At 62.8% G+C, this 228946-nt stretch carries 201 protein-coding genes, 2 tRNA genes and 12 pseudogenes (2 of these 215 running past the window's edge); 103 read left to right on the top strand and 112 right to left on the bottom strand.

The window, feature by feature from the left end; translation table 11 throughout:
* From atpA to IVB18_RS48930, 5 genes are all read left to right on the top strand, one after another.
* Positions 1-557 carry the final stretch of a F0F1 ATP synthase subunit alpha gene (gene atpA / locus IVB18_RS48950; protein WP_247987172.1) on the top strand. It extends 973 nt beyond the left edge of the window, so 557 of the gene's 1530 nt are visible here — the last part of the coding sequence; its start codon lies beyond the left edge, outside the window; it ends in the stop codon at positions 555-557.
* Between the two features lie 171 nt (positions 558-728).
* Positions 729-1604 carry a F0F1 ATP synthase subunit gamma gene (locus IVB18_RS48945; protein ID WP_247987171.1) on the top strand — a complete coding sequence of 292 codons (876 nt, stop codon included), beginning with the start codon at positions 729-731 and terminating at the stop codon, positions 1602-1604.
* 53 nt (positions 1605-1657) lie between these two features.
* Positions 1658-3100 (top strand): F0F1 ATP synthase subunit beta, encoded by a 1443-nt coding sequence (atpD, locus tag IVB18_RS48940; protein WP_247987170.1) that lies wholly within the window; start codon positions 1658-1660, stop codon positions 3098-3100.
* Positions 3101-3203: 103 nt separating this feature from the next.
* Complete coding sequence (locus IVB18_RS48935) at positions 3204-3611, top strand: F0F1 ATP synthase subunit epsilon (protein ID WP_247987169.1); 408 nt, start codon at positions 3204-3206, stop codon at positions 3609-3611.
* 149 nt (positions 3612-3760) lie between these two features.
* Positions 3761-5425: an adenylate/guanylate cyclase domain-containing protein gene (locus tag IVB18_RS48930; protein WP_247987168.1), complete on the top strand. Its 1665-nt coding sequence runs from the start codon at positions 3761-3763 to the stop codon at positions 5423-5425.
* Positions 5426-5437: 12 nt separating this feature from the next.
* On the opposite strand, the gene IVB18_RS48925 is transcribed toward IVB18_RS48930, so the two are convergent.
* From IVB18_RS48925 to proB, 10 genes are all read right to left on the bottom strand, one after another.
* The gene (locus IVB18_RS48925; RefSeq protein ID WP_247987167.1) at positions 5438-5938 is read right to left on the bottom strand and encodes an RNA pyrophosphohydrolase; all 501 of its coding nucleotides are present in this window, start codon (positions 5936-5938) and stop codon (positions 5438-5440) included.
* A gap of 59 nt (positions 5939-5997) precedes the next feature.
* Complete coding sequence (locus tag IVB18_RS48920) at positions 5998-6504, bottom strand: RNA pyrophosphohydrolase (protein ID WP_247987166.1); 507 nt, start codon at positions 6502-6504, stop codon at positions 5998-6000.
* Positions 6505-6578: 74 nt separating this feature from the next.
* The gene (locus IVB18_RS48915; protein WP_247987165.1) at positions 6579-7802 is read right to left on the bottom strand and encodes a divergent polysaccharide deacetylase family protein; all 1224 of its coding nucleotides are present in this window, start codon (positions 7800-7802) and stop codon (positions 6579-6581) included.
* A gap of 147 nt (positions 7803-7949) precedes the next feature.
* Positions 7950-9308, bottom strand: a complete 1359-nt coding sequence (locus IVB18_RS48910) for a S41 family peptidase (protein ID WP_247987164.1) — start codon at positions 9306-9308, stop codon at positions 7950-7952.
* Positions 9305-10618 carry a peptidoglycan DD-metalloendopeptidase family protein gene (locus IVB18_RS48905; protein WP_247987163.1) on the bottom strand — a complete coding sequence of 438 codons (1314 nt, stop codon included), beginning with the start codon at positions 10616-10618 and terminating at the stop codon, positions 9305-9307. Before IVB18_RS48905 ends, IVB18_RS48910 begins: the two co-directional genes overlap by 4 nt.
* 31 nt (positions 10619-10649) lie before the next feature.
* Positions 10650-11132 carry a 23S rRNA (pseudouridine(1915)-N(3))-methyltransferase RlmH gene (rlmH, locus tag IVB18_RS48900; protein WP_247987162.1) on the bottom strand — a complete coding sequence of 161 codons (483 nt, stop codon included), beginning with the start codon at positions 11130-11132 and terminating at the stop codon, positions 10650-10652.
* Between the two features lie 97 nt (positions 11133-11229).
* Positions 11230-11586 (bottom strand): ribosome silencing factor, encoded by a 357-nt coding sequence (gene rsfS / locus IVB18_RS48895; protein ID WP_247987161.1) that lies wholly within the window; start codon positions 11584-11586, stop codon positions 11230-11232.
* 196 nt (positions 11587-11782) lie between these two features.
* Positions 11783-12427: a nicotinate-nucleotide adenylyltransferase gene (locus IVB18_RS48890; RefSeq protein WP_247987160.1), complete on the bottom strand. Its 645-nt coding sequence runs from the start codon at positions 12425-12427 to the stop codon at positions 11783-11785.
* Positions 12428-12445: 18 nt separating this feature from the next.
* On the bottom strand, positions 12446-13741 hold the full coding sequence (locus tag IVB18_RS48885) for a glutamate-5-semialdehyde dehydrogenase (RefSeq protein ID WP_247987159.1): 1296 nt from the start codon (positions 13739-13741) through the stop codon (positions 12446-12448).
* 227 nt (positions 13742-13968) lie between these two features.
* Positions 13969-15090, bottom strand: a complete 1122-nt coding sequence (gene proB, locus IVB18_RS48880) for a glutamate 5-kinase (protein ID WP_247987158.1) — start codon at positions 15088-15090, stop codon at positions 13969-13971.
* A gap of 189 nt (positions 15091-15279) precedes the next feature.
* On the opposite strand from proB, the gene IVB18_RS48875 reads away from it, so the two are divergent.
* Positions 15280-16245: a Bug family tripartite tricarboxylate transporter substrate binding protein gene (locus IVB18_RS48875; RefSeq protein ID WP_247987157.1), complete on the top strand. Its 966-nt coding sequence runs from the start codon at positions 15280-15282 to the stop codon at positions 16243-16245.
* 135 nt (positions 16246-16380) lie between these two features.
* Here IVB18_RS48875 and IVB18_RS48870 read toward each other — a convergent pair whose 3' ends face one another.
* The 3 genes from IVB18_RS48870 to IVB18_RS48860 form a co-directional block, all read right to left on the bottom strand.
* Positions 16381-18015 carry an alkaline phosphatase family protein gene (locus tag IVB18_RS48870; protein ID WP_247987156.1) on the bottom strand — a complete coding sequence of 545 codons (1635 nt, stop codon included), beginning with the start codon at positions 18013-18015 and terminating at the stop codon, positions 16381-16383.
* Positions 18016-18125: 110 nt separating this feature from the next.
* A complete protein-coding gene (gene obgE / locus IVB18_RS48865) occupies positions 18126-19166 on the bottom strand; it encodes a GTPase ObgE (RefSeq protein WP_247987155.1) in 1041 nt (346 codons plus the stop codon).
* An 85-nt stretch (positions 19167-19251) separates the two neighbouring features.
* Positions 19252-19734: a MaoC family dehydratase gene (locus IVB18_RS48860; protein WP_247987154.1), complete on the bottom strand. Its 483-nt coding sequence runs from the start codon at positions 19732-19734 to the stop codon at positions 19252-19254.
* A 120-nt stretch (positions 19735-19854) separates the two neighbouring features.
* Here IVB18_RS48860 and IVB18_RS48855 point away from each other — a divergent pair, with 120 nt between their 5' ends.
* Complete coding sequence (locus tag IVB18_RS48855; RefSeq protein WP_247987153.1) at positions 19855-20769, top strand: DMT family transporter; 915 nt, start codon at positions 19855-19857, stop codon at positions 20767-20769.
* A 203-nt stretch (positions 20770-20972) separates the two neighbouring features.
* Here IVB18_RS48855 and IVB18_RS48850 read toward each other — a convergent pair whose 3' ends face one another.
* The 3 genes from IVB18_RS48850 to rplU all read right to left on the bottom strand — a co-directional run bounded on the left by IVB18_RS48850 (position 20973) and on the right by rplU (position 22466).
* Positions 20973-21566 carry a GNAT family N-acetyltransferase gene (locus IVB18_RS48850; protein WP_247987152.1) on the bottom strand — a complete coding sequence of 198 codons (594 nt, stop codon included), beginning with the start codon at positions 21564-21566 and terminating at the stop codon, positions 20973-20975.
* A gap of 143 nt (positions 21567-21709) precedes the next feature.
* Positions 21710-21979: a 50S ribosomal protein L27 gene (rpmA, locus tag IVB18_RS48845; protein WP_045004325.1), complete on the bottom strand. Its 270-nt coding sequence runs from the start codon at positions 21977-21979 to the stop codon at positions 21710-21712.
* Between the two features lie 97 nt (positions 21980-22076).
* Complete coding sequence (rplU, locus tag IVB18_RS48840) at positions 22077-22466, bottom strand: 50S ribosomal protein L21 (protein WP_247987151.1); 390 nt, start codon at positions 22464-22466, stop codon at positions 22077-22079.
* A gap of 329 nt (positions 22467-22795) precedes the next feature.
* Between rplU and IVB18_RS48835 the strand changes: the two genes are divergently transcribed.
* Entirely contained in the window at positions 22796-23950 is a 1155-nt protein-coding gene (locus tag IVB18_RS48835; protein ID WP_247987150.1) for an ROK family protein, read from the top strand.
* A gap of 189 nt (positions 23951-24139) precedes the next feature.
* On the opposite strand, the gene IVB18_RS48830 is transcribed toward IVB18_RS48835, so the two are convergent.
* Entirely contained in the window at positions 24140-25003 is an 864-nt protein-coding gene (locus IVB18_RS48830; protein ID WP_247987149.1) for an alpha/beta hydrolase, read from the bottom strand.
* A 133-nt stretch (positions 25004-25136) separates the two neighbouring features.
* On the opposite strand from IVB18_RS48830, the gene IVB18_RS48825 reads away from it, so the two are divergent.
* Positions 25137-25226 (top strand) — tRNA-Ser (locus IVB18_RS48825).
* Positions 25227-25314: 88 nt separating this feature from the next.
* Here the strand turns inward: IVB18_RS48825 and IVB18_RS48820 are convergent.
* Positions 25315-26103, bottom strand: coding sequence for a nuclear transport factor 2 family protein (locus IVB18_RS48820; RefSeq protein WP_247987148.1), 789 nt, complete (start codon positions 26101-26103; stop codon positions 25315-25317).
* Between the two features lie 332 nt (positions 26104-26435).
* The gene (locus IVB18_RS48815; protein ID WP_247987147.1) at positions 26436-27089 is read right to left on the bottom strand and encodes a hydrolase; all 654 of its coding nucleotides are present in this window, start codon (positions 27087-27089) and stop codon (positions 26436-26438) included.
* 152 nt (positions 27090-27241) lie between these two features.
* On the opposite strand from IVB18_RS48815, the gene IVB18_RS48810 reads away from it, so the two are divergent.
* On the top strand, positions 27242-28135 hold the full coding sequence (locus IVB18_RS48810) for a LysR family transcriptional regulator (protein WP_247987146.1): 894 nt from the start codon (positions 27242-27244) through the stop codon (positions 28133-28135).
* Positions 28136-28270: 135 nt separating this feature from the next.
* On the opposite strand, the pseudogene IVB18_RS48805 reads toward IVB18_RS48810, so the two are convergent.
* The 3 genes and pseudogenes from IVB18_RS48805 to IVB18_RS48795 form a co-directional block, all read right to left on the bottom strand.
* Positions 28271-28882: pseudogene (locus IVB18_RS48805) on the bottom strand (ATP-binding cassette domain-containing protein); the annotation flags it as partial.
* A gap of 24 nt (positions 28883-28906) precedes the next feature.
* On the bottom strand, positions 28907-30124 hold the full coding sequence (locus IVB18_RS48800) for an EAL domain-containing response regulator (RefSeq protein WP_247987144.1): 1218 nt from the start codon (positions 30122-30124) through the stop codon (positions 28907-28909).
* 687 nt (positions 30125-30811) lie between these two features.
* On the bottom strand, positions 30812-31975 hold the full coding sequence (locus IVB18_RS48795) for a hypothetical protein (protein WP_247987143.1): 1164 nt from the start codon (positions 31973-31975) through the stop codon (positions 30812-30814).
* On the opposite strand from IVB18_RS48795, the gene IVB18_RS48790 reads away from it, so the two are divergent.
* Both IVB18_RS48790 and IVB18_RS48785 read left to right on the top strand, forming a co-directional pair.
* Complete coding sequence (locus IVB18_RS48790; protein WP_247987142.1) at positions 31974-32216, top strand: hypothetical protein; 243 nt, start codon at positions 31974-31976, stop codon at positions 32214-32216. The two genes, IVB18_RS48795 and IVB18_RS48790, sit on opposite strands and share 2 nt — an antisense overlap.
* Before the next feature lie 105 nt (positions 32217-32321).
* Positions 32322-32945, top strand: coding sequence for a helix-turn-helix transcriptional regulator (locus IVB18_RS48785; RefSeq protein WP_247987141.1), 624 nt, complete (start codon positions 32322-32324; stop codon positions 32943-32945).
* 27 nt (positions 32946-32972) lie between these two features.
* On the opposite strand, the gene IVB18_RS48780 is transcribed toward IVB18_RS48785, so the two are convergent.
* The 4 genes from IVB18_RS48780 to IVB18_RS48765 all read right to left on the bottom strand — a co-directional run bounded on the left by IVB18_RS48780 (position 32973) and on the right by IVB18_RS48765 (position 34877).
* Positions 32973-33221, bottom strand: a complete 249-nt coding sequence (locus IVB18_RS48780; protein ID WP_247987140.1) for a hypothetical protein — start codon at positions 33219-33221, stop codon at positions 32973-32975.
* 98 nt (positions 33222-33319) lie between these two features.
* Positions 33320-33688, bottom strand: coding sequence for an Hpt domain-containing protein (locus tag IVB18_RS48775; RefSeq protein ID WP_247987139.1), 369 nt, complete (start codon positions 33686-33688; stop codon positions 33320-33322).
* A gap of 195 nt (positions 33689-33883) precedes the next feature.
* Entirely contained in the window at positions 33884-34588 is a 705-nt protein-coding gene (locus IVB18_RS48770) for a Crp/Fnr family transcriptional regulator (RefSeq protein ID WP_247987138.1), read from the bottom strand.
* Between the two features lie 70 nt (positions 34589-34658).
* Positions 34659-34877, bottom strand: coding sequence for a hypothetical protein (locus IVB18_RS48765; RefSeq protein WP_247987137.1), 219 nt, complete (start codon positions 34875-34877; stop codon positions 34659-34661).
* 488 nt (positions 34878-35365) lie between these two features.
* Here IVB18_RS48765 and IVB18_RS48760 point away from each other — a divergent pair, with 488 nt between their 5' ends.
* From IVB18_RS48760 to IVB18_RS48730, 7 genes are all read left to right on the top strand, one after another.
* A complete protein-coding gene (locus IVB18_RS48760) occupies positions 35366-35779 on the top strand; it encodes a response regulator (RefSeq protein WP_247991916.1) in 414 nt (137 codons plus the stop codon).
* Between the two features lie 419 nt (positions 35780-36198).
* The gene (locus IVB18_RS48755) at positions 36199-39021 is read left to right on the top strand and encodes a hybrid sensor histidine kinase/response regulator (protein WP_247987136.1); all 2823 of its coding nucleotides are present in this window, start codon (positions 36199-36201) and stop codon (positions 39019-39021) included.
* A 21-nt stretch (positions 39022-39042) separates the two neighbouring features.
* Positions 39043-39516 (top strand): chemotaxis protein CheW, encoded by a 474-nt coding sequence (locus tag IVB18_RS48750; RefSeq protein ID WP_247987135.1) that lies wholly within the window; start codon positions 39043-39045, stop codon positions 39514-39516.
* Between the two features lie 30 nt (positions 39517-39546).
* Positions 39547-39933: a response regulator gene (locus tag IVB18_RS48745; RefSeq protein WP_247987134.1), complete on the top strand. Its 387-nt coding sequence runs from the start codon at positions 39547-39549 to the stop codon at positions 39931-39933.
* A gap of 61 nt (positions 39934-39994) precedes the next feature.
* Entirely contained in the window at positions 39995-40873 is an 879-nt protein-coding gene (locus IVB18_RS48740) for a protein-glutamate O-methyltransferase CheR (RefSeq protein ID WP_247987133.1), read from the top strand.
* Positions 40874-40875: 2 nt separating this feature from the next.
* Positions 40876-41193 carry a PilZ domain-containing protein gene (locus IVB18_RS48735; protein ID WP_247987132.1) on the top strand — a complete coding sequence of 106 codons (318 nt, stop codon included), beginning with the start codon at positions 40876-40878 and terminating at the stop codon, positions 41191-41193.
* A 144-nt stretch (positions 41194-41337) separates the two neighbouring features.
* On the top strand, positions 41338-41841 hold the full coding sequence (locus IVB18_RS48730; RefSeq protein ID WP_247987131.1) for a response regulator: 504 nt from the start codon (positions 41338-41340) through the stop codon (positions 41839-41841).
* Positions 41842-41853: 12 nt separating this feature from the next.
* Here IVB18_RS48730 and IVB18_RS48725 read toward each other — a convergent pair whose 3' ends face one another.
* A complete protein-coding gene (locus IVB18_RS48725) occupies positions 41854-42183 on the bottom strand; it encodes a hypothetical protein (RefSeq protein WP_247987130.1) in 330 nt (109 codons plus the stop codon).
* Positions 42184-42333: 150 nt separating this feature from the next.
* Between IVB18_RS48725 and IVB18_RS48720 the strand changes: the two genes are divergently transcribed.
* Positions 42334-42969 (top strand): response regulator, encoded by a 636-nt coding sequence (locus IVB18_RS48720; RefSeq protein WP_247987129.1) that lies wholly within the window; start codon positions 42334-42336, stop codon positions 42967-42969.
* Positions 42970-43081: 112 nt separating this feature from the next.
* Here IVB18_RS48720 and IVB18_RS48715 read toward each other — a convergent pair whose 3' ends face one another.
* Positions 43082-46678 carry a PAS domain S-box protein gene (locus IVB18_RS48715; protein WP_247987128.1) on the bottom strand — a complete coding sequence of 1199 codons (3597 nt, stop codon included), beginning with the start codon at positions 46676-46678 and terminating at the stop codon, positions 43082-43084.
* On the bottom strand, positions 46656-47075 hold the full coding sequence (locus IVB18_RS48710) for a response regulator (protein ID WP_247991915.1): 420 nt from the start codon (positions 47073-47075) through the stop codon (positions 46656-46658). Before IVB18_RS48710 ends, IVB18_RS48715 begins: the two co-directional genes overlap by 23 nt.
* A gap of 418 nt (positions 47076-47493) precedes the next feature.
* Here IVB18_RS48710 and IVB18_RS48705 point away from each other — a divergent pair, with 418 nt between their 5' ends.
* On the top strand, positions 47494-49674 hold the full coding sequence (locus tag IVB18_RS48705; protein ID WP_247987127.1) for a HAMP domain-containing methyl-accepting chemotaxis protein: 2181 nt from the start codon (positions 47494-47496) through the stop codon (positions 49672-49674).
* Between the two features lie 102 nt (positions 49675-49776).
* Here IVB18_RS48705 and IVB18_RS48700 read toward each other — a convergent pair whose 3' ends face one another.
* Positions 49777-50493: a GntR family transcriptional regulator gene (locus tag IVB18_RS48700; protein ID WP_247987126.1), complete on the bottom strand. Its 717-nt coding sequence runs from the start codon at positions 50491-50493 to the stop codon at positions 49777-49779.
* 94 nt (positions 50494-50587) lie between these two features.
* Here IVB18_RS48700 and IVB18_RS48695 point away from each other — a divergent pair, with 94 nt between their 5' ends.
* The 5 genes from IVB18_RS48695 (at position 50588) to IVB18_RS48675 (ending at position 55754) form a co-directional block, all read left to right on the top strand.
* On the top strand, positions 50588-51598 hold the full coding sequence (locus IVB18_RS48695; RefSeq protein ID WP_247987125.1) for an ABC transporter substrate-binding protein: 1011 nt from the start codon (positions 50588-50590) through the stop codon (positions 51596-51598).
* Complete coding sequence (locus IVB18_RS48690) at positions 51598-52359, top strand: ABC transporter ATP-binding protein (RefSeq protein WP_247987124.1); 762 nt, start codon at positions 51598-51600, stop codon at positions 52357-52359. The genes IVB18_RS48695 and IVB18_RS48690 overlap by 1 nt, the downstream gene beginning before the upstream one ends.
* Before the next feature lie 14 nt (positions 52360-52373).
* Entirely contained in the window at positions 52374-53237 is an 864-nt protein-coding gene (locus IVB18_RS48685) for an ABC transporter permease (protein ID WP_247987123.1), read from the top strand.
* Positions 53234-54970 (top strand): L-arabinonate dehydratase, encoded by a 1737-nt coding sequence (araD, locus tag IVB18_RS48680; protein WP_247987122.1) that lies wholly within the window; start codon positions 53234-53236, stop codon positions 54968-54970. Before IVB18_RS48685 ends, araD begins: the two co-directional genes overlap by 4 nt.
* 64 nt (positions 54971-55034) lie before the next feature.
* Entirely contained in the window at positions 55035-55754 is a 720-nt protein-coding gene (locus IVB18_RS48675) for a ribonuclease activity regulator RraA (protein WP_247987121.1), read from the top strand.
* A 209-nt stretch (positions 55755-55963) separates the two neighbouring features.
* On the opposite strand, the gene IVB18_RS48670 is transcribed toward IVB18_RS48675, so the two are convergent.
* Positions 55964-58069 carry a S9 family peptidase gene (locus tag IVB18_RS48670; RefSeq protein ID WP_247987120.1) on the bottom strand — a complete coding sequence of 702 codons (2106 nt, stop codon included), beginning with the start codon at positions 58067-58069 and terminating at the stop codon, positions 55964-55966.
* 342 nt (positions 58070-58411) lie between these two features.
* On the opposite strand from IVB18_RS48670, the gene IVB18_RS48665 reads away from it, so the two are divergent.
* Together IVB18_RS48665 and IVB18_RS48660 are read left to right on the top strand one after the other, a co-directional pair.
* A complete protein-coding gene (locus IVB18_RS48665) occupies positions 58412-59848 on the top strand; it encodes an MBOAT family protein (protein ID WP_247987119.1) in 1437 nt (478 codons plus the stop codon).
* Positions 59848-60957 (top strand): hypothetical protein, encoded by a 1110-nt coding sequence (locus tag IVB18_RS48660; protein ID WP_247987118.1) that lies wholly within the window; start codon positions 59848-59850, stop codon positions 60955-60957. The genes IVB18_RS48665 and IVB18_RS48660 overlap by 1 nt, the downstream gene beginning before the upstream one ends.
* Before the next feature lie 209 nt (positions 60958-61166).
* Here IVB18_RS48660 and IVB18_RS48655 read toward each other — a convergent pair whose 3' ends face one another.
* The 3 genes from IVB18_RS48655 to IVB18_RS48645 form a co-directional block, all read right to left on the bottom strand.
* Positions 61167-62354 (bottom strand): aminotransferase class V-fold PLP-dependent enzyme, encoded by a 1188-nt coding sequence (locus IVB18_RS48655; RefSeq protein ID WP_247987117.1) that lies wholly within the window; start codon positions 62352-62354, stop codon positions 61167-61169.
* Positions 62355-62541: 187 nt separating this feature from the next.
* Positions 62542-63282 carry a thermonuclease family protein gene (locus IVB18_RS48650; RefSeq protein WP_247987116.1) on the bottom strand — a complete coding sequence of 247 codons (741 nt, stop codon included), beginning with the start codon at positions 63280-63282 and terminating at the stop codon, positions 62542-62544.
* 157 nt (positions 63283-63439) lie between these two features.
* Positions 63440-65170 carry a hypothetical protein gene (locus IVB18_RS48645; RefSeq protein ID WP_247987115.1) on the bottom strand — a complete coding sequence of 577 codons (1731 nt, stop codon included), beginning with the start codon at positions 65168-65170 and terminating at the stop codon, positions 63440-63442.
* 424 nt (positions 65171-65594) lie between these two features.
* Between IVB18_RS48645 and IVB18_RS48640 the strand changes: the two genes are divergently transcribed.
* Entirely contained in the window at positions 65595-66443 is an 849-nt protein-coding gene (locus tag IVB18_RS48640; RefSeq protein WP_247987114.1) for a caspase family protein, read from the top strand.
* Between the two features lie 72 nt (positions 66444-66515).
* Here IVB18_RS48640 and IVB18_RS48635 read toward each other — a convergent pair whose 3' ends face one another.
* The 3 genes from IVB18_RS48635 to IVB18_RS48625 form a co-directional block, all read right to left on the bottom strand.
* The gene (locus tag IVB18_RS48635; RefSeq protein WP_247987113.1) at positions 66516-67415 is read right to left on the bottom strand and encodes an HlyD family efflux transporter periplasmic adaptor subunit; all 900 of its coding nucleotides are present in this window, start codon (positions 67413-67415) and stop codon (positions 66516-66518) included.
* A 216-nt stretch (positions 67416-67631) separates the two neighbouring features.
* On the bottom strand, positions 67632-68756 hold the full coding sequence (locus IVB18_RS48630; protein WP_247987112.1) for a beta-propeller fold lactonase family protein: 1125 nt from the start codon (positions 68754-68756) through the stop codon (positions 67632-67634).
* Positions 68757-68880: 124 nt separating this feature from the next.
* Positions 68881-69018, bottom strand: a complete 138-nt coding sequence (locus tag IVB18_RS48625) for a hypothetical protein (protein WP_247987111.1) — start codon at positions 69016-69018, stop codon at positions 68881-68883.
* Positions 69019-69338: 320 nt separating this feature from the next.
* Here IVB18_RS48625 and IVB18_RS51805 point away from each other — a divergent pair, with 320 nt between their 5' ends.
* Complete coding sequence (locus IVB18_RS51805) at positions 69339-69461, top strand: hypothetical protein (protein ID WP_256476674.1); 123 nt, start codon at positions 69339-69341, stop codon at positions 69459-69461.
* 30 nt (positions 69462-69491) lie between these two features.
* Here the strand turns inward: IVB18_RS51805 and IVB18_RS48620 are convergent, their stop codons facing one another.
* Together IVB18_RS48620 and IVB18_RS48615 are read right to left on the bottom strand one after the other, a co-directional pair.
* A complete protein-coding gene (locus IVB18_RS48620) occupies positions 69492-69851 on the bottom strand; it encodes a hypothetical protein (protein WP_247987110.1) in 360 nt (119 codons plus the stop codon).
* Positions 69852-70024: 173 nt separating this feature from the next.
* A complete protein-coding gene (locus IVB18_RS48615) occupies positions 70025-72688 on the bottom strand; it encodes an EAL domain-containing protein (protein ID WP_247987109.1) in 2664 nt (887 codons plus the stop codon).
* A 214-nt stretch (positions 72689-72902) separates the two neighbouring features.
* Here IVB18_RS48615 and IVB18_RS48610 point away from each other — a divergent pair, with 214 nt between their 5' ends.
* Both IVB18_RS48610 and IVB18_RS48605 read left to right on the top strand, forming a co-directional pair.
* Positions 72903-73895 carry a LysM peptidoglycan-binding domain-containing protein gene (locus IVB18_RS48610; protein ID WP_247987108.1) on the top strand — a complete coding sequence of 331 codons (993 nt, stop codon included), beginning with the start codon at positions 72903-72905 and terminating at the stop codon, positions 73893-73895.
* Positions 73896-74047: 152 nt separating this feature from the next.
* The gene (locus IVB18_RS48605) at positions 74048-75298 is read left to right on the top strand and encodes a Spy/CpxP family protein refolding chaperone (RefSeq protein WP_247987107.1); all 1251 of its coding nucleotides are present in this window, start codon (positions 74048-74050) and stop codon (positions 75296-75298) included.
* A gap of 326 nt (positions 75299-75624) precedes the next feature.
* On the opposite strand, the gene IVB18_RS48600 is transcribed toward IVB18_RS48605, so the two are convergent.
* Positions 75625-78072 (bottom strand): adenylate/guanylate cyclase domain-containing protein, encoded by a 2448-nt coding sequence (locus tag IVB18_RS48600; protein ID WP_247987106.1) that lies wholly within the window; start codon positions 78070-78072, stop codon positions 75625-75627.
* A gap of 249 nt (positions 78073-78321) precedes the next feature.
* On the bottom strand, positions 78322-80430 hold the full coding sequence (locus tag IVB18_RS48595; RefSeq protein ID WP_247987105.1) for an AsmA family protein: 2109 nt from the start codon (positions 80428-80430) through the stop codon (positions 78322-78324).
* 223 nt (positions 80431-80653) lie between these two features.
* Between IVB18_RS48595 and IVB18_RS48590 the strand changes: the two genes are divergently transcribed.
* The gene (locus IVB18_RS48590; RefSeq protein ID WP_247987104.1) at positions 80654-81328 is read left to right on the top strand and encodes a Crp/Fnr family transcriptional regulator; all 675 of its coding nucleotides are present in this window, start codon (positions 80654-80656) and stop codon (positions 81326-81328) included.
* A 98-nt stretch (positions 81329-81426) separates the two neighbouring features.
* Here IVB18_RS48590 and IVB18_RS48585 read toward each other — a convergent pair whose 3' ends face one another.
* The 5 genes from IVB18_RS48585 to IVB18_RS48565 form a co-directional block, all read right to left on the bottom strand.
* Entirely contained in the window at positions 81427-81666 is a 240-nt protein-coding gene (locus tag IVB18_RS48585) for a DUF433 domain-containing protein (RefSeq protein WP_247987103.1), read from the bottom strand.
* Positions 81667-81731: 65 nt separating this feature from the next.
* Positions 81732-84896, bottom strand: coding sequence for an efflux RND transporter permease subunit (locus IVB18_RS48580; RefSeq protein WP_247987102.1), 3165 nt, complete (start codon positions 84894-84896; stop codon positions 81732-81734).
* A complete protein-coding gene (locus IVB18_RS48575) occupies positions 84896-85825 on the bottom strand; it encodes an efflux RND transporter periplasmic adaptor subunit (RefSeq protein WP_247987101.1) in 930 nt (309 codons plus the stop codon). Before IVB18_RS48575 ends, IVB18_RS48580 begins: the two co-directional genes overlap by 1 nt.
* Before the next feature lie 157 nt (positions 85826-85982).
* Positions 85983-86654: an OmpA family protein gene (locus IVB18_RS48570; protein ID WP_247987100.1), complete on the bottom strand. Its 672-nt coding sequence runs from the start codon at positions 86652-86654 to the stop codon at positions 85983-85985.
* A gap of 141 nt (positions 86655-86795) precedes the next feature.
* Positions 86796-88304: a caspase family protein gene (locus IVB18_RS48565; protein WP_247987099.1), complete on the bottom strand. Its 1509-nt coding sequence runs from the start codon at positions 88302-88304 to the stop codon at positions 86796-86798.
* 378 nt (positions 88305-88682) lie between these two features.
* On the opposite strand from IVB18_RS48565, the pseudogene IVB18_RS48560 reads away from it, so the two are divergent.
* Both IVB18_RS48560 and IVB18_RS48555 read left to right on the top strand, forming a co-directional pair.
* Positions 88683-88997 (top strand): annotated as a pseudogene (locus IVB18_RS48560) (MBL fold metallo-hydrolase); the annotation flags it as partial.
* Positions 88998-89118: 121 nt separating this feature from the next.
* On the top strand, positions 89119-89925 hold the full coding sequence (locus tag IVB18_RS48555; RefSeq protein WP_247987098.1) for an N-acyl homoserine lactonase family protein: 807 nt from the start codon (positions 89119-89121) through the stop codon (positions 89923-89925).
* A 108-nt stretch (positions 89926-90033) separates the two neighbouring features.
* On the opposite strand, the gene IVB18_RS48550 is transcribed toward IVB18_RS48555, so the two are convergent.
* A complete protein-coding gene (locus tag IVB18_RS48550) occupies positions 90034-90576 on the bottom strand; it encodes a MarR family transcriptional regulator (RefSeq protein ID WP_247987097.1) in 543 nt (180 codons plus the stop codon).
* Between the two features lie 110 nt (positions 90577-90686).
* On the opposite strand from IVB18_RS48550, the gene IVB18_RS48545 reads away from it, so the two are divergent.
* From IVB18_RS48545 to fahA, 5 genes are all read left to right on the top strand, one after another.
* Positions 90687-92300 (top strand): FAD-dependent oxidoreductase, encoded by a 1614-nt coding sequence (locus tag IVB18_RS48545; protein WP_247987096.1) that lies wholly within the window; start codon positions 90687-90689, stop codon positions 92298-92300.
* An 11-nt stretch (positions 92301-92311) separates the two neighbouring features.
* The gene (locus IVB18_RS48540) at positions 92312-92536 is read left to right on the top strand and encodes a DUF2783 domain-containing protein (protein ID WP_247987095.1); all 225 of its coding nucleotides are present in this window, start codon (positions 92312-92314) and stop codon (positions 92534-92536) included.
* A 23-nt stretch (positions 92537-92559) separates the two neighbouring features.
* Positions 92560-93522 carry an MBL fold metallo-hydrolase gene (locus IVB18_RS48535; protein ID WP_247987094.1) on the top strand — a complete coding sequence of 321 codons (963 nt, stop codon included), beginning with the start codon at positions 92560-92562 and terminating at the stop codon, positions 93520-93522.
* Entirely contained in the window at positions 93519-94865 is a 1347-nt protein-coding gene (gene hmgA, locus IVB18_RS48530; RefSeq protein WP_247987093.1) for a homogentisate 1,2-dioxygenase, read from the top strand. Before IVB18_RS48535 ends, hmgA begins: the two co-directional genes overlap by 4 nt.
* Positions 94866-95043: 178 nt before the next feature.
* The gene (gene fahA, locus IVB18_RS48525; protein WP_247987092.1) at positions 95044-96318 is read left to right on the top strand and encodes a fumarylacetoacetase; all 1275 of its coding nucleotides are present in this window, start codon (positions 95044-95046) and stop codon (positions 96316-96318) included.
* Between the two features lie 90 nt (positions 96319-96408).
* On the opposite strand, the gene IVB18_RS48520 is transcribed toward fahA, so the two are convergent.
* Positions 96409-96720, bottom strand: a complete 312-nt coding sequence (locus IVB18_RS48520; protein ID WP_247987091.1) for a DUF1272 domain-containing protein — start codon at positions 96718-96720, stop codon at positions 96409-96411.
* A 73-nt stretch (positions 96721-96793) separates the two neighbouring features.
* Entirely contained in the window at positions 96794-97273 is a 480-nt protein-coding gene (locus tag IVB18_RS48515; RefSeq protein WP_247987090.1) for an Lrp/AsnC family transcriptional regulator, read from the bottom strand.
* A 123-nt stretch (positions 97274-97396) separates the two neighbouring features.
* Here IVB18_RS48515 and hppD point away from each other — a divergent pair, with 123 nt between their 5' ends.
* The gene (gene hppD, locus IVB18_RS48510) at positions 97397-98512 is read left to right on the top strand and encodes a 4-hydroxyphenylpyruvate dioxygenase (protein WP_247987089.1); all 1116 of its coding nucleotides are present in this window, start codon (positions 97397-97399) and stop codon (positions 98510-98512) included.
* 206 nt (positions 98513-98718) lie between these two features.
* Here the strand turns inward: hppD and IVB18_RS48505 are convergent, their stop codons facing one another.
* From IVB18_RS48505 to IVB18_RS48490, 4 genes are all read right to left on the bottom strand, one after another.
* Positions 98719-99831 (bottom strand): CaiB/BaiF CoA-transferase family protein, encoded by a 1113-nt coding sequence (locus IVB18_RS48505; RefSeq protein WP_247987088.1) that lies wholly within the window; start codon positions 99829-99831, stop codon positions 98719-98721.
* Between the two features lie 286 nt (positions 99832-100117).
* A complete protein-coding gene (locus tag IVB18_RS48500; RefSeq protein ID WP_247987087.1) occupies positions 100118-100918 on the bottom strand; it encodes a xanthine dehydrogenase family protein subunit M in 801 nt (266 codons plus the stop codon).
* Between the two features lie 14 nt (positions 100919-100932).
* Positions 100933-103275 carry a xanthine dehydrogenase family protein molybdopterin-binding subunit gene (locus tag IVB18_RS48495; protein WP_247987086.1) on the bottom strand — a complete coding sequence of 781 codons (2343 nt, stop codon included), beginning with the start codon at positions 103273-103275 and terminating at the stop codon, positions 100933-100935.
* Between the two features lie 87 nt (positions 103276-103362).
* Complete coding sequence (locus IVB18_RS48490) at positions 103363-103848, bottom strand: (2Fe-2S)-binding protein (protein ID WP_247987085.1); 486 nt, start codon at positions 103846-103848, stop codon at positions 103363-103365.
* Positions 103849-104190: 342 nt separating this feature from the next.
* Here IVB18_RS48490 and IVB18_RS48485 point away from each other — a divergent pair, with 342 nt between their 5' ends.
* Both IVB18_RS48485 and IVB18_RS48480 read left to right on the top strand, forming a co-directional pair.
* Positions 104191-106230, top strand: coding sequence for a HAMP domain-containing methyl-accepting chemotaxis protein (locus tag IVB18_RS48485; protein WP_247987084.1), 2040 nt, complete (start codon positions 104191-104193; stop codon positions 106228-106230).
* 334 nt (positions 106231-106564) lie between these two features.
* On the top strand, positions 106565-108598 hold the full coding sequence (locus IVB18_RS48480) for a HAMP domain-containing methyl-accepting chemotaxis protein (protein ID WP_247987083.1): 2034 nt from the start codon (positions 106565-106567) through the stop codon (positions 108596-108598).
* Positions 108599-108792: 194 nt separating this feature from the next.
* Here IVB18_RS48480 and IVB18_RS48475 read toward each other — a convergent pair whose 3' ends face one another.
* A complete protein-coding gene (locus IVB18_RS48475; protein WP_247987082.1) occupies positions 108793-109167 on the bottom strand; it encodes a DUF3175 domain-containing protein in 375 nt (124 codons plus the stop codon).
* Between the two features lie 174 nt (positions 109168-109341).
* Here IVB18_RS48475 and IVB18_RS48470 point away from each other — a divergent pair, with 174 nt between their 5' ends.
* The 3 genes from IVB18_RS48470 to IVB18_RS48460 all read left to right on the top strand — a co-directional run bounded on the left by IVB18_RS48470 (position 109342) and on the right by IVB18_RS48460 (position 113363).
* Entirely contained in the window at positions 109342-110829 is a 1488-nt protein-coding gene (locus IVB18_RS48470) for an MFS transporter (protein ID WP_247991914.1), read from the top strand.
* A gap of 3 nt (positions 110830-110832) precedes the next feature.
* On the top strand, positions 110833-111657 hold the full coding sequence (gene otsB / locus IVB18_RS48465) for a trehalose-phosphatase (RefSeq protein WP_247987081.1): 825 nt from the start codon (positions 110833-110835) through the stop codon (positions 111655-111657).
* Between the two features lie 242 nt (positions 111658-111899).
* Positions 111900-113363, top strand: a complete 1464-nt coding sequence (locus IVB18_RS48460) for a trehalose-6-phosphate synthase (RefSeq protein WP_247987080.1) — start codon at positions 111900-111902, stop codon at positions 113361-113363.
* A 49-nt stretch (positions 113364-113412) separates the two neighbouring features.
* Here IVB18_RS48460 and IVB18_RS48455 read toward each other — a convergent pair whose 3' ends face one another.
* Positions 113413-113754: a hypothetical protein gene (locus IVB18_RS48455; RefSeq protein ID WP_247987079.1), complete on the bottom strand. Its 342-nt coding sequence runs from the start codon at positions 113752-113754 to the stop codon at positions 113413-113415.
* 196 nt (positions 113755-113950) lie between these two features.
* Between IVB18_RS48455 and IVB18_RS48450 the strand changes: the two genes are divergently transcribed.
* The 4 genes and pseudogenes from IVB18_RS48450 to IVB18_RS48435 all read left to right on the top strand — a co-directional run bounded on the left by IVB18_RS48450 (position 113951) and on the right by IVB18_RS48435 (position 115848).
* Positions 113951-114040: transfer RNA gene (locus IVB18_RS48450), tRNA-Ser, on the top strand.
* A gap of 178 nt (positions 114041-114218) precedes the next feature.
* Positions 114219-114671, top strand: coding sequence for a hypothetical protein (locus tag IVB18_RS48445; protein ID WP_247987078.1), 453 nt, complete (start codon positions 114219-114221; stop codon positions 114669-114671).
* Positions 114672-114740: 69 nt separating this feature from the next.
* Entirely contained in the window at positions 114741-115355 is a 615-nt protein-coding gene (locus IVB18_RS48440) for a hypothetical protein (protein WP_247987077.1), read from the top strand.
* A gap of 100 nt (positions 115356-115455) precedes the next feature.
* Positions 115456-115848 (top strand): annotated as a pseudogene (locus IVB18_RS48435) (hypothetical protein).
* Between the two features lie 9 nt (positions 115849-115857).
* Here IVB18_RS48435 and IVB18_RS48430 read toward each other — a convergent pair.
* Positions 115858-116112 carry a hypothetical protein gene (locus IVB18_RS48430; protein WP_247987076.1) on the bottom strand — a complete coding sequence of 85 codons (255 nt, stop codon included), beginning with the start codon at positions 116110-116112 and terminating at the stop codon, positions 115858-115860.
* 162 nt (positions 116113-116274) lie between these two features.
* Entirely contained in the window at positions 116275-116520 is a 246-nt protein-coding gene (locus IVB18_RS48425) for a hypothetical protein (RefSeq protein WP_247987075.1), read from the bottom strand.
* A gap of 474 nt (positions 116521-116994) precedes the next feature.
* Between IVB18_RS48425 and IVB18_RS48420 the strand changes: the two are divergent.
* From IVB18_RS48420 to IVB18_RS48410, 3 genes and pseudogenes are all read left to right on the top strand, one after another.
* Positions 116995-117132: pseudogene (locus IVB18_RS48420) on the top strand (SOS response-associated peptidase); the annotation flags it as partial.
* A gap of 285 nt (positions 117133-117417) precedes the next feature.
* A pseudogene (locus tag IVB18_RS48415) lies at positions 117418-117525 on the top strand (SOS response-associated peptidase); the annotation flags it as partial.
* Between the two features lie 227 nt (positions 117526-117752).
* Complete coding sequence (locus IVB18_RS48410) at positions 117753-117962, top strand: hypothetical protein (protein WP_247991913.1); 210 nt, start codon at positions 117753-117755, stop codon at positions 117960-117962.
* Between the two features lie 612 nt (positions 117963-118574).
* Here IVB18_RS48410 and IVB18_RS48405 read toward each other — a convergent pair.
* A pseudogene (locus tag IVB18_RS48405) lies at positions 118575-118831 on the bottom strand (hypothetical protein).
* Positions 118832-120752: 1921 nt separating this feature from the next.
* On the opposite strand from IVB18_RS48405, the gene IVB18_RS48400 reads away from it, so the two are divergent.
* Both IVB18_RS48400 and IVB18_RS48395 read left to right on the top strand, forming a co-directional pair.
* Complete coding sequence (locus tag IVB18_RS48400) at positions 120753-121340, top strand: RNA ligase family protein (protein WP_247987074.1); 588 nt, start codon at positions 120753-120755, stop codon at positions 121338-121340.
* Positions 121341-121624: 284 nt separating this feature from the next.
* Positions 121625-122131: a nuclear transport factor 2 family protein gene (locus IVB18_RS48395; RefSeq protein ID WP_247987073.1), complete on the top strand. Its 507-nt coding sequence runs from the start codon at positions 121625-121627 to the stop codon at positions 122129-122131.
* Between the two features lie 186 nt (positions 122132-122317).
* Here the strand turns inward: IVB18_RS48395 and IVB18_RS48390 are convergent, their stop codons facing one another.
* Positions 122318-122539 carry a hypothetical protein gene (locus IVB18_RS48390; RefSeq protein WP_247987072.1) on the bottom strand — a complete coding sequence of 74 codons (222 nt, stop codon included), beginning with the start codon at positions 122537-122539 and terminating at the stop codon, positions 122318-122320.
* A gap of 299 nt (positions 122540-122838) precedes the next feature.
* Positions 122839-123552 (bottom strand): tetratricopeptide repeat protein, encoded by a 714-nt coding sequence (locus tag IVB18_RS48385; protein WP_247987071.1) that lies wholly within the window; start codon positions 123550-123552, stop codon positions 122839-122841.
* A gap of 244 nt (positions 123553-123796) precedes the next feature.
* Between IVB18_RS48385 and IVB18_RS48380 the strand changes: the two genes are divergently transcribed.
* Positions 123797-124861, top strand: a complete 1065-nt coding sequence (locus tag IVB18_RS48380; RefSeq protein ID WP_247987070.1) for an IS110 family transposase — start codon at positions 123797-123799, stop codon at positions 124859-124861.
* Between the two features lie 552 nt (positions 124862-125413).
* Here the strand turns inward: IVB18_RS48380 and IVB18_RS48375 are convergent.
* From IVB18_RS48375 to IVB18_RS48320, 12 genes and pseudogenes are all read right to left on the bottom strand, one after another.
* The gene (locus IVB18_RS48375) at positions 125414-125635 is read right to left on the bottom strand and encodes a hypothetical protein (RefSeq protein ID WP_247987069.1); all 222 of its coding nucleotides are present in this window, start codon (positions 125633-125635) and stop codon (positions 125414-125416) included.
* Complete coding sequence (locus IVB18_RS48370; RefSeq protein WP_247987068.1) at positions 125632-126051, bottom strand: hypothetical protein; 420 nt, start codon at positions 126049-126051, stop codon at positions 125632-125634. The genes IVB18_RS48375 and IVB18_RS48370 overlap by 4 nt, the downstream gene beginning before the upstream one ends.
* A gap of 116 nt (positions 126052-126167) precedes the next feature.
* Entirely contained in the window at positions 126168-126470 is a 303-nt protein-coding gene (locus tag IVB18_RS48365; RefSeq protein ID WP_247987067.1) for a hypothetical protein, read from the bottom strand.
* 747 nt (positions 126471-127217) lie between these two features.
* The gene (locus tag IVB18_RS48360) at positions 127218-128093 is read right to left on the bottom strand and encodes an AAA family ATPase (protein WP_247991912.1); all 876 of its coding nucleotides are present in this window, start codon (positions 128091-128093) and stop codon (positions 127218-127220) included.
* 1065 nt (positions 128094-129158) lie between these two features.
* On the bottom strand, positions 129159-129515 hold the full coding sequence (locus tag IVB18_RS48355) for a hypothetical protein (protein WP_247987066.1): 357 nt from the start codon (positions 129513-129515) through the stop codon (positions 129159-129161).
* Positions 129516-129565: 50 nt separating this feature from the next.
* Positions 129566-130642, bottom strand: coding sequence for a DNA polymerase III subunit beta (locus IVB18_RS48350; RefSeq protein ID WP_247987065.1), 1077 nt, complete (start codon positions 130640-130642; stop codon positions 129566-129568).
* Positions 130639-130869, bottom strand: coding sequence for a hypothetical protein (locus IVB18_RS48345; RefSeq protein ID WP_247987064.1), 231 nt, complete (start codon positions 130867-130869; stop codon positions 130639-130641). Before IVB18_RS48345 ends, IVB18_RS48350 begins: the two co-directional genes overlap by 4 nt.
* A gap of 97 nt (positions 130870-130966) precedes the next feature.
* The gene (locus IVB18_RS48340) at positions 130967-131194 is read right to left on the bottom strand and encodes an AlpA family phage regulatory protein (RefSeq protein ID WP_247987063.1); all 228 of its coding nucleotides are present in this window, start codon (positions 131192-131194) and stop codon (positions 130967-130969) included.
* Positions 131195-131274: 80 nt separating this feature from the next.
* Entirely contained in the window at positions 131275-131763 is a 489-nt protein-coding gene (locus tag IVB18_RS48335; protein ID WP_247987062.1) for a hypothetical protein, read from the bottom strand.
* Positions 131760-132968: a site-specific integrase gene (locus IVB18_RS48330; RefSeq protein ID WP_247987061.1), complete on the bottom strand. Its 1209-nt coding sequence runs from the start codon at positions 132966-132968 to the stop codon at positions 131760-131762. The genes IVB18_RS48335 and IVB18_RS48330 overlap by 4 nt, the downstream gene beginning before the upstream one ends.
* A gap of 276 nt (positions 132969-133244) precedes the next feature.
* A complete protein-coding gene (locus tag IVB18_RS51535) occupies positions 133245-133565 on the bottom strand; it encodes a hypothetical protein (RefSeq protein ID WP_253076230.1) in 321 nt (106 codons plus the stop codon).
* Positions 133538-134258 (bottom strand): annotated as a pseudogene (locus IVB18_RS48320) (beta-ketoacyl synthase N-terminal-like domain-containing protein); the annotation flags it as partial. The gene IVB18_RS51535 and the pseudogene IVB18_RS48320, both read right to left, overlap by 28 nt.
* Before the next feature lie 397 nt (positions 134259-134655).
* On the opposite strand from IVB18_RS48320, the gene IVB18_RS48315 reads away from it, so the two are divergent.
* Positions 134656-134823, top strand: a complete 168-nt coding sequence (locus IVB18_RS48315; protein ID WP_247987060.1) for a hypothetical protein — start codon at positions 134656-134658, stop codon at positions 134821-134823.
* A gap of 43 nt (positions 134824-134866) precedes the next feature.
* Here IVB18_RS48315 and IVB18_RS48310 read toward each other — a convergent pair whose 3' ends face one another.
* Together IVB18_RS48310 and IVB18_RS48305 are read right to left on the bottom strand one after the other, a co-directional pair.
* The gene (locus tag IVB18_RS48310) at positions 134867-135718 is read right to left on the bottom strand and encodes an alpha/beta hydrolase (protein ID WP_247987059.1); all 852 of its coding nucleotides are present in this window, start codon (positions 135716-135718) and stop codon (positions 134867-134869) included.
* Positions 135719-135750: 32 nt separating this feature from the next.
* On the bottom strand, positions 135751-136329 hold the full coding sequence (locus IVB18_RS48305; RefSeq protein WP_247987058.1) for a TetR/AcrR family transcriptional regulator: 579 nt from the start codon (positions 136327-136329) through the stop codon (positions 135751-135753).
* A gap of 86 nt (positions 136330-136415) precedes the next feature.
* Here IVB18_RS48305 and IVB18_RS48300 point away from each other — a divergent pair, with 86 nt between their 5' ends.
* The 4 genes from IVB18_RS48300 to IVB18_RS48285 all read left to right on the top strand — a co-directional run bounded on the left by IVB18_RS48300 (position 136416) and on the right by IVB18_RS48285 (position 141874).
* Positions 136416-137522: an efflux RND transporter periplasmic adaptor subunit gene (locus IVB18_RS48300; protein ID WP_247991911.1), complete on the top strand. Its 1107-nt coding sequence runs from the start codon at positions 136416-136418 to the stop codon at positions 137520-137522.
* Positions 137523-137562: 40 nt separating this feature from the next.
* Positions 137563-138051, top strand: a complete 489-nt coding sequence (locus tag IVB18_RS48295) for a nuclear transport factor 2 family protein (RefSeq protein ID WP_247987057.1) — start codon at positions 137563-137565, stop codon at positions 138049-138051.
* Positions 138052-138133: 82 nt separating this feature from the next.
* On the top strand, positions 138134-141244 hold the full coding sequence (locus tag IVB18_RS48290) for an efflux RND transporter permease subunit (protein ID WP_247991910.1): 3111 nt from the start codon (positions 138134-138136) through the stop codon (positions 141242-141244).
* A 54-nt stretch (positions 141245-141298) separates the two neighbouring features.
* Complete coding sequence (locus IVB18_RS48285) at positions 141299-141874, top strand: TetR family transcriptional regulator (RefSeq protein ID WP_247987056.1); 576 nt, start codon at positions 141299-141301, stop codon at positions 141872-141874.
* A 288-nt stretch (positions 141875-142162) separates the two neighbouring features.
* Here IVB18_RS48285 and IVB18_RS48280 read toward each other — a convergent pair.
* The 6 genes and pseudogenes from IVB18_RS48280 to IVB18_RS48255 form a co-directional block, all read right to left on the bottom strand.
* Positions 142163-142344: pseudogene (locus IVB18_RS48280) on the bottom strand (AhpC/TSA family protein); the annotation flags it as partial.
* 18 nt (positions 142345-142362) lie between these two features.
* Positions 142363-143109, bottom strand: coding sequence for an SDR family oxidoreductase (locus IVB18_RS48275; protein ID WP_247987055.1), 747 nt, complete (start codon positions 143107-143109; stop codon positions 142363-142365).
* Between the two features lie 305 nt (positions 143110-143414).
* The gene (locus IVB18_RS48270) at positions 143415-144350 is read right to left on the bottom strand and encodes an MBL fold metallo-hydrolase (protein WP_247987054.1); all 936 of its coding nucleotides are present in this window, start codon (positions 144348-144350) and stop codon (positions 143415-143417) included.
* Positions 144351-144427: 77 nt separating this feature from the next.
* Entirely contained in the window at positions 144428-145633 is a 1206-nt protein-coding gene (locus IVB18_RS48265) for an NAD(P)/FAD-dependent oxidoreductase (protein WP_247987053.1), read from the bottom strand.
* A gap of 114 nt (positions 145634-145747) precedes the next feature.
* Positions 145748-146068, bottom strand: a complete 321-nt coding sequence (locus IVB18_RS48260) for a hypothetical protein (protein ID WP_247987052.1) — start codon at positions 146066-146068, stop codon at positions 145748-145750.
* Between the two features lie 101 nt (positions 146069-146169).
* Positions 146170-147123, bottom strand: coding sequence for an AraC family transcriptional regulator (locus IVB18_RS48255; RefSeq protein ID WP_247987051.1), 954 nt, complete (start codon positions 147121-147123; stop codon positions 146170-146172).
* A 492-nt stretch (positions 147124-147615) separates the two neighbouring features.
* Here IVB18_RS48255 and IVB18_RS48250 point away from each other — a divergent pair, with 492 nt between their 5' ends.
* Positions 147616-148545: an AraC family transcriptional regulator gene (locus tag IVB18_RS48250; protein WP_247987050.1), complete on the top strand. Its 930-nt coding sequence runs from the start codon at positions 147616-147618 to the stop codon at positions 148543-148545.
* Here IVB18_RS48250 and IVB18_RS48245 read toward each other — a convergent pair.
* Positions 148528-149481 carry a catalase gene (locus IVB18_RS48245; protein ID WP_247991909.1) on the bottom strand — a complete coding sequence of 318 codons (954 nt, stop codon included), beginning with the start codon at positions 149479-149481 and terminating at the stop codon, positions 148528-148530. The two genes, IVB18_RS48250 and IVB18_RS48245, sit on opposite strands and share 18 nt — an antisense overlap.
* Positions 149482-149747: 266 nt before the next feature.
* On the opposite strand from IVB18_RS48245, the gene IVB18_RS48240 reads away from it, so the two are divergent.
* The 4 genes and pseudogenes from IVB18_RS48240 (at position 149748) to pyk (ending at position 153963) form a co-directional block, all read left to right on the top strand.
* Positions 149748-151052 (top strand): MFS transporter, encoded by a 1305-nt coding sequence (locus tag IVB18_RS48240; protein WP_247987049.1) that lies wholly within the window; start codon positions 149748-149750, stop codon positions 151050-151052.
* 32 nt (positions 151053-151084) lie between these two features.
* On the top strand, positions 151085-152158 hold the full coding sequence (locus IVB18_RS48235) for a tartrate dehydrogenase (protein ID WP_247987048.1): 1074 nt from the start codon (positions 151085-151087) through the stop codon (positions 152156-152158).
* Positions 152159-152255: 97 nt separating this feature from the next.
* Positions 152256-152516 (top strand): annotated as a pseudogene (locus IVB18_RS48230) (MOFRL family protein); the annotation flags it as partial.
* Positions 152517-152547: 31 nt separating this feature from the next.
* Positions 152548-153963: a pyruvate kinase gene (gene pyk, locus IVB18_RS48225; protein WP_247987047.1), complete on the top strand. Its 1416-nt coding sequence runs from the start codon at positions 152548-152550 to the stop codon at positions 153961-153963.
* A 307-nt stretch (positions 153964-154270) separates the two neighbouring features.
* Here pyk and IVB18_RS48220 read toward each other — a convergent pair whose 3' ends face one another.
* Complete coding sequence (locus IVB18_RS48220) at positions 154271-155230, bottom strand: LysR family transcriptional regulator (protein WP_247987046.1); 960 nt, start codon at positions 155228-155230, stop codon at positions 154271-154273.
* A 98-nt stretch (positions 155231-155328) separates the two neighbouring features.
* Between IVB18_RS48220 and IVB18_RS48215 the strand changes: the two genes are divergently transcribed.
* Positions 155329-156510: an MFS transporter gene (locus IVB18_RS48215; protein ID WP_247987045.1), complete on the top strand. Its 1182-nt coding sequence runs from the start codon at positions 155329-155331 to the stop codon at positions 156508-156510.
* Between the two features lie 13 nt (positions 156511-156523).
* Positions 156524-157558: an aldo/keto reductase gene (locus IVB18_RS48210; RefSeq protein WP_247987044.1), complete on the top strand. Its 1035-nt coding sequence runs from the start codon at positions 156524-156526 to the stop codon at positions 157556-157558.
* Between the two features lie 12 nt (positions 157559-157570).
* On the opposite strand, the gene IVB18_RS48205 is transcribed toward IVB18_RS48210, so the two are convergent.
* Complete coding sequence (locus IVB18_RS48205; RefSeq protein ID WP_247987043.1) at positions 157571-159181, bottom strand: amidohydrolase family protein; 1611 nt, start codon at positions 159179-159181, stop codon at positions 157571-157573.
* Entirely contained in the window at positions 159178-159996 is an 819-nt protein-coding gene (locus IVB18_RS48200) for a uracil-DNA glycosylase (protein ID WP_247987042.1), read from the bottom strand. Before IVB18_RS48200 ends, IVB18_RS48205 begins: the two co-directional genes overlap by 4 nt.
* A 232-nt stretch (positions 159997-160228) precedes the next feature.
* On the opposite strand from IVB18_RS48200, the gene IVB18_RS48195 reads away from it, so the two are divergent.
* The 5 genes from IVB18_RS48195 (at position 160229) to recQ (ending at position 167340) form a co-directional block, all read left to right on the top strand.
* The gene (locus IVB18_RS48195; protein ID WP_247987041.1) at positions 160229-161803 is read left to right on the top strand and encodes an amidase family protein; all 1575 of its coding nucleotides are present in this window, start codon (positions 160229-160231) and stop codon (positions 161801-161803) included.
* A 401-nt stretch (positions 161804-162204) separates the two neighbouring features.
* On the top strand, positions 162205-163506 hold the full coding sequence (locus IVB18_RS48190; RefSeq protein WP_247987040.1) for an O-acetylhomoserine aminocarboxypropyltransferase/cysteine synthase family protein: 1302 nt from the start codon (positions 162205-162207) through the stop codon (positions 163504-163506).
* A gap of 12 nt (positions 163507-163518) precedes the next feature.
* Positions 163519-164520, top strand: a complete 1002-nt coding sequence (locus IVB18_RS48185; protein WP_247987039.1) for a homoserine O-succinyltransferase — start codon at positions 163519-163521, stop codon at positions 164518-164520.
* 105 nt (positions 164521-164625) lie between these two features.
* Positions 164626-165369: a polysaccharide deacetylase family protein gene (locus IVB18_RS48180; RefSeq protein ID WP_247987038.1), complete on the top strand. Its 744-nt coding sequence runs from the start codon at positions 164626-164628 to the stop codon at positions 165367-165369.
* A 105-nt stretch (positions 165370-165474) separates the two neighbouring features.
* Positions 165475-167340 carry a DNA helicase RecQ gene (gene recQ / locus IVB18_RS48175; RefSeq protein ID WP_247987037.1) on the top strand — a complete coding sequence of 622 codons (1866 nt, stop codon included), beginning with the start codon at positions 165475-165477 and terminating at the stop codon, positions 167338-167340.
* Between the two features lie 216 nt (positions 167341-167556).
* On the opposite strand, the gene IVB18_RS48170 is transcribed toward recQ, so the two are convergent.
* Complete coding sequence (locus IVB18_RS48170) at positions 167557-168570, bottom strand: 1-aminocyclopropane-1-carboxylate deaminase (protein WP_247987036.1); 1014 nt, start codon at positions 168568-168570, stop codon at positions 167557-167559.
* A gap of 162 nt (positions 168571-168732) precedes the next feature.
* Between IVB18_RS48170 and IVB18_RS48165 the strand changes: the two genes are divergently transcribed.
* The 4 genes from IVB18_RS48165 to IVB18_RS48150 all read left to right on the top strand — a co-directional run bounded on the left by IVB18_RS48165 (position 168733) and on the right by IVB18_RS48150 (position 171482).
* Entirely contained in the window at positions 168733-169197 is a 465-nt protein-coding gene (locus IVB18_RS48165; RefSeq protein ID WP_247987035.1) for an Lrp/AsnC ligand binding domain-containing protein, read from the top strand.
* 45 nt (positions 169198-169242) lie between these two features.
* Positions 169243-170406: a PLP-dependent cysteine synthase family protein gene (locus IVB18_RS48160; RefSeq protein ID WP_247987034.1), complete on the top strand. Its 1164-nt coding sequence runs from the start codon at positions 169243-169245 to the stop codon at positions 170404-170406.
* 108 nt (positions 170407-170514) lie between these two features.
* Positions 170515-171075 carry a carboxymuconolactone decarboxylase family protein gene (locus tag IVB18_RS48155; RefSeq protein ID WP_247987033.1) on the top strand — a complete coding sequence of 187 codons (561 nt, stop codon included), beginning with the start codon at positions 170515-170517 and terminating at the stop codon, positions 171073-171075.
* A gap of 158 nt (positions 171076-171233) precedes the next feature.
* Positions 171234-171482, top strand: a complete 249-nt coding sequence (locus IVB18_RS48150) for a hypothetical protein (RefSeq protein WP_247987032.1) — start codon at positions 171234-171236, stop codon at positions 171480-171482.
* Between the two features lie 45 nt (positions 171483-171527).
* Here IVB18_RS48150 and IVB18_RS48145 read toward each other — a convergent pair whose 3' ends face one another.
* Positions 171528-172463, bottom strand: a complete 936-nt coding sequence (locus tag IVB18_RS48145; RefSeq protein WP_247987031.1) for an alpha/beta hydrolase — start codon at positions 172461-172463, stop codon at positions 171528-171530.
* 160 nt (positions 172464-172623) lie between these two features.
* Between IVB18_RS48145 and IVB18_RS48140 the strand changes: the two genes are divergently transcribed.
* The gene (locus tag IVB18_RS48140) at positions 172624-173511 is read left to right on the top strand and encodes a branched-chain amino acid aminotransferase (protein WP_247987030.1); all 888 of its coding nucleotides are present in this window, start codon (positions 172624-172626) and stop codon (positions 173509-173511) included.
* A 102-nt stretch (positions 173512-173613) separates the two neighbouring features.
* On the opposite strand, the gene phaR is transcribed toward IVB18_RS48140, so the two are convergent.
* Positions 173614-174207, bottom strand: a complete 594-nt coding sequence (gene phaR, locus IVB18_RS48135) for a polyhydroxyalkanoate synthesis repressor PhaR (protein ID WP_247987029.1) — start codon at positions 174205-174207, stop codon at positions 173614-173616.
* A 302-nt stretch (positions 174208-174509) separates the two neighbouring features.
* Here phaR and IVB18_RS48130 point away from each other — a divergent pair, with 302 nt between their 5' ends.
* The 4 genes from IVB18_RS48130 (at position 174510) to IVB18_RS48115 (ending at position 179490) form a co-directional block, all read left to right on the top strand.
* A complete protein-coding gene (locus IVB18_RS48130) occupies positions 174510-175688 on the top strand; it encodes an acetyl-CoA C-acetyltransferase (RefSeq protein ID WP_247987028.1) in 1179 nt (392 codons plus the stop codon).
* Positions 175689-175929: 241 nt separating this feature from the next.
* Positions 175930-176655, top strand: a complete 726-nt coding sequence (gene phbB / locus IVB18_RS48125) for an acetoacetyl-CoA reductase (RefSeq protein WP_247987027.1) — start codon at positions 175930-175932, stop codon at positions 176653-176655.
* Between the two features lie 100 nt (positions 176656-176755).
* Positions 176756-177625 (top strand): EamA family transporter, encoded by an 870-nt coding sequence (locus tag IVB18_RS48120; protein ID WP_247987026.1) that lies wholly within the window; start codon positions 176756-176758, stop codon positions 177623-177625.
* A gap of 140 nt (positions 177626-177765) precedes the next feature.
* Positions 177766-179490, top strand: a complete 1725-nt coding sequence (locus IVB18_RS48115; protein ID WP_247983724.1) for an IS1634 family transposase — start codon at positions 177766-177768, stop codon at positions 179488-179490.
* Between the two features lie 81 nt (positions 179491-179571).
* On the opposite strand, the gene IVB18_RS48110 is transcribed toward IVB18_RS48115, so the two are convergent.
* The 3 genes from IVB18_RS48110 to gloB form a co-directional block, all read right to left on the bottom strand.
* Positions 179572-180255 carry a flavin reductase family protein gene (locus IVB18_RS48110; RefSeq protein ID WP_247987025.1) on the bottom strand — a complete coding sequence of 228 codons (684 nt, stop codon included), beginning with the start codon at positions 180253-180255 and terminating at the stop codon, positions 179572-179574.
* A 75-nt stretch (positions 180256-180330) separates the two neighbouring features.
* On the bottom strand, positions 180331-180753 hold the full coding sequence (locus IVB18_RS48105; RefSeq protein WP_247987024.1) for a cupin domain-containing protein: 423 nt from the start codon (positions 180751-180753) through the stop codon (positions 180331-180333).
* A gap of 9 nt (positions 180754-180762) precedes the next feature.
* On the bottom strand, positions 180763-181530 hold the full coding sequence (gloB, locus tag IVB18_RS48100; RefSeq protein ID WP_247987023.1) for a hydroxyacylglutathione hydrolase: 768 nt from the start codon (positions 181528-181530) through the stop codon (positions 180763-180765).
* Positions 181531-181638: 108 nt separating this feature from the next.
* Here gloB and IVB18_RS48095 point away from each other — a divergent pair, with 108 nt between their 5' ends.
* On the top strand, positions 181639-182382 hold the full coding sequence (locus tag IVB18_RS48095; RefSeq protein WP_247987022.1) for a methyltransferase domain-containing protein: 744 nt from the start codon (positions 181639-181641) through the stop codon (positions 182380-182382).
* A 63-nt stretch (positions 182383-182445) separates the two neighbouring features.
* On the opposite strand, the gene IVB18_RS48090 is transcribed toward IVB18_RS48095, so the two are convergent.
* From IVB18_RS48090 to IVB18_RS48070, 5 genes are all read right to left on the bottom strand, one after another.
* Complete coding sequence (locus tag IVB18_RS48090; protein ID WP_247987021.1) at positions 182446-183213, bottom strand: DUF4167 domain-containing protein; 768 nt, start codon at positions 183211-183213, stop codon at positions 182446-182448.
* Between the two features lie 463 nt (positions 183214-183676).
* Positions 183677-184558 (bottom strand): peptide chain release factor N(5)-glutamine methyltransferase, encoded by an 882-nt coding sequence (gene prmC, locus IVB18_RS48085; protein WP_247987020.1) that lies wholly within the window; start codon positions 184556-184558, stop codon positions 183677-183679.
* A gap of 7 nt (positions 184559-184565) precedes the next feature.
* The gene (gene prfA, locus IVB18_RS48080; RefSeq protein WP_247987019.1) at positions 184566-185651 is read right to left on the bottom strand and encodes a peptide chain release factor 1; all 1086 of its coding nucleotides are present in this window, start codon (positions 185649-185651) and stop codon (positions 184566-184568) included.
* A gap of 58 nt (positions 185652-185709) precedes the next feature.
* Positions 185710-187977, bottom strand: coding sequence for a phosphoenolpyruvate--protein phosphotransferase (ptsP, locus tag IVB18_RS48075; RefSeq protein ID WP_247987018.1), 2268 nt, complete (start codon positions 187975-187977; stop codon positions 185710-185712).
* A 278-nt stretch (positions 187978-188255) separates the two neighbouring features.
* A complete protein-coding gene (locus IVB18_RS48070; protein ID WP_247987017.1) occupies positions 188256-189512 on the bottom strand; it encodes an aspartate kinase in 1257 nt (418 codons plus the stop codon).
* A 152-nt stretch (positions 189513-189664) separates the two neighbouring features.
* On the opposite strand from IVB18_RS48070, the gene IVB18_RS48065 reads away from it, so the two are divergent.
* From IVB18_RS48065 to IVB18_RS48050, 4 genes are all read left to right on the top strand, one after another.
* On the top strand, positions 189665-190132 hold the full coding sequence (locus tag IVB18_RS48065) for a PH domain-containing protein (protein ID WP_247987016.1): 468 nt from the start codon (positions 189665-189667) through the stop codon (positions 190130-190132).
* 14 nt (positions 190133-190146) lie between these two features.
* A complete protein-coding gene (gene ubiG, locus IVB18_RS48060; protein ID WP_247987015.1) occupies positions 190147-190920 on the top strand; it encodes a bifunctional 2-polyprenyl-6-hydroxyphenol methylase/3-demethylubiquinol 3-O-methyltransferase UbiG in 774 nt (257 codons plus the stop codon).
* Between the two features lie 214 nt (positions 190921-191134).
* Positions 191135-192175, top strand: coding sequence for an IS110 family transposase (locus IVB18_RS48055; RefSeq protein WP_247987014.1), 1041 nt, complete (start codon positions 191135-191137; stop codon positions 192173-192175).
* Positions 192176-192581: 406 nt separating this feature from the next.
* Positions 192582-193481: an EamA family transporter gene (locus IVB18_RS48050; protein WP_247987013.1), complete on the top strand. Its 900-nt coding sequence runs from the start codon at positions 192582-192584 to the stop codon at positions 193479-193481.
* Between the two features lie 122 nt (positions 193482-193603).
* Here IVB18_RS48050 and IVB18_RS48045 read toward each other — a convergent pair whose 3' ends face one another.
* The 4 genes and pseudogenes from IVB18_RS48045 to IVB18_RS48030 all read right to left on the bottom strand — a co-directional run bounded on the left by IVB18_RS48045 (position 193604) and on the right by IVB18_RS48030 (position 196107).
* Positions 193604-194089 carry a DUF1178 family protein gene (locus IVB18_RS48045; protein ID WP_247987012.1) on the bottom strand — a complete coding sequence of 162 codons (486 nt, stop codon included), beginning with the start codon at positions 194087-194089 and terminating at the stop codon, positions 193604-193606.
* Positions 194086-194991 (bottom strand): carbon-nitrogen hydrolase family protein, encoded by a 906-nt coding sequence (locus IVB18_RS48040; RefSeq protein ID WP_247987011.1) that lies wholly within the window; start codon positions 194989-194991, stop codon positions 194086-194088. Before IVB18_RS48040 ends, IVB18_RS48045 begins: the two co-directional genes overlap by 4 nt.
* Positions 194988-195263 carry a glutaredoxin 3 gene (gene grxC, locus IVB18_RS48035; protein ID WP_247991908.1) on the bottom strand — a complete coding sequence of 92 codons (276 nt, stop codon included), beginning with the start codon at positions 195261-195263 and terminating at the stop codon, positions 194988-194990. The genes IVB18_RS48040 and grxC overlap by 4 nt, the downstream gene beginning before the upstream one ends.
* A 47-nt stretch (positions 195264-195310) precedes the next feature.
* Positions 195311-196107 (bottom strand): annotated as a pseudogene (locus tag IVB18_RS48030) (ComF family protein).
* Positions 196108-196253: 146 nt separating this feature from the next.
* Here IVB18_RS48030 and IVB18_RS48025 point away from each other — a divergent pair.
* Complete coding sequence (locus IVB18_RS48025; RefSeq protein WP_247987010.1) at positions 196254-197102, top strand: methyltransferase domain-containing protein; 849 nt, start codon at positions 196254-196256, stop codon at positions 197100-197102.
* Between the two features lie 218 nt (positions 197103-197320).
* Here IVB18_RS48025 and mutT read toward each other — a convergent pair whose 3' ends face one another.
* The 3 genes from mutT to IVB18_RS48010 form a co-directional block, all read right to left on the bottom strand.
* Positions 197321-197731, bottom strand: coding sequence for an 8-oxo-dGTP diphosphatase MutT (gene mutT / locus IVB18_RS48020; RefSeq protein WP_247987009.1), 411 nt, complete (start codon positions 197729-197731; stop codon positions 197321-197323).
* A 5-nt stretch (positions 197732-197736) separates the two neighbouring features.
* The gene (gene argJ / locus IVB18_RS48015) at positions 197737-198978 is read right to left on the bottom strand and encodes a bifunctional glutamate N-acetyltransferase/amino-acid acetyltransferase ArgJ (RefSeq protein ID WP_247987008.1); all 1242 of its coding nucleotides are present in this window, start codon (positions 198976-198978) and stop codon (positions 197737-197739) included.
* Between the two features lie 157 nt (positions 198979-199135).
* A complete protein-coding gene (locus IVB18_RS48010) occupies positions 199136-200071 on the bottom strand; it encodes a peptidylprolyl isomerase (RefSeq protein WP_247987007.1) in 936 nt (311 codons plus the stop codon).
* A 351-nt stretch (positions 200072-200422) separates the two neighbouring features.
* On the opposite strand from IVB18_RS48010, the gene secA reads away from it, so the two are divergent.
* Positions 200423-203263, top strand: coding sequence for a preprotein translocase subunit SecA (gene secA, locus IVB18_RS48005; protein ID WP_247987006.1), 2841 nt, complete (start codon positions 200423-200425; stop codon positions 203261-203263).
* A 114-nt stretch (positions 203264-203377) separates the two neighbouring features.
* Positions 203378-204544 carry a site-specific integrase gene (locus IVB18_RS48000; protein WP_247987005.1) on the top strand — a complete coding sequence of 389 codons (1167 nt, stop codon included), beginning with the start codon at positions 203378-203380 and terminating at the stop codon, positions 204542-204544.
* 168 nt (positions 204545-204712) lie between these two features.
* On the opposite strand, the gene IVB18_RS47995 is transcribed toward IVB18_RS48000, so the two are convergent.
* Positions 204713-204982: a phasin family protein gene (locus IVB18_RS47995; RefSeq protein ID WP_247987004.1), complete on the bottom strand. Its 270-nt coding sequence runs from the start codon at positions 204980-204982 to the stop codon at positions 204713-204715.
* A 1025-nt stretch (positions 204983-206007) separates the two neighbouring features.
* Here IVB18_RS47995 and IVB18_RS47990 point away from each other — a divergent pair.
* Genes IVB18_RS47990 through IVB18_RS47980 form a run of 3 tightly spaced genes read left to right on the top strand, consistent with a single transcriptional unit; the run spans position 206008 to position 208198 of the window.
* Entirely contained in the window at positions 206008-207312 is a 1305-nt protein-coding gene (locus IVB18_RS47990; protein WP_247987003.1) for a TadE/TadG family type IV pilus assembly protein, read from the top strand.
* A gap of 11 nt (positions 207313-207323) precedes the next feature.
* On the top strand, positions 207324-207824 hold the full coding sequence (locus IVB18_RS47985) for a TadE/TadG family type IV pilus assembly protein (RefSeq protein ID WP_247987002.1): 501 nt from the start codon (positions 207324-207326) through the stop codon (positions 207822-207824).
* Positions 207821-208198 carry a TadE/TadG family type IV pilus assembly protein gene (locus IVB18_RS47980; RefSeq protein ID WP_247987001.1) on the top strand — a complete coding sequence of 126 codons (378 nt, stop codon included), beginning with the start codon at positions 207821-207823 and terminating at the stop codon, positions 208196-208198. The genes IVB18_RS47985 and IVB18_RS47980 overlap by 4 nt, the downstream gene beginning before the upstream one ends.
* 307 nt (positions 208199-208505) lie before the next feature.
* Here IVB18_RS47980 and IVB18_RS47975 read toward each other — a convergent pair whose 3' ends face one another.
* From IVB18_RS47975 to IVB18_RS47950, 7 genes and pseudogenes are all read right to left on the bottom strand, one after another.
* Positions 208506-208820, bottom strand: coding sequence for a hypothetical protein (locus IVB18_RS47975; protein WP_247987000.1), 315 nt, complete (start codon positions 208818-208820; stop codon positions 208506-208508).
* A 1349-nt stretch (positions 208821-210169) separates the two neighbouring features.
* Positions 210170-210904, bottom strand: coding sequence for a hypothetical protein (locus IVB18_RS47970; RefSeq protein WP_247986999.1), 735 nt, complete (start codon positions 210902-210904; stop codon positions 210170-210172).
* Positions 210905-210949: 45 nt separating this feature from the next.
* The gene (locus IVB18_RS47965) at positions 210950-211771 is read right to left on the bottom strand and encodes a hypothetical protein (protein ID WP_247986998.1); all 822 of its coding nucleotides are present in this window, start codon (positions 211769-211771) and stop codon (positions 210950-210952) included.
* A 163-nt stretch (positions 211772-211934) separates the two neighbouring features.
* Positions 211935-212762 carry a hypothetical protein gene (locus tag IVB18_RS47960; protein ID WP_247986997.1) on the bottom strand — a complete coding sequence of 276 codons (828 nt, stop codon included), beginning with the start codon at positions 212760-212762 and terminating at the stop codon, positions 211935-211937.
* 480 nt (positions 212763-213242) lie between these two features.
* Positions 213243-213365, bottom strand: coding sequence for a hypothetical protein (locus IVB18_RS51800; RefSeq protein WP_256476672.1), 123 nt, complete (start codon positions 213363-213365; stop codon positions 213243-213245).
* A gap of 77 nt (positions 213366-213442) precedes the next feature.
* A pseudogene (locus IVB18_RS47955) lies at positions 213443-213547 on the bottom strand (transposase); the annotation flags it as partial.
* Positions 213548-213662: 115 nt separating this feature from the next.
* Positions 213663-214504: pseudogene (locus IVB18_RS47950) on the bottom strand (IS5 family transposase).
* A 598-nt stretch (positions 214505-215102) separates the two neighbouring features.
* On the opposite strand from IVB18_RS47950, the gene IVB18_RS47945 reads away from it, so the two are divergent.
* Positions 215103-217067, top strand: a complete 1965-nt coding sequence (locus IVB18_RS47945; RefSeq protein WP_247986996.1) for an ATP-binding protein — start codon at positions 215103-215105, stop codon at positions 217065-217067.
* A 323-nt stretch (positions 217068-217390) separates the two neighbouring features.
* Positions 217391-220354 (top strand): TaqI-like C-terminal specificity domain-containing protein, encoded by a 2964-nt coding sequence (locus tag IVB18_RS47940; protein ID WP_247986995.1) that lies wholly within the window; start codon positions 217391-217393, stop codon positions 220352-220354.
* A 42-nt stretch (positions 220355-220396) separates the two neighbouring features.
* Here the strand turns inward: IVB18_RS47940 and IVB18_RS47935 are convergent, their stop codons facing one another.
* The gene (locus IVB18_RS47935) at positions 220397-220831 is read right to left on the bottom strand and encodes a DUF6641 family protein (protein ID WP_247986994.1); all 435 of its coding nucleotides are present in this window, start codon (positions 220829-220831) and stop codon (positions 220397-220399) included.
* 288 nt (positions 220832-221119) lie between these two features.
* Here IVB18_RS47935 and IVB18_RS47930 point away from each other — a divergent pair, with 288 nt between their 5' ends.
* The 8 genes from IVB18_RS47930 (at position 221120) to IVB18_RS47895 (ending at position 228202) form a co-directional block, all read left to right on the top strand.
* Positions 221120-221812, top strand: a complete 693-nt coding sequence (locus IVB18_RS47930) for a tetratricopeptide repeat protein (RefSeq protein WP_247986993.1) — start codon at positions 221120-221122, stop codon at positions 221810-221812.
* Between the two features lie 279 nt (positions 221813-222091).
* The gene (locus IVB18_RS47925) at positions 222092-222319 is read left to right on the top strand and encodes a hypothetical protein (protein ID WP_247986992.1); all 228 of its coding nucleotides are present in this window, start codon (positions 222092-222094) and stop codon (positions 222317-222319) included.
* 219 nt (positions 222320-222538) lie between these two features.
* Positions 222539-223543, top strand: a complete 1005-nt coding sequence (locus IVB18_RS47920; protein ID WP_247986991.1) for a DUF4268 domain-containing protein — start codon at positions 222539-222541, stop codon at positions 223541-223543.
* A 33-nt stretch (positions 223544-223576) separates the two neighbouring features.
* The gene (locus tag IVB18_RS47915; protein ID WP_247986990.1) at positions 223577-224329 is read left to right on the top strand and encodes a hypothetical protein; all 753 of its coding nucleotides are present in this window, start codon (positions 223577-223579) and stop codon (positions 224327-224329) included.
* 890 nt (positions 224330-225219) lie between these two features.
* A complete protein-coding gene (locus IVB18_RS47910) occupies positions 225220-225564 on the top strand; it encodes a transposase (protein ID WP_188106852.1) in 345 nt (114 codons plus the stop codon).
* A complete protein-coding gene (gene tnpB, locus IVB18_RS47905; RefSeq protein ID WP_082758020.1) occupies positions 225561-225908 on the top strand; it encodes an IS66 family insertion sequence element accessory protein TnpB in 348 nt (115 codons plus the stop codon). The genes IVB18_RS47910 and tnpB overlap by 4 nt, the downstream gene beginning before the upstream one ends.
* Positions 225909-225952: 44 nt before the next feature.
* Positions 225953-227689, top strand: coding sequence for an IS66 family transposase (locus IVB18_RS47900; protein WP_247983306.1), 1737 nt, complete (start codon positions 225953-225955; stop codon positions 227687-227689).
* Between the two features lie 30 nt (positions 227690-227719).
* Positions 227720-228202: a hypothetical protein gene (locus IVB18_RS47895; protein WP_247986989.1), complete on the top strand. Its 483-nt coding sequence runs from the start codon at positions 227720-227722 to the stop codon at positions 228200-228202.
* A gap of 606 nt (positions 228203-228808) precedes the next feature.
* On the opposite strand, the gene IVB18_RS47890 is transcribed toward IVB18_RS47895, so the two are convergent.
* Positions 228809-228946: the end of a hypothetical protein gene (locus IVB18_RS47890; protein ID WP_247986988.1), read on the bottom strand. 255 nt of this gene lie beyond the right edge of the window; 138 of the gene's 393 nt are visible here — the last part of the coding sequence; its start codon lies beyond the right edge, outside the window; the stop codon is at positions 228809-228811.

Raw genomic sequence — 228946 nt, 5'->3', positions numbered from 1 at the left:
CGGTCATCGAAACCCAGGCCAACGACGTGTCGGCCTACATCCCGACCAACGTCATCTCGATCACCGACGGCCAGATCTTCCTGGAAACCGACCTGTTCTTCCAGGGCATCCGCCCCGCCGTGAACGTCGGTCTGTCGGTGTCGCGCGTCGGCTCCTCGGCGCAGACCAAGGCCACCAAGAAGGTCGCCGGCAAGATCAAGGGCGAGCTCGCGCAGTACCGCGAAATGGCGGCGTTCGCGCAATTCGGCTCCGACCTCGACGCCTCGACCCAGCGCCTGCTCAACCGCGGCTCGCGCCTGACCGAGCTCCTGAAGCAACCGCAGTTCGCGCCGCTGAAGATGGAAGAGCAGGTTTGCGTGATCTGGGCCGGCACCAACGGCTATCTCGATCCGCTCCCGGTCAACAAGGTGCGTTCGTTCGAGGACGGCCTCTTGTCGCTGCTGCGCGGCAAGAACGCCGAGATCCTCAACGCGATCCGCGACAGCCGCGACCTCTCGGACGACACCGCCGCCAAGCTGAAGTCGGTGGTCGAAGGTTTTGCGAAGACCTTTGCTTAAGAAGGCCGTCACGGCCGGGCGATAGCGCGAAGCGCGTCTTAGCACTTGAAGTCCCGGCCATTCACGCGCCGCAGCGTGGAAGCACGACGTGGATGCCCGGGACAAGCCCGGGCATGACGAAAAGATAGGCTAGCGGTCAAGTCGCAGGCTGACCGTCGGGGTGAACGAAGAATGGCGTCACTTAAAGACATGCGCGTCCGCATCGCCTCCACCAAGGCGACGCAAAAGATCACCAAGGCCATGCAGATGGTCGCGGCGTCCAGACTGCGCCGCGCTCAGACCGCGGCCGAAGCGGCGCGGCCCTATGCAGACAAGATGGGCGCGGTAATCGGCAACATTGCATCGGCCGCGGCAGGTTCGCCCGGTGCGTCGGCCTTGCTGGCCGGCACCGGCAACGATCAGGTCCATCTGTTGCTGGTCTGCACCGGCGAGCGCGGCCTCTGCGGCGCCTTCAACTCGGCGATCGTGCGCCTGGCGCGCGAGCGTGCCTATGCGCTGATGAGCCAAGGCAAAGAGGTGAAGTTTTTCTGCGTCGGTCGCAAGGGCTACGAACAGCTCCGCCGCACCTTCGAGAAGCAGATCGTCGAGCATATCGATCTGCGGTCGGTGCGTCAGCTCGGCTTCGTCAATGCCGAGGACATCACCAAGAAGGTGCTCGCGCGCTTTGAGGCCGGCGAGTTCGACGTCTGCACGCTGTTCTACTCGCAGTTCAAGTCGGTGATCGCGCAGGTCCCCACCGCGCAGCAGATCATCCCGCTGGTCGTCGAGGAAAAGGCGGCAAGCGGTCCGGCGACCTCATACGAGTACGAGCCCGAGGAGGACGAAATCCTCTCTGGCCTGTTGCCGCGCAATATAGCGGTGCAGATCTTCCGCGCGCTGCTGGAAAACAACGCCTCGTTCTATGGCGCGCAGATGAGCTCGATGGACAGCGCCACCCGCAACGCCGGCGAAATGATCCGCAAGCAAACCCAGATCTACAACCGAACCCGTCAAGCCCAGATCACCAAGGAGCTGATCGAGATCATCTCCGGCGCCGAGGCGATCTGACGCACGAACCAAACGACGGCGTTCAAGTACAGAATTTCGAAGGAGAGCTATTCATGGCTACAGCAGCTAACCAGATCGGTCGCGTCACCCAGGTCATGGGCGCCGTCGTCGACGTACAGTTCGAAGGCCACCTGCCGGCCATTCTCAATTCGCTGGAAACCAAGAACGGCAACATCCGCCTCGTGCTGGAAGTCGCCCAGCATCTCGGTGAGTCCACTGTGCGCACGATCGCGATGGACGTGACCGAAGGTCTGGTGCGCGGCCAGGAAGTGACCGACACCGGCCAGCCGATCGCGGTTCCGGTGGGCGCTGGCACGCTCGGCCGCATCATGAACGTGATCGGCGAGCCGATCGACGAAGCCGGCCCGATCCAGTCCGAAGGCAAGCGCGCCATCCACCAGGAAGCGCCGAGCTACACCGACCAGTCGACCGAAGCTGAAATTCTCGTCACCGGCATCAAGGTCGTCGATCTTCTGGCTCCGTACGCGAAGGGCGGCAAGATCGGCCTGTTCGGCGGCGCCGGCGTCGGCAAGACCGTGCTGATTCAGGAGCTGATCAACAACGTCGCCAAGGCGCACGGTGGTTACTCCGTGTTCGCCGGCGTCGGCGAGCGTACCCGCGAGGGCAACGACCTCTATCACGAGTTCATCGAGTCCAAGGTCAACGCCGATCCGCACAATCCGGATCCGAGCGTGAAGTCGAAATGCGCGCTGGTGTTCGGCCAGATGAACGAGCCCCCGGGCGCGCGCGCCCGCGTCGGCCTGACCGGTCTGACCGTCGCCGAGCACTTCCGCGACCAGGGCCAGGACGTGCTGTTCTTCGTCGACAACATCTTCCGCTTCACCCAGGCCGGCTCGGAAGTGTCGGCGCTGCTCGGCCGTATTCCTTCGGCGGTGGGTTATCAGCCGACGCTCGCCACCGACATGGGCGCGCTTCAGGAGCGCATCACCACCACCCAGAAGGGCTCGATCACCTCGGTGCAGGCCATCTACGTTCCGGCCGACGACTTGACCGACCCGGCGCCCGCGACCTCGTTCGCGCATTTGGACGCCACCACGGTGCTGTCGCGCGCGATCTCGGAAAAGGGCATCTATCCGGCGGTGGACCCACTCGACTCGACCTCGCGCATGCTCTCGCCGCTCGTCGTCGGCCAGGAGCACTACGACACCGCGCGCCAGGTCCAGCAGGTGCTGCAGCGCTACAAGTCGCTCCAGGACATTATCGCCATTCTCGGCATGGACGAGCTTTCGGAAGAGGACAAGCTGACGGTGGCCCGCGCCCGCAAGATCGAGCGCTTCCTGTCGCAGCCGTTCCACGTCGCCGAAATCTTCACCGGCTCGCCCGGCAAGTTCGTCGACCTCGCGGACACCATCAAGGGCTTCCGCGGCCTCTGCGAAGGCAAGTATGACCACCTGCCGGAAGCCGCCTTCTACATGGTCGGCACCATCGAAGAGGCGGTCGAGAAGGGCAAGAAGCTGGCTGCCGAGGCAGCGTAAGAGGGCGAATAGCGAATAGGGAATGGCGAATAGTCAAGAGCCATTCCCTTCCTTCACTACCCGCCATTCGCCATTCGCCACTCGCCATTCGCAGGACTACTCCATGGCCACCTTCCACTTCGATCTCGTCTCTCCGGAAAAGCTCGCATTCTCGGGTGAGGTCGACCAGGTCGACGTCCCCGGCGTCGAGGGCGACTTCGGCGTGCTGGCGGGACATGCGCCGGTCGTGGCTGCGATCCGGCCCGGCATTCTCATCGTCACCACCGGGGGCAAGCACGAGAAGATCATCGTGCTCGGCGGCCTTGCCGAAGTCTCCGAAAAGGGCCTGACCGTGCTCGCCGACGTCGCGACGTCGCTGGTCGAGCTCGACCGTGCGCGGTTCGCCGAGACCATTGCGGAGATGGAAGAGGGGCTGAAGGAGCACGAAGGCGGCGAGCTCGATCGTGCCATCGAACGGCTCGACCACTTCAAGAGCATCCAGCAGCAGCTCAACTCCACGGCTATGCACTAAGCCCCGGGGCACCGCTCCGGGGCTCGAACACAAGATTTCTGAATAAGTTCAGCGCTCGTCACGACCATGGCGGGCGCTGAAACTTTGTTGCACCGCGCCGCCGATAGCGGCATTCTGCGCTCGCGAATTTTGTTTCGGGGCTGGTGCAGATGAAACGCAAGATCGCCGCGATCTTTGCAGCCGATATAGCCGGATATTCAAGGCTGGTTGCGGAAGACGAGGAAGAGACGCTGCGGCGTCTGGCCTCCTACCGCGAGGTCGTCGACGATTTCATTGCGAAGGCGGGCGGCCGTATCTTCAACACGGCAGGCGATGCCGTGCTCGCGGAATTTCCAAGCGCCGTCGACGCGGTACGCTGCGCGATCGACATCCAGGAGTCGCTGCGAACCCGCAACATGGCCTATCCGCCGAGCCGGCAGATGTCGTTTCGCATCGGCATCACCATCGGCGACGTGGTCGAGCGCGACGGCGATCTGCTCGGCGACGGCGTCAACATCGCGGCGCGGCTCGAAGGCCTCGCCGAGGTCGGCGGCATCTGCGTCTCCCGCGCCGTGCACGAGCAGGTCGCCAACAAGCTGTCAGTGCAGTTCGCCGATATCGGCGCGCAGGAGGTCAAGAATATCCCGACGCCCGTGCATGCCTACATGGTGGCAATGCGGCGCGAGGACGGCAGCTACAACACGCCGCAGGTGAAGAAGGTCGCGGGCAAGGCCGCGCCCGCGCCGAACTGGATGTGGCCGCTCGTCGTCGGCGTCGTCTCTATCGTCGCCATTGGCGTTGGCGGCTTCCTCTATTTCACCAAGCTCGAGACCACCAAGGCACCGGCGAGCGCCGCCGCGACATCGCCAAATCCGACGTCAAGTGCGGCAGCTGCGGCGGCGCCCAGCCCGACGCTCACGATGGCCGCAAAGGCGCCGATGCCGATGCCGACGCAAGGCGCCATGGCGGCGGCGAACCCGGCGCCGATGCCTTCGCCGCCCGCAGTCTCAGGCGGCAAATTCCCCGCCGACATGGTGCCGTTCATCGGCGAGCGTGCGCGCGGCTATCTCACCAACGAATACGCCGGCGGCGGCGACTACAAGGCCTTTGCGCTCAACGTCGGCGGCTTCACCGGCTCGGCGCTCAATCAGCCGAACGAGGAAGCCGCGCGCAGCTCTGCGCTCGATCAGTGCCAGAAGCGTGCCGATGCCGCGCAATCGCCGCGGCGCTGCGAGCTCTATGCGGTCGGCAACACGGTCGTCTACACCCACGGCAAGCCGCCGATGCCGTCGCAACCCTGGGTCCGGCATGACACCATGACCGAGCGTCCCTTCGCGTCGAAGGACTTTCCGATGGTGCGCGATCCCGCAAAAGTCCGGCTCGAGAACATGTATGTGCCGGCTGCGAAATCGCGCTCAGTCGCGCTCGGCCCGGGCGGCCAGTATTTCATGGTGATGGGCGCATCGTCGGCCGACGATTCGACGCGGCGCTCGCTGGAATCCTGCGGTGCGATTGCCGGCGTCGCCTGCATGATCGTGGCGGTCGACGATAATTTCGTCGTGCCGATCCCGAGCTTGCTCAAGATCACCGGCTTCTTCCATGCCGCGAGCAACGCCTCGATCGTGGCGGATGCGCGCGACGAGGTGGTGCGCAAGCTCACCGACGCCATGGGCTGGAATGCCGTCGCGGTCGGCAGCGCGGGCCGTCCTGGTCTCGGCCTGAAGGCCGCTGACGAGCAGGCCGCCGTCAATTCGGCGCTGGCCGATTGCGCCAAGCGCGACAGCGATTGCCGCGTCATCGCGATCGGCCCGTTCACGGTGGGACCGACGAATTAGACTTGTTTCGGCCTAAACCGTAAATGCTGTGAACTGCATCGCCACCGCGCGGTACACGTCGCGGCGGAACGGCACGACGAGATCGGCGACGCGATCGAGATTTTCCCAGCGCCACGCATCGAACTCCGCTGGCTGCTCGTTGCGCGGTGTCAGCGGATCGATTTCGTCATCGCGGCCGGTGAAGCGCAGCGCGAACCACTTCTGGCGCTGGCCGCGGAATTTTGCCAGCCGATGAGTCTGCGGTCCATCATAGGGTGGGAATTCGTAAGTCAGCCAGTCGGTCTCGCCGAGATAGGCTGCACTCTTGACGCTGGTCTCTTCCCAGAGTTCGCGCAGCGCCGCATCGCGCAGGTTCTCGCCCTCATCGACGCCGCCCTGCGGCATCTGCCAGTCGAGGCCCGGCAGGATGATCTCGGGTCCATCGCCTTTGAAGCGGTGGCCGATCAGCACGCGGCCATCGGCATTGAACAGCGCGATCCCGACATTGGGACGGTAGGGTTTTTGATCGGTCACGGACTTCCTTCTTCGTCATTCCTCGTTCGTGCTTCGCACGCCTTGGATTGACGATGCAATCATTCCTCCGCGAGCGCGGAAAATTCCTTCACCACGCGCTCATAGACCGGGCGTTTGAAGGGAATGATCAGCCCGGTCAGGTTCTTCATCGGCTCCCAGCGCCAGCTCACGAATTCGGCCTTGTGGCCGCCACCGCCCGGCTTCTCGACATTGATCTCACTGTCCTTGCCGGTGAAGCGCACCGCGAACCATTTCTGGCGCTGGCCGCGGTAGCGGCCCTTCCAGGCGCGGCCGGCAACCGTGCGCGGAATGTCGTAGATCAGCCAGTCGGGGACTTCGCCGAGCCGCTCGACCGAGCGCACGCTGGTCTCTTCATAGAGCTCGCGCTTGGCGGCTTCCCAGGTGTCCTCGCCGGGATCGACGCCGCCTTGTGGCATCTGCCAGACATGGGTCTCGTCGACGTGCTCGATGCCGCCGGCGCGGCGGCCGATGAACACCAGTCCCTTCGTGTTGATCAGCATCATACCGACGCAGGTTCGGTAGGGCAGATCGTCATAACGCGCCATTCCGACACACCCCTCGCGTGCTGCTGGCAGGCCCTCTCGGCCCCGCCGGAGCCGCGCCATACCAATCCGTTGATTTAGCTGGATTTTGATTTCAGCATCGCGGTTGTCAATGGCACCAAAAGGATGCCCCGGTCGCTCAAAGTTCTGGTCCAGGCGCCGATCCGCTCGATCGAGACCGGCAGGGCGGAGGCGGTTCCAACGGCGGCGCCACGCTCGCGAGCCGTCGATTCGAGCTTGTTCAGGGCGCGGTCGATCTCGGCCGGGGTCGGCACCACGTCGATCGCGATGTCGCCCTTGCCGAACGGCATCGCCTGGCTCGCCGCGGCCTGGGGCGCGATGCTGCGGGGCGAGGAGCCGTCGTCGAAGAAGCCGAGGCCGCGCTTGGCCGCCTCGCGGATGATCGGCTGCATCGCCGCGTCGGTCGCCACGAAGCGGGCGCCCATGAAATTGGTGATGCCGGCATAGCCCTGCATCCGGCTCAGATGCCAGTACAGGCGGTCCATGTTCTGGTCGGTGCTCAGCGACGTCAGCAGCGTTTGCGGCCCCGGATCGTTGTCGGGGAAGTCGTAGGGCTCCATCGGGATCTGGAGGAAGATCTCGTGGCGCTGGGCGCGGGCCCGCTCGGCGAGCTTGCCGGGATCTGAGCCATAGGGCGTGAAGGCCAGCGTTACGGCCGGCGGCAGCTTCATGATGGCGTCGGTGGTCTTGGCGGCGCCGACGCCGAGGCCGCCGATCACGATCGCGACCACGGGCATCTTGGCGGCCTTGGCGCGGTCGGCGTCCGCGGCATAGACGTTGAACGGCTTCAGCCCGTCGGCGACCACGGGGATCATGCCGTAGCGCGATTTTTCCAACAGCTTCTGATCGACCCCGGCCATAACCGGCGGCGGCGCGGAGGCCGCCTCGCCCTTGTCGGCGGCATCACCGCCGCCGATCACCACGTCGTGGCGCGTGCCGCTGGAGCCGTCGATGATGGTGACGGTCTTGTGCTCGCCGGAGGCGGCCTGCTTAGGCGCCTCCTTGGTCTCTTGCTCGCTTTCCTGCTGGCTTTCCCGGCCATGGCCGGGCGCGGCCGGTTTCTCGTCCGTGGCCTTCGGCTCGCGGATCGCGATCCGGGTCATCGGCTCGCCGCCGAGCGGGTCCTTGTTGAAGATGGCAAAACCGGCAAACGTCACGATGAACAGGCCGAGCAGCACGGCCAGCGCCTGCATGGCCGTGAACGGCAGCCGCAGCCGGCGTTTCCGGCGCGGCTTGTCCTGTCCGAGCGGGGCGCTCAGATCATCGGCCGTTTCAGTCATGCGCGATCCCGAATCACTCAGGCCGACGATACCACGCCGAGGTCAAGCGGCGGCAGGCCGGGATAGGCCGGGGGCGCTGCGGAACTTCCAAGCAAAAGGGCGGCTCCGGGAGCCGCCCTTTGTCGAGAGATCGCGTGATGCGACGACTTAGTTTGCCGCTTTGGGCTTGTCGGTCGTGCCCTTGTTGTCGCTGCCCGGCGTCGGCGCCGCAGAGGCGCTGTTCTTGATGCCGTGGAGCAGGTCGTCGGCCATCTTGAGGGCCTTGTCGTCCTTGGCGTCCGGCGGGACGTAGGACTGCGAGCCGGTCTTCTCGTCGCCGTCGTTCTTGAGATGGCCGCGCAGCGAAGCCTCGCCCTTGGTGTCGGTGCGCGACTTCAGCTCGTCCGGCACGTCCTGGAGCACTTCGATGTCGGGCACGATGCCCTTGGCCTGGATCGACTTGCCCGACGGTGTGTAGTAGCGCGCCGTGGTGAGCCGCAGCGCGCCATTGCCCGAGCCGAGCGGGATGATGGTCTGCACCGAGCCCTTGCCGAAGGACCGCGTGCCGACAATGGTCGCGCGCTTGTGGTCCTGGAGCGCGCCGGCGACGATTTCCGACGCCGAGGCCGAACCACCGTTGACCAGCACGATGACCGGCTTGCCCTTGGTGAGGTCGCCCGTATGAGCGGTGCGGCGCTGGGTCTCCTCGGCATTGCGGCCGCGGGTCGACACGATCTCGCCCTTCTCAAGGAACGAGTCGGACACGGTGACCGCTTCCTCGAGCAGGCCGCCCGGATTGTTGCGGAGGTCGATGACGTAACCCTTCAATTTGTCGCCGATCTGATTCGAGAGGTTGGCGACCTCACGCTTCAGGCCTTCGGTGGTCTGCTCGTTGAAGGTGGTGATGCGGATATAGCCGATGTCGTCGGCTTCGATGCGCGCGCGCACCGAGCGGACGCGGATGTTGTCGCGCACCAGCGTGACGTCGATCGGATTGTCCTGGCCCTTGCGAATGATCTTGAGCTTGATCTTGGTGTTGACCGGACCGCGCATTTTCTCGACGGCCTGGTTCAGGGTCAGGCCCTGCACCGCCTCGTCGTCGAGATTGGTGATGATGTCGTTGGCCATGACGCCGGCGCGCGAGGCCGGGGTGTCGTCGATCGGCGAGACCACCTTGATCAGGCCGTCTTCCATCGTGACCTCGATGCCGAGGCCGCCGAACTCGCCGCGAGTCTGCACCTGCATGTCACGGAAGCTCTTGGCGTCCATATAGCTCGAATGCGGGTCGAGGCCGGTGAGCATGCCGCTGATGGCGGATTCGATCAGCTTGGTGTCGTCGGGTTTCTCGACATAGTCGGATCGCACGCGCTCGAAGACGTCGCCGAACAGATTGAGCTGGCGATAAGTGTCCGCGGTCGCGGCCCGTGCGCTCGAGCCCATGAACACCGCGCGCGGCTGGGTCACGAACAGCGTCAGCGCCGCACCGGTGGCCGCGCTGAGGAGGATAACTGAAGTCTTGCGCATCATCCGCGAACCTTCTCGCCTTCATTTGCGGCCCACCATGGGCCAGGATCGATTGGAGTGCCGTCTTTGCGGAACTCGACATACAACACAGGTTGACTTGCGTTCGTGGCGAGAATGGAGGCGACTTGAGAGGTCGAGCCCATGGTCGCGACTGGCTCCCCCGTGAGCACAAACTGTCCGATGTTTACCGAAATGCGCTCCATCCCGGCGATCAGGACATGATACCCGCCCCCGGCATTGAGGATCAAGAGTTGTCCATAGCTGCGGAACGGTCCAGCATAGACCACCCAGCCGTCACACGGCGTCGTGACCTGCGAGCCGGGCCTGCTTGCGAGGGAAATGCCCTTTTGGACCCCGCCGGCGCCGTCGGAACCGCCGAAATCCCTGATCTTGTTACCGTTAACCGGGAGCGGCAGCAGGCCCTTGGCCGCGGCGAAGGCGATCGCCGGGCTGGTCCGGGAACGATCCTTGAGAGCGGCCGGACCGGACTTGTTGCTGGCGGCCGCCTTTGCTTCGGCCTGCTTTGCGGCCTCGGCCGCCTTGGCGGCGCTTTGCAGATCCTGCTCCATCTTGGCGATCAGCCCCTGGAGATCGCCGACCTGCCGGGATAGCGCGATGGCGCGCGAATTCTCGGCGTCGAGATCCTTTTCGCGCGAAGCCTGCTGACGTTGCCGCTCGTCGACCAGGGCGGAGAGCCGGGTCTGGTCGTCGCGGACCTTGTCGCGGTCGGCGGCAAGCTGGTCGCGCTCGGCGGCGATCGTCTTGCGCAGGCTGACGAGCTCGCCGAGCTCGCCTGCGATCTTCTCGGCGCGGCCGCGCAATTCCGGCACCACGGCGCCGAGCAGCATGGCGGTGCGCAGCGATTGCAGCGCATCTTCAGGCCGCACCAGCAGCGCAGGCGGCGTGCGCCGGCCGGCCCGCTGCAAGGCCGCCAGCACCTCGATGATGTCGGCCCGGCGCGAATCGAGCGAGGTGCGCGTCGCCTGCTCGCGGCCGTTCAGCGTGCGCAGCCGCGCTTCGGCTTCGTCGATCTTGCTCTCGACCGCGCGCACATTGGCGGCGGTATCGATCAACTGCTGATTGAGCTGGGTGCGGTCCTGGCCGAGCGAGCTGATCTCGGCCTTGAGCTTGGCCTGGGCTTCCTCCGCACTCTTTTGCCTTGTGCGCGCGGCTTCCAGCTCCTGCTCGCGCTGCTTGATCGCATCGGGCGAGATGGCCGCAGTCTGCGGCGCCGGCGTTGCCGTCTGAGCTTGCGCGAGGCTTGCGCCGGCGACGCTTGCGATCAGCAACAGGTTGAGAATCGGCGCTCGCATCGCTTCGGCAAGGTGCTCGTTGTGGCGCGCATCACGCGCGATGATAGGGATGGCCGGCCAGGATGGTTGCGGCCCGATAAAGCTGTTCCAGAAGCATGACGCGGACCATTTGGTGCGGCCAGGTCGCAGAGCCGAACGCGATCGCGAGCTTGACCTTACGGCGCAATTCGGGCGAAAGTCCGTCCGCCCCTCCGATCACGAAGATAGTGTGACCGGTGCCCTCGTCGCGCCAGCGCCCGAGATTCCGTGCAAATGCGGTCGAATCCAGACTTTGTCCGCGCTCGTCCAGCGCCACCAGAACCGATTTTTCGGGAACATGCGCGCCGATCGCCGCGGCCTCTTCGGCCATCCGCGTCGCTGCGTCGCGCGCGCGGCTTTCTGGAATTTCGTGGACAGCGAGCTCGCGGAATCCGAGCTTGCGGCCGACCTCGCCGAACCGCTCGAAATAGCGATCGGCAAGCTCCCGCTCGGGGCCCTGCTTCAGCCGGCCCACCGCAATGACAGCAACACGCATGACGTCTTCAGAGTCGCGTTTTCAAGACCGCGCGCACCATGCGCGCGCACGACGCTAGCATGCACGTCCGCCGATTCGAAATCGGCTCGTCAGGCCTCTAGATCGCCTTCGCCGCCCCTGGGCCCTGGGTATACAACCTCTCGAGATTGTAGAACTCACGGACCTCGGGTCTGAACACGTGCACGATCACATCGCCGGAATCGATCAGCACCCAGTCGCAATTGGGCAAGCCCTCGACGTGGATGTTCTTGATGCCGGTCTCCTTGAGGCTCTTCGTGACGTTTTCCGCGATCGCGCCAACGTGCCGGTTGGCCCGGCCCGTGGTGACGATCATGTAGTCGGAGTACGCCGATTTGCCGCGAAGGTCGATGGTGACCGTCTCTTCCGCCTTCATGTCGTCGAGGCGGGAGAGGATCAGGCTCAGCGTCTTGTCGGCGTCGGGTTGCGCCTTCAAGGCCGCAGCTTTGGTCGATGTTTTACGCGCCGGTTTCGCTACCTTTGGTAAAACAGACTTGGACAATACAGACGTGGTCAGGGACCATTCCTTTCACTGTATCGCGAGCGCCGAATCCGACACTCACCAGTTACACTACACCATGTGGGGTTAAGGGTTTCAATATGCCAGAGAGCCCCAGCCCGCACAGTTGGTCTCACTTCGTACCTTTCCAGCTCCCGTCCGGGTTCCGTAGGCGGGTTGAGGAGAGGGGCAGCTTCGATCCCGTCAAAAAGACCCAGGCCGGCGCCGGCCGATCCGCAAGCAATCTTGCCTCATTCTCGGGCAGGCGGTAGCGCGCAAGCGCCTGGGCGGCGGGCGAGGCGAGGGCGCGAAAACTCTGTGGCGGGCGATCGATGACCGCAATCGGCACCTGGTCGGCGATCCGCCGCCAGTGCTGCCAACGGTGGAATTGAGCGAGGTTGTCGGCGCCCATGATCCAGACAAAGCGCAAGCCGCTGAGGCGGCGGCGCAAGGTGTTGATCGTGTCGATAGTGTAGCGCGTACGGATGACGGATTCGAGACAGCTCACCTCGATCCGCGGATCGTTGGCGACGTCGCGCGCCGCTTGCATGCGCGCGCCGAGCTCATGCAGCGTGCCGTTTTCCTTCAGCGGATTACCCGGCGTCACCAGCCACCAGACGCGGTCGAGCTGGAGGCGCTTCAGCGCGAATTGGCTGATGGCGCGATGGGCCTGATGCGGCGGATTGAAGGAGCCGCCGAGCAGGCCGATGCGCATGCCCTCGGTGTAGGGCGGTATGGCCTGCGCCACGGAACGGGGCGCGACGAAATGGTTGCTCAATGCCCGCGCCTCGCGACGTTACGGCCGCGTCTGCCCTGTGCCGTGGACGCGATATTTGAAGCTCGTCAACTGCTCGGCACCGACCGGGCCGCGGGCGTGGAATCTTCCGGTGGCGATGCCGATCTCGGCGCCGAAACCGAACTCGCCGCCATCGGCGAACTGGGTCGAAGCGTTGTGCAGCACGATCGCGGAATCGACCTCGCTCAGGAATTTTTTCGCGGCAGCCTCATCCTGGCTCACGATGGCATCGGTATGATGCGAGCCGTGGGTCTGGATATGCGCGATCGCACCGTCGACACCGTCGACCACTTTCGCAGCGATGATCGCGTCAAGATATTCGGTATCCCAATCGTCTTCGCTCGCGGGCTTCACACGCGCATCTGTTTTCTGAACGGCGTCGTCGCCGCGCACTTCGCAGCCGGCCTCGATCAGCATCTCCACCAGCGGCGTTAGGTTCTTCGCGGCGGCAGCACGATCGATAAGCAGTGTCTCGGCTGCACCGCAGACGCCGGTGCGACGCATCTTGGCGTTGAGCACGATCGACTTCGCCATGGCAAGGTCGGCGCTGCCATCGACATAGACGTGGTTGACGCCTTCGAGATGCGCGAACACCGGCACGCGCGCTTCGGCCTCGACGCGCGCGACGAGGCTTTTTCCCCCGCGCGGCACGATGACGTCGATGGCGCCGTTCAATCCGGACAGCATCATGCCGACCGCCGCGCGGTCGCGCGTGGGCACCAGCGTGATCGCAGCTTCCGGCAGGCCCGCCTCGCGCAGACCCTGCACCAGGCTTTCATGGATCGCGCGGCAGGAGCGGAAACTGTCTGAGCCGCCGCGCAGGATTACGGCATTGCCCGACTTCAGGCACAGCACGCCGGCGTCCGCGGCGACATTGGGCCGGCTCTCGAAGATCACGCCGACGACGCCGAGCGGCACGCGCACGCGCTCGATGGTCATTCCGTTCGGCCGCTGCCAGCTCTCGGTGACGATTCCGACCGGATCGGCGATGCCGCGCACGATGCCGATGCCCTCGGCCATCGCCTCGACACGCGCAGGCGTCAGCGTCAGGCGGTCGATGAAGGAGGAGGTCATGTTGCTCGAGGCGCGGGCTTCCGCGACATCCTCGGCATTGGCCGCGAGAATGGCGGAAGCATTGCTGCGGATCGCCCGCTCCATGGCTTCCAGCGCCCGGTTCTTCTGCTCCGGCGGCGCCAGCGCCAGCACGCGCGCGGCGGCGCGGGCGCGGGTGCCGAGATCGATCATCAGCGCCTGGAGATCGGCATTGCCGTCGACGGCTTTGAGGGGGGCGGCCATGGTTAGTTCAACCTTCTGCTAAGGCGGTGTCCTAGCACGGAAATCCCGCTTCTGCGAAGGCCGGGGAGGGTATGGCTGGGATCCGAGTGGCGGACAATAGCTCGGCCAATGGCCCAGCTCAGGCGTCATGGCCGGGCTTGACCCGGCCATCCACGTCTTTGCTGGTCCGGAAGAACGTGGATGCCCGGGACAAGCCCGGGCATGACGGTTTGGGCGCCTGTCGAGCCTTACCCACCCACCACCAGATCATCGCGGTGGATCATCTCGGCACGGCCGCTGATGCCGAGGATGGTCATGACGTCGGGGGAGGAGCGGCCCTTGATCCGCTCGGCATCGTCGGCGTCGTAGGCGATCAGGCCACGGCCGATCTCGCTGGTGTCGGGGCCGCGCACGATCACGGCATCGCCGCGGGCGAACTGGCCCTCGACCTTGATGACGCCGGCCGGCAACAGGCTGGCGCCGGCGCGCAGTGCCGTAACCGCGCCGGCATCGATGGTCAGCGTGCCCTTCGGCTCCAGCGAGCCCGCAATCCAGCGCTTGCGCGAGGTGATGGGATTGGCCGGGGTCAGGAACCAGGTGCAGCGGCCGCCATCGGCGATCGCCTGCAAGGGATGCTCGATCTTGCCGGACGCGATCAGCATATGCGTGCCGCCGGTGGTGGCGATCTTCGCCGCCTCGACCTTGGTGCGCATGCCGCCGCGCGACAATTCGGACTCGGCGTCTCCCGCCACAGCCTCGATCTCCGACGAGATGCTGTCGACCACCGGAATGAGCTTTGCGTTCGGATTGCTCTTCGGCGGGGCGTCGTAGAGCCCATCGATGTCCGAGAGCAGCACCAGCAGGTCGGCACTTGCCATGGTGGCGACGCGCGCGGCGAGGCGGTCATTGTCGCCATAGCGGATCTCGTTGGTGGCAACCGTGTCGTTCTCGTTGATCACGGGGATCGCGCGCCACTCCAGAAGCTTGCCGATGGTGGAGCGCGCATTGAGGTAACGGCGGCGCTCCTCGGTGTCCTGGAGCGTCACCAGGATCTGGCCGGCGCCGATGTCGTGAGCGCCGAGCACTTCCGACCAGATCCGCGCCAGTGCGATCTGGCCGACGGCGGCCGCGGCCTGGCTCTCTTCCAGCTTCAGCGGACCGCGCGGCAGCTTGAGCCGGCTGCGGCCGAGCGCGATCGAACCCGAGGAGACCACGAGGACGTCGCGGCCCTCGCGATGCAGCTTCGCCATGTCGTCCGCGAGCGCGGCAAGCCACGATGCGCGCACCTCGCCCTTGTCGGAATCGACCAGCAGTGCGGAGCCGACCTTGACGACGATGCGGCGGAATTGATTGAGTTCGGGGCTGGCCATGGGCGCTAGGTCGAATTGCTCTGCATTGGAAACGGCGGAGCGAGAGGCGGCGCCGATAAGGCCTGCTTTTGCAGCAGGACGATGGCCGGCGCAAGGCGGCCGGCACGCTAAACGGCACCAACGTCGGCCTTGTCCGGGCCGCCCGCCTGGCTCTAATTGCCGCCAACCATCATGGGTTGGAGGAAACGAATGGATCGCCGCGATTTCATCGCCGGATGTCTGGGGCTGCCGCTGCTCGCGGAGGCGGCCGGGGCGCGAGCGCAGGCCGGGCTGACCAAGATCATCTTTCCGTTCGCGGCGGGCGCTGGCGGTGACACGCTGTGCCGCCTGATCGCGCAGGAAATGGCGCCGGTGCTGCAACGGACCATCGTGGTCGAGAACCGCACCGGCGGCGACGGCCTGATCGGCATCAAGGCGGTGAAGGGCGGCAGCCCCGACGGAAGCATGGTGTTGGTGACGACGGGCCCCACCATGTACCTGCTGCCGATGGTGGAGACGACGCCGAGCTTCGACACGGCCAAGGATTTTGTTCCGGTGTCGCTGCTGGCGCGGTTCGAATTTGCGCTCGTGATCAGCTCGGCGGTCGATGCCACGGATTTCAAGTCATTCGTGGCATGGCTGAAGGCGCATCCCGACAAGACGTCGTTCGGGGTGCCCAGCAACGGCACCATTCCGCATTTCGCCGGCTCGAAGCTGGAGAAGGACCTCGGCATTCCCTTGACCCGCGTGCCCTATCGCGGCAGCGCGCCCATTCTCAACGACCTCGTCGGCGGCCATCTGCCGTTTGGGATCACCACGCTGGCCGATGCGCTGCCGCAGCATCACGCGAAGGGCATAAGGATCATCGCGGTGAGCAGCGCGGAACGTTCGCCTTTCGCTCCGGAGGTGCCGACCTTGAAGGAGAGCGGCATCGATCTCGTCGCGGACGCCTGGTACGGCATGTGGCTTCCCGCCGGCAGCCCGCCGGAGTTTGCGAGCAAGCTCGGCGCGGCCGCAAGTGCCGCGCTTGCCAAACCCGACGTGAAGGAGAAGCTCACCGCGATCGGTCTGATCCCGGTCGGCAGCACGGCGGACGGGTTGGCCCAGGAGCTCGCCGCGAACACAGCCTTCTGGCAGCCTATCGTGAAGGCGACGGGGTACAAGATCGAGAATTAGTCTTCGATGGCACCACACATGCCGTCGTCATGGCCGGGCCTGTCCCGGCCATCCACGCGCATCTGCGATTAAGGCGAGACGTGGATGCCCGGGACAAGCCCGGGCATGACGAGTGAGAGAGCCTTACTCTCTCACTCACAACTTCCCGCGCTGCTCGATTCCGTCGCGGATCGACGCAAGCTCGGCTTCGTCCCAGACGCCGATCAGGATGCCGCCCTTCACCTGGAGCTGATTGTCGGCATAGGCCGCGATCTTCTCGCGGGGCGTGGTGATGTGATCGTTGGGATGCAGCGCCCAGTCGAATAGCTCCGCCTGCAATCGCGCGATAACAGCTGCGCACTCCGGATCCTCGCCGCGATCGACGAACTCTTCGGGATCAGTTTCGAGATCATACAGCATCGGGCGGAAGCCGGAGGCGTGGATGTATTTCCAGCGGCCGTCGAACACCATGAACAGGCGGCAGCGCTCGATTGGCTGGTTCAGCTTCAGCCGCACATCCTGCATGGCGTAGTCGTATTCGGAGAACGCCACCTTGCGCCAGTCGGACGGCGTCGGCCCGCGCAGCAGCGGCAGCAGCGAGCGTCCTTCGAGGATGTGGCCGGGCACCTTACCGCCGAAATAGTCAACGAAAGTCGGCGCCAGGTCGATTCCTTCCACCAGCGCGTCGCTGCGCGCACCGCGCGTGGCGTCGGCCTCTTTCGATGGATCGATGACAATCAGCGGGATCTTCGCCGATTGTTCGTGGAACAGGTCCTTCTCGCCCATCCAGTGATCGCCGAGATAATCGCCATGATCGGACGTGAACACGATCATGGTCGTCTCCAGCAGACCGCGCTCCTCCAGAAACGTCATCAGCACGCCCATCTGGTCGTCGATCTGGGTGATCAGGCCCATATAGGTCGGGATCACCTTCTCCCGCGCATCATCACGCGCCATGTTGCGGGAGTAGCGCATGTCCATATAGGCGCCGAACACCGGATGCGGGCTCTCGCGCTCGCTCTCGGAACGGATCACCGGCAGCATGTCGGCCGTCGAATACATGCTGGCGTAGGGTTCAGGCGCGATATAGGGCCAGTGCGGCTTGATGTAGGACAGATGCAGGCACCACGGCTTGCCGTCGGTCTCGGCCTCGCTGATGAAATCCATCGCGCGACGCGTCATGTAAGGCGTCTCGGAGTGTTCTTCCGGAACGCGCGCGGCCTTGTCGGCGTGCACCAGCAGCCAGCCGTTCTGCAAGGCGCCGTCGTCGGCGGCGGCGGAATTGGCCCAGTGCTCCCAGGGATTCGTCGATTCCAATCCCTGTTGGCGCAGATAGTCGTCGTATTTCGGGCGCGGCCGTCCCGTCGGATGCAAGCCGTCGTCGCGCTCATAGGGCTCGAAGCCGCATTCGGCGACATGCACGCCGATGATCGACTCCGGCGGGATGCCGAGCGCCTTCATGCCTTCGAGGTCGGGCGCCATGTGGGTCTTGCCGACCAGCACGTTGCGCACGCCGATTTTCTTGAGGTGATCGCCGAGCGTGGGCTCGCCGACGCGCAAGGGCCAGCCGTTCCAGTGTGAGCCGTGCGAGCGCATGTAGCGTCCGGTGTAGAACGACATCCGCGACGGGCCACAGATCGGCGACTGCACGTAAGCCTTGGTGAAGAGCACGCCGCGCTTCGCCATGGCGTCGATGTTCGGCGTCTTCAGCGTGGGATGGCCGGTACAGCCGAGATAGTCATAGCGAAGCTGGTCGCACATGATCCAGAGGACGTTCTTCGCGCGCGCCATGCTTCGCCCCGCCGTTTCCTGATGGTTCGATGCTGCGCTATCGCGCCAGCCGAGACAAGCGGTCAAGGCAAGCGCGACGGTATCAGGCCGACCAAATCAAACCGACTAAATCAAACTGACCAAGGCTCTGCCTCGGCCGCGCTCTTCGCCTTGGCGGAGACCGGACTCTCGCCGATCACCTCCGCAAGCGCGCGGAGCGCTTCCTTGACGCCCTGGCCGGTGGCGCCAGCCATGAGCAGCGGCGTCTTCTTTGCGGCGCGCTTCAGCCGGTCCTTCTGCTTCTTCAATTCGTCGGGTTCGACCGCGTCGATCTTGTTCAGTGCGACGATCTCGATCTTATCGGTCAGCAGCCCGCCATAGGCGTCAAGCTCCGTGCGCACCGTCTTGTAGGCTTTGCCGGCATGCTCGCAGGTTGCGTCGACGAGATGCAGCAGCACGCGGCAGCGCTCGACATGACCGAGGAAACGGTCGCCGAGGCCCGCGCCTTCGTGCGCGCCCTCGATCAGGCCGGGAATGTCGGCCAGCACGAATTCGCGGCCGTCGGCATTCACGACGCCGAGCTGCGGATGCAGCGTGGTGAAGGGATAATCGGCGATCTTCGGCTTGGCCGCGCTGACCTTGGAGAGAAACGTCGACTTACCAGCATTGGGCAGGCCGACCAGGCCGGCGTCCGCGATGAGTTTTAGCCGCAGCCAGATCCAGCGCTCCTCGCCGGTTTGGCCGGGATTGGCGTTGCGCGGCGCGCGGTTGGTCGACGACTTGAAATGCGCGTTGCCGAAGCCGCCATTGCCACCCTCGGAGAGCACGAATTTTTCGCCGACATTGGTGAAGTCGTGGATCAGCGTCTCGCGGTCTTCGTCAAAGATCTGCGTGCCGACAGGCACCTTCAGCACGATCGCCTTGCCGTTGGCGCCGTGGCGGTCCGAGCCTGCGCCGTTCTCGCCCTTCTGGGCCTTGAAATGCTGCTGGTAGCGGTAGTCGATCAGCGTGTTCAGCCCGTCGGCGACCTCGATGATGACATTGCCGCCGCGGCCGCCATTGCCGCCGGAAGGACCGCCGAATTCGATGAATTTTTCGCGGCGGAACGCCACGCAGCCGTTCCCGCCATCACCGGAGCGGATATAGACCTTTGCTTCGTCAAGGAATTTCATGGGCCATAGGTAGGCCAGCCGGGCAGGCGCGGCAACCCGGACTTACCCGCAAATCGGCGGAATTTCCGCGATTTTAGGCCCTTGCTTAACCCGCCGGCCGGCGGCGGATCAGGAATTTCTGCATGCCCTCCAGCACCAGCTCCTTGCGCTGGTTGTACACGGTGCTCGTCAGCGTCACCACGCCGGTCGAGCGGCCCGGCTCCAGCTCGGTGACTTCGAGTGCCGGATAGATCGTGTCGTCGGCAAACACAGGCTTGAGGAACCGGCTCGACTGCTCGAGGAAGCCGACCAGGGACTCCTCGACCATGAATGGAAACAGGCCCGCGCCGGGTGCGGTGTGGATCAACGTCTGGAAGCCGTGGGCGAGCAGATGCGGCATGCCGCGGCTGCGGCAATATTCCACGTCGTAATGCACCGGATGGGTGTCACCGCTCGCGGTCTGGAACGCCGCGAACACCGCCGAGGTCTGGGTCCGGCTCGGCAGCACGAAGCGCTCGCCGACGACGAAATCCTCAAACCAGCGTTGCGTGCGGATCATGCGATGCTGGGTCGGGTCGAAATCGATCATGCTGGTGCTCTCTGGACGATGAGGCGCCTATCGCTACCGCGACGCGAAGAATGCGACAATCCGTTCAATTCGTTCAACCCGGGCTTGTCCCGCGCGTCCGCGCCATTACAACGGCGCTCGATGCCTCTGTTCAAGAATCTCTCCGCCTATGACGAGCGCTCGGCGCGACTGGCCGGCATCGCGCTGATGGTGCTGTCGATCTTCATGTTCTCGTTCGGCGACGCCATGGGCAAGTTCCTGGTCGGGACTTATTCGGTGGGGCAGCTCCTGTTCCTGCGCGCCTGCGCGGCGCTGCTGCTGCTGTCGCCGATGATGTGGCGGCAGCGCCATGACTTCCTGCGCCTGGAGCGGCCGTGGCTGCAGCTGTTTCGCGTCACGCTGTCGACGCTGGAAGTGGCCGCTTTCTTTCTCGCCACCGTCTATCTGCCGCTCGCCGACGTCATCACCTATTATCTCGCCGGTCCCATCTTCGTCACCGCGATGTCGGCGATCTTCTTGGGCGAACGGGTCGGCTGGCGGCGCTGGACCGCGATCCTGATCGGCTTCTGCGGCGTGCTGATCGCGCTGCGGCCGTCGGCGCAGACGGTCAGCCTGCCGGCGCTGATCGCGCTCGGCGGCAGCCTGTCGTTTGCAACCTTGATGCTGATCACGCGCAGCTTGCGCAAGACGCCCGACATCGTGATGGCATCCTCGCAATTCGTCGGCACGTTCCTGCTCGGCGCCGGGCTGTCGGCGTTCCGCTGGGTGCCGCCGACCGCAGGCAGCCTCGCGATCTTCGCGCTGGCGGGATGTGTCTCGGTGACCGCGCTGTTCTGCGTCAACCGCTCGCTCAAGCTCGCACCGGCCAGCGTCGTGGTGCCCTATCAATATTCGATGATCGTCTGGGCCGTGATCTTCGGCTTCGTCGTGTTCGGCGACGTGCCGCAGGTCGCCACCATCGTCGGCGCCGCCATCATCATCGGCGCCGGCTTCTACATCTATCTGCGCGAGCGCGATCTCGGCCGCGGCGATGCGCAGGTGAATCCGCCGGCGTGAGCGCTCCGCCGTCGTCCCGGGGCGCGTGGAGCGCGAGCCCGGGACCTATACCCACAGGGAGTGGTTTTGCGAAAACTCGGGGTGGGCGTCTCGCGCACAACTCTTCCCTGGGGTTATGGATCCCGGCCTTCGCCGGGACGACAGTTGTGATTGTGGCGCCGCCTATGCCTATCCTTACAGGTGATGAGGCAGCGCCCGTGCCGCTACCTCATCCTTCTTGCGCTGCTCCAGCTCTTCAGCGACGCCCACACGCCGCGCGAGAGGCGGAAGCAGTCGACGGGTGTGGAGGATCCCAGCGCCAGGAAACGGTGCAGCTGGACGCCGCTCCACTGGAAGCCGCACTTCTCCAGCACCTTGCGCGAGTCTGGGTTGGTGACGCGCGCGCCTGCATAGAGGTGATCGTCTTCGAACTCCTCGAAGAAGAAGTCGATCGCGCCGCGCGCGGCTTCGGTGGCAAAGCCACGGCCCCAATGTTCGACGCCGAGCCAATAGCCGAGCTCTGCATTGTCAGGCGTCGAGCAGTCGATCCCGACCATGCCCACCGGTGCGTTGTCATGCTCGATCAGGAACACGGTTTCGCTGCCGAGTTCGGCGGTGGCGCGGATGAATTCGACCGCGTCGTCGGACGAATAGGGATGCGGCAGGCGGCGGGTATTTTCCGCGATGCGACGGTCGTTGGCGAGGTGAGCGATGGTCTTGACGTCGGCGAGCGACGGGCGGCGCAGCGTCAGCCGCTCGGTGGCGACGACGCTCGGTCTCGCCTCGCGCAAGGTCGTGCTCGAAAAATCCTGCAACATGTTCCGGCTCCGTCAACATCACCAATTCAAACGAAAGATTAGTCAAACGAAAGGGGAGGCCGGTTTCCCGCCTCCCCTGGAGCCTATTTATGGACTCGGCCGGTTCGGTCAGGACCCGGCGGACTCCAAATTTGATCCACCGTCTATTCAGCCGCCTCAGCGAGCGGGAGCACCGATACGAAGGTGCGGCCGTTGGCTTTGGCCTGGAACGTGACGCGACCCTCGACCTTGGCGAACAAAGTGTGGTCCGTGCCCATGCCGACATTAAGGCCGGGATGCCAGGTGGTGCCGCGCTGACGCGCAATGATGTTACCGGGGATCACAACTTCCCCGCCGAACGCCTTGATGCCAAGGCGCTTGCCCTTTGAATCGCGACCGTTGCGCGATGAACCGCCTGCTTTTTTGTGAGCCATGGCTCGTCTCCGAAATCCTGCGTATGTCTAGATCAATTCCTTGACGGAATCATTTCACATTTTCTCACGCATCAATTCGTGAATTGGCGTGATCAAGTTATGCGGCGTCGGCTTCCTCGGCCGTTTCCTTCACGACCTTTTCCCGCTTCGGACGCGGGCCCTTGGTGGGCTTGGCGTTGTCGGTCAGGATCTCGCTGACGCGCAGCACCGTGATCTCGTCGCGGTAGCCGCGCTTGCGGCGCGAATTCTTGCGGCGGCGCTTCTTGAACGCGATGACCTTCGGTCCGCGCTTGTGGTCGAGCACCTCGACTGCCACGGACGCACCTGCGACCGTCGGCAGACCCAGGACCGGCGTGTCGCCGCCGACCACCAGAACTTCATTCAACAGCACGATCGAGCCGACTTCGCCTTCGATCTTGCCGACTTCCAAGACATCATCCGGAACGACGCGGTACTGCCGGCCGCCGGTTTTGATGACTGCGAACATCGTTTTCTTCCTTCGTGTTCAATCCCGGCCTCGCGACAGGATGTCCGGGCCGGCTTTTTGTCAGTCGCTATGGGTTTTTGCGAGTTCTGCGCGGGTGGGGAGTTATCCCTTTGAAAAACCACGCAAAAACAAGCGGCGCGAGAAACGCCCCGCGCCGGTTGCGGGACTTATAGCCGCCGGACGCCGGGAGTCAAGGAAAACCGCCGGAAAAGGCCCGGATTTGAAGGATTTGGGCCGCTTCCAGGTCTGGAATGAATCTCTGCCCGCGCTGCAACCAACGGGTTCCCTCGCCGTTGTCCCCCGGATTTCGCACGCGGGCAAGGGCACCCATGGCAACGGGCGAACTGGTCGCGACGACGGGCATCGCGCAGCACGGTGCGAGCCGGCTGCCGTCGGTCGACGTCGACAGCTTCAACATCGAGATGAAGGACGAGGACGGCTTTCTCGGCGACCGCGCCAGCAAGAGCGCGTTCCGGGACATTCTCGAGCGCTGGCGCAAGCCGCTGCGCAAGACCGGCGAGGATCCGTTCGGCAAGGAGCCGTCGGAGGAGATCAGCAAGAAGACGCTGGACGCCATCCTGGTCGGCGACGACACCGAGGCCTCGGCGGTGGTGCACAGCGCGATCGAGGAATTCGCCCAGGAGCTCGCCCAGGTGACGCGGCGCTTCCTGAAGACCAAGGCGTGGGCCAAGACCGAGCGGATCGTGGTCGGCGGCGGCTTTCGCGATTCCAGGCTCGGCGAGCTCGCGATCGCGCGCACCGAGATCATCCTGAAATCCGAGGACTTCAAGATCGACATGCTGCCGATCCGTCATCATCCGGACGAGGCCGGTCTGCTTGGCGCACTGCATCTGGCGCCATCCTGGATCTTCGAGGCCCATGACAGCATCCTCGCCGTCGATATCGGCGGCACCAACATCCGCTGTGGCGTTGTGACGACCAACTGGAAGAAGGCAAAGGACCTGTCGAAGGCTTCAGTTTGGAAATCCGAGCTGTGGCGTCATGCCGATGACGAGCCGACCCGTGAAGGCGCGGTGAAACGGCTCGCGAAAATGCTGAAGGGGCTGATTGCGCAGGCCGAGGAAGAAGGCTTCAAGCTGGCGCCGTTCATCGGCATCGCCTGTCCCGGCGTAATCAACGAGGACGGCTCCATCGAGAAGGGCGCGCAGAACCTGCCGGGCAATTGGGAGAGCAGCAAGTTCAACCTGCCGGCGAGCCTGATCGAGGGCATCCCGCAGATCGGCGAGCACGACACCGCGATCCTGATGCACAATGACGGCGTGGTGCAGGGCCTTTCGGAGGTGCCATTCATGCAGGACGTCGAGCGTTGGGGCGTGCTCACCATCGGCACCGGCCTCGGCAATGCGCGTTTCACCAACCGCCGCAAGGATGGCGGCAATGGCAAAGACCGGGACTCTACGGAGAACGGCAAGGAAGCCAGCAAGAAGAAGGGCAAGAACGACAACAAGAACGACAAGGAGTAACCTTGACTGGTTAGGTTAAGGAGCGGATTGCATTGCGAGACGGTGCGCACACGCTACGGTCGAATTGTCGCCTCACCTGGCCGGCGAAGCCGCCCTTCCTGGTCAGCATTGTAATGAGCGGCACGGGACCGCCAGTATTTACCGCGTCTGGCGGTCCCACCCCCTCTTTGGTTTAGATTTTCTGGGAGCTCAGCTCCAGCTGATCCGTTGAAAGAATGCCGCGATCTCAGTTGCCGCGCGGTCCGGATCCTCGCGATGCGGGAAGTGTCCGACGTCGGGAAACATCGCGAGATCGAGTTCGCTGAAGGTCTCCCTCAGCCGGTCGGTCCAGGCATAGGGAAACAGCGGATCATGTTCGGCCCAGCGCACGCAGGTCGGCACAGTGATCGGCGGAAGCGTCGGTGCTTCGCCCTTCATCATAGCGATGCGCCCCGCATGCGCGGCGCGATAATACGCAAAGCCGCCGGCAAGATTGCCGTCCTTGAAGAAATTATCGGCGAAGTCGTCGAGGACGTCATCGAAGGCGTCCTTGCGGTGGGCCCAGCCCTTCAGGAAATGACTGACATAGAGCCGGCAGTTTTCGCGACTCGCGCCGACGAGCCGCACGGCCATCTCCATCTGGTGGAAGGACTGGTACCAGATGTGGTTGAGCCGGTCGGGCGCCGCCATGCGCGGCCCGACACCGGGATAGACGAAATCGAACAAGAACAGCCCGGCGAGCCGGTCCGGCGTCTGCCGGGCCAAGGGCTGCATGACAGCGCCGCCAACATCGTGGCCGACGACGCCGAATCGCGTGATACCGAGCCCGTCCATCAGCGCCAGCATGTCCGCCGCGTGGCCGTCCGACCCATATGGGCCGTCCGGCTTGTCGCTGTCGCCGAAGCCGTGCAGATCGGGCGCGATCAGCATGAAACGGTCCGCCAGCCGGGCCATAACCGGCTCCCAAGTCAGCCAGAATTCCGGCCAACCATGCAGCAAAAGCAGCGGTTTGCCCCGCCCGCAGCGGGCCAGGTGGAAGTTGGCGCCGTTGGCCCTGATCGTGAGATGCTCCATGGCAGTTCCCCGGGGGGTGAAGGTGAGGGGCGAAGAGGTGGCGGATTTTCGTCGTTCGCGCCTTGTCTGGCCCGCCATCCTCGCCTATTACACGCCCCGACCACAGGGGTTCCTGCCCCTCATCGGCACTTCAGGAGAGGTGGCAGAGTGGTTGAATGCACCGCACTCGAAATGCGGCATAGGTGCAAGCCTATCGGGGGTTCGAATCCCTCCCTCTCCGCCATTAGCCGCCGATTGCCGCACAAGTTGCTACGAGGCATGTTTCTCGCACTCCCGACCGGGTGGGACAGTCCTACCGGTATAACCGCCGATCACACGCCAGAGTCCGCTTCGTCTCTGCTTGGGCATGAATGGATTGCCACCCATGCCGTTCCCGGTTGAGTGCGATGCGCTCCTTCCTCGGGATCGAACATCGAGATGCCGCCAAGGGCCGCCATTACCGGCACTTCGTTCTGTAGCACGTCCCAATGCTCGGCTAGCTTGCCGCCCTCAACCCGAAAGAGATCGATCACCACCTGCGGTTCGTCTGCCCAGCCGCGGATGCGGCCGTGGATGGCGACGAAATCGCCTTCAGCGACGATTAGGCCGGGCTCGTAGTAGACGGCCTGCGATACGTCAGCGACGAGCGCCTGCAACGCCTCGCGACCTTGGGGAATGTTGGGATTGTGTTGGATGTAATTTGGAGCGTAGAGGCGTTCCACTGCCGATGCATCATGACGCTGGAACAGAGAGGTCATCGCCTCGATCACCAGCGCCTTATTGCGCTGGGGACGATCATCGAAGGCACGATCAGCGGGTCGAGTAACCGCAAATGTCCCGGTCATTCGCAGAAACTGACCGCTAGGCGGCGTAGCGTACGAGTAGATCAGACTGCGATCGTAGTCTCGAACATTCGTGACTGTCGTACCGTCCTTCTCCTGCCAGCTTACAGCGAAGATGCTGTTGCCGAGTGGTACGACTTGAATATCGACGATCTCGATCCGAGCGAATGGCCCTTCCTTGATCTCGAACTTCAACTGCGTAACTGATAGTAGCGTCAGACTAACTTGAAAGTTCGGATAGGAGACATCCATTTCCAAACCGATGGGGAAACGATCCATCGATATTTTCATGTTCCTTTTTTTGCGGTGATGGATAGCTCAGCGCAGCCGGCTGCAGTCGCGGGAAATGGTTGGATGGAGTGCTCGACCACGCGCGTCCTGAGCCCACTGAAATCCGACGCTAGACTAAAGCAATTCGCTAGGTTGGGCTAAGGCGCGCCTGGCCTCGAACCTCCGCGTGAAGAAAGCAGCGCGGCTGGTGGTCGTTGATCATGCCGACCGCGTGCATTAAAGCATGGACGGTCTTCCTATTGAGAGGGGATGACGAGGCTCGATAAGCGATCAGCTTTTTCGCAACGCGCCGCTCGAGAATCTCTGCATCCCCGCTCAAATCAACGAGCGGTGCTCGGCACTGGCGTGTTGAGCAACTGCTGCTCCCACAGGAACGCGATGCCGCTACCGCCGGCATGCTGCGTGATCACTTCCGTCAACGCGACGGCTTGATCGGTCCGAGCCCAGTCGCGCTGCCATTCGGCCGCCAGCGCCAGCCAGGTCATCATGTTCGCGCCAGCGGCGATCATGCGCTTGATGGCGACCTCGTGTGCCTCGACCGAAACGGCGCCGGACGCATCGGTGATCACCGTTACATCCCAACCTTCGCCGAGGGCCTGGATCGTCGGCATCGCGACGCATACCTCGGTCCACAGACCAGCGATGATCAGCTGCTTGCGGCCCGTGGCCTTGACCGCGTCCACCACCTTCTGATCCTCCCAGGTGTTGATGAACGTCCGGTCGATCACTTCCTGGCCCGGGAAAACATCCGTGATCTGAGGGAAGAGGAGACCACCCCGCTCAGCGATCACGGTGGTCAGGATCGTGGGGACACCGAAGGCCTTAGCGGCCTTCGCCAGACCCGTCGTATTGTTGATCACCATCTGCGGTTCGTGGCTGTTCACGTTCGCGAGTTGGTAAGGCTGGTGGTCGATCAGAACGAGTACCGAGTCTTCGGGACGAAGAAGCGAAGCAAGGCCGTTACGAAAGGTCATTATTACATCCTTTGCTGCCGTTGTGAGCGGCATTGGTTTTGCGGGAGACATGCGCCAGCGGCGACGTTGCCTGAAACCAGCATTGCCGTTCCTATTCGAGATGCGGTAGCACCCTTTGATGGCAAGCTGTGTCGCGGAAAGGGGAACGCTAAATGGACATCGAAGAGCTGCAGACCTTCGTAGAAGTGGCTGATGCTGGGGGAGTTTCGCCTGCTGCGCTCCGGCTCGGCGTCTCCAAGTCAATCGTCAGTCGGCGGCTCTTCCGGCTTGAAGCGGAACTTGGTGTCCAGCTTCTTGCACGGACCACCCGGGGCGCCGCTCTCACGGAAGCAGGGGCCACGTTCCGAGATTATGCAGCTAGAGTCTGCGCCGAGATCGACGTGGCCAGGGAAACGATCCTACCCGCCGGTGACCTTCGCGGCCGCTTGCGAGTTGCCGTGCCGCTTTCTTTAGGCCCGACTCACTTCGCTCCCATCCTCGCGGAAATGGCGCGCCGCCATCCCCAGCTCCAAATCCACACGTGCTACAGTGATCACTTCGTCGATCTCATCACAGAGGGTTATGATTGTGCGATACGGGTTGGCTATCTTCAGGACTCCAACTTGATCGCAAGACGCGTCGGACCAATCTATGGGAAGTTCGTCGCGAGCCCGGACTACATCAAGGCGCATGGGTCGCCCGAGACGCCGGAGGAACTCGTCGGTCATGACGCTCTCATGCAGGGCACCGAAAGCTGGCAACTCATGGATGGCGACAAGATCATCACGGTTCGTCCGGAGGGGCGCTTCAAGGCGGACAACGGCACCGCTCTCGCCGCCGCAGCGGCAGCAGGGCTCGGCATCGCGTGCCTCCCCGATTGCCTCATCCATGAATATATAGCTTCCGGTGCGCTCATGCCGGTCATGACGCGTCATCCACCACCTCCGGCCGGTGCATATGTCATCCGCCCGCCAGGTCAGCATCCCGCACGGAAGATACGGGTCCTCACCGAATTGCTGATTGAATATTGCGAACCGGCTCCGCACCTCGCGGGTGTCGATCGCTAAAGCACGAACGGCGCGAAGCCAATCCCGACTTCATAACAGCCGATGCGGGTGGGATCGAGGATAGATCCTTAACCATCACGCCAGATCAATCAGGTCTGCTTGGCGGACATGGATCTCCACAGCGCGGGGCGAGTTTCACGCCACGCCGGCCGGCTTCTCCAAATCCGCCCAGATATTCGCAAAATAATCCTGAAACGCCGCATCGGTCCGTAGCGCGGCCGGATCGCGGCCGGCGCGCGGCAGGTCGATCACGTGCCACGCGCGCACCGTCGCGGGGCGCGCGCTCAGCACCAGCACGCGATCGGCCATGGCGATGGCCTCGCCAATGTCGTGGGTGACGAGAATGGCGCTCTTGCCGCACTCGGCGATGATGCGGGAGACGTCGGCCTGCATCAGCAAACGGGTCTGGAAATCGAGCGCCGAGAACGGCTCGTCGAGCAGGATCACCTCGGGATCGAAGGCGAGCGTGCGCATGATGGCGACACGCTGGCGCATGCCGCCGGAGAGCGCCGCGGGTTTTGCGTGCTCGAAGCCGGCCAAGCCATAGGCCTTGATCAGCTCCAGTGCGATTTCGCGCGCACGGGCCTTGGGTGTCTTTAGGACCTCGAGGCCCAGCATGACGTTGTCGAGGACGCTGCGCCACGGCAGCAGCAGATCCTTTTGCAGCATGTAGCCGACATGGCCGGCGGCATCGCCGACGCGCCGGCCGCCGACCTCGACATGGCCGCGGGTCGGCCGCAACAGGCCGGCGGTTTGCCTGAGGGCGGCGCCTCATTCATGTCCCGCGATCACGGTCCGCGTCAGCGCGCTCCTTGCAAATTTCTTCAGCGGCATCGGCTTGCCGAACAGAAAGCCCTGCACGAGGTCGAAGCCGAGCTCGTTCGTGGCCACGAGATCGGCGCGGGTCTCGACGCCTTCGGCCACGGTGCGCGCGCCGTAGCCCTGCGCGAGCTCGACGATGTGGCGGCACACCGTCCGCTTCAGGCGGTCATTGCCGCAGCCGGTGACGAATTGCCGGTCGGCCTTCAGCTTGATGAAGGGAATTTTTTCCAGTCCCATCAGCGCCGGCCAGTTGGCGCCGAGATTGTCGACCGACAGGCCGATATTGTGGAAGCGCATTTCGCGTGCGGCCTCGGTGAGAAATTCGAGATCGCGGATCGCCTCCTCGCTGGCGATCTCGATCGTCAGCCCGCCGAAGGCCGGATGCGTCGGCACGCGGCGGCAGAGATCGCGCACCGCCTGCGGCTCCCTCAGGTAAGGCGCGGGAAGATTGATCGAGAGATCGACCGGGCTCTGCCGCTCCAGGAGATAGTGCCAGTCCTGCACGGCGCGCTCGATCACGAACTCCGAGAGGTCGCGGAAATGCGGGTCGTGCTCTTCGGGGATGAAGTAGGCGGGCGGCACCACGCCCCAGGTCGGATGCCGCATCCGCACCAGCGCCTGGGCGCCGCAGCGGACCAGCGTGCGTGCGTCGATCTTGGGCTGATACCAGAGCTCGAGCCAGCCTGCATGCAGGGCCTCGCCGACATGCACGGCCGGGCTCGGCACCGGCTCCTCCGGCAGCAGCATCGCAACGCGCTCGCGCAGCGTCTCGGCGGCAAAGGGCGTGGTGAGCGGCGGCAGCATCGCAAGCCCATATTCCTCGCCGACCTGTTGAACGGCCTTGACGATGATCGACTCGCGCGCGCCGACGGCCAGAACCTTGCCGTCGAATGCCTCGCGCACCAGCGTCTCCAGAAACTTTCCGGGCTCGATGCCGTCGGGGGCAATGCCGAGCAGGATCAGGTCCGGCAGGTCACTGGCGAGCACGGCTTGCAGCTCGTCGGCGCTGCCGCATTCGCTGGTGACGAAGCCGAGATCCTCAAGCACCTCGGCAAGAAAAGCGCGCAAGTGGCGCTTGCCGTCGGCGACGCAGGCGCGCGGCGTCACCTTTCGCCGCCCGAAGGTGACAGCCCTTCGTCCGGCGAGTTCAACAATCCCATCGTCCATCGCAAACCACTCCCCGTTCCGTGGCGGTGTGTTAGCGATGCGAGCAGTTTCAAATATGGAGAGCTTCAGCCGATTGTTGAATTATCTGGGTAACGTTAAAGCCTGCATCACGTCTAAAATTGTCTGGATCCTGTTGCAGAAGTTTTTACGCTTGCCCGCGCGTCGCGTGTCGTGGCGCGACAATCTCACGAGATTTCCGCGAGACGTGGCGCGCGCAACGGCGCAGCTGGTGTTCTGCAATCGGACGAAGCGAGGCGCGCTTCGCCCAATTGAATAACGCCGGTATCAGTTGCCGGCGGCCTTGTCGTGCAGGGCCATGGCAACCGCCTTATTGTCGTAGCTCGGATCGATCTCATCGCGAGCTCCTTTCATCGCTCCATGCGGTGCAGAGGAAGATAGGAGCGACAGGGGCCAAAGAACTCATTTCGCGTGGCGCGCGCATATTATCGCTTCGCTCGTGACAGTTACGCGACAGCTCGGCCGAACGCGCCGGAGCTCAGTGTGAAGCACCTCACATGCGTATTGCTGCACCTACGCTAATGGTCGCGATAGCCGGTGGTGGTGGGCTGTCGAAGGATCGCAGCAATGACGACGCGGCGAATAATGTATTGGTGGTTCAAGTTCGTGCTGTCAGGGCGATTTCTCGATCGCTTCCTGACGCTGCCGCCCGCCCGGCACTGACGCGCTCTAGCTTTGTCCGAGCAGTTTGCGAAACACCGCCGCGCCGTCCTGCACCGCGTCGCGTCCCTTCCAGGCCAGATAGCTCAGCTTGCCGCCGAGCGTATCGTGACTGCGCAGTCGGCGCGAGCCGAGAATGTGGCCGACATTGGAGGGGAAGCGGCTCACTTCGGCGGACACCAGCGCCGCGATCGCGTCCATCAGCTGCTGGAGCCGGATGCCCCAATCCGATTGCTCGATGCCGTCGATGCGGACCTTGAGCGCATATTCGGTATCGTAGATATCGGCGAGCAGGTCGCGCGCGATGAGGACACGGTTGTGGCGAAGCGCGATGCGAAGCGCGAGGCGCTTGTCGTCGAGCCGGTCGAGCACCATCGGGACGACGCAAGCATAGGGCGTGACGGCGACGTCGGTGGCGCTCTTGCTCGCGGCTTGTCTGGTGGCGAGGCGCACCAGTTGCCATGACGTCTTCAGACGCCTCGCGAGCAGCGCCAGTGCGAAGGGCAGCGCCTGGGGATGGGATTTCTTGAAGGCGTCGAGTTGCGCGGTAATTTGGGCGACCTGGCCGTCGTCGAACTTCGTGATCTTCTCGGGCAGCTTCGCGTTGAACTTCGGTAGCGCATCGCCGGCGCGCAGCACATGCAAGATCTTCCTCACGTCGTCGAAGGCGGTGCGCGAGGCAGTGTATTGCGCGAGCTTGCCACGCGCGGTTTCGGTGCTCTCGGGCGAGGCAAGGGTGTTCTCGAGAACCTTGCCGACCTTGGTCTGGAAGGTCGACGCGATCTTCAGCACTTCCTTCGGATTGTTGGCCGTAACCTGGTCGTTGATCGCCTTGATGTAGTCGCGCGCCATGGTCGGCAGCAGGTCGCGGCAGATCCACTCCCAGATCGGGGTGAGCGTGTTGCGCGAAATCCGCCCCGCATTGGCGTGATCGGGCGCGCCGTCGATCAGGAGCAGCTCGAGCGGCGCGAAGAAGTAGCGCGAGGGACTGGTGGCGCGCGCCTGGGTCGATCCGTCCTTGCGGAACTCGGCGCGCAGCTTGGCCAGGATATCGGACGATCCCGGCATGTCGACGCCGCACAGCTCGAGCCGCTCAAGCTCGCTGAGCAGACAACTGCGCGACAGTGGCGTCAGCTTCTGCAAGAACTCCGATAGCTGATCGATCTCGTTCATGGCACGCAATCTTCCGCAGCGTTTCCCGCAGGCCCGTCAGCCCAATGCGTGGAGGCATTTGCGCGCTCTCGATTGTGACATAGAGAAGCAAGTCGCCGTTAATTTATCCGTAAAAGCCGGAAACCTTGGTGCCCCGCATGGCGGCGATGCGATCGGCACAGCGGTATTCGCCTCGCTTGCCGATAATTTAGACAGATTTGTCAACCTGTGCATGGTCGAGGCCGGCTCTGCACAAGCATAAATTGTGCCTCCGCCGGCGTTTCAGCACAAAACCGACAAAATTACCGTAGTCTTACGGAGCAAAAAGTTAACCACAGACCACCCCCGGTTCCGATAAACGAGTGACATGGGGTCACAGAATGATACGGCGGCTGATTCACGGCCGTCGGAATGGTACGAAAGCGGCGCTTCTCCGCCTGAAGAGCGCGATTTCGTCCGGCTCAACGCCGTCCGCGCCAAGGCAGCCGACGAGATGGCCGCCGCCATCGCCCGCGAGCTCAACGGTCCCCTGACTGCGCTCCTGCTCTACATGGGCGAGATCAAGCATCACAGCGATCAACTCGCCCCGGTCTCGGGCGACCGCGCCTATTTGCAACGGGTCGTGGAGAATGCGATGGCGCAGACCGAGCGTGTTTGCGGCCTGGTCAAGCAGCTTGCCGGCTCTCCCAAGGGTGGCTTGCCCCCGTCGTCCACGACCGGGGATGCTGAATTGAAGGCCAGCCGCGCGCCGCAGCCGGCGCACATCGCGGGCCGCGAATTCTCGAACCTGTCGGGCCAGAAGCGGCTGACCAAGCGCGAGCGCGAGGTGTTGAGGCTGATCAGCGAGGGTTATTCGAACAAGCAGGGCGCGCTGCGGATGCAGATCAGCCCGCGCACATTCGAGAGCCATCGCGCCGAGGCGATGCGCAAGCTGGGCGCGCGCAACACCGCGGACCTCGTCCGCGCGGCGCTGCTGCATTCGATCGATTGAGGCTCTGGTCTTGCGCCGCCGTCGCGCTCAGAAATAGTCTTCGGCGAACGGACGCACACGCGAGGTGGGCCGCAGCTGCTTGGGCTCTTCCTTCGGCGCATTGGGGATGATCGTGATGATCCAGCACGGGGGAATGCTCGAATCCCGCTCGATCACCGAGCGCACGAATCCCGTCACCGTCGACTCGCCCGCAGTCACCGTCGCCATCCGGCCGTTGAACTGCGCGATGCGGAAGCGACGGACTTCCTTGTGGTCCGCGGTCTCGTAGGTGAACATGGAAACCCTCCTGGTTTCCCGCGACTATCGCTACCTATGATTAGCCATCTGTGAAAATCTCAAACCGTAGTAGTACGGCGGGGTTATGCGCGGGGTGGTCAGTCCTGCGGTTCCTGCTCTCGCGCGGCAGCGTAGGCCGCATCCATCCGCGCCAGGAGATCGCAAAATTCGGCCTCGCCGAGCGTCTCCGCGGTGTTCTCCAGCCGCAGCGCCAGCGCTGCGAGCCGGAGATAGCCGAACGTTCTGGCTGCGCTCTTCAGCGAATGCGCTTCGCGCGCAATCCTGGCACGGTGCTGTTCGAGTCCCAGCGCACGAAACAGCTTCAGGCGCGCGGAAGTCTCGTCCCAGAACACCGTGCGGACTTCGCCGGCGCCGTCCTCGCCGATCTCGCGCAGCAGAGCATCGAACGCGCTTGGCTCCCGCAAGGGTTCGGCATCGAAGGCATTCGCGAAATTGGCGTCAAGCATGGCCCGGTCCCGATTGCCCATCGTGGTACGCATCGCGAGCCCTCGGGCGCGAGCAGTCGGGTGTCTACCCCATTCTGATTTCGGTTCCGGTAGCGGGACGCGCGGTGTTTGCAAGCCGCCGTAAGCGGTTGGTTTACCACGCGCCGGCCTGGCGCGGTCTCGGAGCGGTGCCGTGAGCGGCGTGCCTGCGCCGCGTCAGGGCCCGAGCAGCCTGTCGTACTGGGCCTTCACCGTGGCGTAGCACTCGCACGCAGCCTGGCGCAGCCCGTCCAGGTTGATGATCTGAATGTGTCCGCGGCTGTAGTGAATGAAATTGGCCTGCTGCAAGGTATTGGCGACCAATGACACGCTGTTGCGCCGCGCCCCGATCATCTGCGCCATGGCCTCCTGGGTCAGCAGCAGCCGGTAGTCGCCCGACAGGTCGTGGGTGTGCAGCAGGCAGCGGGACAGCCGCGACTCCACGGGATGGGCGGCGTTGCAGCCCGCGGTCTGCTGAACCTGCGCGTAGACCGCCAGTCCGTGGCGCGCCAGCAGCGTCCGCAGGGTGCTGCTCTGATCGGCCGCGACCCGCAACCGGTCGAGGTCCATCACGGATGCTACGCCGGCAACCAGCACAATCGCCGTGTTCAAGGCGCATGCATCGCCCATGATCGAGAGTGTCCCGAGCAGGCTGTCGCGGCCGATCATGCCGACCTGCACGTGCTCGCCCTTGGCGAGTTTCACGACCAGCGAGATGACGCCACGGTGGGGGAAGTAGGCGCGCCTGAGCGTCTCGCCGGTCTCGACCAGCACGGCTTCATGCGGCAGATCAACCGTGCGCAGATGCGCACGCAGCAGCTCATAGTCGTCTGCCGAAAGCGCAGACAGGAAGCCGTTGGATCCGCGTCCCGTCAATTCCAAAACTGCCTCCCGTCTTTTCAGTCAATGAATTCGAAACCGAATTCACCGTTCCGCCTACGGGTAAGTTCCATCATGTTCCCGTCGGGATATGTTGGTAATTGGTCATCATGCCGCGGGCTGCGCCGGAGTTCCGGTTGTGTGCACGCCGGAATGCAGGCGGAATACCCGCTTCACCCAAGACAGTCTTTCTGACCAACTCAACCGTGGTGGCTGTGGGGCACGGCAGGTCGAAATCCGCCGCGTCGAGCATTTGCAGCACCTGGTTGGGCGAGCGGTCGTCTGCGGTCATATGGGATCGATCCTGCATGTCTCGCGTGGAGCCGATGCGACGCAACTTCGGCATGAAGGTTGCCTGATGGTTACCATAGATACATTAAAGGTTGTGTCGTCGTCCATATACCCTTTGGAGGGCAGACAGGCTGGCTTATTTGCGGCGGAAATGAGAACCAGCGCGCTGATTCGCTCGCGACACCGGTGGCGCCAGTCCTGCGCGGGCTGCGCACGAAAAAAGCGGCAAGGGGGCTTCATGAGCCGCATGCGGACGTTGGTCGACCCGCGCAGCCCCATTCGTGCGTCGCCTTTTTTCAGTCGTTAGCGATTGCTTCGAGCCGCTGCGTGGCGTGGCCGCAGATTTCGCGTCCATCCAGGCCGCCTTCTGCGCCAGCCCAGGGGCGTTCGGGGCCATCACCATTTCGATTCAAGCCAAAGGAGAACGGTGTGTCCCACGGTTCGATCGTTGAATCGCCGAAGCGGGAAACTCAAACGGGGAAAGAGAGTCTGCGCCATATTCTCGTTGTCGACGACGACGCGATGGTATGCATGGCCATCGAGATCTATCTCCAGCGGCACAATTTTCGGGTGACGATCGCCGACGGCGGGGAGGCAGGACTTCGTGCCCTCGAAAACGAGCAGTTCGATCTGATGATCATCGATATCTTCATGCCGCACATGCGCGGCTTTGAATCGATCCGGATCTTTCACGAACGCGCGCCCACCGTTCCGCTGATCGCGATGTCGGGATACGCCTTCGCAAACCTGAATTCGCCGGCTCCCGACTTCCTGAGGATGGCGCTGGAGCTCGGCGCGTCGCGCTGCCTGCGCAAGCCGTTCACACCGGCTGCGTTGCAGGTCGCCATCAACGAGTGCCTGTCGGAGCACCGCGACGCGGTTTCATCGGTGCGTCTCGGTTAGCACTTCGCGGTCGGCGGCGGGCCCGCGGTAAGGTTTCGGTTACCTCGCCCGCAGATCGTTGCGCGACCTGCGCCGCGTCCGATGTCGTCAGCACGAATGGTGACGAATGCCGGCGGAGCCATCCGGCCTGTGCGCCATGCGCGCATGGCCTTGCACGGCCGCAGCTTTTCCGGACGCCTTACACCACCGTTAGCGGCGCGTTTACCTAGATCGTCATCGCGCTCGAAACGAGGACACGGCTTTGCCGAAACACGTCAGCGCCGGCAGTCAAACGGCAAACTTGTCTTCAATCTCCGTATTAGCACGGAGGCTGAAATTAACGTGACCGTGAAATGGGATGTCTAACGATCTAAGCGAGGGCTTCCGTCGATTCCAAGTGCGGCTTAGGCGTCGAGATCCAACTCAGTAAGGCGTACCCGATGGATGATCTGTTGCGGGAGTTTTTGACGGAGACCAGCGAGAGCCTGGACACCGTCGACAATCAGCTGGTGAAGTTCGAGCAGGAGCCGAACAACGCCAAGATCCTGGATAACATCTTCCGCCTGGTCCACACCATCAAGGGCACTTGCGGCTTCCTCGGGTTGCCGCGTCTGGAAGCGCTGGCGCATGCCGGCGAGACCTTGATGAGCAAATTCCGTGACGGCATGCCGGTGACGGGGCAGGCGGTGACGGTGATCCTGTCCTCGATCGACCGCATCAAGGAAATTCTGGCCGGTCTCGAAGCCACCGAAGCCGAGCCGGAGGGCACCGACCGCGACCTCATCGACAAGCTGGAAGCGATGGTCGGGCAGGGCATGGCCGCCATGGCGGCCGGAGCGGCGGCACCTGTCGCCGACGCTCCGCCGCTGGTGCCGGAAGCGCCGGTTGCCGCGCCGGTCGAAGCCGCACCGTCGAAAGAGACGCAGGGTTCGCTGATCGACCAGACCCTGGAGCGCCCGTTGCGTCCGGGCGAAGTGTCGCTGGACGAGCTCGAACGCGCCTTCCGCGAGACCGCGATCGAAGCGCCCGCGCCCGTTGCCAAGGTTGACGTTGCCCCCGAGCCGGCGCCGGCCCCCGCTGCCGCCAAGGAACCAGCCAAGGCAACCGCCAAGCCAACGGCCAAGGAAGCCGCCAAGCCCGGCAAGGACAAGGCCGCACCGAAGAAGTCGATGGCGGACGAGGTTGCCTCCGAGGGCGACCGCATCGCCAACCAGTCGATCCGCGTCAACGTGGATACGCTGGAGCATTTGATGACCATGGTCTCCGAGCTGGTCCTGACCCGCAACCAGCTGCTCGAGATCTCCCGCCGCAACGAGGACACCGAGTTCAAGGTGCCGTTGCAGCGGCTCTCCAACGTCACCGCCGAGCTGCAGGAGGGCGTCATGAAGACGCGCATGCAGCCGATCGGCAATGCCTGGCAAAAACTGCCCCGCATCGTCCGCGACCTCTCGAGCGAACTCGGCAAGCAGATCGATCTGGAGATGCACGGCGCCGACACCGAGCTCGACCGCCAGGTGCTCGACCTGATCAAGGACCCGCTCACCCACATGGTGCGCAACTCCGCCGATCACGGCCTGGAGACCCCGGCCGAGCGCACCGCGAGCGGCAAGGGCGAGCAGGGCACCATCCGGCTGTCCGCCTATCACGAGGGCGGCCACATCATCATCTGCATCGCCGACAACGGCCGCGGTCTCAACACCGACAAGATCAAGGCCAAGGCGATCTCCTCAGGTCTCGTCACCGAGGCCGAGCTGGAGAAGATGTCGGAAGCCCAGATCCACAAGTTCATCTTCGCGCCGGGCTTCTCGACCGCGGCCGCCATCACCTCGGTCTCCGGCCGCGGCGTCGGCATGGACGTGGTGCGCACCAATATCGACCAGATCGGCGGCACCATCGACATCAAGAGCGTCGCCGGTGAAGGCTCGTCCGTCACCATCAAGATCCCGCTGACGCTCGCCATCGTCTCGGCGCTGATCGTGGAGGCCGCCGGCGACCGCTTCGCGATCCCGCAGCTCGCGGTCGTCGAGCTGGTGCGGGCCCGGGCCAACTCCGAGCACCGCATCGAGCGCATCAAGGACACGGCCGTCCTCAGGTTGCGCAACAAGCTGTTGCCGCTGATCCACCTCAAGAAGCTGCTCAAGATCGACGACGGCGCCGCCTCCGATCCCGAGAACGGCTTTATCGTGGTGACCCAGGTCGGCAGCCAGACCTTTGGCATCGTGGTCGACGGCGTGTTCCACACCGAAGAAATCGTGGTCAAGCCGATGTCGACGAAGCTGCGCCACATCGACATGTTCTCCGGCAACACCATTTTGGGCGATGGCGCCGTCATCATGATCATCGACCCCAACGGCATTGCCAAAGCCCTGGGCGCCTCCGGCTCCTCGGCCCATGACATGGCCGACGAGGCCGCCGGCCATCATTCCTCCTCGGCCGAGCAGACCACCTCGCTGCTGGTGTTCCGCGCCGGCTCCAGCCAGCCCAAGGCGGTCCCGCTCGGGCTCGTCACCCGCCTGGAAGAGCTGCCGGCCGACAAGATCGAGTTCTCCAACGGCCGCTACATGGTGCAGTACCGCGAGCAGCTGATGCCGCTGGTCGCCATGGAGAGCGTCACCATCGCGTCGCAGGGCGCCCAGCCGATCCTGGTGTTCTCCGATGACGGCCGCTCCATGGGCCTGGTCGTCGACGAGATCATCGACATCGTCGAGGAACGGCTCAACATCGAGGTCGGCGGCTCCTCCAGCGGCATCCTGGGCTCGGCCGTGATCAAGGGCCAGGCCACCGAGGTGATCGACGTCGGCCACTTCCTGCCGATGGCGTTTGCCGACTGGTTCACCCGCAAGGAGATGAAGCCGTCGATGCACTCGCAGTCGGTGCTCTTGGTCGACGACAGCGCCTTCTTCCGCAACATGCTGGCCCCGGTGCTCAAGGCCGCCGGCTACCGCGTCCGCACCGCGCCGACCGCGCAGGAGGGCCTGGCCGCGCTGCGCGCGCAAACCTTCGACGTGGTCCTGACCGACATCGAGATGCCCGACATGAACGGGTTCGAGTTCGCCGAAGTGATCCGCTCCGACAACAATCTGGGTTCGATGCCGATCATCGGCCTCTCCGCGCTGGTGTCGCCGGCGGCGATCGAGCGCGGCCGGCAGGCCGGCTTCCACGACTATGTCGCCAAGTTCGACCGTCCCGGCCTGATCGCGGCGCTGAAGGAACAGACCGCGGGCGCCGCCGGCGCCTCCGAGCTGAGCCGGGCGGCGGCGTAAGGACGGCAAGGAGATACATCAATGAGCAACAAGACCCAGTCCGGCGAAGGCGCCATGGTCGAATACGTCACCGCGATGATCGGCGGCCAGCTGTTCGGCCTGCCGATCTCCCGGGTCCAGGACGTGTTCATGCCCGAGCGCGTCACCCGCGTGCCGTTGGCCTCGCGCGAGATCGCGGGCGTGCTGAACCTGCGCGGCCGCATCGTCACCGTGGTCGACATGCGCGCCCGGCTCGGCCTGCCCAAGCCCGAGGACGGCAAGCTGCCGATGGCGGTCGGTGTCGACCTGCGCGGTGAATCCTACGGCCTGCTGATCGACCAGATCGGCGAGGTGCTGCGGCTTGCCGAGGACAACAAGGAAGAAAACCCCGTCAACCTCGATCCCCGCATGGCCAAGCTCGCCGGCGGCGTCCACCGCCTCGACGGCCAGCTCATGGTCGTCCTCGACGTCGATCGCGTCCTCGAACTCAAAACTGAAGTGCAAATGGCTGCGTGAGCCCGAAAACATCGAAGCCGGAGAACCAAAATGAAGACATGTTTGGTGGTCGATGATTCCAGCGTCGTGCGCAAGATCGCGCGCCGGATCCTGGAAGGCCTGGAATTCGAAGTCACCGAAGCCGAGGACGGCTCGAAAGCGCTCGAGGTCTGCCAGCGGAAGCTGCCGGACGCGGTGCTGCTCGACTGGAACATGCCGGTCATGGACGGCTTCGAGTTCATGGGCCACATGCGCCGCCTGCCCGGCGGCGACCAGCCCAAGGTCGTGTTCTGCACCACCGAGAACAATGTCGCTCACATTGCTCAAGCGCTCAGCGGCGGCGCCAACGAGTACATCATGAAGCCCTTCGACAAAGACATTATCGCCGACAAGTTCGCTGAAGTCGGCTTGATCCCGGTCGGACAAGTCATGGTCTGAGTGTGTCTGGCCCGAGTGCTTTGGCCAGAGTGTTCCCAGTACAGCTTCCGAGAGGCTATCAGTGACCCCGACCGAGTATGAGTATCTGCGCAAGTTCCTGAGGGATCATTCCGGGCTCGACCTGTCCGCAGACAAGCAATATCTGATCGAAAGCCGGCTGCTGCCGCTCGCCCGCAAGGCCGGGCTCTCCGGCATCGGCGAGCTCGTGCAGAAGCTGCAGGGCAGCTCGAGCGCGCTCGTCACCAGCGTGGTCGAGGCGATGACCACCAACGAGACCTTCTTCTTCCGCGACAAGGTCCCGTTCGAACATTTCCGCGACACCATCATGCCCGAGATCATCAAGGCCCGCGCCGGTCGCCGGAGCGTCCGCATCTGGTGCGCGGCCGGCTCGACCGGGCAGGAGCCCTATTCGCTGGCGATGAGCCTGAAGGAGATGGGGGCGGCCCTGACCGGCTGGCGCGTCGAGATCATCGCGACCGACCTGTCGCAGGAGGTGCTGGAGAAGGCCAAGGCCGGCATCTACAGCCAGTTCGAAGTGCAGCGCGGCCTGCCGATCCAGATGCTGATGAAATATTTCAAACAGACCGGCGAAACCTGGCAGATCAATCCCGAGCTGCGGGCGATGATCCAGCACCGCCAGCTCAACCTGCTGCACGACTTCGCCCAGCTCGGAACGTTCGACGTCATCTTCTGCCGCAACGTGCTGATCTATTTCGACCAGGACACCAAGATCAACATCTTCAACCGCCTGGCGCGCCAGATCGAGGGAGACGGCTTCCTGGTGCTGGGTGCGGCCGAAACCGTGGTCGGATTGACCGACACTTTCAGGCCGATTCCGGAGCGTCGCGGCCTCTACAAGCCGAACGACGCGCGTGCGGCGGCAGCCAGGCCGGCTCTCGCCGGAGCGGCGCCGCGCGTGGCGGTGATGGCAGGACGATAAGCATGGCCGAGGATGGAAAGGGTGCGGAGCGTGTGACGTTCAGCCGCGGCTATGATGTCTGCATCATGGCCATCGACGGCACCTGGCGCCGCGACTGCAAGCTCAACGCGATCTCCGACACGGATGCCATCCTCACGGTGGAAGGATCGATCCAGGGGTTGAACCTGAAGGAGTTCTTCCTGCTGTTGTCGTCTACCGGGCTTGCCTACCGCCGCTGCGAGCTGGTGCGCGTCAACGGCGCTGAGATGGACATCCAGTTCCTGCGCGGCAAGAACAGGAAGAAGCGCGCAGGGGCCAACGGCCACGACGCGGTAGTCTGATTTCCGCGGGCATCCACCGTCGCGTTGTCCCGACAGCTTGCTTCACATTTGCTGAAAACATCCGGTTGAATTCGCCGCAACGGCTTTACGTGGCCTAAGCGCGAACCGTGTATGCGTTGCCGGTCTCAATCTCAGGATATGGCAATGCCCAGAAGTTCCCTCTCCCCGATCTCGTCGAACCTGCCCGATGGCGCCGAGCGGCGCGCACTTCAGCTCCTGGTGGTCGATGACGACGCCACGCAGCGCAGCCTGATCACGGTTGCCGCCAAGCAGGCCGGCCACGAAGTCACTGTGGCGCCGTCGGTTGCGGAGGCGATCGAAAAGCTTCGCGCCGCGCGCTTCGACTGCGTGACGCTCGATCTCGTGCTGGAGGATGGCGACGGCATCGACGTGCTGCGCGAGATGGCGAAGGCAAAATTCGCGGGCGCTGTGATCGTCATCAGCGGCATGGACGGCAAGCGCCGCAGCGCCGCCCGCAACGTTGCCCGGTCCGTCGGCATCGAGCTCCAGAGCCTGCCGAAGCCGCTCGATCTCGCGGCCCTGCGCATCAGCCTTGCCAATCTCGGCAAAGCCGCGATGGGTCTCCCCGCAATGCACACTTGGGGCGGCGTTGCCACCGACGCAATCGTGGAACGGCATCGCGCGTAAAGCTGGGAACAGCTATGCGATCCGGTGCGGCAGGTTTGCCGTACCCATCGTCATCTCCACCGAACCGCCGGGTTCCGACAAGGATCGCAGCGCGTGGCCGAGGCCGGCGCGGCAGGTGCTGAGGGCGACGCTCGCCGCGGCATAATGAGGCGTGACGTCGTCGAGCACGAAAATGTCGGTGGAACCCGCCTGATCGCCGTCGTCCTGCACCATAGCCGCGTCGATCAGGCGCATGCTGCTGTCGATCTGGGCGATCAGGGAGCGAAGATCGGCCGCGATCAACTGACGGCTGTCGGTTTCGGGCGTCGTGATGAGAGGCGGCGTGCCGGCGAAATTTAGCATGGATATTCTCCGTCTCCTCCAATTAGGCGCCTTGCCGCTACTTGTGCGTTAAGTCCATGTCCCGTACAAATACGGGTGGGCTGAATCTGCGCCGAACGCCATAACCGTTGGTGCGGACGCGAGTCCTTGATCGCCGAATGGACATGGCACATGGTCGAACAAACCTCCCGTGGCGAGATCTTCGTAGTCGACGACGACCCTGCTGTTCGCGACACCTTGTCGATGGTGTTGCATGCTGCGGGCTATGAAGTGATCTGTTTTGCCGACGGCGCTGCGTTGCTCTCCGTCGCACGAAGCCGCTCACCGGCTGCGATCCTGCTCGACGTGCATATTCCGGGAAAGTCGGGCCTCGACATTCTCAAGGAACTGCACGGCGAGGACTATCCGGCGCCGATCTTCATGATCTCGGGGCAGGGCGACATCACGATGGCGGTGAGCGCCATCAAGAACGGCGCGCTCGACTTCATCGAGAAGCCGTTCCGCGGCAGCGAGATCGTCGGCCGGCTGGACGAGGCGATCGGAGCCTATGCACGCAGGCAGGCAGAGAGCGCATCGCCCAAGTTCAACGCGCTGCATTTCCCTGGACGCGAGCCGTTGACCCGCAGGGAGCGCGAGGTGCTCGAACAGTTCGCCGCCGGTGCTTCCAACAAGGAAGCCGGCCGCACGCTCGGCATCAGCCCGCGCACCATCGAGGACCACCGCGCCAACATCATGAAGAAGCTCGGCGCGCGCAATGCCGCCGATCTGATCCGCATCGTGATGACCGCAGCCCAGCGCGCGTCGTAACCCTATCGGTGAAACATCGTAGCCCGGATGGAGCGCAGCGAAATCCGGGAGCCCCCGTATGCGGCAAGACATGCCCCCGGATTGCGCTGCGCTCCATCCGGGCTACGGAGCGTTACCCGCTCAGCGCCCTGCGGATGATCCGCGCCAGATCCGATTTGCGATAGGGTTTTGCCAGCAGCAGAACGCCGGAATCGAGCCGGCCGTGATGGATGATCGCATTCTCGGTATAGCCGGATGTGTAAACCACCCTGAGATCGGAGCGCGTCTTCAACAGCTCGTCGGCGAGCTGCCGTCCGTTCATCTTGCCGGGCATGATGACGTCGGTGAAAAGTAGGTCGAACGGTTTTCCGGCGGCGACGATCGCTAGCGCCTCCGCGGCGTTCGCGGCCTGCAAGGTGACGTAGCCGAGCGAATGCAGCTGCGCCAGCACGTAGTCGCGCACCAGCCGGTCATCCTCGACCACGAGGATCGTCTCGTGTCCGCCCTCGACCGTCGCCGGCGTCACGCCATCGCCGACCACCGTGGCGGTGTTGCCGGGCGGCAGATACATCTTGATCGTGGTGCCGTGACCCTCCTCGCTGTAGATCTTGATGTGGCCTGCGGACTGCTTGATGAAGCCGTAGACCATGGACAGCCCGAGTCCGGTGCCCTTGCCGGGTCCTTTCGAGGTGAAGAAGGGGTCGAACACCCTTGCCAGCATGTTGGCGGGGATGCCGGCTCCGGTGTCGCTCACCGCGATCAGCACGTAGTGCCCGGGCGGGACGTCATTGACGCTGGCATAGACCTCGTCGAGATAGGCGGCGCCCGTCTCCACGATCAGCTTGCCGCCGCCGGGCATGGCGTCGCGGGCGTTGAGCGCGAGGTTGAGGATGGCGGTCGTGAGCTGGTTGGGATCGACGATCGCGACGCAGCTCTCGTCCTCGAACACGGACTCGATCTGGATCTGCTCGCCCAGCGTCGGCCGCAACAGCTTTGCGGTGTCGATGATCAGCGAGTTGATGTCGATCTCGCGCGGCTGGAGCGGCTGCTTGCGCGCAAACGCGAGCAGGTGCTGGGTCAGATCGGCGCCGCGCCCGGCGGCCTCGTCGATCATCTTCGTGATGGCCGCAAGCTCCGGCTCCTTGGCCACCGCGTCAGCCAGGATCTCGATCGTTCCGGTGATGACAGTGAGGATGTTGTTGAAATCGTGCGCCACCCCGCCGGTGAGCTGGCCGACCGCCTCCATCTTCTCTGCGTGGCGGATGCGCTCCTCGGCCGCGATCTTGTCGGTGAGGTCGCGGTAGAAGACGTTGAACAGCAGGCCATCGCGGCGCTTCAGTGCGGTGACGCTCAACTCGGCCTTGAACTCCTTGCCGTCGCGTCGGCGGCAAAGCAGCTCGCGGCGGCGGCTCAGCGTCCTGCCATCCTCACTTTCCAGGAAGTGTTTCAGGCCGACCTTGACCCTCTCATGCTCGACCTCGGCGACGATCAGATCGAAGGTGTTTTTGCCGAGCACCTCGTCGCGGCGCCAGCCGAACAGTTGCTCGGCCTGCGAATTCCAGTTCAGGATGCTGCCCGTCTCGTCGGTCTGGACGAAGGCGTCGAGCGCTGTCTCGACGATGTTGCGGGCGAGCCGTTCGCTCTCGCGCAAGGATTCCTGCGCGAGCCGGGCCTCCGTCATGTCGCGCCCGACGAAGAAGAAGCGCTGAGCCTGCTCGGACCAGTTGCCGAGCCAGGACAGCCAGACCTCATGCCCGTTCTTGTGGAAGCAGCGGGTGTCGGCGAGCTTGGGGCGATCGCCGGCCCGCAGCGCGCGCATCTCCCCGCGCGACTGCTCCAGATGATCGGGATGAATGAAGTCGACGCCGCCGCGGCCGATCATCTCCTCTGGCCGGAAGCCGAGAATGGTTTCGCTGCTCGGGCTGATCTGAACGACATACCCGTGCGAGTCCATGACCATGATCAGATCTTGCGAGGTGTCGAAGATCTGCCGCCGCTCCTCCAGCTGTTGCTGGAGCGCTCGCTCGGCCCGCCGCTCCTCTGTGAGGCTCCGCGCAGAGCCGGAAGCGCCGATGATCTCGCCCGAGGGTCCCCTGATCGGCGAGAGGCCGAGCGAGATCTCGACCGGCGTGCCGTCCTTGCGCAGGCGCACTGTCTCGAAGCGTTCGATCGGCTCGCCCCGGGCGATCCGCTGTAAATAGTCCTTGCCCAGCTCGCGGCGGTCGGGCGGGACAATGATCGAGGTGGATTTCCCGATTGCCTCATCGGCCGAATAGCCATAGAGGCGTTCGGCGGCAGGATTCCAGCCCGTGATGGTGGCGTCGAGCGATTGCATCACGATGGCATCGTCGGATGATTCGACCGCGGCACTGAACAAGCGCTCGCGCGCCGCATGATGGCTTCGCGCGACCTCGGTGCGGCGATGCTCCTGAACTTCGCGTTCGAGTGCGGCTGTTTTCGCCCGCGTCTCTTCGACCATCTGGGCAAAAGCCCGTGCCAGCACGCCGGTCTCGCCCCCGGCATCGATGGGAATGTCCGCTGGACGTCCATTGCCGATTGCCTCTACCGCCGCGGTCAGACGCCCGATCGGGCGAGTCAATGAGCGCGCCAGGAGCACCGCGAGTGAAGCCGCGGCGAGGACGGCAAGCACGCCGACGAGCAAGGAGGTTTTTTGAATGGCCGCCGGCACGCGGCCGAACACGGACGGGGGAACTGTCTCGATGATTGCGACCCATTCCTTGCCCGCAAGCAGCGCCGGCGCGATCGCCGCGCCGCTTGGACGGCCCGATCCGTCGGTGATGAGCTGCGTGGATCCTTCCAGCGTGCCAGCCTGGCCTGCAAAAAATGGAAAGTCATTGCGCCAGTTGGTGGGGTGGCCTCGCAATGAGCCGAATTCTCGCGCGCGATCGGGATGGACAAGATAGTCGCCGCGCGAACTCACGACGTAAATTTCTCCCCCCGAGCCCGCGGTCGAGCGGACGCGGTCGAGTGCCGGACGCATGTCGATATTGGCGATGATGATACCGAAGGGCTTGCCGTCCGGTGTGAACAGCGGCGTTGCGACTCGCAAAGTCGGCGTGTGAAAGACCGTGGTCCCTCCCTGGCGGGTGGCGAGATCGATTGGCGAAACGTAAATTTCGCCGGGCGCCAGTCGAATTGTTTCCTGAAAGTAGGTTCGCTCGCTCTTGCGCTCCAGTTCGCTGTTGGGGACGATCCGTGCCGCTCCATTCGGGCCGGAGCGATCGACGCGGACCAGCTCGCGCTGGTCGTCGTCGAGACCGATGATGCGAAACTGTCCGTAGCCGGGTTTGGCCTCGATCTCGGCCACGAGCCGCGCCGCGATGCGCTCGCGCCAGGTTTGCTCCGAAACGCGGTCAACGGCGTCAATACCTCCACCGATGTGAGCCCGGATCAGGCCATTGATGGCTGCAGCGGAGCGATAGCCGACCAAATCGCCACGAGCTCCGGCTACGTAGGATTCAAGATTGCTAGCCAGCAGGCGTGACTGGGCTTCGACGCGTTCCAGAACCCGCGGAATGACGGCTTGGGTGGTGTTGCGATAGCCCAGCCAGCCGACTGCGGCCACGGTAACCGCCACCAGCAGGATCATCGCGATGGCCAGCCGCGTGGTGAGCGTCATGGGGATATTCGCACCGCTTCTCGAATGGCCGCGCCTGTTCTGGTCTGGAACAGAACGGGCGTCCTCATCATCGGCTGACGGTGCTGACATCGGGCCCCTCCGGCTCGCGCGCCTTCAGGCAGCCATCAACCGCGGCGAGCAGCGCCTCGGCTCGGAACGGCTTCTGCAAGCTCGCCACCGCGCCGAGCTTGGTCGCCATTTTCAGGAAATCCGGCTCGGCATGGACATCCGGCGTGATCGAGCGGCCTGAAATGACGACGATCGGAATGGCCGGCTGCTGCGCCCGGATGTGACGCATCGCCTCCAGCCCGTCCATGCCGGGCATGAATATGTCGAGGAACAAGAAGTCGAATGGGCTGGCCTCAACCAGCGCGAGCCCCTTGCGGCCATCATCGGCGACCGTCACGTGATGCCCGGCCCGCTCCAGGAGCAGCCGGATCGTGATCTGTACGGCCGGGTCGTCATCCACGATCAGGATGTTGGCCAAATTCCCGTCCTCCGAGCCCGATGGGAGGTCCAATTCGGTTGAGAGATTCGACGCTTCAATGTGAAATTGTTGCGCGGATTCTGCTCGGCCCGCAAGCGCTTCGCGACCCAGACAGTAGCTTTGCCCGCCGCGTCGACGCGCGATCTCCATACCACCTATGCATGCTTGCGTGCACATAGGGGGAGGGATTTGCCACGGACACTCGCTGCACGCGCCGTGCAGAGGGGTAGGATATATAATTCTCGCCGTAGTTGTACGGAATGACGACTTCACCTGGAATTAAATATGATCCCCGAAAATAGCCGTTAGTTCCACGACCTCTTTGTTCCACGACCTCTTTATTGCGTATCGCATTGCTCAATTTTCCGCGCCGCCGAGATCCCGGCCGATCAGGCGACATCAACAATACGAGACCCTCATGTTCAAATCGATGGCGGACACCGGAATTCGTACCCGGCTGCTCGGCGGTTTTGCGCTGATCTGCGCGCTGCTCGCAGCGACCGTGATCTACACCGTCTCCGTAGTCTCGGATATCTCGTCGCGCATCAAGCATGTCGTTGACCGGCGTGCGCCGGTCGCGATCGCGAGCACCGAACTCGTCGGTAACCTCTACTCCACGCTATCGAGTTTGCGCGGCTACCTGCTGACGGGTGACGAGCAAGCCAAGCGCGACCGGGCGGCGGTCTGGGCCGAGCTCGACCGCACCGCCGCCGCAGTCGACCGCATGGCCGAAGGATTTTCCAATGCACAGAACGAGGCCAATTGGCGCGAGGCCAAGGCGCTGATCGCGGAATTCCGTCAGGCCCAGGACAGGGCGGAGATGGTGGCCTTCACCCCGTCGGCCTATCCGGCAAGCGACCTCCTGGCGAAGGATGCCGCGCCGCTGATCGCGACCATGTTTGCAAAGATCACCGGGATGATCGAAGAGGAGGAGTTGCTGGAGGCGACGCCGCAGCGCAAGCACTTGCTCAAGACCTTTGCCGACGTTCGCGGCAATCTCGCTGCGGCGGGATCGCAATTGCGGCTCTACGTCGCCTCAGGCGAGGCCGCCGACCGCGACAAGTTCGAAAAGCCGCTTGCGACCTTCAGGGCGGCGCTCGCATCGGTCAAGACACAGGAGGAGCTGCTCACCGTCACCCAGAAGATCGCCTACCAGGCCATCGTCAAGGCGAATGAAGCCTTCGCGCCGCTGCCGGAGAGGATTTTCGCGATTCGCCTGACGCCGCAGTGGAACGCGCCGGTCTTCATTCTGTCGACCGAAGCCGCACCGCGTGCCGCGCGGATTCTCGATCTTCTCGACGGCAAGAAGGAGGCCGACGGTCGGCGCGCGGGTGGCATCAAGAGCGATCAGCAGTCGAGGCTCGCGGAGGATTCCCGCAGCGTGGCCGCCGAGGTCGAGAAGCTGCTTCTGATGCAATGGATCCTGCTCGCCGCGGGGCTTGCACTCGGCACGGTGATCGCGATCCTGGTCGCGCGCTCGATCACGCGTCCGATCGTCGAGCTGGTGGCTGATTCCGCGCGGCTGTCCGGCGGCGACACCAGCGTCGAATTCAGGACGGCGCAGCGCGGTGACGAAATCGGCGTCGTCTCTCAGGCGGTGGCGAAATTCCGCGACAATGTGATCGCGCAGCAGCGGGCGGCGAAGAGCCTCGCGCGTGAAGCCGAAGCGCGCGAGGCAGCCAATCGCAACACGGAGAATGCGGTCGAGGATTTCCGCGCGACCTCGCGCGATCTTCTCGCCTTGGTCGACGAGAATGCCGGCACCATGCGGCACACCGCGCAGGGCCTGAGCGGCATCGCGTACGAGGCGACGAGCCAGGCGGCTTCCGCGGCGACCGCCTCCGAGCAGACGGCGGCCAACGTCCAGACCGTCGCGGCGGCGGCGGAGCAGCTCGCGAGCTCCATCGTCGAGATCGGCCGCCAGATCGAACTGTCGAACACGACCGTGCGGTCGGCGGGCGACGTGACCGCGCGCTCCGAAGCCGAGATCGAGGGCCTCGCCCAGGCGGCCCAGAGGATTAGTTCCGTCGTCGATCTGATCCAGGCGATCGCCGCCCAGACCAACCTGCTCGCGCTCAATGCCACGATCGAGGCGGCGCGCGCCGGCGACGCCGGTCGCGGCTTCGCGGTGGTGGCGTCCGAGGTGAAGGCGCTGGCCGAGCAGACCGGCAACGCGACGCAGGAGATTGCGCAGCAGGTCGCGGCGATTCAGAGCTCGACCGGCAGCGCGGTCACCTCCGTCAAGGAGGTTGCGACCGCAATGCGCCTGATCGACGAAGTGACCGCGGCGATCGCAAGCGCAGTCGAAGAACAGGGGGCGGCGACGCGGGAGATCTCGCAGAACGTCCAGATGGCGGCGTCCGGGACACGGACGCTTGCCGCCAGCATCGTGACGGTCTCCGGCGCGATCGAGGAAACCAACCGCTCGGCCGATCAGGTGATGGGCGCGGCGAATCAGGTCTCCGGCGCCGCCGAGCGTCTCGCGGCCGAGGTCCAGAGCTTCTTCGTCAGATTGCGCAGCGGTCCGATGGACGGCCGCAGCACCGCGGATTTCGACTATCTCGGGCCGGAGCGACGGAACGGCCGGGATGCCGCCTAGAGCAAAATGGGCGGCATTCCGCGACCAAACGACGGTCGCGTCCTCAATGACATCTTCAAGTATGCGTGCACGCTATCGTGCAGGCCGCAGGCTGCGCCGCGCCTAGTCGGTGAGGTACTCGGGATAGTGGCTTCGGATCGTGGCCAGCTCGCTCAACGTGCCTGACAGATGCTTGCGTAGATGCAGTTGAGCGGCATCGGCGTCTCCGGCTTCGATCGCCCGCGTAATCAGCCTATGGTGGCGTACGATATTCTGGGCTTTGCCGGGCGAGGGCAGGTGAAGCCGGCGCAGCCGGTCGATATGACCGCTGCGGCTGCGCACCAGCGCCCAAAGCTCCTGTTTTCCGGCGGCCGCATAAAGCTGCGCGTGAAAATCATTGTCACCGGCGATGAAGCTCTCGAAGTTTCCAGCCTTGGCGAATTGCTGCTGGAGCGCGATCGTGTGGTCGAGGCGGATGATTAGGGATCCGTCGTGCTTTTCCGCGAGCAGCCGGACGATTTCGAGCTCCAGCGCCTGGCGCAGGAAATGTGCCTGCTGGGCGCGGCCGACATCGACCCGGCTGACCACGGTCGCGTATTGCGGAAACACGTCGACGAGCCCTTCCTCCTCCAGCCGCATCAGCGCGTCGCGCACCGGTGTCGAACTGACTCCGAACTGACCGGCAAGCTCGGCACGCGACAAGGGCGCCCCCGGCGGTAGTTCCAGCGCGATGATCGCGTTGCGCAGCCGCTCGAAGACCTGGGGCGCAGCCTGCCGGGCTCGGTCTAGCCGCGCGCCGGGGCGGGAGGCCGCGCGGGGCGCGGTATGGGCTGATTCCATGGCGGCGGCTCCGGCGCGCTTGCCTTTGATGCACTAATGCATTAGTGCATCAGTCGGATCGCTCGTCAATGGCGGCCGGAGGAAACAAACAACAATGATGAAGCAATTTCAGATTGGCCTGGCAGCCGCCGCCTTGATCGTCGCTACGGCATTGCCCGCGCACGCGCAGCAGAAGTCCGAGATTTCGCTGTCGCGGCAGCCCGGCATTTTTTACATGCCGAGCCACATCATGGAGAAGCAGAAGCTGATCGAGAAGCACGCGACTTCCCTCGGTGTCTCCGGTGTCACAACCAAATGGATCACCTTCTCCGGCGGCGGGGCACAGACCGATGCGCTGCTCGCGGGCGGCGTCGACATTCTCAACACCGGCACGGGCAATCTGCTGCTGCTGTGGGATCGTACCCGCGGCGGCGTGAAGGGTATCGTCGCCACCTCGGCGCAGCCGATGACGCTGATCAGCCGCGACGCCAACATCAAGTCGATCAAGGATTTCGGCCCCAGCGACAAGATCGCGGTGCCGACAGTCAAGGTCTCGACCCAGGCGATCGTGCTTCAGATCGCGGCCGCCGAAGCTTTCGGGGCCGATCAATGGTCGAAGCTCGATGTCAACACGGTGCAGCTCGGCCATCCCGACGCCTATGCGGCGCTCGCCAATTCGAAGCACGAGGTGCACACCCACTTTTCGATCCCGCCGTTCACGTTTCTGGAGCTGAAGAACGTGCCGGGCGCGCATGTCGTTCTCTCGTCGCCGGACGTGATGGGCGGCCCGCTCAGCCAGGCGCAGTTCTTCACCACGACGAAATTCGCCGACGCCAATCCCAGGATCATCCAGGCCGTGCGCGATGCGACCAAGGAAGCGCAGGACCTGATCCGCAGCGACACCAGGCAAGCCGTCGAGATCTACAAGGAGATCACCGGCGACAAGACCTCGGCGGAAGAGCTGCTCGACCTCCTGAAAGAGCCCGGCATGATGGAGTGGAATCTCGAGCCGCAGGGCACGATGAAATTCGCCGCCCATCTGTACAAGACCGGCACGCTGAAGACCCAGCCCAAGGCCTGGACGGACTACTATCTCCCCGTCGCGCACGACCTGAAGGGCAGCTGATGGCGCTGCTCGATGTCAGCGGCGTGACGTTGCGCTACAAGACCTCCAGCGCCGTCGTTACCGCCACCGAAAGGGTCTCCTTCACCGTCGACAAGTCCGACCGCTTCGTGCTGCTCGGGCCGTCCGGCTGCGGCAAGTCGACCCTGCTCAAGGCCGTCGGCGGCTATATGAGCCCGAGCGAAGGCCGGATGAGCATCAACGATCGCGAGATCCACGGCCCCGGCGCCGACCGGATGATGATCTTCCAGGAGTTCGACCAGCTGCTGCCGTGGAAGACGGTGCTCGCGAACGTGATGTTCCCGTTGCTCACGGCCAGGCGCCTCCCGCGCAAGGACGCCGAGGCCCGCGCGCGAGCGTATATCGAGAAGGTCGGCCTCACCCGCGTGGTCGACGCCTATCCGCACACGCTCTCGGGCGGCATGAAGCAGCGCGTCGCGATCGCGCGCGGCATGGCGATGGAGCCCGACATTCTCCTGATGGACGAGCCGTTCGCGGCGCTCGACGCGCTGACGCGGCGAACCTGTCAGGACGAGTTGCTCCAGCTCTGGAGCGAAACCAAATTCACCGTGCTGTTCGTGACGCATTCGATCGCGGAAGCGATCCGCATCGGCAACCGCATTTTGCTGCTGTCGCCGCATCCCGGCCGCGTCAAGGCCGAGGTGGTCGACGTCGATCGGGTCTCGAACGCGGACGGCAGTGCCGGCCGGTTGGAAAAGGAGATCCACGATCTCCTGTTCGCCTCCGAAGCGACGGCGCATTAAGGGAGCCTCTAACCATGGGCGAAGCGAGAATTTTGCTGCGTGACGCGCCGGCTGCCGCTACTGCCGGCGCAGGCGAAGTCGAGCGCAAGCTGAGCGTTGCCGAGCTGCTGTGGAACGACGGCTTCGTCCGCAAGACCGTCATCATCCTGTTCTTGGGCGCGATCTGGGAAGCCTACGGCCTCGCACTCGACAATCCCCTGCTGTTTCCCACGTTGCACGATACCTTCGTGACGCTGTTCGAGCGCGTGAAGGACGGCACAATCCCCATGCGGGCCTGGGCCTCGCTGAAGGTGCTGTTCATGGGCTATTCGGCGGGCATCGCGCTTGCCGCCATCTTCACGGTGCTCGCGATCTCGACTCGAATCGGCACCGATTTCCTCGAGACTGTCACGGCGATGTTCAACCCGTTGCCCGCCATTGCGCTATTGCCGCTCGCCTTGATCTGGTTCGGTCTCGGCAACGGCAGCCTCGTCTTCGTGCTGATACATTCGGTGCTGTGGCCGGTCGCACTCAACACCCATTCCGGGTTCAAGAGCGTGTCCAACACGCTACGCATGGTCGGGCGCAATTACGGCCTCCGCGGGCTGCCCTACGTGGCGAAAATCCTCATTCCCGCCGCGTTCGGCTCGATCCTCACCGGCCTGAAGATCGGCTGGGCCTTTGCCTGGCGCACGCTGATCGCGGCCGAACTGGTCTTCGGCGTGTCCTCGGGCCAAGGGGGCCTCGGCTGGTTCATCTTCGAGAACCGCAACCTGCTCGATATTCCTGCAGTCTTCGCAGGCCTCTTGACCGTGATCATCATCGGGCTCTTTGTCGAGAACCTGATCTTCCGCGCCCTCGAGCGGAACACCGTCCAGAAATGGGGCACCCAATCATGACCAAGAAGAAAACGCCCGACCAACTCCGCAGCGCGCGCTGGTTCGCACCCGACGATCTGCGCTCGTTCGGTCACCGCTCACGCACCATGCAGATGGGTTACACGCCGGAGGAGTGGAAGGACCGCCCGATCATCGCGATCCTCAACACCTGGTCGGACGCCCAGCCCTGTCACATGCATTTCAAGTCGCGCGTCGACGACGTCAAGCGCGGCATCCTGATGGCCGGCGGCCTGCCGCTGGAGCTGCCGGCGCTGTCGCTGTCGGAATCGCTGCTCAAGCCGACCACCATGCTCTACCGCAATTTGCTGGCGATGGACGCCGAGGAGCTGTTGCGCAGCCATCCCGTCGACGGCGTGGTGCTGATGGGCGGCTGCGACAAGACCACGCCTGCGCTTCTGCTCGGCGCCACCTCGATGAACATCCCGGCGATCTATCTGCCGGCGGGTCCGATGCTGCGCGGCAATTGGAAGGGCAAGACGCTCGGCTCCGGCTCTGACGGCTGGAAATATTGGGACGAGCGGCGCGCCGGAAAGATCTCCGACAAGGACTGGCTCGACATCGAGGCCGGCATCGCCCGCAGCTACGGCACCTGCATGACCATGGGTACGGCCTCGACCATGACCGCGATCGCCGAGGCCATTGGGATGACGCTGCCCGGCGCCTCCTCGATTCCGGCGGCGGATGCCAACCACATCCGCATGGCCTCCGAATGCGGCCGCCGCATCGTCGAGATGGTCTGGGAGGATTTGACGCCAAAGACGATCCAGACCCGCAAGGCGTTCGAGAACGCGATCGCGGTGGCGATGGCGATGGGCTGCTCGACCAATGCGATCATCCATCTGATTGCGCAGGCCCGCCGCGCCGGCCAGGACATCGGGCTCGACGATTTCGAGATCGCGAGCCGCAAGGTGCCTGTCATCGCCAACGTGCGGCCGAGCGGCGATGCCTATCTGATGGAGGACTTCTTCTATGCCGGCGGCCTGCCGGCCCTGATGAGCCAGATCAAGCCGCATCTGCATCTCGACTGCATCACCGTCACCGGCAAGACGCTCGGCGAAGATATCGCGCATGCCGAAGTGCACAATGACGACGTGATCCGCTCGGTCGACAATCCCATCTACAAAGAGGGCGCGCTCGCGGTGCTCAAGGGCAATCTCGCGCCCGACGGCTGCGTGATCAAGCCCTCCGCCTGCGCGCCGCGCTTCCTCAAGCACACCGGGCCGGCGCTGGTGTTCGACGACTATCCGTCGATGAAAAAGGCGGTCGACGATCCCAATCTCGACGTCACCGAGGATCACATCCTCATTCTGCGCAACGCGGGGCCGCAGGGCGGCCCGGGCATGCCGGAATGGGGCATGCTGCCGATCCCGACAAAACTCGTGAAGCAGGGCGTGCGCGACATGGTGCGCATTTCGGATGCGCGCATGAGCGGCACCAGCTACGGCGCCTGCATCCTGCACGTCGCGCCCGAGTCTTACGTCGGCGGGCCGCTGGCGCTGGTGCGGAATGGCGACCGCATCACGCTCGACGTCGCCGCGCGCACCATCAACCTCGACGTGTCGGAGGCCGAGCTCGAAAAGCGCCGCGCCGCCTGGAAGCAGCCCGAGCGCCGCTTCGAGCGCGGCTATGGCTGGATGTTCACAAAACACATCAAGCAGGCCAATGACGGCTGCGACTTCGATTTCCTGGAGACCGATTTCGGCGCGCCGATCGGCGAGCCGTCGATTTACTGACTGTCGTTCCGGGGCGATGCAAAGCATCGAACCCGGAATAACGACCAATGAGAGAGTTCAAGCAATGACAAAACTCACCGACGCCACCCGCAACAAGCTCAAGACCGTCTCCACCGCCACCGTTGCCACCGCACTGTTCAAGCGCGGCCTGCGCATCCAGATGATCCAGGATGTGCACCCCTTAGGCCCGGACCAGCCGGTCATGGTCGGCGAGGCCTTCACGCTGCGCTACATGCCGGCGCGCGAGGACCTCAACACCATCGAAGTGTTCCGTGACCGCTCGCATCCGCAGCGCAAGGCGGTCGAGGATTGTCCGCCCGGCGCGGTGCTGGTGATGGACAGCCGCAAGGACGCGCGCGCGGCGTCAGCCGGCGCGATCCTGGTGACACGGCTGATGAAGCGCGGCGTCGCCGGCGTCGTCACCGACGGCGGCTTTCGCGATTCCGCCGAGATCGCCAAGCTCGGCTTCCCCGCCTTCCACCATCGCCCGAGCGCGCCGACCAATCTGACGCTGCATCATGCAATCGAGATCAACGTCCCGATCGGCTGCGGTGATGCGCCGGTGTTTCCCGGCGACGTCATTCTCGGCGACAGCGACGGCGTGATCGTGATCCCCGCGCATCTCGCCGACGAGATCGCCAACGAAACCTTCGAAATGACCGCGTTCGAGGACTTCGTCACCGAAGAAGTCAACAAGGGCCGCGGCATCTTCGGCCTCTATCCAGCCACCGATCCGCAAACGCTGACCGATTTCGCGGCATGGCGGAAGGCGAACGGAAGGTAGTTGTTTTGAAGGCGCCGCCACACACTCCGCCGTCGTCCCGGCGAAGGCCGGGACCCATACCCCCAGGGAGAAGTTTGGCGAAGATCAGCAGTTAAGAGGTCTTCCCGCGGTACAAGTACCGCGCTCTATCGATAGATCACGCGGTATGGGTCCCGGCCCCCGTGCGCAATTGCGCGCTAGGCCGGGACGACATCGGGGAGGCAGCGGGGCTACACCTCCGCCTCCGCCATCCCCGCCGCCCAGAGCGCAAACGCATAGACGATCGCGACTTCGTCCAGCCGGTTGAACCGCCCCGATGCGCCGCCGTGGCCGGCGCCCATGTTGGTGCGGAGCAGGACCGGGCCGCCGCCGCTCATGGCGGCGCGCAGGCGCGCGATCCATTTGGCGGGCTCCCAGTAGGTGACGCGCGGATCGGTCAAGCCGCCCATGGCCAGGATCGCCGGATAGTCCTTCGCCGCGACGTTGTCGTAGGGCGAGTAGGACAGGATGGTGCGAAAATCCTTCTCGCTCTCGATCGGGTTGCCCCATTCCGGCCATTCCGGCGGCGTCAGCGGCAGCGTGTCGTCGAGCATGGTGTTGAGCACGTCGACGAACGGCACTTCGGCAACGATGCCGGCGAACAATTCGCCGGCACGGTTCGCGACCGCGCCCATCAGCATGCCGCCGGCCGAGCCGCCATGGCCGACGATACGTTTTTCGCTGGTATACTTTGCGTCGATCAGCGCCCGCGCGCTCGCGGCGAAATCGTCAAAGCTGTTGGTCTTCTTCTCGCGCTTGCCGTCGAGATACCAGCCCCAGCCCTTGTCGGCGCCGCCGCGGATATGAGCGATGGCGTAAACAAAACCGCGATCGATCAGCGACAGGCGGTTGGCGTTGAAGGAGGCCGGCATCGCCATGCCGTAGGAGCCGTAGCCGTAGAGCAGCAGCGGCGCAGTGCCATCGAGCTTGAGCCCGCGCCGATAGAGAATCGACACCGGCACCTCCGCGCCGTCATGCGACGTCGCCATGATGCGGGTCGTGACGTAGTCGGCCGCGTCGTGGCCGGACGGAATCTCCTCGCGCTTGCGTAGGGTGCGCGTGCGCTTTGCCATGTCGTAGTCGTAAACTTCCGACGGCGTCGTCATCGACGAATAGGCGAGGCGAAGATTCGTCGTCTCGAATTCGTAGGAGCCCATCGTATCCAGCGAATAGGCCGCCTCGTCGAAGGCGATCGCGTGCTCTTCGCTGGACACGAGATCGCGGATCACGATCGCCGGCAGCGCGTTGGCGCGCTCCAGCCGTACCAGATGGCCGGCATAGAGATCGAGGTCGATGATGTAGATACCGGGACGATACGGGATCAGGTCGCGCCAGTTCTTGCGCTCGGGTGCGGCAAGCGGCGCGGTGACGATCTTGAAGTCGATGGCGTCGGCGGCATTGGTGAGGATGAGGAGTTCATCGCCGCGGTCGGCGAGCGAATATTGCACGCCGTCCTCGCGCGCCGCGACCAGGCGTGGCGGCGCTTCAGGATGGGCGAGATCGATCAGCCGCTGCTCGGAGGTCTCGTGATCGCCACCCGCGATCACGCAGAAGCGCCCGCTGGTGCTCTCGTGCAGATGGGTGAACCAGCCGGAATCCTGCTCCTCATAGATCAGGATGTCGTCGGCCTGCTGTGTGCCAAGCCGATGCCGCCACACCTGCATCGGCCGGTGGTTGTCATCGAGCTTCACATAGAAGAAGCTCTTGGTGTCCTTGCTCCAGACGATGCCGCCGTCGGTTTCCTCGACGAGTTCATCAAGATCCGTGCCCGTCGCCCAGTCGCGGACACGGATCGAAAAATATTCCGAACCTTTGGTGTCGGCGCTCCAGGCTTGCAGCTTGTGATCGGGCGAGTGCCGGCTGCCGCCGAACTTGAAATATTTGTGGTCCTTGGCGAGCGCATCGCCGTCGAGCACGATATGGCTGTCGCCGCCGTCGCGCGGCATGCGGCCGAACAATTCATGCTGTCCGCCTTCGCGAAACTTGCGGAAATAGGCGAACGACCCGTCCGGCGACGGCACGCTGGAATCGTCCTCCTTGATCCGCCCGCGCATCTCGCGCACGAGCGTCTTCTGCAAGGGCGAGGTATGGCCGAGCAGGCTCTCGGTGTAGCCGTTCTCCTCGTCGAGATATTTGCGGATGTCGGGATCGAGCACGGCCGGGTCGCGCAGCACCTCTTGCCATTTGTCATCCTTCAGCCAGGCGTAGTCATCGCCGACGGTGATGCCGTGCCGGGTGAACGAATGCGGCCGGCGAGGGGCGACGGGCGGCTGGGAAGGCGTTTTGGCTTGTGTCACTCGATCCTCGTTCAGATGCGTATCCGTGCGTCGCCGTTCTTGACGCGCCCCGCTTGCGGGTCGGCTCGCCCCCGGCGATGCGAAGCATCGTCCGGTGCGAGCCGGGTGTGAGGGAGACTCTCCGCGAGTCCAATTCTCACCATCCTTGCCGAGACGGCCCCCTCACCCCAACCCTCTCCCCGTAAGAACGGGGAGAGGGGGAAGGCACGGCCGGCTTATATCGTCTCTATCTGCCAAATTGCCAGCATCGCCGCGCCAAGGCGCCGGGTTGTTGATTGGCCCCTTGTATGCTTTAGGGGCCAAGTCCTTTAGTGGGCATGTCCCCGCCGCCGGTCCAGCCCGATGCTGTTCAATTCCTACCCGTTCATCCTGTTGTTCCTGCCTGCCGTGCTGGTCGGGTACTTTTGGCTCGGGCGGCGCAGCAATCTGACCCCGGTGATCTGGCTGGCGGCAGCCTCGCTCGCCTTCTACGCCATCGGCAACTGGCAGTTCGTGGCCCTGTTGCTGGCGTCGATCGCCTTCAACTATGGCATCGGCTATCTCCTGATCGCCGCGGAGCTCAGTCCATCGCGCCGCCGGGCGGCACTTTCCCTCGGCGTCGCCGGCGATCTCCTTGTGCTCGGCATCTTCAAATATGCCGGTTTCGTCACCGACAATGTCAATGCGCTGCTCGGCACGCATGTCGCGGTCCACATCCTGCTGCCGGTCGGCATCTCCTTCTACACTTTCACCCAGATCGCGTTCCTGGTCGATGCCTATCGCAGGCAGGTCGCGGCCTACGCGCTGCCGCCCTATGCGCTGTTCGTGACCTACTTCCCGCATCTGATCGCAGGACCGATCCTCCATCACAAGGACATGATTCCGCAATTCGAGCGGAAGGAGACCAAGCATCCTGACACGCATCTGATCCTGTGCGGCGTGATCATTTTCGCGATCGGCCTGTTCAAGAAGACCTGCCTCGCCGACGGCATCCAGCCCCTGGTCGCGCTCGCCTTCGATGCGCGCTCGCCGAGCTTCGACCAGGCCTGGCTCGGCGCTCTCGCCTACACGTTCCAGCTCTATTTCGACTTCTCAGGCTATTCCGACATGGCGATCGGCATATCCCTGATGTTCGGCATCTTCTTACCCGTAAACTTCAACTCGCCGTACAAGGCCACGAGCATCGTCGAGTTCTGGCGCCGCTGGCACATGACGTTGTCGCAATTCCTGCGCGACTATCTCTACATCCCGCTCGGCGGCAACCGCCGCGGCCGCGCGATGCGCTATTTCAATTTGATGATCACGATGCTGCTCGGCGGGCTCTGGCACGGCGCGGCCTGGACGTTCGTCGTGTGGGGCGCGCTGCACGGCGCCTATCTCTGCATCAACCACGCGTTCAACGCGCTGGTGCCGAACATCCCGTCGCCTCTTGCGCGCCCGGCCCGCACCGCGGGCGCCGTGCTGACCTTCCTCGCCGTCGTCGTCGCCTGGGTGTTCTTTCGCGCCGAGCGGGTGGATTGGGCGCTGCGAATCCTCCGCGCCATGGCCGACCCCGCGAACATCGCCTTCGGCCGCGAGGAGATCGCGGCACTGGTGCAGGTCACGGTCTACGCTGCGCTGGTGTGGCTGGCGCCGAACACGCAAGCGATCATGGGCTACGATCACGGCAATCGCACGGTCGGCGAGAGCCTCATGGCAGGACGAATGCGTCCGCTGTTTCTCTATGGCGCCTCACTGGTGTTCGCGTTCGGGATTCTCGGCATCCAGAGCCACAGCGAATTCATCTATTTCCGGTTCTGATGCGGGGCACGTTCACCAATTTGAAGCGTCTTCTCCTTGCCAGCGCCGCATGCGTGCTGGGCGCGGCTGCGCTCACCTTCGCCGTCGATCCGCTGCAACTGTTCCGCCCGTCGCGCCTCGTCTCGGCCTTCTATTCCGACGACACGCGGATGCAGAATGCCGGGCTGATCCGCAGCCAGTCGTTCGACACGGTCTTGATGGGCAGCTCGCTCGCGATTCATTTCCGGCAGAGCGATATCGATCGCGTGCTCGACGTCCAGTCGCTCAAGCTGGCGATGACCGGATCCAATTCACGCCAGCAGGGTTTTGTGCTGGAGCACGCGGTCGCCCGCGGCGCCCGGCGCGTGATTTGGGAGATCGACGATTGGCTTTTCGTCGACGCGCCCGACATCGACGCCGATCCCTATCTTTCGGCCGATCTCTATCGCGGGACGCCAAAGGGGATCGCGACCTATCTGTTCAGCGCCGCGATGGTGAAGGAATCCATGTTCGCAGTGCTGCGGTCGATTCCGCCGCTACGGGAGCCGATGACCCGGGCGGCGCCTTTTCTCCCCGTCAAGTTTGCCCTGTCCGACGTCGACGACATCTACGCGCTGCCGCGGGATGTCGACCGCGCCCGCGCCTACAACGCGGAGAGAGCGCTTGCCGCCTTCGCCTATATCACCGATCCCGTGCGCAGCCGCTTCCTCGGCGAAGGCTACGGCTATGACGCCATGGTCCGGCATTTCGAGCGCGATGCCGTGGGCCTGATCAGGCGCCATCCGGACGTGACGTTCGATATCTACCTCCCGCCCTATTCGATCCTGCAATTCGTCGCAATGCGCGATGCATCGCCGGCGACGCTGAAGATCGTCTACGATCTTACGGCTGTCATTGCGCAGCGCCTGACGCAGCTTCCCAACGTGCGCCTTCATGATTTCCGCGCGATCAAGGAAGCGACCCACGACCTCGGCAATTACAGCGACGTCATCCACCATTCGCCGATCGTTGATGCGAAGGTATTGTCGTGGCTGGCGAGTGGAGAGTATCGGGTCAATCCGAAGACGCCGCTCGCGTCGTTGGATGAGTTGAAGGCGCAGGTCGGGGCGTATCGGGTAAAACAGCCGTAGCCGAAATACTCCGCCGTCGTCCCGGACAAGCGAAGCGCAGATCCGGGACCCATAACCCCAGGGAGGAATTTGGCGCGAACTGGTAACTCCGAGTCTTCGCCAAATCACTTCCTGTGGCTATGGGTCCCGGATCGGCGCTCTGTCCTGGACAACGCTTCGCGTTGCCAGGAGCTTCGCTTGTCCGGGACGACGGCGGAGTTTGTAGCCTCCTACACCGCCACCTGCTCGCCGAGATACGCGACCGCGGCTTCGAGCCCGCCCTTGCCGTGCGGGATCTTCAGCGCGTTGAGGCCGATCTCGATCACGCCGAGCGTGCCGAGCAGCATCGGCGCGTTGACGTGGCCCATATGGGCGATGCGGAAGGCCTGGCCGGAGAGATCGCCGATGCCGTTGCCGAGCACGACGCCGCACTTCTCCTTGCAATAGCGTTGCAGCACTGCCGGATCATGGCCGTTGCTCATCGTCACCGTGGTCACGGTGTTGGAGCGCTCGTTTGCCTCCGCCACGTTGAAGCCGAGCACCTGGCCTTCCGACCATGCGCCGACCGCACAGCGCGCGGCTTCGCCGAGCAGGCTGTGGCGACGGAAGGCATTCTCCAGCCCTTCCTCGTGCAAGAGGTCGATCGCCTGGCGCAGCGCGAACAACAGATGCACCGGCGCGGTGCCGGCGTATTTGCGATAATGCTCGGTGCCCTCGCGCTCGCTCCAGCTCCAATAGGGCGTGCTCATGTTCGCCTTCTTGTGCACCTCGAGCGCGCGCGCGTTGGCGGCGACGAAGCCAAGGCCGGGCGGCGTCATCAGGCCTTTCTGCGAGCCGGACATCGCGACGTCGATGCCCCATTTATCCATCTCGAACGGCATGCAGCCAAGCGAGGCGACGGTGTCGACCATGTACAGCGCCGGATGTCCGCTCGCCTTGATCGCCTTGCCGATGGCCTCGATGTCGTTCTGCACGCCCGAGGCCGTGTCGACCTGGACGACGACGACCGCCTTGATGGTGTGCTCCTTGTCGCGGCGCAGGCGCTCCTCGACCTCGTGCGGCCGCACCGCGCGGCGCCAGTCGCCCTTGAGCACCTCGACCTCGGCGCCCATCAGGGCTGCCGCATGGCCCCAGCCGATCGCGAAGCGCCCGCTCTCCAGCACCAGCACCTTCTCGCCGCGCGACAGCACATTGCTCAGCGCCGCTTCCCAGGCGCCGTGGCCATTGGCGATGTAGATGTAGGATTTGCCCTTGGTCGCAAACAGGTTCGAGATGTCGCTGAGCAGGCTCTCGGTCAGATCGGTCATCTGTTTGGAGTAGATGTCGATCGCCGGACGATGCATCGCCCGCAGCACTTCGTCGGGCATCGTGGTGGGCCCGGGGATGGCCAGAAATTCCCGGCCCGCGCGAACGGTCATTGCTGTTGGTCCTTGTGTCGTGAAGACGGTCTGGAGGGTTGATGACTTGCGTTTCTACGCGTTGGAGGCGCCCAAGAAAAGCACGGAAAATGCAGGTCTGAGGTGGTCTTTTGTTCTGAGCATCGTCTTGTCGGAAAACCGCTTCACACTTTGCGCCAACGCGGCCCCTTCGGGTCCGGACCATGCTCTATCGCTTCGTCTCGCGGCAGCCGGCAGCTTCGGCGTCCTCGACCGAGCAGAACCAGCGGGTGCCCTTGCTGATTTTCATCTTGATCTGGGTGTACCAGCGGCTGTTTGGCTGGTGGTAGATGCACTCGCCGGCGCTGTTGACGTTGCCCTTGATGGTGCAGTCGGGCGAGGGGGCAACCGGGCCCGAGGCCGAGGCGAGCAGCACCGAATGCGCTCCATCGGGCGGCTTGGTGGCACCCAATATCGCCGTCTTCTTGTTGCGCACGCGCCAGTCCCAGGGCGCGATGAAGGCGCCCTGCCACATCCCGGCTTTGGCCTCACGCGCGGCAGCCTCATCGGCGTCATAGTCGTGCGAGACGCGGGTGTAGGACAGCGCCCAGCCGCTGCGTACCAGCCATTTCTGGATGTCCTCGCCGCCGACCTCGCAGCGCGCCACGGTGCGGCCGCGCCGGTCGATCGCGCGGGCATGGCAGACCCAGCTTTTGCCCTCGGTGTATTTGGCGAGCTCGTCGCGCGCCGCGATTCCGCAGGTCCAGCGCTCTTCCTTGGTGTTGAGGCAGAGCTGATCGGACGACGGCGCGTCAATGCCGCCGAGCCGGATCCTTGTGTTGCCGATCAGGACGGAATCGCCGTCGCGGACCTTTGCGGTGCCCGTGATGTCGGCGGCCTGCGCCAGCGACGGCAAGCCGGGCAAAGATAAGGCGAGCAGTGACAGCGCAATCAGGAATTTTTGCAACATGCCGGTCCGCGTGTGAGGAAAATCTCGATAGACCGTGCAATTGTGGTCGGCTTTTGGCCGCTCGGCCAGCGCTTGCCTAACAGATAGGCTTTCAACTTCCCGTCATCGAAGCGGGCGGATTGCGAATAGGGAATAGCGAATAGGGGCGCGGCGGACCCTATTCGCCATTCACCATTCGCCTGCGAGCCACCGCCAGCCCCATCAGCACGAACGCCGACGTCACCTCCGGGCCGCCGACCAGAATCCGCGTCGGCGTCTTCATCTTGTTCCATTCATAGGCGCGAAACGGGCCGCGGCGGCCGCCTTCGCCGAGCTGGGCGACGATCACGTTCAGCGCCGGCGCAAAGGCGCGCGGGTCGGCACCGAGATGGCCGAGCGCGATTAATGCCAACGCCGCGTCAAACACGTTCATCTCGGCGGTCATCAGCTCGCCCTGGACATAGGAGAGCACGCGGTGACGGATCAAATCGAAGTCGCCGTTGGGATCGATCGCTGTCTGCGCCGCCAGCGGCAGCGCGAGGAAGGCCGCATAGCAACGGCCGAAATAGGCGCTGTAGAGTTCCGGCAGATAGTAGATGTGCGAACGTGGATTGGCGAAAGCGCCGCTCGCGGCCAGCCGCTTCTGGAAGCCGATGATGCGATGCACGGTCGCAAGCCGCGCCGGCGTCTCCAAGATCTTCCAGCGCGCGAGATTGCGAAAACTCACCTCGAGAATGTCGAGGTTGAGCGTCGGATCGAGATCGTTGCCATAGGGCCGCTCGCCTCTGAGATTATCGATCCAGGTCGCGACCCCGCCCTCGTAGTCGATGTTGTCGTTGAGCGGCACGGTCACGCGCGGCTCGTTGACGCCTGCGCGCACCTGGTAGCCGGCATAGAAGTCCAGCAGCGGCTGGTCGAGGATCGGATCGATGCAGCCGGCCTGTGTCGCCGCGGAAATCGAGCACGCCGTGGTGTCGCAGTCCGGCACGTAGACGCCGAAGCCAAGGTCCTGCTTGATCTGGGCAAAGAAGCGGGAAAACCGCGGATGTGGCGATGGCGCCAGCGCGGTGATGACGTCGAACCGCGCACCGTCGGCGCCCTCTACCGGCTCGCGGCTGATGTTGACGCAGAAATCGACCATGTCGGCGATGGCGCGCTGTGCCGCTGTCTTGTCGGCAGGCGAGGCGAGCCCGGTCTCGAAATAGCTTAACAGCGCCTCGATGAAGAACGCGTCGTAATAGGCCGAGCGGTGGCGGATCTGCATCGGCTGCCACATCGGCTCGGCAATCCCTGTCCAGGGCTGATTGACGACGGCACGCGCGGGCGAGCGCGCGATGAAGACGCGGGCGAGGTTGAACAGCAGCGAGGAGTTCTTGTAGCCGCGCGCGTTCAGGCCGGTCAGCGCCATGGTCAGCTCACGGCCGCGGAAGTCGGGATCGCCGATCAGGTTGAACGCGGCATAGGTCGGCAGAAAACCGTTCTGACCGTATGAGCGCAACAGATGCTGCGCGCAGTCGCGGATCACGCCGTCGATCTGCGCCTGCTGTGGCATGGTGCCGACGAACGGCACGGCGGGCGGCTTGGGATGATCGAGCGCGATGGTGTCGAGGAGGTCGGCGACGGGCTGGCCGACCGCCGCCCAATCGGGCTCGGCGTCGTCGCGGGCGCGAACCAGCGCCTCGCGCAGCCGGGTCAGTTTGGCCTCGTTACGCAGTTCGGGCAGGCCGGCGCGGCGAAGCAGCACCCGCAGTGCGGGATTGCCGAGCGCGGTCTTGTAGAATTTGGCCAGATGCGGATCGCCGCTGGCCTGGCCCGACAATACGGGATCGCAGACGTCGTAAAGAGAAGGGCCGTCCTTCCGCGCCGTCAGCGCTCGGCAGGCGGCGCCGGCAAAATAATGAAAGTTCATGAAATACCTGGTCGCGGAACCTTGGCCGGGGGCCGGCCAGCATGCTCCCAGCTGCACGCCACCCCCGCAAGTCTTTGAAAAAGCTACCCGGATTCGCAGGAAATTCAAACGTGATGGAGGTCACGGAAAAAGCCGGCACGAGGGCTGCATGATCGAGGCCCTGACAAGGGGTCGGCGATGAAAAAATACGCAAATCGCGGTCGGATGATTAACCAATATATTCAGCCACTTAGCTCAAATTTCTGGCGATCTATTGCCGGGGAGACTATATCCGGTTAAGGCTTTGTTTGGTGCGGCGCCGCAAATTGTGCGCAATTCGGGGGCACTCCCCCGGCCAATCCCTCAAACCTGAAGACGCCATCGCGCTACTCAACCAGTGTGCGCGCGCTTGGCCGGTCTTTGGCACTGACAGGAACGAACCGAGATGAATGTTAGGCAGCTCGACATGTCCCGACGCACGATAGCGGTCGCCGCGGCCCTCATCGGCACGGTGTCGCTCGCGATCGGCGCCCATGCCGCTCTCAACATGCGCGCAATCGATGCCGCCAAGGCCGTCACGACCGACCAGATCACGGGCTCCATCGGCCATGCCTCGCGCCTGGCGCTCGTCATCGGCAATGGTCATTATCCCGACGCCAGCGCGCCGCTAACGCAGTCGATCAACGACGCCCGCGCGCTGTCCTCGGCGTTGCGCAAGAACGGCTTTGACGTCGACATGGTGGAAGACGCGAGCAAGGACGACATGGTCCGCGCCGTCAACCGCCTCAAGTCCCGGATCAAGCGCGACACCGTCGTCATGCTGTTCTTCGGCGGCTATGGCGTGCAGGCCGGCCGCGAGAGCTACATGCTGCCGGTCGATGCCGTGATCTGGAAGGAGAGCGACGTGCGCCGCCAGGGCGTCTCCATCGACGGCGTGCTCGACATGATGAAGGAGCAGGGCGCCAAGGCCAAGCTCGTCGTCGTCGATGCCTCCCGCCGCAATCCCTATGAGCGCCGCTTCCGTTCCTACTCGCATGGACTCGCGCCGATCGGCACGCCCGACAATGCGCTGATCCTCTCCTCGGCGTCGCCCGGCAAGGTCGCCGACGACGGCAAGGGCGAGCACAGCACGCTAATCAGCGAGCTCCTCGGCAACCTCAATGCGCAGGGCAGCGCCGAAAGCGTCTTCAACAAGACCCGCGTCGCCATCTCCCGCGCCTCCGAAGGCGACCAGGTCCCGACCGTGTCCTCGTCGCTGCTCGAAGAAGTCCACTTCGGCGAAGCCGGCGGCTAGTTTTGCTTCGACGACGCGCGTAACGCACGTCTGCACCCACATCGTCATTGCTCGCAATGGCGATTGTGGCTGCTACTTCGCCGCTTCCGCGCTCGCCATCACCGGGCGCACCGGATCGCCTTCGCGCAACAGCGCGCCGGCGCGGGCGACGACGATGTCGCCTTCGTTGAGGCCGTCGCGGACCTCGATATTGCCGCCCGACATCAAACCGACCTCGACGCGCTTGGTCTCGACGCGGTTGCGCCGGATCACCTGCACCACGGTGCCGGCGGACGAATACTGCACGGAGGTCAGCGGCACCGCGACATTGCAGCTCTGTCCGGTCTTGATCAGCGCGCGCCCGCTCGCGTTCAGCAACAGCCGCTTTTGCGACGAGATGCCGATATAGACCAAGCCCTGCTGGATGTTTGGCTCGACGGTCGGGCCGATGCGGCGCACCTTGCCGTCGATATCGCCGACGCCGGCCACGCGCACGGTTGCCGGCTGGTTGACCGCGAGCTTCCTCACGTCGCTGGTCGCCACCAGGCCGACCAGGTCGTATTCGCTGCGCGCCACGATCGTGAACAGCGCCTCACCCTTTGCCGAGGCGAGCCCGCCGATCTGCGCAGTCGAGGTGGCGATCACGCCGGCCACCGGCGCGGCGACCTGAAGCGTGCCGCCTTCGGGCAGCGCCAACCGCGCCAGCACCTGGCCGGCCGTGGTGGTGTCGCCGGCTTCCGCCAGCACCTCCGTCACCTTCAGCCCCGGACGCTCGGGCCGCACCGAGGTCTCCTCGCGCGCGACGATCGTGCCGGTGGCCTCGACGATGTCGGAGAAGCAGGACTTCGCCGCCTTCAGCACCGTGACCGCCGGCCCCTTGGGCGCATCCTTGGGCGCGTCGTCGGCGGCAGGCGCAGGGTGGGCGGACAGCACCAGCAGTCCGGCAAGGGCAACGAGTTTTTGGGAAAAGCAACGCGCAGGCAATGGACGCATAGGTCATTCCGGTTGGCCGCAAGGCCTCAATCGATAGCAGAAGCCGCCGCGGCCGGCCATGGGCGCGACAAGGCCGAAGCTGCCGCAGCAGGCGGCGCGATGCCGCCTGCTGAATTAGTCGCGGAAACGAAGACGAGGTTCGCTGACGGTCATGCGCCTCGCAAAGCTCGCCATGGCCGGGTCAACCCCGGCCATGGCCACGGGCTGTGCGCCCCCTCACGGCAGGCTCAAAAACTCCACCCAGTTCGGCTTCTTTCCGGTGGGGTAGGATTTCAGCTTGGCGAGCGCGCCGCTGCTCTGGTCGATGGCATAGGCCGTCATGCTGTCGGACGTCTCGCCGACTGCAGCGAGATAGCGGCCGGACGGATCGATGTTGAAGCCGCGCGGCTGCTTCTCCGTCGGCACGCTGCCGATCGTGGTCAGCTTGCCGCTTGCCGCGTCGACCTTGTAGGCAGTGAGCGTGCTGGTGGTGCGCTCGGAGGCGTAGAGGAAGCGGCCGTCCGGCGTGATGTGGATGTCGGCAGCCCAGGGCTTTCCCGAAAATCCTTCCGGCAGCGCGGTGGTGCGCTGGATCTCGTCCCATGCGCCGCTCTTGGCCTCATAGGCGAACGCCGCGACGTCACCGTTCAGCTCGTGGACGAGATAGACGAACTTGCCATTGGGATGAAACACGAAGTGCCGCGGCCCTGATTTTTCCGGCACCTTGTGGGTCGGCGGATCGCTCGGCGTCAGTTCGCCGGTGGTGGCATCGAAGGCAAAGGCCAACACCTGGTCGGAGCCGAGATTGGTCGCGAACACGAACCGGTTGTCGGGCGAGGGCAGGAAGGCGTGCGCATTCAGCCCGGTCGGGATCACCTGTTTCGGCTCGCCGACGACGCCGTTTGCCTGAAGCGGATTCACCGCGACCTTGTTGCCGCCGTAGGAGGCGCTGAACAGGAATTTGCCGCTGCGATCGCTCGCGATGTTTGCCATGCTGTCAGCGAGCGGTCCGTTGCCGATATGGCTGAGCTGGCCGGTTTTGGGATCGATCGCGAAGCTCACTGCCTGGAGCGGCTGCGAGCGGACGCCGGCGATCAGCACGCGGCGGTCGGGCGTAATGGCAATCGGCGTCGAGGAGCCGGGCTTCTCGACGCCCGTGAACGCGGCCGTCTGCACCGGAATCATCTCGCCGCTCTCGGCCATCTTGAACACGCTGATGTCGTTGCTGTCGGCGTTGCCAACATAGGCGAAGGTTTCGGCCATGCCGGTACGGACTCCGAAAATGAGGGCGAGAAAGACGAGCGCGGTGGCGATCACCGCGCGGGGGGCACTGATTGCGATGCGGCGTGTTGGTCTGAGCATGGGCGTTCCTCCTTGAGCCGGTACGGCGTTGTCGTTTGCGCGAGGATAGCGGCAGGCGGGCCGTCGCACCAAATTCCAATTGGGATCGATCGATACCGAAATTGTATCGATTGGACAGGGCCGGCTATCGCACGGCCGCTTCCAGGCTGCGGGAGGGGAGATGCGAACCAGATGCGTGGTCGGGCGGCCCGAGCACGGTCCACACGGCGACCGCCAGCAGCGCGGCGGTCAGGATGGTCCAGGCGACGAGTCGTTTCCGCATCAGGCCAAATCCGCTGTCGAAAGTTCGGTGCGCCGGGGGGCGCGTGAGAACCATCGTGCAACGCAGACAGCGAGGCCTCTATGAACTCGTTCACAGCCGAAAAGCGAACCAACGCCGCGCCCGCGCGAAGGCTCGCGGGATGAAGATGTCGTGGCAAAGCGCCACACCGGTCAAACCGATCGCAAGGTCCCGCCGACCAACAAAAGATAGCGCTGCGCTTCGCCCGCGCCTCGCCGTGCCGCAATTGCACCGGGAACGGCAGCCTTGTTTTGCCGTTACCTTGATCCCGCGGGCGGAGGAGACGAAACGGAGGCTGGCATATGTTTTGGATCTATTGGGACACCGCCTGGTCGCTGATCATCAGCGGCATCATGTTCGCCACCATCATCGCGCATCCGGACGCTGAATTCGCGGAAGTGCGCGCCGCAAGACAGCAGATGTGAATTTCCGCGTTTTCCGGATGCTGTCCCGATTCAGGTCATGCTGCCAGGCATGAAGCAACGGATCACCGCGCGGCCGTTGACGTAATAAGACCAGACCATGGTGCGGCCGGCGCGGTTCGGCTCGGTGATCACGGTGTCGTCGGGCACCTCGATCCACTCGCCCTGGAGCCGGACCCGGTAATGTCCGCTCCTCGTGTCCCAGTCGACCTCGTCGAGGGCGGTACCGTCGGCATTCGCGCAACAGGGGCCGCCGGCCTTGCTGTGCAGGCTCTCGAACCAGCCCTTGAGCGGAGAATTCGCGTAGCGGCCATCGTCGCGGGCAGCCACGGGCACGCCGATCATGGCGGCAACCACCACGAGAGGAATCATCCGGAAGGTCGCGATCGCCATGTCGCCTCGCTCCATGTGCGCAACGCGCGCAACAGCCCACAGACGCGGCGGTCTGCGAAGCGCGCGATGCGGTGTTGGCTGGCGGCGGCCAGGGTTCCGGCCGCTTCAGCAGGGCGATAACCGCAGCACGCGAGGTTTGATCCTATTTTTCGGGAGGTGGCGAAGGAACGGCCTCAGGCCGCCACAGCCTGCGCCGACAGCAACTGCTTCAGCCGCGCGGCCGGCACGGCCGGGCTGAACAGCCAGCCCTGCATCTGGCTGCATCCGAGCCGCCGCAGCACCTCGCGCTGCGCCTCGGTCTCGACGCCTTCGGCCGTCGTCGCCATCTGACGCGCGGCGGCCATGTGCACCACCGCCTGGACGATCGGTGAGGAATCTTCGGGCTCGCCGATGTCGCTGATGAAGCTGCGGTCGATCTTGATCTTGTCGAACGGGAAGCGGTGCAGATAGCTCAGCGACGAATAGCCGGTGCCGAAATCGTCGAGCGCGATGCGCACGCCGAGCTCGCGGAGCTGCTGAAGGATCGTCAGCGCCTCGGCGTCGTCGCGGATCAGGACGGTCTCGGTGATCTCGAGCTCGAGCCGTCCCGGTGCCAGGCCCGATTCCGCAAGGGCCGCGGCGACCTTGAGCGCCAGCGTTTTGGCGCGGAACTGCACCGGCGACACGTTGACCGCGATATGGATATCGCCGGGCCAGCCCGCAGCCTCGGTGCAAGCCTGCTTGAGCACCCATTCGCCGATCTCGCCGATCAGGCCGGTGTCTTCCGCGACAGGAATGAAGTCCGCGGGCGAGACCATGCCGCGCTCCGGATGGTGCCACCGCAGCAGCGCCTCGCAGCCGGTCACCACATTGGCCGCGAGATCGACCAATGGCTGGTAGTGTACCTCGAACTCGCCGCGCGCCAGCGCCTGGCGCAGATCGAGCTCGAGCTGGCGGCGTTGTTTCGCCTTGGCATCGTATTCGGGCACGAAGACGCGGAAGGTGCGGCGGCCCTCGGATTTCGCCGCGTACATCGCGAGATCGGCGCGCTTGAGCAAATCGTCGAGATTGTCGCCGTGGTCGGGCGCGATCGCGATGCCGATGCTGGCATCGGTCGGAATCTCCTGACCCTTGCAGTTCACCGGCGTGCGCAGCGTCGTCAGGATCTGCTCCGCCAATGCCGTCAGCTCGGCCTGGTCGTTGGTGCCGGCCTTGACGATGGCGAATTCGTCGCCGCCGAGCCTTGCCACCAGGTCGTTGCCGCTGACGCAGGCGCGCAGGCGGTTTGCGACCTGACGCAGCAGTTCGTCGCCGACCTCATGGCCGAGCGAGTCGTTGACGCCCTTGAACTCGTCGACGTCGATATAGAGAATCGCGAACGGTTTGCCCGCGGCAAGCTCGGCGACGCGGCGCTCGAGGTGGCCGCGCATCAGCACGCGGTTGGGAAGGTCGGTGAGCGCGTCGTAATGCGCCATATGCGCGATGCGCTCGTCGGAGCGGATGCGCTCGGTGACGTCGTCATGGGTCGCGAGCCAGCCGCCGGCGGCGCCGGGCTGGTTCTTGATCTCGACCAGGCGGCCGTCGGCGGTCTCCACGATGGTGCTCTGCGTCCGCCCGACATTGGTCAAGATACCGTCGCAATAAGACTCGACGTCACCGTGGAACGAGCCGGTATCGTGGCGGTGCTGGATCACGTCGCGGAAATACGCGCCGGGTTTGACCGCGCCGGTCGACAGCCCGTACATCTCGACGTAGCGCCGGTTGCAGACGATGAGCCGCTTGTCCTGGTCGAACATCAAAAGGCCCTGCGTCATCGTGTTCAGCGCGGTGTCGAGCCGCTGCTTCTCCACCGAGAGCCGGCGCGTCACCTGGCGGAAGATCAGGAACAACGTGAGCACGAGCAGGCCGATCGACAGCACGGCCACGGTAACGAAGAATTTGGTTTGCGTGTGCCAGGTGGCGAGCGTCGCGTCGAGCGACTTGGTCGCGACCACGACCAGCGGCTCGCCGGTCAAGAGACGCGCGGCGACGATGCGGTCCTTGCCGTCGATCGGGCTTGCGAGCTGCGTCGTGACGAAGGTGCGCTCGAACACGGCCATCTGCTCGGGCGAGCCCTTGCGGTAATTCTGCCCGATCATGGCGTTGACATGCGGGACGCGTGCGAGCAGCTGGCCGTTCTGGTGGTGCATCGCGATCGAGGATTCCTCGCCGAGGCCGGTCGAGGCGAAGAACGATTCGAGCTGCTCCGGCGTGATCGCGCGCGAGACCATGCCGAGGAATCCGCCATGCGGGCCGGACACACGCCGTGCGAACACGATGGCTGGGCCATTGCCGATCCGTCCCGGGACCACTTCGACCTCTTCCTGTGCAGCCGGATCATTCTTGAGACGGTTGAAATAGCCGCGGTCGGCGACCGAGATATCGGCGACCGGCCAGCGCCGCGACGAGTTGATCAGCACGCCCCTGGAATCGAACACATTGGCGCCGGCGACGTCGGACCAGCCGCTGGCTTTTGCGTGCAGCACTTCATGCATGGCGAGCGTGCCCATCTCGCTGCGGAACACGTCCGCGGATTCGATGCCATGGCTTTCGAGCTCGGCGATGACGCTCTTTTGCAGCACCGCGAAATCCTCGAATTCGCGGTCGAAGTGACGGGCGAGCAGCCGCACCGCGCTCTCCAGACCGTCGCGTCCGCTCTCGATCGCGCTCTGCCGGAAGCGATCGACGGTGAGCGCAGTGCCGATGGCGGTCGCGGCCATCAGCACGAAGCCGCCGATGATCAGCCATGTCAGCGGCGCCCCGCGCCAGCGGCGCAGCAGCGCGCGCGTGCGCGCGGTCCATCGGATTGATGTGCCCATGCAGCCCTCCCGTGGGATGCAAGATGCAGCAAAACCGACAAGAGCCCGTTACCAGCAAGGGTTAGGGAACCATGAATCGGAGTGGAATCAGGGTGGTTGGCGCGAGGAATGACGACATCGCCGGGGCCGCGAGACTATCGGCTGTCTTGCTGCCGCGGCCAAATCGGCGCAACTTGCCGCGATTGATTGATTTGTGCTCCGGGGTTTGATGTCGATGATGACCGCATCCAAGGCTTTCATTGCACTCTGCGTGCTCGCCGTTTTTGGAACCGCACTGGTGATCGGTCCCGCCGAACTGCGCCGGTTGCTGCCCGGCGGCGCGAACACCGAGATCGCCGTCGCCGCCAAGCCGGATGCAAGGCCTGAAACCAGAGCTGAAACCAAAGCCGAGGCCAACCCAGAACCGAAGCCGGAGGAACCAAAGCTCACCGCCGCACCGAAGACGGGCGCCATGGCCGAAACGCAGAAGCAGGTCACGGCCGCGCTCGCCGATCTCGCGCCGGTCAAGGCGCCGCCGGCCGCAACCGACGTCGGCCCCCGTTTCGATGTCGCCCGCGTCGACGATCATGGCGAGGCGGCGGTGATCGCGGGCAAGGCCGCTCCGAGCGCCAAGGTCGAGCTGCTGCGTGACGGTCAGCCGCTCGACAGCGTGGTGGCTGACGCTTCGGGCCTGTTCGTCATGACGCCGTCGCAGCTTCCCGCCGGCAGCTATGAGCTGACCCTGCGCGCAACGGCGCCGGATGGCACCGTCACGCAGTCCGGCCGCACCATGCCTGTGACCATTGCCGAAGCGGCGCCGCCGCCCGTGCGCCCCGCACCGGCCGCCAGGCAGGCCGAGAAGCCGGACGAGAAATCGGACGTCGTCGCGTCCTTGCCGTCCGCCGCGTCGCGCGTTGCCTCGGCGTCGGCGGCTCGGCCCAGAATGATGGGGCCGCCGAAGCCGAGGGTTTTGGCAAGGGCGCCAGCCGAAACCGCTGGCGCGACGGTCGCATCGGCTTCGGCCGCGGAGGTCTTCGGCGCTGCGCCCGCGGAAAGGGGCGGAAGCCGGGTGATTTCCCGCGGCGACAGCCTCTGGGCCCTCAGCCGTCTCGCCTACGGCGACGGTGCCCGCTACGCAGTGATCTTCAAAGCCAACCGCGACAAGATCCACAACCCCAACCTGATCTATCCCGGCCAGACTTTCGTGCTGCCGCAAAAGACGGAGTGAGGGACCGAAGCGCTTCGTCTGCGACGCTTTGACTCCCTTTGACTCCCTTGGAGTCGGAACCTTTGGTTCCGCTCGGAGTCATGGTCATGCGGCGCGGTGCGCGCTTGGAGGACCAAGAAGTGGCCAGCTCGGTGGTCATGTCGAGATCGCGCATGGGATTGGCGCTGGCCGGCGCGGCCATCCTGGTTCTGGCGGTGCTGCTGCCGAATAGGGCCGAGGCGCAGTTCGGGCTGCGCGGCGGTCCGCTCGGCGTCGCCCGCTTCGCCGTCGGCCACGTGATCGGCCTGTCGCGCTTGCGGCACGCCCGCATGGGCGTGCGCGGCGGTCGCACTCGCTCCGCCGCGTTGAGATCGCAGGATCCCCGCGGCGCTGAGCGTGGACAGCCCGCCAATCCCTACATCTTGCGCGCGGCGCTCACGGCGCAAGCTGCGCTGTCGGGCTGGCATGGCGGTCGCCGCCCGCAGGGCTGGTGGCGCCACCCTGACGGCAGCTATGGCTGGGTAGGCCCGGTGTTCTGGCCGTTCGCGCATGATGACCTCACCACCGCAATCATCTTCGGTGATGCGACCAGCCTCTCGCTCTACGGCTATGGCGATATCTATGCCGCGATCTTCGCGCCCTATGCAGCCACGGAGCTCGCCGCCTACACCGCCCCGCAAGGCAGGCGCGCGCGAAAAGTCCCATCGGTCGAGAATGTCTGCGATGTCAGCGACACCGGCGGCTTGCCGGTCGACCGCATCATTGCCGCTGCGCAGCCGAACGAATTACAGCGCACGGCCCTCGACGAGCTCGCGACCGCATGGACCACAGCGCGCGACACCATCCGCGCCTCCTGCCCGGCGCAGGCCCCCGCTGCGGCGGCGGAACGCATCGGCCTGATGCAGGCCCGCCTGGAGGCCATGATCAAGGCGACAGACACGGTGGCGCCGCCGCTCGCGAAGTTCGTCGATCTCCTCGACGATCGTCAGAAAACAAAGCTCGATGCGCTGGCAAAAGAGCGTGGCGCCGCGCTTGCGTCAGGCCAGCAAAAGAACCCCCAGGCGGCATCGGCCTGCCAGGCGGATCCCCGCTACGACGAGCAGGTGCAGCGCCAATACGAGCAGCTCGTGCAGCAGCAATGGCCCGCAGACGACATCGCCGCCACGCTTCGCCTCGACGACACCGCCCGCGCCCGGCTCGACGTGCTCCAGGACACCGCGCTGCGCACCATGCAGACGCTGAGCGCCTGCCCAACGAAGCCCGCGGCGACACCGCAAGCCCGCCTCGCCGCTGTGAAGGCGCGGCTCGAGACAATGCTGCAAGCGGTGAAGGGCGTCGGCGATGCGCTGGATGATTTCGAGGCGGATTTGAGCGACGAACAGAAGACGGGGTTCGAGGCGATGGGGCCGAAGCGGGGGACGTGATTGCTGCCCGTCGGGGAAACCACACCAGGGCGTGATGTGCTGAGGTTCGGCACCGCTGCCCGATGATGCCATCCTGCCAGTGTTTTGCCCGACGTGTCAAAACGACGTCCGCAACGTGCGCGTAAGTCATTGATCCCGCACGCACCGTCTACTGTGCATGGGGTTGTTTTCGACTTTTTTGTTTCAGGTGGCCGTCATCGCCCGACTTGATCGGGCGATCCAGTATTCCAGAGACGGCAATGATGGAATCGAGAGGGCGCGGCGTACTGGATTCCCCGGTCAAGCCGGGGCATGACAGCGGAGCAATTGGCGCACGTCTGCGCCTGCTACCCTCGCCGCCGCGCCGCTGCCGCGTCCACCACGTTCTCCACCTCCTCGCGCCACGACATTATCTCCATCGCGAGCACCGGATGGTTGAAGCCCTTGAGCACGAGGTCGTCGAGCGCACGGGCCTCGACCCAGGGCTCGACCATGCCGTAGACGCGGCGGCTGACCACGACCTGGCCGGCCTTGGCCTCGTCGCAGAGGCGCGAGGCGAGATTGGTGACGCTGCCGATCGCGGCATATTCCAGCCGCTGCTCGAAGCCGATCTGGCCGAGCGTGGCGTAGCCCATCGCAACGCCGAGGCCGAAGCCGAGCGAGTGGCCGCGGTTCTTCCATTTCTCGGTCAGCTTGCCGATCTCGTCGCGCATCTCGACCGCCATCTTCACCGCGCGCTTGGGGTGGTCGGCGAATTGAATGGGGGCGTTGAACAGGATCATCACGCCGTCGCCGGCAAAGCGGTCGAGCGTGCCTTCATAGCGGTGGATCAATTCGCCGAGCGCCGCGTGATACTCGCGCAGCACGTTCATCGCCTCTTCCGGCTCGGTCGCCTCGGTGAAGGAGGTGAAGCCGCGCAGGTCGCAGAACACGACGGTCACCTCGCGGCGGTGGCTGTCGAGCAGCGCATCGTGGCCGTCGGAGGATGCGATGAGCTGGGCAACCTGCGGAGCGAGGAAACGTTCGAGCCGCTTGATACGGCCGATCTCCCCTAACTGTTTCTCGACGCGCTCCTCCAGCGAGCGATTCCAGTTGCGGAGCTGCTCGGTCTGCTCCTGGAGTTTTGTCGCCTGCTGCTGCACGGTCTCGTGCGCCGCGGCGAGCTCGCGGCCCTTGTCGTCGACCTCGCTGAACAGGCGCGCATTGCGCATCGCCAGCACTGCCTGGTTGGCAAAGGTACGCATCAGGCCGGTGACGCTGCTGGCGAACTCGCCGCTGGCGCGGCGCAGCACCACCAGCGAGCCGAGCGTGCCCTGCTGATCGACCAGCGGCACCACCAGCACCGAGTGGAAGCCGGCGTCGACCGCGACGTCGCGCAGCGGCTGTTCGAAGGCCCGGTCGAGATCGGGAAGCGCGATCGGCTCGCAGCTCGCCGCGGCATCGCTCAAAATATTCTGGCCTTCGTCGATCGTGACATGCGCGCCCTCGGCCGATTTGTCGATGCCATTGGCCTCGACCAGGTTGAAGCGGTGCTTCTCGGCGTCATAGCCGTAGATCAGCACCGCGTCGGCATGGGTGATCTCGATCGCGCGTGCCGCGATCGTCGGCAGCACGGCATTGAGATCGAGCGAGGAGGCGACCGCGCGGCCAACCTCTTCCAGCACCTTGAGCTCGTTGATCGACTGCGCGAGGTCGCGCGTGCGTTCCTCGACCTTGGTTTCGAGATCCGAATAGGTCTCCTGGATCTGGCCGGCCATGCGGTTGAACTGGCCGGCGAGCTCTTCCAGCTCGTCGGAGGTGTGCACGTCGATGCGATGGCTGAAATCGCCCTCGCCGAGCCGGTGCGCACCGTCGCGCAGCGCCGTGATCGGGATGATCATGCGGCGCGCCAGCAGCGTGCCGGCGAGGATCGCGACCATCAGGCCCATGCCGATCAGCAGCGCGATGCGCACGAGCTGGTCGCGGATCGGCATCAGCGCCTGGGTGGTCGGCTGCTCGAACAGCACGCTCCAGCCGAGTTTTGGCACGGTGCTTTCGGCGCTCATCACCGAATGGCCGTTGAAGTCGGTGCCGGAACTGTCGGGCTCGCGGCCGGGCGCGATCGCAGCTGCCACCTGCGGCAGCTTCGACAGGTCCTTGCCGATTTCGGGCCCCTTCGACGACGTCGCCAGGACGCGGCCGCGCGGATCGACGACATAGGCAAACGCCGCCTTGCCGACCTGGGCATCGGACAGCGACTCGGAGAGAAAGCTGAGATCGATCTCGGCCACGGTGACGCCGGCGTTGAAGCCGGAATGCGCCACCGAGATCGACATGAACGGTGTCCGGTCGGAGAAATAGGCCGGCGCGTAGTTGACGCCGCGCGCGACCGTGTCGGTGAAGCGCATGTCGCGGGAGAGATCGGCGTTGCCGCCGGTCGAGGTCGATTGGCGCGAGACGCGCAGCACCTCGCGGCCCTCGCCATTGAGCTGGAACAACTGGGAGACGACCGCGACCTGGTGCAGGAGCTGGGCGTAGTCGGCGCGGCGCTTCTCGAGCGTGTCCTGGCTTGCCCGCGTCACCCAGCTGATCTGGCGCTCGAGCTCGGAGACCGATTGCTCGATGCGCCGGGCAGCGGCCTGCGCCTTGTCCTCCAACCCGTCGGTCAGCGACGTCCTGGTGGCGCGGTAGGAGATCCAGGTCTCCATCGCACCGTTGACGGCGAGCACGAACACGACGAGGCCGACGAGGGAGACGACGTATTTGGCGAACAGGCCCTCGCGAAGAAACCTGGACTTGTCTTTCGCTCCTGCCATCCGGATCCTCTCGCGCCGCCACCGAGGCCGGCGCTACGGGCCGTACGCGCCCGACGGCATTTCTAGCACAATTTGGGCCGATCGACCGGCGAGCGCCCGGCGTGGTTACCCGCTGTGGACGCGAGGATGGCCAACGGGGTGGTGAATTGTCGCAGGCGGCCGAGCGTGCGCCTCATCCGTTCGGAGGAAGAAATGGATTGGCGGGCTGATGTAAGGGGTGCTCTGGAGTCCCGCGCGTTGGTCCGTCAATCACCGATTAAAAAGCTGTCGCAGCACGTCGTTCATCGGCTGGCTATCCTGCTGCGCGGTCGGCGGAGCCTCCTGGGCGGGGGGCGCGGGCGAGGCCTGCGGTGCCGGCGTGGACGGCGTTGCGGGCAGGCTGCGGCTCCGGCCGGTGGCAGTCCCCGTGCCTGTGCCCGTGCCAGTTGCGGCGCCGCCGGAGAGTCCCTGCTGGATCAGATTGCCGAGTGCCTCCCCCAGCGGGCCGCCGAGCAGATTGTTCTGCCCCGGCTGCTGCGTTTGCGGATTGGCATTGCCTGCGGTGTTGCCGCCACCCGGCGCGGCGCCGCCGGGCCCAAGGTTACCGCCAAGGTTACCGCCGCCAAGATTACCGCCGAGGCTGCCCAAAATATTGCCGAGCCCGGCACCGTCAGGGCCGAACAGCCCCTTGCCCATCTCGCGCAGCTTGCCATAGGCGGCGTCTGGATTGTCGAGCATGCCGGCCATGTCCGGATAGATCCGCGGCTGCGACCAGGAGCCCGTGATCATCACGGGGATGCCGAAGCCGACCGGCTCGGAGGTGCGGCCCTGGCCTTCGGTCGTCATCACGAGCTTCGGCTCGACGCGAAAGCCCATCATCTTGGTGTCGAGTGCGATGGTGCCGGCGCCGGTCACGCGCACCAGCGGTCCGGTCAAACTGAGATCGGTCGTCACCGCCTGACCCTTGTCGACGCGGAAGGAGGCGGAGAGCTGCGACAAATCCGTGGTCTGTTCCTGGCTCTGTTCCTGACTATCCTGCCAGCCGGACAGCGTGCCTGCCGTCAGCGAGCGGATCATCTGCGCGATATTGATACCGCGGATGGCGCCGTCCTGGAAATTGACGAAGGCGGTGCCCTGCATGTTGGCCATCAGCGCGCGCTGGCTGGTGCCGGCGCTGCGCAGTGCGAGTTTGGCTTGCAGCTTGCCGTCGATCCGGTCGAATTCGGCGAGGCCCTTGAGCAGTGGCAGTGCGCGAACGCCGACCAGATCCGAATGCATGGCAAAGCTCGGTGCGCCGCTGGTCGCATCCAGGATCACTTCGCCCGAGACCTGGCCGCCATAGGCGCCGAGATTGGCGGTTCCGGCCTTCAGCACGCCGCCTGCGAGCTTTGCATCGAGCGAGAGCGGCGCAAGGCGCGCCTCGCCGATGACGGCCTCGTTCGCCGAGATCCTGATTTGCGCGTCGACATAATTGAGCCCGGAGACGTCGATCGGCGCATTGCTCCAGGGCTGGCCGGACGCGCCGTCTGGCGACTTCGCCAGCGGAATCACGAGCCGCTGGAAATCGAGATCGACCTTGACCAAAGGCTTGCTCGCGATGTCGACCGAGGCCCAGCCGTTGAACGCGCCATCGCCGAGCGTGCCATTGACGCCATTGATCATCACGATGGAGCCGTTGAGCCGCATCTCGGCATGGCCAGAGAGCTGAGATTTCAGCACGTCGGGCATGTCGATGGCGAAATCGACCGGGATCGTCGGCCGATCGATCGACGGCGCGGGCGTGGTCGCCTTGATGTCGAACTTGACGGTGTGATCGCCTGCACGTGCGGTGCCGATCATATTGACCTTGCGGTCGCGGCCTGTAACGGCTTCGGCGTTGATGGCGCTGACGCGGCTCTCGGTGCGATCACGCACGCGCGCGAAGGCGATTTCGCCGTCGACGACCTTGACGCGGTCGATGGTCGCGCCGTCCATGTCAAGCGCGAGCGGTTTGGCCGACGAATCGGCGCTTGGCAGGCGCTCGCGCAGCAGCGGCTGATAGAGCACGGGATGAGTGACGACGAGCTCGGTGATCTTCGGCCGGCCAGACCAAGCGCTGGAGAGCGACATGTCGGCCTGCACGCTGTCGATCGTCAGGCGGGTGATCCCGCTACGGTCCTTCGGGTCCTGAAGCGTGAGGTCGTTCAGCGTCACGTTCAGCGTCGGCCACAGGCTGATCCTGGTGGTGCCGTCGATCGACAGGCGATAGCCCGTTGCGCTCTCGACCCGCGACGCAATCGTCGAGGTCAGGAAACCCGAGGGAATCCCGACCGCGAGGAGAAGCGCGATCACGACGATGACGGCGGCTACCGCCGTGCCGGCAAATTTGACTGCTCTCATGTCGACTTTCCAACGACGGACAAGCGGTGTCGAACCCGGCCGGCCATCCGTCCTTTGCGCGTGAGTTTATCCCGGGACGGGAAGCCGCTCCAAGCCGCTAAAAATAATCCGGGGGTGCTGCAAAGTTATGTGACTTATGACACACTTCCCCGGCGCGGTTTTACGCGATCCTGATGTTGATGGTTCCAAGCGCTTTGCCAAGGAAATTCACAAGGAAATTGAAATGAGCAAGCAGGCCGAATTTGCGGTCATTTTGAAGATGAACGCGATGTTCGCGGATCTCGGCGCGGACGAACTCCAGCGATTGTCCCATCTCTGCCACACGCAGCATCTGGCGAATGGCGAGGTGCTGTTCCAGAAGGGCGATTCGGGCAGCGCGCTGTTCGGCGTGCGCCGCGGCCAGGTCCGCATCGAGACCGGGGCCTCCGACGGCAGCCGGCTGACGCTGAACTTCATGGGCCCTGGCGATTTGTTCGGCGAGGTCGCGGTGCTGGATGGCCAGAGCCGCACGGCGGACGCGACCGCCGGCGAGGTCAGCGAATTGTTCGTGCTGCGGCGCGAAGACTTTCTCGCCTTTCTCGAGCGTGAGCCGAAGGTCGCAATCAAGATCATCGCGCTGCTCTGCCAGCGCATCCGCTGGCAGAGCGAGCGCATGGAAGAGTCCATGCTGCAGCCGTTGCCGGTGCGGCTGGCGCGGCGGCTCTGTGCGCTCGCGGCCGATTTCGGCTCCGAGGTGCACATCTCGCAGGAACAGCTCGGTGTCTTCGTCGGCGCCGCCCGCGAGAGCGTCAACCGCCAGCTTCAGGCCTGGCGCAAGGAGGCGATCCTCGATCTCCAGCGCGGTCGTATCCTGCTGAGGAACATGACCAAGCTGACGGCGATCGCGCGAAACGAGTAGGGGATTAATCGATCGGAAGCCTGCGCCGGCGGACGCGATCTCGGTCGATGGTAACGATGCTGCCCTGTATCTCGTCTTGGGTCAGCGCAGAAGGAACTTCACTTCGCCGGGACAGTCGGCCTGAGCTCAACGGCTTCATCCTCTGCGAGGAACGCCGCGTAGCGCAAGGCTTCATCGATGTCTTCGCTTTCGAGGTAGGGGTAGTCCTTCAAGACAGATTCACGCGTTTCGCCAGCTGCCAGAAGGCCGAGCAGCCGGGCGACGGGAAACCGCAGCCCGCGGACACAGGGCTTGCCGGTACAGACCGCGGGGTCAATCGTGATGCGTGTGAATGTCATGCTTTCAAGATAGCGCGCGAAGCCGACATTCGCCAGACCGTGCGCAAGGCCTGATCACCCAATTTCTACTCCGCCGACGGGTGCACCATGCTCTTCGGCGCCGGCGCCGCTGCCGCGGGCGCTGCGCCGGCGGGCGGGGCCGCGTGGTGATCGGCGGTCTCGGCATCCTCGCTGTGCACGATCAGCCGCTTGCCGAAGCGCCAGATCAGGGCGCCGAGGTCGTCCATCACCATGAACATCGCGGGCACGAACACCAGCGACAGGATGGTCGAGAAGATCAGGCCGCCGATCACCGCGAGCGCCATCGGCGAGCGGAACTCACCGCCGGCGCCGACTGCGAGCGCGCTCGGCATCATGCCGGCGGCCATCGCGATCGTGGTCATCACGATCGGGCGGGCACGCTTCATGCCGGCATCGATCATCGCGTCGTCGCGCGGCTTGCCGGCGTGGATCGCCTCGATCGCGAATTCCACCAGCATGATCGCGTTCTTGGTGACGATGCCCATCAGCATCAGGATGCCGATCCAGACCGGCGTGGTGAGCTGCTTCCCGGTGACGAGCAGCGCGGCAATGGCGCCGCCAATCGACAGCGGCAGCGAGAACAGGATGGTGATCGGTTGCAGGAAGGTGCCGAACAGCAGCACCAGCACCGCATAGACCATCATCAAGCCGGCGGTGATCGCGGTGGCGAAGCCGTCGGACAGCTCGTTCAGACTCTCCGCGTCGCCGGAGGGGCTGACCCTCACGCCCTTGGGCAGGCTCTTCATCACCGGCAGCTCGGAGATCTTCCTGGTGGCATCGCCAAGCGCCGCGGAGCCGACGAGGTCGGCGGCGACGGTCGCCTGTCGCTCGCGGTCGTAGCGGTTGATGCTGGTCGGGCCCTGGTCGAGCTTGACGTCGGCGATGACCGAGAGCGGCACGCCGCCCTTCTCGCCGCGTTCGCCGAGCGGCACGCGCAGCTGCTCGAGCGTCCTGAGATTACCGCGCGCGGCGTCCTCGAGCTGCACCCGGATCGGCACCAGGCGATCGCCAACGTCGAACTTGGCGAGCGCGGGACCGACATCGCCGATGGTCGCGACACGGATGGTCTGCGACAGGCTTTCGGTCGAGACGCCCAGCCGCGCGGCGAGATCGGCGCGCGGCTCGATGCGCAGTTCGGGGCGTTCCAATGAGGTTTCCGAGATCACGTTGGCGATCGTCGGAATCCGCTTCATCTGCGTCGCAAGCTCGCTCGCGACGTTGTTGACGATGTTGGCGTCGACACCGGTCACGACCAGCGAGATCGCGCGCAGGCCGTTCTCGTCGAGAAACCAGAAGCGGATGTCGGGGATGTTCTCCAGTTCCTGGCTGATCGAGAATTCGAGCTCGCGCTGGGTGATGTCGCGGTCGTCCTTGGGCGTGTAATTGATGATCAGGGCCGCACGGCGCACTTCCTGCGTCCCCGGCGGGACGCGGCCGCCGTCGACGAAGATGCTCCTCACCTCGGCGCGCTTGCGCAGGCGCGCGACGATGTCCTCGGTGACCTTCTCGGTGTAGGAGAGCTGGGTCCCCGGCGGAAGCTCGATCGCAAGCAGCGAGCGCGCGCTGTCCTGCGCGGGCAGGAAGCCCTGCGGCAGCAGTGTAATGCTCCAGATCGAGGCAGCGAAGACACCCAAGCCGATCAGCACGGTGATGAAGTAATGCTTCACCGACCAAGTGACGATCTTGTGGTAGTTGCGCAGCACCAGGCCCGGCGGCGGCTCCTCGTGATGGTGGTCCTTGAGGAAGTAGGCCGCCAGCATCGGTGTGACGAAGCGCGCCGCGAGCAGCGAAAAGAACACCTGCACCGAGACGGTGATGCCGAACTGCTTGAAGAATTGTCCGGCGATGCCCGACATGAAGCTTGCGGGCGCGAAGATCGCGATGATCGTGAGCGAGATCGCGATCACCGCGAGGCCGATCTCGTCGGCGGCTTCCAGCGCGGCACGGTAGGGCGACTTGCCCATGTTCATGTGCCGCACGATGTTCTCGATCTCGACGATGGCGTCATCGACCAGAATGCCTGTCGACAGCGTGATGGCCAGGAAGCTGACCAGGTTCAGCGAGAAGCCGAGGATGTCCATCGCCCAGAACGCCGGGAAGATCGACAGCGGCAGCGAGATCGCGGCGATGATGGTGGCGCGCAGGTCGCGCAGGAACAACAGCACGATCACGACGGCCAGGATGGCGCCTTCGAACAGGGTCGAGATTGCCGCCGTATAATTGCCCTTGGTGTATTCGACCGAGGTGTCGATCAGCTTGAGGTCGACATCGGGATAGGCCGCCTTGAGCGCATCGATGCGCTTCTGCACCGCGGCCGCGACGACCACGTCGCTGGCGCCCTTGGATCGTTTGATGCCGAGCGCGACCACCGGCTCGCCGTTGAAGCGGGCGAAGGTGCGGCGGTCGGCGATGGTGTCGGTGACGGTGCCGAGATCGTCGAGCCGAACCTCGCCGCCGCCGAACAGCGGGATCATGGTGCCGGCCAGATCGCTCAGCGTCTTGGCGCCGGCCAGCGTGCGGATCGCCTGGTCGTTCTTGCCGATCTCGGCGCGGCCGCCGGCCACGTCGACATTGGTGCCGCGCAGGCTCTGGCTGACATTGACGGCGGTGAGCCCCATTGCCTGCATGCGGTCGGGATCGAGCGAAACCAAAATCTCGCGCTCGACACCGCCGATGCGCTCGACCTGGGCGACACCGCGCACGCCCTGAAGCGCGCGCTTGACTACGTCGTCGACGAAGTAGGAGAGCTGCTCCGGCGTCTTGCCGGGCGAGATCGCGGCATAGGTGACGATCGGCAGGCCGATGACATCGACGCGCTGGATCAGCGGCTCGGTGACGTTTTGCGGCAGGTTGGAGCGCACGCGCGTCACGGCATCCTTGACGTCGTTGAGCGCGCGGTCGGTGTTGGTCTCCAGAGCAAACTGGATCGTGGTGACCGACAGGCCGTCGGTGATCGACGAGGTGATGTGCCGCACGCCTTCGACGCCGGAGACCGCGTCTTCAACGGTCTTGGTGACTTGGGATTCGAGTTCGGCGGGTGCAGCGCCGAACTGCGACACCGCGACCGAGATCACCGGAATGTCGGCCGAGGGTAGCCGCGTCACCGCGAGCTTGGTGAAGGAGACCCAGCCGAGGATCAGCAGGATGATGGAGAAGACGATCGACGGTAGCGGATTGCGGATCGACCAAGCCGAGATATTAAGAGCCATCAGCGTACCCGCGTGCGATCGAGTTCATCGGCGAACATGGTTTTGATCTGGTCGCCGTCATGCAGCGAAGAGCCGGCGTCGGCCACGACGATTTCGCCGACCTCGATCCCTTCCAGGATTTCCGTCGCGCTGTCGGACGTCAGTCCGACCCGCACCTTGCGCGTCTCGATCGTGTTGCCTTTGACCACCTGCACGGTGAGATGGTCGATGGCGGTCTTGGGAACCGCAACGCCGCAGCTCCGTTTCGCGTCGATGGAAGCGCGGGCGAACGTGCCGATCTTCAGCGAGGGATTGTTGGTGACGCTGATGCGGACGCGGCCGAGCTGCGTGGTGCGGTCGATTTCCGGCGCAACCAGGCGGACCCGTCCGATCAGGTCGGGCGCGTCGTCGCGGCTGATGCGCACGGTGGCGCCGGCGCTGAGCTTGGGCATGTGCACGGCCGGAACCTGAGCGTCCAGCTCGATCTCGTTGTTGACGGCGATGCGAAACATCGGACCGGCCTGCGGCGAGGCCGGCGCGCCGACGATGGTGCGGACTTCCGTGACGAGGCCTGGCGCAGGCGCCTTCAGCGAGATCGGACCTTGCGGGCCGGGTCGTTGCGGCTGCCCCGGAATCTGCGGCGGTGCCGTCAGGCGCGCCAGCTCCTGATTTTCGGTCACGGTCGCACCTTCGGTGACGAAGAGGTCGGTAACCCTGGATCCTTCCTGCTCGGCGACGACCACGGCCTCGCGCCGCGGCACGAAAAAGCCGGTCACCCGAACGAGGTCGGAGAAGCAGGCATTGGTCGACTTCGTCACAATGACGAGCGCCTCACCCGGCGTTTCCTTCGCCTCGGGACGATGCCGATGCTCGAAGAGATAATAGCCGACGCCGAGCACAACGACAAACACGACGGTTCCGGCAGGCTTGAGATATTCGGTGATCTTCATCGCCGGATCATCCTGGCCTGGCTCGCGGCCGTCCGCGCATGGCCTTGCGAGAGCATTTCCCTGAAACGAAGCAGCGTCCCGCAAGGCTGCGGGACGCGCTTCGCGAGCAAGATTTTACACCACATCACGACTGGTCACTTCAAGGGATTGCGTCGTGTCACTTCGATGCGGTGGTCTTGTTTTCCATGTTGACGACCTGCACGCGGCGGTTCGCCTCGGCCATCGGCTGGCTCGGATCCTTCAGCTTGCTCTTGCCGTAGCCGACGGTGACGAGGTCGGTCGCGGAGATGCTGTACTTGTCGACGAGGTAGCGCTTGATCGAATCCGCGCGCCGCTCCGACAGGTCCTGATTGTAGGCTTCGCCGCCGGCGGCGTCGGTGTGACCCGCGACGACGAAGGTCGAGCCCTTCAGGTCCGGGCTGGTCAGCGCGCGGCCGAGAGCCTGAACCGAGGCGAGCGACTTGCTGCTGATATTGGCCGAGTTGTAATCGAAGGTGATCTCGAGGTCGATGTTCGGCTTATCCTTGGCCGCCGATGCGATCTCCTCGCGCTCGGTCGACGAGAGCGAGCGCGTCGCGCGGCCGCGGACGGACTGGATCAGCTTGGTCTCCGTCGCGCTCGGCGCGGGATCGGTCTGGGGGCCGATCGAGAGGCCGCGGGTCAAGGGCTTCTTCGGCGGCGGTGCCAGCGCGCGGACAATCTCGTCCTCGGTGACGTTCTTGCTGTTGCCGTCGTCGCCCGCGTGCGCAGGCGACACCGGCAGCGACAGGGCGGCGCCGACGGTGATGATGGAAAGGATCGCGGTAAGTCCTTTTACAGCCAATCTCATTGCCAGTCCCTCCAGCGCAGCAGCCCGCGCGGTTCCAAAATTCCTGCAATCAGGCCCCCTAATGCCGCTTGCGGCACCGTCCAATTAGTCTTCGCCGGGCCGCCAGGGTTCGATTGGCGCCGGCCCCAATTCAAAAAAATATCAACGTACTCCGTAACTTGCGAATTCCTGAACGATGTTTGGGTCCATCGCCTTGGCGTTGGCGAGGTCGAGCGCCCCTTCCTGGGCGGAGCCGTTGCGCTGCTTGGCGATCCCCCGGCCATAGAGCGAGGAGGTCAGGCGCGGGTTGATCTTCAGCGCCGCGTCGAAATCGGAGATGGCGTTCTTGACCGCCCCGGACTTCAGGTTGACCAGCCCCCGGCTGTCCAGCGCGTCGACGAAATTCGGCCGCAGCCGCAGCGCCTCGTTGCAGTCCTTCAGCGCGCCCTGGAGATCGCCGACCACGGTGCGGGTCCAGCAGCGGTTGTTCAGCGCCTCGACGTCCTTCGAATTGATCCGCAGCGTGTCGTCAAAATCCTTGATGGCGAGGCCGTAGGCCCCCTTGCTGGCATAGACCTGGCCGCGCCGATACAGCGCGTTCACGTCATCCGGATTGGCGGCGATCTTGGCCGTCAGGCTCTTGATGGTGGGATCGTCGGCCAGCACGGCCTGGCTCGGGCCGCTATCCATGCTCGGCGCGGTGCCCGTATCGGCCGGCTTCACCGGTGGTGGCGGCGGAGGCAAAGCGGCTTCGACCTGCGGCGTCGGCGCGGGTGCTGGGGCGGGCGCGACCGTGGTGTCGACCGGCTTCGGCGGCAGAGGCGGTGATGGCGGTGCGGCCGGCGGGTTGTTCGCGACCACGGGGGGCGGAGCGGGTGGCGCCGGCGGCGATGTCGTTGCCGGCGGACGCGATCCACTGGCGCCCGGAATGAAGGAGAAATCCTCGGCCAGTGAGGAAGAAATCCACGGCACCTGCTCGCTGCGGGAGGCGCGGGTGACGCCCATCTTGGTGCGGTTCAGCGTCTCCTCCGCCATCAGGTCGGGGACGCGAATTTCCTTCAGGAGTTCCTGGACGAACAGGCTGTGCTCGCCGCCGACGTCGGACACCACCGAGGCCAATGCCGCCGAATACATCACCAGCGTGCCGTTCGGTGCGATGACCGGCGTCAGGCCGGCGGAAAAGCTGCGGAACCGGCGCTCGAACGGGTTGCGCCTGCTAGCGTCGACCAGCGCGATCTTGACCCCGGCGCCGCGGGTGTTGAGTTCGCCGAGGACGGTCTCGAGGCTGAAGCCGTCGCGCCGCACGTCGGATTCGGTCCAGATCTGCGCATCGATCGGGATCATGTAGCTCTGGCGCGCCGATTGGATGCCGAAACCGCTGAAGAACACCAGCGCCACCGAGCCCGGCTTGATCTTGCCGTAGAGCTTGTCGAAGGCGCGGCGCATGCCGTCGCCGGTCAGGTTCTCGCCGATCTCGACCGAAAAGCCGTCACGCTTGAGCTCGTCGGCGATGTCGCGCGCGTCGTTGAGCGGTTCCTTGAGCGGGGCGTCCGCGTCCGGATATTTGGCGTTGCCGATGACTAGCGCATAGCGGTCGCCGGCCGCCAAGGATGGGGCGGTCGGGACGAGCGAGACGAGCAATGGCAGAAGAAGAAGGAAGCGAATTTTCATAATCAGCGCGGTCCAGCCAAAAAGGCGCCGTTCCCAGCTTGCGCCGCGGCGACCTTAACTTACGCAATGTGCATTATCAAACCGCGCGAGGGGGGCGTCAACCGCTTGCAGATTCGGTGTTATCGCGACAATTGACCGCGACACGTGGGCACGCTGCGAGGGGAATAAACGGGCAGTCACGGTTGCACTCGACGCATTCTGCTGGGCATTGCGGTGGTGATGTTAGGGCAGCAATGGCGACAAAAATGTGATTGGTCTCACATTGTAGGCCTACGCCCGCCGTAACCTGCGGCGTTTGACCTTTCCCGCGGACGATGGCTTGGTGCGATCGATCGTCCCTTAAGGTCCACTCAAAAAAAGCAAAGAAAAGATCAAACCATGGGAAACGCCTGCGAAATCTACGCACTCCGCTATGCGACGATGTCGCCGCGCACGCCCGGCATGAACTTCCTGGCGCCGGATCCGCATGACAGCGCGGCGCAGGATCTCGACTACTTCGTCTGGCTGATCCGCGGCGGCGGCCGCGATATCCTGGTCGACACCGGCTTCAATGCCGAGGAGGCGAGCCTGCGGGCGCGCAAGCTGACGCTCAATCCGGTCGATGCGCTGGAGCGCTTTGGCGTTGCGGCGTCAAGCATTCGCGACATTATCGTGACACATCTGCACTACGACCATGCCGGCAATCTCGATCGCTCACATTGTAGGCCTACGCCCGCCGTAACCTGCGGCGTTTGACCTTTCCCGCGGACGATGGCTTGGTGCGATCGATCGTCCCTTAAGGTCCACTCAAAAAAAGCAAAGAAAAGATCAAACCATGGGAAACGCCTGCGAAATCTACGCACTCCGCTATGCGACGATGTCGCCGCGCACGCCCGGCATGAACTTCCTGGCGCCGGATCCGCATGACAGCGCGGCGCAGGATCTCGACTACTTCGTCTGGCTGATCCGCGGCGGCGGCCGCGATATCCTGGTCGACACCGGCTTCAATGCCGAGGAGGCGAGCCTGCGGGCGCGCAAGCTGACGCTCAATCCGGTCGATGCGCTGGAGCGCTTTGGCGTTGCGGCGTCAAGCATTCGCGACATTATCGTGACACATCTGCACTACGACCATGCCGGCAATCTCGATCGCTTCCCGAACGCGCGCTTCCATCTCCAGGAGCGCGAGATGAGCTACGCGACAGGGCGCTGCATGTGCAACGGCCTGCTGCGACATCCGTTCTCGGTCGAGCACGTCACGCAGATGGTGCGCCATGTCTATGGCGAGCGCGTCACCTTCTATTCCGGCGAGGGCGAGGTCGCGCCGGGTGTCACCGTGCACCGCGTCGGCGGCCATTCGGACGGTTTGCAGGTGGTGAAGGTCGAGACCGCGCGCGGACCGGTGGTGCTCGCCTCCGACGCCGCACATTACTACGCCAATCTCCAGCGCAGGAGCCCGTTCCCGATCGTCTACAATGTCGGTGATATGGCGGTGGGCTGGGAGACGATCGAGCGGCTCGCCGGCCATCCCGACCGCTACATCCCCGGCCACGATCCGATCGTGACGGAGATCTATCCGCGCGCCAGCGACAAGGTCGACGCGTGGGCGCTGCACCTGCCGCCGTCGAGGTCGTTTGCGAAGTGACGTGACAGCGTCATTCCGGGGCGCGCGAAGCGCGAACCCGGAATCTCGCGCCACAACTTCTGGATTCCGGGTTCGCCGCTTTGCGGCGCTCCGGAATGACGGGAGCGCCTAATACGCTTGCTTCGCGTCCGCCTCTTCGCTGGTCTGGATCAGGTCGAGGCTCTGCTCGATCTTGCCGAGCAACGCCGATAGCTGCTTCCGCTCCTGCGCGGAGAGGCAGGCAAGGATTTCGTCCTCCCGCCGCAGCAGTTGCGGAAACAGCTCCTCGTAAAGCGTGCGGCCCTTCTTCGTCAGTTGCAGGCGGAATTCGCGACGGTCAGCCTCGTTCTCAACCCGCTCGATCAGCCCCTCTTGCAGCAGCGTGGTCACCGCGCGGCTGATGGTTGATTTGTGCGTGCGGGTACATTGCGAGATGTATTGCGCGCTACAGGCGTCGTTGCGGAAGCCGAGGGTGGCAATCACGCGCCAGGCCGGGATATCGAGACCGTGACGTTCCTGATACTCGACCGCGAGTGCGGAACTCACTTCCGCCGCGAGCCGGTTCAGCCGAAACGGCACGAACCTGAACAGGTCGAGCCGTGACTTTGGTTTCGGCAACGCCTGCTCCGCGTCGCGTGTCTTCAGCGCCGTATCGCCCGATGTTCTCGCCAAGAAGCGCGCTCCGAATTCCAGTTGACGGCCGGCCGGCTCCGGTCCAAAATAGTTGCACGTGAGACTATCTAGCAGATCAGTCCCCTCCTGACCAGAGCCGAGGTTAGCGCATGGCGCGGGCCAAGACCCAGTTCGGTTATCGCCGTCACCCCGATCAGGATCGCCCTGGCCAGAGCCCGGCCGAGCATGCGATCGTTGTTGTCGGAGCGGGCCCGGTCGGGTTGTCGCTGGCGATCGACCTCGCCCAGCGCGGCCAGCGCGTCGTCCTTCTGGATGATGCCGACCGCATCGGCGAGGGCTCGCGCGCGATCTGCTTCTCGAAACGTTCGCTGGAATATTGGGACCGCCTCGGCGTCGGCGACCGCATGGTCGACAAGGGCGTGGTGTGGAGCGTCGGCCGCATCTTTCACGGCGAGTCCCAACTCTATCAGTTCAATTTGCTGCCCGAGGCCGGCCACAAGCGGCCGGCCTTCATCAACCTCCAGCAATATTACGCCGAGGCCTACCTGGCCGATCGTGTGCAGGATCTCCCAGGCATCGACCTGCGTTGGCGCAACAAGGTCACGGCGCTCGAGCAACGCAATGATTCGGTTGCGCTGACGATCGAGACGCCGGAGGGTGCCTATCGCTTGCATGCGCAATACGTCATCGCCTGCGACGGCGCGCGGTCCTCGCTGCGGCAGATGGTTGGCGCCGACTTCGCCGGCCAGGTCTTCGAGGACCAGTTTTTGATCGCCGACGTCAAGATGACCGCGGAATTCCCGACCGAGCGCTGGTTCTGGTTCGATCCGCCGTTTCATGGCGGCCGTTCCGCGCTGCTGCACCGGCAGCCCGACGATGTCTGGCGCATTGACCTCCAGCTCAGCCGCGACGCCGATCCCATCGTCGAGAAGAAGCCTGAGAACGTGCGGCCGCGGATCGCGCGCATGCTCGGGCATGACAAATTCGAGTTCGAGTGGATCTCGCTCTACAAATTCCAGTGCCGCCGGATGGACCGCTTCATCCACGGCCGTGTGATTTTCGCCGGCGATTCCGCGCATCAGGTCTCGCCGTTCGGCGCGCGGGGTGCCAATTCAGGACTTGAGGACGCGGAAAATCTCTCCTGGAAACTCGACCGCGTGCTGCGCGGCCGGTCGCCTGCGAGCCTGCTCGAGAGCTACCATATCGAGCGAAGTCTGGCGGCAGACGAGAATATCCGCGAATCCACCCGCTCGACCGATTTCATGGCGCCGAACTCGCATCAGGAGGCACGGCTGCGCAAGGCGGTGCTGTCGCTGGCGAGGGAGACCGAGTTCGGCAAGCGCATGGTCAATGGCGGTCGCCTGTCGGTGCCGTGCAGCTACGACTCGCCGCTATCATCGCCCGACGCGGATGCGTGGCGCGGTGGGGTGCAGCCCGGTTGTTCCATTCTCGATGCGCCAGTTGCGACGCGCGCGGGCGAGCAGGCCTATCTGACGGATGCGTTCCGCAAAGGTGGAACGGACTTCACCTTGCTGTCGTTCCGCAATGGCGCGCCGATTGAGACGCCGGATGGTATGAAGGACATCCGCATCGGCGGTGAGGGCGGGCTCGCAGATCCGGCGGGGTTCGCCGCGAAGCGCTACGACGCGGAACCCGGCTCTGTGTATCTGCTCCGGCCCGACGGTTATGTCGCGGCGCGCTTCCGTCATCCGACGCGCGAGGCGATCGCGGTGGCGCTGTCGCGCGCTCAAGGCTTGAACTGAAGGTGCAACGTATGCCGCTTTCCACCAGCTCGAACTTCGCACGGCCGGACGACGCCTTTCGCGCCATCGTCGAGGCGCATCGCGGTCTCACGGACGAACAGAGCTCCGATTTCGACGCGGCGCTGGTCCTGATCCTTGCCAACCATATCGGCGATCTCGACGTGCTGCGCGAGGCGATCTTGCTCGCCAGGCGGCGCATGATCGACGGCCAGCAGCAACAACAGCAACAGCAATAATAAGTGTCCAAAGGAACGAACTGATGGCGAAGAACTTCGCATCCACCGGCGACCTCTCCGAGAAGAAGATCACCTTCTCCGAGATCGGCACCGACCTCTATGCCTTCACCGCCGAGGGCGATCCCAATACAGCGGTCATCGTCGGCGATGATGGCTGTCTCGTGTTCGACGCGCAGTCGACGCCTGCCATGGCCAACAAGGTGATCGAGCGCGTCCGCACCGTCACAGACAAGCCGATCAAATATGTCGTGCTGTCGCACTACCACGCCGTGCGCGTGCTCGGCGCGTCCGCCTACAAGGCGCAAGGCATCGTGGCCTCGCAGGAGACCTATCGGCTGATCGGTGAGCGCGGCCAGCAGGATTGGGATTCCGAGTACGGCCGCTTTCCGCGCCTGTTCCAGGACGCCGCGAGCATTCCCGGCCTGACCTGGCCGACGCTGACCTTCGAAGGCGAGATGTCGATCTATCTCGGCAAGCGCGAGGTGCGGCTGATGCAGTTAGGGGCCGGCCACACCTCCGGCGACATCGTCGCCTGGGTGCCGGACGCGGAAGTGATGTTCTCCGGGGATCTCATCGAATATCACTCGGCCTGCTATTGCGGCGACGCGCATTTGCGCGAATGGCCGCAGACCTTGAACGAGATCCGCAACTTCAACCCGAAGGCGATCGCGCCGGGGCGCGGCGATGCGCTGAAGGGGCTCGCGACTGGGCGCGAGGCAATCGCGATGACGCGCGATTTCGTCTCGACACTCTATGGCGCGGCGGAAATCTCCGTCGCCAGGGGCCGCACGCTGAAGGAAACGATGGCTGCGTCCCGCGAAGTGATGGATCCGAAGTTTTCGAGCTTCGCCATCTATGAGCACTGCCTGCCGTTCAACGTGTCGCGCGCCTTTGACGAAGCGTCGGGGATCGATGATCCCGTGATCTGGACCGACAAGCGCGACCAGGAAATGTGGGCCGCCCTGCAAGGAGGAGGACAGTCATGAACATCAACACCTCGCCTGATCAGATCGTCCGGAGCACAGCCCAGGTCACCCCGGGCTACATGTCCGGCTTCGGCAACAGCTTTGAGACCGAGGCGCTGCCGGGCGCGTTGCCGATCGGGCGCAACTCGCCGCAGCGCTGCGCCTACGGGCTCTATGCCGAGCAGCTTTCCGGCTCGCCCTTCACCGCGCCGCGCGGCACCAATGAGCGCTCCTGGCTGTATCGCATTCGCCCGTCGGTGAAGCATTCCGGCCGTTTTGAGAAGGCCGATGCCGGCCTGTGGCGCTCGGCGCCGTGCCATGAGAACGATTTGCCGATCGCGCAGCTGCGCTGGGACCCGGCGCCGATCCCGAAGGAGGAGATGACCTTCCTCCAGGGCGTGCAGACCATGACGACGGCGGGCGATGTCAATACGCAGGCCGGCATGGCCGCGCATGTCTATCTCATCACCAAGTCGATGGTGGACCAGCACTTCTACAACGCCGACGGCGAGCTGATGTTCGTGCTCCAGCAGGGCAATCTTCGCATCGTTACGGAGTTCGGCCGGATCGACGCCGAGCCGGGCGAGATCGTGGTGATCCCGCGCGGCGTCAAATTCCGCGTCGAGATACCGAATGGACCGGCGCGCGGTTATCTCTGCGAGAACTATGGCGGCGCCTTCACGCTGCCGGAGCGCGGGCCGATCGGCGCCAACTGCCTCGCCAATGCACGCGACTTCCTCACGCCGGTCGCGCACTACGAGGACAAGGACACGCCGACCGAGCTGTTCGTGAAATGGGGCGGCGCGCTGTTCAAGACCGCGCTGCCGCATTCGCCGATCGATGTCGTCGCCTGGCACGGCAACTACGCGCCCTACAAATACGATTTGCGCACGTTCTCGCCGGTCGGCGCGATCGGCTTCGACCATCCCGATCCCTCGATCTTCACCGTGCTGACCTCGCCGTCGGAGACCGCGGGCACCGCGAATATCGACTTCGTCATCTTCCCCGAGCGCTGGTTGGTCGCCGACAACACTTTCCGCCCGCCCTGGTATCACATGAACATCATGAGCGAGTTCATGGGCCTGATTTACGGCGTCTACGATGCCAAGCCGCAAGGTTTCGTGCCGGGCGGCATCTCGCTGCACAATTGCATGCTGCCGCACGGCCCCGACCGCGACGCCTTCGAGCACGCCAGCAACGGCGAATTGAAGCCGGTGAAGCTCACGGGCACCATGGCCTTCATGTTCGAGACCCGCTATCCGCAACGCGTCACCGCCCATGCTGCGAATTCGTCGACGCTCCAGGACGACTACGCGGATTGCTGGAAGGGCCTGGAAAAACGGTTCGACCCGAATAGGCCGTGACGCTTCTTACCCTCTCCCCTTGTGGGAGAGGGTGGCTCGCCGCGTAGCGGTGAGACGGGTGAGGGGTCCTCTCCACGAGTGACCTCTCTCATTCGCGTATGCGGTCAGATACCCCTCATCCGGCGCTTCGCGCCACCTTCTCCCACAAGGGGAGAAGGAAGAAAGGACCGGGCCAAAAGTGACAACCCATCCCAACGATCCCAGCCTCCGCTCCTTCATCGAGGTCGATCCCGCCTCCGACTTCCCGATCCAGAATCTGCCTTACGGCGTGTTCTCGACCGCGGCCAATCCGACGCCGCGTGTCGGCGTCGCCATCGGCAGTTACGTGCTCGATCTCTGGGAGCTCGAGCAGGACTCCCGGCTCGACGTCGGCCCGCTTGGCGTGTTCTCCGCGCCCTCGCTCAATTCCTTCATGGCGCTGGGGCCAAGAGTCTGGGCGAAGACGCGGGCGCGGATCAGCGAGCTCCTGCGAGCGGATCATCCGGAGCTGCGCGACAACGAGGAGCTGCGCCAGCAGGCGCTGGTGCCGATGCGTGACGCCCGGCTGCATCTGCCATTTGCCGTCTCCGGCTATACAGACTTCTATTCCTCGAAGGAGCACGCCACCAATGTCGGCGTGATGTTTCGCGGCAAGGACAATGCGCTGCAGCCGAACTGGCTCTACATGCCGATCGGATATAATGGCCGCGCCTCGACCGTCGTGGTGTCCGGCACCAAGGTGAAGCGCCCGCGCGGCCAGTTGAAGCCGCCGAACGTCGAGGTGCCGAGCTTTGCGCCCTGCAAGCGGCTCGATTTCGAGCTGGAGATGGGCGTCGTGGTCGGCCAGGCCTCAGCCATGGGCGGCATGCTCTCCGAGCAACAGGCCGAGGAGATGATCTTCGGCTTCGTGCTGCTCAACGACTGGAGCGCGCGCGACATCCAGCAATGGGAATATGTGCCGCTCGGGCCGTTCCTCGCAAAAGCGTTTGCGACCTCGATCAGCCCGTGGGTGGTGACGCGCGAGGCGCTGGAGCCGTTCCGGCTGGCAGGGCCGGAGCAGGATCCCGCGCCGCTCGCCTATCTCAGGCAGGGCAAGCCGCAGAACTACAGCATCGAACTCGATGTCTCCTTGCGCCCCAGCGGCGCAAATGCGCCGACGAGCATCAGCCGCACCAACTTCAAATACATGTACTGGTCCTCGGTGCAGCAATTGATGCACCACACCTCGAGCGGCTGCGCGATGAATGTCGGCGATCTCTTAGGGAGCGGCACTATCTCGGGTCCCGAGAAGAACCAGCGCGGCAGCCTCTTGGAGATCAGCTGGAACGGCACCGAGCTCGTCGAACTGCCCGGCGGCGCCAAGCGCTCATTCCTGGAAGACGGCGATAGCCTCGTCATGCGCGGCTGGTGCCAGGGCAACGGCTACCGCGTCGGCTTCGGCGAGGTCGAGGGGACGATATTGCCGGCGGAGTAGGGGCTGTCATTCCGGGGCGATGCGAAGCATCGAGCCCGGAATCTCGAGGTTCCGGGTTCGCTTGCGCGCTCCGGAACGACGGCCAGGTGATTATCGCTTCTCCGGTGACACGTCGCGTATCCTCGCGCAATAAGCGGCGACGTCCTCCAGGCTGTACTTCAGATGCACCCGCTTGTCCGACGCTGCGTGCTTCGTCACGCACACGCCCGGCCGCCATTCCTGCGTCGGCCGGATCGGGCGCGGCGCAAAGCCGCCGCCGCAATTCGGGCAGACGTTCGAAAGCCTGGTCTCGACGCAGTCCGCACAGAACGTGCATTCATAGGAGCAGATCCGCGCATCCGTTGCATTCGGCGGCAGGTCGCGGTCGCAATATTCGCAGTTCGGTCGAAGTTGCAGCGCCATGGCTGAATCTCCCGGATTGGCCTGGATCATCGCAGATCGCGCGCGCGGCGCGAATGCCACATTTCCCTCGATTTCAGCCAGCCTTCAGATCTTTCAGCGGTAGCCGCGAGCTTTCCTTCAGCCTATCAAGCACGATCGAGGAGCGTACATGCGCTACGCTCTGGTGCGGCATCAGCACGTCGTTGACGAGATTGGAGAGCCCCTTGAGGTCGCGCAGCACGGCCTTGAGCACGTAATCGGCATCGCCCGTCAGCGAATAGGCCTCCTGGATCTCGTCGATGCGGTTGACCAGGCTACGGAAGCGCTTGGAATTGTCCGGCGAGTGAGTCGCGAGCCCCACCTGGATGAAGGCGATCACGCCGAAGCCGAGCGCCTCGCTGGAGAGGTCGGCGTGGTAGCCGGCGATCACCTTCTCCTCCTCCAGCCGCATCCGCCGGCGCGAGCATTGCGAGGCCGAGAGGCCCGCAAGCTCGGCGAGCTCCTGGTTGGTGAGGCGGCCATCATCCTGGAGCGCGCTCAGGATCTTGAGGTCGAAGGCGTCTACCGTAATCATGCGTCAAATGTCCAATCCATGCACGAACCGTGCATAAGGTAGCGAAATGGCGTTCCGTTTGCACGCTCCTTGCGCGCCCGATGAAGGATAGTTCAACGCAGCAGCAATTTGGGAGAGCAGCCAATGGGTCCGTTTCCGCACGATGCGCCGCCGGCCACGATCACCGCCGATAATCCGATGGGCACCGACGGGTTCGAGTTCGTCGAATATGCGCATCCCAATCCCGAAGAGCTGCACGCGCTGTTCAAGCTGATGGGCTATGCGCCCGTCGCGCGCCACAAGAGCAAGAAGATCACGGTCTATCGCCAGGGCGACATCAACTATCTCGTCAATGAGGAGCCCGGCACTCACGGTTACGATTTCGTCGCCGCGCACGGTCCCTGCGCGCCATCGATGGCGTTCCGCGTCGTCGATGCGAAGGCGGCCTATGAGCGCGCGATCGCGCTCGGCGCCGAACCGCCCGAGGTGTCGTCCGCGCAGAAGACGCTCGATGTGCCCGCGATCAAGGGGATCGGCGGCAGCCTGCTCTATCTCGTCGATCGCTACGGCGCGAAGGGCTCGGCCTACGATTCCGAGTTCGAATGGATGGACGCGCGCGATCCGCGGCCGGCCGGCGCCGGCCTATTCTATCTCGACCACCTCACCCACAACGTCCATCGCGGCCGCATGGATGTCTGGACCGGCTTCTACGAAAGGCTCTTCAACTTCCGCCAGATCCGCTTCTTCGACATCGAGGGACGCGCCTCGGGTCTGTTCTCGCGGGCACTGACGAGCCCGGACGGCAAGATCCGGATTCCGATCAACGAGGACGCCGGCGATTCCGGCCAGATCGAGGAATATCTGAAGATCTATCGTGGCGAGGGCATCCAGCACGTCGCCTGCGGCTGCGGCGACATCTACCGTACCATCGAAGGCCTGCGCGAAGCCGGCCTGCCGTTCATGCCGGCTCCGCCCGCCACCTATTTCGAGCGGATCGACGCGCGTCTGCCCAAGCACGGCGAGGACATTGCGCGGCTCCAGAAGAATGGCATCCTGATTGACGGCGAAGGTGTGGTCGATGGCGGCCAGACCAAGGTGCTGTTGCAGATCTTTTCGGCCAACGCGATCGGCCCGATCTTCTTCGAGTTCATCCAGCGCAAGGGCGACGACGGCTTTGGCGAGGGCAACTTCAAGGCGCTGTTCGAGTCGATCGAGGAGGATCAGATCCGGCGCGGGGTGTTGAAGGTGAATGCGGCGTAGGCCGCTGCTATTTGCCACACGTCGCATCACAACAGGTGTCGTCCCGGCGAAGGCCGGGACCCATAATCCCAGGGAGAAGTTGTGGCGCGAGATGGTAACTCCGAGTCTTCGCCAAACCACATACTGTGGCTATGGGTCCCGGCCCCCCGTGCGCAATTGCTCACTAGGCCGGGACGACATCGGAGTTTGACGCAACAGCGGAGCACTTATTTCCCCGCCTTCCACGCATTCGTCACCGCCCCGATCTCCGCCGCCTCCGGCTCGCGGACCGCCGACGGCGTGCGCGAGAACCGCGGTGCCGGCGCGGGCTGTTTCACGCCGTGGCGCTCGACGAACACATTTCGAGCGACCATGTGCGGATGCTGGGTCGCCTCCGACATGGTCAGCACCGGCGCGAAGCAGATATCGGTGCCTTCCATGATGTTGCACCAGTCCTCGCGCGTCTTGCTCTTGAACACCGCCTTCAGCTTCTCCTTCAGCGCCGGCCAGGCCTTGCGGTCCATCTGCGCGTCGAAATCGGCATCGGTCAGGCCGGCGTGCTCGCGCAACAGCGCATAGAACTGCGGCTCGATCGATCCGATCGAGACGAAATGGCCGCAGGCGCATTCGTAGACACCGTAGAAATGCGCGCCGCCGTCGAGAAAGTTCTGGTTGCGGCCTTCGGTCCAGCGGCCGATCGTGGTCATGTCGAAGAAGAACGACATCAGCGATGCCGCGCCGTCGCACATGGCGGTGTCGACGACCTGGCCCTTGCCGGACTTCGAGGCTTCCAGCAGTGCGGCAAGCACGCCGACGACGAGATAGAGCGCGCCGCCGCCGAAATCGCCGACCAGATTGAGCGGCGGCACCGGCGCTTCCTCAGGTCCGATAGCCGCGAGTGCGCCGGTGATGGAGATGTAGTTGATGTCATGGCCGGCGGCGTTCGCAAGTGGGCCTTCCTGGCCCCAGCCGGTCATGCGGCCATAGACGAGTTTCGGGTTGCGTGCGAGCACGACATCGGGACCGAGCCCGAGCCGCTCCATCACGCCGGGGCGAAAGCCTTCGACCAGCGCGTCGGCGTTCGCGAGCAGGTCGAGCACCTCCGCGATCGCCGCCTTGTCCTTGAGGTCGAGCTCGATCACCTTGCGGCCGCGGCCCGCCACCGACTTCATGCTCTTCTTCGCGCCGACGCGGTCGAGCGTGACGACGTCGGCGCCCATGTCGGCCAGCATCATGCAGGCGAACGGGCCCGGACCGATGCCGGCGAATTCGACGATGCGGAAGCCCGAGAGCGGGCCTGAGGTGCGAACGGAGGAGGTGGGGGCTGATTTATCGAGCACGTTGTTGTTTCCTCGGATCCGAGGCGCGGATTGCCGATGATCCGGCAAGCGCCTGGGACGTTCCTCTGTGGGGCGAGTTAATTGACCGATTAACTTTTCCCGCCTTAGACCGAACGAGGCAAGCGCTTTCACGCATGGGCGCATAATAAATGCGGCGCGCACTGAAGTGCGCGCCGCGGAAAATTTGTGTTGAGGCGCTAAAGCGCGGTCACGATCGCGCTTTAGCTTTTTGTTCGGGCATGATCTTTCCGGAAAACCGCTGCACACTTTTCCGGATCATGCCTTATCAGTCTGCCGCGGTCACCGCGCGCTGCGCCATCACCTTGATCAAGTTCGCACGGTACTCCGCCGTGCCGTGGATGTCGGCCAGCAAGTTGCTCGCCGAAACGCTCACGCTATCGATGGCCGATGGCGACCAATTCGCCTTCAGTGCGGCCTCGATTGCGGGAACCCGCATCACGCCGCTCTGTGAAGCGCCGGTCGCGGCGACGCGGACATCGCCCGACTTCGTCTGCGCGACGAACACGGCGGTCAGCGCGAAGCGCGAGGCCGGGTGCCGCATTTTTGCGTAGCCCGCCTTCTGCGGAACCGGGAACGATACGGCGGTGATGATCTCGCCGTCTTCGAGGGCGGTGGTGAACAGGCCCTTGAAGAAATCCTCGGCGGAAATCGAGCGCTTGTTGGTTTTCACCGTCGCGCCCAGCGCCAGCAGCGCGGCCGGGAAATCCGCGGCGGGATCATTGTTGGCGATGGAGCCGCCGATCGTGCCGCGATAGCGCACGGCGGGATCGCCGAGCACCGAGGTGAGATAGCCGATCGCGGGGATCGCCTTCTGCACATCGGCATTCTGCATGATGTCGTAATAGGTCGTGCCGGCCTTGATGGTCAGCACGTCGCCCGACAGTTCGATGCCTTGCAGCTCCTTGATCTTGCCGAGATCGATCACGTCCGAAGGGCTGGCGAGCCGCTGCTTCATGACCGGCAGCAGCGTCTGGCCGCCGGCGAGGAATTTTGCCTCGGTACCCTCAGCGAACAGGCTCGCCGCCTCCTCGACCGAGGAGGCGCGATGATAAGTGGTCTGGTACATCTTGGCTCTCCCTCTTAGGCCGCGTGGATCGTGCGCCACACCCGGTCCGGGGTTGCGGGCATTTCCAGATTGTTCTTGCCGATCGCATCCGTGATCGCGTTGATCACGGCCGCAGAGGCGCCGATCGCGCCGGCCTCACCGCAACCCTTGATGCCGAGCGGATTGCCCGGGCAGAGCGTCGTGGTGTGGGAGAGTTGGAACGAGGGCAGGTCGTCGGCGCGCGGCATGGAGTAGTCCATGAACGAGGCCGTGACCGGCTGGCCGTCGGCATCGTAGATGGCGTGCTCGAGCAGCGCCTGCCCGATGCCCTGGGCGAGACCGCCATGGACCTGCCCCTCGACGATCATCGGGTTGATCAGGCGCCCGAAGTCGTCGGCGGCGACGAAGTTGACGAAGGAGGTCTTGCCGGTGCCGGGATCGACCTCAAGCTCGCAGATGTACGCACCGGCCGGGAAGGTGAAGTTGGTCGGATCGTAAAAGGCACTCTCCTTCAGGCCCGGCTCCATCCCGTCAGGCAGATTGTGCGCGGTGTAGGCCGCGAGCGCGACCATCGGCAGCGCGATCGCCTTGTCGGTGCCGGTCACCTTGAACTCGCCGTTCTCGATGACGATGTCAGCCTCGGAAGCCTCCAGCGCATGCGCGGCAATCTTCTTGGCCTTGGACTCCATCTTCTCCATCGCTTTCAGGATCGCGGTGAGGCCGACGGCCGCGGAACGTGAGCCGTAGGTGCCCATGCCGAACTGCACCTTGTCGGTGTCGCCATGGACGATCGAGACCTGACTGATGGGAACACCGAGGCGCTCCGCAACGAGCTGGCAGAACGTTGTCTCGTGACCCTGGCCATGGCTGTGCGAGCCCGTGAGGATCTCGATGGTGCCGACCGGGTTGACGCGCACTTCGGCTGATTCCCACAGCCCGACGCCGGCGCCGAGGCTGCCGACCGCCTTGGATGGTGCGATGCCGCAGGCCTCGATGTAGCAGGACACGCCGATGCCGCGCAGCTTGCCTTCCGTCTTGGCTTTGGCCTTGCGCGCGGCGAAGCCGGCATAGTCGATCGCCTTCATCGCGGAGTCGAGCGAGGCATTAAAGTCGCCGGTGTCATAGGCCATGATCACGGGCGTCTGGTGCGGGAATTGGGTGATGAAGTTCTGCCGGCGCAGCGCGGCTGGATCGACCTTCAGCTGCCGCGCCGCCGTCTCCATCAGCCGTTCGATCAAATAGCTCGCCTCGGGGCGGCCCGCGCCGCGATAGGCGTCGACCGGCGTGGTGTTGGTGTAGACCCCGATCACCTCGGCATGGATCGCCGGGATGTTGTACTGGCCCGACAGCAGCGTCGCGTAGAGATAGGTCGGCACCGACGACGAGAACAGCGACATGTAGGCGCCGAAATTGGCGTAGGTCTTGACCTTCAAACCGGTGATCTTGTTGTTGGCGTCGAACGCCATTTCGGCATGGGTGACATGGTCGCGGCCATGCGCATCGGTGAGGAAGGCCTCGGTGCGGTCGCCGGTCCATTTCACGGGACGGCCGACTTTCTTCGAGGCCCACAGCGCCACCATCTCCTCCGGATAGATGAAGATCTTCGAGCCGAAGCCGCCACCGACGTCCGGCGCGATCACGCGCAGCTTGTGCTCGGGGGCGATGTTGTAGAACGCCGACAGCACGAGGCGGGCGACGTGTGGGTTCTGCGACGTCGTGTAGAGCGTGAAATGCTCCTCCGCCGAATCGTAATCGGCGATCGCCGCGCGCGGCTCCATCGCGTTCGGGGCGAGGCGGTTGTTGGTGACATCGAGCTTGACCACATTGGCGGCCTGCGCGAAGGCGGCATCCGCCGCGCCTTCGTCGCCGATCACCCAGTCATAGACCTGGTTGCCGGGGGCTTCAGGATGAAGCTGTGGCGCGCCGGCCTTGATCGCGGCGTGAACGTCGGCGACCGCCGGCAGCTCTTCATAGTTGATGACAACGGCCTCGGCCGCGTCGCGCGCCAGATTCTTGCTTTCCGCGATCACGACCGCGACGGCCTGACCGACGAAGCGCACCGTCTCCGGCGCCATCGCCGGCCATGCGCCCATCTTCATCGGGCTGCCGTCCTTGGAGGTGATGGCCCAGCCGCAGATGAGGTTGCCGACCTTGTCGTCGACGATCTGCTGGCCCGTGAGCACCGCGACCACGCCCGGCATCTTCAGCGCCTCGGCGGAGTCGATCCCCTTCACCTTGGCATGCGCATGCGGGCTTCTGATGAAATGGGCATGGGTCATGCCCTGCAATTTGATGTCGTCGACGTACCGGCCCTTGCCGGTGATGAAACGCTTGTCTTCCTTGCGCACGACGCTTGCGCCGATGCCTTCAACACCCATGTCCTGTCCTCCCGACCGGAATTGTTTTGACCCGCGCTTTCCATCGAAAGCCGCGGTGGTGGTTCTTTTGTTCGAGGCGAGCCGTTTTTACTCGGCCGCCTGCGCAACCTTCATGCGTCCGGCCGCATCCAGCACGGCTTTGACGATGTTGTGGTAGCCGGTGCAGCGGCAGATGTTGCCTTCGAGCTCCTGGCGGACGGTCTCTTCGTCGAGTTGGCCGCTATGGCGGTGCACGATGTCGATCGCCGACATGATCATGCCCGGCGTGCAATAGCCGCACTGGAGGCCGTGATTGTCGCGGAAGGCGGCTTGCATCGGGTGCAGCTCGTCGCCTTTGGCGATGCCTTCGATCGTGGTGACGTTGGCGCCGTCGGCCTGGCCCGCCAGCATGGTGCAGGATTTCACCGCTTGGCCGTCCATGTGCACGACGCAGGCGCCGCACTGGCTGGTGTCGCAGCCGACATGGGTTCCGGTGAGGTTGAGGTGGTCGCGCAGGAGCTGGACCAGCAGCGTGCGATCCTCGACGTCGACAGCAACGGCCTTGCCGTTCACTGTCAGTTTGACTGTAGACACGGTGAAGTCCTCCCGGGATGATTTTGATTGTTTCTAATTAGAGACCGCCGCCCCCGGACTTTGCAACTAGGATTTTGGTCGCCCGCGTCATGGAAAAGTCACCGATCCGGTCGGGGACGCAATGGTTTGCGTGGGCGAACCGGTCGTCCCCGGCGGGACGGTGGATCGAGGTGGGATGCCCAGCGGTCATCCCAATCCGGTCGGCCTTTGGCCGACGAAGCCAAAAATTGCACCTGTGCGCCGAATTTACCGCCCCTTATCGATTCTGCCCTAGTTTTGCGCATCCGGGTCTGGGGGCGGGGCGCCTCCGGATCGCGGCCGAATAGAAAATTGGGGGTGGGAATGTCCGGGCGTATCGCGTCGCCGTCAAAGCGCACCATATTTCCGACCCTCCGGTTCCGCGCAAAGATCATCCTCGGCTTTGCCGCGGTGCTGGTGATCTCCGCCGGCAGCATGGCGTTTGCCTATTTCGGCTTCGAGCGGGTCTCGTCCGGTGTCGGGTCCTACCGCACCAGCGTCACCGAGGCCGATCTCGCCCGCAACATCGACCGTGAGCTGCTCGCCTACCGCTCGGCGGTCAAATATTTCGTCGTTACCGGCAAGGAGGACGACGCCAAGGCTGCGCTGGACACCGAGGCCAGCCTGAAGGGGGCCATCGACCAGGCGGTCAAGAGTGCCAAGAAGCCGGCGCGGCAGGAGAGCCTCAACAAGCTCGCCAAGGAGTTTTCGAACTTCTCCGCGACCTTCGCAAAGGTCCTCCAGGCCAAGCGCGACAGCGCGCTGCTGGTGCAGAACCAGCTCACGCGTAACGCCAACCTCCTGAAGTACAAGCTTGACGACATCGGCAACAACGCCTCCGATTCCGAGGCGCAGGCGATCGAGTTCGGCACCAAGCAGGTCAATGCCCAGTTCCAGACCGCGAGCGCGGCGGCGACCAATTTCGTGCTGACGTCCGACCAGGCGATCGCCACCAGCGCGCTGGCGCGGCTGAAATTCGTCGAGAACTCGCTCGGCGCCGTCTATTCCATGGACGACAAGATCGTCGCCGGCCTGAAGGATGCAAAGGGATTGCTCGGCGCCTACCGCGAGGCGCTGGAGAAGTTGATCGCCAACGCCAAGATGATCGACGACCTCGTTACCGAGATGAGCGGCTCGGCGGGCGCGATCCTTCAGGGGGCGACCGCCATGAAGGCGGACCTCGTCGCCGAGCAGCAGCGGCTGGATTCGGAGTCGGAAGCAACGATCGAGCGGACCGAGCATCTGGTGCTGATGCTGGCCGTTGGCGGCACGCTGCTGGGTGCCGTCCTTGCCTTCCTGCTGGGCACCGGCATCTCGCGTCCGATGATCGCGATGTGCAAGGCGATGCGCGAGCTCGCCTCGGGCAATTTCGACGTCGTGCTGCCGGGACTCGGCCGCAAGGACGAGATCGGCGAGATGGCCGGCGCGGTCGAGGAGTTCAAGGTCCAGGCGGTGGCGAAAGCCGAGCGCGATGCAGCCGTGAGCGAGGCCCAGAACAAGGAGGCAAGTGCGGCCCGCCGCTCCGAGCTGATCCGCTTTGCCGACGAGTTCGAGAGCGCGGTCGGTGCCATCGTCTCCAACGTCTCGGCCTCCGCCGTGCAGCTCGAATCATCCGCCTCGACGCTGACGCGTACAGCCGAGACCACGCAGACGCTGTCGAGCCAGGTCGCCGGCGTCTCCGAGCAGGCCTCGAGCAACATGCAGTCGGTCGCGACCGCGACGGAAGAGCTCTCGGCCTCGGTCGAGGAGATCGGCCGCCAGGTGCGCGATTCCAGCCGCATCGCGGAAGCCGCCGTTGGGCAGGCCAAGGAAACCGACAGCCGCATCGGAAAACTGTCGCATGCGGCCCAGCAGATCGGCGAGGTCGTCAAGCTGATCACGGCGATCGCCGAGCAGACCAATCTTCTCGCGCTGAATGCCACCATCGAGGCGGCGCGCGCTGGCGAGGCCGGCCGCGGCTTTGCCGTGGTTGCGAGCGAAGTGAAGTCGCTGGCGAGCCAGACGGCAAAAGCCACCGACGAGATTTCCTCGCACATTGCCGGCATGCAGGGCGCCACCGCCGAGTCAGTCGCCGCGATCAAGGAGATCGGCGCGACCATCGGCCAGATCTCGTCGATCTCGACATCGATCGCCAGCGCGGTGGAGCAGCAGGGCGCGGCGACGCAGGAGATTGCCCGCAGCGTCCAGACCGTCGCGCAAGGGACTCAGACCGCCGCCACCGACATCGGCCAGGTCAACCGCGGCGCCGCCGAGACCGGGTCTGCCTCGGAGGAGGTCCTCAACTCGGCCAAGTCCCTCTCCAGCGAAAGCACCCGCCTGCGCGCCGAACTCGACCGCTTCATGGGGAATATCAGGGCAGCGTAACGCTCCGCTGTCGCATCACCCTCCAGTGTCGTCCTGGCGAAGGTCGGGACCCATTACCACAGGACGTGGTTTGGCGAAGACTCGGGGTTACCAGCTCGCGCCGCACTTCTCCCTGGGGGTATGGATCCCGGCCCTCGCCGGGACGACGAGCGGAGATTGACGCTGGTACTCAACTCCTAACGGCGGCGACTGTGTCCCCGCGGCACCGAACCGCAAGTTGCGATGCCACAAATTTACCGGCGCTTATCCTTTGCCCGGTAACGTGCAGAAGAGTCGGGGAGCGGGCTGCTCCCGGACTGCGCCTGGTTTTCCGCGAATGGAATGGGGTGGGGGAATGTCCGTTAAATCCAAGCCGAACACATCGAAGCTGCTCACCTTGCGTTTTCGCGCAAAAATCATCCTCGGCTTCGTGGCGGTGCTTGCCATCCTCGCCGTCAGTATGGCCTTTGCCTATTTCGGCTTCGAGCGAATCGCGGGCGCCGTGGCCTCCTACCGAACCAGCGTGTCGGAAGCCAATCTGGCGCGGACCGTCGATCGCGAGCTGATCGCCTATCAGGGACTGGCGCGGGCCTATACGCTGACCGGTGCGGCGGACGACGAGACCGCGGCGAAGGCTGCCGAAGAGAACCTGAAGGCGGCAATCTCGAAGTCGATGTCTGCCACGACCGGGGCCGCGCGCCGCGAGCAGGTCGGCAAGCTCGAGGCCGAGTTCCAGCGTTTCACCAAGGTGTTCAGCGAGATCATCACGCTGACGCGCGAGAACGGCAAGATCGCAACCGACGAGCTGAACAGCGTCGGCAACAAGATTCGTTTCAAGTTCGACGATCTTGCCGACACCGCGGCGCTGGCGGGGCTCGGATCGGTCCAGACCACGGCCAAGGACGTCACCTCACAATATCTCGCGGTCTCCACCTCGGTCAGCGCCTTCGTCGCCAAACCGGAGCCGAAGACCGCCGATGGCGTGATCGCCCGCATCAAGTTCCTGGAGACCCTGCTGGTCTCGATCTATGCGAACGACCAGAAGATCACCGATCGTGTCACCGAGATCGGCAACCTGCTGAAGCAGTACCGCACCTCCTTCACGAAGCTGTCCGAGAACGTGAAGGTCATCGTCAAGCTGAACGGCGAGATGACGAAGACGGCTGCCTCTATCGTCAAACTCTCGGCTGAGCTGCGGTCGGACCTGACCGCCGACCAGCAGCGCATCGAGGCGAGCGCCAATGCGACGATCGTGGAGACCGAGTGGCTGATGCTGATGATGGCGCTGGGTGGTCTTGCCGTCGGTGCCGTGCTGGCTTGGATGCTCGGTAACGGCATCTCGCGTCCGATGATCGCGATGTGCAAGGCGATGCGCGAGCTCGCCTCGGGCAATTTCGACGTCGTGCTGCCGGGACTCGGCCGCAAGGACGAGATCGGCGAGATGGCCGGCGCGGTCGAGGAGTTCAAGGTCCAGGCGGTGGCGAAAGCCGAGCGCGATGCAGCCGTGAGCGAGGCCCAGAACAAGGAGGCAAGTGCGGCCCGCCGCTCCGAGCTGATCCGCTTTGCCGACGAGTTCGAGAGCGCGGTCGGTGCCATCGTCTCCAACGTCTCGGCCTCCGCCGTGCAGCTCGAATCATCCGCCTCGACGCTGACGCGTACAGCCGAGACCACGCAGACGCTGTCGAGCCAGGTCGCCGGCGTCTCCGAGCAGGCCTCGAGCAACATGCAGTCGGTCGCGACCGCGACGGAAGAGCTCTCGGCCTCGGTCGAGGAGATCGGCCGCCAGGTGCGCGATTCCAGCCGCATCGCGGAAGCCGCCGTTGGGCAGGCCAAGGAAACCGACAGCCGCATCGGAAAACTGTCGCATGCGGCCCAGCAGATCGGCGAGGTCGTCAAGCTGATCACGGCGATCGCCGAGCAGACCAATCTTCTCGCGCTGAATGCCACCATCGAGGCGGCGCGCGCTGGCGAGGCCGGCCGCGGCTTTGCCGTGGTTGCGAGCGAAGTGAAGTCGCTGGCGAGCCAGACGGCAAAAGCCACCGACGAGATTTCCTCGCACATTGCCGGCATGCAGGGCGCCACCGCCGAGTCAGTCGCCGCGATCAAGGAGATCGGCGCGACCATCGGCCAGATCTCGTCGATCTCGACATCGATCGCCAGCGCGGTGGAGCAGCAGGGCGCGGCGACGCAGGAGATTGCCCGCAGCGTCCAGACCGTCGCGCAAGGGACTCAGACCGCCGCCACCGACATCGGCCAGGTCAACCGCGGCGCCGCCGAGACCGGGTCTGCCTCGGAGGAGGTCCTCAACTCGGCCAAGTCCCTCTCCAGCGAAAGCACCCGCCTGCGCGCCGAACTCGACCGCTTCATGGGGAATATCAGGGCAGCGTAACGCTCCGCTGTCGCATCACCCTCCAGTGTCGTCCTGGCGAAGGTCGGGACCCATTACCACAGGGAGGAGTCGTAGGGCGAGCTGATAACCGCGAGTCTTCGCCAAACCACGCCCTGGGGCAATGGGTCCTGGATCAGCGCTCGCTCCGCTCGCTTGTCCAGGACGACGAGGGAGGGAGAGGCGCTGTCGAAATCTCACTCCCTCCCAAACGCCCGCTTCAGCTCCACCTTCGCCCGCTCCAATCGCGTCCGTTGCGTCTTCGGCAGCGTACTCCCGGCACGATTGATGTAGAACGTCAGCATCGACAGCGCCGAGCGGTAGGCGCCGGTCTTGCGGCGCGAACTGTGCTCGGCCGAGCGCTTCAGCGAGGCCGCGATCTGCTTCGGGCTGGTCAGCTTGAATACGCCGCGCTTCAGGTCGAGCGCGTTGCTTTCCTTGGTGACATGCTGCGACCAGCGCTTCGGCGCGGCACGTGTTGAGTTCTTGCGCGTGGTGGCGCTGCCTCGCGCGCTGGTCTTCCGGCGCGCTGCTGTTTTGCGCGAATGTGTCCTCTTTCTGACTTGAGCCATGCATCAACTCCTTGCGGCTCCATCGGAAACGAACGGGCCGGGGCGGTGTTCCCAAAGGAACCCGCCACCGCCGCAGGCGTTGTCGCAGGTGGCAGGCGGAATGCCGCACTCTCATGATCGATCGAATCCGTCCACGTCACGTCGAGCGTGGCATTGGTTAGACGCAACAACGCGATGGAATTGCAGCAAAGCCCAGCACTGAATCTTGGTCCTGCGGTCTCGGCGGCGGCCGCAGCCGACCGCATCATCGAGACCAGCATTCCCGCGCGACTCGATGCGCTGCCTTGGAGCGGCTTTCACACCCGCATCGTGCTGGCGCTCGGCATCACCTGGATCCTCGACGGCCTCGAGGTGACGTTGGCGGGCGCTCTCTCCGGTGCGCTCAAGCAGAGCCCGACCTTGCGCTTCTCGAACCTCGACCTCGGCATTGCCAACTCCGCTTATCTTGCCGGCGCGGTGCTGGGCGCGCTCGGCTTCGGCTGGTTGACCGACCGCATAGGTCGCAAGAAACTGTTCTTCATCACGCTCGCGCTCTATCTCTCGGCGACCGCCGCAACCGCATTGTCCTGGAATATCGCGAGCTACGCGCTGTTCCGTTTCCTCACCGGCGCCGGTATCGGCGGCGAATACACCGCGATCAATTCGACCATCCAGGAACTGGTGCCGGCGCGCTATCGCGGCTGGACCGATCTCATCATCAACGGCAGCTTCTGGATCGGCGCCGCGATGGGCGCCGTTGCGGCTATCGTCTTGCTCGACCCCGCGGTAATCGGTCCAGATATCGGCTGGCGCCTGGCCTATCTCATCGGCGCGGCCATCGGCCTCGTCGTGCTGCTGATGCGGATGTGGATCCCGGAAAGTCCGCGCTGGCTTATGATCCATGGGCATCCCGAAAAGGCGCATGAAATCGTCGACGAGATCGAGCGCTCGGTGGTCGGACATAACCACGATAGTGGCGGCGCGGGCTTTGCGAAGATCCGCCTCAAGATGCGCGATCACACGCCGCTGGGCGAAGTCGTGCACACGCTATTCTTCACCCATCGCCAGCGAGCCGTGGTCGGCCTTGTGCTGATGATCGCGCAGGCCTTCTTCTACAACGCGATCTTCTTCACCTTCGCGCTTGTGCTGACTGACTTCTACGGCATCAGCGCCGATCACGTCGGCTGGTACCTGCTCCCGTTCGCCGCCGGCAACTTCCTCGGCCCGCTCTTGCTCGGCCGCCTGTTCGATACGCTGGGCCGCCGCACCATGATCACGTTCACCTATGGCATCTCAGGCCTCCTGCTGGCGCTGTCGGGCTATCTGTTCTCGATCGGCGCCCTGAGCGCGCAAGGGCAGACCATCGCCTGGATGGTGATTTTCTTCTTCGCCTCGCCCGCTGCGAGCGCAGCCTATCTCACCGTCAGCGAGACCTTTCCGCTGGAAATCCGCGCGCTGGCGATCGCGGTGTTCTACGCGGTTGGTACCGGCATCGGCGGCGTGATCGGGCCGGCGCTGTTCGGCGTGTTGATCGACACCGGCTCGCGCAACAGCGTGTTCGCCGGCTATTTGCTGGGGGCAGCACTGATGATCGCGGCCGCGATCGTGGCGTGGCGCTATGCCGTCGCCGCGGAACGCAGATCGCTCGAACAAATCGCGCGGCCGCTCGCCTTTATGGAGTAAGCTATGAAATCAGAACTGGCGGAAATGCCATTGGACGACGAACGAACCATGCACGACGACGAGGACGCGCCGGAAACGGTGCCGGTGCCGCATGCGCTCGTGCCGCATCTGAACGAGATCGCGATCCTGCTCGACGTTGACGGCACGCTGCTTGAGCTGATGCCGACGCCGCGCGAGGTCTGGGTGCCGCCGGGGCTGTCGAATACCCTCAACCGGCTGGTGGAACGCACGTCGGGCGCGTTGGCGCTGGTCAGCGGCCGCTCGCTCAACGACCTCGACCTGATCTTTGCCCCCGACGTCTATTGCGGCGTCGGTGGTCACGGCGCGGAGATGCGTCTGTCGGTGGACAATGAAGCGGACGACGTGCACGCGCCGCCGATGGACAAGGAGTTGAAGCGGCGGCTGGCCGCGATTGCAAAGCTCAGCCCGGGCATTCTGCTCGAGGACAAGGGCTATTCGCTCGCGCTGCACTATCGCCTCGCGCCGCATGCGGAGAGGGCGATCTACGAATCCGTGTCGCTGATCCGCGCAGATCTTCCCAACGCGCCGATCGAGGTGCTGCCCGGCAAGTTCGTCTGCGAGATCAAGCATTCCGGCTTCACCAAGGCAAGCGGCGTGCGCGAATTGATGAAACACGAGCCGTTCATGGGGCGCCGTCCGATCTTCATCGGCGACGACGTCACCGACGAGACCGTGTTCGCGATCATGCCCGATATGGACGGGCTTTCCTTCTCGGTCGGTCGCCGCGCCATCGGCGTCAACGGCCACTTCGATGCGCCAAGCGACGTGCGCACATTCCTCGCGCGCCTGCTCGACGACACGAGGTAAAAGCAAGGCAGCGCCATGCCCCAGACATAATGCGGCTCGTGCAGTTCCGCTGCGCAGCACAATTCCTGCTGCGCAACACTGCCGCAAAAACTGTCTTTGCAGTAGAATCCTCGGGTTCCTCGGGCAAAGCCCGGTTCCAGCGCACGCGCCCGATTTTGGTTTCAATTGGTTGAAACGATGAACAGGAACCATATTGATGAACATCAGTTAAACGGGTTGGAATGAACAGGAGGGGACGACCTGTGAATTTAGTCGTCGTTTCAAATCGCGTCGCGCGTGACAAACCTAATGAACCCATGACGGGCGGGCTTGCGGCTGCATTGTTGCCGGTCGTGGAACATTCGGGCGCGATCTGGGTGGGATCCTCCGGCCGCGTACGTGATGGCCATCAGAAGGAGCCATTTGCCGAGATCGAAGCGCTCGGTTCGGGGGCGCTGGCGACGCTGGATCTGCCGGCGGCGCATTACGGTGGCTACTACGAAGGCTTTGCCAATTCGGCGTTGTGGCCGGCGCTGCATTCGCGCAGCGATCTGATCCGCGTCTCACAAGGCGATTATCTCAGCTATCGCGAGGTCAACGGCTTCATGGCGCGCGCGCTGATGCGCTTCCGAAAGCAGCGGACTGCGTTCTGGGTGCAGGACTATCATTTCCTCGCGCTCGGTGCGGAGCTGCGCGATCTCGGCGTCGACGATCCGATCGGCTTCTTCCTGCACACGCCTTGGCCCGTCGTCGCGGTGATGCAGGGCGTGCCAAATCATCGCGAGCTCATCACGGCGATGCTGGCCTACGATCTGCTCGGCTTCCAGACCGAGGAGGACCGCCAGAATTTCCTCGGCTGTGTCGGCGGCGAGCTCGGCCTCACCGTCGAAGACGGCGTCGTGAGCTCGCAGTATGGCCGTACCCGCTGCGAAGTGTTTCCGATTGGTATCGATGCGGAAAAGTTCGCAGCGTATGCCGCGAAGTCGGTCTCGCATCCCGACGTATCGCGGCTGCGCCGGAGCCTCAACGGTGAGCGCCTCGCGATCGGCGTCGACCGGCTCGACTATTCCAAGGGCCTCGTCAACCGCATCAGCGCGTTCGACCGGCTCTGGACCGAGCAGCCGCAGTTCTCGCGCAGCATCTCGCTGTTGCAGATCGCAAATCCCTCGCGTGTTGGCATCGAGGCCTATGGAAACCTCCAGAACGAGGTCGCGCGTCTCGTGTCCGACGTCAACGGCCGTCACGGCGAGGCCGACTGGACGCCGATCCGCTATCTCAACAAGGGCTTTAGCCAGGTCGTGCTCGCAGGTCTCTACCGCACCGCGCAGGTCGGCGTGGTGACGCCGCTGCATGACGGCATGAACCTGGTCGCCAAGGAATATGTCGCCGCGCAAAACCCGGCGGATCCCGGCGTGCTCGTACTCTCGAAGTTTGCGGGTGCCGCCAACGAGCTCGACACCGCGCTGCTCGTCAATCCGCACGACATCGATGGGATGGCGCGTGCGATCGCAATCGCGGCCGCGATGCCGCTGACCGAACGCAAGATGCGCTGGGAAGCGATGATGAAGACGCTGCGTGGCCACACCATCCAGCAATGGTCCGCCGATTTCGTCGCCGAGCTGGAGAAATGCCGGACGGAAAAGGCCGCCGTAGCCCCGCTCGCCACGCAGCCGCCGCAAGCGCTGCGCTGGCTGAAGTCGGCGATCTCCGGCGTAAGGTTGATTTAGTCCGTCTCCCTCTCCCCACAAGCGGGGCGAGGTGAACGCAAGCGGCGCCTCAATAGCAATACGAGACCCCATCCAGAATCGCGCAGCGCCGCTTGTTCGGCGCGTTGGGATCATCCAGCGGCACCATGCCGTTGCCCTGGCCGACGAACACGCCCGGCCCGACATGCACTGAACTCTTGTTGCCGATGATCACGCTCTGATGCGGCGTTGTGCTCGAGCGCGTCCCGTCCGGCCAGATGATGGCGTCGCCCGAAAGCACCCCGCGCCGCCCGTCGTCGCAGCTCACGTCGACGCCCTGGCGCGTGCAGACCTGCGCCGCGGCCGGCACGGCGAAGGCGGCGCCAAGGGCCGAAATCAGGCTCAGCGCGGCGATGGTCTTGCGGATGCTCATGGCGTCCCCCGGGCGTGTTTGGCGTTCTCTGGTGAATCGTCGCAGCAAAGCCGTATCCGGTTCAGCCCAAAGGATGGCCGCGGCCGCCGCGCGATCTCTGATATTATCTCGAAAATACAATATGTTACGGAAAATTCACCCGATTTCCCCGCGGTCTCTTGCAAAATCACCGGCGCCCCTTCAAGAGAGGCGCTCCGGAGAGATGGCCGAGTGGCTTAAGGCGCACGCTTGGAAAGCGTGTGTGCGGGAAACCGTACCGTGGGTTCGAATCCCACTCTCTCCGCCAAGTCACATTGAAATCATTCAATAAATAAAGATTCTAGATTTTCTACCCACAGATTTGCCCACGATTTTTCGTCCGTTGATCCCGCTTTGATTTCCTCGTGACGGCCGCGAGTCATGCAATCGCTGCATCACTCGACAAACAATTTTCCACATCCGCGATACGCCGTAGGATTGCGACCATGAGACCCCCGATCTTCCCGATTCAGACTGGCGGATCGCAGGCGCAGGAATACCTGCACCGGGCCATGCAGTTTCGCGACGCGGCAATGCCCTTGGCCAGTTATGTGAATGGTCAGCCTAATTGGCCACGGATTGCTCTGCTCACCCATGCCATAGAATTGGCTCTCAAGGCCTTTGTCTTTCATGCCGTGGAGTCTGGATTGCATCCCGAGCCAGCGAAACCGCCTTATAATCACGATCTAGAGGGCTGGTATCGGCTCGCCGTGGCCTACGGCTTGTCAAGCAATCCCGATTTGGCGGAGAGCATTTCGGTCCTCAACAAACTGCATCGACCTCATTTCGCGCGTTACCCGCAACCTGCAACGTTTGCGGTGCGAGGTACCGACACGGTTCCCGACGAGGTAGTCGAGCATTTGATTTCGGACCTTATGCCGGTGATTTTTCCTCGGTGATTTTGCCGGGGATTTCCACACCTGCGATTGCCACCAGTCCGACGCCGTTCTTGTCCCTAAGGAGCGACCTTGTCCGACGCAGGTGCTGATTTCATCCTGGATAACGCTGCCCGGCTGGTCACGGTTGCGACGCGCTGCGCATGGTCATTCGGTGCGTCGGATGGGCTGAATGACGTTCTCATGTTGCCCGATGATCCAGATGGCGATTGGCGACCGCCGGTCGCTGTTTTGCATCGGGATACTCTGTTGATGGCCGCCTTGCGGGTCGCTCTTCTTCTGGATGCCGATCCGAAGGTCGTCAGTTTCCAGACAGTCTACCACCTCCTAAAGGACCCGGACGTCACGGCGGCTCTTGTGGAGGAGTTGGAGGCGCGACGCGGCCCGGATGTCTTCACCCCGACGCGGGCGGCGCTGATCAACCAGTACCTGGTGACCTATCGTGAAATCGATTGGAACGTCCATGGCAGGCTGACGCACTTCCGTAACCTGGGCATCGCCCACCTGACCCTACGCCAGCTACAAAAATCGGTCACGTTCGCCGAGCTTGGGACCTTGGTCGATATCGTTGTCCGGCTGGCCAGCAACCTACAGCACCTCATCGAAACCGGCACAGCTCTTCATGAGAGCATCGCCAAGGAATCTCGGGACCAGGTGAAGGGGGTAATTAAACTTCCGAAATCCTAGCGCGTTTTCCACACCCGCGACGCGCAGTAGCCCGCCGCTGGATCGATCCCCAACGGATTGATAATTTGCACGGCCGCCAACGCCGGGCTTTCATAGGCCCATGGGCACCAAGTCACGAGAGACCATCTACGGCGGTTCAGTCCGAGCATCAGCAGAGCGGGCCGCTGAGGCGCGCAAGGTGGCCGACCAGGCTCGCTTGCGAAGCGTGGAATAAACGCATGCTCGGCTTTCAGGGACCCGCGCAGCCGTCCCCGGCACTCGGCGACGTGCTCAACGCCGGTTACCTCTATCTCGAAGTGAAGTGCCTCGGCTGCAATACGCATCAGACCATCGCGCTGGATAGCGTCCGGCGGCCGAAGACGACGCCAATCCATGAGCTGGAGCGATAGGAAGTTCGCGGCTATCCGTACAAGCGCAGTCATCTGGAGCGCTGCGGCCGAACAAGATTTTGGCGAGCGATCCGCCGTCAACGTGGTGGCCGGGAGAGCCGTGAAGTGCCTAGCTAGGGCGTCTTACTGAACTCCGGCCGACTCTCCAACAGCGTGCTCGTCTTCTCCGCAGCGTCATACACTTTTATTTGGAGCATCGGGAATTCGGCTTTGAGATCGCGTGCGCGCTTCATAGCCGCTTGAAGCATTGGAAATACCATCTTCATCCGGCCGTCTACTTCCAGGCAAAACCCTTCGGTCGGGATAAGATCAGCGCGAGTGGTGTTTCGGGGTTGGGCCTCCGCAGGTATTGTCAGAGGTTCTTTCATAATTCCTCCTTGGAGCGTCGCTGCAGTCGCGGCCGTGCTCCGAGACGACGGCCACGATGATCGGCGAGACCATGCCCGGACCGACGTTGTGGCAGCAGACTTCCTCCACGCTGGAATTCGTAAGCCGCGAGACCGCGACCGATCCATTCGAGCCGATGGCGATCACACTTTGTGGTTGTCGATAGCAGGCTTCCAAGATGGAAAATCGGCCGCCGAGATCATCTTGATCCGGTCGGCATGCAGTGACCAGTCGCGCAGAGACTGCAATGCGCAGAATTTTCGCTTAGCTGTCTCGGTGGCCACCCCTTCGTCGGCGGCGTCGATCTCGATAGAACTCTGGCAGACCTCGCGCTCGCGGCCGTTATTGCCAAGCACGTCTTTCATGAAGCAGACGACAAATCGTGACATGGGAGCCTCCTGCTACGGCTGTTGCTACGCCGACCAGCCACTACGTCCGCGTCAGCAACTCGCTCGCATTTGCTTTTCATACTCGGTTATCGCGCATTCTAGTGCTGTGGCCTCAGTTCGCCTTCGATCCAGCCCAGCGCCCCGGAGTCCAACGGGTCAGTGTCCACCTGCATTTGGTCGATGCGACCGCAGCTTGTGCAGCGGAGTGTCCAGTGCTCAAAGCCCGCGCGGGCCGCAGCAATACGCTGGACCTCCATTGGAGCTTGGCATAGCAAGCATCTGCGCCTCATGGTTCGGCGCTGCGGCAATATAGGTTTTGGAAGCTCGGACATGACGCACCCCCTTTATAGGCCGGGAGCGCAACACTCTCAGTCACCGAACGCAGCCAAGGGGTCGAGGCGGTGATGCTGTAAGGGTGCGCTTTGTGGGGCGGCCCCGCAAGTTAATTCGGGTCAAGGAGGGCGCGGGGAAACGATGGCGTGTGCAATCTATTGGATCACCACCAACCAAGAAGCCGTCCGCACGCTGTTTCGCGTGATCAACCGCTACGTCGGCAACCTGCCGCCGATGTCCGGCGTCTTCCCCGATAATCCAGCCCCCGTGATCCACAACACCTACGCCGGGACCGAAGATGACGCCGATGCGTTCGGGGCATCAATTATCACCGCGCGATAGCTTCGCGATGGCGCGGCGGAGCTTGATTTCGATGCACCGAGCGCAGATCAACTCGCCGTCCCCAGCCGGTGGTGCAAGAACGGTCAGCTCTTCTGGCGCGAACTCTTCTTCACAGTGATCGCAGCGGGGGACTTTGAGCATCCGCGCATTTGCGCACGCACTCGTGGCGGAAATTCGGTAGGCTCTTCAACTCGAACACCGCAATCCTTCGGTCAAACCCGTGTGCACCTCTATTCGATCACCACCAACCAAGCCGCCATCCTAGCGCTCTTCCGCGTGTTCAACCGCTACGTCGGCAACTTGCAGCCTATGCCGGGCGTGTTTCAGAACCGATGCCTCGTGCCGTTCACGGCATCGCTGAAGTAATTGCCTAGTGCGCTCAATTTGGCGATGGTCTGGCCTTGCATCAGTTCGTTCCAATTCCGGAACGCGGTGAAGCAAAAGTCGCGGGCGTTGCAGATTTACAACCCGCACAGCCATTCGAGACACTAAGCTCGTCCATTGAGACGACCAAACATATTTCATTCTTAGTTCAATATAATCAGCGGGGGCGGAAAGTGTTTGATGTCTATCGCAATGACAAGCGCGACTTCCTCGTTCTAAGTACAGGCTCTGCCGTACCCGTGCTTTACTCTGCACATAAGTGGCGCAAGAGCAGAAAAAGAGTTCTCAAGGTCAGCGATGAAATCAAGTCAGCCGTCCAGGCACAAGGCTATTACCTCCGCAGCCTGCGGGCCAACAAGGAGCGAATGATCGAGGTCGAGTAGGTCGGCGGCCGGTGTTCTCCATTTGCAATCTCTAGAGCATCGCCACAAGCAAGCCGCCATCCTCGCGCTCAACAGAGTCGCGCCTCTTTGCGTCGCAACCTTCACTTAGACTTCATTGTAGGGGGCTGCGCCCGCTGAACGCTTCCCTGTCCTGCCGCCTGCGAGGTTCGGGTTATGCCGGCCTCAAACACCGCAATACGGCGATCAAGTTGCCATAGCTCGATGTCGTTGGCATCAACTAGCTGCTGAGCACGTTCCCGTGCTTCCTGCTCGTCGGCACACTGCAAATTGGCCACGCTTATAACGTGGCGGTCGTGATCCAAAAGGTAAGCTCGGTAGTGCGCCATCCCACCCCCCAAGGTCCGCGCTCATCCATCAGTGTCCGGTCGATGTGCTCGGCTTGTTCCTTGTCAAATTGACCGCCAGACCCTGGCTGGCTTGATCGTCGGACCATCACCTCAATCCTTCAATGAGCGTTCTCCAGCCGAGCTCATCGTTCGCCGTCAGAAGCGAACCGCCAAGCCTTGCCAAGTAGTTTGGCAACTCGCAATCGGGACGCGCGTTCATATTGCCGACAAACGAGGCGACCGAGAAGGCTCTTTGTCTTCACACTCAGTCTGGCTTGGTCAGATGTTTCAGTACGGCGTTACAGGCTTCCTCCGCCTCCGCGAACGTCTTGAATGGAGAGCCGCCGATCTTGATCGCGCCACGGCTCTGATAAACCGGGCGCCATGATGCCACATAGCCGGAGCGCGCCCGTGAAATCCGGGACCGGCGGGGCTCTCATATGTGATCACGAACGAAAAGTCGTCGCTGCTTGCGCTCCATACTTCCATGCCCTCGACGGCACGGTGGAATTGCAGGGACATCACCAGTCGTTCACTTGTAGCTACGGCCGGAATAGAAACGGCCCGGGGTGTGCCGAGCCGTTGGGGATCGTCGTTGTCGTAAAGTTCGCGCCATGACAGCAACGCAACACGGCGTGCCCCGCACCGGCGCCCCGACAGGAACCTCAGCCTAGAGGACGCGCAACTAACGCGGCCAGCCGCCTCTGAAATCCGTCGATCTCCCTGATTGCATTCTGGCGCTCTGGTCCCTCGGGGAGTCGTTGCGCAGCTTCGCATAGGCTCGCCAGCATCTGCGTCATCTCTCGCAATTCGTGCTCGGATCTTCCAACCGCGCGTCGGCTCAACGTTGTGCCCTCACAGATCGAATTCAGTTGCCGCGCACACACTTGTCGCGGATAATGTTCTCAACGTTAAGTAGCGCCAATTTCCATCTCTTACTAATGTCGAATATGAGGGTCAGCCTCCGGTTTGCAGCATAGATCTACGGAGGAGTTTAGCTCTGCACGATGTGACGCGAAGGAACCACCCCAGTCTGCGCTATGGTTGCCTCATTTGGCCGCGCCCTTCGCAACTGACCTGCCATGCAGTCGCGGTCGCATCGAAGAGGCAAGTCGCGCAGCCCACCTCTATATCGGGGTGAAGCTCCGAAGGCACCTCGATGAGGCCAATGTCCCGTTAATGCCAGATGGTCGATTTCAGCCGCGATTTGGCGGCAAGACGCCTTCTGACGATAGTCCTCGCTTCCGCCACCCGTCCGTTCGTGGAGAAGAGAAAAATTGTAAGTGCGACTGCGAATACTCATGCTGCTAGCCCCCCGATGAAGTTCGAACCGAGACGAATTGCGACACTAAGCAGCAGCTAAGTCATTCGCAGCGGCGGAGCCGTCCTTCAGCTGCTCTGAGAGCGCAGCAGCCGCCAAATGCTCCCAATAGTCGGCCTCAGCGAGCAGCTTCCAGCTTTTGTCTGGATGATACGCAGCGCTCTGTCGGCACAGCAACGCCATCGCGCGCAAGCGCTGTACGTTTCCATTCCAACCTCCCGTGTTTTTCCTCACCTTAATTTTTGTTTTTGCGTCAGAGTCATTATGATTATGACCCAGAACGATTTTAATGGTTTTTCTGACAGCTAATCGGGCAGTTGATGGCGCGCTTGCTGCGTATCGATTTTCGGTTTGGCTTCACATCGGAGCGACTGCGCTACCGCCTCAGTTCACGGCCGCTCCCGTTGCGAGAGGTTGGACAAATCCGCGCGCGGCGCGCGGGCCGCCGACCCGTAAATTTCCCAAGTGTGGGCAATCAGGCACGCTGGTTAGCTGGTGCCGAGCGCCGCACCATGAAAACACAAAAGCCAAAGCAATGGGCCGACCGCGAGGTCCAGCGATTGTATAAGCTCGCCCGGGCGGGAGCTGGCGTATCAAAGATTGCCACCGAACTTGGTCGTCACGCCGGGTCAGTGAGGCGAATGGCGCGAACGATGGGGATACTGTTGAAGAAGTAGCCGTCGAGGGACCTCGTATGCGCCGCCAGAATGAGCGCAGCGCGGCTGACCTACAGCCCAAAACCGCGGCTAATCTCCCGCACAAGCCTGAACGCAGCCTCACTATGTCGGCCGTAGAAGAACGCCTGATCGAGCTGCGAAAGAATGGTCAGCCCAAATAGCGCGATAGCAATGCCTCTAAACATGGTTGTGGACCGGGTTGAACGATGCAGCGCAAGTTCAAACGGCCCGGCCGCAGGTTGGGAGAACAGCCGGGGCCGGCATTCCCATTCCAATGTGCCGCAATCGGCGGTAATCGGCACGCCCCAAGTTTCACACGCACAAGCTAACAAACTATTTCGCGGTCGGGCGCCGGACGAGCGCACGAGCTGCCGCTCAAGCTCCGCGACATGAAGTCCCGGCAGGTTCCACTCCCAAACCAGCCGAGAATGCCTATTTTTCCCGCATGCGTTCGTTTGAGTTTTGCCTGCCGACCAAGCGCACTACGGTCCCGGACGGTCCCGATTGGCTGCATGAAGTGAAATACGATGGCTATCGCCTCCGCTTGGAGCGCGATGGCGATCGCGTGCGTCTGATCACGCGCGGCGGCTACAATTGGGCCAATCGCTATCCCTGGATCGTCGAGGCCGCGCGCAAGATCAGGCAGAAGCACTTTGTGCTCGACGGCGAAGCGGTCGTGCTTGGCGTCGATGGCGTCTCAGACTTCAACGCTCTTCACTCGCGCAAGTACGATCACGAAGTGCAATTCTGCGCTTTTGATATTCTCGCCGATGGCGGCGACGATGTCCGCATGCTCCCGTTATCGATGCGGAAGGCGAACTTGGAGCGCCTGCTGGCGCGTCGTCCTGAAGGTGTCTTCGTCAATCCGTTCGAGCGCGGCGAGCTTGGGCCTGATCTGTTTGGAGCTGCCTGCAAATTGGGGCTAGAAGGGTTAGTGTCCAAGCGGCGCGACCGGCCCTATCAGGGTGGGCGTTGTCGCTACTGGATCAAAGTGAAAAACCGCAAGCATCCAGCGATGGAGCGCGAGCTATAAGAGATTTGGATCGGTCGCGAGATCACGGATTAGGGCAGCTTTTCCAATTGGGCCTGCATGCCCCTCATGGCTACCTTATCGCTGTTCCGTTTCAGGAACATTACAAATACATCTACGTGACCGGACGTGGCCAGAAATGAATACATGGCGTCGCCTGATCCGCGTTAGTTTCGGGGTGCGGGGCGTGTCCCCTGCGCCTCGTCCATCGGACAGCCGGTCTCACCCTCTCGAACCGCCGGAGGACCGGCTGGCCCGAGGGCTGGCGAAGAGCGCCCGCGCCAAAAATGCTTCGGTTTTTCCGGGGCGTGCCCGAAAACTGCTTTGTCGAGATGCGCCAACTTAGAGAGGAGGACATCATGCGCATAGCTCCAGCATTACTTTTTTGTCTACTCACCGCTACTCCCTCGGTATCGTTCGCCGCAGACGCCAAGACCGACGTCGAGAAAGCCTACGCCACCTTTGATGCCGCATTCAACAAACAGGACGCGAAGGCCGTCGCTGCCAACTATGTCCCGACCGCCAAGGTGCTGCCGCCGACGCACGAAGTCGCGTCAGGCCCAGCGGAGATCGAAAAGTTCTTTGCCGGGTTTTTCGCGAATGGTGTGACCGGCCACAAGCTGGAGGTTATCGACGCGGGCGGAGACGACAAGGTCGTCGTCGGCACAGCCAAGTGGAGCGCTACGGGCAAGGACAAGGACGGCAAACCGGCTCCCTTTAGTGGACTTGCCATGCACGTCTTCGAACGCCAAGCGGATGGTTCGTTAAAGCTGAGGTTTCATACCTTCAATTGAGTTGGTCGTCTGATCAAAGCCCCAAGGATGGCAAGTAGGCCAGCGATCAGTCGTCGCGCTGCAAGTCTCAGTTGGAGCTTGATGGCCCCGGGCACGTCAATGGCCCCGACGTATTCCACGCCGGGGCCATTCAAGATCATCCGGCCGGTTACATCCGCCGTGCCTTACGATCCTTGATCTCGTCGATTACCGCACGCGATCTGGTGCAGAACGTGGCACCGTTGCGGCACCGATATGAACACATTGCGCCCGAAAGCGCTCGGCCTCCACCTCGGCCTTGCGCCAGTCTGCGCGCCGCCGGTGCTCAACCGCCAACGCCTTGCGCGTCTCCACGTCCCAGATGATCTTGTCGATCTCGGCGGCATCCAGCGTGCGCTTGATGCGCAGCACGGTGGACAGCACGATCACGACATCGCCGTAGGGCAACAACAAATCACGCGCAGCGACATCGCAATGCGCGATGAATGTCTCGATCGCCTCCTCGCTCTTGCAGAACAGCAGGGCCAGCTCACGCGCCTGCCGCAGATCATCGAGAGCAGACCGGCTGTCGCGGTGAGCTGCTTGGTGCTTCTTATCCCGTTAGCCGTATGTCCGGTATGCGGCCGAGAGCAGCCCAACGCGGGGACGGCGCGAAGGTCAGAGATGGGCCATTTCCGGACTTTTGTCCCAGGCATACTTTGAGCAGATCGAGGATCGCCACCCGATAATCATTTCCCTTTTGGAGGTTTTGCTCCTGTCCGGGCTACTGCATCCCAGAATTTTTTCTCTAATGCTTGTGCCCTCTCATCGTCCCTGGCGGCTTCGATGTCCATGTGCAATTCTCGATAGGCTTTTGCGCGCCATCGAAATGCCGTGTACATTTCGGGCGCGAGGCGTATGGTTTCACTGTACGCCTCCACCGCGTCTTTGAGCTTTCCCTGCGATGCATAAGTGCGTCCGAGGCCATATGGAAAGGCACTATTTCGTGGCGCGATTTGCCTTCCGTGTTCGAAATCTGCGAGGGCCAAATCGTAGTGCTTCTGCCCGAGATAGAAAAAACCTCGTGAGGAATATAAGCGGGCTTCCGTTGGGCTAATTCGAATAGCTTCATTCCAGTCTGCTTCTGCTCCAGCCGTGTCGGAGATTTGCTCCTTGGCGTGGGCGCGGTCACGGAGTAGACATGCGGCGTCTCGGGACGAAAAGGTTTTTGCCAAAACCTCCGTATAGCTCCGGATTGCTTGATCGTAGTCGCGGCGCGCCAAGGCTTGGCTGACTTCCGGAAGAGGTGGACAATCTAGGCCATTATCCGTTGTAAGAGCGCGTGGCCAGTAGCCTGCCCTGTCGATAGCATAGGCAGCCGTCAGCACTACAACGAATGCTAACACTAGTGCCATCGACAATTGTCTATCATGCCGTTGCATCGGCAAGCCGATCTTGTCCATCCGCGTCGAGATACTCACAACCAAACGAACTCTGGCGATCACAACATCCTTGGCATGCTGGGCAGACTATTCGGCGCGTCGATCCCGCTTGGCGGCTGCTATCTTGCATCGTAAGGTAGTGATGCCAGTCTATCCCAATCTGTGAAAAATACCAGGCAATGTCCGCTAATGGGATGGTCCGGCCGTGCTCCTGCCCCGCCAGCAAGCGAAGCTGGCAAGGGGCGCCACAGACAAGGAGCACGCCATGTCTCAGACACCCAATACCGCGATGGCCGTGATCGGCATCGATATCGGCAAGAACTCGTTCCACGTCGTGGGCCACGATGCGCGCGGCGCCATCGTGCTGCGGCAAAAGTGGTCGCGTGGCCAAGTGGAAGCGCGGCTCGCCAATATACCGCCTTGCCTGATCGGCTTGGAAGCCTGCGTCGGCGCACATCACCTGAGCCGCAAACTCGCATCGCTTGGTCACGATGCCAGGTTGATGCCGGCCAAATATGTCCGCCCCTATAGCAAGGGACAGAAGAACGACTTCAATGATGCCGAAGCGATTGCCGAAGCCGTGCAGCGCCCGACGATGAAGTTTGTGGCGACCAAGACCGCGGAGCAACTGGATCTGCAGGCGCTGCATCGGGTGCGCGAGCGGCTGGTGTCGCAACGCACCGGCATCATCAACCAGATTCGCGCCTTCATGCTGGAACGCGGGATCGCCGTGCGCCAGGGTATCGGCTTCCTGCGCACGGAACTGCCCACCATCCTTGCGACGCGCACCGATGCCCTGTCGCCACGCATGTTGCGTGTTATCGAGGAGTTGGCAGGCGACTGGCGCCGGCTGGATCAGCGCATCGACGGCCTATCCGGCGAGATCGAAGCACTGGCCCGTCAAGATCAGGCATGTTCGCGCCTGATGACGGTGCCTGGCATCGGGCCGATCATTTCGAGCGCCATGGTGGCCGCGATCGGCACTGGAGACACATTCTCCAAAGGCCGCGACTTCGGCGCCTGGCTCGGACTGGTGCCCAAGCAGATCTCGACGGGAGACCGCACGATCCTCGGCAAAATCTCGAGGCGCGGCAATCGCTACCTGCGCGTTCTGTTCGTGCAGGCGGCATGGGTTGTGCTGGTCAGGATAAAGACCTGGGAACGTTACGGGCTCAAATCCTGGATCGAAGCCGCCAAGAGGCGGTTGCACCACAACGTGCTGGCGATCGCGCTCGCCAACAAGCTTGCCCGCATCGCCTGGGCGGTGCTGGCTAAAGGACGCGCCTTCGAGTTGACGAGGACCGACGATGCAGGCGTCCGACCCGCTTGATCCTCGCGCCGTGCTCGGCGCGGTCAAGGCGCGGCCTGGCAACGCCGGAGCCAGCCGCAAGCCAAGCGCGACGGCCGGCCTTGACCGCCCCTGCGCGCGACGCGATCGACGCTCTGCGGGCCGGGACGAAGGAACGGCCCTTGGCTCGAACAAAGGAACTGCGCGATATGAGGAGCAGGCGATGACGTAACCCTATCAACAGTTTCCAGCCGAGGTCTGCGAGAGGATGAGACGAGATGGAGGTTCGGTCTTCCCGGCGCATGCGAACACTGGTGACCCAAATGGTCCAATCGAGGCCTGTCCGCTAATGAGAACGCACGCGCGCTGATATCCATGATGGCCCAGAGCAAATGCTCCAATCAAAGGCCGGATACATTGATGCAAGACCGCCCACCGCCAGCTCGGCGAAACCACTTGCAACGCACGGCCGGACCATACATCAGGGTCAAAAGCTGCCCTAGCGCCACGGCCGGAGAATGTCTCTCAGTCCCCCGGAAGCGGACGTACTGGAGTTTCGCAGTCCAGTTCACCCCGCGCCTCTAGCGCATCCCGTCAGTGCAGTGTCTGCGCAGCAACACGAATGCTTCGCTCGATTTCGACAAGCGACTTTTCGCGATGGGCTTCGCATTCCACCAGATGCTCCTTGAGGATCATCTCGATGCGCGCGGGATCAGTCCCCGACATCGTCTGAAAGTTCCGAAACTTCTCTTGCTCGTTGCGAATTGCTCGATCGAATTCCCTGCGTGCAAAGTCCAGGGCTGCTTCAATTGTCATGTTGAGTTCCTTGCATTCCGCCCCCGCTTCACGATCAGAGTCCAACAACTGCCATCACCCGGTGTCACGCCTGTTGTGGCGACGTTGCAGTGCCAGAGCGAGCCTCCAAATGTCGTGAGGTCCCCTGGCTTGTACTGCTTGTCCGGGGCGAATATCCCTTTGTAGGAAATCTGCGGTGCCTGCTCCAATTCGGCGATGCGCTTCTCAAGCTTTTTCCGCTCTTCGCGATTGAAGGCGATCGCCGTTCGCATCTCCGTCCAAAGCGCGGCAAACATGCCCATCGATCGGAGGTACTGGCCAAACGTGTACGCGACCGGGACATCCCGCTTGTCGGCCAAACCGTCCGAGAATTGGCACATTACGCTGTCGATGTAGCCAATGGCCGCGCTGCGAAACTGAACGTCGAGATCGTACATGCGCCGCTGGTCTTCGTGGGGCACGGCGTGGAGTTGCCCCTCGCAGAACGCTTTGTATCCTTTACGATGGTCGTCAGAAATCAAGGAAGGTGGAAGTCGCGGGTGCATGGCTAACTTCAGCCTCCTGATCGCAATTCAAGGGCGATTTGGTGCGCGCGCTCGCCGATGAGATATCGGGTGTTGTCGCCGTGCGATGCCATGAACGCCCGCGCGATCTTCATCTCAATAAGTTCAACGCGGGTGAATTTCCGTCCCGTGCCAGACCGGCGCGGACCTGCCGCTTTCAATGCGTTGATCTTGTCTCGATAGAAATCAACGTTGCTCGTGTGTCCGACGGCAAGCGCCCTGCCCAGGCTAATCTCACAACTCCAGAGATCGGCATCTGTTGGCCCCGCGAAAACAACTCCCTGTCTTGCCATTCGGTGCCTTTCAAGAGAACGCACTAACCAACCTAGAAATTAGCAGATAGGTTTCGCCGACGGCGTTACGTGTCACGCCGCAAACGTCACGCTCCGAACTGCTTCCTCGCTGCGAGCGACAAGAAGGCGCGTCCGATTGCGGTCAGGCTTTCGGCATCCCACTCTCCAAGGGTCCCTAGATCTACGAGTTGGTCGGCAACTTGGCCCCTGTCGGCTTCAACCGGCAGAATGCACTTGCCGCGCTTAAGGCGGTCGCGGTACCGGCGCATGCGCTGAGCGGCGGCCGTGGGTGAAAGGTTGGCTCTCATTTTTGGACCTCCCGGGCTAAATGCCGTCAAATGGGGAACCCCCTTCTAGGAATTTGATCCCATCGTATAAGGACCAGCCCGTGCGGTTCCGGGCCGCTTCCTGATTATGTTTCGACTGTCCCCCCGGCCTGCAACGTTGGCCGTCATGATCGCCGCGAAGCGGTTGCACGCGCTTGATCTCGCATCGGCTTCCTTTTTCTTGCCGCGAGTGAGATCAACAGGGTCGAGCCCCGACAGGGGCGATGATCACCCTGTTGATCATCACGGGGGGTATAAGGGGGGTGACACACACAGGGGATCGACAGGTGATAGACAAGGGATCGACAGGGTGATCGACAGGTGACAGAAACCCTTGCGGCGCGGGGCTTACTTGCACATTGCGGCACGCAACAACGCGAGAAACCCGCATTTTCATTGGATGTATGGTGATCGGCAGCCTTCACCGCGTCACCAGACGGGTGGTGCCACGGCATGGCGAACCATAGGGCTGAACGGATATTGCACTGGCCGCGAACAGCCGGCACATGGCGCCTTCAAAGTCGGCCTTCCTGACGCCGTGCTTCCTGGTCTCGGCTTCCTTGGCGAAAGCAGTCGGCGCGTAATTTTTCGAAGCCGCCTTCTCGCTGACATTCCGCCCTTGATCGTTGAACCGGTCCAGCAGCGCCAGGAACAGCCGCTCGGCAGTCTGCTCTTTCGCCATCCTATCGAGCGAGCCGATACCGCCGACCGGCTTGTAGACGCCCTGGTCCCAGCGCAACGCAACGCTTTTGGCGATCGGTCCATAGTTGCTTTTCTTGAATTCGAGCCTTCGCAGGCTCGGATCGGGCTCTTCATCCTTGTCGGTTTTGGCTATGGTCAAATAGGCGCGCGCCCGGACACTGTTGTGCCACCCCGTCGATCCGGAAAGGCCGGTGCCCGAGTTGATGCCGGTCAAGCTCGGGTGGGAATTCACAATGATATAGGCGTTTGCCTGCATCGCGAGCTTGCGCAGCATCCCGACAAACTGGCGAACCTGGGCCCTGTCATTCTCATTGCCCGCGAACACGTCGGCCGACGTATCGATGCCGATCAGCACCGGCTTGATCTCGGTCGCGGCTTTCAGCAGCCGCTCGAACAGCGGCGTCGGCTTCACAATGCCGCTATGGTCCGCATGCCCGAGCACGGCGTCTTCGCCAGCAAACGTCAGCACATGCACGTTGCCCTGCAGATCGGGGAAGTCGGCGCCGTAGTGCCGCAGGATATCGGCCAGCCTGCGGTGAATTTCGTCGGTTTCGTCTTCGGCACCGAAATACAGGTACGGGCCCGGTGTCGGCAGCGTTCCCAGCCAATCGCGGCCCAGCGCATGGGCGACGCCGAGCTGAAGCTGCAGCCAGCGTCTTGCCTACCGCGCCCTCACCCGATAGCAGCGCGACGTTGCGGCGCGGAAAGAGATCGGGCACGCCCCAGTCCCGGGCCGGCACGCCATCGTTGACGCGCCAGGCCGACATGTCGACGAACGGCAGCGGCTCGATGACGCGCTCCGGCGTACCGGCCACCGGCGGCAGCACCGCTTCCGGTTGCCACAGCGGCGCGGCGACGCTGCGGCTCGCCAGCGCATCGGCACCATGGCCCTGCGCCAGCCAGTCGCTGGCGTCGCCGCCCTTCGGCAAGTCGGTGAACGTGACGATCCTGATGCTCTTGGCGATGCCGTGCAGCGCCGTCGCGGCGGCCAATGAATGCAACCGCCCGGCCGCGTCGTTGTCTTCCAGGATCAGCACGTCGCGGCCAGCAAGCGGCGCGGTGCAGCTCGCCGTCCACTTGCCGCTGGCCGCTGTCGTGGCAGTGAGATCAAGCGCGGCGACGTTGTCGGCGTCCTTCTCGCCTTCGCAAACAAACACGGTAGCGTCCGGATACTTGGCGAGATCGGCCAGCCGGTACGGTACGCGGGCAATATCGTCCAGCTTGTAGATCCAGCCGCCGTGGCCGTCCGGCCGCCGCTGCATGAAGGTTTTCGACCCGTCGCCAACGGCAAAGCGCCGCACCTGATAGATCAGCTTGCCGCTGGCGTCGCGATAGTCGTAATCGCAGACGTGCTTCGTCCGCCTTGCCGCCATGTTGATCGGCGGCGGCAAATGCTCGGCGCTGCCATTGCTGGCCTTGCCCTTCGTCGGCTGCCAGGGTCCAAGTCCCAGCTTTTCGCGGACGTAGTCTTTCGCGGCGAGATCATCGCCGCCATTGAAACAATGCACGACAAAGCCGTCCGGCGCGTCGGCGCTGATCTTGATGCACATGCCGCGATCGGCCGGCGAGTGTCCGGGGGCGGGTGCAAGCACCCGCCCTGCGGAGACGTCGCCGCCAACGGCTCGCGCGATCTGATCGATCGACAACATTGGCCTAGCCCCTAGAACGGGATCGAATCGCCCATGTCGCCGTTGCGCTTCGTGCCGGGCTCGGCCCTCGGCTCCGTCGCCGAGATCGGCGTGACGATCACGCCGTCCTGAGGCTTGCCCTGAAACATGACCGGGCCAAGAGCCGCCTCAACGTCCTTGCCGATCCAGTCGTCGCTGTCCGGCCCGAAGGCCCGGATCAGGGTGCGCAAGTTCGTTGCGTTGAGCGACAGCACCTCGCCGCTCTCAAAGACCACGTCGGGCTTGTCGTAACTGCCATCCCGGACAAGTGCGATCCGCAGCGTCAGCGGGCCTTCGCGCACGTCGTCAAGCTTCAAAAAATGTTCGCTCGCGTATTTTCTCATGTCCATGTTCGTCGTGTCCTGTGTGTTTGATGTGGCTTGGGATTGTCTGTTGCTCGCTAGGCCACGGCAGCGGCGCCCTCCTGTCCAAAATTCCACGAGCACGGCATCAGCACGCCGAGCCGATCTCCGCTTGAGATCAGCAGGCGGTCTGCGACGTTAAGGTTGACGGTGTTGGTGCCGAATTCCGTGAGCATGCCCGCGAGCTGCGCAGGCTGCAGAGCGATCCTGGCGCTGCCCTTGGTCTCGGCATCGATGTCGTCGGCGCCATCGCCGGGCTGGCGCGGCAGGCTGACATGCAACGGCGCGCCTTCCGTCCAGGTCAGCGCGATCAGCGGGACGTCGCCGATCGCGATAGCGGTGAGCCGTGTCAACGCGGCCTGCAGCTCGGCGGTATCGACCGTGACGTGGTTCGGCGTCGGCGGCGGCAGGGCCGCCCGGTAATCGGGATAAGTCGCGCCGCCGATCAACCGCGAGGTGATCTCGAACCCCGCGCCGCTCGCGGCGAACAGGCGCGGCGATCGGCGCAGCGTCACCTTGTCGGCCTTGGTCTGTCGGATCAGCCTGGCCAGCGTGGTCGCGGTCTTGCTCGGCACGATCAGCGTGGCATCGTCCGAAAACGCTGCGGCCGGAACGCTATGGCGCAGCAGCTTGGTACCATTGGTGGAGACTGAGAAGAGCCGGCCTTCGACCGTGTGAAGAAAAATTCCACACAAGTAGAACCGGGTCCGCTCGGTATCGGCGGCGGGTGCGACGCCGAGCAAAGCGATGCAATCCTGTCCGCTGATCTGGATGCGGTCGGTCTCGCCGTCCATTGCAAGCGGGACGGGAAGATCGGCTGTCGGCAGGCGGTAGCGCTCGATGGTGACGGCGTTCGTGGTGCCGCTGATGGTTATGGCGGCCCTCGGATCGAAGCCCGAGATCAGGGCGCCGAGCCGATCACCCGAAACCGCAGCCGCGCCTGGTTCGGCGACGTTGCCGGCGACATTAGCCGTGATCGTCATGCCGGGGTCGCTGCAGGCGACGGTGATGATGCCCTCGCCCGCCGTGATCGATACCAAACCATTGCGCTGGCGCGCGGCTGCGGCCAGCGACAGCGCGTTACCGATCGCGGCGGCTGTCGCGGTGAGCTTCATTGCGCGGACTCAAAGACAAAGAAATCCTGATGGCAGGCGGTGCAAACGATGCGGAAGCCGGTGTCGAGCGCTTCCGGATCACAGCCCAAGGCGTGGCCACAAGGACAGCGCGCGCCCTCGACAAGCCGAACAATCATGCGCTTCCGCAACGGCGCCGATACCATGCGAATGCCAGCACTCGGCGGGCATACTTGCGTTTCCAAAGCAGGCTTCATATTTGTGTTCATCATCTGCCTCGTGCTTGTGTGGGGTGGTTGATGGTGATCGTCGTGGTGGTGATCAGCCGTTCTTATTGCGCATCGCGGCGCCGGCGCTTGAGGCGGATTATCTTCCGGCGTCACGCGCGGTCACGCGATCCCGCTGCCATTGCCCTATCTCTGAAGCCGGCCACGCGACGGATTTACCCGCACCGATTTTCACCGGCCGGGGAAAACGCGGCGGATCCTCCGACATCAAATTGTAAATTGTGGATCGGCCTAAGCCAGTGGCGCGCTTGACGGCATCGAGCCGGAGGAACGTGTCGACGACCGGTTCGGCAAATGGGGCTGCCATGTAAATCCTCCACGAATTGCCGGGACGCATCCGGCGCAACGTGGAAAATGACCAAGGACCTATGTCCTCTCTAGCCCCTTTTATTTCGCAATAGGAAGGGGCACTCCAGCTGCCAGAAAGTATCGATCGCCGCGACCGGCGCGAATATCCTTCTCAACTTTGATATAGCTTTTCTCGACCGCCTTGGCGGACGTTCGCGCGGGCGATTGCGCGTCAGCGAGGAGCGCCTCAACACGTTTGAAAGCATCATCGCGAGTTGCCCTTGAGCCGAGCAGCGACTTCCTATTTTCGAGCCAGTACGATGCCCAATTCCACCGGATGTAGTGCTTCGCATCTAACGCGGCGGCGCCGCGAACGCCCCCTGAATACCCCCGGCGGCCTGCCGACTTAGGTTTGCCGCCATACGACTCCATGAGATGGTGGACAATTTCCTCATAGGCCCATTGCGGAAGCGGCCAGTTGTTTGGTCCGCATAGCCTCACGGTGTTGATCAGCGCCGGTTTAAATCCCGCATCCCACGCGCGCTTCATTTCTGCGATCTGGTCGAGAAAGTATTCTTCCGGTTTCATGGCCGCCGCCCGCAGTAAGCGGCCCAATCAGACATCAAGGCCCGACGTTTTTGGAACAGATCGCCCCTTCGATATGCGGCCTCGACCCTGTCAGCGACGACATGCCATAGCGCCGCTTCCGAGACCTCATTCGGGTAGTTGGTCGTTTCCGAGCACCAATCCTTGAACGTGCTGCGGAAGCCGTGAGGCACGTAACCCGGTCGCATTTCGCGCAACAGTTCAAGCATCGCCATGTTGCTCAGCGGCTGGCCCGCCTTGGCCCCGATGAACAGGTACGGGTTACCCTCCTCCCGTGGTAAGGCTTTCAGTATGGCCAGCGCTCGCGCCGACAATGGCACTCGTTTCGGCTTCGAATCCTGACCAGTGATCTTGGCGCCAGTGCGCTCAGCCGGCACCGTCCAAACTCTCGCTTTGACGTCGACCTCCTCCAGCGTCGCCCCGACGGTAGCGCCGGTACGGGCGACGGTGAGGATCGTGAATTCCAGAGCCCGTGCTGTCAGCCCCTTCCGCGCCCGAAGCTCGTTCATGAACCTAGGCAGATCGGGATAAGGCAGCGCCGGATGGTGCTTTACGCGGGCGACCTTCGATCGCTTGGGCAACAAGTGGTCGAGGTGGCCCTTCCACCGCGCCGGGTTCTCGCCCTGCCGGTATTCGCGGACGCGCGCCCAATCTAGGACGCTCTCGATCCTGCCCCGAACGCGGCCGGCGGTCTCCGGCTTGGTGCTCCAAAGCGGCTCAACGATCCCAATGACTAGGCTCGTGTCGACCGTGGCGACGGCCAGAGCCCCAATGGTGGGATACGCATAGGTCTTGAGCGTCGACGTCCACTGTGCCCGGTGCTTCTCGTTGCGCCAGCTGCCCTCGTGGGCCGCGATGTACTTTTCGGCGCACTCGCGGAAGGTGATCAGCTTGGCAGTCGCGGCCTGGTTCTTTAGCCGTTCAAGCCGGCGGGCTTCAATGGGATCCACCCCAGCCAGCAACAGCTTCCTGCAGCCCCGCGCCGCATCCCGGGCCTCTGACAGCGATACGATGTCGACCGGCCCCAGGCCCATTTCCCGGGCCCGCCCTGACAACATGAACCGGAAGAGCCACGACTTGGTTTTAGCCGGGGATACCTGTAAATAGAGCCCGCCTCCGTCAGCATAGCGGCCGGGCTCGCGCTTTCGCGAAACAGTCAGCGGCGTGAGCTTGTTCGTAGCTGGCATTCTTTCCGCCCGGGATTTGGCCCACAAGCCAACCCACAAATCAGACGCGGATTCTGCTGGAAGTCTCCGGACGTGTCCAGACGAAGTTGGTGGAGAAAGTACCGATAAAATGGGCACTTCTTGGACGTTAGCGGACAGTCCCGGAACCGTAGGTTACGGACACTCTCTCCGCCATTTGCACGATTGTGTGCGCCAAACGACGATCTTCTACGATCCTACGCGTTCGAACCGTCCTTGGTCCGTGATAGCGTCGACGCGCGTCCGCGGAACGCGACGCTAAGAATCGCGACTGCCGGCGCGATTGCGACCATGGTCGGCTCGTAGCGCGAGGATCGTGAAGATCGCTTCGGCTCCCCCAGCTGCGCCGAGCGGATGACCCGTTGCCGATTTTGTGGCGCTCACGGCAATCTTTCCCTCGCGGCCGAACATGGCCTTGATCGCTTCCAACTCGGAGACGTCGCCAATCGGCGTCGAAGTGGAATGGGCGTTTAAGATGCTGGATGTCACCGGGCTTGAGGCTGGCCTGCCGCAACGCGCCTTGCATGGCGCGGCGCGCGCCGTCGCCGTCCTCGGGGCCTGACGTGATATGGTAGGCATCGGCCGTCGTGCCATAGCCGACGATTTCGGCGAGCGGTTTGGCGCCTCGGCGGATCGTATGCTCCAGTTCTTCAACGACGAGGATGCCGGCACCTTCGCCCATGACGAAGCCATCGCGGTCGCGGTCGAAGGGGCGGGACGCACGCGCCGGCGTTTCGTTGAAGCTTGTCGAAAGGGCCCGGGCGGCGGCGAAGCCGCCGAGGCTCACCACATCGATGCAGGCTTCCGAGCCGCCGCAAATCGCAGCATCGGCTTCTCCGGCCCGGATGAGGCGTGCGGCATCGCCTATCGCCTGCACGCTGGCGGCGCAGGCGGTGACTGTGTACCGACCGGTCCCTTGAAGCCGTAGCGGATCGAGATATGACCGGCCGCGAGATTTGCGAGGAAGGACGGAACGGTGAAGGGCGAGAGGCGCCTCACTCCGCGCCGATCGGTGGTACGAACCGCCTCGACGATTGCCGGAAAGCCTCCGATGCCCGATGCGATCACGGTTGCGGTGCGCTCCATGGAATACGCGTCTGAAGGAGTCCAGGCTGCCTGTGCAATGGCCTCGGACGCGGCGGCGAGGGCGAACAGGATGAAGCGATCCATCCTCCGCTGATCCTTGGGAGGAACGACCAGATCCGGATCGAAGCCTCCATCTACGTCGTCGACTTTGGTCGGAACGATTCCGGCGACTCGTGCGGGGAGCACAGCTGCCCATTCCGGAAGGGCTGTAAGTCCTCAGCGGGCAGAGAGCAGCCGAGACCATGCCAGCTCAATGCCACAACCCAGCGGTGACACGAATCCCAGTCCCGTAACGACGATGCGACGCATGATCAGATGACCTTCGAGGTCGCTCTCGAGAGAGCCGGGGTTACCGAGTTCTTTCCAAATATCTCGTGGCCGGTTGACCTGACGACGTGAGCGCACGGCTCAACGCAATGCGGTGTGCTCCAGTCCTGCGCATTTTTTATCCTTCCATTGGAACGGTGGCGGAAGCCGAGAAGTTTCCGATATCGCCGCACGACCTTTGAAGCTCTACAGGTGGCAAGAACTAAATAGCGAAAATCGCCCTTCACCGAATTAGCGGCGTTCACGATTGCAATTGATGAACACGGTCATCCGGCGACCCGACCCGCGTCGTTCGGGCCTGGATCCGAAGACCTTCGACTTCGCGCTCAAGCTTTGCGACGCGATCTTCCAGCCTGAACGTGTAGTCGCCGCGCGGATCGTCCATGGCCAGGGCCTCGGCCCAGTCACTCAAGCTCTGCCATAAGCGCTTGAACATCGTTGCGCAATCCTGTGTTTGATCGGTGCGATCATTCCGTCGCTACTATCACGCGAGCCAGCTCCGACGGATTCTCGACAGCTGAGAAGTGGCCGGTATTTTTCAGCGTCACCATCTGCGCGGCAGGGATCAGTGACCGCGTGCGTTCGCGCTCATCTGTTCGAGACCAGTCGCTATCGCCATAAATGAGCGTCACTGGCGCCGAGATCTGCCGATAGTAATCCCGTGCTTTGCTCCAGGATCGCCAGCCAGCCAGCACCTTGCGTGCGATTCGCTTGTATCCCGGGCGGTGGGCTACTTCATCGAACTCAGCGAGCAGATCGGCCGGCAGTTTGCGGGGGTCGTGATATCCACCCCCCATGATCTTGCCGAGGACCATCTTGTTTTCGAGCGAAGCATTGATCGCGCCAAGCACCGGGATCTGCAAACTTCCGATGATGAAATTTGCGAGCCAGTTGCCGCGTCGAATACCGTCTCCATAGCGGGCCTCGTAGTCGTAGGGATTGATCGCATAAACCCGCTTCACGCTCTGTGGAAGCGACGCCGCCACCGTGAGGGCCAATGCGCCGCCTATCGACTCGCCGACGATCGTGACCTCCGAGAGATTAAGCTCCTCGATGAAGCGAATGACGGCCTGCCTGAAGTAGGGTTCGTCGAAGCTCGCGCTCGGATCTATTGGTGAGTGGCCGTGGCCCGGGAGGTCAATGGCGTACACCGTGTGCGATCTGGCGAGGAGGGGCGCAAGACTGCGGAAATATTCGAGCTGCGTCCGGATCGTATGTATGAGGAGCAGCGGAGGCCCGCTGCCGGTTTTTTGAAAACGTACGCTTAGCTTATCCGATATCTTCAGCAAACTTGGTTTGACTTCAGTCATGCTGAGCATTCGATCTCTCCGTGCTTCGAGGGGACGCGCTTTCAAGCGGCGGCGGCGTCGCGAACCTGTTCGGCCGCGGCATCCAAAAGCGCCTGAGCCAGATCAGGGTCGTTGACGACGCGCGATAGCGTCACCGCGCCGACCATCGTCGCGAGAATGGCCATCGCCTTGCCGCGGGAGGCCTCGTCGCCGGTCCCGGCGATGAAGCGGCCGAGCACGTCGAGATGTGCTTTGATTCCCGCTTCGAATTCCGCCTTCACGTCGGGGCCCTGTCGGGCGGCATCTGAGCCGAGTGCCACGATCGGGCAGCCGTCCATCTTTTCTTCGCGATGGTCGCCGCTGAGGTAAAACGCGATCACCGCGCCAAGCGGATCATCAGGATTCTGCGCGGCCGCGTCCGACCATCGGCCGGACGCGCTCTCCAATGCCCGCCTGGATGCCTGCGCCGCCAGGTCCTCCTTCGACGCGAACTGCTTGTAAAACCCGCCTTGGGTCAGGCCGGCACCCTTCATCAAATCCTTAAGGCCGATGCCGTCAAAGCCGCGCTCCCGAAAAAGGCGACTTGCCACATCGATTACGGTTTGGCGGTTTTCCGCAGCCTGAATGCGACTCACTCGCATGTCGTCCTCCGTCCTTTTAGATTGCGTTGGAAATCTATATCAGATATAGAGTTCGAGCGCAATCTATTTTGGATAAGGACATGGTCATGGAAAAGCGAAGACCTATCATTGTGTTAGGGGGCATCCTGATCGCGGCGTTAGCGGCGACCGGGTTCGTTACGCTTCGCACGCAGGAAGCCGCTGCCGTGAGCGACCCGAGGCAGGAACCTCCTGTCGTCAGACTGGTGACGGCAGCGCGGGTGACCGAATCCGAACGCGGCATCACGGGCATCATAGGGGCCCGGGTACAGAGTAACCTCGGTTTTCGCGTCGCCGGCAAAATCGTGGAACGGCTTGTGAATGCCGGTCAGCAGGTCAAAGCCGGTCAGCCGCTAATGCGGATCGACGAAACCGACCTTCGCCTTGCGGTCACGGCGAAGCGCAACGCCGTTGCCGCAGCGCGTGCATCTGTCGTTCAGACCGACGCGGATGAACGGCGATACGCCAACTTGGTCAGCAACGGATGGGCTTCCCGACAGCGTTACGAGCAAGCGAAGGCCGCGTTGGATACGGCCCAGGCGCAACTCGCGACCGCTGAAGCTGATGCAGGGGTCGCCGAGAATGAGGCGACGTACTCGATCCTGTCAGCGGACGCGGACGGAACGGTGGTCGAAACGCTTGGCGAGCCCGGGCAGGTCGTCTCTGCCGGCCAGACAGTCGTTCGGATCGCCAAGGCCGGCCCCCGCGAAGCTGTGGTCGCGCTTCCCGAAACGATCCGGCCAGCGATCGGCTCGGTGGCTGAGGCCAGCGTGTATGGGGCCGATGGGCGGCGCTATACGGCGCGTCTGCGGCAGTTGTCGGACGCCGCCGATGCTCAGACCCGTACCTATGAGGCCCGTTATGTGCTCGACGGTGAGGCCGCGGCAGCACCCCTTGGCGCGACGGTAACCATTCGGCTGGCAAGCCAGGCGAGTCAGCCGGAAATCCAGGTACCGCTGGGAGCCGTGCTCGATGACGGCCGGAAGACCGGCGTGTGGGTCCTGGACAGCGCCACCTCGACCGTACGCTTTCGGCCCGTCAAGCTTGTTCGTGTGACCAGCGAAACCGCCGTGATCTCCGGACTGAGCTCTGGTGATCCGGTTGTTTCGCTCGGCGCTCATCTCCTGCAAGAGGGCGCTCGCGTCAGGACTGCGTCTGAAATCAGGAGCAACTGATGAGCCTCAATCTTCCCGCGATCGCCGTTGGAGAAGTCAAATGCTGTACAGTTACATTGTCAAAAAAGAAATCCGAAAGACCTTCGACCACGTCAACAACCATCGCTGGGATGAAGCGGTGAAAGCAGTCGCGCCGCATGTCCATCACCGCGTTTCCGGCGCCCACGCGCTTGGAGGTGAGCGCCACGACAAAGAAGCCCTGCGCCGCTGGTTTGAGCGCCTCGGCCGAGTCCTGCCCACTCTCCATCTCACGGTCAGCAACATCTGGGTGAAGGGCTGGCCGTGGCACACCATCGTGTTTGCCCAGTGGGACGGCACCGCAACGCTGCTCAACGGCGACGCGTCGTACGTCAACCGTGGTCTCCACGTGTTCACCCTGCGGTGGGGCAGAGTCTATGCACTCGAGGAATTTCAAGATTCACAGGAAGCGGCCCGTGGGCTTGCCGCCCAAGCGGCTGCTGGCCTCAAAGAAGCTGTCGCCGAACCAATTGTAAGCTCCAGAAGCGCAGCCAGAGGCCGCGCTTTTTAGGTAAGCGCGGCTCGGCGCCCACCTGCTGCAGGACGGCGCGAGCGTCAGGACGAACGTCGAGGAAATTAAGAGTCGCCAAATGATGAACCTCAATCTTTCCGCGATCGCCGTTCGCGAACGCGCCATCACCCTGTTCTTCATTCTGCTGATGACGGCCGCAGGCGCCTACGCCTTCCTCATGCTCGGGCGGGCGGAGGATCCATCCTTCACCATCAAAACCTTGACGGTCACGACGGTATGGCCGGGCGCGACCGCGCGCGAGATGCAGGACCAGGTCGCCGAGCCGTTGGAGAAGCGGCTTCAGGAGCTGACTTGGTACGACCGGGTGGAGACGACCACACGGCCAGGTTATGCGTATATGATGGTTACGCTGAAGGACAGCACCCCGCCATCGAGCGTGCAGGAGGAGTTCTATCAGGCTCGCAAGAAGCTCGGAGACGAAGCCCGCAAGCTGCCGCCCGGCGTGCTCGGCCCCTTCGTCAACGACGAATATTCGGACGTGAGCTTCGCCCTTTATGCCCTCAAGGCGAAGGGCATGCCGATGCGGGAACTCGCGAGGCAAGCCGAAACCATTCGCCAGGACCTCCTGCACGTGCCTGGCGTCAAGAAGATCAACATCCTCGGTGAACGTCCCGAACAGATATTCGTCGAGTTTTCCTATGCCAAACTGGCAACCCTCGGCGTGTCAGCACAGGATGTAGTTGCCGCCTTGCAGCGGCAGAACACCGTCACACCGGCAGGCTCGATCGATACCCAAGGGCCGCAGGTCTTCATCCGGGTCGACGGCGCTTATGACAGCGTCCAGGCGATCGCCGACACGCCGATCGTCGCTGTGGGCCGGCCGCTGAAACTCTCCGACATCGCCGAGGTCCGCCGCGGCTACGAGGATCCTCCCACCTACCTTATCCGACACCAGGGTGAGCCCACCATCGCGCTCGCGGCGGTTATGCAGGAGGGCTGGGATGGTCTCGCGCTCGGCAAGGCGCTGAAGGACAGGGCCGCGGCCATCGCAAAGACACTGCCACTCGGCATGACGCTCGACAAGGTGACCGATCAGGCCGTCAATATCAGCTCGGCGGTTGACGAATTCATGATGAAGTTCGCGATGGCGCTCGGCGTCGTGCTGGTAGTGAGCCTGCTCAGCCTCGGTTGGCGGGTTGGCATCGTCGTAGCGGCTGCTGTCCCTCTGACGCTTGCCGTCGTGTTCCTCATCATGCTGGAAACCGGTCGGTTCTTCGACCGCATTACGCTGGGCGCCCTCATCCTGGCGCTTGGCCTCCTGGTGGACGACGCCATCATCGCCATCGAGGTGATGGTGGTGAAAATGGAAGAGGGCATGGACCGCATCAAGGCGGCGGCCTATGCGTGGAGCCACACTGCGGCGCCGATGCTGTCCGGAACACTCGTGACGGTCGCCGGGTTCCTGCCGGTGGGCTTCGCGCGCTCGACGGCCGGCGAATACGCCGGCAACATCTTCTGGGTCGTGGGGTTCGCCCTCATCGTCTCCTGGATTATCGCGGTGGTCTTCACGCCCTATCTTGGCGTCAAGATGCTGCCTGCGATCAAGCCGATCGAAGGCGGTCACCACGCAATTTACGGCACACCCAACTATCGGCGTCTGCGACGGCTCATCACCTTTGCCGTGCGCCACAAGTTCGTAACCTGCGGCATCGTCGCCATCGCTTTCGCGCTTTCCGGCGTCGGCATGGGCGCCCTCAAGCAGCAGTTCTTCCCGACGTCCGATCGTCCCGAGGTGCTGGTGGAGGTTCGCCTGCCGGAAGGCACCAGCATCGGGACGACGACCGCCACAGTCGAGAAGCTCGAACGCTGGCTGCACGACCAGTCGGAGGCTAAGATCGTCACGAGCTATGTCGGTCAGGGCGCTCCCCGATTCTTCTTCGCGATGGCGCCGGAGCTGCCTGATCCGGCCTTCGCCAAGGTTGTCGTGCTTACACCGGACGCGGAGGCGCGCGAGGCATTGAAGCACCGGCTTCGAGAGGCGGTGTCGCAGGGGCTTGCACCTGAGGCCAATGTGCGCGTCACGCAGCTTGTGTTCGGACCCTACACGCCATTCCCGGTCGAGTTTCGCGTCATGGGGCCTGATCCCGCGCAATTGTACGCTATCTCTGAAAAAGCCCTCGGTATCATGCGTGGCGTTCCCGATGTGCGGCAAGCCAACCGCGATTGGGGTAATCGCACACCTGTACTCCGCTTCATCCCGGATCAGGATCGGCTGAACCTCATCGGCCTCTCGCCGGCGGAGGTGGGTCGGCAGCTCCAGTTCCTCCTCACTGGCGTCGCCGTTACGCAGGTCCGCGAGGACATTCGCAATGTCCCCATCATGGCACGCAGCGCCGGCGGCGAACGGCTGGATCCGGCGCGTCTGGCGGATTTCTCACTGATGAGCCGGGACGGCCGCCCGATTCCGCTCGAGCAGATCGGCCATTCGGAAATCCGTCTGGAAGAGCCGATCATGAAGCGCCGCGATCGCACCCCCGTCGTCACCATCCGCTCGGACATCAATGAGACGACCCAGCCTCCAGAGGTTTCCAAGGAGATCATGACGGCCCTTCAGCCGCTGATCGCATCGCTTCCGGCCGGCTATCGCATCGAATTGGGCGGATCGATCGAGGAAGCAACCAAGGCCAATGACGCATTGGCGACGATCTTTCCCGCCATGATCGCCGCCATGCTGGTCGTCGTCATGCTGCAGGTGCGATCTTTCTCGACGATGGCCATGGTCATGCTGACGGCACCGCTTGGCCTTGTCGGCGTCGTGCCGATGTTGCTCACGTTCAACCAGCCCTTTGGTTTCAACGCCATTTTGGGCCTGATCGGACTGGCCGGCATCCTGATGCGCAATACGCTGATCCTGACCGAACAAATCAAGGAGAACCGTGCTACGGGCCTTGACGATTATCACGCCGTCATCGAGGCCACCGTGCAACGCACGAGGCCCGTGATCCTGACCGCGCTTGCCGCCGTGCTGGCCTTCATCCCCCTCACGCACTCCGTGTTCTGGGGATCGATGGCCTATACGCTGATCGGCGGCACGGCCGTCGGCACGGTGCTGATTTTGCTGTTTCTTCCTGCGCTTTATGCCGCGTGGTTCCGGATCAAGCCGACAGCAGATGAGATCCATGAGAATTCTACCGAGGAACCGGAATTGCGATCAGCAATGGCTGCAGAGTAGAGAGCTCTGTCAATTCGACGAATCGTCCGGTCCGAACGGGAAAAGATTCCGACGGTGCGCGCGCGGATCCTGGAAGCGGCGGAGGACCAGTTTCGCCGCGTCGGTTACCATAAGACGTCGATTGCCGACATCGCCGCCGAACTCGGCATGAGCCCGGCGAACGTTTACCGTTTCTTTCCCTCCAGGGATGCGATCAACCAGTCCATCTGCGGGCGTGTCGTGAACGAGGTTGCTGACATCGCCTTTGCGATCGCACGCACCAACGCGCCGGCCATGGAGAAACTCGGCCAGCTCCTGACCGCCGTTCACCTCCACAACAAGATGACGCTGGTCAAGGCAAAGCCCATGCACGACCTGATCGTCGCCGCCACCCAGGAGGATTGGCCGATCATCAAGGCGCACATCGAGCAGATGGTGACGATCTTCGAGGCGATCATACGCGAGGGCATCGAAGTCGGCGACTTCGAGATCGAAGATGCCGCGGAAGCCGCGCGAGCGGTCAAGTCAGCGTTCATGCCGTTCTTTCATCCGATTCTGATCGAGCACTCCGTTCAACACGGCGAAGATACCGAAGCAAGCCTGCGCGACCAGATTCGCTTTATCCTGAAAGCTCTCGGCAAGTCTGACTAGGCGGTGTGCTGTATTCAGGCCTGACGCATTCGCGCGCCAGGGGAGTAAATCCAGTTACGTCGCCGGTCCATAAGAAAACAGAGGCTCCGCAATAGTGGGTTTAGCGATGTAGCGGACCCCTGCTACTCTTTCTCACTCATTCTTACGCCATCCTGCACAGAGGTCTGAGGCGCAGCGGGCGCACGGATGAGCCAATTGCTAGTAGCGAGGACCGTAGGTACCCACGTGCTGAGATGAAAAACAGCTTGTACATCAATGGGGATTGACTGACACTCTCTCCGCCATATCGCGTCCGAAGAACCAGTAGCCATTGTAGATATTGTGAATGACAAGGCCGGGCTCCAGCACGATCACGTGCGAATCATGGGATTGTGCGCGGGGTCGGTGTATTCCGCAATGTCGAGATCCTTCTGAATGATGCGCCGCGGATCGGAGAGGGAGGGCCAGTGCGCTCCAATCCCGCTGCGATACCGTTATGCCAACTGCGACTAAGCAAGTCCCAAGCCGCCATCGATCGCGACAACCTGGCCCGTTACCCATGTCGAAGCAGGACCGCAAAGTAGCACGATCCATTCTGCTACATCGCCGGGAACGCCGCGTCGGCCAAGCGGAATGCGCGCGCACTCCTGCTCCTTGATCGCAGCAGCCTGTTCCGGGGACAGGCCCATCATGCCGGTCAGCGCGCCGGATTCAGTGGGGCCCGCGGCAACAGCATTCACCCGTACGCCGAGTGGTGCCAGCTCCAGCGCCCAGCAGCGAGTCAGGTGCTCCAAGGCAGCCTTGCTGGCAGCGTAGTACGACAATCCAGCCGCCGGTTTATGACCGAAAGTGCTGGAGACGTTGACAATCGTGCCCCCCACGGCCTTCAGATGAGGAAGAGCAGCGGCGGCGAGCAAACCCGGGCCCAGTACATTGACGGACAGAATATCCGCAATCCGATCAATTGTCGTATCCGCCAGAGGAAGGATTGCGCCTGCGCCCGCGTTGTTGATTAAGGAATCAATCCTGCCCCAGCGATCGACCGCAACGGCGATCGTGCGCTTGGCATCTTCAGCGGAGGCAACATCCGCGACCAGGCCGGCGATGTTCTCGTGCTCGCGGATAATCTCCTCGACAGGACCGGGACGGCGACCGGTGACGAGCACTTTGTTGCCCTGCCTGGCGAAACGCAGCGCCGCCGCGCGTCCGATGCCGGAGGTGCCGCCGGTCACGATAACAACCTTTTCACTGTGCATTTCGATTTCCTTTCCTGGATGCTGTGTTTCGATCGCTACTGCGCGGTCCAGACGCCGTGGACGGAGATCGCAGTGCGTGTGATTTGGTCAGCGGCTGCCGAACACAGGAAGGCGACGATCCCGCCAAGCTGCGCCGGTGAGGCGAAATCGAGCGACGGTTGCTGCTCGGCCAAGAGTTCCTTGGTCGCCTCCGTCTGAGTGATGCCTCATTGGGCCGCGATCTCGCTGATTTGCTTTTCGACTAGGGCGCACACTCGTTAACGCTATGAGTACGCGCCCTAGTTCGGGCCTAATCCAACAAGCGGTCAGTAGTCCCAGAAGACCGGTACCCAGCGAAAGACATCGCCGTCGACCGCCACTCGGCCGACGGACGGGAACGGCATGTGAGTGGCCACCAGCAGCTCGCTGGTCGCCGCCAGCTCCCGCAAAAGACGGACCCGAACGCGGGCCGCCTCCTCGGGGTCATGTTCGAAGCCGTTGTGCCAGTCGGGGTGGTCGAATCCGACTGCGAACACGGCGTCGCCGGCGAACGTCAGCGCGTCGCCGCCGGACGCCAGGCGGACCACGCTGTGTCCGGGGGTGTGGCCGCCGGTACGACGGACGACGACGCCCGGCGCCACCTCGTGCTCCTCATCGAACTGCCGCAAATGACTGCGGTACTCTTTCATGAACCGCTTGGCGGCCGACCGAAGCGCGTCCGGGAAGCCCGGCGGCATGGCGGTGTGGGAGAAATCGGGCGACTCCCAGAATTTGACCTCGGCGGCTGCCACGTGGATCCGCAGGTCCGGACGCAGCCGGTCCTTCACCCCGTCGACGAGCAGCCCGCCAACGTGGTCCATGTGCATGTGGGTCAGTACCACGTCAGTCACGGACGAAAGATCGATGCCGGCGGCCTCCAGTCGCTTGATCAACTGCCCGGCCCGCGGCAAGTGCAAGTCCGGATCGGATCCTAGTCCGGCGTCGATGAGGATGGTCTTGCCGCCGCTACGCACCACGACCACGTTCAGCGCCCAGTCGAACGCGTCCGGCGGTAGGAACATGTCGTTCAGCCAGGCCGCCCGGATGGCCGGGTCGGCGTTGTGTCCCAACATTGTGGTTGGCAGCGGTAGCACCCCATCGCTGACCACCAGTACCTCAATGTCGCCGACCTGCACCGCGTAGCGCGACGGAACCAATTCGTCGGGCCCCGGTCTACCGGGGTGTGAGGTGTTATCGAGTCTCATGTTTGTCTCCTGCTTCATGGTAAAGCCTCCTGGCCGGTCTCGGTTGAGCAGGCCGCGCAGCCAGCGGCGAGCGCGGCCGTCATCGCTTGGGACGTCTAGAGGTTAGTCACATGTTCGGGATCGGCAGACGCCAACGCGGCGGCACGCTCGGCCCGTGGCGGATAGATCCACACGGTGTTGATCTCCTGCTTGGTCTTCTTTGCCACCGCGCCGACCATCTCTACTTTGCGATCCCAGCCGCGCGTGAAAAGCGCGCCGGCTTCGCCGAGGTCGAGACAGGTGACGTATGCCTTCTGGTGATATGGCTTGGTCGGCACTCCCAGGAGCTCGGCGGCGGCGTTGTTACCGGCAAAGGCGCCCATCCGCGTGGCGTGCTGGCACGACATCAGCGCATAGTTGCCGACATCGTCGCTCGCTGCGCGAGCGGCGTCGCCGGTGGCGAAGACGCCAGGCACTGACGGCACGCGCAAATCGCGGTCGACCAGCAGCCGGCCGAAATTGTCGCGTTCGGCGGGGATCTGCGCGGTCAACGGTGCGGCGCGAATGCCGGCCGCCCAGATCACGGTCTCGGTTTCGATGTGTTCGCCATCGGAAAGCGTGACGCCGGATTTGTCCAGCGACGCGACGCCGGCGCCGAGCCGCGTCTCCACGCCGAGCTTGCGCAGGGAATCTTCGATGACCGGGCGGGGGCCTTCGCCCATATCGGGGGCGATCGCTTTGTTCCGATCGACGATGATGACGCGGGTCTTGGCATCCTTGCCGAGGATTTCGCGCAGTCGCGAGGGCATCTCGGTGGCGGCCTCGATGCCGGTGAACCCGCCGCCGGCTACGACGACCGTGTCGCGCCCGTTCACCGCCGGTCGTTTCGCCAAGCTGTGCAGATGCTTGTCGAGGGCGATCGCATCATCGAGTGAGTCGACGCTAAATCCGTGCTCGCTGAGACCGGGAATGCTGGGGCGGAACAGCCGGCTGCCGGTGGCCACGACCAGCCGATCGTAGGAGAGGCTCTTCTTGGCACCCTTGGCGGCGACGATGCCCACTGTGCGGGATTTGGTGTCGATGGTCTCGGCGCTGCCTTGCACGTAGACAACGTCGATCGCCTTGAGCACGTCCAGCAGCGGCGCCGTCAAGGTTTCGGGCTTCGGTTCGTAAAGCCGCGGGCGAACCACCAGCGTCGGCTCTGGTGCAACCAGCGCGATCTCGAGCTCGTCGGGTGAAACGCCCTGGATATCGCGCAGCCGCGCAGCAGAAAGTGCAGCGTACATGCCGGCAAAGCCGGCGCCTATGATGACTAGTCGCATGTGTTCTCTCCTGTGGGTTGGTACTCTCGAAAATCCGCGCGCTACCGCCGCTGCTCCTCATAGGGGGCAGCGGTCGACGACGACGCGAAGAGGTGAAACGAAGTCGCCCGGCTTTTATGGCGGCGACCAGCCCAGCATTGGCATGGCGCGTTCACATGCCGCGCGACAGCCTCTGGAGCTGAGCGGCTGGCCGCGCTGAAAGACGATCGAGTGAGCGGGGTTCGGAGGCCAATACGTGGAGATTGGGACACCGTCCTTGAGCATGATCGAGAGCATCGGACCGGTGCTTTGAGCCGCTTGCGGCGGATTTTCCGTTTCTTCGCTCGTCGTTGAGGTGAAGCGAACCGTCAATGAAAGTCCGTACATGAGGGCGCTTGCGACGATCCTCCGTCGTGATGTGATTGCAGATGGGCCGACGAAGTTCTTCCAGGCCATTGTCTGTCTCCGGTTGGCGTGAGCACCGCGATGATCCTGATCTAGCGGACCAAACCAGTGACTGCCCCAGAGCGATTGCCGTACCTGTCGAGCGATTGCTGCTAACGCGTGCGCCTCCGCCAATCGCTCGGAGTTTCGCCGGTCAGCTTCCTGAACGCCGCGGCGAAGGCGGTTTGGGAGGCGTAGCCAAGCGCCGCCGCGACGGAAACGACCGATGTGTCGGTGTCGCGCAACATGTTCATGGCCTGCTCGAGCCGATGCTGGCGCAGCCAGGCATGCGGCGAAAGCCCGGTGCTTTCCTTGAAGGCGCGGCAGAAGTGGAAGCGCGACAGCCCGGCCTCCGAAGCGAGAGCTGCGAGAGAGACGTCCGCATCACTGTCCGAGCGCAGGCGTTCGATGGCGCGGAGCAGGGCCTTCGGCGCCAGCCCACCCGTGGTCGGCTGGAACGAGGTTGGCGAGCCGCTGTGCGCAGCCAGGACGCGCGTGGCCAGGAGTTCTATCAGCTGATGCCTGAACAGCGAATCCAGAGCCCCATTGCCCTCCAGGGAATCCGCCGCGCTCAAGAGCAGCCGGGACGTAATGGGGTCGGGATGCGCCGTTCGCTCCAGGAGGTCGGTTGGTGTGGCGGTGTCGGCTTCGCGGGCAACGCGCTCGAGCATTGTGTGCGGAAGATAGAGCTGAACGACATCAACGGGTTTCGGAATATCCCATCGGGAGCTTGATCCTTCCGGAATGATGATCACAACTCCGGGACGAAACGTTCCAATCGCAACCGATCTTCCTGACCGCCGCTCCATGCGCTGCATCGAACCGTTGTAAGCCATGATGACGTGATGGGTCATGGGCTCGACGACATCGTGCAATGGTTCATGCTTCCAGTGGGCGATCCCGGCACCGGAGGAATCTAAAGCCATATGAAATGGTGTGGTCCCGAGCACGCGGGCCATCTCCACGTCAGCAGCACGCCCATCGGCAATCGGCACGTTGCTCTGGCGCGTTTCAGACACGGCCTGGGAATTCACTTGCGAAGAATCGCGCAAGATCGGTTTGCTCATGGCGGTTTGCTCGCTTCAGGGGAACCATGCACTCGCGCCGCCGGGCTTGCGGGTTGACGCAAAACTATTGCTTGCTGTCTGCCCATATGCCCGTAAGCGCCCGCGAGTTTTCGGTGCGCGTTCTAGGCGCGTAAAATTACGGGGTCTTTCCTAAAGCGGCCATGCTTTGTCCGATCTTGCTGCGAGCCGCGATCACGCGTCCGTGCGCGACGAAGGTCGCGCTCAACAAAGGTGCATGGTCGCCTTCTGCTGTCGAATTAGGCAGTCGACGGTTGCAAATCCTTGTGTTGAACGGCGCGATCGCGGATGGAGAACAGGGCTGACGCTCTTGGGTTCGGGTTGGTGTCACAAAACTGACACCGTGCGACCTCAAGCAAACAACCGCTCGTTGCGGGCGAGTCTGGACGGCCGTTCGCTGATGTCAGATAATGACCCGCGACCTCGCAAGGCGACGGCCTCGTGGTCCAGCTCCAGCGGATGAGATCGATTCACATGGCACCGGCGGCCGCCTTCGGACAAAGGCTCGGGCAGTTTCTGCATCTGAAGGATGCGCCGCCCTCGCTGATGACGCGTTCGCTGCGCAGCGTCGAGCTTGCGGTCACCGAAACGCGGGATGACAACCCCGTGCCCGGTCTGTCCGGTACGCTGACCCTGGAGGATGCCTTTCTCGTCAGCCTGAAGCTGCACGATTATCCGGACTGCGAGCTCTGGGAGAGCGGCAAGTGCGTCATGAAGGCGGACGTCCGCGCGGGCGCAACCTATCTCTACGATCTCAAGCGCGATCCGCGCTATGTCATCGACAAGCCGTTCCACTCGCTGTTTTTCTATCTGCCGCGCTCGGCGCTCGACGGCATCGCCGAACAGTCCCGCGCGCCGCGCGTGGGTGAGTTGGCCTGTGAGCTCGGCACCGGCCATGACGACGCGGTGATCCGTCATATCGGCGGCTCGCTGATGGAAGGGCTACGCCGGCCGGACGAGACCAACCAGCTCTTCATCGATCACATGATGCTCGCCTTCACCGCACACGTTGCCCAGGCCTATGGCGGAGCGCGCAGCACTGAGCTGGCCCGCGGCGGGCTTGCGCCGTGGCAGGCGAAGCGCGCCTGCGAAAGACTCGAATCCGATCTCGGCGGAAAGCTTTCATTGCAACAGGTCGCGGCCGAGTTCGATCTCTCGGTCAGCCATTTTTCGCGCGCGTTTCGTATCTCCACCGGCCTGCCGCCGCACCAGTGGCTGCTTCGCCAGCGCGTGAAGGCGGCCAAGCAATTGATGAGCGTCCGCGACCTGCCGCTGTCGGAGATTGCGATATCGGCTGGGTTTGCCAATCAGAGCCACTTTACGCGGGTGTTTTCCGAGGTGGTCGGCATCAGCCCGGGCGCCTGGCGCCGCGAGAAGCAGGGCGGATCAGAAAACGAAGCGTAACTCGTTGCCGCTCAGCGGCGGTTCGCCAGGCGAGATCACGTAGGCGGCGCGTGCCGCAAAGATCTCGTCCGGCGGATAACCGATGCCGTCGGCGAGATTGGCCGGATTGAAGACGGAGGGGTCGCATGTTGCGTCCGCTTCGATACCGGTGATCACGATCGTTCCCAGCCGCACCGCTTCACGCCTGTCTTCATCCGTCCATCGGATGGTGACGTCCATCACGGGGTCGCCGGGACGGTCGAGCAGCGCCATCACGCTGAACCGCATATCGCCTGCGGCGATCTGATCTTCGAAGTCGCCGTGCAGGAGGTCGGCAGGCCTCGCCTTGGCCTTGTCCGCGGCCGGAGGGACATCCGCACCGACGGGAACGACCTTGAACTTGATGAACCGTGTCTCGCCTTTCGCGTTTGTTGCGGGAAAGGCATGCACGCCCCAATAGGTCGTGCCGGCAAAGCTTGGGGGCAGCAAATGCGCGGTGGTGTAGTTCGCCTGATGCAACGTTTCGGGGTTGGCCGCGGAGAATGCCCTGACCTTCATCATATCCGGCTTGCCGTTCGGTCCCGGAGCGCGCGCTTTGAGGAAAGCCAGCATCTGGTCGAGCGTCCTTGCGAAATGCACCGGGGCGTTCTGCGTGAGAATGTCCGAGCGGTCGCCATCGCCGCCGAGCCGGAACCAGAAGCCGCGCAGCACGTGCTTGTCGGTGTCCGCGATCCCGGGATTGCCGCCGCTCACCGAAAAGCGCGCCAGCACGCGCGATGGTTTTGTGAAACTGCGGGATCGCGTGATCTCCTTCGCCTGATCCGACGGGGCATAGGTACCGCGCACGCACCGGCCCCCGGCAAAGCTCGCGCGCGCTTTTGACGGATGGCCAGCTACGGCTTTCAGGGCGTCGACGACAGATGCGGGCGTGGCGTGGCCGCTTGGGAATTTTGGCAGGGCGGGACCTTGGGTTCGAACGTTGGTGCACGTTTTTGGGGCAGCGCCGGTCCGGCGTCTTTCCCAAAGCAGTCATGCCTTGTCCGATCCTGCTCCAGGTTTGCCCCCACTCCGCGGGTCCAGGCCCGCCGCCATCGTGATTATATCATTTTTTTGTATAAACGGGAGCCAATTGAGTCCCGGCGCTTGCCGCCGCAGGGTGGCCTTCAACGCGTCGAACGGCGCGGAAATCAAAAGCAATACAAATCAGGCGAGGAGCCCATCCCATGAGTGCCGAGCTGGAAGCGCGCGTGCTGCGCAAGGTCACGCTGCGCATCGTTCCCTTCGTGATGCTGCTCTACTTCATTGCCTTCATCGACCGCGTCAATATTGGCTTCGCGGCCCTGACCATGAACAAGGATCTCGGCTTCTCGCCGACCGTGTTCGGATTTGGCGCGGGGATCTTTTTCCTTGGCTATTTCCTGTTCGAAGTGCCGTCGAACCTCGTCCTCGACAAGGTCGGGGCCCGGATCTGGATCGCGCGGGTGATGATCACCTGGGGCTTGATTTCAGGCGCCATGGCGTTCGTGCAGGGCTCCGCCAGCTTCTACACGCTGCGCTTCTTGCTCGGTGCCGCAGAGGCAGGCTTCTTTCCCGGAATTATCCTTTATCTCAGCTACTGGTTTCCCGCGAGGCAGCGCGCCGCCGTCACCGCGATCTTCATGGCGGCTGCGCCACTTTCAACGGTTCTCGGGTCTCCCGTATCCGGTGCACTGCTGGAGTTGCACGGCGTTCTGGGCCTCAGTGGCTGGCAGTGGATGTTCATCATCGAGGCCATCCCCGCCGTCATTCTCGGCGTCGTCGTGCTGTTCTACATGACCGACCGGCCGGAAAAGGCAAAATGGCTGAGCGATGAAGAACGCCATTGGCTGGTGACGACAATGAATACGGAAGTCGCGGGGAAGGCCGCAACGGCCAGCCACAGCATTTGGCGGGGGCTCGCCGATCTGCGGGTTCTCGCTCTGGCATTGGTCTATTTCGGCACGTCGGCGGGCCTTTACACGCTCGGCATCTGGACGCCGCAAATCATCAAGGAATTCGGTCTGTCGTCGCTGCAGGTCGGGTTCCTCAATGCGCTGCCGGGAGCCGTCGCCATCGTTGCCATGGTCGTTTGGGCACGTCATTCGGATCGCACCGACGAGCGCACGTGGCACGTTGTCGGTGCCTGCATGCTTGCGTCTCTCGGCCTGGTGATGGCCGGATTTGCCGGCACGGTGCTGTCCGTTCTGTTGACGCTGGCGCTGGTCAATATCGGCATCAGTTCGTCGAAGCCGCCGCTCTGGAGCATGCCGACCCTGTTCCTGTCCGGCTCCGCTGCGGCAGCGGGTATCGCCACAATTAACTCGATCGGCAATCTCGGCGGTTTCGTCGGTCCGGCGATGATCGGCTGGATCAAGGATATGACCGGTAGTTTCCAGGGCGGGCTGTTCTTCGTCGCAGCATTGCTGGTCCTGTCCGCCGTCCTCACCCTCGTCCTTGCCCGATCGCAACGTGCGCCCGCGGCGGTCGTTGACCCGATCCCCCAGCGATAATTCCCTCAAACCGGTTCTCATGGAGCATTCAGATGCGTGAATATTCGATCGCAGCCATCCCCGCCGACGGTATCGGCCCCGAAGTCATCGCCGCCGGCACCACGGTGCTGGAAAGCCTCCAGAAGCGAATGGGAGACGTCAAGTTCAACGTCGAAACGTTCGACTGGGGTTCCGCCTATTATCGCAAGCACGGCGTGATGATGCCGGCCGATGGCCTCGCCAAGCTGAAGAAGTTTGACGCGATCTACTTCGGCGCCGTCGGCGCGCCCGACGTTCCTGACCACATTACGCTGTGGGGCTTGCGCCTGCCGATCTGCCAGGGTTTTGACCAATATGCCAACGTCCGGCCGACCAAGATATTGCCTGGGATCACGTCGCCGCTGCGCAACGTCGGCACCGGCGACCTCGACTGGGTGATCGTTCGTGAAAATTCCGAGGGCGAATATGCCGGATGCGGCGGTCGCGTCCATCGCGGACTGCCCGAGGAAGTCGGAACAGAAGTGGCGATCTTCACCCGGGTCGGTGTCCAGCGCATCATGCGCTATGCGTTCAAGCTGGCGCTGTCGCGGCCGCGCAAGCTCCTCACCGTCGTCACCAAGTCGAACGCCCAGCGCCATGGCATGGTGATGTGGGACGAGATCGCCGACGAGGTCTCGAGGGAATTTCCCGACGTCACCTGGGACAAGATGCTGGTCGATGCGATGACGGTCAGGATGACGCTCAAGCCGCAGAGTCTCGACACCATCGTCGCGACCAATCTTCACGCCGACATCCTGTCCGATCTTGCCGGCGCGCTGGCTGGCAGTCTCGGCGTGGCGCCGACCGCCAATATCGACCCGGAGCGCCGCTTTCCGTCCATGTTCGAACCAATCCATGGTTCGGCGTTCGACATCACCGGCAAGGGCATTGCCAATCCGGTCGCAAGCTTCTGGACCGCGTCGCAGATGCTCGATCATCTCGGCGAGGCGGACGCCTCGGCGCGGTTGATGCGCGCCGTGGAAAAAGTCACCGGCGCCGGGATCACGACGCCTGACGTGGGCGGTACGGCAACCACCAAGGACGTTACGGACGCCGTGGTGGAGGCCATCCACAGTTCCAATATCTGACGGTCCGTCACCGCTGGAGTGGACCGACACTGCGGCGCGGGCCGCGCTTCGGGCGATCTTCGACGCTGCGGTTGCCAGCACCGATCCCGGCGCGGCGGTGCTCAGCTTCGCCATCAATATGACTGGCGAGGCGGGCGTTTTCGCGTTTGCAGGCGACAGCGACGGTATCGACGGAACCGAAGATGCCGCCGGCGCGTTCGTCACGCCGGAGACCCTTGCGCGGGCCCGCACGGCAAATCTTGATCCCCGGACCTTCCTTGCCGCGCACGACAGCTATAGTTTCTTTGCCGGGATCGGCGATTTGATTCGTACCGGTCCGACCGGCACCAACGTCAACGACATCAGAGCCGTTCTGATCACTCAAAGGCGGCCGACAGGCCGAATAGACCATGCGCCGCAATCGTCGAGCCAAAATCGTTGCTACCGTCGGTCCGGCAAGCGGATCGCCCGAAATGCTGGAAGCGCTCTTCCTTGCCGGCGTCGACACATTTCGGCTGAACTTCAGCCACGGCACGCATGAGGACCACGCCAAGGTGCACGCGGCCATACGCGCGCTGGAGACGCGGGTTGGCCGGCCGATCGGTATCTTGCAGGATTTGCAGGGGCCGAAAATCCGGGTCGGAACCATCAAGGACGGAAAGATCGCTGTCGCCGCCGGCGAGAATGTGCGCTTTGTCTTGTCGGGATCCGATGGCGACAGGATGTCGATCCCGCTGCCCCACCCGGAGATCTTCGACGCGGTTGCGCCGGGCGATGATCTGCTGATTGACGACGGGCGGGTCCGCGTTCGCGTCACCGGGCTGGCTGCCGATGCAATCGATGCGAAAATCATCTTTGGCGGCGTCATCTCGAACCGCAAGGGCGTGAACGTCCCCACCGCCGTTTTGAATCTATCCCCACTAACCGCGAAGGATCGAGCCGATCTCGAATTCGGCCTGAAGCTAGGGGTCGATTGGGTGGCGCTTTCGTTCGTTCAGAAGCCCGGAGATGTCATCGAGGCGCGCGGCATCATCGGCAATCGCGCCGGGATTATGACGAAGGTCGAAAAGCCCGCTGCGCTCGAACACATCGATGACATCGTCCGGCTCTCCGACGCGGTCATGGTCGCCCGTGGCGATCTGGGCGTGGAGATTCCACACCAGGATGTGCCCGGTCGCCAGAAGGAGTTGATCAGGTCCTGCCGTCTGCTCGGAAAACCCGTGATCGTCGCAACCCAGATGCTCGACTCGATGGTCGCTGCGCCCACTCCCACCCGCGCCGAAGCCTCCGATGTCGCCACCGCGATCTATGACGGCGCCGATGCCGTCATGCTGTCGGCGGAATCCGCGACCGGCCAGTACCCCCGCGAGGCGGTTGCCATGATGAGTCGCATTATCGAGAGCACGGAGCGGCACAAGATGTATCGCTCCATCATCAATGCCTCCGAACCAGGTGAGGAAGAAACCGCGCCCCACGCCGTCGCTGCGGCGGCCGCTGATCTCGCCGCGGCTCTTCATGCGTCGGCCATTGTCGCGTTCACGTCGAGCGGGACGACGGCGGCCCGCATCGCCCGCAAACGACCGCAGGTCTCGATCCTGGCGGTTACGCCGGATCAACGGGTGTCGCGGCAGCTTTGTCTTTTGTGGGGCGCGCACAGTGTTCTGTCCGCGGACGTCAATTCTTACGAGGAAATGGTCGATCGCGCGACAAGGACGGCGCTCACCGAGGAGTTCGCGCAGCGGACGGACTCCATCGTGGTGGTAGCTGGCGTGCCGTTTGGCGAAGCGGGCACCACGAATAATCTTCGGGTGGTTCAGATCGGCTAGAGCATCATCCGGAAAAGTGCGAAGCGGTTTTCCGAAAAGATGATGCTCAAACAACAACTTAAAGCGCGATGATGATTCCTCCTCATCTCATCGCGCTTTAGGCGGCGCCAAGTTCGCCGCCATCGGCCGGAAACTTAGGCGACACGCGCGTGCTTTTGGGGTCGCGTGTTGAAGCTAGGCGGCAGCACTAGCACTGCCGGTTCAAATTTGCATCGCCAATGCGAACTGCCATGCTACTCGCAAGAAAGAGGGCCGCGGCAGCTTTAGCGAAGGAGGGCGAATCGATTTTTTCCCGTCTCCTCCGCCATCAGCTTCCCCCAACCAACCTCCACCTCCCATCTCCCGCGCGTTTCAGCGCGGGATCGCTCACCCGCACATGCTCCGCCAGAAAATCGATGAACGCGCGGACGCGCGCGGGCAGCGGCGCGGTGTGGCCGACATAGACGGCGTGGATGTCTTCGCGGTCGCCGGGGTTGTAGCTTTGCAGAACCGGCACGAGGCGGCCGGCTTCGATGTCGGGGCCGATGTGGAAGAGGGCGAGGCGGGCGAGGCCGACGCCGCCGAGCGTGAGGCGCCGGGCGGCTTCGCCGTCGCTGGCGCGGGCGGCCGGCGGCGGCACGGCTTCCTCGGTGCGGTCGCCGCGCTTGAACGGCCAGGCGCGGATCGAGCGCGGAAAGGTCCAGCCGATGCCGCGGTGATCCGCGAGATCATCAGGCGTCTTCGGCGTGCCGAAGCGTGCGAGATAATCCGGCGCACCGACCACGACCATGCGGCTGGTGCCGAGTTTTCGCGCGACAAGACGTGACGCCCGCAGAGGTCCGACGCGGATCGCGACATCGGCGCGCTCCTGCATCAGGTCGATCAGCGTGTCGGTCAGCACGAGATCGAGCGTGACGTTGGGATGCATTTCCAGGAAGCGCGGGATCAGCGGCATCACGTGCAGCATGCCGAAGGGAATATTGCTGTTGACGGCGAGGCGCCCGCGCGGCGCAGCGCCTGAAGCGGCCTCGCGCTCGGCCTCCTCCATCTCGGCGAGGATGCGCACGGCGCGCTGGTAGAAGGCCTGGCCTTCTTCCGTCAGCGTGAGCTTGCGCGTGGTGCGGTTGATCAGCCGCGTGCCGAGGCGCGTCTCCAGCCGCGAGATCAGTTTGCTGACGCCCGACGGCGTCAGGCGCAGTTTTCGCGCGGCCTGGGTGAAGCCGCCGAGATCAACGACGCGGACAAAGACTTCCATCTCGGCGGAGCGGTTGGTGTCGAAACGGGCCATGTTGAATTCACGTCACAAATGATTGGATTGCGGACATTCTAATGGTTTTGCTGCGGTGCGGCTATTTGCGTGGCTCGTCCCTCGCATCGGAGCCACGCATGCCTCCCGCCGTCCTCGCGCTCACCGCCGGTGCCTTCGGCATCGGCACCACCGAATTCATCATCATGGGCCTGCTGCTTCAGGTCGCCGCCGACATGCACGTCTCCGTGCCGATCGCTGGCCTGCTGATCTCCGGCTACGCGCTCGGCGTGTTCGTCGGTGCTCCCGTCCTGACCCTGGCCACGCGACGGCTACCGCGCAAAACCGTGCTGCTGGCGCTGATGGCGATCTTCACGCTGGGCAATGCGGCTTGCGCGCTGGCGCCGAACTACGAATTGCTGATGGCGGCCCGCGTGCTGACCTCGCTCGCCCACGGCACCTTCTTCGGCGTCGGTTCGGTGGTGGCGACCAGCCTGGTTGCCGAAGACAAGCGCGCCTCTGCCATATCGACCATGTTCATTGGTCTCACGGTCGCGACGCTGCTCGGCGTGCCCTTCGGCGCCTGGTTCGGCCTGATGCTCGGCTGGCGCGCGGCATTCTGGGCGGTGACGGCGATCGGCGTGATCGCCTTTGCGGTGGTGGCGGCGCTGGTGCCCGGCCATGTCGGCAATGGCGACAAGCCGATCTCGCTCGCCGAGGAAGTCTCCGTGCTCGGGCGTCCGCAGGTGCTGTTCGGCCTTGCCATGACCGTGTTCGGCTTCGCCGGCCTGTTCGCCGTCTTTACCTATATCCAGCCGATCCTGACGCGCTTCACCGGCTTTTCGGAAGCCGCGGTCTCGCCGATCCTGCTGGTGTTCGGTGTCGGGCTTGCGATCGGCAACGTCGCCGGAGGCAAGCTCGCCGATCGTGGTCTGGCGCGCGCCCTGATCGGAACGCTCGCCGCGCTCGCCATCGTGCTCGTGGGGCTGGCCGCCGTGCTGTCGATCAAGACCCTTGCCGTCGCGCTGATCCTGCTGCTCGGCATCGCCGCCTTCGCAACCGTCGCGCCGCTTCAGCTGCGCGTGCTGGAGGCGGCCGGCCCCAGCGGCCGCACGCTGGCCTCGAGCCTCAACATCGCCGCCTTCAATCTCGGCAACGCACTTGGCGCCTGGGCCGGCGGGGTCAGTATCGATCGCGGTCTCGGCCTTTCCGCGCTGCCGCTGGTCGCAGCCGGGATCACGGCGATCGGGCTCGCTCTCGCGCTGTGGAGTTTCCGGCTCGACCGCGCGCAGGCCGCAGTCGCGGCGTGCCCGGCGGAATAGGAAGCTCACGATCATGGAGTACCGTAATCTCGGCGCCTCCGGCCTCAGAGTGCCAGTGCTGAGCTTCGGCACCGGCACCTTCGGCGGACAGGGACCGCTGTTCTCGGCCTGGGGCCGCAGCGGCGCGGACGAGGCGCGCAGGCTCGTCGACATCTGCCTCGAGGCCGGCGTCAATCTGTTCGACAGCGCCGACGTCTATTCGAGCGGCGGGTCCGAGGAGATTCTCGGCGCCGCGATCAAGGGTCGCCGCGACAAGGTGCTGATCTCCACCAAGATGAGCCTGCCAATGGGCGACGGCCCGCTCGATGCCGGCTCGTCGCGGCATCGCTTGCTCAATTCGGTCGAAGCCGCGTTGCACCGGCTCGGCACCGACTATCTCGACCTGCTCCAGCTCCATGCCTTCGACGCTTTCACGCCGGTCGAGGAGGTGCTGTCGACGCTGGATACGCTCGTACGTGCGGGCACGCTGCGCTATGTCGGCGTCTCCAATTTCGCCGGCTGGCAGCTGATGAAGTCGCTCGCGATGGCGGACCGGCGCGCTTGGCCCCGCTATGTCGCGCATCAGGTCTACTACTCGTTGCTCGGCCGCGACTATGAGTGGGAGCTGATGCCGCTCGCACGCGACCAGGGCGTCGGCGCGCTGGTCTGGAGTCCGCTCGGCTGGGGCCGGCTCACTGGAAATATCCGGCGCGGTCAGCCGCTGCCGCAAAACAGCCGCCTGCACGCCACCGCACAGTTCGGTCCGCTCGTGGACGAACAGCGGCTCTATGCCATCGTCGACGTGCTGGACGCGATCGTCGTGGAGACCGGCCGCACGGTGCCGCAGGTTGCGATCGCCTGGTTGCTGTCCCGTCCCACGGTCTCCTCCGTGATCATCGGCGCCCGCGACGAGGCGCAGTTGCGCGATAATCTCGGCGCGGTCGGCTGGTCGCTGAGCGCGGATCAGATCAAGCGTCTCGACGAGGTCAGCGCGGTGATGCCGCCCTATCCCTATTATCCCTATCGCATCCAGGAAGGTTTTACGCGGCTGAACCCGCCGGCGGTGTGACAAACGACTAGTCTAATAGAAAGCGGCGATCGCCGCAGCCATTCCCTGCGGAAGATTTGGCTCGCTCTTCAGCGTTTCCAGAAAGACGCGATCGCCGGCCACCGTGAGAGCGTCGAGCTTGATCGGATGCAACGGCTCGGCGGCGGCCGCCACGGCGCGCAAATCGGGACCGGTGCGGGTGCCGTTGTATTCGAGCTGCGGGCGCAATTCGACGTTGTTGCCGAATTGCTCATCGAGCGCGAGACGCCAGCCGGTTCGTGACGCCGTTCCGCTGGCGATCGCCTCCGTCATGGCGAGGCTATGCTGCTGCATTGTGCCGAGCTTGCCGAGTGCGGCGCTCAAGCGCGCCGTCGCCTCCGCCAGCGTGATCTTCTCGATTCCCGGATCCTGGTCGGGCGAGCTGAAATCGATCACCCGTGCGGCTCTGCCAATTTTGAAGGCCTCGCCGCTTCCTCCCGCCTGTTGCATGGCCTTGTTCGAACCGTAGCGCGGTCGTCCGCCGATGGTGACCAGGACGATATCCTGCTCGCGCGAACTGATCAGATGGCCGTAGGGATCGCCACCGCTCCCTTTGACGACCAGAAGGTCGGCGAACTTGCCCTGGGCGATCGTTCCCAGCTTGCCATCCCATTTCAGAATTGCGGCCGGATTCCGCGTCGCCATCGTGACGATCTCGTAATCGCTGAATCCGAGGCCGAAATGCGCCGTCACGACCTTCGCCGCCTTCAGTTCTCCCAACAGATTTTTGCTGCCGGACGGCGACCAATCCGAGCCGAGCGCGATGGTGAGGCCGGCCGTGCGCGCGGCGACGACGTCGGTGGTTTTCCCATAGAGCAGCAGATTGCTCAGCGGAGACCAGACGACCTTGGCCTGGTGCTGAGCCATCGTGCCGAAGTCGGTTGCATCGAGCGCCGTGCAATGAATGCCGGCCAGGGACGGCTCGAGCGCCCATTGGCCCGCCGAATTGCGCAACGCGAGGAAGTGACTATGCGCCTTGACGTCGATCCCTTCGCTGAGATGGAGCAGGAAGCAGGCCGACGATTTGAGCTCGTTGTCGAACTTCAACCAGTCCTCGGCGTCGATATCGGGAATCTTCGAGTGCGCTCGCGGCAGATCCGGAGGGCTGCCGATCTCGGTGGCGCGCAAGGCCCCCTTGTAGTATTTGTGGATCGTTCCGCTCCAGTTCGAAAGCGTGATCCCCTGGCTCGTCGTCGTTCCCGCGACCAGGCATTTGGCTTCGACATAACGAACCAGCGCCGGCAGCAGTGAGCCGTCGTCGGCAAGAGCAATCGCGCTCATGGGGCCGGTCACGGACGTCCTGTACGATTTGGCATTCTGCCACTGGTCGCGATTGCCAAAAAGCTGCGGCACGCGCCAGAGCGGCAGGATGTTGTAACTCAAATGGTTGTGCAGCTCGATCAGGCCGGGGTAGATGGTGCCGCCGGTCTTCATTGCCTGAACGGCCTCGAAGCCCGCTAGAGCCGGCTGTCCCTTGGGTGTAATTCCAGCGATGCGATTGTCCTCGATGAAGATCGTTCCATTCTCGATGACGTCGCCCTCGGCAGACATCGTCACGACCCGCCCGGTCAGCGCCCATCGCGTCGGGCCTGCGGCCGGACTCATGGGATCACCCCATTGGGGATGGTGATCGTGATCGTGCGCCGCTTGGTTGCCGCATCAGCGCCTTGGCGCACAGCCCATGCCGCATCTCCGCGCATCCAGTCCGGCAGTCCCGCCGGAAAGTCCTTTGCAATGATGTCGACGAGCTCGGAAGGCTTGAAGGCGTCGCCATACGGCACGAGCGGCGTCTGGACGTCGGGGTGCTCGATCTGCGGCGCAAGAGCGGCGAGAGCGGCATTCCACTTGGTCAGCATGACCTTGGTATTGGCCGCCTGCGTGGCGGAATCATGGGCGGAGCTTTCCGGCCAGGTCGGATGAGTGATGTGCTGATACGCGAGGGTCTTGTAGGCCGCCCCATCGGGAGTTTTGAGCCAGGCTATCCAGGCTTGATCCGCGAGGCCGCCAAGCGAGATGACGGCCTCGATGTTGCCAAGCCCGAGCAAGGCCTTGAACCATTTGTTGCGATAATCGACGATGCCGGGATCGTTCTGGTGTTTTGCGCCGCCGCTCTGTCCGTAAACGCTGTACAGGAACGTGTTCACCAAGACGTAGCTCTGCGTGATGCCGAGCTTGGCCAAAAAGCCCTGGGTGCGGCGGCCCGCGGTGCCGACGAGAATTCTTCGCACCACCGTTTCGTGCTGGGCCGGATCCTGACCGACCACGAGCACGCGCGCCGATCCGTCGAGCCGGCCGCGGTGGAAGATCGGTCCCCATTCAATCCGGAAATCGTGTGGATCATAGGTCTCGGCGCCCGGGTAGTTGGCGCACAGATCGCGAAACGGTTGTTCGCCGTACCCGCTGTCGAATTCTACGAGCATGGAAGAATTCCAATCTGCTGGTGTAGAAACAGCTGCGACAAAAAAGCTTGGCGATCGCGTGACAATCTAAGCGATAGATCGCCACAACGTTCAACCATGCTATTGGTCAGGCGAGACGACCCCAAGGTTCAAGAAGCCCAAGGGGGCGCGACAACGCGCCATGCAGAAAAGCGCCTATACACGGTCACGTGACCTCCATAACGTCCGCGGCGCAATTTCAGGAGAATGCGACGTGGCGAAGAAGACGACGACCAAGAAGAAAGGCGCCGCAAAGAAAGCAGTGAAGACATCGGGCAAGAAGGGCACCGCCCGTAAGGGCGTCGTTACGAAGACGGTCAAGAACACTGCAGAGCAGGGCGCACCGCGCAAATCCGCCACGGCGCGTCGCCCCAAGGGACCAGCCTGGCAATGGTCGGCGGTGGAGACCGCGGCTGCGATCCGCGCCGGCGCAATCTCCGCGGTCGAGACCGTCGAGGCGCATCTCGAGCGGATGCGCGCGGTCAATCCCAAACTGAACGCGGTCGTCGTCGATCTCAGCGAAGAAGCGTTGAAGGCCGCGCATGCCGCCGACAAGCAGCGCGCCAAGGGCGGCGAGCTTGGTCTTCTGCACGGCGTTCCGATCACCATCAAGGAGAATGTCGACTATGAGGGCCGGCCCAACTTCAACGGCGTTCTCGCCAACAAGGACCTGGTCGCGCCGTCGGATTCGCCGGTGGTGCGCAACCTGAAGAAGGCTGGTGCGATCGTCATAGGCCTCACCAACACGCCGGAATTCTCCTTCCGCGGCTTTACCGACAATCCCCTGCACGGGCTGACGCTCAATCCCTGGGATCCGAACATCACTTGCGGCGGCTCCTCGGGCGGCGCGGGCTCGGCGGTCGCCTCCGGAATCGGCACCATCGCGCATGGCAACGACATCGGCGGCTCGCTGCGCTGGCCGGCGCATTGCAATGGCGTCGCCACCATCAAGCCGACGCAGGGCCGCATCCCCGCCTTCAACCAAAGCGCAACCGCCGAGCGGCCGATGCTGGCGCATCTGATGTCGGCGCAGGGGCCGCTCGCCCGTCACGTCGGCGACGTTCGCCTCGCGCTGGAGGTGATGAGCCAGCGCGATCCGCGCGACCCCTGGTGGGTGCCGGCGCCACTGGTGGGACCGAAGCCGAAGGGGCCGATCAAGGTCGCGCTCGCCAAGATCCCTGAAGACATGGATGTCGATCCGCAGATCGCGGCGGCGTTGCGCCAGGCCGCCGATCATCTCGAACGTTCCGGCTATCGTGTCAGCGAGGTCGATGTGCCCGATATCAACGGCGCCTGGCAGACCTGGTGCGACATCATCACCAACGAGACGGTGGTGATGCAGGAGGCCAGCATGCTGAAGGTCACTTCGGAGGACTTCCACAAGGCGTGGAATGGCATGAAGACCAAGGCCAATGTGCTCGATCTTCCCGCCTGGATGCGCGCCACCGCCGCGCGCAACGGCCATATCCGCGCCTGGCAATTGTTCTTCGAGGACTACCCGGTGGTGCTGGCGCCGACTACGGTGAAGCCGACGCCGGGGCCGCGCGACGACACCGTTAGCGCCGAGCGCGTGAAGGAGATCTTCTGGGGCGAGATCCGCTTCATCTCCGCGATCAACGTGCTGGGCCTGCCCGGCGCCGTGGTGCCGGTGGCGCTGCACGACGGCAAGCCGATCGGCGTGCAGCTCATCGCCGGACGCTATCGCGAGGACCTCGCGCTCGATGCGGCGGCCGCGATCGAGAAGCGCGCCGGCGTGCTCTCTCATCGTCTGTGGGAGACGATGGCCTGAGCCCTCGCAAACTATCGCCGCGTTGACGGTGCCACCCTCGCCCCTTGTGGGAGAGGGTGGCTCGCCGCGGAGCGGCGAGTCGGGTGAGGGGGTGCATCCGCGAGCGATTGTCTTGCATTCGACTTCGCGGGTGCAACCCCTCATCCGTCGCGCTTTGCGCGACACCTTCTCCCACAAGGGGAGAAGGGACAAGCTCCTGTATGCTGCGCCAGACGTCCCGAATTCATTAACCCAATTTGACTCAAATTTTAGCCAATTCATCAACAATCGTTAGGGTTACTTCCTCGATCTCTAGACGAATTATTGCTCGCTTTACCACCCGCCTCTAACACGAGGACGGCGGACAACGCACATCCTCATTCAGGCCAATAAGTGCGGCCCGCCCCACGCGGAGGTGGACGATGCGCAACGAGACGATCGCTATTCACGCCGGCTACGAACCCGAAGCCACCACGCACGCGGTCGCCGTGCCGATCTACCAGACCGTGGCCTATGCCTTCGACAGCGCCGATCATGGCGCAGCCCTGTTCAATCTCGAGACCGAAGGCTTTCGCTACAGCCGCATCGCCAATCCGACCAGCGCAGTGCTGGAGAAGCGCATCAGCCAGCTCGAAGGCGGCGTCGGCGCGCTGGCGGTCGCGACTGGACAGGCCGCACTGCATTTCGCTTTCGTCAACGTCGCCGACCACGGCGGCAACATCGTTTCGGTGCCGCAGCTCTACGGCACCACGCACACGCTGCTCTCCCACATTCTGCCGCGCCAGGGCATCACGGGCCGCTTCGCCGAGAGCGACAAGCCCGAGGCCATCGAGAGGCTCATCGACGAGAATACCCGCGCGGTGTTCGCCGAGACCATCGGCAATCCCGCCGGCAATGTCTGCGACATCGAGGCGCTCGCCAAAATCGCGCATGCGCATGGCGTGCCGCTGATCGTCGACAACACCGTCGCGACCCCGATCCTGCTCAAGCCGTTCGATTACGGCGCCGACATCGCCGTGCATTCGCTGACCAAGTTCCTGGGCGGCCACGGCACTACGCTCGGCGGTGCCATCGTCGATTCCGGAAATTTCCCGTGGGCCAAGCACGCCGATCGCTTCCCCGGCTACAACAAGCCGGACGCCTCCTATCACGGCCTCGTCTATGCCGAGCGCTTCGGCAAGACCGCCTATATCGAGCGCGCGCGCAGCATCTATCAGCGCACCATGGGCTCGGTGCTGTCGCCGTTCAACGCCTTCCTGCTGCTCCAGGGCATCGAGACTGTGGCGCTGCGCATGGAGCGTCACGTCGAGAACGCCCGCAAGGTCGCCGAATTCTTGCGCGCCGATCCGCGCGTGGCCTGGGTCAACTACACCGGTTTCCCGGACAGTCCCTATTATCCGCTGGTGCAGAAATATCTCGACGGCAACGCCTCGTCGCTGTTCACCTTCGGCATCAAGGGCGGGATGGAGGCCGGCAAGACCTTCTATGACGCGCTGAAGCTGATCACGCGTCTGGTCAATATCGGCGATGCCAAGTCGCTGGCCTGCCATCCGGCCTCGACCACGCACCGGCAGATGTCGGCGGAGCAGCAGCGTGTCGCCGGCGTGCTGCCGGAGACGATCCGCCTCTCGATCGGCATCGAGCATGCCGCAGATATTATCGAGGACATCGACCAGGCGCTGGAAAAGGCCTGCCCGTCGGCGCGCCTCCAGGCCGCGGAGTAAGCGGCGAGGCCGATGAGCATCTTGATCGACAGGGATCAAGGTATCTCGAGCCCGGCGCTGGTGCCGGCGCACGACGACGTCGCGCGCAATGATGGCGGCGCCGAGCTGACCATCGGATTGATCAACAACATGCCGGACCCGGCGCTGAAGGCGACCGAGCGGCAGTTCATGAAGCTGCTCCAGGCCGCCGCGGGGCCGCGCCGCATCCGCTTCCATTGCTTCTCGCTGCCGTCGGTGACGCGTTCGCCCGAGGCGAAATGGCATGTCGAAAGCGAGTATTCCGATCTCGCCGATCTCAAACGCCGGAAGTTCGATGGACTGATCGTGACCGGTGCCGAGCCGGTCGCGCCCGAACTCGACCAGGAGCCATACTGGCGCGATCTCACCGAGCTGATCGACTGGGCCAAGACCAACACGCGCTCGACGATCTGGTCGTGCCTGGCCGCGCACGCGGCGGTGCTGCACCTCGATCGCATCGGACGGCTGCGCCTCCCGACAAAATGTCACGGTATCTTCGACTGCGAGCCCGTCGCGAATGATGCGCTGACACGTGCGGCGCCCGCTCCGTTCAAGGTTTCACATTCGCGTCTCAACGAAGTCGCCGAGAGCGATCTGACGCGGGCCGGTTATCAGGTGCTGACGCGCTCGGCCCAGGCCGGCGTCGACGTCTTCGTGCGGCAATATGCCAGCCGATTCGTCTTCTTCCAGGGCCATCCCGAATACGATGCGCTGTCGCTCCAGCGCGAATATCTGCGCGACATCGGCCGCTATCTCGCGCGCGAGCGCGAGAATTATCCGCACCTGCCCGTGAGTTATTTTGACGCAGCGACGGAAGAGAAGCTCGTGCGCTTCGAGAAGCGGGCGAGGCACCAGCGTCATCCCGCCCTCACCAACGGGCTGCCCGCGCTGAATTTGCGCGCCGATATCGCGGCCGGCAGCGCCGCGGCGGCGCTTTTTCGCAATTGGCTGCAATATCTCGCCGCAGACACCGAGGCGCCGCTGCTTGCGCGCTAGGTTAAGACTGCGGGTTCCACGTTAGGGCTAACAAAGTGTGAAGCTTGCCTCAGGCGACACGTGAATGCTTCAGTGAAGAGGTCGGGGCAAACAGGAAATGCGGTCGTGTTGTCGGCACTCCAGGGACGCGTGAGCAATCGGCTGGCCCGGCATTTCCGCGCCGCGCCGCACAGATTGCCGGCGCATGCGCCGATGGTGAGCTTCACCTTCGATGACGCGCCCGACAGTGCCGCAGGCCAGGGTGCATCGCTCCTGGAAGAGCACGGCGGCCGCGGCACGTTCTACCTCGCCGGCAGCCTGATCGACCAGCCGGGGGATCACTGGCACGGCCTGTCGAACGACGCGATCGTGCGGCTTCATCAAGCCGGCCACGAGATCGCCTGTCACACCTTTTCGCACCTGCGCGCAATCGATCTCGACGAGACCGCGATGGCACGCGAGATCGAGCGGAACCGCAGCTATTTTCGCGCCATCGATTCGTCGATCGTGCTGGAGAATTTCGCCTATCCCTACGGCCTCGCCTCGGTCTGGCGCAAGCCGCAGCTCGCCAAAAATTTCCGGTCGGCGCGCGGCATCCTTCCTGGCGTCAATCGCGACGTCATCGACCTCCAGTTCCTGCGCGCCTCGCCTTTGGTCGATTGGGAGATCGATACGCGTGGCGTCGACCACTATTTCGACGAGGCGGTTGCAAGTGGCGGCTGGCTGATCTTCTACGGCCATGATGTCGTCGATGCGCCGAGCCCCTATGGCTGCACGCCGGCCTTGCTCCGCCACGCGCTGAAGGCGGCCGGGACGCGTAACATGCCGATCGTGACGGTCGCGGACGCTTTGCGGCGAATCGGGGCGTAGGCGCTTCTTTCCCTTCTCCACTTGCCGCGCAAACAGTCTTGCCACGCCCGCGCCGTCATGCGACTGGCCTTGTGTCGAATCTCACGGCCCGGTCCTGTTCCGCCCATGTCCGCTCCCTCCACCGCTCCGTTGCCTGCGCCCGCCGATGACCGCGACGCGCTGTCGGTGCTGCATTCGGTGTTCGGCCTGCCGGGTTTTCGTGGCGCGCAGGGCGAGATCATCCGGCATGTCACCGATGGCGGTAATTGCCTGGTGCTGATGCCGACCGGCGGCGGCAAGTCGCTGTGCTACCAATTGCCGTCGCTGCTGCGTGAAGGCTGCGGCATCGTGGTCTCGCCGTTGATCGCGCTGATGCGCGACCAGGTTGCCGGCCTGATCGAGGCGGGAGTCAATGCTGCCGCGCTGAATTCGTCGCTGACGCCGCAGGAGGCCGCCGAGGTCGAGCGCCGCCTGATCGCGGGCGATATCGATCTGCTCTATGTCGCACCGGAACGCCTGGTGACGCCGCGCTGCCTGTCGCTGCTGGCGCGGGCGAAGGTGGCGCTGTTCGCGATCGACGAGGCGCATTGCGTCTCGCAATGGGGCCATGATTTCCGTCCGGAATATGTCGGCCTGTCCATCATCGCCGAGCGCTTTCCCGACGTGCCGCGCATCGCGCTGACCGCGACCGCCGACGATTTGACGCGGAAGGAGATCGTCGAGCGGCTCCAGCTTGGGGGCAGTCCACAATTCGTCTCCAGCTTCGATCGGCCCAACATCCGCTACGAGATCGTCGACAAGCGCAATGCGGTGTCGCAGCTCAAGGAGTTTATCCGGGAGCGCCATGCGGGCGACGCCGGCGTGGTCTATTGCCTGTCCCGCAACCGGGTCGAGGAGGTCGCCGCCGCGCTCGATGATGCCGGCATTGCGGCGCTGCCCTATCATGCCGGGCTCGACAGCAGCGTGCGCTCGCGCAACCAGGATCGCTTCCTCAACGAGGACGGCATCGTCATCGTCGCGACCATCGCCTTCGGCATGGGCATCGACAAGCCGGATGTGCGCTTCGTCGCCCATCTCGACCTGCCCAAAAGCATCGAGGCCTATTACCAGGAGACGGGGCGCGCCGGCCGCGACGGCAAGCCGTCGGCGGCCTGGATGGCCTATGGCCTCTCCGACATCGTGCAGCAGCGCCGCATGATCGACGAATCCGCTGCGTCGGACGATTTCAAGCGGGTCTCGATCGGCAAACTCGATGCGCTGGTGGGCCTTGCCGAAACCGCGCAGTGCCGGCGCAGGCGGCTGCTCGGCTATTTCGGCGAGACCTTGCATGGCGAGAGTTGCGGCAATTGCGACAACTGCCTGACGCCGCCGCAGATGCGCGACGGCAAGGTGCTGGCGCAGAAGCTGCTGTCCTGCGTCTATCGCACCGGCCAGCGTTTTGGCGCCATGCACCTGATCGACGTGCTGATCGGACGCCTGACCGAGAAGGTGACGCAGTTCGGCCACGACAAGCTCTCGGTGTTCGGGATCGGGCGCGAGCTCAACGAGAAGCAATGGCGCACCGTGCTACGGCAAGTGGTGGCCATGGGCTATTTGCAGAGCGACAGCGAAGCTTTCGGCGCGCTGAAGCTGATGGAGTCCTCGCGTGGTGTGCTGCGCGGCGAGACCGAGGTGTGGCTGCGCGAGGAGGCGCCCGGCACCCGCATCCGCGGCAGCCGTGCCAAATCCCGCCGCGGCGAGCTCGCGCCCGCGGCAAATGCGCCGCAAGGCGATGTCGATCCCGAATTGCGCGCGCGGCTCCGGTCCTGGCGTTCAGACATCGCGCGCGAGCGCGGCGTGCCGGCCTATGTGGTGCTGCACGATGCCACCATCGATGGCATCGTCCGGGCCTGGCCGACCACGCTCGACGAACTGCGCAAAGTCCCCGGCATCGGCGACAAGAAGCTCGAACATTACGGGGACGAGCTGCTGCAGATCGTGCGGACGCGGTAGGCGAGGGCGGCGGCTGTTAGTGCGCGCCTCCCTCTCCACATCGTCATCCCGGACAAGCGCAGCGAAGCGGAGCGCAGATCCGGGATCCATAGCCACAGGCCGTGGGAAATGGCGCGCTGGTAGCCCCCAGCACGTCTCAGCAACTGACCGTCGGGATAATGGATCCTGGCTTTCGCCAGGACGACATTGGAGAGGCGGCGCGAGACGCGCCCTCACTCACCCGTTCCGGAACGCGTAGCCATAGCCGTTCAGCGCCGGGGCACCGCCGAGGTGGGCGTAGAGGATCTTCGCGCCCTTCTCGAAATAGCCCTTCTGCGCGAGGTCGATCATACCCTGCATCGACTTGCCCTCGTAGACGGGGTCGGTGATCATGGCTTCGAGCCGCGCGGTGAGGCGAATCGCCTCCTTGGTCTCCTCCGACGGCACGCCATAGGCGGGATAAGCGTAGTCCTCGATCAGCACGACGTCGTCCGCGACGAGATCCTTGCCGAGCTCGACGAGCTTGGCCGTGTTCTGCGCGATCGAGAGCACCTGCGCCTTGGTCTGCGCCGGCGTGAAGGAGGCGTCGATGCCGATCACCTTTCGCGCGCGGCCGTCGGCGGCGAAGCCGACCAGCATGCCGGCATGGGTGGAGCCGGTGACGGTGCAGACGACGATGTAGTCGAACTTGAAGCCGAGCTCCTGCTCTTGCTTGCGCACCTCCTCGGCGAAGCCGACATAGCCGAGCCCGCCAAATTTGTGCACGGACGCGCCGGCGGGAATCGCGTAGGGCTTGCCGCCGGCAGCCTTTACCTCCTCGATCGCCTCCTCCCAGCTCTTGCGGATGCCGATGTCGAAGCCGTCGTCGACCAGGCGCACGTCGGCGCCCATGATCCGCGACAGCATGATGTTGCCGACGCGATCATAGACCGCGTCCTCGTGCGGCACCCAGGCTTCCTGCACCAGGCGGCACTTCATGCCGATCTTGGCGGCGACCGCCGCGACCATGCGGGTATGGTTCGACTGCACGCCGCCGATCGAGACCAGCGTATCGGCGTTCGAGGCGATCGCGTCCGGGATGATGTATTCGAGCTTGCGCAGCTTGTTGCCGCCATAGGCGAGGCCGGAATTGCAGTCCTCGCGCTTGGCATAGATCTCGACATTGCCACCGAGGTGCTTTGACAGCCGCTCCAGCTTCTCGATGGGCGTCGGGCCGAAGGTCAGCGGGTAGCGCGCGAATTTGTCCAGCATTGTTGGGTCATCCCGATTGGCGTTGGCGTCCCAAAAGGGCTAGCATCGCCCTGGGAAAAGGTGCTCTCAAATATTGCGCCCATGTTGCGCAGATTCTTGCGTTGATGGCGATATAGAGTAGTATTTCTTCCGGGCTAGCTATTATTACTGGAAGTTTCTTCCATGTCGTCCCGGCTCGATCGTATCGACCTTAAGATGTTGCGATTGCTGCAAAATAACGGCCGGCTCAGCAATGCCGAGCTGGCCCAAACCGTCGCCATCAGCCCCGCCACCTGTCATCGCCGCACTCAGCGCCTGTTCGAGGATGGATTCATCGCCGCCGTCCGCGCGATGGTGGCGCCAAAGAAGGTGGCGAAGGGCACGCTGGTGATGGTCGGCGTGGTGCTCGACCGCTCGACGCCGGAGAGCTTTGCGATCTTCGAGCAGGCGATCGCAAAGCTGAAATTCGTGCTCGACTGCCATTTGGTCGCCGGCGACTTCGACTACTTCCTGAAGATCCGCGTCGGCGACATGGAGGATTTCAACCGCATCCATGGCGAACAGCTGATCGCGCTGCCCGGCGTGCGCCAGACTCGCACCTTCTTCGTGATGAAGGAAGTCGTCGACAACGCGCCGCTGGAGTTTTGAGCGGAAGCTATTGATGCGCGATACGCATCATGAGAGATTCAGTCGATGCAGCTACTCCCGTTCCGCCAGCAAGATCCGGTCGCACCAGCCTACCGCCGCGGCTGGGTCGACGAGGCCGTGGCCGCGATCGAGGCCGACCAGTGCCGCACGGCCGACACGCATCTGATCCGGCTGATCGTGCCGGCGCTGGCCGGCATCGACATCTATCTGAAGGATGAGTCCACGCATCCGACCGGCAGCCTGAAGCATCGGCTGGCGCGCTCGCTGTTCCTCTACGCGCTCTGCAACGGCCACATCCGCGAAGGCACGCCCGTCGTCGAAGCATCGTCGGGATCGACCGCGGTGTCGGAAGCTTATTTCGCGCAGATGATCGGCGTACCCTTCTACGCCGTGATGCCGCGCACAACCTCAGCGGAGAAGATCGCCGCGATCGAACACTATGGCGGCAACTGCCATCTGGTCGACGACGGCCGCACGCTGTATGCGGAGGCCGCCGCGCTCGCTGCCGGCCTGAACGGCCACTACATGGACCAGTTCACCTTCGCCGAGCGCGCCACCGACTGGCGCGGCAACAACAACATCGCCGAATCGATCTTCACGCAATTGAAGGGCGAGCCGCGCCCGCTGCCGGATTGGATCGTGATGGGTGCGGGCACCGGCGGCACTTCGGCCACCATCGGACGCTATTTGCGCTATCGCCAGTATCCGACGCGGCTGTGCGTTGCCGATGTCGAGCATTCAGCCTTCTTCGACTGCTTCCGCTCCCAGGACCGCTCCCGTACTTGCGAACGCCCTTCGCTGATCGAAGGCGTCGGCCGTCCGCGCTGCGAGCCGTCGTTCGTCCCGGGCGTGGTCGACCGCATGATGAAGATCCCGGATGCGGCATCCATTGCGGCGATGAACGTGCTGTCGCGCCGGCTGCGCCGTACGGTGGGCGGCTCCACGGGCACCAATTTCCTGGCGCTGTGCCGGCTCGCCTCGGAGATGCGAAAGGCGAACGCGACGGGATCGCTGGTGACGCTGATCTGCGATTCCGGCGAGCGCTACCGGCAGACCTATTATGAGCCCGAATGGCTGAAAGCGCGCGGCCTCGATCCTGCGCCGTTCGAGGCCGCCTTGTCGTCGTTCCTCGCGACAGGTGAGCCGCTGACGCTCACCGTCGACGACGTCGCCAATCCGCAGAGCGTACGAAGCCCTGTGGCTTCATAGCCGACGCCGTCGGGTCACTGGTTCCAGGACCAGATGTCACGGCAACTTCACTTGCCTTGCACGCATACGCGGGCGAGCTTCGCGGTTTCTCAACGAGGAGATCCTGCCGTGCGCCTTCCCATTCTCGATCCGAAAGAGCTGACCGACGAACAGAAGCCGCTCTATGACGACATGCGAGCGGGCATCAAGGGCCACTTCAAGGGATTTGTGAACATGCGCGACGACGGCGCGCTGCTCGGGCCCTGGAATCCCTGGATCCGCGAGCCGCGCTTCGGCAAGCCGGTATGGGAGCTGGTCAAGGCGATCGCGTCGAACCCCCTGCTGCCGGCCCCGGTGCGTGAGGTCGCGATCCTCGTCACCGGCTCGCATTTCCGCTCCGGCTACGAGCTCTATGCCCACGTGCTGGTCGCGGAGCAGCGCGGCCTCTCCGACGAGAAGCTCGCGACCATCGTCGCCGGGCAGCGGCCGGTCGACCTGACCAAGCAGGAGGCGGTCGCCTACGACGTCGCGTCTGCGCTCGTGAGCGGCGGCGTGCTGCCGGAGCTGACCTATCGGGCTGCAGTGAAGGAATTCGGCGAGCACGGCGCGGCCGAGTTGTCCTATCTCGTCGGCATCTATTGTATGGTCTCCGTCACGCTGAACACATTCGACGTGCCGGTGCCGGAGTAACCGGCGTATCTGGTCCACGGAGGCGGCGCGAGGGGTCAAGCGTTCGTGCCGCACCCACGGCTTCTCGACCGGACGGAAGCAAAACGCTATCTTGCCGTCGCCATCATGACGCATTTGCCGCTCACAATCGAAGCGCAGGACAATAGGGAATGGAAGCCATGAAAACGTCACGCCGCATCCTGCTCGCCGGACTGGCGGGGCTCGCCGTGGCTCCGACCGCAGTGGCCGCAGCCGCGCCGCCGCCCGTGACCGACGACACGACGGTGGCCGAAGAACGCTTTGCACGTATGATCGCTGTAGCGCATGCGCCTGATGTCACCTGCGCGCGCCAGGCCGAGCGTTACGCGGACGCGCATTGGCCGGAATACGTCGTGGCGGCGAGAGCCGTCCTCAACGCTCGAGCGTGATTCGCTCGTCCCTTCTCCCGCAGGGAGAGAGGGGTCAACGGCGCCTTACTTCTCCACCGCCCGCCGCACCTGCTCGCCGATCTGCGACAGCACGAGCTGCGCCTGTGGCAGGATCGCGCCCATGGCGTGGAAATTGTGAACCATGCCGTCGTGGCAGATGTGCTCGACGACCACGCCCGCCGCGAGCAGCTTGCCTGCATACGCATTGCCTTCGTCGCGCATCGGGTCGAACTCGGCGGTGTGGATGATCGCCGTCGGTAGCCCCGCGAGCCGCGTCGCACGCAACGGCGAGATGCGGGGATCGGCGGCATCGATGTCGTCGGGCAGATAATCGGCGAGATCGGCCTCGATCGTGGCACGATCGATCAAATGGCCCTCGGCAAATGCCTCGCGCGAGGGCGAGGTCTCCTCGAAATCCAGCACCGGACAGATCAGGCATTGCGCGACGATCGACAGGCCGGCGCTTTGCTGCGCCTCCTGGCACACGATCGCAGCTAACGTGGCGCCGGCGGAATCGCCGCCGACCACCAGCCGCCCCGCGTCGATGCCGAGCAACGAGGCTTCGCGCGCGACCCATTCGGTCGCGGCGATCGCGTCCTCGACCGCGGCGGGAAATTGATGTTCGGGCGCGAGGCGGTAGTCGACCGAGACCAGACGGCAGCCGGTCGCATGTGCAAGCGCCGCCGCGATGCGGTCGTGCGTCGCAATGCTGCCGGCGACGAGGCCGCCGCCGTGAAAGAACACGAAGCCCGGTGCACGCTCGCCGGCAGTCGCGGGCGAGTAGAGACGATAGGGAAGCTCGCCGCCTGGACCGGGAAGTATGCCATCGGACGCCGTCACACCCGGCGCCTCGGCGCGTGCGAACTGCATCAGCTTCGCCAGCGATTGCCGCCGCGCCTCGACACTCGGCCGGCTCCGCGCCTGCGGTGCAGCCGCGGCCATCATGGTCAACAGACGCTTTGCAAGCGGATCGAGCGGCATGGAAGACTCCGTGACATACCCCGGACTATAGCCGCTTTGGGCTGGATTTGATGTCGCCACCGCACTGTCGCTTAGCCTCCAGGGGAGGGTGCCATTCCCGCAGGAAATCCTTTAGGAATTGGGAGAATAGTGCCCGGATATTTCCAAGGGGAGGCCGGTCATGGCCGAGATCAAGAAGCCGATCGAATATTCGCCGAGCTGGACCTTCTTCGAGGGCAAATGGCATGACGGCAACGTGCCGATCATGGGCCCGCGCACGCATGCCGCCTGGCTCGGCTCGGTCGTGTTCGACGGGGCGCGCGCGTTCGAGGGGGTTGCACCCGACCTCGACCGTCACGTCGCCCGTGCCAATCAATCCGCGATCAACTTCGGCCTGAAGCCGGTGGTCGATGCCGGCACCTGGCTCACGCTCGCAAGTGAGGGCATTGCGCGCTTCTCGGCCAATGCCGAACTCTATATTCGTCCGATGTACTGGGCCCAGAACGGTGCTGGCGGCGGCGTGCTGTTCGACCCCGAGACCACCAATTGGTGCCTGTGCATCTACGAGGCGCCGATGCCCAAACCGGTCGGCAACGCGATCACGCTGTCGCCGTTCCGCAGGCCCACCGCGGAATGCGCGCCGGTCGAGGCCAAGGCCGCCTGCCTCTATCCGAACAATTCGCGCGCGCTGTCGGAGGCAGCTTCCCGCGGCTTCCAGAACGCGCTGATGCTCGACATGCTCGGCAACGTCGCAGAATTCGGCAATTCCAACGTGTTCATGGCCAGGGACGGCGTGGTCTATACGCCGGTGCCGAACGGCACCTTCCTCAACGGCATCACGCGGCAGCGCGTCATCGGCCTGCTCCGCGCCGACGGCGTTACCGTGGTCGAGAAGACGCTGCGCTATGCCGACTTCCTCGTCGCCGACGAGATCTTCTCCACTGGCAATTTTGCGAAAGTCGCCCCCGTCATCCGCATCGACGAGCGCGAGCTGAAGCCGGGCCCGCTCTACACCAAAGCGCGCAAGCTCTATTGGGACTTTGCGCATGCGGTGAAGCTGGCGGCATAGGCGCCCCAGCGTCGTCGGCGCTTCGCTGCGCTCGCAGGGACGACGTGGTGGGACTACCTGAACAAAGCAACCGGCATTGCGCTTGGAGCGCCGCCGAAAGCCCTACTCCTCCTTCTTCGACATCCGCTCGAGGCGCTCCTGCATGTCCTTCATCTGGGCGCGGAGGTCGTCGATGTTGCTGTCCTTCGCCGGGGCGGCGCTCGCGTCCGGCTCAGGCTCAGTGGTGGCTGCCCCCGGGAGACCCGGGGTGAAGGGCTTGAACATCGAGAAGGTCTGCTGGAACAGCTCCATGTTGCGGCGGACCTGTTCCTCCAGCGGCGCAAACGGGGTTCCGGAGAGCGAGTTGGCGATCTGCTTGCGGAACTTCTCCTGCTCCTGGGTCAGCGTCGCGATCGACTGCTCCAGATATTTCGGCACCACCATCTGCATGCTGTCGCCGTAGAAGCGGATGAGCTGGCGCAGGAAGGTGGTCGGCAGCAGGTTCTGTCCGGCCTTGTTCTCCTGCTCGAAGATGATCTGGGCGAGCACGGAGCGGGTGATGTCGTCGCCGGTCTTGGCGTCGTAGACCAGGAAATCTTCGCCGTCCTTGACCATGGCGGCGAGGTCCTCGAGCGTCACATAGGTGCTCGTTCCGGTGTTATAGAGCCGGCGGTTCGCGTATTTCTTGATGGTGGTGGGTTGGTCTGATTTCGCCATGGGCTCTCACTTGCAAGCGCGGAGAACGGGAACCCGACGGGCAATGCCGCAGGGCGGGAAGAGTACGCAACGCAACAAAATAAGCATTTTCAAAAGGGTCACGCTACCGTTTTGTGCGCCACGGTTAATTGGACAGCAAAAACGTGCTTGCGAAATCGCCAAGAACGCTATTTTGAATGCGCTGCGGCATGAATTCGGTCACCAGCCGATTGACATGCCTCAACGACGTTAACAGGATGCCGTTCGAGACTGGCGAGCCGTTTCCCAGCCCCGTCTGCCCCTTTCAACCCCAGGAGATGCCCATGTCAGACGATGTCGTCATCGTCAGCGCCGCCCGCACCGCGGTCGGAAGCTTCAACGGAGCGTTCGCAACCCTTCCCGCCCACGAGCTCGGCGCCATCGCCATCAAGGCCGCGCTGGAGCGCGGTGGCATCGAGCCCGGCCGCGTGTCGGAAGTCATCATGGGCCAGATCCTGACTGCTGCTCAGGGACAGAACCCAGCCCGCCAGGCATCGATTGCCGCCGGCATTCCGGTGGAGAGCCCGGCCTGGGGCGTGAACCAGCTTTGCGGCTCGGGCCTGCGCACCGTGGCGCTCGGCTATCAGGCTCTTCTCAACGGAGATTCCGAAATCGTCGTCGCCGGCGGCCAGGAATCCATGAGCATGGCTCCGCACGCGCAATACCTGCGTGGCGGCGTCAAGATGGGCCCGGTTGAGTTCGTCGACACCATGATCAAGGACGGCCTGTGGGATGCCTTCAACGGCTACCACATGGGCAACACCGCCGAGAACGTCGCGCGGCAGTGGCAGATCACCCGCGCCCAGCAGGATGAGTTCGCGGTCGCTTCGCAGCAGAAGGCCGAGGCCGCGCAGAAGGCCGGCAAGTTCAACGACGAGATCATCCCGGTCACGATCAAGACTCGCAAGGGCGACATCGTCGTCAGCGCCGACGAATATCCGCGTCATGGCGCAACGCTCGACGGTATGGCGAAGCTCAAGCCCGCCTTCGAGAAGGACGGCACGGTCACCGCAGGTTCGGCCTCCGGCATCAATGACGGCGCCGCTGCCGTGGTGCTGATGACCGCAAAGCAGGCCGCCAAGGAAGGCAAGAAGCCGATCGCGCGCATCGTGTCCTGGGCGCAGGCCGGCGTCGATCCGAAGATCATGGGCTCGGGCCCGATCCCGGCCTCGCGCGCCGCACTGAAGAAGGCCGGCTGGAATATCGGAGACCTCGACCTGATCGAGGCCAACGAGGCCTTCGCCGCGCAGGCCTGCGCCGTGAACAAGGACCTCGGCTGGGATACCTCCAAGGTCAACGTCAACGGCGGCGCGATCGCGATCGGTCATCCGGTCGGCGCCTCCGGCGCGCGCGTGCTGGTGACGCTGCTGCACGAGATGCAGAAGCGCGATTCGAAGAAGGGCCTCGCCACGCTGTGCATCGGCGGCGGCATGGGCATTGCCATGTGTGTCGCGCGCGACTGAAGACGACCTTACACTTAGCTGACGCGTGCGCCGCACACGTCAGCCGCGTGCGTTGCACGCGACTAAAAAGGCGGCGGTTGCAAATCAAATATTCTTCGCAACCGCTCACGCCTCGACTAAAGAAAGCGCCCGGCTCGACGCCGGGCGTTTTTTTCTTGATGTCCGTCAAACGTCCCGCATAATCCGTATCTAAAAACGATCTCTCAGAAACGTCCGAAGAGTCCAAGGGAAGGAATACGATATGGCACGTGTTGCATTGGTGACGGGTGGTACGCGGGGCATCGGAGCGGCGATCAGCAAGGCGCTGAAGGCGGCGGGCTACAAGGTTGCGGCGAGCTACGCCGGCAATGACGCGGCTGCAGAGAAGTTCAAGGCCGAGACGGGCATCGCCGTCTACAAATGGGACGTCGCGTCGTTCGATGCCTGCGCGGAAGGCGTCAAGAAGGTCGAGGCCGATCTCGGTCCCGTCGAGGTGCTCGTCAACAATGCAGGCATCACCCGCGACACCGCCTTCCACAAGATGACGCTCGATCAGTGGAACGCCGTCATCAACACCAATCTCGGCTCGCTGTTCAACATGACGCGCCAGGTGATCGAAGGCATGCGTGCGCGCAAGTTCGGGCGTGTCATCTCGATCTCGTCGATCAACGGCCAGAAGGGGCAGTTCGGACAGGTCAACTATTCCGCGGCAAAGGCCGGCGACATCGGCTTCACCAAGGCACTTGCGATCGAGAACGCCAAGGGCGGCATCACCGTGAACGCGATCGCGCCGGGCTATATCAACACCGAGATGGTGCAGGCGGTGCCGAAGGATGTGCTGGAGAAGAACGTGATCCCGCAGATCCCGGTCAATCGACTTGGCGAACCCGAGGAGATCGCCCGCGCCGTGGTGTTCCTCGCCGCCGACGAGGCCGGCTTCATCACCGGTTCGACCCTGACCATCAATGGCGGCCAGTACCATGCCTGATGCGGCGCCAAGCATGTAGCTTCGGGCGCGACAAGACGATAATGAAGACGCCATGCCCGGCCTCGTGCCGGGCATCCGCGTCCTCAGAGCCTCATAATTGATGAATCCGCGCACGGCCACCCTGATCGGACTGACCGCGATCCTGATGTGGTCGCTGCTTGCCGTGATGACGGTGGCGACGGGAAAAATCCCGGCCTTCCAGCTCGCCGCGATGACCTTTGCGATCGGCGGTCTCGTCGGCCTTCTCACCTGGATCGGCCGCAGCGAGGCGGCCAAAAGCCTGCGCCAGCCGCTGGTCGTGTGGGTCGTCGGCGTCGGCGGATTGTTCGGCTATCACGCGCTCTATTTCCTCGCGCTCCGCTTCGCGCCGCCGGCTGAAGCCGGCCTGCTGAATTATCTCTGGCCGCTCCTGATCGTACTGTTCTCGTCCTTCCTGCCGGGCGAGCGGCTTGCCGTGCACCACGTCATCGGCGCCGTGCTCGGCCTCGTCGGTACCGTGCTGCTGTTCGCCGGCAACTCCTCTGGCTTCGCGTCGGACCAGTTGCCGGGACTGATCGCGGCCTTCATCGCCGCGTTCGCGTGGGCAACCTATTCGGTGCTGTCGCGGCGGCTGAAGGCGGTGCCGACCGATGCGGTTGCGGGATTCTGCCTCGCCACGGCAGTGCTCGCCGCGCTGATGCATGCCGTGCTCGAGACCACGGCATGGCCGGAGACGACGCTGCAATGGCTCTCCGTGATCGCGCTCGGCATCGGTCCTGTCGGTGCTGCGTTCTACGCCTGGGACATCGGCATGAAGCGCGGTGATATCCGCGTGCTCGGGGCCGCGTCCTACGCGACACCACTATTGTCGACCGGCTTCCTCATTGCCGCCGGCTTCGCCAAGGCCAGCGCCAGCATCGCCATCGCCGCGATCCTGATCGCCGGCGGCGGCCTGATCGCGGCGAAGGACATGGTGCTGAGAAAGCGATGAGGCGTTAGACCGAACTTCCCCTCGGGATTTTTGTTAGAGCGTTGAGAGGATTTGAGAAGTTTGGATCGGGCTGATTTTGTAGGCATGTAAATGATGATTTTTGGCTTGCGAATGGCAGGTTTCCGTGATTCGATTCCGGCATGTTCGTCGCCCGCATTCCCAACCGCAACTCACCGCCCGCGATCCTGTTGCGCGAGAGCTATCGCGAGGGCGACAAGATCAAGTCGCGCACGCTGGCCAACCTGTCGCATTGGCCGGATGAGAAGATCGATGCGCTGCGCCGCGTCCTGAAAGGCGAGGAGCTGGTCTCGCCGGCCGAGCAACTGCGGATCGAGCGCTCGCTGCCGCACGGCCACGTGGCCGCGGTGCTCGGCATGGCGCGCCAGCTCGGACTGCATCGCCTTGTCCCGGACAAGCCCAGACGGTTGGCCAGGCTGGCTTTGGCCTTGATCGTGGCACGGGTGATCGAACCGGCCGCCAAGCTGGCCACGGCGCGCCAGCTCAGCGAGGCGACGGCGGCGCATTCGCTGGGCGAACTGCTCGATCTCAGCGCCGTCGACGAGGACGAGCTTTACGAAGCGCTCGACCTGCTCGGCACGGCCCAACCGGGGATCGAGGCGACGCTCGCCAAGCGCCATCTGCATGACGGCTCGCTGGTGCTCTACGATCTCACCTCCAGCTATCTGGAGGGGCGACATTGCGAATTGGCGCGGCATGGTTACAGCCGCGACGGTCGTTCCGACAAGCTGCAGATCGTGTTCGGCTTGCTGTGCGCCGCCGACGGCTGCCCGGTGGCGGTGGAGGTGTTCGAAGGTAACACCGCCGACCCGAGCACGCTGGCCGCGCAAGTCGACAAACTGAAGGCCCGCTTCAAGCTGTCGCGTGTGGTACTGGTCGGCGATCGCGGCATGATCACCAGCGCCCGTATCGAAGCCGATCTGATGCCGGCCGGGCTCGATTGGATCACCGCTCTGCGGGCGCCGGCGATCCGCAAGCTCGCCGAGGACGGCGGCCCGCTGCAATTGTCGCTGTTCGACGATCGCGATATGGCCGAGATCACGTCCCCCGACTTCCCCGGCGAGCGCCTGATCGTGTGCCGCAACCCGGATCTGGCCGACGAGCGTCGGCGCAAGCGCGGCGAGTTGCTGGCGGCGACCGAGAAGGATCTCGCCCGCGTCAAGGCCGCCGTGCAGCGTCAGCGCAACCCCTTGCGCGGCGAGGATGAGATCGGTCTGAAGGTCGGCGCCGTGCTGGGCAAGCGTAAGATGGCCAAGCACTTCCACCTCGCCATCACCGACACTTCGTTCGACTTCAGTCGGATCGAGGATGCCATCGCCAACGAAGCGTCGCTCGACGGCTTCTATGTGCTACGGACCAACGTGCCGGCCGAGAACCTCGACACCGCCGCCACGGTGCGTGCCTACAAGAGCCTGGCCCAGGTCGAACGCGCCTTCCGCACCATCAAGACCGTCGAACTGGAGGTGCGCCCGATCCACCATCGCCTCGCTGGCCGCGTGCGCGCCCACGTCTTCCTCTGCATGCTCGCTTATTACATCGTCTGGCACATGCGCCGCGCGCTGGCCCCGATCCTGTTCGACGATCACGACCGCGAGGCCGCCGACGCCGCGCGCGTCTCGCCCGTCGCCAAGGCCAGAGTCTCGGCCGCGGCCAGAACCAAGGCTAATCGCAAGCACACCCACGATGGCCGGCCCGTGCACAGCTTTCGAACGCTGTTGCAGGATCTCGCCACGCTCACACGCAACATCGTTCGCATCGGTCAGGACGCCCCGGCCGCTATGCTCACAAGTCCAACCCCACTACAACAAGACGTCTTCAATCGGCTCGGCATTCCTATCGCCCCATAATGTAGGCAGACGCGCCGTCACGCCCGCTGGAATTACACGCCAGCTCAAATGCTTACGTCGCTACTCAAGGGGAAGTTCGGGTTAGAGCGCCGGCTGCCAGCCTGGCGGCCGATACATCGCTTCCGGAATTTGCCCGAGCTCAGAGCGCTGCAAACGCTGCGGCGTGAGGCCATAGAACTCCTGGAAGCTGAGGATCAGTGGCCGCCATTTGTCGGGATCGATGCGATTGCTCACCCCACTCATCATGATGTCGGGATGCGCGTGCACGCGGGTGATGCGGACCTCGATCGCGGCGAGATGACCGCGCCAGACCGCGTCGTCCTGCGCCATCTCATGCACATGCGCGATCTTCGCTTCCATCTGCACCGGACATTCGGCGGCGCGTGGCGCGCTGACTGTTTCGCCCGGTAACGTCGTCAGGCCGCTGAGACCGAACTTGTCCTTCTCATGCCGGTAGCCGCGATAGAGTTTGCCGGGCGGCACGGGATCCGAGCCCGTGGTGCGGGCGAGGCAGTCAACGGCGGCGACGAGATCGGCCGATGGCAGATTGAGTACGCATTCGCCGGTGCGAATCATGTTCTCGGTGGTCCTGGAGTTGCGCGCGAGCCCGAGCATGCAGCGCCACCCCACCCACCAGGCCGAGGACATCGGCGCGAGATTTTGGGAGCCGTCGTGATTGGTCGATCCGATCAGGACGACGGGTGTTCCGAAATACAAAATGGCCGGGTCGATCTGGACGGCGGCGGGACCGAGTGTTCCGTGCATCGTGCGCTCCTGTTGACTGGAAGCGCTGTCCTAAGGCGTGACGCTGACCGAACCCACCCGATTTCAGATTGTGACTTACGGCTCCCAGCCCTTCGGCGCCAGCTCGAATTTTGCAAACTCGAATGCGGGTGCCACGGCGCAGCCGACCAGCGTCCACTCGCCGGTGGTCTCCGCCATCTGCCAGGCATCTGCCGGCACGATCGCCTGCGGCCGCTCGCCGCTCATGAGATCCGTGCCGAGGCGCACCTCGTGCTGGGAGCAGCCCTCATGCGCGATGCGCAGCGTCAGCGGACTTCCGGCATAGTAATGCCAGGTCTCGACCGCATCGATGCGATGCCAGTGCGAGCGTTCGCCGCGGGCGAGCAGGAAATAGATCAGGGTGGAGCGCGAGCGGCCATTGGCGTCCGTGGTCTGGTCGCGAAACGTCTCGCGGTAGTGTCCGCCTTCGGGATGCGGTCTCAGTTCAAGGCGCGCGATGATCTCGGCTGCGGTCGGCATGGATCCCCGTCAGGATTTGTTCTTGCGCTCGCGCAGCTCACCGAACACCGCGGCGGCATCCGCGCCCTTCATGTGTAGCCTGGCTGCGACCGAGGGTTCATCAGCCCGCAGGAACACGTTTGCTCGCTTCTCGTCACCAAGCAGTGATGGAATGGTCGGCTGGTTCTCAGCCCGCAGCTTCGTCACCTCCGCTGCGCGCGCCTGGAGCGCCGCATTGTCGGGCTCGATGGTGAGCGCGAACTTGACGTTGGAGGCGGTGTATTCGTGGCCGCAATAGAGCTTGAAGTCGTCGGGCAGGGCGCGCAGCTTCAATAGCGAGTCCCACATCATCGGATAGTTGCCCTCGAACACGCGCCCGCAGCCGATCGAGAACAGCGTGTCGGCGGCGAACAGCGTCTTCTCGGTATCGAACACGTAGGAGATGTGGTCCAGCGTGTGGCCGGGCGTCTCCAGCACGCGTCCCAACAGGCTGCCGATCTTGACGACATCGCCATTGGCGACGCGCAGGTCGACGTTCGCAATTTTCGTCGTCTTGTCATGCGGCGCGACGACGCGGCAATTGTATTTCTGCTTGAGTTCGGCGACCCCGCCGACGTGATCGCCGTGATGGTGGGTGACCAGGATGTCGGTGAGCTGCCAGCCCTCGCGTTCGAGCGCCTTCAGGATGGGACCGGCCTCCGGCGCGTCGATCGACGCCGTTGCCTTGGTTTCCACATCGTGGATCAGATAACCGAAATTGTCGTTTAAACAGTTGAAAGTACGAATTTCGGCGGCCATGACATCTCCATCGCGCTCAGCCCCGTCAGACAAATATGGCGTTAACGTTGCGCAGGCAATGCAATATTCCACGCGCGGCGGCGGCCTTGCGCATGTTACATTGCCGTCATGACCATCGACGTCGTCGATCTCCGCGAGTTCTATTCCCGCCGCCTCGGGATCGTGGCGCGGCGAATGATCAATCGCGGCATCCGGGAGCGCTGGCCGGGCGCCGAGGGCCAGCGCGTGCTCGGCATCGGCTATCCCACACCCTATCTCGGATTGTTCCGCGAGGATGCGGAGCGCTGCATTGCCTTCATGCCGGCGCCCCAGGGCGTGTTGAAATGGCCGACGGGGCGTCCCGCGCTGGCCTCGCTGGTCGACGAATTCTCGTTGCCGCTGCCGGACGCCGCGGTCGACCGCATCCTCCTGGTCCATGCGTTGGAGATGTCGGATGACCCGGCTGCGCTGCTGCGCGAGGTATGGCGGGTGCTGTCGCCGTCTGGACGCGTCATGGCAGTGATCCCGAACAGGCGCGGGGTGTGGACCCGCTCCGACAATACGCCGTTCGGTCACGGCCGGCCCTATTCGCGCTCGCAGATTACCGATCTCTTGCGCCAGACCTGGTTCACGCCGACCGCCTGGGGCGAGGCGCTGTTCATGCCGCCGTATGCCGGCGGCTGGGTGCTGAAATCGGCGCAGATGTGGGAGCGCGCCGGTGCGGCATTGTCGCTGCCCTTTGCCGGCGTCCATATCGTCGAGGCCACCAAGCAGGTCTATCGCGCCATCCCCGCCAAGCGCGAGCGCGCGCGGCTGATTCCCTCCCTGAAGCCGGTGCTGGTGCCGTCCTCGACGACGGTCACGCGTAGCTAAAAACAAATCGTCCCGGCGAGGCCGGGACGATGCAGTTCAGCAAACCAGAAGAAGCGTTACGGCTTACTCGCCGGAGGCGAGATCGTCGCTCGAGGCGGCCGGAGCTGCCTCGCGCTCGGGACGCGGGCCGCTATGCGGCCGCCGGCGCCGCCGCGGAAAACGCTCGCCGCTACCGCCGCCCTCACCACCGCTCACCTGCGGCTGCGCGCCGGTGATGAAGGATGGCAGGCGATCGACATTGCCGGGCTCGGCGACCACAACAGGCTGCGGCTGGTTCTGCGGTTGCGGTTGCGGCTGATACTGCGGCTGCGGACGATGGTCGCGCTCGCGCTGCTCGCGCGGCTGCTGATTGTCGCGCTGGTAGGGCTGATTGTCGCGCGGCTGATGATCACGCTGGTGATGATCGCGCTGGCCGTCGCGCACGAAAGGCGGCTGCTGCGGCTGCGGAACGAAGCCCGGCTCCTGGCCGAAGTTCGAGAAATTCTCACCGTCGTCCTCGCCGTCGTCGCTGCTGCTGCTGCTGCTGCTGGGCTCGTCGCCGCGCGGCTGCTGGTTCTGGCGGAACTGCTCCTGGGCCGTCGCGATCAGGCGGAAATAGTGCTCGGCGTGCTGGTAGTAGTTCTCGGCGGCGACCGGGTCGCCCGAGGAGCGCGCGTCGCGCGCAAGCTGAAGATATTTTTCGGCGACGTGCGAGGCCGTGCCGCGAATCTTGATGTCGGGTCCGTTCGATTCGTAAACCCGGGTCATCGGGTTCTGGCCGCGCCGGTTGTTGTTATTGTTATTGTTATTGTTGCGGTTGCGCATCCGCTGCTTGTTCTGACCGTTTCTCATGTCCTGCCTTTAATTCCAGCCCTAAAGGTTGCACGCATTACTGATTGCTGAGAGTGACCCAATGACAGCGCTTCACACGTCTCGCGCGCGTTGTGCGCAAGAGCGGATTGAACCCTGCCGATGTCCGTCGACCGTCGCGTTCAACAAAGACGCGTTCCCCACCCGCCAGCATTGATCGCCAGCGAACCCATTCATTTCGCCTGCCGAAACAAGCCCAGCTGTGTTGCGTAAGTTTTCAAGCGCAATATCAGGCTTTCGTTCACTTTGCGGTCGGAAAGCAGCGCAGCTCCAACGGCCATCGCGCTTAACAGGACCTGCGGCTTGGAACCTTTATCAGTAAAGCTCTCGCCCGAGAGCCCGGCTTTTGCCCGTAGGGTCTACGGGGCCGGCACCGATCTGTTGACCGGAACGTAGTCGTTCCCACGGGATATTCCAAGAGGTTTTTTGCAGCCCAATCCAGCTTTTATGGAGGCATTTTTCGGGCCGAAACGGCCCTCGGAATGCCCGTCAGATCGGCCTTGGGCGGCCTGTCCATCACTAACGCGGTGGCCGCCATCAAGGTTTCAATATTTCTAGCCTGGCCCTGCCCGGCCTCGACGATCAGCGCCCCGCCCGGGGCCAGACGTTCGGCCGCCTGCGGGATCAAGGCGCGATAGGCGTCGTAACCGTCATTGCCGCCGTCGAGTGCGAGATGCGGGTCGTGATCGCGGACTTCGATGCTCAGTTTCGGGATTTCCGCGGAGGGAATATAGGGCGGATTCGACACGATGAGATCGAACGGACCGCGGAGCGCCACCGCATAGGAGCAGGCGACGAAGACGGAGCGGCCGCCAAGGCCAAGAGCTGCGGCATTGCCCCGCGCAGTGTTGAGCGCGGTCAGGCTGAGATCGGTGCCGACGCCGAAGGCATCGGGAATTTCGTGCAGCAGCGCGAGCAGGATCGCGCCGGATCCGGTGCCGATGTCGGCGATGCGTATCTGATGGGAGGCGTGCCGCTCGCGGAAAATTTCGAGCGCGAGCTCGACCACCGTTTCGGTGTCGGGACGCGGGACCAGCGTTGCTTCCGACAGGCGAAATGGCAGGCCCCAAAATTCCCCGACACCGAGAATTCGCGCCACCGGTTCGCCCGCGATCCGCCGCTGCGCATGGCGCGCGAGTTGCAACGCCTCGGCCTCGGTGAGGCGGCGGGCGGCCTGCGTGATCAGGCCTGTGAGATCGAGGCCGAGTGCCGCGCCGAGCAGGATACGGGCATCGAGCTCGGCTTCGTCGAGCTGCGCCGATCTCAGTTGCGCGGCCAGCGCGCGCCGCGCGCTCTCGACGGATAGTCCGGTGAAGGGATTGCTCACGCGCCGGTCACGCCGCCGCACCCTGGGCTGCGAGCTGCGCAGCCTGGTGCTCCGTGGTCAGCGCATCGATCAGCTCGCCGATTGCTTCTCCGGCAATCACCTGTGGCAGCTTGTAGAGCGTCAAATTGATGCGATGGTCGGTGACGCGTCCTTGCGGGAAGTTATAGGTGCGGATGCGCTCGCTGCGATCGCCGGAGCCGACCTTCTCCTTGCGCTCGGCCGAGCGGACGGCATCGACGCGTTGCTGCTCGGCGTCGTAAATGCGCGAGCGCAGGATGTTCATGGCGGACGCGCGGTTCTTGTGCTGCGAACGGCTGTCCTGCATCATCACCACGATGCCGGTCGGGATGTGGGTGATGCGGATCGCCGATTCCGTCTTGTTGACGTGCTGTCCGCCGGCGCCTTGCGCGCGCATGGTCTCGATCCGCAGGTCGTCGCTCTTGATGTCGACGTCGACATCCTCGACCTCGGGCAGCACGGCCACCGTCGCGGCGGAGGTGTGGATGCGGCCTTGCGTCTCGGTGTCGGGCACGCGCTGCACCCGGTGCACGCCGGATTCGAACTTCAGCTTCGAGAACGCGCCGCGGCCCTGCACCTCGGCGATGATTTCCTTGTAGCCGCCGACGGTGCCTTCGCTGGCCGAGATCACCTCGACCTTCCAGCCCTGAAGGCTCGCGAAGCGCTCGTACATCCGGAACAAATCGCCGGCGAACAGCGAGGCCTCGTCGCCGCCGGTGCCGGCGCGGATTTCAAGCACGACATTGCGGTCGTCCATGGCGTCCTTGGGCAGCAGCGCGACGCGGATCTTCTGGACGAGCTCTGCGATCTTCGAATTGAGTTCATCGCGTTCGGATTCCGCCATGCCGCGCATCTCGGCGTCCGTCGCGGCGTCGGCGATCAGCGCCTCGGTGTCGACAAGCTCCTTGACGGCGGAACGATAGGCCTTGACCGCCTCGATCAGCGGACCGATCTCCGCGAGCTCGCGCGTGATCTGGACATAGCGCTCGGAGGCGAGCTGGCCGAGCGATTCGGCCTCGAGCGAAGCGTGATGCGCGAGCAGAACGTCCAGTTTGGCTTCGGGGAGTGACGACATCGGTATGGTCTCAAATGGCGGAAGGAGGCGAGGCGGCGAAGGCCAGCGGATAGGCTCGCTACAATGCCAGGCCTTCGGCTTTGGCAAATTCCGTCAGCTTCTGCCGGATCGAGACGCTGCCGGCCGGCGCATCCAGCAACGGACCGAGCATCGCTTCGGCTTTTTTTGCGTCGAGGTCGATGACCATCGCCTTGACCGGACCGAGCGCGGTCGCCGACAGCGACAGCGAGCGATAGCCCATCGCGATCAGCGCCAGCGCGCCGATCGGCTTCGACGCCATCTCGCCGCAGAGCGAGAGCGACTTCTTCGCCGCATGGGACTTGCGGGCAATGTCGCGGAGCGCGCGCAGGATCGGCGCCGACATGGTGTCGAAGCGCTCGGAGACCTTGGCATTGCCGCGGTCGACCGCGAACAGGAACTGGAACAAATCGTTGGAGCCGACCGAGATGAAGTCGACCTTCTTCAGGAGCTCGTCGAGCTGATAGAGCAGCGCCGGCACCTCGACCATGGTTCCGATGTCGATCCGTTCCGGCAGGGTGTGGCCGTGCTGGCGCAAGTAAGTGAGCTCGCGCTCGACCAGCGCCTTCGCCGAGTCGAATTCGGCGACCTCCGAGATCATCGGGAACATCACGCGCAATGCACGGCCGCCGCCGGCGCGCAGCAGCGCGCGGATCTGGCCGCGCAGCAGGCCGGGGCGGTCGAGCCCGAGCCGGATCGCGCGCCAGCCGAGCGCGGGATTTTCTTCGATCACCGTCTCCATATAGGGCAGCGCCTTGTCGCCGCCGATGTCGAGCGTGCGGAAGGTGACGGGCTTCGTGCCCGCCGCATCCAGCACGGCGCGATAAAGCGCGAGCTGGTCGCTGGTGCGCGGCAGGCTCTGGCCGACCATGAATTGCAGCTCGGTGCGGAACAGGCCGATGCCGGCGCTGCCGGTGTCCTCGATATGCGGCAGGTCGATGGCGAGACCGGCGTTGATCAGCAGCTCGATCTTCTCGCCGTCCCTGGTGACGCAGGGCCGGTCGCGCAGCGCCAGGTACTGCGCCTGGCGCCGGGCGCGGAAGCGCACGCGCTCGGCAAAGGCCGCCTCGATCTCCTGCGAGGGACGTACATAGATCGAGCCGGAGGTGCCGTCGACGATGACGGCGTCGCCGGGATCGGCGATTCCCGGCGCATTCGGCACCTCGCCGACCGCGGGAATGCCGAGCGCGCGCGCCACGATCGAGACGTGGGAATTGGCGGTGCCTTCCTCCAATATGATGCCGCGCAGGCGCTTGCGGTCGTAGTCGAGCAGCGCCGCCGGTCCCATCGCGCGTGCGATGACGATGGCGTTGTCGGGCAGTTGCTCGCGCGAGGGCGCATGGTCCTGGCCGACCAGCTGCCGCATCAGGCGGTAGCCGAGATCTTCGAGGTCGTGCAGCCGGTCGCGCAAATAGGGATCGGTCGAGCGCAGCATGCGCGCGCGGGTGTCGGACTGCACGCGCTCGACGGCGGCTTCCGCCGTGAGACCGGTGGCGACCGCCTCGTGCAGCTTGTGCGACCAGCCCTGGTCGTTGGCGAACATGCGGTAGGCTTCCAGCACGTCGCGATGCTCGCCGCCTTCGGCGACGTCGCCGCGCTCCAGCATGCGGTCGAGGTCGGAGCGCAGCTTGGCGAGCGCGGTGTCGAGCCGCTTGATCTCCTTCGGCAGATCCTCGGCGATGTAGTCCTTGATGACGACGCGCGGCTCGTGCAGCACGACATGGCCGAGCGCGATGCCCTCGGACAGGATCGCGCCGACCTTCTGCATGGAATGCCGCGCGGCCGGCTCCTGGCCCGGCTGGGCGAGCGCGGACAACTCGCCGGAAGCGATCAGCTCCGCCAGCACCATGGCGGTGGTTTGCAGCGCCTCGAGCTCCTCCTCGACATAGGTGCGCTTGGCGCGGTTCTGCACCACCAGCACGCCGAGCGTATTGCCGGCGCGTAGGATCGGCACGCCGAGGAAGGAGTGATAGATCTCTTCGCCGGTCTCGGGGCGGAACGAGAACGCCGGGTGGCTCTGCGCATCGCTCAGATTGAGCGGCGTCGCCTCGCTCGCGACGAGGCCGACCAGGCCCTCATGGGCGCTCAGCACGGTGTGGTGCACCGCCTCGCGCTTGAGGCCTTCGGTGGCGTAGAGCTCGAGCGTGTTGTCGATGCGCAGCACATAGACCGAGCACACCTCGGCCACCATGTTGGCAGCGATTAGTACCACGATCTTGTCCAGCCGCTCCTGGGCCGAGACCTGCTCCGCCATGGTTTCGCGGAGCCGTCTCAACAAGACGCGGGGACCTCCCGACGCGCTCCGCATGTGCCGTCAATCTCCTCCGTCAGCCGGACCCGAAGGGGCTCCGGCGGCTCGCCCGAAAATCCAGAAAAACAACAAATTGCTTATCCGGCGCCCACCCAGGCGATCGCTAGAGCCATCGCTTGAGCCGAATCAGCACCGCCTCAACTGGGGCACAGTTTGTGGCAGCCCACCCTCTCGCCGTATAGCGAATTGGGGCTTGTTTTGCCAAGCAAAACGCCTGCCAGACGCGAAGGTGTGTACACCCTCGCGTTTGCTGCGACCGCTAAGAGAAAATTCGTCTAAGTCTGATCGAGGCCGTAGAGCGTGTGCAGGGTGCGCACCGCAAGCTCGGTATAGGCGGTGTCGATCAGAACCGAGAATTTGATCTCGGAGGTTGTAATGGCCCGGATGTTGATATTCCGTCCGGCGAGGGCCGAAAATGCCTGGGCGGCGACGCCGGCATGGCTGCGCATGCCGCTGCCGATCACCGAAATCTTGGCGACGTCGGTGGCGGTGTCGAGTCGGGCATAACCGATCTTGTCCTTGGCCGCGGTGATCGTCTCCTTGGCCCGGGTGTAGTCCGCGGCCGGCACCGTGAAGGTGAGATCGGTGGTCTTTCCGTCCTCGGAGACGTTCTGGACGATCATGTCGACGTTGATATTGGCCTCCGCGAGCGGGCCGAAGATCGACGCCGCCACACCGGGCTTGTCCTCGATCTGGCGCACCGAGATCTGGGCCTCGTCCTTCGAAAAGGCGATGCCGGTGACGACGTGGTTTTCCATGATCTCCTCCTCGCTGCAGATCAGCGTACCGGGCGGCTGGTTGGCATGCGGGTCGATATCCTCGGGCTTGTCGAAGCTCGAGCGGACGAAGATCGGCATGTTGTAGACCATGCCGAGTTCCACCGAGCGGACCTGGAGCACTTTTGCTCCCTGGGAAGCCAGTTCCAGCATGTCTTCGAACGCGATCTTGTCGAGCCGGCGCGCCTTCGGCACGATTCGCGGATCTGTGGTGTAGACCCCATCGACGTCGGTATAGATGTCGCAGCGGTCCGCCTTGACGGCGGCGGCGATCGCGACCGCCGAGGTGTCGGAGCCGCCGCGGCCGAGCGTGGTGATGCGGTTGGTCTGGGGGTTGATGCCCTGGAAGCCGGCGATGACCGCGACCTCCTTCCGCTCCTTGAAGCGGTTGATGATCTCGGTGCCGTCGATGTCCTCGATCCGAGCCGAGGCATGGGCGTCGCTGGTCTTGATCGCGATCTGCCAGCCCTGCCAGGAGCGGGCCTGGATGCCCATGCCCTGGAGCGCGATGGCGAGCAGGCCCGAGGTGACCTGTTCGCCCGAGGCGACCACGGCATCGTATTCGCGCGCGTCGTGCATCGGCGAGGCCTCGGTGCACCAGGCTACCAGCTCGTTGGTCTTGCCGGACATCGCGGAGACGACCACGGCCACTTCGTGGCCGGCGTCGACCTCACGCTTCACATGGCGTGCGACGTTGCGGATACGTTCGATGTTGGCGACGGATGTGCCGCCGAATTTCATCACGAGGCGGCTCATGACGACGCGTGCATTCCCTCATAAGGATAAGTATGGTGACCCGCGCTGGACGAGTGCCCGGCGGATACCGACCGCGCGTATACATAGCGGCGGGGCCGGGGGCAAGCGGGTTCCTGCGAGGGCAGGCGCGGGGGTATGGGTTAACCGAGATCATGGCGCGCTATATCGACGAGATTCTCCAGCCCGGCGAGAAGGTGCTGTATTCGACCAATGCGCACTGGATCTTCTATTTTCCGGCCATTGTGGCCTGGATCGTGGCCCTGGTCCTGTTCGTCCTGTCCCGGCAAACCACCGTCGAAGGGCTCATCCTGCTCTGTCTCGTCGCCTCTGGCCTGGTGGCTCTGGCGGCGCTGTACTGGACCGTGAAGGGCTGGTTCCATCGCTTCACCACCGAGACCGACGTCACCAATTTGCGGGTCGTGCACAAGACCGGGTTCATCAAGCGCCGCACCTTCGAGATGGCGCTGGACAAGGTCGAGAGCGTCGATGTGAATCAGACGATTCTTGGACGTATTCTCAACTATGGCGACGTGACCATCAACGGCGTCGGTGAAGGTCGCGAAACCATCCGGACCATCGCCTCGCCGCTCGCCTTCCGCAGTTCGATCACCACGCGGTAGGACGGCGCGTAACCATGAGCATGCAGCAAAATACTTCCGCAACCGCAAGCACCCCGCCGGGCTCGACCGTCGACGCCGCCGAGATCGCAAAGTTCTCAAAGCTCTCGGCGGAGTGGTGGGACCCCAAGGGCAAGATGGCGCCGCTGCACCGGATCAATCCGCTGCGGCTCGGCTATATTCGCGACGCCGCCTGCCGCAAGTTCGAACGCAATGTGCGCAGCCTCAACTGCCTCGGCGGCCTGCGCGTGCTCGACATCGGCTGCGGCGCCGGCCTGTTGTGCGAGCCGCTGTCGCGGCTGGGCGCGCAGGTCATCGGCGTGGATCCGTCGCAGAGCAACATCGCTGCCGCCAAGCTGCATGCCGCCAAGGGTCACCTTGCAATCGACTATCGCTGCACCACGGTGGAGGAAGTCGACCCGCGCGAGCGCTTCGACATCGTGCTGGCGATGGAGGTGGTCGAGCACGTCACCGATGTCGGCATGTTCCTGAAGCGCTGCGCGGCGATGCTGAAGCCGAACGGCCTGATGGTGGTCTCGACGCTGAACAGGAACTGGAAGAGTTTTGCGCTCGCCATCGTCGGCGCCGAATACGTCATGCGCTGGCTGCCGCGCGGCACCCACGAATGGAACAAGTTCGTCACCCCGGACGAGCTGACGAAATATCTGCTCGACAACCGCCTCGTCATCACCGAGCAGACCGGCGTCGTCTACAGCCCCTTCGCCGACAAATGGACCCTCTCCTCCGACATGGACGTGAACTACATGGTCGTGGCGGAAGGGATGGTGTGAGGGCGGGCTGCCTGTAAAGGCCGAGCTGCATCCACAAAATCGGTGTCGTCCCGGCGAAGGCCGGGACCCATACCCCCAGGGAGAAGTTGTGGTGCGAGGCTGGCAACCACGAATCTTCGCCAAACCAAATCCTGTGGCTGATGGTGTGGACGGCCCCCTACGGCATCAGTGTGCCAGAATGAGGTTGTCAGAAACTCATTCGCAGGAGCCGCCCGTGAACCAGATTATCCGTATTGGGATGGATACGTCGAAGTATATTTTCGTGCTGCATGGGGTTGATGCGGCGGAGCAGCCGGTCTTGCGCAAGAAGCTGTCGCGCAAGCAGGTGGCGGAGTTCTTCGCCAAGTTGCCACCGACCGTGATCGGGATGGAGGCCTGCGGGGCTTCGCAATATTGGGCGCGAGAGCTTCGCAAGCTCGGCCACGAGGTGAAGCTGATGGCGCCGCAACTGGTGAAGCCCTACGTGTCGCGGAACAAGAACGACGGGCGGGACGCGGAAGGGCTTTGCGAGGCGATGAGCCGACCGACCATGCGGTTCGTGCCGGTGAAGAGCGCCGAGCAGCAGGCCGCATTGATGCTGACGGGCATCCGCGACGGGCTGATCGCCCGGCGCACTCAGTTGACCAATACGATCCGCGGCCATGCGGCGGAGTTTGGCCTGATTGCGCCCAAGGGGCTGGACAAGATCGAGCCGTTGCTGGCGCAGATTGCGCAGGACGAGACGCTTCCCGTCCTGGCGCGCGAGCTGTTTGTCGTGCTGGGCCGCGAATGCGCCAAGCTCGAGAGCGAGCTGGAGGCGATCGAAGCCAGGCTGATGGCCTGGCACCGTGGCGATGCCATGGGCCGGCGTTTGGCGCAGATCCCCTCGGTCGGTCCGATCGTTGCCACCGCGCTGGTGATGAAGACGCCGGATCCGCGGGCGTTCCGCTCCGGTCGTCACTTTGCGGCCTGGGTGGGATTGACGCCCAAGGACCACTCCACCGCCGGCAAGACCAGGCTTGGCAAGATCACCCGGGCGGGCGACGAGGATCTGAGGCGGCTGCTCGTGATCGGGGCCACGGCCGTGATCCAGCAGGCCCGACGAGGCCGCGGCCAACACTCACGTTGGCTGCTGGCGCTGATTGCGCGCAAGCCGCCGAAGCTTGCGGCCGTGGCGCTCGCCAACAAGGTGGCCCGCATCGCCTGGAAGCTGATGGTGACGGGAGAGAGTTACGATGCGGCGCGGTTGAATGCCGCTGCGGCAGGGGCCGCCTAACAGATTGGCCGACCGGCGGGCTCGCTCGCCGGCCGACCGGAGCTGCAGGAGCAGATGGAGCGATCGATCGAGCAACGATGCGAGACAATCCGTGGGACCCATTGGCCGCCAGCAGGTCGCCAGGTTGTTTGGAACCCGCATCGCGCAAACCATCTTGGCCAGCGATCTAATCCATCGCACTCAACAGGCCGGACATATGGATGCAAGCGATCCGATCTCTCAAAAAGCTCTTGTGCCACGGGGGCCGTCCACATATGGGTCCCGGCCCCCGTGCGCAATTGCGCACTAGGCCGGGACGACGGCGGTGTTTCTTGCGAGAGCATCGCTCCTATGACGTGGGCGTGATTGACCTGCTTGAGCGCTAGCGGCACGTTGGCCGCAACTTCCTCTCCCACCCCCACCGCCCATGCTCACCGTCACCAGCCTCTGGATTCCCTTCACAATCATCGCCGCGTCCGGGCAGGTCGCGCGCAATGCGATGCAGCGATCGCTGACGAAACCGTTGGGGACCTGGGGCGCGACTAATATCCGTTTCCTGTTCGGCTTTCCGTTCTCGGTGCTGTTTTTGGCCGCGGTGCTGATCGCCTCCGGCGATCATCTCAGCATGCCGCCGTCGGCGTTTTGGCCATGGCTGCTGCTCGGCGCGCTCAGCCAGATCGTCGGCACCGGCTTGATGCTGCTCGCGATGAACGACCGCTCTTTCGTGGTGACGACGGCCTACCTCAAGACAGAGGCGATCCAGACCGCGATCTTCGGCTTCGTCTTCCTCGGTGATCACCTGACCTGGCTCAAGGTGCTCGCGATCGTGATCGCAACCGTCGGCGTGGTCATCACGGCGCTCCGACCCGGCGGCGAGAAGAGCTTTGCCGAATTGAAGCCAACCATCACCGGGCTCGTCGCGGCGGCGGCGTTCGCGCTTTCAGCGGTCGGCTTCCGCGGCGCCATCATCACCGTGCCCGACGTGTCCTTCGTGACGGCAGCGTCGTTCACGCTGGTGCTGGGCCTGTTCGTGCAGACGCTGATTCTGACCATCTACCTGCTCTGGCGCGCGCCGAAGGTCCTGCAAGCGATCCTTGGCCTATGGAAGCCGTCGCTGTTCGCCGGCTTCATGGGCGCCTTCTCGTCGCAGTTCTGGTTCCTGGCATTCGCACTGACGGCGGCCGCCAACGTCCGCACGCTCGCTTTGATCGAGGTGCTGTTCGCGCAAGGCGTGGCGTATTACTCGTTCAAGCAGCCGATCGCGCCGCGCGAGATTTTTGGCATCGTGCTGATCGTGGTCGGCGTGGCTGTGCTGGTGGGGGTGTAACTAAATCACTCAGCCGGCGTCATGCCCGGGCTCGTCCCGGGCATCCACGTTCTTCGTGTCTATGGGAAGGGAAGGCGTGGATGGCCGGGTCAAGCCCGGCCATGACGAAGAAGGCGAAAGCCTCAGTTCCGGTCTTCCGGCAGCGTCGGCAGCGGTGAAACCTCGATACCTTCGTCGATCAGCGATTTTGCCTCGTCCGGCGAGGCCTCGCCGTAGATCGGACGGTGCTCCTTGTCGCCGTAATGCATCGCGCGGGCTTCGTTGGCGAATCGCTCGCCGACATTGTCGGCGTTCTTCACGATGTGATCGCGCAGCTCTTTGAGCTTGGTGCGCAGCTCCTTCTCCTGCGCCATCATCAGCGAGGTCGGTCCGGATTGCGCAGCCTCAGGCGCGGTCGTCGTGGTGGCGGGCTCCAGCGGCGGCGTCGCGGGTCCACGGCCCTTCTTGCCGACGATGCGCGGGGCCATGATCGCCTTGTCGACCTTGGCCGAACCGCACGCCGGGCAGGTCACGAGCTTGCGCTTGACCTGCGAATCATACGCGGACGAGCTCTGGAACCAGCTTTCGAATTCGTGGCCCCGGTCGCAGTGGAGCGCGTAGCGGATCATGCCGATCCCCGCACCAGGTGCAGATGGTCCGGCCCCGCCTTGGGATCGGCGACACCGAAACGGCGGCCGTGCTGGAGCGACGGGATCGCCCGGCGCGCCGTCTCCACCTTGGCCGGGTCGATCTTGGCCATGATGATGCCCGGCTCGACGTCGCCCTCGGCAAGGATCTCGCCCCAGGGATCGATGATCAGCGAGTGGCCGAAGGTTTCGCGCTTGTTCTCGTGCAGGCCGGCCTGCGCGGCGGCAAAGATGAAGCAGCCGGTCTCGATAGCGCGCGAACGCAGCAGCACGTGCCAATGCGCCTCGCCCGTCTTGCGCGTGAAGGCCGACGGCACGGTGATGAAGGAGGCGCCGCTCTCGGCCAGCGCGCGGTAGAGCGCCGGGAAACGCACGTCGTAGCAGATCGTCAGCCCGACCCGGCCCCAGGGCAGATCGGAGATCACGGCCGTCTCGCCCGGCTGGTAGTTGGCGGATTCCCGATAGCTCTCGCCGTCCGGCAGCTCGATGTCGAACATGTGGATCTTGTCGTAGCTCGCGAGCACATTGCCCTCGGGCCCGATCAGGAAGGAGCGGTTCACCGCTTTCTCATCGGAGAAGCGCAGCGCCAGCGAACCGACATGGATGTGGATCTTCAGCTCCGCCGCGAGCGCGCGGTAGGCCTTCAGCGACGCATCGTCCTCTTCGCTCCGGAGCTGCTCGAACAGCGCCTTGCGGTTGAGCTGCATCATGTTGCTGACTTCCGGCGTTTGCACGTAGTCGGCGCCGTTCGCCGCGGCCTGACGGATCAGCCTGGTCGCCTGCTCGAGGCTCGGCCCCGGCATCAGGCCGGTGCGCATCTGCACCATGGCAGCGGTGAAGGTACGATCCTTGGCTTGATGGTCTTTCGTTTGATCCTGGGTCATGAAACCGCCTTCACGCTCTCGAGCATCGCGTCGAGCTTGCCTTCGCGGTCGAGTGCGTAGAGGTCGTCGCAACCGCCGACATGGGTTCCGCCGATCCAGATCTGCGGGAAGGTCGCGCCGTCGCCGGCGCGGTCGTACATCTCTTCGCGCCAGGACGGGTTCTTGGCGATATCGAATTCCGCGAAGGTCGCCGTCTTGCGGGTCAGCAGCGACCTGGCGGCGGAACAATAGCCACAGCCAGGCCTCGTGTAGATCTCGATAGCAGCAGTCATGGCGTCCAGCGCTTTCATGTCACGAATTCATTGAATTATATGGGACTTCACCGGCTCTCGACAACCCGGGCGAAGACCAGCACGTCGACCTGGGCCGCCTTGGCGCGGAGTAGTGCCGCGCGCAGGCATCCAGTGTCGCGCCTGAAGTCAGGACGTCGTCGATCAGGACGATTCGGCGGCCCTGAACCTCGGCCTGACGGTCGGGGGATACCTGGAATGCGCCCTGCACATTGGTGGCGCGCTGGGCCCGCGACAGGCCGATCTGCTGCTCGGTGGCGCGTATCCGGCGCAGCACCTCGCCCCTCACCTTGATCCCGTTCTGCCGCTCGATCACGCGCGCCAGCGCCCCGGACTGGTTGTAGCGGCGGCGCCAGGCCCGCCGCCAATGCAGGGGAACGGGAATCAGCATGTCCGCGCCCGCGAGCAGCTCGCCTCCCGCGCGCGCCATCCAGCGGCCCATGGCGGGGGCCAAATCGGTGCGATCCTGGTATTTCAGTGCATGCACGAGCGTGCGCGCGACGTCGTCATAACGCACGGCCGCGCGCGCCCGCTGGTAGGCCGGTGGGCTCGCAATCGCCTCCATCGACAGCATGTCGGGGCCGGGATCGTAGACGAAGGGGATGCCGAGCCGCGGGCAATAGGGCCGTTCAATGAACGACAGTTTTGCCCAACAGTCCGCGCACACGCCTTCACCGTCAACCGGCTCGCGACAGGCCACGCAAAGCGTCGGCAGCGCAATGTCGAGCGCGAGCCTTGCCGCGCGGGCCAGCACGTGGCGCCCGGCCGCCCACGCGGCACGCAGGGGCGCGGCGACGGAGCGGGAGGGGGCGGCGTCAGCTTCCATGAAGCAAGGCTAGCGCTACCCGATAATCCGCTCAAGCTGCTTGGTTTCGTGCCCCGGCTTTGCGCAGCGGCGCAAGAGCGCTGCAGCGCGTCCGGGACACCAGGGAGGAGATTGCCAGAACCGTCGAGATCGGCGTAACCAGCGCCATGGCCCAAGACCCGCAGAATCCGCCCGCCCTGTTCGATCGTGCATTGCTGCATGCGCGGCAGCGCCGCGCACAGGCGCAAGGTGCGGTGAGCTTCCTGCTCGATCGGGTCGCCGAGGACATGTCCGACCGGTTGGCTGCGGTGATGCGGGAGTTTGGCGCGGCGGCCGATCTCTGGACACCCGGCGAGGGTCTCGTGGGGTTGCGTGCACGGCTGCCGTCGCTTCAGCGGATTGCGCTTGGCGAAACGGGCGAGGAGAAGCTCCCCTTCGCCCCCGAAAGTCTCGATCTCGTCGTCTCGGCGCTGGCGTTGCAATTCGTCAACGACCTGCCGGGCGTGTTCGCGCAGATCCGCCGCGCGCTGAGGCCGGACGGGTTGTTGCTGGCGGCGATGATCGGCGGCGACAGCCTGACGGAGCTGCGTCAGGCCTTTGCCGCCGCGGAAGCTGAATGCGAGGGCGGCGTGTCACCGCGCGTAGCGCCCTTCGCTGACTTGCGCGACGTCGGGGCGCTGTTGCAGCGGGCGGGCTTTGCACTGCCGGTCACCGACGTCGACCGCGTCGTGGTGCGCTACGCCAATGCGTTCGCACTGATGCAGGATCTCCGGCGCATGGGCGCGGCCAATGTGCTGATCGAGCGGCGGCGCACACCGAGCCGGCGCGCGACGCTGCTGCGCGTGGCTGAGATCTATGCCGAGCGTTTTGCCGATTCCGACGGCCGTATCCGCGCGACGTTCGACATCATCTGGCTCTCCGGCTGGGCCCCGCATGCGAGCCAGCAGCAACCGTTGAAGCCAGGCTCGGCCAAGGCGAGCCTGGCGGAGGCGGTGAAGAAGGCGGGGGAGACGTAGGCTGCCTCACCGTCTTGGCCGAGATCGTCGTCCAAGAATTCGATGTCGTCCCGGCGAAGGCCGGCACCCATAACCACAGGAAGCAGATGTTGCCACGACTCGGAGTGAACACTTCCTCTACAATGTGACCCTGTGGTTATGGGTCCCGGATCTGCGCGCGCTTTGGGCGCGCTTGTCCGGGACGACGATGGAGATTGAAGCGCGACCAGCGCTTCAACTCACATCAATAAATCAATCAAATGCGGGATCAGCGGAATGTCCGCCGGCGGCATCGGGTAGTCGCGCAGCTTGTTGGCGCGGACCCAGGCGAGAGTCTGGCCTTCGCGCGCCTCCACCTGTCCTTCCCAGCGCCGGCAGATGTAGAGCGGCATCAGCAGGTGGAAGGTTTCGTAGGCGTAGCTTGCGAATGTCAGCGGAGCCAGGCACGGCTCGGCTACGGTGATGCCGAGCTCCTCGTGCAGCTCGCGGATCAGGCTCTGCTCCGGCCGCTCGCCGGGCTCGAGCTTGCCGCCGGGAAATTCCCACAGGCCGGCCAGCGTCTTGCCTGCGGGGCGCTGCGCGATCAGGACGCGCTTGTCGGCGTCGATCAGCGCGCAGGCCACCACCAGTGTGAGCTTGAGATCGGTCATGAGGTTTACGACCGGTAATCCCCGTTGATCGCGACATATTCCTTGGTGAGATCGCAAGTCAGCACGCGGTCGCGGCCCTTACCGAGGCCGAGCGAAACCTTGATTGCGATCTCCGGCGCCTTCATCGCCTCCGACACCTGCGCCTCGTCGTAATCAGGATCGCGCGCGCCGCTCTTGGCGACGCGGATGCCGTTGAAGGAGATCGAGAGCTTGTCGCGGTTCGCGGGCTCGCCGGCCTTGCCGACCGCCATCACCACGCGGCCCCAATTGGCGTCCTCGCCGGCGATCGCGGTCTTGACCAGCGGCGAGTTCGCAATCGACATCGCGATCTTGCGCGCCGACGCCTTCGTCGTCGCGCCTTCCACGGTGATCTCGACCAGCTTGCGCGCGCCTTCGCCGTCGCGTGCCACCTGCTCGGCGAGGTTGGCGAGCACACGGTGGAACGCCTTGACGAAAGCCTTCAGGCGCGGGTCGCTGGCGCGGCTGATCTTCGGCGCGCCTTGCGCAGCCGCAGCTCCCGTCGCGAAGGCGAGCAGCGTGTCCGAGGTGGAAGTGTCGCCGTCGATCGTCACCGCGTTGAACGTATCCTCGACGCCGCTCTTGAGCAGCGCTTGCAACGCGGCGGGCGCGATCGGCGCGTCGGTGAAGACGAACGACAGCATCGTCGCCATGTCCGGCGCGATCATACCGGCGCCCTTGGCCATGCCGTTGATGGTGACCTTGGCCTTGCCGAGCTTCACGGTCGCGGTCGCAACCTTCGGGAAGGTGTCGGTGGTCATGATCGCCTTGGCCGCGTCGAGCCAGCTCGCGGGCTCCGCGCTCTCGGCGAGGCGTCCGAGCACGCCGTCGAACTTGGTCGCATCCAGCGGCTCGCCGATCACGCCGGTCGAGGCGAGGAAGATCTCGCTCTCGCTGCAGCCGACGGCCTTGGCCGCGATCTTCGCGGTCAGCGCGGTGGACCCACGGCCGGTCTTGCCGGTGAAGGCATTGGCGTTGCCGGAATTGACCACCAGCGCTTGCGCCTTGCCGCCCTTCAGTTTGGCGCGGCACCATTCGACCGGCGCGGACGGGCATTTCGACTTGGTGAAGACGCCCGCGACCGCGGTGCCCTTGTCCATCACCGCCAGCAGCACATCGGTGCGGTTCTTGTAGCGGATGCCGGCCTCGGCCGTCGCGAGCCTGACGCCCGCGATCGCGGGCATGTCGGGAACAGTTTTGGGAGCGAGCGGGGAGACGGTGGAAGACATCGCGGGGCGCCTTATGGACAAATGGAATCCGTCATGGCCGGGCTTGTCCCGGCCATCCACGTCCTTCAGCACATGTTGATGAGGGTCTTAAGACGTGGATGCCCGGGACGAGCCCGGGCATGACGTCAAACTACTGAAGTCCGAGAGCGAAGTCGATTTACTTCTTCGCCGGCGGCGCCATCTTGCTGTCGGACGGCTTCGCATCGGACGGCTTGGCCGCATCGGCCGGCTTGGCGTCGGTTTTCGCCGCATCCGCCGGCTGGTCCAGTCGCTCGACCTTGGCCTCGGCGCGGAGCTTGGCGACGAAGTCGGCCTGGGCCTTGCGGGTGACGTAGGTCTCGATCTGGGCCTTGACCTGGCCGAAGTCCGGCGCCTTGCGGCTGCGCTTCTCCTCGACCTTGATGATGTGCCAGCCGAACTGCGACTTCACGGGGTCCGAGATCTTGCCCGGCTCGAGCACGAAGGCCACCGCCGAGAATTCCGGCACCATCTGCTCCTTGGTGAAGAAGCCGAGGTCGCCGCCGTCGGCGGAGCCCGGATCCTTGGACTTCTTCTTGGCGAGCTCGGCGAAATCGGCGCCCTTGTCGAGCTCGGCCTTCACCGCCTTGGCCTCGTCCTCGGTCTCGACCAGGATGTGGCGGGCGTGCACTTCCTGCTCGCCGGTGATCTGCTTGGAGGCCTCCTCGTAGACCTTCTTCATGGCGTCGTCGGTGGTCGCGGCCTTGCCTTCCTGGGCGAGCAGGCCATCCATCAGGAGGCGGTTGCGGGCGAACGCCGCGCGCTTCTTGAATTCCTCGGTGTCGCCGACCTTCTTGTCCTCGGCGGCCTTGGCGACGATCTTCATGTCGATCAGGAAGGACAGCACGTTCTCGTCCTTGGTCGCCGGATCCATCTGCGCAAGGCTCGGCCCGAGTTCCTCTTCGGCCATGGCGACGTCGCTCTTCTTGATTTCCGAGCCATTGACCTTTGCCAAAACCGGATCATCGGCAGCCCGGCCGGGACCCGCGATCAGCGCCAGCGCAAGGCAGCCCACGAGGGCGGTGGCGAGGCCGAAGCGCAGGCCGGTTTTCGTTACCGGGAACGAGGTGGTCATGGAAAATCCTTATGTTGAAGCAGGGGCTGCTCGAGCGGGGCGGACACTCGCCCAATCAAGGGGCCTTGGCAACGCGAAAAGTCTGTCAAAATGATGAATTGGCCGCAAGATTGCCGCCGTTGACAAGGCCCTGACCGGGCCATATCTCTGCCCGGTCGCGTCCATGGCGATGGCGTTTATTTTGCTGCGGTTTTGGCCGTTGAACCCAGACTTGCTCAATTCCCACCCATAGGGCGGATGACCCCCGCAGGCCGGGCTGCTGGCTCCACGAGGCGTCACGGTGAGTTGATAGGCAAGCGGGTGACAACCTCTTGGCTGCAACGCGGTTAATCGCGAACACAGGAACTAGGCATGATCGGCGCGCTCGCCCGCAAGTTTTTCGGCTCCGCCAACGACCGGCGGGTGAAGGGATATCAGTCCCGCGTCAGCGCGATCAACGCGCTGGAGCCCGAGGTGTCAAAACTCTCGGACGAGGCGCTCAAGGCCCGCACAGCCGACTTCAAGAAAGAGCTCGCCGAAGGCAAGACGCTGGACGACCTGCTGGTGCCGGCCTTCGCCACCGTGCGCGAGGCCGCCAAGCGCACGCTCGGCCAGCGCCATTTCGACGTCCAGCTGATCGGCGGCATGGTGCTGCACGAGGGCGACATCGCCGAGATGAAGACCGGCGAAGGCAAGACGCTGGTTGCAACGCTCGCGGTCTATCTCAACGCGCTCGCCGGCAAGGGCATCCACGTCGTCACCGTCAACGACTACCTCGCCCGCCGCGACTCCGGCTGGATGGGCCAGATTTACAGCTTCCTCGGCATGACGACGGGCGTGATCGTCCACGGCCTCGACGATGCCGAGCGCAAGGCGGCCTATGCCTGCGACATCACCTACGGCACCAACAACGAATACGGTTTCGACTATCTGCGCGACAACATGAAGTACCGGCTCGAGGACATGGTCCAGCGGCCGCACTTCTACGCGATCGTCGACGAGGTCGACTCCATCCTGATCGACGAAGCGCGTACGCCGCTGATCATCTCCGGCCCGCTCGACGACCGTTCGGACTTCTACAACACCATCGACGGCTTCCTGCCCAAGCTCGACAAGACCGACTATGAGGTCGACGAGAAGCAGCGCACGGTGACGCTGACCGAAGCCGGCATGGAGAAGATCGAGACGCTGCTGCGCGACGCCGGCCAGCTCAAGGGCGAATCGCTCTACGACGTCGAGAACGTCTCCGTCGTGCACCACATCAACCAGGCACTGCGCGCCCACACGCTGTTCACCCGCGACAAGGACTACATCGTCCGCGACGACGAGGTCGTGATCATCGACGAGTTCACCGGACGCATGATGCAGGGCCGCCGCTATTCCGAAGGCCTGCATCAGGCGCTGGAAGCCAAGGAGCATGTGCAGGTTCAGCCGGAAAACCAGACGCTGGCCTCGATCACCTTCCAGAACTATTTCCGGATGTATGAAAAGCTCTCCGGCATGACCGGCACGGCGTTGACCGAAGCCGACGAACTCTTTGACATCTACAAGCTCGAAGTCGTGGAGATCCCGACCAACGTGCCGGTAGGCCGCCTGGACGAGGACGACGAGGTCTATCGCACCCACAAGGAAAAATACTCGGCCATCCTCGCCGAGATCGAGCGTGCCAATTCGCGGCTCCAGCCGGTGCTCGTCGGCACGGCGTCGATCGAGAAGTCGGAAGTGCTGGCCGAATTCCTTAAATCGAACGGCTACAAGCAGATCGATTTCGGCAAGGAGAACGCGCTCGACAAGCTCTATGCCGCGGCCCGCGCCGGCAAGCCGGCCAAGCTGTTCGCGGTGCTGAATGCGCGCTTCCATGAGCAGGAAGCCTATATCGTCGCCGAAGCCGGCGTGCCCGGCGCGATCACGATCGCGACCAACATGGCCGGCCGCGGCACCGACATCAAGCTCGGCGGCTCGCTCGATATGCGTCTCCAGCAGGAGACCGCGGGCATCGAGGACGAGGCGGAGAAGGCCAAGAAGATCGAGCAGATCAAGGCCGACGTCGAGCGCTTCCGCGACATCGTGCTGAAGGCGGAAGAGATCGTCGAGATCGAGCCGGCGAAGGGTGCGAAGCCCGCCAGGACCGTGACGAAGCCCGGAGGCCTCTACATCATGGGCTCCGAGCGGCACGAATCCCGCCGCATCGACAACCAGCTCCGCGGCCGTTCCGGCCGCCAGGGCGACCCCGGCCGCTCAAAGTTCTTCCTGTCGCTGGAAGACGATCTGATGCGCATCTTCGGCTCGGATCGCCTCGACAGCATGCTTCAGCGTCTCGGCCTGCAAGAGGGCGAGGCGATCATCCATCCCTGGATCAACAAGGCGCTGGAGAAGGCGCAGCAGAAGGTCGAAGCCCGCAACTTCGACATCCGCAAGAACCTGCTCAAGTTCGACAACGTCCAGAACGACCAGCGCAAGGTGATCTTCGACCAGCGCGTCGAGCTGATGAAGGACGAGAGCGTCGCCGAGACCATCGCCGACATGCGCCACGCCTTCATCGACGACCTCGTCGCCAAGCACGTGCCCCAGCATGCCTATGCCGAGCAGTGGGACACAGCCGGCCTCAAGGAAGAATTGAAGCGCGTGCTCGATCTCGACCTGCCGGTCGAGGATTGGGCCAAGGAAGAGGGCATCGCCGACGAGGAGCTGCTCACGCGCATCGAGACCCGCGCCGACGAGCACATGGCCGCCAAGGTGGGGCAATGGGGCCCCGACGTGATGCGTTACGTCGAGAAGACCATTCTGCTCCAGACGCTCGACCATCTCTGGCGCGAGCATTTGATCATGCTCGACCATCTGCGCCAGGTCATTGGCCTCCGCGGCTACGGCCAGCGCGATCCGTTGCAGGAGTACAAGACCGAGGCTTTCAATCTCTTCCAGGAGATGAGCGCGCATCTGCGCGAGGCCGTCACCGCGCAGCTGATGCGGGTCGAGATCGTCCCGCCGGAGCAGGAAGCGCCCATCATGCCGCAGATGGAAGCGCACAAGTTCGACCCGAACACCGGCGAGGACGAGATGGCGCTCGCCAGCGTCACGCTCGGAGCGCAGGCCACCGACGCCGCCCTTCGCGATCCGAAGAACCCCGCCAGCTGGGGCAAGATCGGTCGCAACGAGGACTGCCCGTGCGGCTCGGGCAAGAAGTACAAGCACTGCCACGGGCGGTACGCTTAGCCAATGATCTCAATGGGTTAGATACTTCGACTGTTCAAAGCTCGATCGATTTTGTCTAACCCTTGAAAGCATTTCGATCCTGGTGGTGCTTGCTGAACTTCAGGGGCACCACGAATGGACGGCGCTCGCTATCTTGAGGATGGCAAGCTTACGGTTTTTCGTCGGGCAGGCACCTACTACGCCCGCCTGCGGCTTTCACCGGGGAAATATGTAACTCGGTCGTTGAAGACGACGGTCGAGGAGAATGCTGTACAGCTCGGTCGAAGGCTGCTGTTCCAATTAGAACACAGGACCGAGCAAGGCCTTCCGCCAAAATCCAAATTGTTCGCAGCCGTCATCGACGACTACATTGCTTACCGTGAGCGGGATCATGCGCACGGCAAAACCTCAGCTGGGATGCTGAGGCAGATCAGGAGAGTTTCGAAGTTCTGGCGGGATTATGTGGGCGAGTTGGCCGTCGAGGATATCGATGACAAGGCGATGCGGGAATTCATTCCGTGGCGCCGGGACTATTATGCGTCGTTCGATAAGCTGCCAAAGAACGCCAGGCGCCATCCAACAGACAAGACAATTCAGTGGGACATGATGCTCGGCAAGGCCATTGTGAAATGGGCTTCTGAGCAAGGGATGCGAGGCAGCAAGCCAAATATCACCGCAACGTATACGCCCAAAAAGAAGCGAGTGCGGCCTGCATTTGAGCAATGGGAATTTCGTCAGCTGTGGCGGACGATGTGCAGGCGCATCAAGACAGCTCGTGACGTGCGAACAAGGAAGAGCCGAGAGCTGCTGCAAATATACGTATTGGTAGTAGCTTGCACCGGTTTCCGACCTGGAGAGGCGAACAAGCTCAAGGTTCGAGACGTTCACCCATTCAAAGACGAAAAGGGCCGCAACAATTACCGTTTCGTCGTGAGAGGCAAAACAGGAGAGCGGGATGCGATCGTCAGATCGGTCGCTGTCAGGCGGTTAGACAGATTCTTGACAAAGCGACGGGGCGAAGATCCGGCAGGGCCTCTGTTCGCTATGCACGACGGATCTAAAATCACCACCCTGATTGACCAGCTGAACGCCGCACTGAAAGAGGCCAGGATAGAGCGGAGCACATTCGGCGAGAAGTATTCCATTTACAGCTTGCGGCACTTCTATGCAGTCAATGCGCTGAGGAATGGAGTTGGGGTCTTCGAGGTTGCTCGCAACATGGGTACGTCTGTTGAGATCATTCAGGAGTACTACGGCAAGCAGGCCACGGCAGCTGTGTTTGCGACCAGGCTCGGGGATTAGCTAGGACGTGGCATGCTCTTTGCTAACATGACAGTGCTGGGTATTTTGAGGGCCCAGTTTTGATACACAATGCCGCCCGCCAAGATATTCGGCTCGGCGACATTGTGCTTATTCGAGCAGCCATTTTCAAACAAAGCGGCCGAGGCTGGTGAGAGCCGCTTTATGCGATCACTTGGGCAGAAAGCTTGAAGTGATCGGCTTGAAGGCTTCCTGCGCAAAGGTCTTGTAGAGGTTGCCGATCTTGGTCGCTTCGGCGAAGAACGTCTCTTGTGCAGACTTGGCGTATTCGGCTGTCAATTCCGTGAACTTGTCGGGGGACTTCACGGTTGCAAGCTTTTCGAAATAGGCCTTGCTGGCCTCGAACGACGACTTCGCGAAATCGGTCTGGGCGGTTGTAATAGCGGTAAGATGCTGCTGAATGCTGGAAAAATCGGTCATGTTAAATGGTCCTTTGCTCGATCAGTCTCGGAGGCGATCTCCGACCGAATTGATCTCGACGCCGTATAAAGGTTTCACTGCCTAAAAAGCAAGCATGGTTGGTGCACTGCAGCAATGACAATCGGTTCACCGTAGTTTTACCGGGCTTTCATTAAATGCTCCTGTGCAGGGCTTCAGCTCCAAATCTCGGGACTCGCGAGGTTTTCTTTCGGAGTAGGGCGACTCATCGTTGCATCCGATATTGATCCTTAAACTCGCGTTAACCATAAGGCCTGAGACTGATCTGCATCGCTTTGAGCACCCCACAAAAGTGCGGAGCGGATTGCCATGTTGGACACGTCAGCCGATTAGGATCAGCGTCACACTTTCGCTCGTTGCAATTCTGCTAGGATTCGAATCGTGGCACGACAGCGGATACGTTTGAACTTTGAGCGCCTTGCATGACTGAACCGTCTATCAATTTCAGTGCGCCGGCAATTCTGAGGAAATACCCCCTTTGAACGGGCAAAGGAATTCCAAAGCTATATACGCCGGTCCTTATACGATACGGAACGGAACATTGGACGAATGCATTCACGAATTTCTGTCCAAACCCAAAACGCAACAAAGTCTTTATGAGATTCAGACTACGGGTCAACCTCCGCTGGTGACCGAAGTCTTGAGCGCAGAACATATTGTTGAGCTCGCTCGGTTGCGGGCTTTTCTTTGACCAGCACGCAAAGGTACCAGGCGAGTCCTCTGCATTGCGGAGTCTGAGAGGGCAACACAGCTCGCTTACGGAAAATTCTATGCGGTCGTAGGCTGTGGAATGGCCTCCACATCTGGAGCTCGCCCGCAAGATCGGCACGCGGTCGAGATCTTCGCGAGCGAGCCGTCTAAGCGAGCAGTCTCTGTTTGCCGAGAGTGTCGAGGCTGGCACGCTGTTTCTCCGCTTAGCTAAAATCTTCTGTGTCAATTTAGCCGTCCTTTATCCGATTGAGGCTAACTCTTGGGAAAACGTGGCAAGTCTTCGGTGAGGAAGGAATATGACCTTTAGGAAGATCTGCAGTCGCGCCTTCCGCGAGGGTGCTCGGTGCTGCCTAAACCGGAGCGGCCTGTTCCGGCGATTCTTACGAGACCAGTCCGGCAGCTATGTCATCCTGTCTGCGCTGTTGATGCCTGTTCTGGTTGGCACAGCAGGTCTCGGCACCGAGGTCGGTTGGTGGTACTATAAGCATAAGAACATGCAGAGTGCGGCGGACTCAGGCGCGGTGAGTGCGGCAACCGCTGTAACTGCCGGCACTGATTTGCTCTCCGAAGCCAACGCAGTCACGGCGAGCTACGGCTACGCGAATGCGGTGAGCAACGTTACTGTTGCGGTGAACCAGCCGCCGAAGACAGGCAATTATACTTCAAATCCGCAAGCGGTCGAAGTCATCGTCAACCAGCTGCAACCGCGACTGCTATCAGCATTGTTCGGCTCAGATCCGATACTTATCACCGCACATGCTGTAGCACTGCCAAATTCCGGGACAGGCTGCGTGCTCGCGCTCAATTCGACGGCCAACCCAGCCGTGAACGTGAGCGGAGGCAACCAGCTCAATCTGATCAAATGCAATCTCTACAGCAACTCAAGCGCAAGCCCATCACTCAACGTCGCCGGTAGCGCCTCCGTCGCTGCCAACCAGGTCGGCGTGGTGGGTGACGTTTCCGGGGCCAGCAATATCACCGCGACCAATGGGGTCCGAACTCACATGAGGGCGGTGGCCGATCCCTACGCAAATGTCTCTCCCCCAGCGGAGCCGAGTTGCACCAACGCCAAGATCACGGTCAACTCCAATGGAAAGACAAATTCTCTCAGTCCTGGCTGCTACAGCGGCAGCATTACTGTCAATGCAGGTGCGACTCTAAACCTCGATCCGGGGATCTACTACCTCGACGGTGCTAATCTAAGCGTGGCTGGTAACGCCACGATCACCGGCACCGGTGTGACTCTGGTCTTTACGGGGTCGGGCAGCAACTGGGGCACAGCCTCCATTGGCAGCAATGCCATCATTGATTTGACGGCCCCGACCACCGGATCCACCAAGGGCATCGTCATGTATGGCGACCGAAAGATGCCCGCGGGAACTGCCTTCAATCTGACCGGTGGTGGCACGCAAAACTTTGGCGGCGCCATCTACCTGCCAAAGGCCAATCTGAGCTTCAGCGGCGGTAATGGGACGAGCACCTCCTGCACCAAGATCATCGCGGATACCCTGACATTCACTGGCACATCGAACGTTCAGGTTAACTGCTCTGCGCTCGGCACCGCCACGATCGGCGGCCAGACCGCGCAGCTCATCGAATGAGGTTGGGCTCAATGAGACAAAATCTACCTCGTAAGAGCCAAGTTCGATCATTTGGCGCGGTCCGCGACCTCGTTCATGCCGCTGTTCGCGATAAAAGCGGCGTAGCTGCAATCGAGTTCGCATTTATGATCCCGCTGCTATCGCTGATGGTGGTCTCGGTAAGTGATATTGGGCTCGCCGTTTATCGCAAAATGCAAGTGGAGAATGCCGCGCAAGCCGGAGCTCAGTACGCCATTGTGCACGGCTTTGACACGAGCGGCATTTCGAGCGCGGTAACGAGCGCTACGAATTCCACAGCCATCACGGCGTCTCCAAGCCCTGTTCAATTTTGTGGCTGCCCCACGAGCACGGGAGTTAGCTCGGCTAGTTGCGGAACAGTCTGCACGGGCGGTGCGCAGGCCGGCACGTATGCGACGGTGTCGGCGCAGGCGACCTACTATACCCTGATCAACTATCAGATTGTTGCTGCTAGCTATACCTACAACGCTCAATCCACTGCGAGGCTGCAGTGAAAATCACTGCGCTATGGCGGGACGAGCGCGGTGCGTCGGCGCTCGAATTCGCCTTGACCGCCCCAGTCTTTTTCCTGTTCATATTTGGCATCATCGAATTCGGACTGCTGTTCTGGACCCAGCTCGGTCTGCAACACGGGACCGAAATGGCAGCACGCTGCGCCAGCGTCAATCCGACGCTTTGCCCAGGCAGCAATGAAATCACGAGCTATGCTGCCCGGCAGGCATTCGGCCTGGAGCTCCCAGCGCAGACGTTCACCTACGCTACACCAACCTGTGGTAGTCAGGTCAGCGCAAGTTATACGTTTCAGTTTCCGCAAGTGCTCAATCTCTCGCCGCTGGTTTTGACAGCACAGGCGTGCTTTCCGAGTTGAACATCTTCCTTCGCGGCTAGCGCCTACTCACGCTCCGTGGAGAGCACGCTAATTGTGTCTGATCATACTGCTGTCCCTAGCCTCGGTGCAGCGCATAGCGGTGCGCACAGAGCCAAAGGAATGCAGCCGCTGCTCATCGTTTATCCACCCCGATCACGTACTTGCAGGGGCAGCAGAGCACGACGCCGTATACCTCTTGCGCATGCGATCGAAGGTGATCTTTCGAGTCCGTATGCCGGTGCTAAACGGCGGTGCGTGCAGACCGTCGGCTTCCAATCGCCTGCTGTTTGCGAACATCCTATGCGATTCACGGCGAAACTCTCCTGATCTGCCTCAGCATCCCAGCTGAGGTTTTGCCGTGCGCATGATCCCGCTCACGGTAAGCAATGTAGTCGTCGATGACGGCTGCGAACAATTTGGATTTTGGCGGAAGGCCTTGCTCGGTCCTGTGTTCTAATTGGAACAGCAGCCTTCGACCGAGCTGTACAGCATTCTCCTCGACCGTCGTCTTCAACGACCGAGTTACATATTTCCCCGGTGAAAGCCGCAGGCGGGCGTAGTAGGTGCCTGCCCGACGAAAAACCGTAAGCTTGCCATCCTCAAGATAGCGAGCGCCGTCCATTCGTGGTGCCCCTGAAGTTCAGCAAGCACCACCAGGATCGAAATGCTTTCAAGGGTTAGACAAAATCGATCGAGCTTTGAACAGTCGAAGTATCTAACCCATTGAGATCATTGGCTAAGCGTACCGCCCGTGGCAGTGCTTGTATTGCTACGGAAATACAACCAGTGCGAGATATTGTCGAGTGTCTTCAAAGGCATATTTCGCTTCGGATTCTACTAGAAATCGCCCTGTCAATTTTTTGTCGAGAACCCTGCCGTTTTTCCTGTGCATCGTGGGCTGCCGTTGTGTGCCTGCTCTCCCAGAGCCTCTGATGCGTTTTCGCTTGGGCCAGTACTTCATGACACCCAGCTATAGCGACCGCTTCGTCGGGCTCCGTCTTGGGCTGCTGGGCAATTTTAGCGTCTTGGCAGCTCGATAGCGACCGGGCTTTCTCCCGGTGACATTGGCGGCATCGAAACCAATTCGCCAAGGGGACGAAGCGATCCCGAAACGAAGGGCCCTAGCTTCATCGGATCGATAGGGGATTTCGGGTCATGTGGATCATCATCAACGCACTCTATGAAGAGTACTGCCAGGCTCGCATTGATGAGATGCTGCGGGTCGATGCCGTGAAGTAAGGCGACTGTCTAACGCCTTTTGGCCCTCCGATGGTGGTCATCAGGACAAATCGAGGGTGACATGACGGCATTGGCTACCGTATTTTTCCTAGGGCTGCGGTTGAGGCGATTGCTGACCTTGAGACGCTCTTGTCAATTTCGCTGTTCTGCTTCGGCGGTCTGCTCGTGTCGGTAGCATCATCGTTGCCGATAGGTACACTCCAGGCGAGTGGTTCTGACCGCATCGCCTTGAGAAAGGCGACTCCTACGGTGCGCACGATCGTACTTGCCGGATGATCGACGGAAATGATGAGCCGTGGTGTCGTTGCACAGGAGCAGCAAGCCGCTGGACAGCGCTCAGCGGTATAACCTTCATCGGGATGCCTTTCCGCAATGATGATGGTGAAGCTAGGATTTACTCTAATGAGCTTCGCAAGCGGCTGCGCTCGCTTACACTTCGAAAGCAGCAGAAATGCTGATCCTGGGACACTAAACTTCTATATAATCTATAGAGGTTTCGTTACGGTGCATCACTGACTTTGATGGATGCAACATGAGCCAGATTATCCTGCGTTGCTCCTGTGGGTCATCCTACAGAGTACAGCCTCTTCAGCATTCGTTGGTCGCGAACCTGGCACGGCGAGGCCGCTTGAATCCCATTAGAATAATGACGTGAGTGGTGACGCTGACGTGGACCGCTGGTCTGCGCTCTGTAAGTGCACGCCTACTCGCAACCTGTTCTTTAGCCTGTGATCAACAAGTAAACAGAACGTGCTTGTAGATTTTCGTGAGACAATCGTCGGTGACTCCCTTAGGCGGAAAGCTGGAGAGACTTGGAGAGGGCAGTTGGAAGAATTCAATTCTGCGACCGCCAATCACTGCCGTGACTATAGGAGTCATGAAGGTCGCAGGAAAGTTGGCGCACTCTGAACTAGCATCAAACTGCTCAACAGAATCTGATGCGGATTTGCGATTCATTAGCGTTTGCTTGTACCGCTCCTGCAGCTCAAGCTGGTTCAAGGACTGAAATGTCCATCTCGCCGCTACTTCAGCAGTGAAGGCGACTCTCTCAATTTGGCGATGCTCTTCGAGCACACGATAAAAATCGGCCAGGTGCTGGGTTTTAGGAGCGATTATATCCTTATCGAAGGAGCTGCATTCCGGCGTTCTTTCGTAGGTCTGCAACACGTCCTTCATCCAAATACCGTGCCCTACGAGAAACTTGCATGCTGCCGCTTGGTATTCGGCAGCCGCAGCTTTATCCCCCGGCAGAGGCGTGTTGAACGATTTTGCAATCGTATTCATGAACTTCCAGAACCGGTTCTTTCCTGATCCATAGAAGAAATGAAAGTCCAGAAGATTCGCTCCCTCGCCCGCACAATTGGGGTTACCAAATCTCGGAGGCGGTGCCGTACCGACGACTAAGGTGCGTGTGCCCTCCGGAATCGGGTAGGCGTCGTTAAACGGATGAGTTTCGATAAAGGTCATTTCTAGTTCCGGGCCTTTTCTCAGTCGACACGGCTAAAGATTCGTTCAGCTGCCGACCGGTTTGGACTGAGAGATGTCGTATCCCCACATGAACAGTGCGGCTTCAATCTCCCTTGGATTAGCCCCGCACGCAACATTTTGAATAAGCGTGGAAGTGAGGCGAACCATCGAAGCGTGGCAAAGATCCCTCTGGCTACCAAACAGTCGATTAAACTGGAATTCAGCAGTTGATGGGTTTCTGCGCCTTTCATTAGCTACAGCAAACCGCAACTCGGTAGGAACGTTCTTACCTCGCTCTTCGGCGAACCTGATCGCAAAGAAGGCCAGCGCAGCGGCCACCCGACTGTCGTAGATAACCAACCGCTCCTCTTCGTCTGCAAGGCTTACAATCTTTGTGATGGCCGAGTTCATTATAAGATCGTGGCCGTCAAACCGTACGAGAGATAAGTGATCGTCTCGGAGCAGACGTATCGAATCTAGAAGTTTCGTGCAGAGAACCTCGTTGTTACGATCCAGCCAATCGAAAGTGCGTTTCTGGCGATGGGGATTGTCTACGCCACCCCAGGTGAGGATTTTGCGGGTGACCCTCAATGCATCGGCATTGGCCCCCTTCTGGATCGCTGCTCTCAATTCTGCTGAGTGGATTGCCAACTCTCTGGCCGTTACCTCAAAGTCATTGCCGTTCCAGAAGTATTTCAGCCTAGCATCGTTTAGCCCATGAGCGGCCCAGACGCCCTGAGGGTCAAGCCGTCGAGACCAGACCGCTGACCTGCCGCTCAGAGGAACTGAATAACTATGTCTGCGGGAGCCGTACCATTCTGAGTTTAGGAACTGGCTGAAGGCCTGCAGATTCGTATCCAGTCTCATGCGCCGTGGCCTGCCAATGAGGGCATGCTGCCAGGTTTGATAAATACCGACACGTCGGTTGCATAAGTCTGCGCAAACTCCATACCGAAATGTGTTCGGAGCAACAACTTCAATGGGACCTATACGAGTTGACACCAGGGGCGTTGGGAGATTGCGGCCCAGTCTAAACCTGCCAAATTCGGTGATCGGCTCGAATCTTGATTGCAAACCTCAACTCTTGAGGCACTGAATCCGCTACTTTGCTGCATACGAAATTCAGCGAAAAGCCAAGGTAGTCCAGCAAATCTTCGGCGTGGCTCACAACACCGGTCATGCGGGCGACCGACTTACGGTGATATACGTCGTTCCGGGCCTCGCGGACGACTTTGAACTTGGCCTTGAAGTGAACCAGCGAAAGCTTGTTTTTCTTGCGGGTAAATTTGGGAGCGAACAGAAACCAGTGATCTTCAATCAGCCGTGCAACATGACTGAGTTCACAGCATTCCAAAAACTGAAAGCCATTTGAGAACCCGGAAACAAGGCAGCGTTGGAAGCGTTGGCCGTCGATTGCGAAAATGATCTCCCCAATCGAGTGAGAGGCGTCCGTCGCGATCTTTTTCCCGTTTATCTGAGTGATCGTTCGGGCGTCTCCGGCCGCTCGCAGGCGCTTATAGATAATGTCCCACCATTGGGGGATTTGGTAATATTCTTCGAGAGCAACGGCCACAGTCGATCTAAAAGCCGTCTCGAATGAATGGAACACCGGGAATAACTGAGCGTGTTCCGCCACCTTGCGGTTGTAGACTTGGAAAATTGCCGGTCGCCAGTCTTTGCCCTGGGATAGGGTCTTTCCCAGTGCGCCGTTTTTCACCTCAACCAGAGACGCTTCCATAAGATATGGGCTAACTAGAGATAAATCCTTTTTAAAATCATCAACTTGCCCGGGCGTTGGCGTAAACGGCAAATAATTCTCAAAAAAGTGTATTAAAAATTCGTATGAACTATCAGCCATTTAGCCAAAATACCCTTGGAGACGAAGCTTGACAAGCGATTGGCCCGTCTTCATAACAGCCGCCTACGCACTCCGGGAGAGTTGTCGCTTCGGGGACATTCGCTGCAAAGCCTCAACCTGAGTCTAAACTCAATTCGTGGAAAAGGCCCCTTGAAAAAGGGGCCTTTTCTGCTTCTCGCTTAAGCGTCAGCTACGCTCTCCGGATCGAATATTTCGGCGGCGAGTACGTCTTGTTCGGCCTCGCTCTCAATCGCGAAGGCGCGGGCCCCCTCATAGTTCGCGGGCGCATACGGCAGCTCTCGCAGCCAGTATCCGTACCCTGCCAATCGGATGAAATCCTGGGGCATACGCCACATCATAGTGCTTAGGACCATCTCCGGGTCCTTGCCGTGGATGTGAATGCCTCGGCTGGCCAAGTCTTCAAAGAGTTCCTTCCGAGGAACGGGTCGGCCGGCGTCAAGAATGATTTCCCTAGCGTGCTTACCCACGATGGATCTGCACTTCCTTCGGGTCCGTAGCGATGAAACGCTTCAACGCTTCATCAAACGGCATGTCGAGACCGAACGGAGGCTCCGGTGGTGTCGCCTTGATCTTCTTCGTCACGAGATCAGCACCTTGTACGGCAGAGCGCCGGCAACGCATTCGAACAGATCGTTCATGCGGTCGGCTGGCGTCATGCTACGACGATTGAGCCTCCAAGTCATTTCCTGCACATACTTTTGCAGGTGCTTTTCGGACACCCAGTGATGGGTGCCAATGATCTGGCGCTTGAGAAGCGCCCACACGCTCTCACCTTCTCCGTGACGGTCGGCACCATCTTTGAGGATACCAAGCTCCCATTGCGCATTTGGTTCGGCGCGATCTGGCTGATTACCAACCACCCTAAGAGTCTGTCCGGGATCATGCTGTTTTTTGGCAGAGCTTTCGCAGCATGAGGCGGATTGAGGCGAGGCGCAAGAACGCCAATGCCTTTCGGTTGAGGCACTCCCAATCCTTGGCCAAACGGCGGCAGCGGTTGAGCCAGGCGATGGTGCGTTCGACGATCCATCGCTTGGGCAAGATCGCAAAACTCTTTGCTGTATCGGAGCGCTTGACGATCTCGACGTCGATTTGCCGGAGGATTTTGCGAACGGCGGACTGAAAGATCGGCCCCTGATAGCCGCCGTCAGCATAGAGCTTCAGCAGGAATGGATGCAGGCCAAACAGCGTGGCCATCACCAGCACCCCACCGTCACGATCCTGGATGTCCGCCGAATGCACGAGGGCGTGGAGCAGCAAGCCTTGAGTATCGACTAGGATGTGGCGCTTCTTGCCCTTGATCTTCTTGCCCGCATCGTAGCCATGCGGGTCGATCCACGCCCCCCTTTTTCCGCGCTCTTGACGCTTTGACTGTCGATGATGGCGGCGCTCGGGCTGGGTTCTCGGTTAGCCAATTCTCGACATTGTACATAGAGCGCGTGATGGATGCGATCGAGCGTGCCGTTCCAAGCCCACAAGTCAAAATAGTCGTGCACCGTGCTGCGTGGCGGCAGGTCCTTCGGGATCGCTCGCCATTGGCAACCGGTGCTCAGCACATACATCAGGCCATTGATCACCTCGCGCACATCGACCGTGCGCTTGTTGCCGCCTCGCTTGGCTGGCGCAATCAGCGGCTCCACCAACGCCCATTCCTCATCAGTCAAATCGCTTGGATAGCGTAGCCGGCTTCGGTCGTAACGACCGCGGTTCTCCTTCGTCCACATGGGCGCCCCTTCGAATCGGACCGCCACCCTTGAATCACAAATGATTCCGATGATTCAAGATGTTCCCGGACAGACACTAAGGGGATCGCATCAACGACGTTGGCGCGGGACCTTGGTATCACTCAGAAGTCGGCATGGTTCGTTGGGCCGGGTAATTCGAACCTCGGCTCGACGAGCTTCACAAGGGAATTCCCCGAGAAAAAGTGAGCAGAGGCTTCATACCTGCAGGCCTTGCGCATAAGGCGGCGTGGCTCGGATGGGAGAGCGCTGGAATCGGTAACCGAAAGACCAGCAGTGCAGGACCGCAGGTCCTGAAGCCGAGTCGCAAGGCGAACGGCTTCTATCCGACCGGGTTCAGCTTCATTACCGCATCATCGGTTTAGACACGGGCGCTAACACGATCCCGCCTAGACACCCTCTAAATGCCGGCGATTTGCCCTACCGAGCTCTTTGGCTATTCCCGTCACTGTTCCGATAATCTATCTTTGCAAATCAGAGAATCGGGCTGCCTTCAATGCTTCGCACGAACATACGCAACCTGGTTCGACAGACGCAGCTTCCGAAGTGGAAGCCGCTCTTGCCGCTATTCGAAGCGGTCATGAACTCCTTCCAAGCAATACGTGATGCCAAGCGTAAGCAAGGCGAGGGTCGCATTCGCATCCAGATCGAGCGCGAAGCCTCCCTGTTGCCCGACGAGGTGGCATCGGTCCGTTCGTTTACCATCACCGACAATGGCATCGGCCTAAACGACCTGAATATCGACTCGTTCAACGAGTCGTATTCCGAACATAAGCTCAGTTTGGGCGGAAAGGGATTGGGGCGCTTCACCTGGCTCAAGGCATTCGAACGGGTAGAAATCGAAAGCACGTTCACCGAGGCCGATGTAAAGGACGATCATTTGCGGAGAAGTTTCGTATTCGACGAGAATTACGAACCGGACAACGCAAGCCCGCTGCCGGTCTCCCGCGACACCGCGACCGGCACAACGATCAAGTTGGTCGGATTCAGGGAGCCGTATAAAAGCGCTTGCCCGAAAACTACTGACCAAATCGTTCAACGAATCGTGGAACACTTTCTGCTCATATTTCTTGAACCGAACTGCCCCAACGTCACGATTGAAGATCACGGCCTTATCACCTCAGCGAACGACGTATTTGAAAAGAACTTCAGAAGCCTCGCAACCACAGCTCCTTTCAAAATTGGGCTGTCGGATTTTACCCTGACCGGATTCCGTCTTTCGACACCCAAGGTGTCGAAGAACAAACTCATCTATGCGGCCAACCAGCGCGGAGTTGTAAGCGACAAGCTGGAAGATTTTATCCCCAACCTTAGCGGTCGTATTCATCAACCCGATGGCACGTCCTTTGTTTATCTTGGAATTGTCCAAGGTTCGTACCTGACGCAGCGGGTGAACGCCGCTCGCACGGACTTTGACTTCGCGTCTGAAGATGCAGAGGACGAGGTACCGCTATTCGGAAGTGACGAGATCAAACGTGCTGATATCCGAAATGAATGTGTTCGCCTGATTCAGCAAGAATTGGCAGAACCAATGAAGACCATCAATGATCTAAAGGAGGAGCGGGTACAGGCATACGTTCAGTCGGAGGCGCCCCAATATAAGATCCTCATGAAATACAGCGGCGAATTCATCGCAAAAATTCCGCCCGAAGCAACAAAGCCAGAGATCGAAGCCGCCCTTCACCACGAACTGTATCAGCGCGAAACGCGAATGCGGCAGGAGAGCGGTCGCATCATCAAGGAAGCTGAAAAGGTTGGTGACTACGAGGAGTACAAGAAGCGGTTCGCTGAGTTCATGGAGGACTACAACGAAATTGGAGCTTCGGCCCTCGCCCAGTACGTTGCACATCGCCGAATCATTCTCGACTTTCTGGAACGTGCTATCGGCCGTGCCGAAGCAGCCGACAAATTTCCGCTCGAAAGCGTTGTCCATCAACTGATCTATCCGATGAAGCATACGTCGGACGAGTTGCCGTATCCCGAACAGAACTTATGGATGATCGACGAGCGCCTGACCTACCATTCCTTCATTTCGTCCGATCCTACTCTCTCCACGTTGGACCGTGTCGAAATAGAATCGCTAAAGCGACCCGACCTATTTATATTTGATCAGAAAATGATCTACGGAGAAGGGGAAAGAGCAGGCACAGACTCGCCGGTCACTTCGCTTACCCTCGTCGAGTTCAAGCGCCCGATGCGAAACGACTACACACTGGCCGATAACCCGGTCAATCAGTGCTTCGATCTTGTAAAAGTTATTCGAAGCGGGAAGTTCAAAAATCAAAGAGGGCGGCCGATTCCAGCCGCAAACGATAAGATTCCCGCATATTGCTACATCATCGCCGACATCACCCCGAGCCTCAAGGACATCCTTGAGACGAACGATGCGTATCCCACGCCAGACGGCCAGGGTTACTACGGGTTCCAGAAGACGTTCGGGATCTACTACGAGGTCAGCAGCTACGACAAGCTGTTGCAGGACGCACGCAAGCGCAACCGCATTTTCTTCGAAAAACTGAACGTACTCGCGCAGTCAAGTAACTAGTTCCGTTTCGGTAGGCCGACATGAAAAACGATCGGAGAATCGCCCATCGAATTGTCAAAGAAAACCGTAATAGAAAGGACCCTCTCGCAAATCCAGAGCGAAAAAATAGACGAAGGGTCGCATAGGCGGGTAAACGAAGAACACCTCGACTCCCCGGCGGCCTCGCCTGAAGTCTACGCACCGAGGGCTGTGAAGCGATCTAGCACAAGGACGGCCGACTTAAAGTGAAGCGCGGGACCGTTGCCTCCGACCCGTCACAGGGCGTAAAGGTCGAACGAAATCATGAGGTAATGCTTTAGGCAGCGGACTTGAAGGGGTGCATCTTGGATACGGCTCGCCAACTGACCGAGCTAATCGGTCGCTTTGAACGCAATCGCGATAGCTATCTATCGAGTCATTACAATGAAACTCAGGTACGAAGAGAATTTGTTGATCCGCTTTTCAGGCTACTTGGTTGGGACGTAGATAACACTAGTGGTCATGCGGAGGCCTACAAGGACGTTATCCATGAAGATGCGATCAAGATCGGCGGAAACACAAAGGCTCCCGACTATTGCTTTCGCATAGGAGGCGTTCGCAAGTTTTTTGTGGAAGCCAAGAAGCCCGCCGTCAAAGTGAAGACTGATCAAGAAGCTGCCTTTCAGCTCCGCAGATACGGATGGTCCGCTAAGCTCCCTCTTTCAGTCCTGACTGACTTCGAGGAATTCGCAGTCTACGATACTAGGTTGCGTCCGAATAAGGACGATGATGCCTCGGTCGCGCGAGTGTTGTACTTAAATACTCAGGACTATCTCAATCGTTGGAGTGAGATTGACGAGGTATTTTCTAAGGAGGCAATCCTAAGAGGCTCGTTCGATCGGTATGCCACTACGGCCAAGGCCAAACGAGGCACCCTTGAAGTGGATTCCGCATTCCTCTCCGAAATTGAGGAGTGGCGATTGCTTCTCGCAAAAAACTTTGCGCTGAGGAATCCATCGATCAACGAGACAGATTTGAACTATGCGGTCCAGATGACGATCGATCGCATAGTGTTCCTGAGGATCTGCGAAGATCGTGGGATCGAAGATTACGGTCGTCTCCGAGATCTCAGAGAACGACCTGATACCTATGGAGGCTTACTCGATTTGTATCGAAAAGCCGAAGCTCGATACAATTCCGGTCTATTCCACTTTGCGGTTGAAAGAAACCGCTGGGGAGTCCCAGATACACTAACGCCGAGACTTCAGTTCGACGACAAGATCCTCCGTCAAATTCTTGGGGGACTCTACTATCCTGAGAGTCCATACGAATTTTCGGTGCTTCCAGCAGATATTCTCGGACAGGTATACGAAGAGTTTTTAGGCAAGGCCATTCGGCTAACGAAGTCTCATCGAGCTGTTGTCGAAGAAAAACCCGAAGTCCGCAAAGCGGGTGGCGTCTATTACACTCCCGCATACATTGTGTCCTATATGGTAAGGCAGACGGTCCACCGATTGCTAAACGGGCCAGACGATCGGCCCGCTCCCATCACGCTAAAGAAGGCATCGTCCCTACGCATACTGGACCCTGCGTGCGGATCCGGTACATTTCTCATCGAAGCCTATCAACTAATGCTCGATTGGTATTTGACCCAATATCGAAAGAACCCCGAATATTATTCAAGAGGGGCGCAACCTAAGCTGTTCAAGACGAGAAACGGTGAATGGCGTCTGACGACGACGGAACGGAAGAGTATTCTTCTAAACAACATCTACGGCGCAGATGTTGACCGGCAAGCTGTCGAGGTAACCAAGCTATCGTTGCTCTTGAAAGTTACAGAAGGTGAAACAGAGCAGATAGCGCAGAGGGACTGGATCCGCGATCAGGAGCGCATTCTGCCTGATCTCGCTCACAATATCAGGTGCGGAAATTCCATCGTCGGCAGTGACTTCTATGAAGTCGAGCAAGCCTCGTTCCTTCCGGAAGAAACTAAGTATCGGATTAATGCATTCGACTGGAAGACCGGTTTCTCGCAAATCATGGTGCATGAAGGCGGCTTCGATTGCGTTATCGGCAACCCGCCTTACGTCGATATAAAAGGAATGCCTGACGAAGTCGCTAACTACATCTTTGACAGGTATGACTGCGCAAACAACCGGATAAACCTGTTTGCAACATTTATTGAGAAGTCCGTCGAACTTCTCAAGTCCTCTGATGCGTATTTCTCAATGATCGTCCCAACCGCTTTGTTGGTGCAGAGCTCCTATTCGGACCTGAGGGGAGCGCTTCTGAGGCGCACAAATGTTCTAGGGCTCACAAGGCTGCCCAACGAATCGTTTGGCTCAAGCGCTGGTAAGGTCAAGGTCGACACCGTGATTCTCACGGCGAGCATGCCGTCGTCAGCGATGAGCCCCGTGAGAATGGTTGCTTACAAGGGGTATGAGCGAATAAAGGAAATCGTTCCTGACCAAGCCGCCGTCAACGGCACTCTCGACAAGTCTCGCCTGGCCGGGTCGAAAATGTGGGCGATCAACACAACGGACGAAGACGATTCTCTACTCAAGAAAGTAAGGCAACGTGGGGTACCGTTAGAGACCTTTGTCCAAATTAGCCTGGGCCTGACGCCCTATGATAAATACCGAGGGCACACCAAGGAACAGATCAAAAGCCAAGCGTTTCACGCAACCGTCGCAAAAGACGAGACCTTTAAGCCCTTGCTCAGCGGCAACGATGTCCGGCGCTATTCTGTGAAATGGAACGGTATTCAGTATATCTCCTATGGTCCATGGCTTGGAGCGCCCCGAGAGCAGCGCTTTTTTACTCAGCGAAGAATACTCGTGAAACAAATAATCGACTGGACTGATCTTCGAATCTGGGCCGCCGTTTGCGAGGACGAGTTTTACAACACTCAAAATGCGTTTGCGCTGCTGCCGAAAGATGGAGCGAATTTGGACTACCTTGCCGGAGTGCTCAATAGCAAGCTTATGAGCTTCTATCACCGCAAGACGTTCCTTGACGAATTTAAGATGCGCTTCCAAAAAATTCTCATAAAAGAGTGCAAGCAATTTCCATTCGTTGGTCCCGCAACACAGGAACAAGAATCGCTCGCGAACGAGATAGCGAAGAAGGTCCGAGCTCTCAGGACAACAATGGCTTCTGCGCAGGCAGCGACTACCCCGTCGCAAGCTGAATTTTTTAGCAATAAGGCAGGAGGTTTGGATAACGATATCGACCAGCTAGTTTATACGATGTACGAACTTTCACCCGCCGAGGTGCAGAGGATAGAAGCAGCGTTTGCAAAAATCGTGACAGATGGCAGGTCAGTGTAGAGCGTGGTTGGCGCATAGCAGCGCCAGCCCGCAACCGCTTGATCAGGCGACCTTGCGGGCCGGTACGGCCCTCGGCCCTTTGCCCTCACTCAGCTGGGCGTCCAGTTCGCCAGACCGCACAGCCTTGATGAGCGCATCGATCACGCCGGGCAATTTATCCAACGCCCCAACCGCAATGGCCGCCTTGCCTTTTTCAAACTCGATGCGCTTCGATCCCACCTTCACGGTCATTACGTAACCGCCGGTCTGGTCTTGCTGCCACCACTTGCTCGTGCGGAGCGGTCTTTCAACAAGCACCTTCTCGCCGCCTTCCTTCTTTTCCCAGCGCTTGATGCGCCTCTGGTACGAAGGATCGGCCAGCAGCTTCTTTTGATCTTCCAAGCGGGACACCATGCGTTCCCGTTTGATAATCAGGGGATCAGAGTTGGGCTTCGGCTGCGGGACGAACGTAAGGGACTTGAGGATAGCGGTCGACATCGTTGGGCTCCTGCTGTTGGATGGACGTAACGCCAACCCGACATACAGCCTTCGGTCAGATGGTCGAGCCGAAATCGACCAAAACAAGGTTGTAACATGATATTTGCGGAACCACCCCTTTGTGGGGGATAATTCCATCCGTCTCGTCACGCCCATCACTGTGCCTCGCCTTGCATGTTCTGCCTCCAGCGGAGCAGGCCTTGCATTGCTAGCAACTTATTTGATTGTGCTGATTTAGTGCGGCAGGACCTGGTGGCTATGCGAGCGTGGTTGTCAACAATCCTATTGATGATGGCGATCGAGGGGGCCGCGGCAGGTCCACTCGAACAAGCGAATGCGGCCTATGTTAGGGGCGACTTCGTCAGTGCGGCGCAAATGTATATCGAGCTTTCTAAGCAAGGAGATCCCACCGCTCAGGTTCAACTTGGATTGATGTACGACGACGGTCGAGGAGTTCACACAAATTTCGACGAGGCGGTGCGTTGGTATTCCGTTGCGAGCTCGCAGGGTAATTCTCTCGCTCCATATTATCTGGGCCGAATCTTTCATGATGGTAGAGGCGGTCCGAAGAACTACGCCAAAGCACGACGCTGGTATAGCGTCGCAGCTGACAGAGGAGAAACAAAGGCGGCCGTCAATTTGGGAGCGATGTATGCCTTCGGCTTGGGCGGGCCGCAGAATTATCAGACGGCCGGGCTTTGGTTCTTACTAGCTGCAGATCGAGGTGACCTTGTAGCGCAGGACAATCTGGGTGTTCTTTATCAGGAGGGCAGAGGCGTCCCGCAGAACTACACGAAAGCCTACATGTGGTTTGCCCTCGCCGCAGGGGAGGGCGATGGCGTGGCGGCTAAGCACCGAGATCTGATTGCTAACCACATGACGCCCGCTCAGCTCGAGAAAGCTAGGCGACTATCAGCACAGAAGATGTATGCGATTATACGTTGCTACATTGCTTCTGCACTGCCTTGCTACTGGAGGTGATCCAGTTTCAGAAATGACCGGACCGTGCATTCAGGAACTTAGATCTTCTCAATTCATACACCAGCCCGCTAAACGTCTGGATAACTGTTTTGCCTAAGCCGTTTGTAAGGCGTCGCTTGTACTTTCGTCCGTAACAGAAACGGGGATGGCAATGGTAGTCGGTTTGCGGATCGCGATACTTCTCTGCTGTGCTTATGCAGGTTGGCAGACTGCAAGCGTCCAATCTGGAGAACTGCCAGGGGCTCAGCAACCGCAGCAACACATTCCGATAGACCGACAATGAACAAACCAAAACATCACGTCGAAAATCCGCAACCACGGCAGGCACGGCGTGCTGACCTGGCGCCGGCCACCGGTTATGCAATCGTCGTCGACGGGCGCTTCAAGACCGAATTTGTTGATGAGAACGCCGCAATGAAAGCGGCAGCCGAGTTGCTGGCCAAGTATCCGATGCTAAAGATCGAAATCTACGATGCATCGTCGAAATCACGGGCGCTAGTGCAATAGCCGCACCCTGAGCCAACTTTGCGGTCCCTGTCAGCCTCCCATCGAACTAACCCATCCGCAACCCATACGTAAATCGACGGTAACCATCACTTAGGGTCGCCGACAAGTTGCAATGGGTGCTTAACTTCCCCCTTCATAGGCTTTGGCCTGAGGAGCATCCAGCACTCGACCATTGTCTCAAGCAATAGGTCTGCGGAGCACAACTTGGAAGAGTGGGTCATGGGCAACACGGTTTCGTTCGGTCGATTGATCCGAAAGAGCAACCTCAGAGAAGTTTGGGAACGAGAAGCCGGTGACTTTACCCCATGGCTCGCTCGCCCAGAGAATCTGCAGTTGCTCGCAGAAGCGTTATACCTGGAGCAGCTCACTCTGGAGGCTACAGAGCACGACGTTGGTCGATTTTCTGCCGACATCGTCGCTAGGGATACGGACGGGCTTGTCCTAATCGAAAATCAGATTGAGGCAACCGATCACAGGCATTTGGGACAAATTCTCACTTATTTGGCCGGCTTAGAAGAGGCCGCGACGGTCGTCTGGATCGCACGACAATTTTTAGAAGAGCATCGCGCCGCAATAGATTGGCTGAATGCAAACACTGTGGACCGCTTCTCTTTCTTTGGAGTGGAGATTGAGGTCTTTCAGATCAACGATTCGGCGTTAGCACCGCACTTCAACGTGGTAGCGAAGCCAAACGATTGGAGTCGAGGGGTCGGCAGTCGGATCAAGAGCATTGAGGGCGCGACCCCAAATCCACTTCGGCAGTTATATCTCGACTACTGGAGCGGCTTGCATGATTATCTGGTTCAGAATGAAAGAACCATCAGGCCGCCGAAGCCGCTCCCGCAGCAATGGTTGACGTTCGGAGTCGGCCGGGGTGGATTTTACTTGAATACGGCATTCCAACGCGAGCAGCGACGGATACGTGTCGAGCTCGTCATCAATGGACCCGACAAAGCGGCATTCAGAGCCTTACAGTGTAGCGAAGGGGAGATCACGAAGGACTACGGTGTCCCCCTTACTTGGGATGAAATGCCTGGGCGGAAATCGTCGAGGATAGCTCTGTACCGAGATGAAATTGATATGGCGGATCGCAGCACATGGGCTGACCAGTTTCGTTGGTATGCCGATCAGGTCAAAACTTTTCGGCGTGTCTTCACGCAGCGGCTCCGTGCTTTGGATGAAATGGTCGATAGCTCGATCGCCGTAGGCAATGACCAGGAATAGTTACGAGCCACTTCTCGACCGGGCCGTCACACGATGAGATTGATTTTTAGCAGAAAAGGATTCGATGGCTCGTCTGGGAAGGCGCCGTCTCCCATTATTGAGGGTGTGCCAATGAGCCTTCCTATTCCAACACGACACCGGTCAACTACCACCTATCGTGCCTTGGGAATGGGCGAACTCGTTGAGAAGATGACAAAAGGGCGAATTGTAGCCGATGACCTGTGCCACGAAGACCCGGTATTTCAGGACGGCCGCTGGGCATTCGGCCAAACAGGCGCAGCACAATCGCATCTCGAACGAAACGGTGTAGGCATTGGTGATGTGTTTCTCTTCTTCGGCCTGTTCGCCTCTCATGAAGGCCGTGACCGACATCATAGAATCTTTGGGTACTTGGAAGTCAATGAGGTCTATCTGGTTGGCCAGAGGCCGTCCGAGATCGACAGTCCTGTCGGCTTCGACCGGAGACATCCTCACACGATAGGTGAGTGGAATAGGAACAACACGATTTATGTAGGAGCAGGAGCAAAGGCAGGGCATGCGCATCCTTTTTTGCGACTGACAAGGCCACACTCGCTTCCGTCCGTTTGGCATATCCCGGCTTGGCTCAAAGGTGCAGGCCTAACCTATCACTCAAATCCCGATCGCTGGATCGGCGATCACGAGCTCCGTAGCGCCGCACGTGGACAAGAGTTCGTTGCAAACATTGGTGATGAAGAGGAGCCGAGAAGGTGGCTTCGAACAATTCAGCCAGCAGTTGATGAAAACCATTCGAACTCTCATTTATAAAAGAACGCATTCTGGAGACCCTGATCCTGTACGAGGACTGTTCGGTAATCACAACTGCATGGGAACAGTTCGAGGCTGGGCCTATGACGCAGTCATCGGAATTGGTGGAATTGGACCGGAACCCAATCGCAACCGCATAGCCGGGAAACTCACGTGGATTGGAATCGGGCCGCACAAGGTATTTGACGATCCTACGAAACCACGCAGCCCTCGAGTTACTTTCGATCATTTCCGATACTATGGAGAGCGTGGTCCCTTACTGGAGGTTGTCTATCCAATGCTGGCGAGGCGAATGTATAAAAGGAACGTCAGGGTCCTAATACATTCAGCGGGCCGATCAACGTCGTACCAGACAGTTGAGCTAGATTCGGACGTGGAAAAGATCCTCCAACTCGCAAAAAGATCGCCGTCCTCATCGAATTTGCACAGGCGAGAGGAGCTATTGCCGGCGACAAAATGTGGCCGAGGGCGCTCTATAGCTAGCCTTGCCATCCCTACATGCGCCGCACCGAGACGGCGTCGGAAGCGACTTGAATGTCAACAACCTGCTAGAACAGCCGCTTCTAAGTCGTGACGTGTAGGACGAAAGTCCACCACCACGTCACGTGGTCGCTCAGCTTCTGCGTCGCAGCACCGCCGATAACCACGTTTTCTACTTTAATCTATCTTTAGCTTTCTGCTAACAATCCCGGTCTCATGGTCGTCCTCAAAGCGGAGGCGGCCTATGCCTTTGATGAGATACTTCGGGTTCGTCGGCAGTGCTCTCGCCCTATTGCTGATCGGAGCAGGCTGGTGGTTCCCCCGTACGCCCACGATGAAGGCCGCCTTGTTCTGAGAGGCGGATTGAGCACTCATAAGCACGTGTTTAAGAGCGAGCTTAAGAGCGATTGATGGGTCAGATTTCGGTGCTGACGGGGCCGGAACGCCGGCGGCGTTGGAGCGAGGATGAGCGGTGCCGGATCGTTGCGGAGGCCTTTGCGCCGGGATCGTGTGTGGCGCAGGTTGCGCGGGATCACGATATTTCAACGGGGCTGATTTACACCTGGCGGCGTCGGCTTCGCCAGGACCTTGCTGACCAGGGCTTTGTGGAAGCGGCGATGGAAGCGGAGCCGATCAAGGAAGCGGCACCGTCCGGTGAAGTGATCGTGGTGGAATTGACGGGGAGCGGACGGATCAGGATTTGCGGGTCGGCGCCGCCCTTGCTGGTGTCGGCGGTGTTGAAGGCGCTGCGATGATTCCGATCCCCTCTGGCGTGCGGGTATGGCTGGCGACGGGCCATACCGATATGCGGCGCGGCTTTCCGAGCCTGGCTTTGCAGGTGCAGGAGGTCTTGAAGCATGACCCACTGGGGGGTCATTTGTTTTGCTTCAGGGGGCGCCGTTCAGATCTGATAAAAATCATCTGGCACGATTCTCAGGGAGCGTGCCTGTTTACAAAAAGACTCGAAAGAGGAAGATTCATCTGGCCTTCGGCTGCCGGTGAAGCCGTGACGATCTCTCCGGCGCAGCTTTCTTACCTGCTATCTGGGATCGACTGGCGGAATCCTCAAGAAACTTTGCGTCCAACGCGAGTTGGATAGCATTCTGCGATTGAACCTACCGGGAAATCTGATTCACTGGCTTCATGAGTTTGAAGCCGGATGACCTTCCTTCGGATCTCGCCAGCGCCCAGGCGGCGCTGTTGATCGAACGTGAGGCGTTGCGGGCTGAACGCGACGCGCGGCTGAGGGTCGAGGTCGAACGCGATGCGGCCGCGGCGAAGGTCAGCCGGATACAGGCCGAAGCCATCAATTGGCAAGCCGAAGCGGCCAACGCGCGGGCGAAGCTGTCGGACAATGAGGCGCTGATCGCGCATCTCGAGCTGCGGATCGAGAAGCTCAAACGCGAACTGTACGGGCCGCGTTCCGAGCGCACGGCGCGGCTGATCGAGCAGTTGGAATTGGAACTTGAAGAACTCGTCACCACGGCGAGCGAGGATGAGCTCGCCGCGCAGGCCGCGGCGGCAAAGGCGCAGAGCGTACGCGCCTTCACGCGCAAGCGGCCGGTGCGCAAGCCATGGCCGGATGACATCGAACGCGAGCGCGTCGTCATTGAGGCTCCAACGAGCTGCGCCTGCTGCGGTGGATCGCGGCTGGCGAAGATCGGTGAGGATGTGACCAAGACGCTGGAGGAGATCCCGCGCTGCTTCAAGGTCATCGAGACGGTACGCGAGAAGTTCACCTGCCGCGATTGCGAGAAGATCAGCCAGCCGCCGGCGCCGTTCCATGCCACGCCGCGCGGCTTCATCGGCCCGCAATTGCTGGCGACGATCCTGTTCGACAAGTTCGGTATGCATATCCCGCTCAATCGCCAGAGTGCGCGCTTTAAGTGCGAGGGGATCGACTTGCCGTTGTCGACCCTGGCCGATCAGGTCGGTCACGGGACCTTCGCCGTGATGCCGCTCTTCCACCTGATCGAGCGCCATGTACTCGCGGCCGAGCGCCTGCATGGCGACGACACCACCATCCGCATCCTGGCCAAGAGCAAGTGCACAACCGGGCGGATCTGGACTTATGTGCGCGATGACCGGCCCTTCGCCGGGCCTGCGCCGCCGGCGGCGGTCTATTACGCCTCGAGCGACCGGCGAGGTGAGCACCCGCAGAAGCATCTGGCCGCCTTCGCCGGCATCCTGCAAGCGGATTGCTACAGCGGCTTCGAGCCGTTGTTCGATCCGCAAAAGAAAGCGATGCCGATCACACCGGCGTTTTGCCTGGCCCATGCGCGGCGGGGCTTCTTCGAGCTGGCCGACATCGAGAAAAACGCCCGGGAAGGCCAGAAGGGCAAACCCATCTCCCCGATCGCACTGGAGGCGGTCAGACGCCTCGATGCGTTGTTCGAGATCGAACGCGCCATCAATGGCCGCAGCGCCGACGAGCGGCGTGCCGTGCGCCAGGAGAGGAGCAAACCACTTCTCGACGACATGCACGCCTGGTTGCTCCGCGAGCGCGAAACCCTCTCGCGCTCCTCCGAGGTCCTGAAGCCTATGAACTACATGCTCAGGCGCTGGGACGACTTCGCCCGCTTCCTCGACGATGGCAGGATCTGCTTGACCAACAATTGTGCTGAGCGCGCATTGAGGGGCATCGCATTGGGAAGGCGCAACTGGACCTTCGCCGGCAGCCAGCGCGGTGCCGACCGTGCCGCCATCATGCTGACGATGATCACGACCTGTCGCCTCAACGACGTCGATCCCAAGGCCTGGCTCGCCGACGTCCTCGCCCGTATCGCCGATCTTCCCGCGTCGCGTCTGCACGAACTGCTGCCCTGGGAATGGAAGCTCCTGCGCCAAGCCGACAAGCCCGCCGATCAGCAGGCCGCCTGACCTTCACGCAACGCCATCATAGAGCTCGCCGTGCCCGCGCGCATGTCTCAATCAGGCGGTCTTCGTCGTATGCGTACGTTCCCCCGGCCGGGACCAGACCTGGTCAGTGACGTCGCAGAACGGAAAAGGATCAGAATCAGTTCGGTCGAGCATCCGCCTGAACGAGTGGTCATAGACACGAATCTGCCGACGATCGTGCCGCTGCAGAGCGAGGACTTCGCTCCGCCAGCGATTACGGTGGCACCTGCCCAACATCGATTACAGGACGCATTTGCAGGAGTGGAAGTCGGCCCACAATCCACTACGCCTAAGCCTGTTGTCGATGTTGCGAAGGCGAAGCATGTTGCCAAACGTGAAGCTGCAAAGAAGGTTGTGGCGCATCGTGCCGCGCCACCGCTGAATATTGCGCCGGCTCCGACCTACATCGCACAACAGCCAACACCCAGCACCAGAATGTCCTTACTTGAGACACTGAAGGAGCGTTTAGGACAGACCCTCTTCAAGCTAAACTGATGAACATGCAGCCTCGCAGCAACGCACAGCGAGGGCGAGCGTAGTTTAAAAGGCGGGATAAATAACTCATGCAGCATTCCGCTGCAAACGGAGAGTTATTTATGAGTGTCATATTGGACCGTCATGATTTTGAGACGTCCAACCAGCCGACCAAAGAGAAGAAACCACAAAACACTGGACGAGAACGAAAGCGCAAGTTTGTACCTGCTACTGACGTTTGCCTCTGGTTGTCGAGCAATGCTCCTCTCAGCTTTGAGGAGCTGATCGACATTCGATATTGCCTTTATCATCGGTGTAGCAGAGCGGGCTACAAGGTGAACGATCGGACAGAGGACGAATTTAAGTTCCAGGGACGTCACAGCACATTGCAGGTGGTCAGTGACAGCGCTCGTCGACCTCTATTGCGCAAGCTGCGGGAGCTAGCGAAGGAGAAACGATGGCAAGGGCTTGGCCAGGGAAACGACTGGCACACTAGATTGAGCCGAAATGGCCCGCACGACATGAGCCGTGCGAGCCACAATTGCTCACAGCCTGCAATAGTCGTAGTACAGCCCCATGGGCCTGTCTTACCCTTCACCCCCAAATAGTCGGTGAAGTCGCGAATATTCAATGCACAGGGGTGTGTCTGCCCGGTCCTGCATAATCCTCGGCCTGTTCCAGTTGTATCATTAGATCGGTGCTCTCCTTGAGCATCTTGTCGAACTCGAAATCGGAGACAGAAAAAAGGTACAAGAATGCGACGCC

Origin of the sequence: Bradyrhizobium sp. 186 (assembly GCF_023101685.1) — a bacterium.
In the GTDB taxonomy this organism is placed as follows: Bacteria; Pseudomonadota; Alphaproteobacteria; order Rhizobiales; family Xanthobacteraceae; genus Bradyrhizobium.
Note: the sequence above shows the minus strand (reverse complement) of the source record. Positions and strands in the feature narration are given on the sequence as shown.

Coding starts and splice junctions, on each gene's coding strand:
- proB (WP_247987158.1), bottom strand. CDS start 15,090: ATGGCCAGCCCCGAACTCAATCAATTCCGCCGCATCGTCGTCAAGGTC.
- IVB18_RS48655 (WP_247987117.1), bottom strand. CDS start 62,354: ATGACCGTTCGCGCGGGCCGGGAATTTCTGGCCATCCCCGGGCCCACC.
- rpmA (WP_045004325.1), bottom strand. CDS start 21,979: ATGGCTCACAAAAAAGCAGGCGGTTCATCGCGCAACGGTCGCGATTCA.
- IVB18_RS48715 (WP_247987128.1), bottom strand. CDS start 46,678: ATGTCAGCACCGTCAGCCGATGATGAGGACGCCCGTTCTGTTCCAGAC.
- IVB18_RS48065 (WP_247987016.1), top strand. CDS start 189,665: ATGGCGCGCTATATCGACGAGATTCTCCAGCCCGGCGAGAAGGTGCTG.
- IVB18_RS47910 (WP_188106852.1), top strand. CDS start 225,220: ATGGGTCAGATTTCGGTGCTGACGGGGCCGGAACGCCGGCGGCGTTGG.
- IVB18_RS48350 (WP_247987065.1), bottom strand. CDS start 130,642: ATGAAGCTCACCGCGACAGCCGCCGCGATCGGTAACGCGCTGTCGCTG.
- IVB18_RS47915 (WP_247986990.1), top strand. CDS start 223,577: ATGAGATTGATTTTTAGCAGAAAAGGATTCGATGGCTCGTCTGGGAAG.
- IVB18_RS48335 (WP_247987062.1), bottom strand. CDS start 131,763: ATGAAACCGGAAGAATACTTTCTCGACCAGATCGCAGAAATGAAGCGC.
- IVB18_RS48720 (WP_247987129.1), top strand. CDS start 42,334: ATGGTCGAACAAACCTCCCGTGGCGAGATCTTCGTAGTCGACGACGAC.
- IVB18_RS47995 (WP_247987004.1), bottom strand. CDS start 204,982: ATGACCGATTTTTCCAGCATTCAGCAGCATCTTACCGCTATTACAACC.
- IVB18_RS48010 (WP_247987007.1), bottom strand. CDS start 200,071: ATGACCACCTCGTTCCCGGTAACGAAAACCGGCCTGCGCTTCGGCCTC.
- IVB18_RS48565 (WP_247987099.1), bottom strand. CDS start 88,304: ATGAAAATTCGCTTCCTTCTTCTTCTGCCATTGCTCGTCTCGCTCGTC.
- IVB18_RS48495 (WP_247987086.1), bottom strand. CDS start 103,275: ATGGGTGTTGAAGGCATCGGCGCAAGCGTCGTGCGCAAGGAAGACAAG.
- IVB18_RS48205 (WP_247987043.1), bottom strand. CDS start 159,181: ATGAGTCCGGCCGCAGGCCCGACGCGATGGGCGCTGACCGGGCGGGTC.
- IVB18_RS48275 (WP_247987055.1), bottom strand. CDS start 143,109: ATGCACAGTGAAAAGGTTGTTATCGTGACCGGCGGCACCTCCGGCATC.
- IVB18_RS48690 (WP_247987124.1), top strand. CDS start 51,598: ATGGCGCTGCTCGATGTCAGCGGCGTGACGTTGCGCTACAAGACCTCC.
- IVB18_RS48875 (WP_247987157.1), top strand. CDS start 15,280: ATGGATCGCCGCGATTTCATCGCCGGATGTCTGGGGCTGCCGCTGCTC.
- IVB18_RS48555 (WP_247987098.1), top strand. CDS start 89,119: ATGGGAAACGCCTGCGAAATCTACGCACTCCGCTATGCGACGATGTCG.
- IVB18_RS47920 (WP_247986991.1), top strand. CDS start 222,539: ATGGGCAACACGGTTTCGTTCGGTCGATTGATCCGAAAGAGCAACCTC.
- IVB18_RS47990 (WP_247987003.1), top strand. CDS start 206,008: ATGACCTTTAGGAAGATCTGCAGTCGCGCCTTCCGCGAGGGTGCTCGG.
- IVB18_RS48520 (WP_247987091.1), bottom strand. CDS start 96,720: ATGGCGCTGCAACTTCGACCGAACTGCGAATATTGCGACCGCGACCTG.
- IVB18_RS48650 (WP_247987116.1), bottom strand. CDS start 63,282: ATGTTGCAAAAATTCCTGATTGCGCTGTCACTGCTCGCCTTATCTTTG.
- rplU (WP_247987151.1), bottom strand. CDS start 22,466: ATGTTCGCAGTCATCAAAACCGGCGGCCGGCAGTACCGCGTCGTTCCG.
- IVB18_RS48455 (WP_247987079.1), bottom strand. CDS start 113,754: ATGAGCATCCGCAAGACCATCGCCGCGCTGAGCCTGATTTCGGCCCTT.
- IVB18_RS48915 (WP_247987165.1), bottom strand. CDS start 7,802: ATGACTGAAACGGCCGATGATCTGAGCGCCCCGCTCGGACAGGACAAG.
- IVB18_RS48475 (WP_247987082.1), bottom strand. CDS start 109,167: ATGGCTCAAGTCAGAAAGAGGACACATTCGCGCAAAACAGCAGCGCGC.
- mutT (WP_247987009.1), bottom strand. CDS start 197,731: ATGACCGATCTCAAGCTCACACTGGTGGTGGCCTGCGCGCTGATCGAC.
- IVB18_RS51535 (WP_253076230.1), bottom strand. CDS start 133,565: ATGCCTACCATATCACGTCAGGCCCCGAGGACGGCGACGGCGCGCGCC.
- atpD (WP_247987170.1), top strand. CDS start 1,658: ATGGCTACAGCAGCTAACCAGATCGGTCGCGTCACCCAGGTCATGGGC.
- IVB18_RS48725 (WP_247987130.1), bottom strand. CDS start 42,183: ATGCTAAATTTCGCCGGCACGCCGCCTCTCATCACGACGCCCGAAACC.
- IVB18_RS48630 (WP_247987112.1), bottom strand. CDS start 68,756: ATGCTCAGACCAACACGCCGCATCGCAATCAGTGCCCCCCGCGCGGTG.
- IVB18_RS48265 (WP_247987053.1), bottom strand. CDS start 145,633: ATGCGACTAGTCATCATAGGCGCCGGCTTTGCCGGCATGTACGCTGCA.
- IVB18_RS48695 (WP_247987125.1), top strand. CDS start 50,588: ATGATGAAGCAATTTCAGATTGGCCTGGCAGCCGCCGCCTTGATCGTC.
- IVB18_RS48830 (WP_247987149.1), bottom strand. CDS start 25,003: ATGGAGCATCTCACGATCAGGGCCAACGGCGCCAACTTCCACCTGGCC.
- IVB18_RS47975 (WP_247987000.1), bottom strand. CDS start 208,820: ATGGACGGCGCTCGCTATCTTGAGGATGGCAAGCTTACGGTTTTTCGT.
- IVB18_RS48170 (WP_247987036.1), bottom strand. CDS start 168,570: ATGCTGGACAAATTCGCGCGCTACCCGCTGACCTTCGGCCCGACGCCC.
- IVB18_RS48305 (WP_247987058.1), bottom strand. CDS start 136,329: ATGCGAGTGAGTCGCATTCAGGCTGCGGAAAACCGCCAAACCGTAATC.
- IVB18_RS47965 (WP_247986998.1), bottom strand. CDS start 211,771: ATGAGACTGGATACGAATCTGCAGGCCTTCAGCCAGTTCCTAAACTCA.
- IVB18_RS48570 (WP_247987100.1), bottom strand. CDS start 86,654: ATGAGATTGGCTGTAAAAGGACTTACCGCGATCCTTTCCATCATCACC.
- rlmH (WP_247987162.1), bottom strand. CDS start 11,132: ATGCGTGTTGCTGTCATTGCGGTGGGCCGGCTGAAGCAGGGCCCCGAG.
- IVB18_RS48700 (WP_247987126.1), bottom strand. CDS start 50,493: ATGGAATCAGCCCATACCGCGCCCCGCGCGGCCTCCCGCCCCGGCGCG.
- IVB18_RS48635 (WP_247987113.1), bottom strand. CDS start 67,415: ATGCGTCCATTGCCTGCGCGTTGCTTTTCCCAAAAACTCGTTGCCCTT.
- ubiG (WP_247987015.1), top strand. CDS start 190,147: ATGAGCATGCAGCAAAATACTTCCGCAACCGCAAGCACCCCGCCGGGC.
- phbB (WP_247987027.1), top strand. CDS start 175,930: ATGGCACGTGTTGCATTGGTGACGGGTGGTACGCGGGGCATCGGAGCG.
- IVB18_RS47945 (WP_247986996.1), top strand. CDS start 215,103: ATGAACTCCTTCCAAGCAATACGTGATGCCAAGCGTAAGCAAGGCGAG.
- IVB18_RS48380 (WP_247987070.1), top strand. CDS start 123,797: ATGTCTCAGACACCCAATACCGCGATGGCCGTGATCGGCATCGATATC.
- IVB18_RS48800 (WP_247987144.1), bottom strand. CDS start 30,124: ATGGACGATGGGATTGTTGAACTCGCCGGACGAAGGGCTGTCACCTTC.
- IVB18_RS48765 (WP_247987137.1), bottom strand. CDS start 34,877: ATGACCGCAGACGACCGCTCGCCCAACCAGGTGCTGCAAATGCTCGAC.
- IVB18_RS48240 (WP_247987049.1), top strand. CDS start 149,748: ATGAGTGCCGAGCTGGAAGCGCGCGTGCTGCGCAAGGTCACGCTGCGC.
- IVB18_RS48500 (WP_247987087.1), bottom strand. CDS start 100,918: ATGTACCAGACCACTTATCATCGCGCCTCCTCGGTCGAGGAGGCGGCG.
- IVB18_RS48910 (WP_247987164.1), bottom strand. CDS start 9,308: ATGATGCGCAAGACTTCAGTTATCCTCCTCAGCGCGGCCACCGGTGCG.
- IVB18_RS48685 (WP_247987123.1), top strand. CDS start 52,374: ATGGGCGAAGCGAGAATTTTGCTGCGTGACGCGCCGGCTGCCGCTACT.
- IVB18_RS48140 (WP_247987030.1), top strand. CDS start 172,624: ATGGCCGAGATCAAGAAGCCGATCGAATATTCGCCGAGCTGGACCTTC.
- IVB18_RS48485 (WP_247987084.1), top strand. CDS start 104,191: ATGTCCGGGCGTATCGCGTCGCCGTCAAAGCGCACCATATTTCCGACC.
- IVB18_RS48430 (WP_247987076.1), bottom strand. CDS start 116,112: ATGAAAGAACCTCTGACAATACCTGCGGAGGCCCAACCCCGAAACACC.
- IVB18_RS48300 (WP_247991911.1), top strand. CDS start 136,416: ATGGAAAAGCGAAGACCTATCATTGTGTTAGGGGGCATCCTGATCGCG.
- IVB18_RS48870 (WP_247987156.1), bottom strand. CDS start 18,015: ATGGCGCGCGCGAAGAACGTCCTCTGGATCATGTGCGACCAGCTTCGC.
- prfA (WP_247987019.1), bottom strand. CDS start 185,651: ATGTCGTCACTCCCCGAAGCCAAACTGGACGTTCTGCTCGCGCATCAC.
- IVB18_RS48340 (WP_247987063.1), bottom strand. CDS start 131,194: ATGGCAGCCCCATTTGCCGAACCGGTCGTCGACACGTTCCTCCGGCTC.
- IVB18_RS48835 (WP_247987150.1), top strand. CDS start 22,796: ATGGCAACGGGCGAACTGGTCGCGACGACGGGCATCGCGCAGCACGGT.
- IVB18_RS48735 (WP_247987132.1), top strand. CDS start 40,876: ATGGCCGAGGATGGAAAGGGTGCGGAGCGTGTGACGTTCAGCCGCGGC.
- IVB18_RS48270 (WP_247987054.1), bottom strand. CDS start 144,350: ATGAAGCAGGAGACAAACATGAGACTCGATAACACCTCACACCCCGGT.
- IVB18_RS48120 (WP_247987026.1), top strand. CDS start 176,756: ATGAATCCGCGCACGGCCACCCTGATCGGACTGACCGCGATCCTGATG.
- IVB18_RS48375 (WP_247987069.1), bottom strand. CDS start 125,635: ATGACAATTGAAGCAGCCCTGGACTTTGCACGCAGGGAATTCGATCGA.
- IVB18_RS48315 (WP_247987060.1), top strand. CDS start 134,656: ATGAACACGGTCATCCGGCGACCCGACCCGCGTCGTTCGGGCCTGGAT.
- IVB18_RS51805 (WP_256476674.1), top strand. CDS start 69,339: ATGTTTTGGATCTATTGGGACACCGCCTGGTCGCTGATCATCAGCGGC.
- IVB18_RS48385 (WP_247987071.1), bottom strand. CDS start 123,552: ATGGACAAGATCGGCTTGCCGATGCAACGGCATGATAGACAATTGTCG.
- IVB18_RS48215 (WP_247987045.1), top strand. CDS start 155,329: ATGCCTCCCGCCGTCCTCGCGCTCACCGCCGGTGCCTTCGGCATCGGC.
- IVB18_RS48730 (WP_247987131.1), top strand. CDS start 41,338: ATGCCCAGAAGTTCCCTCTCCCCGATCTCGTCGAACCTGCCCGATGGC.
- IVB18_RS48820 (WP_247987148.1), bottom strand. CDS start 26,103: ATGGATCGTTTCCCCATCGGTTTGGAAATGGATGTCTCCTATCCGAAC.
- IVB18_RS48370 (WP_247987068.1), bottom strand. CDS start 126,051: ATGTACGATCTCGACGTTCAGTTTCGCAGCGCGGCCATTGGCTACATC.
- IVB18_RS48920 (WP_247987166.1), bottom strand. CDS start 6,504: ATGGCGCGTTATGACGATCTGCCCTACCGAACCTGCGTCGGTATGATG.
- IVB18_RS48545 (WP_247987096.1), top strand. CDS start 90,687: ATGGCGCGGGCCAAGACCCAGTTCGGTTATCGCCGTCACCCCGATCAG.
- IVB18_RS48535 (WP_247987094.1), top strand. CDS start 92,560: ATGGCGAAGAACTTCGCATCCACCGGCGACCTCTCCGAGAAGAAGATC.
- obgE (WP_247987155.1), bottom strand. CDS start 19,166: ATGAAATTCCTTGACGAAGCAAAGGTCTATATCCGCTCCGGTGATGGC.
- IVB18_RS48260 (WP_247987052.1), bottom strand. CDS start 146,068: ATGGCCTGGAAGAACTTCGTCGGCCCATCTGCAATCACATCACGACGG.
- recQ (WP_247987037.1), top strand. CDS start 165,475: ATGTCCGCTCCCTCCACCGCTCCGTTGCCTGCGCCCGCCGATGACCGC.
- phaR (WP_247987029.1), bottom strand. CDS start 174,207: ATGGCGAAATCAGACCAACCCACCACCATCAAGAAATACGCGAACCGC.
- IVB18_RS48885 (WP_247987159.1), bottom strand. CDS start 13,741: ATGGCCGCCCCCCTCAAAGCCGTCGACGGCAATGCCGATCTCCAGGCG.
- IVB18_RS48780 (WP_247987140.1), bottom strand. CDS start 33,221: ATGTTCACCTACGAGACCGCGGACCACAAGGAAGTCCGTCGCTTCCGC.
- ptsP (WP_247987018.1), bottom strand. CDS start 187,977: ATGCGGAGCGCGTCGGGAGGTCCCCGCGTCTTGTTGAGACGGCTCCGC.
- hppD (WP_247987089.1), top strand. CDS start 97,397: ATGGGTCCGTTTCCGCACGATGCGCCGCCGGCCACGATCACCGCCGAT.
- IVB18_RS48620 (WP_247987110.1), bottom strand. CDS start 69,851: ATGGCGATCGCGACCTTCCGGATGATTCCTCTCGTGGTGGTTGCCGCC.
- IVB18_RS47970 (WP_247986999.1), bottom strand. CDS start 210,904: ATGACCTTTATCGAAACTCATCCGTTTAACGACGCCTACCCGATTCCG.
- IVB18_RS47925 (WP_247986992.1), top strand. CDS start 222,092: ATGAACAAACCAAAACATCACGTCGAAAATCCGCAACCACGGCAGGCA.
- IVB18_RS48070 (WP_247987017.1), bottom strand. CDS start 189,512: ATGAGCCGCCTCGTGATGAAATTCGGCGGCACATCCGTCGCCAACATC.
- IVB18_RS48855 (WP_247987153.1), top strand. CDS start 19,855: ATGCCTCTGTTCAAGAATCTCTCCGCCTATGACGAGCGCTCGGCGCGA.
- IVB18_RS47900 (WP_247983306.1), top strand. CDS start 225,953: ATGAGTTTGAAGCCGGATGACCTTCCTTCGGATCTCGCCAGCGCCCAG.
- IVB18_RS48330 (WP_247987061.1), bottom strand. CDS start 132,968: ATGCCAGCTACGAACAAGCTCACGCCGCTGACTGTTTCGCGAAAGCGC.
- IVB18_RS47930 (WP_247986993.1), top strand. CDS start 221,120: ATGATGGCGATCGAGGGGGCCGCGGCAGGTCCACTCGAACAAGCGAAT.
- IVB18_RS48425 (WP_247987075.1), bottom strand. CDS start 116,520: ATGTCACGATTTGTCGTCTGCTTCATGAAAGACGTGCTTGGCAATAAC.
- IVB18_RS48815 (WP_247987147.1), bottom strand. CDS start 27,089: ATGACCTTTCGTAACGGCCTTGCTTCGCTTCTTCGTCCCGAAGACTCG.
- argJ (WP_247987008.1), bottom strand. CDS start 198,978: ATGTCTTCCACCGTCTCCCCGCTCGCTCCCAAAACTGTTCCCGACATG.
- IVB18_RS48810 (WP_247987146.1), top strand. CDS start 27,242: ATGGACATCGAAGAGCTGCAGACCTTCGTAGAAGTGGCTGATGCTGGG.
- IVB18_RS48515 (WP_247987090.1), bottom strand. CDS start 97,273: ATGATTACGGTAGACGCCTTCGACCTCAAGATCCTGAGCGCGCTCCAG.
- araD (WP_247987122.1), top strand. CDS start 53,234: ATGACCAAGAAGAAAACGCCCGACCAACTCCGCAGCGCGCGCTGGTTC.
- IVB18_RS48040 (WP_247987011.1), bottom strand. CDS start 194,991: ATGACCCAGGATCAAACGAAAGACCATCAAGCCAAGGATCGTACCTTC.
- IVB18_RS48250 (WP_247987050.1), top strand. CDS start 147,616: ATGGCACCGGCGGCCGCCTTCGGACAAAGGCTCGGGCAGTTTCTGCAT.
- IVB18_RS48930 (WP_247987168.1), top strand. CDS start 3,761: ATGAAACGCAAGATCGCCGCGATCTTTGCAGCCGATATAGCCGGATAT.
- IVB18_RS48590 (WP_247987104.1), top strand. CDS start 80,654: ATGAGCAAGCAGGCCGAATTTGCGGTCATTTTGAAGATGAACGCGATG.
- IVB18_RS48640 (WP_247987114.1), top strand. CDS start 65,595: ATGAATGTTAGGCAGCTCGACATGTCCCGACGCACGATAGCGGTCGCC.
- IVB18_RS48210 (WP_247987044.1), top strand. CDS start 156,524: ATGGAGTACCGTAATCTCGGCGCCTCCGGCCTCAGAGTGCCAGTGCTG.
- IVB18_RS48400 (WP_247987074.1), top strand. CDS start 120,753: ATGCGTTCGTTTGAGTTTTGCCTGCCGACCAAGCGCACTACGGTCCCG.
- IVB18_RS48470 (WP_247991914.1), top strand. CDS start 109,342: ATGGAATTGCAGCAAAGCCCAGCACTGAATCTTGGTCCTGCGGTCTCG.
- IVB18_RS48480 (WP_247987083.1), top strand. CDS start 106,565: ATGTCCGTTAAATCCAAGCCGAACACATCGAAGCTGCTCACCTTGCGT.
- IVB18_RS48165 (WP_247987035.1), top strand. CDS start 168,733: ATGTCGTCCCGGCTCGATCGTATCGACCTTAAGATGTTGCGATTGCTG.
- IVB18_RS48445 (WP_247987078.1), top strand. CDS start 114,219: ATGAGACCCCCGATCTTCCCGATTCAGACTGGCGGATCGCAGGCGCAG.
- IVB18_RS48775 (WP_247987139.1), bottom strand. CDS start 33,688: ATGCTTGACGCCAATTTCGCGAATGCCTTCGATGCCGAACCCTTGCGG.
- IVB18_RS48160 (WP_247987034.1), top strand. CDS start 169,243: ATGCAGCTACTCCCGTTCCGCCAGCAAGATCCGGTCGCACCAGCCTAC.
- secA (WP_247987006.1), top strand. CDS start 200,423: ATGATCGGCGCGCTCGCCCGCAAGTTTTTCGGCTCCGCCAACGACCGG.
- grxC (WP_247991908.1), bottom strand. CDS start 195,263: ATGACTGCTGCTATCGAGATCTACACGAGGCCTGGCTGTGGCTATTGT.
- pyk (WP_247987047.1), top strand. CDS start 152,548: ATGCGCCGCAATCGTCGAGCCAAAATCGTTGCTACCGTCGGTCCGGCA.
- IVB18_RS48610 (WP_247987108.1), top strand. CDS start 72,903: ATGATGACCGCATCCAAGGCTTTCATTGCACTCTGCGTGCTCGCCGTT.
- IVB18_RS48750 (WP_247987135.1), top strand. CDS start 39,043: ATGAGCAACAAGACCCAGTCCGGCGAAGGCGCCATGGTCGAATACGTC.
- IVB18_RS48000 (WP_247987005.1), top strand. CDS start 203,378: ATGGACGGCGCTCGCTATCTTGAGGATGGCAAGCTTACGGTTTTTCGT.
- IVB18_RS48025 (WP_247987010.1), top strand. CDS start 196,254: ATGGCCCAAGACCCGCAGAATCCGCCCGCCCTGTTCGATCGTGCATTG.
- IVB18_RS48935 (WP_247987169.1), top strand. CDS start 3,204: ATGGCCACCTTCCACTTCGATCTCGTCTCTCCGGAAAAGCTCGCATTC.
- IVB18_RS48200 (WP_247987042.1), bottom strand. CDS start 159,996: ATGCTCGTAGAATTCGACAGCGGGTACGGCGAACAACCGTTTCGCGAT.
- IVB18_RS48745 (WP_247987134.1), top strand. CDS start 39,547: ATGAAGACATGTTTGGTGGTCGATGATTCCAGCGTCGTGCGCAAGATC.
- IVB18_RS48905 (WP_247987163.1), bottom strand. CDS start 10,618: ATGCGAGCGCCGATTCTCAACCTGTTGCTGATCGCAAGCGTCGCCGGC.
- IVB18_RS48615 (WP_247987109.1), bottom strand. CDS start 72,688: ATGGGCACATCAATCCGATGGACCGCGCGCACGCGCGCGCTGCTGCGC.
- IVB18_RS48345 (WP_247987064.1), bottom strand. CDS start 130,869: ATGAACACAAATATGAAGCCTGCTTTGGAAACGCAAGTATGCCCGCCG.
- IVB18_RS48295 (WP_247987057.1), top strand. CDS start 137,563: ATGCTGTACAGTTACATTGTCAAAAAAGAAATCCGAAAGACCTTCGAC.
- IVB18_RS48150 (WP_247987032.1), top strand. CDS start 171,234: ATGAAAACGTCACGCCGCATCCTGCTCGCCGGACTGGCGGGGCTCGCC.
- IVB18_RS48235 (WP_247987048.1), top strand. CDS start 151,085: ATGCGTGAATATTCGATCGCAGCCATCCCCGCCGACGGTATCGGCCCC.
- IVB18_RS48605 (WP_247987107.1), top strand. CDS start 74,048: ATGGGATTGGCGCTGGCCGGCGCGGCCATCCTGGTTCTGGCGGTGCTG.
- IVB18_RS48785 (WP_247987141.1), top strand. CDS start 32,322: ATGGGGTCACAGAATGATACGGCGGCTGATTCACGGCCGTCGGAATGG.
- IVB18_RS48255 (WP_247987051.1), bottom strand. CDS start 147,123: ATGAGCAAACCGATCTTGCGCGATTCTTCGCAAGTGAATTCCCAGGCC.
- IVB18_RS48110 (WP_247987025.1), bottom strand. CDS start 180,255: ATGCACGGAACACTCGGTCCCGCCGCCGTCCAGATCGACCCGGCCATT.
- IVB18_RS48585 (WP_247987103.1), bottom strand. CDS start 81,666: ATGACATTCACACGCATCACGATTGACCCCGCGGTCTGTACCGGCAAG.
- IVB18_RS48540 (WP_247987095.1), top strand. CDS start 92,312: ATGCCGCTTTCCACCAGCTCGAACTTCGCACGGCCGGACGACGCCTTT.
- IVB18_RS48185 (WP_247987039.1), top strand. CDS start 163,519: ATGAGCATCTTGATCGACAGGGATCAAGGTATCTCGAGCCCGGCGCTG.
- gloB (WP_247987023.1), bottom strand. CDS start 181,530: ATGGCCGCCGAAATTCGTACTTTCAACTGTTTAAACGACAATTTCGGT.
- IVB18_RS48310 (WP_247987059.1), bottom strand. CDS start 135,718: ATGCTCAGCATGACTGAAGTCAAACCAAGTTTGCTGAAGATATCGGAT.
- IVB18_RS48095 (WP_247987022.1), top strand. CDS start 181,639: ATGACCATCGACGTCGTCGATCTCCGCGAGTTCTATTCCCGCCGCCTC.
- IVB18_RS48220 (WP_247987046.1), bottom strand. CDS start 155,230: ATGGCCCGTTTCGACACCAACCGCTCCGCCGAGATGGAAGTCTTTGTC.
- IVB18_RS48190 (WP_247987040.1), top strand. CDS start 162,205: ATGCGCAACGAGACGATCGCTATTCACGCCGGCTACGAACCCGAAGCC.
- IVB18_RS48945 (WP_247987171.1), top strand. CDS start 729: ATGGCGTCACTTAAAGACATGCGCGTCCGCATCGCCTCCACCAAGGCG.
- IVB18_RS48395 (WP_247987073.1), top strand. CDS start 121,625: ATGCTTCGGTTTTTCCGGGGCGTGCCCGAAAACTGCTTTGTCGAGATG.
- IVB18_RS48675 (WP_247987121.1), top strand. CDS start 55,035: ATGACAAAACTCACCGACGCCACCCGCAACAAGCTCAAGACCGTCTCC.
- IVB18_RS48090 (WP_247987021.1), bottom strand. CDS start 183,213: ATGAGAAACGGTCAGAACAAGCAGCGGATGCGCAACCGCAACAATAAC.
- IVB18_RS48625 (WP_247987111.1), bottom strand. CDS start 69,018: ATGCGGAAACGACTCGTCGCCTGGACCATCCTGACCGCCGCGCTGCTG.
- IVB18_RS48665 (WP_247987119.1), top strand. CDS start 58,412: ATGCTGTTCAATTCCTACCCGTTCATCCTGTTGTTCCTGCCTGCCGTG.
- IVB18_RS48105 (WP_247987024.1), bottom strand. CDS start 180,753: ATGCCGACCGCAGCCGAGATCATCGCGCGCCTTGAACTGAGACCGCAT.
- IVB18_RS48850 (WP_247987152.1), bottom strand. CDS start 21,566: ATGTTGCAGGATTTTTCGAGCACGACCTTGCGCGAGGCGAGACCGAGC.
- tnpB (WP_082758020.1), top strand. CDS start 225,561: ATGATTCCGATCCCCTCTGGCGTGCGGGTATGGCTGGCGACGGGCCAT.
- IVB18_RS48050 (WP_247987013.1), top strand. CDS start 192,582: ATGCTCACCGTCACCAGCCTCTGGATTCCCTTCACAATCATCGCCGCG.
- IVB18_RS48860 (WP_247987154.1), bottom strand. CDS start 19,734: ATGATCGATTTCGACCCGACCCAGCATCGCATGATCCGCACGCAACGC.
- otsB (WP_247987081.1), top strand. CDS start 110,833: ATGAAATCAGAACTGGCGGAAATGCCATTGGACGACGAACGAACCATG.
- IVB18_RS47985 (WP_247987002.1), top strand. CDS start 207,324: ATGAGACAAAATCTACCTCGTAAGAGCCAAGTTCGATCATTTGGCGCG.
- IVB18_RS48115 (WP_247983724.1), top strand. CDS start 177,766: ATGTTCGTCGCCCGCATTCCCAACCGCAACTCACCGCCCGCGATCCTG.
- IVB18_RS48755 (WP_247987136.1), top strand. CDS start 36,199: ATGGATGATCTGTTGCGGGAGTTTTTGACGGAGACCAGCGAGAGCCTG.
- IVB18_RS48790 (WP_247987142.1), top strand. CDS start 31,974: ATGGCACGCAATCTTCCGCAGCGTTTCCCGCAGGCCCGTCAGCCCAAT.
- IVB18_RS48045 (WP_247987012.1), bottom strand. CDS start 194,089: ATGATCCGCTACGCGCTCCACTGCGACCGGGGCCACGAATTCGAAAGC.
- IVB18_RS48130 (WP_247987028.1), top strand. CDS start 174,510: ATGTCAGACGATGTCGTCATCGTCAGCGCCGCCCGCACCGCGGTCGGA.
- IVB18_RS48355 (WP_247987066.1), bottom strand. CDS start 129,515: ATGGACATGAGAAAATACGCGAGCGAACATTTTTTGAAGCTTGACGAC.
- hmgA (WP_247987093.1), top strand. CDS start 93,519: ATGAACATCAACACCTCGCCTGATCAGATCGTCCGGAGCACAGCCCAG.
- IVB18_RS48365 (WP_247987067.1), bottom strand. CDS start 126,470: ATGGCAAGACAGGGAGTTGTTTTCGCGGGGCCAACAGATGCCGATCTC.
- IVB18_RS47960 (WP_247986997.1), bottom strand. CDS start 212,762: ATGGCTGATAGTTCATACGAATTTTTAATACACTTTTTTGAGAATTAT.
- IVB18_RS48795 (WP_247987143.1), bottom strand. CDS start 31,975: ATGAACGAGATCGATCAGCTATCGGAGTTCTTGCAGAAGCTGACGCCA.
- IVB18_RS48575 (WP_247987101.1), bottom strand. CDS start 85,825: ATGAAGATCACCGAATATCTCAAGCCTGCCGGAACCGTCGTGTTTGTC.
- IVB18_RS48580 (WP_247987102.1), bottom strand. CDS start 84,896: ATGGCTCTTAATATCTCGGCTTGGTCGATCCGCAATCCGCTACCGTCG.
- IVB18_RS48290 (WP_247991910.1), top strand. CDS start 138,134: ATGAACCTCAATCTTTCCGCGATCGCCGTTCGCGAACGCGCCATCACC.
- IVB18_RS48660 (WP_247987118.1), top strand. CDS start 59,848: ATGCGGGGCACGTTCACCAATTTGAAGCGTCTTCTCCTTGCCAGCGCC.
- IVB18_RS48600 (WP_247987106.1), bottom strand. CDS start 78,072: ATGGCAGGAGCGAAAGACAAGTCCAGGTTTCTTCGCGAGGGCCTGTTC.
- IVB18_RS47935 (WP_247986994.1), bottom strand. CDS start 220,831: ATGTCGACCGCTATCCTCAAGTCCCTTACGTTCGTCCCGCAGCCGAAG.
- IVB18_RS48145 (WP_247987031.1), bottom strand. CDS start 172,463: ATGCCGCTCGATCCGCTTGCAAAGCGTCTGTTGACCATGATGGCCGCG.
- IVB18_RS48645 (WP_247987115.1), bottom strand. CDS start 65,170: ATGAACTTTCATTATTTTGCCGGCGCCGCCTGCCGAGCGCTGACGGCG.
- IVB18_RS48595 (WP_247987105.1), bottom strand. CDS start 80,430: ATGAGAGCAGTCAAATTTGCCGGCACGGCGGTAGCCGCCGTCATCGTC.
- IVB18_RS48705 (WP_247987127.1), top strand. CDS start 47,494: ATGTTCAAATCGATGGCGGACACCGGAATTCGTACCCGGCTGCTCGGC.